Raw genomic sequence first — 230,686 nt, forward strand, 5'->3', positions numbered from 1 at the left:
GCTCGGCGTAAAAGCCGCCGGCGACCACGTCGGACAGGCGCAGCATTTTGGCGGCAACGATTTGCAGGCCGTTGCTCTCAAACCGCGAATAGATTTTGCCGATGATGTTCTTGCCGACCGCGTCAGGCTTGATGATGGACAGAGTGCGTTCTACAGCCATGGGAAGTTCTCCAGTGGGATTTTGAGGATAAACCCCTGCCGCGCGGACAGCCTTTTGGGCCCCGCCCGGGCAGGTGGGATTAAAGCCGCGCAATTATACGGACTTTGGGTGTCAGTTTCACCCTGATCTTGGCCCGGGACGGATATTAATATCCCTTTAAATCAAAGACTTAGCAGAGCCGGGAAAATACACATCGGCGGCGACTGACAAAAGCACCCGGGCGAGCGGACTCAGCCCCTGCCAGAAGGACGATTCAGGCGGGGGAAATCAGTCCAGTTCCTCAATCCAGGCCGCCTGTATGGCCTCGAGAATCTTCTCCCCGCAGTGCTCCGGGTCATCGTCGAAGCCCGGCAGGGCCAACACCCAGTTGCGCAGGTCAACGAAATTGAGCGAGAGTGGGTCCACGTTAGGGTGGGCCTCGGAAAGTTCTATGGCGATGTCGTTGATGTCGGTCCAGTGCATATTGGCCTCCCATTGCTTGGTCCCGTCAGTGACGCTGGATTCCCGCTTTCACGACGCTCCGGCGACCCGGCGGTCCGACCCCATTGCCGGGCCGGATCCCGGGGTGCCTGAGCGTCCCCTGCGCCGCGGGATCGGCGCCAGCGGGCTTAATGGCGCTCAGACACCATATTGATCGTGTAGCGCGGAATTTCTACCACCAGGTCCTCATCGGCAACAATCGCCTGGCAGGACAGGCGGGAATCGGGTTCCAGGCCCCAGGCCTTGTCCAGGTAGTCATCCTCAAGTTCGTCGGGCTCTCCCATCGAGTCATAGCCCTCGCGAACAATCACGTGGCAGGTGGTGCAGGCACAGGACATCTCGCAGGCGTGTTCGATTTCGATGTGGTTCCGCAGCAGGGCGCGGCAGACACTTTCGCCGGGTTCTGCCTCGACGACGGCACCCTCGGGGCAGAGATTTTCGTTGGGCAGGACTACGATGCGGGTCATTCTCTTACCTCCTGATCCAGTTCTTCCAGGCTGACGCCCGCCAAAGCCTGCTTGATGCTCTTGTCCATACGCCGGGCAGCAAATGCCTCGCTGGCCCGACCCAGCTCCTCGGTTAACGCCCGCAGCAAGGCTCCATCCTCGCCCCTGGCGGCATCCCGCAGGGCCTGCATTTTCTGGTGCAGCGCCTGGCACTCCGCTTCGCTGAGCAGTTCGGCGCCGTCGGCGGCCAGCGCTGCGTCCAGCCCCTGCAGCAACTGCTCTGCATCCAGCCGCTGTTCCGCCAGCTGGCGAGCCGTCTTGTCCTCTTCCGCGTGACTGAAGGAAGACTGCAGCATTTCAGTAATCTGCTCGTCGCTCAGACCGAAGGACGGCTTCACCGTGACAGCGCTCTCGACGCCGGTTGTCTCCTCGCGAGCGGTGACATTGAGCAGACCGTCCGCGTCCACCTGGAAAGTCACCCGGATACGGGCCGCTCCCGCGACCATCGGCGGAATGCCTCGCAACTCAAAACGCGCCAGGGAGCGCGAATCCGCCACCAGTTCCCGCTCGCCCTGAACGATATGCACTGCCAGGGCGGTCTGTCCGTCCTTGAAAGTGGTGAACTCCTGGGCCCGGGTTACAGGAATGGTGGTGTTGCGGGGCACGATTTTCTCCACCAGGCCGCCCATGGTTTCCAGGCCCAGTGACAGGGGAATAACATCCAGCAACAGCAAATCCCCTTCGGGACGATTACCCACCAGGATGTCGGCCTGAATTGCGGCGCCGATGGCCACCACCCGGTCCGGGTCGATATCGATGAGGGGCGGCCGCTTGAAAAAATCCTCCACCGCTTCGCGAATCAGCGGTACCCGCGTGGAACCACCGACCAGGACTACATCATCCACAGCGTCGATGTCGGCATCGCGCAGACAGCGACGACAGGCGCGCAGGGTGCGCTTTACCAGCGGCTGAATGAACGCCTCAAATTCTTCACGGCGCAGCGTCACCGGGTCAGCGTCGGCAATCACGTCTCCCAGCGGCAGCTCAACCACCAGTTCGCTGGACAGGCTCTCCTTGGCCTTGCGCGCCATGCGATGCAGCGCGCGGTACTGGCCAGCTTGCAGTTCGACGTCGGCGGCCTGCTCCAGTGCCCAGTTGACGATAGCGGCATCGAGGTCGTCACCGCCCAGGGCCGTATCGCCGCCGGTGGCAAGCACTTCAAATACGCCCCGGTGCAAGCGCAGAATCGAGATATCGAAGGTTCCGCCGCCAAGATCATAGACGGCGATAACCCCCTCTTCCTGCGAGTCCAGGCCATAGGCGACGGCCGCCGCGGTGGGTTCGTTCAGTAAGCGCAGCACCGGAAGGCCACCCAGGGTGGCGGCGTCCTTGGTGGCCTGGCGCTGGGCATCGTCAAAGTAGGCCGGCACCGTGATGACCGCGCCCTCGATCTCACCGCCGAGGGTTTGCCTTGCCCGCTCGCCCAATACCGCGAGAATTTCAGCGGAAGCCTGTACCGGGCTGATGTCGCCCTGGCTGGTGACGAAACTGACCATTCCCTCCTCGCCGTCAGCCAGCCGGTAATGTGATCGCTCAGCGTCCTTACCGGCGTCCTTCCTGCCCCGGCCCATAAAACGTTTCACCGACACCAGGGTGTCGGCGGGGTGCTGGCTGGCCAGTTCGAGGGCCGCCGAGCCCACCACAGGCCCATCGGGGCTGGAATAATTAACCACCGAGGGCAGCATGAACTGGCCGGACTCATCAACAAGCACATCGGCACGGCCGCCGCGCACGCTGGCCACCAGCGAATTGGTGGTACCCAGATCTATACCCACCGCCAGCTTGACCTGGTGTGGAAGGGGTGACTGGCCCGGTTCGGCTATTTGCAACAACACGTCAGCTATCCATTAACTCTGATTCGATCTGCTCCGCTTCCTGGAGTATCTTCTCCAGATACTGCATTTTGACGCAGGCACTGGCTGCGGCGGTCAGATCTGATTGATTGTAAGCAGCTTCAAACTCCGCCTGGTGAATTTTGATATCGCTGCTGATCTCGGCTACCAGATGATCGAGAACCGTGTCCGGGTCCACCAGGTCGTGCATGGACTCGAGCTTTTCGCGCAGCTCCATCTGCTCGATGAGGAAACCGCCATCAACCTGCTGCCCCGATATCTCCTGCTGGCTCATGCCCTTGAGTTCCAGCAGGTAAAGCGCCCGCTTCAGTGGCGAGCGCAGAGCGGAATACGCCTCATTGACGAAGGCCGAGTACTGCACCGCCACGCGTTTTTCATGCTCAGCTGCGCTGGCATAACGATCCGGGTGCAGTTCCCGCTGCAGTTGCCGGTAACGATTGCCCAGCAGCTGGGTGTCAATGGCAAACTGCACCGGCAGCTCGAACAGCTGGAAGTAATTCTGGGAAAAATCAGGTGAGGACATGCCGCCAGGGCCGTTTTGGTATCGGGCCGGGGATTATACGGTAAAGCTCTCGCCGCAACCGCACTCTGCAGAGACGTTGGGATTACGAAACTGCAGGCCCTCGTTGAGACCTTCGCGGACGAAGTCCAGCTCGGTACCATCGAGGTAAACCAGGCTCTTGGGGTCGATAAACACTTTGACCCCGTGGTTCTCGAACACCTCGTCCTCTGGCGCCGGCTCATCGACGAATTCAAGCACATAGGCCATACCGGAGCAGCCGGAGGTGGTTACGCCCAGGCGTATGCCCAGGCCCTTGCCGCGCCCCGCCAATTGGGCTGCCACGTGCTTCGCGGCCGACTCGGTGATGGTAATACTACCCATCAAGCCTGTCCCCGCTTTTGGCGAATATCCTTGACCGCGGCCTTGATGGCGTCTTCGGCCAGTACACTGCAGTGGATTTTTACCGGCGGCAAGGCCAGTTCCTCGGCGATCTCGGTGTTCTTGATCTGCTCCGCTTCATCCAGCTTCTTGCCCTTGACCCACTCAGTGAGCAGGGAGCTGGAAGCGATGGCGCTGCCGCAGCCGTAGGTCTTGAACTTGGCGTCTTCAATAACGCCCTCGTCATTGACCTTGATCTGCAGGCGCATCACGTCACCGCAGGCGGGCGCGCCGACCATGCCGGTGCCAACGCTGTCGTCGCCGGCGTCCAGCTTGCCGACGTTGCGGGGATTCTCGTAGTGATCCAGTACTTTATCGCTGTATGCCATGATTCTTCTCCTCAACCGCTAGTGGGCGGCCCACTCGATGGTGTCCAGGTCGACACCGTCCTGATACATGTCCCAGAGGGGCGAAAGCTCCCTCAATTTGCCTACTGCATTGCGCAACTGCTCTACTGCCACGTCGACGTCTTCCTCGGTGGTGAACCGGCCAAAGCTGAAACGCAGGGAGCTGTGTGCCAGCTCGTCGTTCAATCCCAGCGCACGCAGCACATAGGATGGTTCCAGGCTGGCCGAAGTACAGGCCGAGCCGCTGGAAATCGCCAGGTCTTTCAGCGACATGATCAGTGACTCACCCTCGACAAAGGCAATACTGACATTGATCGCCCCGGGCAGTCGCTGGTCCATATCACCATTGACGTGCACTTCTTCGATATCCTTGATTCCGTCCCAGAAGCGCTGGCGCAGTGCCTTGAGGCGCTCTGCTTCTTCCGCCATGCCTTCTTTGGCAACATGGGCGGCCTCGCCCATGCCCACAATCTGGTGGGTGGCCAGCGTACCGGAACGCATGCCGCGCTCGTGGCCACCGCCGTGCATTTGCGCTTCCAGCCGAACCCGTGGCTTGCGGCGTACGAACAAGGCACCCACACCCTTGGGGCCGTACATCTTGTGGCCCGACATGGACAGCAGGTCGACCTTCATTGTTTCCATATCCAGTTCGATTTTGCCGGCGCTCTGGGCGGCGTCCACGTGGAACAGCACCTTGGCATTGCGAGTCACCTCGCCGATGCCGGCAATATCGTTGACCGTGCCGATCTCGTTGTTGGCGTGCATGATGCTCACCAGCACGGTGTCCTCGCGAAGCGCAGCGGCGACGGCCTCAGGCGTGATCAGCCCGGCCTCGTTCGGGTCCAGGTAAGTCACCTCGTATCCTTCTCGTTCCAGGTGGCGACAGGTGTCCAGCACTGCCTTGTGCTCGATCTTGGAGGTAACGATGTGCTTGCCCTTCTTCTGGTAGAAGTGGGCTACTCCCTTGATGGCCAGGTTGTCGGACTCGGTGGCACCGGAGGTCCAGACAATCTCCCTGGGGTCGGCATTGATCAGGTCGGCCACCTGGCGGCGGGCATTCTCCACCGCCTCTTCCGCTTTCCACCCATACAGGTGGGAGCGGGATGCCGGGTTGCCGAAATTGCCCTCCATGGACAGGCAGTGGACCATTTTCTCCACAACCCGCGGGTCAACCGGCGTGGTGGCCAGGTAATCAAAGTAAATCGGTTTCTGCATTCTCTAAAGCTCCGTTACTGCACTCAGGCTTGGCTGAGTACCAAAGTCTCACTTTGCTCTGCCCGCGCGTCCTGGCGCGCAGATATGTGCCGCACCTCACGGCGCTCCACCAGGTTCGCCAGGCTGATCTGGCTGAGAAAGCCGTGGATCTGCTCGCTGAGGTCACACCATAAATGATGGGTGAGACAGACTTCTCCCTGCTGGCAATTGCTGGTGCCGCCACAGCCGGTGGCATCCACCGCCTCATTGACCGCATCGACAATCTCGGCGACAAAAATATCCGCCATGTCCCGGCTCAGGCGATAGCCGCCCCCGGGACCGCGCACACTGGTAACCAGATCGTTACGGCGCAGCTTTGCAAACAGTTGCTCCAGGTAAGACAGGGAGATATCCTGCCGTCCTGAAATATCTGCCAGACTCACTGGCCCGTCGCTACCGTGTAGCGCCAGATCCAGCATTGCGGTAACTGCGTACCGCCCTTTTGTAGTGAGTCGCATACTTCCAACCCTTTCGATTTCAAGACCGGTAGTATGCAATACCTGAGTAAAATGGTCAACTATAAAACCAACTGTTTTACTTGGTTTTCAGCCAGGACCGGGCCCCGAATCTGACGCTTTTGCCTTGCGCACCCACTTCTGGGTCTCGGTGAGAATGCCCCTGAGAATATTGAGCTCCATCTCGTCCAGTCGCACCCGGCTGTACAGCCGCCTGAGCCTGGCCATCAATTGTCGGGGGGCAGCAGGATCGAGAAATTCCACGTCAACCAGGGTCTCTTCCAGGTGGGTATAAAAACGCTCCATGTTTTCCCGGGTGGCGAAGGGCGTATCCCACTCGGCATCCTCGGTGGCCGGTAGCGAAGGCGCATCCAGCAACATCCGCAGTTCGTAGCACACCACCTGCACCGCCATGGCCAGGTTCAGGGAGCTGTAGTCTGCGGAGGTGGGGATATTCAGGTGCAGGTTGCACACCTTGAGTTCGTCGTTGGTCAAACCCCGGTCCTCGCGACCAAACAGCACCGCCACCTGCTCCTTCTCGGAAGCAACCGCCATACGCTCGGCACACTGTCGCGGATCCAGCAACGGCCAGGGAATCCGCCGGCCCCGGGCACTGGTGCCCACCACGAACTGACAGTCGGCAATCGCCTCATCCAGTGACGAGGTGACCACCGCGTCTTCCAGCACGTCCACAGCAGAGGCCGCTCGCCATTCGGCCTGCTCATCGGGAAACTGTCGTGGATCCACCAGGTACAAGCGGGACAGCCCCATGTTTTTCATGGCACGGGCGACACCACCGATGTTGCCGGGATGACTGGTATTGACCAGAACGATGCGGATATTGTCGAGCTTCATGGACGTTTGCGAGTGCCAAAGGGGCCGCGAAGTTTAGCAGATTTTCTGCCACACTTGCTCTATAATCGCGCGCCCGAGACCGACCAAGGATGACCCCATGGAACCGATGATCAACATTGCACTGCGCGCCGCCCGCAAGGCCGGCGAAAATATCGTGCGTGCCTCCGATGATCTGGATCGTGTCGACATCGTGGCCAAAGGTGTCAACGACTTTGTCAGTGAAGTGGACGTCGCCGCCGAGCAGGAGATCATCTATCACCTGCAGAAGGCCTACCCGGATCACGCCATCCTCGGTGAGGAAACGGGCCTCACCGGTGATGAAAACGCCGACTACCGCTGGATCATCGACCCCCTGGACGGCACCACCAACTTCGCCCGGGGCATCCCCCACTATGCGGTCTCCATTGCCTGCACGCACAAGGGCAAGCTGGAACACGCGGTGATCGTCGACCCGGTACGCCGGGAAGAATTTACCGCCTCCCGCGGTCGCGGTGCCCAACTGAACGGGCGTCGCCTGCGCGTCAGCAATCGCACCAGCCTGGAGGGCGCTCTGTTGGGTACCGGTATCCCCTTCAAGGGACACTGTGACGACCGACTCCAGCCCTATGCCAAGTCTGTCGAGGTCCTCGCGGGCCAGTGTGCGGGCATCCGCCGCGCCGGCGCCGCCTCACTGGACCTGGCCTATGTGGCTGCTGGCCGGTTGGACGCGTTCTGGGAAATCGGTCTCGCCCAGTGGGATATTGCCGCCGGAGCACTGCTGGTGAAAGAGGCCGGCGGGCTGGTGGCTGATATCGATGCCTCGGATAACTACCTGGCATCCGGCAATATCGTCTGCGGTAATCCCAAGTGCTTCAAGGCTGTGCTGCAGGTGACCAAGCCTTTGTTGGGCTGACCACAAAAATTGGTGCCACACCCGTCGGCCCACCGTCAATTCTCTGTTGACGGCTCGGTCGGCAAACTCCGCCTTGGTTTTTGGGCCGCTGCGGAGTTTGCGACCGTTTCGGCAGGTAAGTCCCGCCTCAGGGCCGTGCCACCAGAGCACCACTCAGGGCATCAAGTCTTCCTGCTCCGCGCCTTCCCTGACCGGGATCATCAGGTCTTCCTTGCTCACCCCCATCATCAGCAGTGCGTTGGCCGCCACATAGATAGACGAGTAGGTACCGATAAACACACCGACCAGCAGGGCAACGGCAAAGGCATTGATCATTTCGCCGCCGAACAGGGCCAGCGCCATCAACACCAGCATCGTCGTTAACGACGTCACCAGGGTACGGCCCAGGGTTTCGGTGAGGGAGATATTGATGACTTCCACCGGGTCCGCCTTGCGGATCTTGCGGAAGTTTTCCCGGATGCGGTCGGAAACGACAATGGTGTCGTTCAGGGAGTAACCGATAACCGCCAGCAGCGCAGCCAGCACCGTGAGATCGAACTCCATTCCGGTCACGGAGAAGAAACCGAGCACGACGATCACGTCGTGAATCAGGGCCACGACAGCGCCCACGGCGAACTTGAGCTGGAAACGGAAAGCGATGTAGAGCATGACCAGGCCCAGTGCCAGTAGCATCGCCAGACCGCCCTGCTCGCGTAGTTCATCCCCCACCTGGGGGCCGACAAACTCGATGCGGCGCAGTTCCACGGTTCCGTCGTAGGCGTTCTGCAGCCGGGTCAGTAATTCAGCGCCCTGGCTGTCGGAATAGCCCTGGGGCAGGCGTATCAGAACGTCCCGATCGGTGCCGAAGCTGACCACTATCGCCCCGGCGTAGCCCTCGGTTTCCAGCGTTTCCCGGATACCGTTGAGATCAGCGGTTTCACTGTAGTTCACTTCCACCAGCGTGCCGCCGGTAAAGTCCAGGCCCCAGTTGAGCTGTCTGGTCGCCAGGGAAACGGCAGCAATAGTCAGCAGAATCAAGGAGAAGGCCAGGGCCAGTTTGCGTTGCCCCATGAAGTTGATCACTTTCATCAGACGCCTCCTCCAATTGACAGCTTTTCGACACGGCGACCGCCGTAAATCAGGTTGACCAGCGCTCGAGTACCCATGATGGCGGTAAACATGGAGGTCACGATACCTACCGACAGGGTGACGGCGAAGCCCTTGATGGGACCAGTACCTACCGCGTAGAGAATAACTGCAACGATCAGGGTGGTGATGTTGGCATCGAGAATCGTGGCAACGGCGCGCTCAAATCCGGAGTGAATCGCCATCTGTGGTGACAGCCCGTTCTTCAACTCCTCCCGTATTCGCGAGAAGATCAACACGTTGGCGTCCACAGCCATACCCACGGTCAGCACGATACCGGCGATACCAGGCAGGGTCAGGGTCGCACCGATAATCGACATGAAGGCAATCATCAGTACCAGGTTGCAGCTCAGGGCGATCACCGCGGCGACACCGAACACGCGGTAGTAAAGCACCATAAACAGGACCACCAGTGCCAGGCCCATTTGCACCGACTTCACCCCGAGGCGAATATTCTCCGCGCCCAGGGAGGGACCGACGGTACGCTCCTCAACAAAGCTGATGGGCGCTGCCAGGGCGCCCGCGCGCAACATCAGTGCCAGCTCGGAAGCCTCCAGTGGACTGTCCAGACCGGTAATCTGGAACTGCGCACCCAGCGCAGACTGGATGACCGGTGCGGTCAGCAGCTTTTTCTCGTCGTAGGGAATCTTTACCGCGACTTCTTCGCCGTTTTCATCGCGCTCGTAGGTGGTGCGGTATTTGCGCTCGATAAACAGTACACCCATGCGCCGCTTGATATTGTCGCGGGTGGCGCGGTTCATCAGCAGGCCGCCCTCGCTGTCCAGGCTTATCTGGACATTGGGTCGGCCGTTCTGGTCGAAACTGGCCTGGGCGTTGGTCACCCGCTCACCGGTCAGGATCACTTCCCGTTCCAGCCACTCGCTCATGCCGGCGCGATCAGCACTGCGGTACTCGAAGCGCTGCTTCTCGGAGGGAGCCGCTTCCAGCCTGGCCACCATGCGGAATTCCAGGTTGGCCACCTTGCCGAGGATACGCTTGGCTTCGGCGGTGTCCTGGATGCCGGCCAGTTCCACCACAATGCGATTCTTGCCCTGGCGCTGGACCAGAGGTTCTGACACGCCCAGCTCGTTGACCCGGTTACGCAGGGTGGTGAGGTTCTGGGTGACGGCGTAGTCGGCAAGCTCATCACGGGTGGCCTCGGTCATGACGGCATACAGGTTCCAGCTGCCTTCTTCATCCACCCGGTCGAGCACCAGTTCAGGGTGGTTCTCGGCAATGATTGCCCTGGCCTGCTCACGCAAATCCTCGGAGCGGAACTTGGTTTCCAGCCGGTTGTCACCGTCGATGTCCACGTAACCACGGATACGGGCCTCACGCAGGGCGCGCTTGGTGGCGTTGAGGTAATACTCCATACGCCGCTCGATCGCCGCATCCACATCCACTTCCAGCTTGAAGTGCACACCGCCGCGCAGGTCCAGTCCCAACTTGACCGGCTGGGCGCCGAAATCGCTGAGCCACGAAGGTGTGGTCGGCGCCAGGTTGAGAGCAACAATGAAGCCGTCACCCAGTACCCGCGATACCCGGGCCTGGGCCTGCAGTTGTTCTTCCTGGTCACGGAGGCGAATCAGTGCGTTGCGGCCATCGGGATCGATGGTCTCGCCGAAATAGTCGATGCCCGCCTCTTCCAGAGCCTTGTGGGCCCGGGTCAGGGTAGCCTCATCGATAATCTGGGCGCTGCTCTCACCGGTAATCTGCAGGGCCGGGTCCGGCTTGTATAGGTTGGGCGCGGCGTAGAAGAAACCCAGAGCCAGCACAAACAGCACTAGCAGGTATTTCCACAGGGGATACTTGTTCAGCATGTAAATTGCTCAGTAATTGAAACGGGCGGCGGGCCCGACTCGAAAAAGGCGTCATTATAAGGAATCGACCTCTCGCCACAAGGCCGTAGCTCCAGTGATGGGGGCGCCGGGCCTCGAATTCAAGGGCCCGGCACCGGCCCTAACCCAGCCACTTCCGCGCATTGCGGAACAGGCGCATCCAGCCCGCGTCTTCCGGCCACTCTGGCGGCGCCCAGGAATACTGCACAGTGCGGAACACCCGCTCCGGGTGAGGCATCATGATGGTGGCGCGTCCATCCAGGCTGGCAAGCCCGGTAATGCCATTGGGGGAACCATTGGGGTTGGCAGGGTAGGCGGTCGCGACCGACAGGTCGCTTTCCACGTAACGCATGGCCACGGTACCAGTGGCTTCACAGGCCTTGAGGGCAGCCTGGTCGGTAAATTCGGCCCGGCCCTCGCCGTGAGCGACTGCGATTGGCAGGTGCGAGCCGGCCATGCCGGATAACAGGATGGAGGGACTCTCCTGAACCTGGACCAGCGCCAGCCTGGCCTCGAACTGTTCCGAACGGTTGCGCACAAAGCGTGGCCAGTGATCCGCGCCGGGAATCAGGTCCTTGAGGGTGGAGACCATCTGGCAGCCATTGCATACCCCCAGGGTAAAACTGTCCTCCCGCTGGAAAAACGCCCCGAATTGCTCACGCACGCCCTCATTGAAGCGAATGCTCTTGGCCCAACCCTCCCCGGCGCCGAGTACGTCACCGTAGGAAAATCCGCCACAGGCGACCAGCCCCTTGAAATCCGCCAGCTGCTGGCGGCCACCGAGGATATCGCTCATATGCACGTCTACCGGGGCAAAGCCCGCCCGGTGGAACGCGGCCGCCATTTCCACATGGCCGTTGACGCCCTGCTCACGGAGCACGGCGAGGCGCGGCCGGGCGCCGATGTTGATGTACGGGGCGGCAGTATCCTCTGCCGGATCGAAGCTCAGGCTGGCGCTGAGGCCGGCACCTTCCGAGCCTATCCGCTCAAACTCTTCCCGCGCACAGTCCGGGTTGTCGCGCAGGGCCTGTATCTCGTAACTGGTCCGCGCCCACAGGCGCTGTGCCTCGGACCGTGTTCCAGCCAGCACTTCCCGTTGTGCATCGCGCACTACCAGGCTCTCACCCGGTCTGGCTGTGCCGATGACATGGGTGCAATCGCCAAGCCCGGCGCGGCCCGCGCTGGCGAGAAATTCCTCCAGATCGCTGTCGCGCAACTGGAGGACGGCGCCGGCCTCCTCGTTGAACAGGCGGGCGATATCGTCACCCGGCAGCGCGTTCAGATCGACGTCCAGCCCACAGTGCCCGGCAAAGGCCATCTCCGCCAGGGTCACCAACAGGCCGCCGTCGGAGCGGTCGTGGTAGGCCAGCAGTTTGCCGGCCTGCAGGTAGTGCTGGACCAGTTCGAAGAAAGCCTTCAGGTCGGCAGCTTCAATATCGGGAGCGGTGGTACCTAACTGCCTGCAACTCTGGGCCAGCGCCGAGCCACCCAGGCGGTTGGCGCCGCGACCGAGATCAACCAGTAGCAGACTGGCCTCCGCATCGGGCTGCAATTGCGGGGTCACCGACAGGCGAACATCAGTCACCGGGGTAAAGGCGGATACGATCAGTGACAGGGGCGCGGTGACCGCCTTGTCCTCGCCATCGTTCCAGGTTGTGCGCATGGACATGGAATCCTTGCCCACCGGGATGGTGATACCCAGCTGCGGGCAAAACTCCATGCCCACCGCGTAGACAGTGTCATACAGCGCCTCGTCCTCGGCACCATAGCCGGCGGCACACATCCAGTTGGCGGACAGCTTGATGTCGCGAATATCGGCGATGCTGGCAGCGGCAATATTGGTAATCGCCTCGGCAACAGCCATGCGGCCGGAAGCCGGACCATCCAGCAATGCCAGGGGCGTGCGCTCGCCCATGGCCATGGCCTCACCGGCGAAAGAGTCATAGGACACCGTCGTCACCGCACAGTCAGCCACCGGCACCTGCCAGGGCCCGACCATCTGGTCGCGGGCGACCATACCGGTCACGGTTCGGTCACCAATGGTGATCAGGAAATTCTTACTGGCCACGGTGGGCAACTGCAACACCCGGGACGCCGCATCGGCCACACTCAAATCCAGCGACAGTGACTCCGTCGCAACCTGCTGGCGCGTCACCTCTCTGTGCATGCGCGGCGGCTTGCCGAACAATACCGACATCGGCAGGTCCACCGGCGCGTTGCCAAAGATATTGTCGGTCAGCTGCAGGTGCATTTCTTCCGTGGCCTCGCCCACCACCGCATAGGGGCAGCGCTCACGCTCGCAGATGGCTTCAAAGCGGGCCAGGTTTTCCGGCTCCACCGCCATCACGTAACGCTCCTGGGATTCGTTACACCAGATTTCCAGCGGCGACATGCCCGGCTCATCGTTGGGCACATTGCGCAGTTCGAAACGGCCGCCTCGATTGCCGTCCTTCACCAGCTCCGGGAAGGCATTGGACAGGCCGCCGGCTCCCACATCGTGGATAAAGGCAATTGGGTTCATGTCACCCAACTGCCAGCAACGGTCGATCACTTCCTGGCAGCGCCGCTCGATCTCCGGGTTCTGGCGTTGCACCGAGGCAAAGTCCAGGTCCTCGGCACTCTGGCCGCTGGCCATGGACGAGGCAGCGCCACCGCCCAGGCCAATCAACATGGCCGGTCCACCCAGCACGATAAGTTTCGCGCCGGCCCGGTACTCACCCTTCTCGACATGCTCCTCGCGGATGTTGCCGTAGCCACCGGCAATCATAATCGGCTTGTGGTAGCCCCGCACTTCGGGACCGTTCACTCCGGCCGCCTCCAGCTCGAAACTGCGGAAGTAGCCGCAAAGGTTGGGTCTGCCGTATTCGTTGTTGAAGGCCGCCCCCCCAATGGGGCCTTCGAGCATGATATCCAGGGCGGAGACGATTCGCCCGGGTTTACCATAATCACGCTCCCAGGGTTGCCCGTAACCCGGAATATTGAGGTTGGATACGGAGAAGCCGGTCAAACCCACCTTGGGTTTGGAACCTCGACCGACGGCACCCTCATCACGAATCTCGCCGCCGGAACCGGTGCCGGCCCCGGGGAAAGGCGCAATCGCCGTGGGATGGTTATGGGTCTCCACTTTCATCAGCAGGTGGATGTTTTCTTCGGAGAAACCGTACTCACAGTTCTCCGGGTCAGGATAAAACCGCCCGGCGCGATGGCCGACCACCACGGCGGCATTGTCGGAATAGGCAGACAGCACGTTTTCGCCACCCAACTCATTGGTGTTGCGAATCATCTTGAACAGGGACAACGGCTGTTCCTCGCCGTCTATGCTCCAGCTGGCGTTGAAAATCTTGTGCCGGCAGTGCTCCGAGTTGGCCTGGGCGAACATCATCAATTCAACATCGTTGGGATTGCGACCCAGCTCGGTAAAACTGGCCACGAGGTAGTCGATCTCGTCATCCGCCAGCGCCAACCCCAGGCTGGCATTGGCCGCCTCCAGGGCCGGCTTGCCGCCGGCGAGAATATCAACGCTGGTCATTGGCGCCGGGGCAGCCGCGACGAACAAGGCCTGCGCATCGTCCAGCGTGTCAAAAACGCTCTCGGTCATGCGGTCGTGCAACTGGGCCTTGACCGCTGCCAGCTGTGCTTCGCCCAGGTTCTCTGGCAAAGCCAACTGATAGGCCACACCACGCTCAATGCGCCTCACTTCCGCCAGGCCGCAGTTATGCGCAATATCGGTCGCCTTGCTGGACCAGGGCGAAATCGTACCGGGCCGGGGGGTCACCAGCAGCAACTGGCCCTGCATGCCCTCGGCCACATGACCTGCCTCGTCAATGGTCGGCCCGTATTCCAACAACTGCTCCAGTACCTGGCGCCTCTCCGGCGACAACGCCTGCTCGAGGTCGGCAAAATGCACGAACTCGGTGTGCAGAAGCTTGATCTCGGGGTGAACAGCGGAAAGTTTATGACTCAGTTTGTCCAGGCGAAATGCAGACAAAGCCGGTGCGCCGCGCAGGGTAAGCATGCTGGGGAGGGCTCCAGGGGGGCTGATTTATCGAGGCGGTATTGTACTGTATTCGACCCCGCTCCGTTAACCGAAATAGCGGCTCAATACCACGGTAATTATCCCTGTGTACGCCGAGCCGGCGCTGGCTAGAATGCACTTATGATTCGACTGCTCACCCTGGTGCTATTTCCGTTGATCCTGCTGCTTTCCGCCTGTTCGGGAGAGGACAGTCTCGAGCGTATCGAGGAAAGCGGCAAACTGACCGTGGTCAGCCGCAACAGCCCCACCACCTACTATATCGACAAGGGCTCACCCACCGGTTTCGAATACACCCTGGTGCGGATGTTCGCTGATGAACTCGGTGTCGAACTGGACATCATCCCGGCCTTTAGCCTGAACGACATCTTCGTGGCCCTGGACCGGGCCGATGCGGATATCGCGGCGGCGGGCCTTGCCCTGACCGGGGAAAGAGAGAGCGCCTACCCCCACAGCAGGCCTTACTACCAGTTACGCCCGCTAGTGGTATACAAGGCGGGCAGCTACCGTCCGCGGGCCATCGAGGATCTGGACGACATGTCGATCGTGGTGCTGGCCGGGTCTGCTCACAGTCGCGCGCTGGAAGCGCTGGCCGTGGGAGGATTTCCCGATCTCAACTGGCAGGAGATAGACGAGGTGGACTCCATGGAGTTACTGGAACTGGTCGACAGCGGCGAGGCAGAACTGGCTGTTATCGACTCCAACGAGTTCGAAGTCCAGCAAAGCCTCTACCCGCGACTGAAAGTGGCCTTTGAGCTGGGCTCCGCCCAGGATATGGTCTGGTACCTGCCTCCGGAGAGTAACAACGACGCGCTGTTGCTGCGCATCAACCAGTTCCTGGCAAGATTACAGGCCGAGGGTGAACTGGAGCAATTGCGGGAGGAGCACTTCGGGCACAGCAAGACCGTGTCCCGCATAGGCTCTCACACATTCAGTCGCAACATGGCGCGAACGCTACCCCAATACCAGGCGTTGATAGAACAGGTGGCGGCCGAATACCAGATGGACTGGCCCCTGCTGGCAGCCATTGCCTATCAGGAATCCCACTGGAACCCTCTGGCGGAATCGCCCACCGGGGTGCGCGGAATGATGATGCTCACCGCACCGACCGCCCGGGAAGTGGGGGTCGCTGACCGACTGGACCCGGGGCAGAGCCTTCGCGGCGGTGCCCGCTATTACAAGCAGCTAAAACGCCGCCTGCCGGATGATATTTTCGAGCCGGATCGCACCTACATGGCGCTGGCCGCCTATAACATTGGTCGCGGCCACCTGGAGGATGCCCGCCTGCTCACCGACCGCCAGGGCGGCGACCCGCACCTGTGGAGCGATGTGATGGAACGGCTGCCGCTGTTACAGAACAGCAAGTATTACCAGAACTTGCGTCATGGCTATGCCCGCGGAAAGGAGGCGGTGACCTACGTGCAGAATATTCGCCACTACCGCGGCATTCTGCAATGGCAGGATATCGCCAGGAACAAACCGCGCCCCCCCATCGACACCGGGCAGTACCTGCCGGCAACCCTGGAGAAAACCAGCCTTAAAGCGCTCTGACTAGCTGCGACGCTCGCGAAAGAAGGCCTGTAGACGCTCGCTGCTCTGTTCGGCGAGTACGCCACCCTGCCACCTGACCCGGTGATTGTAGCGGGGTTCGTCCAGCAGGCTACAGGTGCTGCATACCACCCCGGCCCTGGGTTCGCTGGCGGCAAAAACAACAGTTTCAATACGGGCGTGGATCATCGCGCCGGCGCACATGGTGCAGGGTTCCAGGGTGACATAAACGGTTGCGCCGGGAAGCCGGTAATTGCCGACCAATCGGGCAGCATCGCGCATGGCAACTATTTCGGCATGGGCGGTCGGGTCAGAATAAGAGATCACCGAGTTCCAGCCCTCTCCCAGCAATTCTCCATCCCGCACGACCACCGCACCGATAGGCACCTCGCCCTCATTCGCCGCCCGGTCCGCCAGGGTCAGGGCGCGACGCATCCACTGCTCGTGTTCGCTGATTGACGCCATTGTTCAGCCCCGCCCAGCCGCCTTGTCACACGGCAGGTACAGCTGTTCGACATAGGCGCTGGCAACCTTATCCCAGGGAAACCGCGCCGCAGCCGCTGACGCGCAGATTTCCTGCCACCGTGCTGGTTGCTCCCGCTTGAGGGTGAGCACCTCCCTGAAACGCAGCAGCATCTGTTCCCCTTCTTCCGCCAGCGTTGCGCCCTTGAAGCTGAAGCCATTGTCGCCATCGACAACGGTATCGGCGAGACCGCCCACCGCGTGCACCAGGCAGGGCTGACCCGCACGCATGGCCAGCATCTGGCTGATCCCGCAGGGCTCGAAGGAGCTGGGCATCACAAAAAGGTCACCCTCGGCGTACAGCTGGTCGGAAAGTGGTTCCGAATACCCGCGCAAAAACAGGAAATTCTCATGACTGGCACTCACCGCCGCCAGAGCGTGCTCCAGCTCCGGGTCACCGCTGCCCAGAAGTATGAATACGCCCGAGTCACCCAGTGTCTCCAGCATGTGCACCAATGCGCTGCGTCCATCCTGCAGCGGCCGCAGCAGCAGACCCACTTTCTGCGGCGTAACACGTCCCACCGAGGTCAACAGCAACCCGGGGCGCTCAGCGCCACAGGCCAGCCACTGGTCCAGCTTGCGCAGGGCGAGGAACTCTGATGGCAGCACTGCGGCGGATTTCCCCAGCCATTGCAATACCCGCTCCCGGGCCAGGTCGATAAACTCGGTAAACGGCAGCACGGTGGTGCCCTTATCCGGGTATTCGCAGCCGTTGAGGATACCTACCAATCGTCCCTGCTCCGCCGCCCGGCGCAGGTCTGCCTCGAGGCCAGCACCTCCGCCCGCAGCATCACCGGCGGGGTCCGGCTGCTGTATTTCGCGCACATAGGTGGGTGACACCGCGTGCACCCGGTGACACAGGTTAATGGCAGCGCGCGCGGGGTTGAAGCAATCCGGGTAACGCGGGTCGGCAAGCAGGTCGGCCGGGTAATCCATCGCCCCATACCAGCTGTCCAGGGCGGACTCGTCCCCGCTGAACGGGCGAATACCCTGGAGTGCCAGGTTGTGGATTGTGTAGACCATGGGTATCGCCGGCATCAGCTGGAAGCTTTTGTCGTAGCGTGCCAGCACCGCCACCAGCGCACTGTGCCAGTCATGGAGATGAATGATGTCCGGCACTTCCAGGCGCCGGCTGGACAGCGCCTGCAATACTGCACCACAGAACAGTGCAAATTTCGACGCATCAGTGGCGAAGGGGCGCTCCGGACCGTCGTCACAGTAAATCTTGCCGGCGCCCTGGGGCGCCAGCAGTGGGTGTTCCAGCACCCAGTGTTTCACCCCCGGCTGGGCAGGTTCCGGCTCCACCCGCCACAGCCCCACACGCTCGATGCGGCCGCGGAAACGCAGCTGCAATTCGCTTATCCGCTGGGCACCGGACAGCGTGGAAAAATACTGGTAGCCGGGCATGACAACCGATACCTGGTGCCCCAGCGCCGCCAGGGCCGGCGGGACATCGCGAATAACATCGCCCATGCCGCCCACCTTGCCGCCGGGAAACGCGCCGTTTTCGGCGGCAACCATTAAAATTTTCATCGCTGTGTCACCCCGATCAAGCGATACTCAGGTGATGACATCGGGACTTTCGCGGCCGGTGTGCTGACGGATTCCCGCCAGCGTATCAGCCGCTATGATCAGACTGGCAAGCGCCTTCTGGGCATCCAGTTCCAGCAGCGCGGGATCCCGTTCGTAGCGATCGTAATACACCCGCAGGGTGGCACCGGAGGTGCCGGTGCCCGACAGGCGCAATACCACCCGGGCGCCGTCTTCAAACAGAATGCGCAAGCCCTGTCCACGGCTGACACTGTTGTCCACCGGATCGGTGTAAGCGAATTCATCGGCGTAGGCCACCTTATGGCCTTCGATTTCACGGCCGCGAAGGGTCGACAGGTTATCTCGCAAGCCCTGTATCAGCGCGGTCGCACCCTCGCTGTTAAGGTTTTCATAGTCGTGACGGCTGAAGTAATCGCGCCCGTAGCGCTGCCAGTGTTCGCGGACGATTGCTCGGGCTGATTGCTTACGCACGGCGATAATATTGAGCCAGAACAGCACCGCCCACAGGCCGTCCTTTTCACGCACGTGGGATGAGCCAGTGCCAAAGCTCTCCTCGCCGCAGAGGGTAATGCGGCCCGCGTCCATCAGGTTGCCAAAGAATTTCCAACCCGTTGGCGTCTGGTAACAGGAAATTCCAAGTGCCTCCGCTACCCGGTCGACCGCAGGGCTGGTAGGCATGGAGCGCGCCACCCCGGCAAGTCCGTCACGGTAGCCTGGAACCAGTTCGGCATTATCGGTCAGTACCGCGAGGGAGTCGCAGGGGTTGATGAAAAACCCGGTGCCGAGAATCATATTGCGATCACCATCGCCGTCTGAAGCGGCGCCAAAGGCCAGCGGGTCATCGCTATTCATCCGCCTGACCAGTTCAGCGGCGTGCGCCAGGTTGGGATCCGGGTGACCACCGCCAAAATCCTCCAGCGGCTCGGCATTGATCACCGTACCCTCGGGCGCCCCCAGGCGCCGTTCCAGAATCTCGACGGCGTAGGGACCGGTCACTGCGTGCATCGCGTCGAAACACAGGGTGAAAGGGCTGTTCGCCAGCAATTGTCCAATGGCTTCAAAGTCGAACAAGGTGGTCATCAGTTCCGCGTAGTCGGCCACCGGATCGATGATCTCCACCCGACAGCCACCGACCCGGTGCTCACCGGGTTCATCGAGTTCAATGTCCGCTGTCTCCTCGATCAGGTAACAGTCGATCTCCCCGCTGGCGCGGTAAATGGCGTCGGTGACAGTCTCGGTCGCGGGGCCGCCATTAGGGCCATTGAACTTGACACCGAAGTCTTCGTCGGGCCCACCCGGATTGTGGCTGGCGGAGAGCACGATACCGCCATCGGCACCGTACTTGCGGATTACACAGGAAGCGGCGGGTGTAGAGAGCAGGCCACCGCGGCCGACCAGCAGGCGGCTAAAGCCATTGGCGGCGGCCATGCGCACAATAATCTGCACTGCCTGGCGATTGTAATAGCGGCCGTCACCGCCGATCACCAGGGTACGGCCACTGCAGTCACCGATGGCGTTGAAAATCGACTGTACAAAATTCTCGAGGTAGCCGGGCTGGGTAAACTCCGCCACTTTCTTGCGCAAACCCGACGTGCCCGGCTTCTGGCCGGCAATTGGTTGCGTGCTGATAGTTTTCACTGTACTTCTCACTTGTCAATCCCGCTTGTTTCAGGCGGCCCCTTCAGGCTGGCCCAGCATGCCCCGGGTCACCAGCACCACACCGCGATCGGTCACCCGAAAGCCATTGGCGCGATCCTGCTCCGCATCGTAACCGATCACAGTGCCCTCTGGAATGTTGCAGTGCCTGTCTATAATGGCGTTGCGAATCCGGCAATGGCGGCCCACCGTTACCTCCGGCAGGATCACCGCTCGCTCCACGTCGCAGTAGGAATGTATCCGCGTATTGGAAAAAATGACCGACCCGCTCACCCGGCTGCCTGACACGATAGCTCCTCCCGCAACCATGGAGTCTACCGCCATACCGCGTCGATCATCTGCGTCAAACACAAACTTGGCGGGAGGATACTGCTCCTGGTAGGTCCACAGCGGCCATTCCTTCTCGTACAGGTTGAGCGCTGGCGAGGTTCCGATCAATTCCATATTGGCCTGCCAGAATGAATCCAGCGTGCCCACGTCCCGCCAGTAGGCCTTGCCCCCGGTCTCGGGGTCGCGGAAGGGATAGGCATTTACCTGGTACTGTTCGATGATGGAGGGCAGGATGTCGTTGCCGAAATCGTGGGAGGATTTCAGGTTGCTCGCGTCGCTGGTCAGGATATCGCAAAGGAATTCGGTATTGAAGATATAGTTGCCCATCGAAGCCAGGGTCAGGCCAGGCTGCCCGGGTATCTCGGCCGGTTCCGCGGGCTTTTCCTGGAAAGCAACGACCCGGCCATTTTCGTCGACCTTCATCACCCCGAAGGCGTTGGCCGCCTCCTCCACCGGCACCTCCAGGCAACAGACAGACAGGTCGGCCCCTGATTCCACATGATTGACCAGCATGGGACCATAATCCATCTTGTACACATGGTCGCCAGAGAGAATCAGCAGGTAGTCCGGGGCCTCGGCGCGGATAATATCCAGGTTCTGGTAAATGGCATCGGCCGTGCCCTGATACCAGTCTTCGGAATACCGCTGCGACGCAGGCAGAATCTCGACATACTCCCCCAGCTCTTTCTTGAAGTGGCTCCATCCGCGCACCAGGTGACGTACCAGTGAGTGCGCCTTGTACTGGGTCAGTACCCCGATTTTGCGAATACCCGAATTGACGCAGTTGGACAGGGGAAAATCGATAATTCGGTACTTGCCGCCAAAGTACAGCGCCGGTTTGGCGCGCCAGCTGGTCAGCTCGTAGAGGCGTGAGCCGCGCCCACCGGCCAGCACCAGGGCCATGGTATTGCGGGTAAGACGGCTTACGTAACGCGGGTTCTGCTCTTCCATCAGCTCATGCTCTCCTGGTGGTCAGGTGTGGCGCGGCGTGGCGCACCGTCAATCAACAGCCTAGTACACTTCGAAAAAGTTGACAGGCAGGGGGACGGGTCCCGTGGTAGCGACACCAGCCCGTGCCTACCCTGGCGTCCTACTTGAACCATATATCATCCCGGTATTCAGCGATGGTGCGGTCACTGGAAAAGCGCCCACTGGCGGCGGTGTTGAGGATACTCATTCGCGACCAGCGCCCGCCATCGGCAAAGGCGCTGTCCACCCGCCGCTGGCAATCAATGTAGCTGCGAAAATCTGCGGCGGTCATCCACGGATCTCCCGGGCTGCGTACGGCAGCGATAATCGGCTCGAAGATACCGGCTTCCAGCAGGTTGAAATGACCGCACTGCAGCAAATCCATCACCCGCGCCAGATCGGCATCGGTCTCGATAATGTCATCGGGGCGGTAGGCTTTGCGTGTTTCCTCCACCTCGTTGGCGCTGAGCCCGAAGAGGAAGAAGTTCTCCTCCCCCACCGCCTCGCGAATCTCGATATTGGCACCATCGAGGGTACCGATAGTCACCGCACCATTCATCATGAATTTCATGTTGCCGGTGCCGGAAGCCTCCTTGCCTGCCGTAGAAATCTGCTCCGACAGGTCCGTTCCGGGACAAATCGCCTCCATCGCCGTTACCCGGTAATCCGGTAGAAACACCACCCGCAGCCAGTCCGCCACGCGCGGGTCCCTGTTTACAACCCTGGCGACATTGCCAATGAGTTTGATGATCAGTTTCGCCATGGCGTATCCGGGAGCGGCCTTGCCACCAAACAGGACACAGCGGGGTGCCAGACCGGTCGTGTCACCACGCAGGATACGGTCGTATAAATGAATCACATGCAGGATGTTGAGCAACTGGCGCTTGTACTCGTGAATCCGCTTTACCTGCACGTCAAACATCATATCCAGACCAAAGCTGACGTCGCACTCGTGTTTCACCAGTGCCGCCAGTCGATCCTTGTTGTCGCGTTTCACTGCCATAAAGCGCTCGGCGAAGGCGGGGTCGTCGGCGTGCTCCCGCAGGCGCTGCAACTGACCCAGATCAGCCAGCCAGCCGTCGCCAATCGTTTCATCAAGCAGTGATTTCAGTCCCTTGTTGCAGTGCGCCAGCCAGCGCCTGGGGGTAACGCCATTGGTCTTGTTGTTGAACTTTTCCGGATAGAATTCAAAAAAATCCCGGAACAGGCCCTGCTTCAACAGTTCGGTATGCAGGGCGGCCACACCGTTCACCGAGTGACTGCCGACAATCCCGAGATAGGCCATACGGATCCGCGGGTGGTCGCCTTCCTCGATGATCGACATGCGACGCTGGCGTTCACTGTCTCCCGGCCAGCGCGCCGCCACCTGCCCCAGGAAGCGGGCATTGATTTCGTAGATTATGTCCAGCAGACGCGGCAGCAGTTGCCCGAACAACTCCACCGACCACACTTCCAGCGCTTCGGGCAACAGGGTGTGGTTGGTGTAGGCCATGGTATGACCGGTGATCTCCCAGGCCTCTTCCCAACCCAACCCGTGTTCGTCCATCAACAACCGCATCAGCTCGGCGACCGCCACCGTGGGATGGGTATCATTGAGCTGAAAGCCGTTCTTCGCCGCGAACTCGCCAAATTCGTTGCCGTACTGCCGAACCCAGCGATGCAGCACATCCTGCAGACTGGCGGAGGCCAGGAAATACTGCTGTCGCAGGCGCAGCTCCTTGCCCTGTTCACTGGCATCGTTGGGGTACAGCACCATGGTGATCTGCTCGGCCTGGTTTTTCGCCTCCACCGCATCGGTGTAACTGCCGGCGTTGAATTCCTCCAGGTCAAACTCGTCTGTGGCCTCAGCCTTCCACAGGCGAAGGGTATTGACCGTGCTGTTGCGATATCCCGGAATGGGCACGTCATAGGGCACAGCCAACACATCGTGGGTATCAACCCAGCGCGCCCGCAGGGCACCGTGACTGTCGCGATAGTAGTCCGTATGTCCGAAAAAACGGACCCTGCGGGTGTGCTCGGGGCACTCGATTTCCCAGGGGTTGCCGTTGCGCAACCAGAGATCAGGAGATTCCACCTGGTAGCCGTTCTCAATTTTCTGGTGGAACATCCCATACTGGTAACGTATACCGTAGCCGACGACCGGCAGGCCGAGGCTGGCGCAACTGTCCAGGAAACAGGCGGCCAGCCGGCCCAGTCCGCCATTGCCCAGCCCCGCATCCACCTCCTCGTCCTCGACTTCCTCCAGCTCACAGGCGTACTCGGCGACGGCGACGCGGACCGGATCTTCAATATCGAGATTGAGCAGGGCGTTGTTGAGGCTGCGTCCCATCAGAAATTCCAGCGACAGGTAATTGATGGTTTTTAGGCCCTCTTGTACCTGCCTCTCGCGGGTGTTGCGCCAGTCGGTAATCAGGCGCTCCCGTATCGTCGATACCAGCGCGCTGTAAAGATAGTGTCGCGAGCAGCTGGGGTCATCCCTTCCCAGGGTGAATAAATAGTGGCGCTGCAGGCTGTCCCGGATCGGGTCCAGCGGGGGCGACGGGTGCTGCTTGATGATTTGCTTCACTGTGACTCCTCACTTTGCCACAGGTCACTGCCCGGAACTCCGGGCACGCGACCTGCGGTCAGTATCTGGATGGAACACGCTGCAATCGTCAGCGTGGTAAGACCCCGGACTGGCGGCGATTGGCCTTCGCAACCCGGCCGCGCCGTGTCGGCAAACAGCCGCCAGTCCCCTCCGGGAGACTCGGGTACGGTAAATTCCGCGGTGCTGCGGTCGGCATTGAAAATGACCAGCAGGAAACGTGGTACTGCGCTGGCATGGGCCGAGGTTTCAGTCAGCAGGTACCCCAGCAAGCGGTTGTGGTGCTCGTGCCAGTGCTCCTCCCGCATCAGCTTACCGTCCCCGTTGAGCCACTGAATACTATCATCATGGGGGTCGTCGGGGAGGTGCCGGTAGACATCGGCCTGCAGTACCGGGAAGTGCTGCCGCAGGAATAACAGTTTGCGAGTAAATGCTGTCAGCGCCGCACCCTGTTCCCCACTGGCTTCCCAATCAATCCAGTTAATGCGGTTGTCCTGGCAGTAGGCATTGTTGTTGCCCTGCTGGCTGCGGCCCAGTTCATCACCGGCCAGCAACATGGGAACGCCCTGGGAGACCGCCAGAGTCGCCAGGAAATTGCGCTGCTGCTGCCAACGCAGGCTGTCGATGGCAGGATCGTCGGTCGGCCCCTCCACCCCGTGATTGGCGCTCAGGTTTTCCCGATGACCGTCGTTGTTGTCTTCCAGGTTGGCCTGGTTGTGGCGCCGGCTGTAGCTCACCAGGTCGCGCAAGGTGAAGCCATCGTGACTGGTGATGAAATTGACACTGGCGTAGGGTCGCCGGCCGGCGTGCTCGAAGATATCACCGGAGCCGTGCAGGCGCCTGGCCAGCTCCGGGAGCTGACCGCCATCGCCGCGCCAGTAGCGACGCACGGTGTCGCGATAGCGATCATTCCACTCACTCCACCCGGCCGGGAACCTGCCCAGCTGATACCCGCCCGGGCCCACATCCCAGGGTTCGGCTATCAGCTTGCGGGAACTGAGCAATGGATCCTGTGAGACCACCTGGAAAAAGGTCGAGTCCTGGGCGAAACCCCGCTCCTGACGACCCAACACCGTGGCCAGATCAAAGCGGAAGCCGTCCACTCCCATCGCCCCCGCCCAGTAGCGCAGACTATCGGTCACCAGCTGCATTACCCGGGGATGGCGGATGTTGAGGGTATTGCCGCAGCCGCTGTCATTGATATAAAAGCGTTGGTCGCCCGGCAACAGCTGATAATAGGAGCGGTTATCGATGCCGCGGAAACTGAGCGTCGGGCCCAGGTGGTTGCCCTCACAGCTGTGGTTATAGACCACGTCCAGGATAACCTCGAGGCCGGCTTCGTGAAAACGGTCGACCATCTGCCGAAACTGCTCCGGCCCGCCGGCGCCGAGATAGGTACTGTGCGGGGCGAAGAAAGCGAGCGTGTTATACCCCCAGTAATTGCTCAGTCCCTTTTTGTGCAGCGGTTGCTCGTCGATAAAGGCGTGCACCGGGAGCAGCTCGACACTGGTAATGCCCAGCGCCTTGAGGTAGTCGATGACCGCTGCCTGTGACAGGCCGGCAAAGGTGCCACGAAGGGACTCCGGTACCCCGGGATGCAACATGGTGAACCCGCGCACGTGGGTCTCATACAGCACCGTCTGACACCAGGGCACGAGGGCGCGATTGGCATTATTACACCACTGGGGCTGGGCACTGACTACCGCCTTGGGCACCCACGCCGAATTGTCGCGACGGTCCATCAGCAGATCCTGGGTCGGATTCTCACTGGCGTATCCGAGGTTGGCGTCGTGCCATTGGTAACGCCCCTTGAGCTGGGTAGCGTAGGGGTCCAGCAACAGCTTGTTGGGGTTGAAGCGGTGGCCCGCTTGCGGCTCATAGGGTCCGTGCACCCGGTAGCCATAGCAGGTGCCCGGCGCCAGCCCGGGCACGTAGCCGTGCCACACATCGTGCGTTTTCTCAGGTAATGTCAGGCGCGCGAGCTCGCGCTCACCAGCGGGATCGTAAAGGCACAACTCCACCGACTCCGCGTGGTCGGAAAACAGCGCAAAATTGGTGCCCTCACCATCATAATGCGCACCCATGGGGCGCGAATTCCCCGCGATAATTTCCATCTGTCAGCCCTGCCCGATCTTTTCGGGGCGGTGCACCAGCACCAGTGTCGCCAGTGGCGGCACTGTCAGTTGCAGCGAGCAGGGCAGGCCGTCACAGGGACAGTCACTGGCCACAACACCGCCCTGGTTTCCTGCGCCACTGCCCCCGTACTCGCTGGCATCAGTATTGATGCATTCTTCATACCAACCCGGGGCCGGCACACCCACCCGATAGCCCAGTTGCGGCTGTGGGGTCAGGTTGGCGATCACCACCACCGGTGGTGCACCCTCGTGACCACGGCGCAGCCAGGCAAACAGCGACAGCTCCCGGCGGTCATGCTGCAACCACTCGAAGCCACCTGCCTCGCAGTCGCGCTGGTGCAGCGCGGGTTGTTCCACATAGACGCGGTTGAGGTCCCTGACCAGCCACTGTACGCCCCGATGCTGCGGCTGGTCCAGCAACTGCCAATCCAGGCCGCGATCGTGGTTCCACTCTCGCCGCTGGCCGATCTCTATGCCCATGAACAACAGTTTTTTCCCGGGATGAGTCCACATAAACGCCAGGTAGGCACGCAGATTGGCAAACTTCTGCCATTCATCGCCCGGCATTTTTTCGATCATCGAGCCCTTGCCGTGCACCACCTCATCGTGGCTCAGGGGCAACACAAAATTTTCGTCCCAGGCATAAACGATGCTGAAGGTCATCTCATCGTGATGATGCTGCCGATGAATCGGGTCGCGCGCCATGTAGCGCAGGCTGTCGTTCATCCAGCCCATATTCCACTTGAAACCAAAGCCGAGGCCGCCGGAATCCACTGGCCGGGAAACCCCCGGCCAGGCGGTGGATTCCTCCGCTATCATCATAATGCCCGGATGGCGGGCATAGACACGGCGGTTGACCGACTGCAGCAGGTGGATTGCCTCGAGGTTCTCACGACCGCCATGAGGATTGGGAATCCATTCGCCCTCTTCCCGGCTGTAATCCAGATAGAGCATTGAGGCCACTGCGTCTACCCGCAGCCCATCGAGATGAAACTCTTCCAGCCAGTAGTTGGCGTTACTCACCAGGTAGCTGAGTACTTCGCCCCGGCCGTAGTTGTAGATCAGCGTGTTCCAGTCCGGGTGAAAGCCCTTGCGTGGGTCGAAGTGCTCATAGAGGGCGCTGCCGTCGAAACGCCCCAGACCGTGTGGGTCCGTGGGAAAATGCCCCGGGACCCAATCCAGCAGCACACCGATATTTCTGGCATGACAGGCGTTTACAAAGTGACGGAATTCATCCGGCGTGCCGAACCGGATGGAGGGCGCATACATACCGATGGGCTGGTACCCCCAGGACCCGTCAAACGGGAACTCGCTGATCGGCATTAACTGGATGTGGGTAAAACCCTGCTCCTGTACATAGGGGATCAACTCATCTGCCAGCTCAAGGTAGCTCAGGTAGCGATTGCCCTCCTCCGCCTTGCGCCGCCAGGAGCCGGCGTGAACCTCATATATAGACACCGGCCGTTGCACCTGGTGCAGCTGTGCCCGCTGCTGCATCCAGTCCTGGTCTGTCCAGGTAAAGGGCGGTCGCAGCACAACGCGTGAGGCCGTATCCGGCGGGTGCTGCATCGAGCGCGCATAGGGGTCCGCCTTCAGGGGCAGCAACTGCCCCTGGCTGTCGTGAATCTGGTATTTATAAAGGGCCTGGTCGCACACCCCGGGTATAAAAATTTCCCATACCCCGGAGGTCGGGTGTTTGCGCAAGGCATGCTGGCGCCCGTCCCAACCGTTGAAATCGGCCACCACTGCGACCCGGCCGGCCTCGGGCGCCCAGACCGTGAACAGCACCCCCTCAACCCCCTCCTGGCGCCAGGCCACGGCACCCAGGCGCTGCCAGGCGAACTCTTCAGTGCCCTCGTTGAAATAGTAGAAATCGGCGTCACTGCGACAGGCGGGGAAGCGGTAAGGGTCTTCCAGCACCTGGATATCGTCCCTGGCTGTTACCTCCAGGGCGTAGTCGAAGTGTCGGCGCCGCTGCACCAGCTTCGCCTCGAACAGCCCATCGGGATGGATACACCGCATCCGCACCAGCTTGCGCCCGCTGTCGCGTGCGACGACCGCTACCTCATCGGCCCAGGGCAGAAGCGCGCGGATCACCATTCCCGGGCCAGCGGGATCGTGGTGCAAGCCGAGCAGAGAAAAGCTGTCAGCGTGGCGACCGCGGACCAGCGCCTCGATCTGGGCGCCTGTCATCGTTGGCTGATAGTCCTCTGTACTCAAGCTCCTCGCTCCTCGTTAACGGCATCCAGCAGCCCCTGCACCGCTGGATCGGCAAAGACTTCGCTAGTGTCCAGCTGTTGTTTGCGCCGCCAGTTGGGGTATTCCCGATCGGTGCCGGGTATATTGACCGGTTCACGCAATAGCTGCAGGTCCTCGAGCTGCAGCAGCACCAGCCGGGAAGCACCCCGCGCCGCCGCCCGGTGAAGCGCCTCACACAGTTCCATATCGAATGCCCGATCAATCCCGTCGCCGGCCCGGCCAGCGGGCAGCAGGGAGCACCCCGCAAGCCATTCAAGTAGCCGCTCGCGATGTCGGCATCGCCCCTCGAGTTGCGTCTGCAATGCGTCGTCGTTCACGATCAAGCCGAGCTGCCGACGCCGGCGCAAATCGTCGGCACTCCACCAGTCAGCCAGTGTCGGCACATCATGGTTGGTCACCATGAACAGCGCATCCGGCTGCTTTTCCCCGGGTTCCACGAGGCGGCCATCGAGGTACTCGTCAAAGTATAGTACCCGGTTGCCGTAGATGCGGCCGTTATGCATTTGCTCGCGAAATTCCTGCGGCACCACTCCCAGGTCCTCACCAATTACCATGCAAGCATTACGCCGACTCTCCAGGCGCAACAGCGCCAGCATCTCATCCCGGGGGTAATAAACATACAGCCCACCGCCCGTCGAGCCGGGTTCCGAACCCGGCAGGCACCACCAGAGACGAGAGAGCGCCATGGCATGATCAATTCGCAGTGCACCCGCCGCGCTCATGTTACTGCGCAACAGGCTGATAAAGTGACCAAACTGCTGCTGCCGCAATGTCACTGGATTGAGCGCGGGCAAACCCCAGTCCTGGCCCTGGTCGGCGAAAGGGTCTGGCGGTGCGCCAATTGTCGCGTTCGACACAAACAGCTCCGGAGCACCCTGTACTTCGCAGCCGGGAGGCACCGACCCCACCGCCAGGTCGCGCATCAAGCCGATACGCATTCCCATGGCCAGGGCGTGGGTGTGGCAGTCCGCCAATTGCGCCTGCGCCTGCCACTGCAGGTAGGCAAAAAAGTGCGGCGAATCAGCATAGCGGCGGGCGTGGCGGTTGTGTACCGCCTCAAATGCGCTGAACGCTTCCAGGTCGGCGCCCTGCTCGTGCAGAAAGCGCTGGAATTGTCGACCGCGGGGCGTGCCTGCCTCCAGGTGCGTTGCTCCGAAATGCGCGTACAGCAGCTCGAAGACCTCGTATTTAAGGGCGTTGACAGCGTCGTAGTCCACCAGAGGCAGATCCCGTAACCCGGCACACCTTGCCTCTCTGTCAGGGGTCAGCGGATCGCGGCCGAGCGTACGCAGTTCATCCATATCCGCCATCCGCTGCGGATCGATATACAGCGGGTTGAGAAAGCGTCGATCAGAGGGCGCGTAGGGACTGGCGGCATATTTCTCGTCACTCAGCGCAGCATGCAGGGGATTGAGGCCGACCAGGTCGGCGCCCCGGGCTGCGGCCAGCTCGATCAGTTGCAGCAGATCGCTGAAGTCGCCTACGCCCCAATTGCGCTGTGAGCGCAAGGTGTAGAGCTGGCAGCTGATACCCCACAGTCGCTGCCCGTCACCCTCCGGAATATCCTGGCAATGGCGCGGACTGACAATGAGCTCGGCAGTCTCCTGGCGAGAGCCATTGCTGATCCGCAATTGGTGATAGCCCGGTGCCAGTTCGCCCAACGCGAGAGCGTGGGCACTGTATCGGCAGTCGTCGATATGGTACTCGCCCGTTTCCGGCAGTTCCGCGGGCACGCAGCTACCCTCCACCTGGGTGCCGTATTCGGTATCCACTTCCCAGAACAGCTTTTCAGCACGCCGCTGGGGGTGACTGTGCAGGTGAATAACCGGCTGATCCTGGTCGACGATATAGAAAGGCCGCAACCACTGTAACCAGGGCGCGGCGTCCAGCTCAAACACCGCCCTGTTCACGGACGCCGGGTCGTCCGGGTCGTAACCCATCTCCCGCAGCGCCTGCAACCGGTCTTCACCGGGGACAGCGCGCCTATTGCCGTGATAGTCGGTGTATTCCGTGGAGACACCCGTGAGATACAGCAGTTTTTCCAGCTCATTCATAAACAGCATCCATGCGCGATAATCGGTCGCGGGGATGATCCATTCTTACTCCGGACCCGTTGCGGATAGTTTCCAGTGCGTGCTTGCCTGCCTTGGTCCATCGCGGTCAGCGGCCCATGTCTATGCCACCCCGCGCCCGCCGGAACGGCGCCGGCGAGCAGCGGCTGCGCATGCCTGAAACTGGCGCTGGGGACAACTAGGGCCGCGCCTGGAACAGCCCCAGCAGGGCCGCGGTCATCCCGTTGACGCCGGCGCTGATGGTCGGACCGGCATCCGGGGCAAACTTTGCCGAGTGCAGGCTGGGCAGCGTGAGCTTGCCTGCTTGCGCCGCGGCGATGCTGGCGGGGCTGACGGCGCCCAGCCACAGGATACTGCCAGGTACCCGTTCTTCGGTGCGGCCATAGCGGGAGAAATCCTCGCCGCCCATGACCGGATCTATTTCCAGAGCGGCCGACTCGCCCAGGGCCTGCCGGACCAGGCCGGCTACTTTGGTGACCAGTTCCGGGTCGTTGTAGACGGCCGGGGTGTACTCGTCGGCCACGGTGACAAGCGGCAGGCGGTCCTCCGGCATGCCGGCCGTGCGCGCAACGCCCTGGCTGATTTCTTCAATCCTTCTCAGCAGCATGGCGCGAGTGGCGTCGGAGTAGCTGCGCACGGTGAGCTGCATTTTGACCTCGTCGGAGATGATGTTGTGCTTGGTGCCGCCATGAATGGAGCCGACCGTGATCACCGCGGGGTCCAGCGGTGACAGCTCGCGACTGACAATCGCCTGCAGGCCCAGCACTATCTCCGCAGCCATCAGCACCGGGTCGATGGTGGTATGAGGGTAGGCGCCATGACCGCCGCGCCCGTAAACGCTGATGTCCACCTCGTCGACATTGGCCAGGGCGTAACCACTGACATAGCCGAACTGCCCGGCAGGCAGTGAAGCGCTGACATGCAGGGCCAGATTGGCGTCGGGCACACCGAAGCGCCGGTACAGGCCGTCCTGCAGCATGGCAAGGGCGCCGGCGCCGAGTTCCTCGGCCGGCTGGCCAACCAGCAACAGGGTACCCTGCCATTCACTGCGGCGGGCGATCATCTGGCTGGCCACGCCCAACAACACGGTCATGTGAACATCGTGGCCGCAGCCATGCATCACCGGCACCTTTTCACCGGAGGGAATGACGCCGGTTGCCTCACTGGCAAAGGGCAACCCAGTATCCTCCGGGATCGGCAGGCCGTCCATATCGGCGCGGTACATCAGGGTCGGGCCGTCACCGTTGTCCAGTTTTGCCACCAGTCCGTGGCCGCCGATACCGGTGCTGACGACGTAGCCCATGCTCGAGAGTTCCCTGGCCAGGTAGGCGGCGGTCTGCGCCTCCTGCAGGGAGAGCTCAGGGTGGCTGTGGAGGTGTCGATAGTGGGCCATCAGCGCGGCGTCGGTCAGCGCGGCGGACTGGGCGGTGAGGGCCAGCAGGCCAAGGCTGGCCAGGACGATGCGCAGGGTATGCGGCATGAAAGACTCCGTATCTAAAGGGGTGTAGCCCTTTCACGATAGCGGAATTGGCCGGTGGCGGGTAGTGATTTCCGGTCGGGTGTGAGCGCCTGGTAGATCACTTGGCCTGCTCGCCTCTGCCGACGACTTGGTACTTTTCAACCGCTGCTGGCCCACTACGGGAATCCGTCAGGTTACGACACAAGCCTGAACCATGGCGCGATAATCGCCGGCTGCCGACTCACTCCCACTCGATTATCAATAGGCCTTTTTTATCTCTTAAATTCAATGACTTATTATCCTGCTAATTGGCAATACCACGAAAAATACCATGCTCAGACAAACCTTCGAAAGGTTCGGATAAATTGCCTATTAAGCAATGATACACAGCACACCAAGCATCTGGGTCTTGATTTGCAGGTGCATGGCCTCCTACCCCTACGCCATGGTGACATAGTGTACGCCACCAATCCCGATCATCTCGATGAGGGAGCGGCTACCGCGGGAAGTCGCGGCGAACTGATGGCGCCGGCCACCATGCTGTTCGTGTGGAATCAGACTGACTACGCGGTCGCCGGCACCGGGCGCCCGAAGGACCCCCAGGTGGAGCTGGTCGAGCTGCTGGATGCCCACAGCTACAACGGCATCGTGCCCACCGACACGACCCAGGATTATGTCCGGGAACTGCGGCTGGGGGATGTAATCTCCCAGCGCACGGTGATCGACAACATCTCTGAGCGCAAGACCACCGAGCTGGGCGAGGGTTATTTCTACGAGACAGTGACCGAGTTCACCGACCAGAACGGTGAGGCGGTTGGGCGCCAGACCTTCAAGGTGCTCAAGTTCCGCCCCGTAAAGAACGACCAGGCCTGAGTGGAGACCGCGACCATGACACAGAATCTGAAAAGCAGTGAGATCAGCGTGGGCCAGACCTTGCCCGAGCGCCCCATTCCCGTCACCACCTCGCTGGTGACCTGCGCCGCCCTGGCCACCCGGGATTTCGAGAAGGTGCACCACGACAAGGGCTTCGCCCAGCCCGACGGCATGCCGGATGTCTACATGAACATCCTGGCCAGCCAGGGGCTTACCGAGACTGGTGGAAATGGTCAGTGAATGACCCTCGACGTCGGCCGTAGAAAAGGGCATATGGTCGGCCTGCCTCGAGCCGACCCGGCCTGCGCCACGTGCGATCGCACTGCTGTATGCGGAAATGAAAGTCTGCAGGGAGGGGATCAGTCGATGGGTAATCCGGGGATCGGTGCCGGGAATTTGCACCCAGCCCTGCGCCGCTGCCAGGACTCCGCGCATGGCATCTATGCGGCTGACAATGCCGGCGGCGTCCAGCGGTATCAGGTCGACAACCTTTAGTACTTTATTGGTCTCGCGCAGACGACTGCTGTCGAAACGGTAGGATACCAGGCTGTCCGCCGTGACCTGCCAGTCCAACGCGCCGCGAAAGACCTCGCGATTGGTATCCATGAAGTCCAGTTCACCCGACACCGTGTTGTCGTAGAAACCGTCGCACTCCCGGTTCTGGTAGCCAAAACTGGCAGTCAGGGAGCGCAGTGGGCCCGACACATCGCCGCAGGTCGGCGTATCGACGTTGCTCTTGATTTCCTGCTGGGCATACTTGCCCAGGATCCCCGAGACCTTCGTGCCCAGTTCGCCACTGAGTGGACGGGTAATGATATTCAGCGCTCATTTATCGCTTTTTACTGCCCCACCCGCAAGCGAATTTTTCTCGCAGTCCCTACAGCAACTGCAGCACACAAGGGCGGACGCCGGACCGCAGCCAACTGCTACCGGACTTTTACAGTCACTTTGATAGTCATCGGCTGAACAGCGTGGCCTCACGATTGACCGGATAGGTCCACCGGTCTAGTCTTTTTAGGCCTGCCCGCCACTGGAGCTTCGCATGCCGCCTTCCCCAGAGTCCGCCAGCCAGTTGCCACTGCCACCACCCACGCCGGTCGAAATCAGCCTGATGAGCGAAAACGACCATTACGTCTTTCGCACCGAGACAGGTCAGTCGCTGTATGTACGCACGGCTGATCGAACGCTGGAATCGACCTGCGGGGAAACCTGCCTGCGCGACTGGTCACCGCTAGCTGCCTCGGGCAAGCGAACGCGAAGTGTCGGAGACTGGGACAGCTTCACCGGCGTCGACGGCAAGCTGCAATGGGCCTACCGGGGTAAACCGGTCTACACCTACCGCGCTGCTTGCACCGCGCCGCCCGAGTCAATCCCGGCGGAGCACTGGCAGCTACTGCAGCCCTGAACAGACAGGACTCTCAGCGTTCCAGCGCGGGATCGTCGGTACGCGGCACCCGGATGGCATAAAAGCCCGCTCCGGGTAGCGCATTGATACGATGCCTCAGAATCTGGGCGGGCTCGAGATCCTCTGTGTAGGTATAGACAGGCCGCCCGCGGTAGGCCCACTGGCCACACCCTGGGGTTGGGATTGCTGTCTTCGTAAGTCAGCCCCAAGGGGCATGGTAGACGGGATGTGGAATCTCGACGATGCTCCACTCGCCGGAAGCACGAGCCCGAGATCCCGCGCAGCGGCTCCCGCCCCTGATAAACGGCCTGCCCCTGGTAACTGTATTGGTGAATCCCCCTGCTGTGCCAGGTTTCCGTGCAACCCACCATCCGCGCCATCTGATTGTCCACGGCGATACCTTCCGCGTTGAAGAACTTTTGATGGCCACAGGAATTCTCAGTGGCCCTGCCGTCTCGGTACCGTCAAGGAGAGAGCCCCCAGGCACAGGTCAAAGGACCGAAACCTAAGCTTACCGAACTTTAACCATCAGTCTCGCAGCACCCTTTGCCTGCCGCCAGTGTCATGGGCTACTCTGGAGGTTCCTGAAGCAGCCCAGGTCGATCCCCACAAGATCCTTGAATGAGCAACGATCACTTTGAAATCTCGGTACAGTACCTCGCGCCTATCCTGAACGAACTGGAAAAACGCGGCTATACGCTGCGGGAAGTCTTCGCGTATGCAGGCCTGCAGCTGCCTGCCAACTGCGACAACCCGGGCAGTGTGGTTCTCCCGGTGCTAGACTTCTCGACTCTCTATGGCCGAGCCCTCGCCCTGCTGGAAGTCGAGACCAGCGAAAGACTGGATAAACGCCCCTCCGACAAAGGGCGACTTGAAGTCATGTGTTGCGTCGCCATCGCCTGCCCCGACCTGAGAAATGCCGCCCGGCAGCTTTCCACGCTCAGCCGCTTCAGCCATCCCCAGGACATCACCATTCATCTGGAAGAGAGGGAGGATAGCGCGCGACTCATTCTTGACTTTCATCGCAGCTCGCAAGACACCGCATCCCTGCTGGTTGCGGCAGCCTCGCTGATATTCCTGCACCAGATTTTTTCCTGGGTGATTGGCAGCCGCATCAGGCTGCGTGAGCTGCACCTCAAGTCACCCGAACCGAAGGAGTCCATCAGCTTGCTGGACTTGCTCGACGCACCGGTTATCTACGAGCATGACTGCGACGCGATGGTTTTTGACGCCGACATCCTGGACTGGCCAGTGATCCGCACCTACGCGGACCTGCAGAAGATCATCGATTACATACCCTTCGACATTTGGTACAGCGGCGGCGTCGACCTGCCCATGGCCGGCAGGATCCGAAACATGTTTGTCTCCGCCTTGCACGATAACCTGCCGATCCCTTCGACGTCCTCTCTCTGTCAGATCTTTCATGTCAGCGAAGCCACACTGCGCCGCAGGCTGCGCGACGAGAACAGCAGCTACTCGTCAATCCGGGAAGAGAGCCAAAAGAAGTTCGCCGAGTATATGCTGCGTTGCACCGATGAGCCGATCAGCGATATTGCACTGCGGGCGGGCTTCGGCGACGACCGGGCATTCCGCCGGGCCTTCCAGCGCTGGCTGGATATCAGTCCATCCCGCTACCGGGCCACGAACTCCGTCGAGAGCCCCGACAAATCCTGAGGGCCTCCCGGATTTCTGTCAGGGTGTCCAATTGGGATACGCGCGCCTAAAACGCTTCTTATTGGGCATGACCACAGTCGGCAGGGTAGCGGCATTGGCTTCGAATTCCACCGGCACCATCCCGTTACGGTAAAGCAAATAGGCAGGCAATGCATGGACCTCGCTGTCACCCAGTGACTGTGGCTGCGTGTCGAGGGATCAACCCTGGAGAGTGACGTCCGTCGCGGGAAGGGCGCCGGCCAGATCATCCAGCCGACTCCAGTAGCCGGACGGATCACCGTCCAACTGCAAGAGGTTTTCCGCAGGGTCTTCTGCCCAATAACTGCCCTCGACGTCATAAGGCAAGGTTCTGAACTTCCGACCAAGGGACTCCAGCTTATTCGCCAAGGTTTTGGCCTCAATTCTCCCAAGGGCGAGCGCCACGTGATCCAGTCCGGGAGCACCGACGGGTGCCGCTTTTCTTATATGTTACGGCAGGCACACCTCACACTCCAGGCTTGGCAAAGGTCGGGGACTTCCCTAAGAAGGTCATTCGCAGAGCAAATCTCCCGCACGATTATCCACCGTAACGAGGTTTTCATAGAAAGTAACCTCTGGCACGCAACCCATGTTTTTCTTGAAGTCTTCCAGGAAAGCCTCATTGAAAAACGCTTCTGCATTGGCCCGCGAGTCCCACAGATACACAGATAGCCCAAGGCCCTGGGACTCGTTGTAGCAGAACTGCTTGCTGTAAAGATGCGGCATGCCTTTGAACATGCTCTCTGCCCCCTGCTTGAGCATGGGCGCGACTTGTTCGCGGGGAGGATTGCCAGCGATGGTGTATTTGACAATAACGGTGATCATGTTGTTCTCCAGTCTCTTGCTATCAAGCCTTCGTATACGCAGCCCTCAGGGCCACATCAGTTGTGTTTTGCGTCTTCGAGGATCAAGTCTGCCACTCGCATGGCAACCGCCATGACGGTGGCATTGGTAACACTCGCAATCATTTCCGGCAGGATCGAACCGTCCACGACCCGCAAACCGGTAACCCCGTGCACCCGGGCTCTGGCGTCGACCACGGAGGCGCTGGTTGCCTCACCCATGGCACAGCTCCCCACGGCGTGGAAACCGGGCTGCCCCTGAGCCTTGTAAATTGCCAGTAACTCATCATCGGTTTCGGCTTCGGCGATAGCACTGGTATCGACCAGGACGCGCGAGGCAAGGGGCTCCTGCTCGAGGATGCTTTTCACCGCCCTGAGGCCGGCAATGCTCGCGCGGCGATCGTACTCTGTCTGCAGGTAACTCATGCGGATGCGAGGCGGAACCCCAGGCTGCTTCGAAGCCAGGACTACCTCACCGCTACTCTCCGGATACATCGCGTAGGCCGAGAGACTGATGCCGGCACGCACACTGAAGTCGTCGCCATCCCGGGAGAAAGGGCTGAACATCAGCATGACGTCAGGGGCAGCCAGGCTGTCACTGGACTTGAGAAAGGCTGCAGCATGGCAGGGCGACTGCGACATGGGCCCCTTACGACTGGCATAGTAGCGGACCAGATTACCGAGCAGGCGCAGGCCGCCGTATTGACGGTTTTCCGAATCCAGTGGCGATCGTGTCTCGACCCCGACCCCGCCAATCAGGTGCTCCCGCAGATTACTGCCGACATGAGAATTGGCGTGCAGCAGGTCAATCGCCAGCTCCTCCAGCAGTGCCGGATCACCGATTCCCGACCGCTGCAGAATCAATGGAGATTCGATTGCTCCTGCCGAAAGAATCACCTCCTTTCTTGCCTGAAACAGCCGCTCCGCACCATTTTTCTCACACAGTACGGACTGGGCCTTCTTGTCTTTGAAAATCACCCGGTTAACAGCCAGATCGGTCCGCACCTGGAGGTTCTGTCGCGACTCTGGTCTGCGAAGGAATACCGATGCCGCGCTCTGCCGGCGTCCACTCCCGTCAATATTGTAGTGCAGGTAGCCCGCACCGCGGGCACCGATGTCGGTCAGTGACACCTGCTTTGGTAGACCTTGCTTCTCACAAGCCTGGAGAAATTTGTCAGTGATGGCATACTGCTCGCGATGAGGCGCGACACGGAAATAGCCGTTTTCGCTGCCCTGCCCATCCAAAGCATCCAGATGGGGCTCGAGGCTCTCATAGCTCCACTCCGACCCCCCGTATCTGGCCAGGCGCTGGATACCCTCGGGGCGCGGGCGAATCCAGATCATGCCGTTGACCGAGCTGGAGCCCCCGAGAGATTTTCCGCGCAACCAGAGCTCGTCCTTCGCCTGCACGTCACTCCGAGTAACCTGATAGCGGCTGACATGTCTGTCACCTTTCAGCAGTGCACCAAAGCCCTTGGGCATTCTGAACAGCGGGCTGCGATCGGCCGCGCCCTGCTCGATCAACAGGACCTTGTAATCGCCAACGCTCGCCAGTCGATGCGCCAGGGTGCAGCCGGCAGAGCCGGCTCCCACGACAATGTAATCAAAAATGTCCATATCTGGCTTCCGATCGTCCTGCAATTGTGCGCGAGTCAGTCAGGCTGCTTTCCCATATACTTTGAGATTTCACTGACAAGAATGGCGTCGATTGCCTGACTGACAGCAGACGCATCCATCGCCCTGTCCCAGGCTTCAAGGCCTGGAAGAACACTGGCGAGATCGATACCCGCACAACCTGCAGTATTCAGGCCCGGTAGCGCGGTGTGCCCCCTGACCACGATCAGTACATACCGGAGCATGATATCCGCGAGCGTCAGTTTCGGTCCCATCAGGTACGGTTCAAATACACTCAGTCTCGACAACGCACGCACGCCCTTGTTGAGGGTATCGATGGCCTTGAGATGGCTGTCGTTGTCCTTTTCACCCTGCATGACCACGGGAATCAGTTGACGTGCTGGTGCTTCAATGTACAGTTCACACACCTTCATCAGTTCACGCATCTTCGCCCGCCCCCAGGGATCGGAAGGAGCCAGGCTAGGCCCCTGAAAGCTGTCTTCAATATATTCGAGAATACTGCTGGTTTCCGAGAGATAGCCCTCTTCCACGCCGATGCAGGGAATCTTGCCGAGCGGGCTTTTATCCAGATAGTCATCTCCGGACCCGGGCATCACGAGCACTTCCTCGTAACTCACTCCTTTCTGCATCAGGGTGTGCTTAACCATGTTGTAGTAATGGCTGACTGGAAAACCATAGAGATTCAGCATTGATTATGCTCCGGTGGGATGTAAATGTTGTTTGACTTCTACACCGCAATTCTGCAAGCCAGCAATGCCTTCGGCAGAGAAACAAAAGGGTGTCATCACTCAATCTCCACCATTTTCATGGCGTTCTCGCGATTGCCCACCATGCCGTAACCACCAGTGGACTCGTAGCCCATCAGCTTGATCAGCTCGCGCGGTAGCGCCCTGGTGGTTTCCGGGGAACAGGAAAGGTACTGATTTTCTACCTGACGGACCCAGCCGACACTGAAGGCAATATCGATGGCACGCCGTATCCGGTCGGATTGATTGAAGCCGCCGCCGTGATAGATTTTTCCGGAGAATATCATCACCGAACCACGGGCCATCTCCACTGGCAGGCTGTCTGTCTGGGTGAATGTGGCATTCGGTCCTGCTGCGTGACTCCCGGGCACCACTCGTGTCGCCCCCATTTCCTCGGTAAAATCCGTCAGGGCCCACAGCGAATTAATAAAAACATCATAGTCCAGAGGGAAGGGGAAACGATCAAACAGCATCTCATCCTGATGCAGAAACTGGGCCTCTGCTCCGGGCGCAATCGAATTGACTTCTGTCAGTGAAAGCTGAAACTGCTCGGCGTGAGAAAACAACTGCCGTATCGTGGCGAGATAGGTTTCCTGCAGAATCAACTCCCGCACACCCGGTGAGCGCTCTATCAGAGAGCCCAGTCTCTGGGTATTGAAGCCCATTTCGGGCAGATGCCCAAAAGGTGCGCTCTCCAGATGGGGGTCCAGCTCCTGCTGGATACGATCCATGAGCTCATTGGACACCAGCTTGTCGATAATAACGTAGCCGTCCTGGCGAAAAGCTGCCACAAGATCGTCAATGGCAGCATCTCTACTCATATGTCTTACGCTCAAGCCTGTTTGCTCCCTTCATGGTCATGTCAAAGTTCCCGGGGGGGTCTTGCACGACACCGGAGCAGACTGCCGGCGGAACACAGGCCCCACCTGTATTACAGCGAGAACCATTCTGTGCTGATGCTCCTGTTGGTTGAAGGACCTCAGTGTGTTGGCAGCGGACCTTTACGATCACAAAATCAGATGTCGCTGTTTTTTTCAGACTTTTCCCTGTCAAACCCCGGTTGAAGCTTGCCTGCCACTTCCAGGGCCCATATTATTTACGGTACCGTAGAATTCATGCACTCACAGCGGAGAGGCATGCCAACAGCGACCATCGGTGGTGAGGAGATTTAGCCATGGCACTTCAGGTTTCACAGCTTCCCAAAAATGTCGGCGTACAGGTTTACGGGTTTGACCCGATGAATCTGAGTGCCGCGGATATCAGCCAGTTTCAAACCCTGTTCAATGACAACAGTGTGATTCTCATCCGGAATATCTCACTCTCTCCGGAAAAGCACCTCGAGTTGACCAAGGCGCTTGGGGAGCCCGGCATTCACCCCGTGGCCACCGGCCGGCTGGAGGGCTACCCGGAGATCCTGGTGCCCAAGCCCTACGGGCTGGCAATCAGCGAGGACCCAGAGGAAATCGTCGGTCGCATTCCCTGGCACGCGGACCTGACATTTACCACCAGCCCTCCGCGCGGAGCGCTACTGCGCGCCGTGGAAATTCCCGCGGAGGGAGGACAGACCGGCTTCATTGATACTGCCCGGGTCTACTCGGAATTGGATGCATCACTCAAGCAGCGAATTCAAAGCCTGCAGGCAGTACACCGCATGGTCTATGGACAACGTCAGTTGGGTTTCGATGTCGATAAGCAGCAAGCAGCAGAAGTCAGCAAGCGCTTCCCGGATGTGACCCAGCCGCTGGTGCAAACGGATCCGGAAAGCGGCGTTGTCTCCCTCAATATCAGCCCACTCTTTCTGGAGTATATCGTCGACATGGAGAGCGGCGAGAGCAGGGCACTGCTGAAGGAGCTGCAGACAATAGCGACGCAGGAGCAGTACGTCTACTGGCACGAATGGCAGCAGGACGACCTGGTGATCTGGAACAACTACCGCACGTTACATTGCGCCGCAGGCCACCCGCAGAAATTCCCCAGAACCATGCATCGGACCACGCTCGAAAGCCGCGAGCCGATGGGCAAACTCCTCGCAGCCTGAAACGTGAATGGCGGTGCTGGCGCCGCTTACGCGGCACTCAGCCCAGTACCGCGACTCCCGCCGACAAAAAAAGCAACACCAGGCTCTGGGCGACCATGACCATGACGGGGCGCCATCCGCAAGACAGCAGACCATGCAACGAGACACGCATTCCCGCAGCGGCCAACGCACTGGCAAAGGCCAGTGATGATACGCCCGGTGCGACTGCGCCTACGGCGGTGGGTACGATACCAAGATTGCTCAAGGCGAAGACCAGCAGAAACAGCCAGATAAAACCGGGAAGCCTCACCCACTGGCGCCAGCTCGGATTATCCTGCAGGCTGCCAGAATGCGTCACAATGCCTGCCAAAAGCATGACAGGAATCAGCAGCAGAATTCTCAGCATCTTGGTGACAATGGCCGTGTCGCCAGCATCCGGGGAAATGGCATAGGCCGCGCCCACCACTTGGGCGACATCATGAATACTGGCGCCCATCAATATACCGCTCTGGTGGCTGTCGAGCTTCAAGTGCTCTGCCAACAGGGGATAAAAGAACATGGCGAGCGTCGACAAGGCAGTCACGCAAACCAGCACCGCTACCAACAACCCCCTTTGCAGTTTGCGCGGATCCATGACGGATACCAGAGCAATCGCGGCCGAGGCTCCACAAATGGACACTGCCCCCGCCAGCAACAGGCCCGATTCCGACGCCAGTCCCAGCAATCGTGCGAGCAGAAAACCCAGAATACCCGAGACAATCACGGCCAGCAGCGCCAGACAAATGGTGGGCCACCCCAATGCTGCCACCTGGGCGAGTTCCAGCCGGGTCGCCATCAGCACGATGCCCGCCCTGAGCAACCAAGTTGCCGCATGGGCCGTACCGGTTGACAGGAGCCGCGTCCTTCCCAGCCTGCCGAGACACATACCCCCCACGATGGCCAGCAGATAGGGCGTAACCCCCGTGATCTGCGATGCGAGCAGCGCCAGGCTACCCAATAGCATGGCAAATACCAGACCCGGCAACCAGGCTGATAGCCTGGCAAACTTTTCGACGATAAATGACCTCACACTTGCCGGATGCTTATGGGCAACTTACGAGCTAACCGGGACGAGTAGGCTGCGATAACGCAAGAGCAAGGCTATCAACAGGCCAGCCAGGTAGCAGGTGAGCACCATGGTCAGGGACCAGACAAGTCCGATGGCGTACAAACCTGCGGCAATACCCGCCAGAGACGCTGTGATGATGGACGTACCGGAACCCGCCAGACCCGAAGCGAGCCCTCGCAGATGGTCATTGACTCGCAGGGCCTCGGCAAAGCCCATGGAGATGACAATGGCCTGGCAGGCGGAGACCACCATGAACAATACGAACAGGTTCAGTATGCTGTATGGGAGAGCACGCGTGTACAACAGGTAGGCAGTCACGAAGCACACTGCAACGCCAAGACTGGTCACTATCAGGCGATTTACTCCGGTCCTGGCAACCAGTTGCGCGGAAAGTATCGCTCCACCAATTGCCGCAATCGCATTTGCCGACGTGAAATAGCCAATCAGGTCAGGAGACAGCCCCAGCTCGGTGAGTGCAGACGGCAGTACCGTGTTCATTGTCATGGCGGCAGACGCGCAAAGTGCCACCATCACGACGTGCGCGGTGAAGTGCAGTGAGCCGAGCAGACTCAGGTAGTCCCTGAGAATTTCCAGCGCCTTGTGTATCCCCCTGTGGGCAGTTGCCTCCCTTTTCACGACGGTCTCGGGCAACAGCGAGAATACCAGCGCCAACAACAAGCCCCCATATCCAGCCAGGAAAACAAACAGGGTTTCCCAACCCAGGTAATAGGTCAGCAGACCTCCAAGGATCGGAGCAACAAAGCCCGGCACCTGGATGCCAATGGTGATAAATGACATCGCCCTGGCCGCTTCGACGCCGTGAAACACGTCGTGCACAACCGCGCGGGACACCACACTCATCGCCGAGACGCTCGCTCCCTGCAGTACACGACACAAGATCAGGACTTCAACACGCTCCACGCTCAGGGCAAACAGACTGACCAGCGTAAAACAGATGACAGAAGCCAGGAGAACCGTTCGCCTGCCAAGGCGATCCACCGCCGGCCCGATGACCAATTGCATCGCACCCACAGCTAGCAGATAGCCAGTGATAACCCACTGTATGGTCCCGAGCCCGACCCCGAAATCACTGACCATCACAGGAAGGGCGGGGAGGAACAAAAGCAGAGACATGCCACTGCTTGCCGCCAGCATCATCAGCAACCAGAGAGGCGGCCTGGTACCGGTGAGAAGCGAGCTTACCGAAGCTTGATCACTGGACATGTCAGTACTCACTCTTGTTGGCCCGGTTTTCCAGATCATGACGTTACCCTCACGCCAGTGATGTATGTAGGCGAAGCGATCCTGACATGCGAAGGCCTTGAGCTCTTCGAGCAGGGCCCTGCTCTCCTCTTCGGGCTTTTTATTTTACCCGGCAGCTGATCATAGGCATGCGCACTATCTATCCAGCCAGGAAAAACTGCCGACGACCTCATCACCGCGTGGGTCGCCCTCGGGCAATTGTTCCCCACTGCTGGCGGAGAGAACGATCAACTCCGGACAATCGGGGTGTCGCAGCGCCTCGATGGGGTAAATATCCGCCTTCCCAAAGACATTGGACAGCTGCAGCTGTCGCGCCGGTGTCAGGCTGCGACCGCGGATCAGGATCAGCCCGTGATCATCAAGTGCCTGCCGGTAATCGGCGGTACGCATATCGGCGAGAAGGCCTGCGGTCAATTCCACGCCAAACCAATCGGTCAGGGGTCTGGGTGCTTCGGTCATGCCCAGTCCTCAAGTGCTTCGTCGTTTTTCAACGGTATAGTAGAATTTTTTATAAACAACGACAAGTCTGCCAGGTAAAATATTGCAATTACCAAACCAGCAGGTTCGCGCTAAACAGAAGCGAAGTACAAGGCTGGCTTGGCGTTATCAATAAACTTATCCTTGCATCCTGGAGAAGCAGGGAAAACAGCGGGAAGTCTCAATGCAAGCCACGGAAACCTCCGGTAAAACCCGAAAGTGGAACAGGAAGCGTCAGGAAATCATGTCTGTCGCGGAAAGCGTGTTCGCGGAACGCGGTTACGAAAGCACCAAACTGGAACATATCGCCGAGGCGATGCAAATGCAGAGACCCTCGCTGCACTACTACTTCAAGGGCAAGGAGGAATTGTACGACGCGGTCTTTGGCCAAATCGTCGATGACCATCTGCAGGCGATCAGAAAGCTCCGGGATGTTCCAACGGAGGAACTGCCCGAGAAAATTGCTGTCACCTGGATTGATTTCGCCGCGCAGCGCCCCACCGCTGCCCACCTGATACTGGAGCAGTATTTCAACAATCGCCTTCCCGCCACACCCAGCGCAATCCGCGCGCGCCGCCTGATTTTTACAGAGGTCTCGGGGATCCTGAAGCAAGGTTGCGCCAACGGAGGTGCGGTAATCGATACCACCTTTTTCATGCTGCTGGTATCCGGCATGACCAAGTTCTGGGCTTCCGTTCAGCAGAGAATGATTCAGCGCCTTGACTACGACACGCTGTCAAAAGAGAACCTGGAGCAGCTCCGGCTGGTTCTGACCGGCATCGTAACCGACCTGATGAGTGGTCGCTATACAGCTTCAACTGGACAGGCGGACCGACCAGCGGAAGTCGGTGCGGTCACCGGTTGAAGGTGTAGACGATATCCACGCCATAGCTGGGAAGGTTGCCGTAATTGTTCACGGCAAACCCGAGCTGGCCGAAGTCGATGTGGGCAGCGTACAACGGTTTCGCCCCGTGGTACTAACCTCGATAACAACCTTCATCAGGTTGCTCCCGATACAGATTACGAACTCACTGCAGGCACAGTTTGTCAAGCCGATAGCGATTTCTATTGGTTTTGGCGTGCTGTTTGCCACCTTCGTAACGCTGCTGCTGGTGCCCGTGCTCTCCTGTATTGGGGGCGACATTCAGCGGCTTCTTGCCGGCGCCGAGCTAAAGCGCTTATGAAGCAGTTCAGGCGAAATCGTTCAGGCGTTTTGCGTTCTTCTCAAACAAATAATCCATGCCTGCGCGATAATGATAAACAGCGCCAGAAACGACAGGATAAAAGCATCGTAATAAATGGGGTCGTACCACGCGAACTCGCCTTTATGGATTTTAACCCAGCCGCGAAAGTGCTGGCTCATCGCTACACCAGCTCCAAAGAAGGCAAACACGGAGGCGAAGTACTTGAGAATAAAGTGGCTGCTGCCGAGAATCATGAAGGCACCCAGCACGCCGATAATAGTGCGTTGCACACGGCAAAATGGACAGGGGTAAACCACCTCTAACCAATCGACTGCCCAAGCGCCCATGCAGACAACAATCGCGATAACACCGAGCAGGCGAATATGCTTCTGATAAAATTCAAACGTGAACACGGCTCAAATCCCTCTTTTGCACGACAGAGCGTGGGTGATTGTCGGGTAAAACCTTTTTGTTGTCCCGACTAACGCTGCCAACTTGGGGGCCCACTTACTATTGGGCGCATGCCTGTTATGGATAACATCGAAAGAATATTTCCACCGGGAATCCTGACAGGTCCGGAGCATTTTCCCCACGCAGGGTCAGGGATTCCAATCAGGGTATGCGCGGATGAAATATTCTTGATTGGGCATGACCACCTTGGGCAGGGCCGAAGCGTTGGCTTCAAAATGGGCGGGAACAACACCATTACGGTATAACAGATAGGCGGTCAACGCATACACCTCGTTGTCGTCAAGTGACTGCGGATGCGAATAGGGCATGGCTCGACGGATATAATCAAACAGCGTGGTTGCATAAGGCCAGTAATTTCCCACCGTTCGCTTCCCTCCCGTCTCGCCGAAGGGACGTGGCTCATCGCTCACCAGCACATTGTTCAGCCCGCCTACCCCGCCTTCGCCATGACAGGCAACACAATGCTCCAGATATAACCGAGCACCCGTCTCCGTGGTCCCGCTGCCCTGTGGCAAACCGTCGCCCGACGGCAATATGGTCATGTCCCAGGCCGCGACAAGCTCCCCTGAGGCTACCTTGCCCAACTGCGGGCTCAAAGGCGCCGCGGGCGAGAGATTCTGTGCGTGTGCTGCGCTCGCAGATAGCATCAGCACCATTGATAAACGTAACGCGAACCTAGACATAAACATTCCTGACATCACCGTTCTGAAGTATTTGCCAGCTCTGAATCGCATTGTAGTGGTAAACGGCATTGCGGCCCCGCTCTGCCAGCCACGCCTCTCTCGACGGCTGTACGGCTCCAGTCTCGTCGATGGCCCGGCTCTGCAGCACTGCCGGCCCACCGCTCCAGTTCCAGCCCATACGAAAACGTGTCATCGCCTTGGGCAACACAGGGGAATCGAGTGCAGCTTCTGACCAGGTCGCACCACCATCGGCGCTCACTTCTACGCGTTGAATCCTGCCGCTTCCCGACCACGCCAGCCCAGTGATCTGATAGATGCCCTTATCACGCAATGCCATTCCAGCAGAAGGCGAGGTAATAACGGATTTCACACCCATGGGGAAAGTAAACAGCAAAGATTTTCCGTCCGGGCGCACATCAGAATATTTGGAGGTTTCATCCTTGGTCATTGCCGGCTCGCTCACGACCTTGAGACGGCGCAGCCACTTGACCGACATATTCCCTTCCCAGCCAGGGAGCAAAAGACGCATCGGATAGCCATTCTCTGGACGCAGGCGCTCCCCGTTCTGGTACAGGGCCAGTAGCCCATCGTCCATGATTTTTTCCAGGGGAATACTCCGGCTCATCAATGCTGCGTCGGCGCCCTCGGCAATGACCCAGTGCGCAGCAGGGTCGACACCGGCTTCCTCGAACAGTGATGATAGGGGGATGCCGGCCCAGTTGGCGCAGGAGACCAGGCCGTGCAATTCGCCAACCGAGGCTTGCACGGGGTTTTCGGCGAGCAATGCAGCACTGTTTCCGGAACACTCGATGAACAGCATCTTCGATACCATGGGGTATCTACCCAGGTTGTCCAGATCAAAGGTCAACGGCCTTTTCACCATACCGTGTATCAGGAGTTGGTGCCGTTTGGGATCAATCTCTGGCACACCGTTGTGGTGGCGCTCGAAGTGCAGGGAATTGGGCGTAATCATACCTTCCAACGACTGCAGTGGCGTACGGGATGCCCCCGATCCCACCGTTCCGGGCTGAGATACCACGTTACGCTGCACATCCGCTTCATGGTGCGAGCGGTCGCCGTAGGGCGACATCCCGGCCCCTGGCTCTCTCGTCCACTCGGGAACCAGGTCGGGGGCAGACCGATCTTCAGCGCTGACGCCTGCCGCGAGAAAGGGTATCGAAGCAATCGCCGCGCCACCCTTCAGAAAGACTCTCCGGTGCAGCAGACCATTGGTATTGGGCAGCTCCAGAGCTTTGGCTTCATTATCGCGCATTATTTGGCACCAGTTCATTCGGGACAAACATCGAGAAGAATACCGTCGGGATCCCTGATCGAGAGACAGTCATCTACTGCGTACTCCCCTCTTCAAACGGGGACACGGCTCTGCTTCTAGCCCTGAGGACCTGCAGGCCACCTAATCGCTTGGGAAAAACGACTTCTTACTTCTCACCCCAGGATTCACACACACTGGTGGCATACACCGGACCCTCGTTGAGCAGCTCGCAGCTGCCACAATTTGAGGTTGTGGTGTCAGCAGTAAAGAACGCGCAATCCCTGCACTGACGCTCGCCTTCGGCATCCACCTGAAACCCGACCACATCGCGCATCCTGCGCTGGCTGCGCGACAAGGATTTCAAGCTATCACAGGCCCCTTCCGCTCGGGCGCGATGCAAAGCCAACAGTGGAACCATGCCCGCCAGCAAGCCGACAACATAACGTCTTGTGATCATCGTGCATTACCTCTCATCCGCTGCGCTAGCGCGATAGCGTTTTCTCGTGGTTACCGGCTGCCTGTATGGCAAAAAATCCTGAGCCTGGCAGCGCTGTCATCTCGTGGCCCAACACCAAAGCGGGCTCATCGTCATCTACAAAGGTATAAACTGGCCGGCCGCGGTAGGCCCAAACGGATACCACGGGATTGTTGTTATCCTCCGCATAGGTAAAGCCACGGGGATCGGTATAAACCGGAGAAGGAACCTCCATCACAGACCACTCGCCAATCGAGACCGAACCCGCCTCCGCCACATAGGGCTGCCAGCGCTGCACACATAAATCAGGCGTTCCACAGATAATCGCCCAATGAGCTGCAGCGTCACCTGGGTCGTCACACGGTACCGATTCAGGCCCTTCCTGACAGCTGAAAACATACAGGGCCATGCCGTCCTGCGTCGTGTATATATCGGCGATCAGACTGAAGCGCGTTTCAATGGCGGCAGGAAGTGGCAGCGCTTTTTCGAAATAGACCGCATCCCAGCCTTCGATTGGCTCAGGGTCGGGGCCAGTGACCGCATCCGGGCCAACAAAGATGGGCTGATCGCGAAACGCATACTGACGAAAGCCACCAGCACCTTCAATTACGCTCCACTCACCCACCTGTTTGACCAGCGCGCCCGCCGCAAGCGGCTCCAGGCCTTTGCCGCATTCCACGCAGGGCTCTGAATCCGCCGCGCGTGGGGTGTACAGTGCGCGACCATTGAGCACAAGTGCGAGACCCTCCCTGAGCCGCAGCAACTCGACACCCGGCGGCATATCCAGTGGCGCCATCGCCAGCTGCCACCCACCATAACTACGCTCGATAACATTGACGCCGTTCGCGTCACCCGCCTTGCGGTCTTTGATCGAACGATGCATCGGGCGGCCTTCGTAAGCCCACTGGCGAGAATTGTCGTGCCGCTCAACAATGGTCCATTTGCCCTCGGGCCTGGCATCGTCAGCGGCGTGGAACGGCGGCCACTTATCCTCGCAGGTCTTGCGCACATCAGGGTGCGGGAGATACACCGTCTGGCCGGTCACATGTTTGTAACTCGATTCACGATTATTATTGCACTGGGGGCTACCCGGTGTCGTCTCATCGCGAAGCCACCAATACAGCGTTCCCCCACCCGGCGCAGCGAGCACCGGGCCAAAAGCCGTCATCTCAATTAACGCGGGACCATCCGTCAACGAAGCCTCCTCGCTGCCAAAGGATGAGACACCAAGACAACTGGCCAGAACACCAAAAACACTAGTGATGGACCTGAAAATTGCCCGGCGGCGCACAGCAACGTTTCTTAACATCTATAACCCACCTTCATTGAGAATTGAGCGCCTGCCACACAAGAACAAACAACTGACTCTGGACCTCCGGCTCGGGCATTCGTAATGCACGTGGCGCCATTCAAACCAACATTTCGTTAATCGGGCTCGAGGTGCGTAGTGAACCCTGCCCCCAGTCCGCCAGCGGCACACCGAACAAACGCTGGATCGTATAACCCAGACGCGTGCCGGCGTCCCCCTCCCCATCAATGTGCAGGCCCGTCTTGACCAGACCATTGAGTCGACCTGCCGTAAACATGGGGATGCCGTCCAGTGAGTGAGTTTTGGCAAAACGACAGTCCGAATGCCCGTAAACCAGCGTGTTATCCAGCAGCGAGCCGTCACCTTCCGGCATGTTCGCCAGAGAACCGACGAAATAAGCCCACTCTTCCATCGAGCGTTGCACAAACCAGGACGACTGTGGCTGCAATCCGGTATCGGGGTCGACGCCCTCTTCGTGGGTCAGAATATGATGAGTCCGTTCCGAGCCCGCTCGCGTGGCCGCAGAGAAGCTATCAAAACATACCATGTTAAAGACGCGGCTCTGATTACAGGCTAACGCCATCACCAACATATCCGTCATCAGGCGGTGCCGCTCAACAACGAGCTCGACATCAAGACCTTTCGCCAACTCCGTTGGTTCATCAGGCACTGCACAATGGGGAGCAGGAGCAGGTTTTTGCAACTGCAACTCAAGACGTGTTTCAAGCTCCCGAATCGAAGTCAGGTAGTAATCGAGTCGCTGCCGGTCTGCCTGTCCCAGAGCTCCCTCAACCTGCTTGATTTCATCAACCACACCCGAGAGCACGCTCTTGCGCAACATGATTCGGGGATCTGGGGTGAACGTGTCTGAGTTCGGGTCCTGAAATTCTGGACCAAATATCTTTTTGTAGAACTCCAGCGGTGATATTTCCGGCGGGTTGATGGCGTCGGCACTACGGAAACTGTAACTGTCCCGAGGTACCCCCGTCGCCGCCAACTCCAGCGACCGAAAGCGGGTCCCGCCGCTGATCATGTCAGCAATCGGAATATCCAGACTCTGCCCGGGCAGATCTCCGCGTGCCGCGGGCACGATACCCGAGCGAAGTGCGACCCAACCCGTGTAATGACACAGATTGGGCTTGCCGTCCGTCGACACGTTGAAATTGGTATACACGTTGACATGCTTGCGCAATTCGCCGAGCGGCGAAAGTTGCCGGGTTAAGTCATATCCCGCGCCGACCGTACGCGGCACAAATATCGCCTCATCAACACCCAGACCCCAAAACCAGGTGCCGAAACGTGATGGTAATGGAGCATTGGAAGCAAACGCAGTGCCGTTAGTATTCAGGAATACGTCCAGTAGTGGCAGACCAACGGCTACGGCACCACCCTTGAGCATGCCTTTAAGAACTTGCCGCCGCTGCAGCTTCTTGTGCTTATGAAACATCACTCAATCCTCGTGCTGATAGGCTAGTTTGGCGGTGCTGGCTGTCAGCTCCGGTGTCAAGGTGACGCCGAAGAATGCATCGCTCAAGGTAACGGCACGCAATACGTCTTTCCAGCGGTACCCTTCGACATCGAGCCGATCAAGAAGCGGATCAATAACTTCCGCCTCTTCACCGTCCAATAGCGGGCGCCCGATAGCCGCGGTATACACTCGCTGGACAAGACACGCTGTCAGTGCCGGGTTATCCCGCACCGCCGAACCCAGCTCCACAGCCGTTTCAAAATCCACCCTGTCCAAGGTGCCCGCGGGATCAATCAAGAACCCTTTTTCCGTTTTGCGAAATTGGCCGGCACCGTCGAAATTCTCCAAACCCAGGCCTATCGGGTCGGTAATCGCGTGGCAACCCCGGCAGGTCCGATCGGTGTTATGCACATCCAGACGCTCGCGGGCGGTAGGCAATCCATCGGCATCCTCCAGCGCCGAAAAATCGACATTTGGCGGCGCATCAGGAACATGTTGGCACAGCATGATTTCACGCAACGCCTTGCCTCGGCGGGTAGGAGAACTACGACCGGGGTGTGCGTGCTGGGCAAGAAAGCCTACCTGGGTGAGGAAGCCACCCCGCTCATCGTCTACCGCAAGCTCATAAGGCACCCATTCGGAGGGCCTGGCACTGACGGGGAAACCGTATACAGCAGCCAAGTTCGCTGTAAGCATCGTATGGCGCGTCGTGAACAGATCGCGGTAATCCTCGTCTCTTTGGATGAGGTGATCGAGTATCAGCTGCAACTGTTGTTCGCGGGCATCCACAAGCACTTTGGAATTGAATGCCGGGAAAATTGTCTCGTCCTTAGTCAGGTTATCGTAGCCCTCCAAGATGAGAAAGTCGTTGAAGAAGCTGCGCACACCATCCCTCAGTCGTCGCGAGGCCAACATTCGCTCTACCTGCTTTTGCAGCCCGGCGTCGGTGTGCAGAACCCCCGACTCGGCCGCATCAATCAGTTCGGTATCTGGGCCCGAAGCCCACAGCATCAGGCTCAGACGGGAAGCCTTGGAGTGGGCATCGAGACGCCAGCCTCCGGGACGCTGAGGGTCAGACTCAAGATGCTCCTGTATAAATAGAAAGTTAGGCGACAGCAACATACCAACCAACGCCAACTCAAGGCCATCGTAAAAGTCTCCCGCTGGACCAACGCTGCCGCCCGCCAGCTCCACAAGCGAATGCAGCTCCGTTTTGGTCAGCGCACGTCGATACAGTAGACGGCCCGCACTACCAATAAACTGGCTGGCACAGGCATCGTTGCGGACATCCGTGGCAACGGGCTGACAGGGAATGGTAAATTGCCGATTCTCCGGAGCAACGACCTGCTCCGCAACCAGGTGCGCCGCGCGATCCAGTGAATCCAGAGCGCCCGACGTTACAATGGCCTGCCCGGCACCGAGCGCCATCATGCCCTCCATTCGACGCAAAGGCGCAAAGCGGACGTTCAGCTCCATCTGCGGACCGAATATGGCTCTGACCGTATTCAAGTACTGCGGCTGACTGATCAGCCGCATTGTGGGCTGCATTTCACTCATCTCGCCGTCAGCTAAGGCAGCACCCGCTACGGCCATTGCCGAACCCAGCCAACACAGCATGGAGCAGGCAAGTACGCGTGATAAACCCTTTGCTACCGCCACCGTATTATCACCCATGTACTTCATTATTACCTGCCCTCATCGAGACGCTGTCTCTGAGTTGTTGTGCATTCGTGCATCATCACTTCCGGGGTGTGCAATCAAAGCGCGTACTGCGTTGATTTGATAGGCCGCCGAAATCGCAGTGCATTGACCGCTTTCGGGATCCGGGTACCCATCCGCATATCGATGAGCCGCCCGGTAATACCAGGCATTACTGTGTGGCCCAACGCTGGCCGCGGCACCTCCCATGCCACGACTGTGGGCGCTCCACCAGATCTTGAGATCTTCATAGCCACCGAGGATGCCTTCGGCCCCGTTCTTGGTCAGGGTCAGGCGTAAACGCATGTCGCGAACAAGACGCTCCGCGGGCGTTGTTATCCAGTAGATTGGAAACCACGCTTCCTGAATGGGCTCTGTGGTCAAAACACCGTCAGTGATGCTTCCTTTGGTTTCGTACATGTATCGGGTGTAACGCTCGTCAATACGCTGATTCTGAAAAGGAGGGATGGTGCCGCCGGCGCCCAGGGACAGGCCATCCAGGCCCTTGTAAATATGCACCATCACCTCAGAATCATTCTCTTCGCTGTCAACACCACTGATCTCGATCAGAATGCGATTGAGCGGGAAGTTAACAATTTCCTGTTTGAAAAACTCACTCGCAAACCCACCCGTGCGCCAGGATGCTGTGCAACCCACGACACGCGCCAATTGATTATCAACTGCCGTACCCTCTGGCCCCTCGAACTTCTCGTGTCGGCAGCTGTTATTGGTGGCCTCACCGGTCTGAGTGCCGTCCAGATTGAGCCCATAGCCAATTCGGGTTTGCAATTCCGGAGAGGGCAGTAGATCCTCGCTCAACAGCGGCATATAGGCCGAATGCTCGCCATTGGGGCCACGATTTGTAAAGTAGCCGAACGTTTCACGAAGCTCTTGTGAGTTTTCCATCGCTTGGTGCTGAGCCATCTCACCCTGGGTCAAGCCGGCGGGACATTCCTCTTTGCCACCAGGCGTTTCATACAATGCGTGGCGCCATTCAGTTATCACGAGGCCAATCGTTTCACCACTCGCTTGCTGCGCAGCGACTGGGGAGAGGAGCGTGACCAGGCAGACAAGAGCCGCACAACTTCTATTCATGGAGAAAAACCGCCTTCTGTTGTTATGTTGAATTAATCTTCATCCACACTGGAAGAAAAGCAGATAGATTCCTCATCGCGTAACTTAGTGCTCAGCAAGAACTGAATTCGTTGATTTTATTGAAGCTTTTTTAGCTGCGACAGGACTAAAGGCAGCGGGATCGGACTTTTACAATCAAATTCGAACCTATTAACAGAGTTTAATCGTCCGCCCAACAGTATTTGCTGCTGTTTGGCACTCTGTCTGCCCTCAACTCTGGCGGCAGGTCCTCGGCACGGGACTGCACCCGAGCCGACGACCATCTCTGCCAAACAATCCACCTGCCGTGGCATTCCAGCAAAAATGTGGGATCAGAACGTATAGCTAAGCTCTACCGCATACGTGCGCGGATCCCCGTATTGTTGCGAGATCAGTCCAAGCGCCCCCAGATTGAGGCCGTACAGCGGATAATCTTCATCGGTCAGGTTTTTACCCGTCAAGGCAACAGACATCACCCCGCCACCAACAGGAATCTCTTCCAGGCTGAGCCTGGCGTTGACTAACGTACGCTCATCCATGACCTGATGCGGATATATCCACGGCTGCCCGCTTAAGGTGCCGCCCCAGATGGCGTTCTCATACCACTCATCCTGCCAGTTCACCTGCATATAGCCGCGCAATTCACCTCTCGAGAAACGGTGGAAGATATAATCTGCCGTCACGCTGAGCGCGTTATCCGGTGAACCTGATCGCTTGGCAAAATTCACACCAGGAAGGCAGTTTGTCGGATCCGTGTTGGAGCAGATATCCGGGAATTCATCGAAGTCTCCATTGATGTAAGCGTACGAAACACTCACCATGAGATCGTCCAGTGGAATCGCCGTCACTTCAATTTCGCTGCCCCAGCGCTCGGCCTGACCGCCGTTACCAAGGCCCGACAGGGCTCGACCATCTGGCGTAACGGTAATCTGGGAAATCTGCCCATCTTTCCAGTCATAGGTCCAGAGCGAAGCATTTACCCGCATGCGACGTTCAAACCAGTCACTCTTCAGGCCGATTTCATACTGCTCTACCGTTTCTTCATCGAAGTTGCCGTCAAACACCCCGGGGTTGAACCCGCCTGACTTGTAACCCGTGGAATACTTCGCGAAGCCGTTAACGGTGTCAGTAAACTCGTAGGCCAGCGTTAGCGCACCACTGAGATTGTAGAAGTTCTCTTCTTTGGAGAAGGATTCCTCGGGGTTGACCCTGAACACAGTTACCTGCTCGCCGCGGAATTGGTCCAGGGTCTTTTCCTCTTCGGTATAGCGCAGGCCGGCCGTCACCGAAAACCGCTCATCCATCCACCCGGGCGTGAACTTCATTTGGCCAAAAATCGCCTTGGCAAGCGTTGTGCTGTTCGATCGGGTTTCTCTACCTGCACCGGAGAGGGGGGCAAGATAAATGGCGGCGGAATCGGTTTCGTCCGCTGCCTCCTTTTCCTCGTCGTCAAAATAATACAAGCCAACCACGTATTCTGTGCGCTCGGTGGTGCCAACAAACTGAATTTCTTGGGAGAATTGCCGGTACTCGGTATAATTTCTGGGAAGCGTCCTATCACCCAGTATGGCGTGGAACGCACCGATCTCATCCACTGCATCCCACACATTGCTAACCAGCGGATACGCGAACCCCCCCGAACCACCGTACAACTGCCCGAACGTCGCCAGCAAGGTGTCGTTCATTATCCCCACGCCATTGGCATCAAGACGACTATCAATGTTCTCGATATCGCCGACAGTATTGGTCAGGAGTTTGCGGTAGGCGGTAATCGATTTAAATTCAACCTCACCGAGAAAGCCTAGCGTACCGAGGTCAGTAGAAAAGGTGACCGAGTGGCCATCGCCCACGGTATCGGTTATTGGCATGTGGTCAGCCTGCGCACTACTTACCCTACCCTCGCCGACCTCGAGAATCTCCTGATAGGCAGCGATCGTCTTTTCCAACGAGGGAATCAGGCGCTGCGTGATACGCGGGTCAGTCCCCGGCGTCGCTGCCCAGCCCCTCGCCGCTCCCAAAACGCCTTGCATGCCCTGGATACGGGTAATCCCCGAAGCCGTCAACGGCGTGAAGTCGACGACTTTATCGACATTATTGGTATCGCCAACTCTGCCCTTGTCATAACGGTACGCGAACAGGGTATCTTCACTCAGGCGCCAGTCTGCCGAAACATGGTAGGACTCACGGTTGATGTCCATGAAAGCGGGCTCACCTGGTACCGAGTTTTCATAAAAACCATCGCGGCTACGCGTCTGGTAACCGAAACTGGCGGCCAATTCGCCCAGAGGACTGGAAACATCTCCCAGCGTAGGGGTATTCATATTGACCCGAAGATCTCGTTGATCGTATCGACCCACTGTGCCCATAACCTTGCCGCCAAATTCCCCGGTTGGCGCCTTGGTAACAATACTGAGCGCGCCGCCAGGTGAGTTGCGGCCAAACAGCGTTCCTTGCGGCCCGGGCAAAATTTCCATTTGCTGCAGATCAGCAACATCAAATGCCGCGGAGCGTTGACGGCCCAGGTATACGCCATCCACATAAATACCAACGGCGGCTGACACGGCGCCGTTCAGCGCGGCGCCACCCGACAAGCCCCGTATGTTGAGCGTTGTTGCGCCTCTTGCTCCCGGAGACTCAAAGCCCGAGACTCCGGCCAACTCCGCGATGAGATCGGTGGGACCGCTAATACCGCGTTTCAGGATGTCGTCGCTCGTGAGTGCCGTGATAGTGACGGCGGTATCCTGCAGGTTGGTCTCCCGCCGCTCTGCGGTGACTATTGTTTCTTCGAGCACTCGAATTCCAGCATTTTCCTGAGCTTGTGTCTGGCTGGCACCGACGAGCACTAAAGTTGCGGCCAGAACTGAGGTGGAAATCAAGGAACGCCGTAAATGAATCATATTGTCACCCTTATTATTTAAATGATTTAACCGTCTTACTTCGGGCTGGAATTCCTCGCAGAAATATTGCCAGTTATCCCCGGTAGAGCTTCATATCTGGTGAAAGCTACCTACCACCCCCGCCCCACGGTGAGCGTACTTTTGTACTGCGCGGACCTTTAACCCCCGCGCCGTGTTGAAACGTTATCAAAGTGGGATATCCAGCGACTGCAAATACCACACGAGAATACCAGCCAGCGCGACGCCCAAAACACTCCGCCACAGCGGAGCAAACCACAGCTCAGTGGCCGATCCCGGCTGATCGTCGCGACCGGAAATCATGCGGACAATCAGGTTCTGGCCTCCCAGCAACCAATACAGCATCACGGCAATAATGTGCACCGCCACAAAGAACAACAGCAGATTGAACACTCGCTCGTGCCATAGCGCCGCAAAACGACCGGCTTCAAAGCTCACGTAGAATGACAGTGGACCGGCTTCCATACCGTCTACGTCGACAGCTAACAGGCCAAGGCACACCTGTGCCAGCAACAAGAAAAGCAGAACGGTACTGCTCAGGGCTCCCAGCGGGTTGTGCCCCGCGGGGGCAGGTTGCCGCGCTCGCCGGCGCAGTTCACGCGTGTAAGCCAGAGTGCTGGCCGGGCCACGCAAAAAATGCTTGAAGCGCGCCGTGGTGCTTCCGAACACACCCCAATAGAGTCGAAAAACCAGTACGCCTGCCATGACGTAGCCCATGTAGCGATGCCATTGCATCTCCCCGTTCTCAGCGGTCCACCTGCTGCCGCAAAACAACAATAACAATAACCAGTGACCGCACCGGGTCGGCAAGTCCCAGACCTTGCGGCGCTGGAAAACGTGTGCCCCGGTCATCAATCCTCTTCCTCACGAAAAGTGTCATGGCAGCCTGAACAGGTATCTCCCATCTCTCGCACGCGCTCGCGGGTAGCCTCCAGATCACCCGAGACTACGGCGCTCTGGAGATTTTCTGCGGCCAGAATATAGTCCTCCCAGCGCGCGGCAAACTCATCCGGCCGTTCCCAGATAACCGGTAACGCTTCCGTCTCAATTCCCTCGCCAGGGCCGGTACCTTGAGGAAACCAGTTTTCGATCACCGGCTCTCTTGAATAGCGTAACAAGGGCCTGGAGTATTCCCGGATCATGACCATTACGGGCCTGGAGCGGCGAAATTGGTCGCGTACGCCCTTGAAAGCCGCCCCCATATCCTTGAAGCCCTGCTGCCGCATTTCAACGGTCACCATCGGGTCGGCGCTCTGCGCCGAAACAGCAGGTGAAAGCAGCACTGCAATCGCTATAGTAATCAGGTGATAACGAGCCAAGTCTGCTCTCCTTCGTACAGAAAAATACATGCCTGCGCTCATGGCTTGACCACCGGCGGTAACGCCAGAATGTCGCTGATACGGCCATTAGTAACGATAAAACGTTCGGCGACCCAGTGTGTTTCCTCAGGCGATGCTTTCAACTTTACCGTAAAAATCGCCCAAGCCGTGTCACCGTCTACCGCCCATTCTTGCTCAGTGGCTGATTCGATCAGATCGGACCGGCTGTCCTGTAAGAACTCGGTGCGACCGGTGGTTGCGTCGCCGCGCAACGTACCCAGGCTGCGCCGCTTAAAGTCGTCCGCAAGCGGTAACTGTGCGGCTGCAAGATCGCCACGCACCCATTGTAAATAGGTTCCTGCGACCGCAATGACACAGGCACGTCGCTCCCCCCCGGTGAGCGACGCGGTGGCACTGTCCGCCAGTCGTTGAGAGCAGGCTTTCCAATCCGCTTGTTCAGATGCCTGCAACACACCCGACGAAAAAAGCCCCGTGACGAACATGGCCACGGGCGCCGTCAAAAAATAGGCGAAAATTGTAGATCGGGTGTTATTCACCATGCGCACCACCTCTGCGAAGTACTTATTGTTGTATGCACCCCGGGATAGCGATCTCCCATTCACCTGATGCGTTGCACGACCCTCTGTTCTGTACAACAGGGGATCCACAGCATTCAGGGTAGTCTTTAAACGAGAAAGCTTGAAAGGACTCTACTCACTCACAACCGGACAGTTCCGATCAATGTGGGCCCTGCTAGCGAGTTTAAAGCAAGAGATATTAGTCCGCCTGCATTTTTGCGCGCGGCAATCACGTTGGGTAACCAAGTACCGCCCGTCACAACCACTCGCGCGCAACGCAGAACGATATCCGCAAGCGTGATCTGCTCACCATCAGAAAGGGGGTGAAGTGTCCCACTCGTTGAATGGACACAAGTGCCTAGACCATCAACACTGCAACATCGTCGAGTACTGACTTCTCCAACGGCGCTCCACCGATGGGCGCAGGGATCACGCGCCAGCTCTGGCTTTCTATGTAAAACTCACAGATCTTCATGAGCTCGTGCATTTTCGCCTGACCCCAGATATCCGGCGGTGACAAAGGCTGTTACGGATAGCAGGCTTCAATATAGGTCAGAATCAGGCCGGTTTCTGACAAGAAGCGGCGGGGTGTTTCGATGCAGGGAATTTTCCCCAACGGACTTTTGTCGAGAGAGGTTGGATCGGTACCCGGTACAGCGGCTACTTCTTCAAAATCTATGCCGCTGCTCAACATTGCCGTTACTAAAACCTCAGGTGATAAAACGCAACATACTTTCAGCACGCTGAAGGAATTGATCTTGTTGCTCACTAAGTTTCTGATGCTCCTCAACGATAAACCCGGTGTAGGGGCCCTCAAAAGGATTGTCCTCTTTAGTAATTCTGGATTTCAGCCCACTCAACTCCTCGAAGATCGCCAGTGCCAGAAACGGCGTCATCGTCGGGTCATACCCCCCCTCATGGCTCAGCACCAAGTTACCGCTACACACATTAGCGGCGAGCTCCATGGTATATCGTGTCATTAGGCGGAAGCTTTCCGAGTGCAACAACATGCGCGCCGTTGGGTCGCTGAAACCTGCATCCAAGCCACTGGCCACAACGATCAAGTCCGGGCCAAACTGCGTCACAGCTGGAATGATGATGCGCTCGAAAGCTGCGAGGTAGGCGCCAGTCCCGGAACCGGGTGGAAGCGGGATATTGAGGTTGTAGCCCTCCCCGTCGCCTTCACCGTTGTGTTCGACAAAACCACGCCCATAAATCATCTGGTCCTGATGAATCGAGAGCGTCAGAACCGAAGGATCAGAGTAAAAAGCGGATTCGGTTCCGTTTCCGTGGTGGGCGTCCCAATCAATTATTGCGACTTTCCGCAGGCCATGCTCTTGCATAGCGGACTTCACCGCGACGGCGATATTGGAAAACACACACAGCGCCATACCCGTGTCTTTCTCAGCGTGATGCCCTGGCGGCCTCACCAACGCATAGGCATTGCTGACTTCCTTATTTAATACGGCATCAATTGCTGCCTTAGTGCCGCCCGCCGCCAACGCGGCCAGCTCGAAACCCCCGCTAGGCATGAGCAGGCCTGACCCCGCGTAGCCTCCATGATCTGCGCTAATCTCTGCCACGCGGTTGATATAGTCCAGATCGTGGACAAGTGCTAATTCCTCGTTGGACACACACGCCGGCTTGATCAGTTTAAGCTGTTCCAGAAGCCCGGCCGTCTCGAGCAAATTCAGTATTCGCCGCTTGCTTTCAGGTGTTTCGGGCTGAGTACCTGGTTGAATGAAACGGTAGTCATTGAACACGCTAGCGTAGGAACCGAAGTCGTACCACATATAACGCTCATCCCACGCCAAACCCGTTTTCATCGCGATACTCCCGTTCTAGTTGAGTTGCTGCAGCCTCATCATTGCCGGCTACTTTACAATCTGCCTGCTGCCAGCATGTCCGCTGGGATGCCGTTATCCACCGCCCCTAAAAAACCTTCGCCTTTTGCGATTCCATCATGCACGCCGAAGCCCAAGAGCTCTTGTGCTCTACGCGACATTTTCCGAACGCGCTCTCTAGAAATGGATAAATAGCTGTTCTCTTCGGTCCGGAGCCAGCCAAGGCAAAAGCTGGTATGCATGCCTCGCCGAACGGCGTCTGTTCTATTAGAGCCCGCACCGTGCAGCGTAGATCCCAGATAAATCACCGCCGATCCTGGAGACATTTCAGCAATGACGATTTCTTCGGGTTTTGGCACTCGATCATGGGGCCACCGATGGCTACCTGGCACCACGCGAGTCGCACCCATATCTGCAGTGTACTCACTGAGAGCAATAAGTGACGCAAATTGCACATGGCCACCGATGGCACTCGTTAACTCCCTGGGCCAGACATCCTGATCGCGATGAATCAATTGATCCCCTGACCCAGGCCCACGATCGAGAACGTGAGCAAGATTTAAAATATAATCAGAGCAATTGGGTAGCAGTATCTGATCACCTACCAGCTTGAAAATAGGGTGAAGCAATACCGCATTCACAAATGTGTCTGACACATTGGCAACCCCGGTCAAATGTTTTGTGTGCGGACCGTGAAAGAACTCAACCGCTGCGTTTGGATGGGCATGATTCACCGGTTTCTTTTCCAGCGCAGGGTTAATCTCAGCGTTTAACCGGTCGAGTTCCTCGCTTGTTAAAAAACCCTCAATAACTAGCGCGCCATTTAAGTCAAGCTCGTTGAGGATGTCCGCGGCTGAAGCCGTCACAGGGAAGTGTTTGAGAGTCGTCATAGAGTATGCGTCCACAAAATAGTCACGTTTTCTTTCACAAAATAGCGAGCTAACCCGACATTAATTCGACGCGATAGCTGAAACTTCAATCAGTATTCTGGAGTCAGCGAGTGTTTCCACGCCAATCATGCTGAAAGCGTGTGCCGGAAAGGGCTGACCCTCAAGTGCTACGGCCATTCCTGCCATGATTTCCTGTGCAGCTTCTGCATTCAGGCCGCGAATATACAAGGTACTACTGACGATATCTTCCGGCTCGGCCCCCGCCGCGCGAATCGCGAGAATGACATTCCCAAGTGCTTGTATTGTTTGCGCACGGTAATCACCAATTCCCACGAGTTTCATGTTTTCGTCATAGGCGACCTGCCCCGCAACGTAAATCGTCTCGCGGCCGGTTGTCGCCATTACTTGATGGAAACCTGGCATTGCGAACAAGCCGGGGGGATCTATCGCCCGATGGGTAAGTGGCTGGCTTTGAGGGCCAGTGGCGGAGCAACCTTGTGTGACAATCGCCGCAAAAACAACCAGCCATGCATATAAAGGTTTCACTAACGTTCTCCGTAAAAGGTTTTTGCTTACAGGATACCGAGGCGCTGCGCTATACGTGCCGCCGGAATCATCAGGCTGCGGATCAAGAACTCCTGCTTCCCAGGATTTGAGACTGCTTGTGGGCGTTCAATAGGAAACGGCAGTTGATCGAGACGGTCACGGGCGATAGCCGTTGCGAGCGCCCTACCCATCAACGGCGCCATGACGTTGCCCCAGGCATTGAAGTGCATCAAACCGTAGATGCCGGGCCTCAATTCGTACATTCCTGGGAACTCCTGCTGCCGCATTGCGACCTTTCCTGTCCAGTAGGCCTGGAGTTTGATGGGGAACTCTCGTGTCACAGGCCACGTACGATGTATCCACGCCAAATGCTGCTGAAAGTGCCAGTCGGCATCCCAAGGTTTACTCCGGCTGGGCATAGAAGCCGTGATGATACGGTCGTGACCGTCGATCAGAAATGGATTGAGGTCGAAGGGCACCTGCGCGAGTGTTGCTCTGCTGGGCATAATCTGGTCCCGCAGCTCGTGTGGCAGTGGCCCACTGGACAGTGCATAGGCGGTCATCGGATAACAGGATTGCCGTAGCTCGGGTACCACGTCGGTTGCATAGGCGTTAGTGCAGAAAACCACCCGCTTGCAGCGCACCGTTGATCCATTCTGCACGCGAACGCGCCAATCGTCGCCGTTCTGCGACAAGCTGGTGACTTCAGTGTCGCCAAAGATGCGTGCGCCCTGCGCACGCGCCGCAGCGCTCATGCCGGCGGTAAACAGGTAGGGATTGATGCGTCCTCCCGTGGGATACAGAACGCCGTGGGAGTAATAGTTGGAACCCGTCATTGCAAGCATGGCAGGCGCATCGACAGATTCCAGATTCTGCCCTAACTTGTCGGCGGGCTGCGTCGAAGCCGCATGAAACTTCTCAAAGGCACTTTGCGACGTCATGGCATTAAGATAGCCGCTTTGCGTGGCATCACAGTCAATATTGTAGCGCTGCGCAATCTCGAAGGGGATACCGTGATGCTCCCGAAAGAGTTCAAAAAAAGCGCGGCCTTGATCAGGGAACGACTCGAAGACACTCATGTCACGCAGTAGTGGCAGCACATGACCAGCATTGCGGCCCGAGGCGCCCCAGCCGGGTTGGTGCATTTCCAACACGACAGTACTGAGTCCCAGCTCGGTCAGGTGCAAAGCCAGGGAGCTGCCGGCGAGTCCCGCACCGACAACCACAACATCTGCTGTCAGGTCTTGCTCTAGCGCTGGGTAATCGGGAGCAACGCCCAAAGTTTGGGTCCAGCCGCTATTGGCGATTGGCACACTACCTTGCTCATAGAGATCTTCCGTAGCCTGGTGCTCCTGCACTGTCGTGCCGCTGGCGACCTCCGTGTCAGCAGCGTTACCGCAGCCCGCCAGTGCGCTGCCCATCATCAGATATCCCCCGTTGCGCAATATATCGCGTCGAGTTAATGAATCATCGACGCCATTGTCGGCTTTGATGACCACAGGGAGATCTCCTGTTTTCCTAATGTTCATTGACCATCTACCGTATAAACAAGCAGGGCATTGCCGGATTTCATGATAGAGCTTGCGCCGGAAGTGATAAAGAGAGCTTCCCTGCCAACTGTGACGGGGTAGCCGCTGACCTGCCCACCACTCGCCGTGCCGTTAACCCCATCGTATTCGATGGCGGTATCAATTTCGCGCAGCAAACGTCCGTCCCCTGTGGCGTAGATGCGCACATAGCCATCCCAGAAGCCGGCGAACACCATATCTGAGACCACGGTAACCGCCGCTACTTGGCCGGCGATACAGTTTTGGCTCTTATCCCAATTACAAGCCGCCTGAGGAGCTTTGGTGCGCCATACCACCTCTCCGTTGGCGGGATTGAGCGCAACCAGCGAACCGGTGAGGCGCTGCTCGGGAGAATCAACATCAGAGATGGGCACGTAAATCTTCTTGTCATCTGCCCCTAAGCCATACATAACGCCACCCAGGTCACCACCCTCTGAGACCTGTGTGGACCAGAGAACCTTGCCGCCCAAGTTCGGGTCAATACCGTAGACCTTACCCGATTTCTGCCCGACAACCAGGATGTCTTTGCCATCAGGGAGCGGATGAATAAGCACAGAGGTCCCCATAGAGAAGAAATTTCTGCAGTCTGTTACCCGCTCGGCGCAAATGCGGCTGCGTTCGTCGGGTTCGGGCAGGAATGACTGCTCCCAAGCCCGTTTACCGGTTTGCAGGTCATAAGCGATGACAGAGTATGGCCCTGCAGCACCGGTAAAGCCGTATTCCTCCGCAGTAGTCGCATAGACCACACCTCTTTTCGCATCAATAGTTAGCGGCGTGTAGGTTGATGCGCCAGCGGGGCCCTGCTGGAACTGCCCGGATGCGTGCTCTTTGCTCGGTGGCGCAGCAGCGCTCTGAGTGCTGTGATGTTGTGACTCTAGCACTAGCGAAGCTAGTGACTCGGTGATGTGATGCTGTTTCCACAGCAGCCTGCCACTGCGTAAATCAACCGCAGCCACGCCGCCGCGCGCGCTACAGCAAAAGTAGCTTTTGTCATGCGTTAAGGGATCTTCCATGGATGAGAGCGGGATGTAGACGATCCCGTCATATACCGTAGGCGCCGACGTTATGCGCGTCAGGACATGGTTCTCGACATTGGTTTGCCACAGGATTGCTCCGGAAGCCGCATTGAGGGCAAACACCGTGCCCGTATCATCGCCAAACAGCGCTACGCTGGACGCCGCGTTTTTATCACGTCCACTGCTATCGTCAAACGCGACGACGGTGACCGCGCGCACAATCCGGCCTTGCGTGGGATAGGCCCACTGCGCGCAGCCGCGCTCGGCATTCAGCGCAACAACGTAACCCGTACCGGCGAGAAACAGGGAGTCGCCTGCTTGTGTAACCGGGCCCGCGGCCCCTCCGGGATAGGCATAGCTCCACTTGAGCTGCAAGCGCGCCACCGCGCTTGCGGTGAATTCCGGGTGCTGGCGAGAACGACGCCCACGAATATCGCCGTGAGTGCTGCTCCAGTCGCCTTCCATTAGCGCTACGCTGGCTGGAAGGTTGGCACACAGCTGCGTGGCGGGATTGACGATCTCCTTCGGTTCGCGCCCGGTGAGCAGTTTCACCAATGACTTGATCTGCTCGTCTGCAAGGCCTTCCACCATGGGTGCCATGGCACCACTACGCAGTGCTTGGTAGACACCTTCTGGGGGGCGATAACGCAACGAGGCACGCGGCGGCGTTCGTCCCTCGGCGTTGTCATGGCATTGCGCGCAGCGGTCTGCATAGATTTTCGCCGCAGGTGAATCGGCGTTTAAGGCGTGGAAGTTGATGTTACCCATACCATCCATTAAGGGCTCATCCTGGCTCCAAACCACAGACGCGAAAAGCAACCCTGCCAGAATTGCAGTCACCAAGGTCGAGCCTCTTGTATAGCCGATAAGGTGTGTAAACATCACTGTAAGCCCCTAATACCGATAGCTGAGGTCGAAACCCACGCTGCGCAATTCCCGGTACGTGTTCACTGCAAAGCCGAGGGCACCAAAATCGACACCAAATTCGCGCACCTTTTCATTGCCGAGGTTTCTGCCCCAAGCGGCTACACTCAGCTCACCGTGGGGCACCGGAATATCGGCCAGCGTCAGGCGCGCATTGAAAAGCGTGTAAGAATCAGCCCGGTCGTACAGATTCAGTTGCGTCTGAAAGGTTCTATCGCCGGAATAGGCAACATCGAACTGTGCAATCCACTGGCCGTAGCCCATGTGCGGAAAGGTGTACTGCAAGATCGCCGAGGCGTTGCTCTTGGGTGATCCCGCAATGGTGCTGGCGGTATTGGCAATATCGGCAGTCAGTGGTTCGCCGTCCTCTCCCCTCGCGGGGAAACCTGTTATCGGATCCGAGACACTGGTGATGAATTTATTGTAAGACAGATCGGTGTAGCCATAGCTGAATGTTGCCAACAAGGCATCAGTCGGCATAACGGTAAGTTCTAGCTCTGCCCCCCATGCCTCGGATTCCCCTGCGTTGACCAGCTTTGAGGAAGCGCCACCGGAGCCCGCTTCAAATTGTGAAACCTGCTGGTCCTCATATTCGTAGTAAAACAGTGCGCCGTTAAGACGTACCCGGTTCTCCATCCATTCACTCTTGCCACCCAATTCAAAAGAGGTAACATTTTCTTCGTTTACAGGATCTTCAAACGATGTTTGGGTGGTGGCGCGAACGTTATAGCCGCCGGCACGATAGCCCGTTGCGATCTTGCCGTAGAGCATCAGATCATCGGATGCGGTGTAGGTCATGGTCAGATTAGGATTGAACTTACTCCAGGAGTCACTGGCTGACAGCGTCGTTTCGCCTACGTCGTCAAACGTGTTGGTCAGGCGAAGTTCGCGCTCATCCTCACTCCAACGCATCCCGAGTGTTGCCGCCCACTTTGGACTGATGTCATAGGTAAACTGGCTGTAAAGCGCCCAGGCATCGTTGTCTGCTTCATAATAGTTCGCGCCAGAGTTTAGTACGATGCTTTTGCCGAAACAGTCACCGGCACAGAGAAAAGCTTGCGTTCCCGCGTCCAAACTTCCGAGTGCCAGCAGCGCCGGGAAAACAAACTGCTGAGGATCGGCTTGCCGCCCCTCCTCTCCAAAAAAGTAGACGCCCGCAGTGTAGGAAAGTCGATCATCAGCGAGTGCGCCGATGACCTGGAACTCCTGGGACCATTGTTCGTGTTCATTAAAACCCTGCGAATCAAACATTTGCACGAAGTCACCGGCAGGCACTGTCGTACCATCAAATGATGCTGAGAGAAGCGTCTGCCCATCGCTAGGGAACTCTCCAAAACCCTGACTGGCATAGCGATTGGTGAACTCGCGCCACGAGGAAATCGACTTCAGTGTGTAGCTGTCTGCCTCCCAAGCGAGTGTGAGTGCGTGACCGTCAATCTCCATCGACTGATCCTTGCCATCACCGATAAACGGCAGGCTGCCCGACCGCCTGGGTGATGCGGCCGCCGCAGCCTGCTCATACTGCCCGCCGCCGAGGCTCAGCTGCAGCGGGCGCACAAAGCTGATTTGACTGAGGTTGGTGTTAGAGTCCTGCTGAAAATGGTCAAAGGTGTAGTCCGCGACCAAGCGTTCTGTTGGTGTCCATCGCACCGCCAGGCGCACCGCCTGCTGATCGTATTGGCCCAAGTCACCGCCCGTATAAGCGCTGCGCACCAATCCACCGCGCTCGCCATGGGTAAAACTTAGCCGCGCTGACAGGTTCGACCACTCGGGGGTTTCTATAGAAGTGGCACTGCGCAGCAGCTCGCGCTCACCCATCGTCACTTTCTGCTCGAAACCGAATTCGCCCGATGGCTTCTGGGTGACAATATTGATGGCACCGCCTGTGGTGTTGCGACCAAACAAAGTGCCCTGGGGCCCACGAAGCACCTCAATACGCTCCATATCGACGATTTCGAAGGCGGCCGCCGAATTGCGCCCAATGTAAATACCGTCGATATAAATTCCCACCGTAGGGTCGATGGCCAAAGAGGGTTCGCTGGAAGCAATGCCACGAATACTGATCCCGTAAGCGTTCTGACTTGCGGGCGTCTTGTTCATCCGCAGGTTAGGGGTATAAGCCGCGATATCACCGCTTTCGATAACACCAAGATTCTCAAGGCTTTGCTGATCAAAGGCCGTTAAAGAGATGGGCGTATCTTGCTGGGACGCGACAACGCGTTCGGCTGTCACCAAGACTTCCTCTAGGCCGCCCCGGGATCCGAATTGCTCTTGACCCAACACCACGGTGGAACACAAAGCGCTGAGAGCGACGCTCGATAGACGTAACGGTACGTGCGGGATCATTGGCATGGGAAATTCCTCAAGAGATGATTTATTGGATCGAACAGAATTCACCGTTATACAAGACGTCTGTCTTGTTGTAAAGTCACTTGTCTTTTCGTGCGCCAATCATAATTTGAGTGGCTTACAGTTTTGGCTGTATTGCCGGATAACAACTCCAGCTCTGCTACGGGGCTTCACCCCGGGAGCATCAGTCAATAGAATGTCAACGCCCTGCGCAGGAAGTACGATGGCTTCCTGACCTGTCGGTGTCGCTTCGCGCGAATCCACGGGATGTGAACTGGAACAATTGGCTATGGATTCAACAACTAAGGAGGGCGCTTTTCCCCGCGTATCGGATTCAACGCAGGAACGGCGCGAACATATTATTCAGGCGGCTACCGGCGTGATTGCGCGGGAGGGACTGGCTGCCCTTTCGGTCCGTTCTGTCGCCACGGCTGCAGGCTGCTCACGGGGGCTCGTCGAGCATTATTTTCGCAATAAAAATGCGCTATTGGTGGCTTCCAACGATTGGGCAAATGCCACATATCTGAAACGCGTGCAGACGGCAGTTGGTAAAAAAAGTGGGCTTCAGGCGCTCGAACTGCGCCTGCGCAACCTGATACCCTACACCGACACGATTTATGATGAATGGAAAGTGCGTGTCGCGTTTTGGCATCAAGGGGTGACTCTGCCCTTAGTGGAAGAGGCGAACAACCGATCGTTCTATGGGGTATACCATGCAATTTTGGAGGATATGCGTCAGGCTCAGGCGGCTGGCGAGATTGCAGCTGGTATTCCGCTGCGCGTGACATCGGAGTTATTGCTGATGACCATGATTGGCTTGTGCATGAGCAGCATCAATGACACCAAACTGCGCCGAAAGGCGCCCCTTGACCGTCGTCTAGCCATGATCCTCGGTTTCCTCAAGACAGGCGATGCAGCGGCACTTGAAGTCGGGGATCCTGAAACAGAATATTAAACGTGCTCCATCATCGTCCTTATATGACGACTGGAGAGTCTCGTCGGGATTAAGGGGCGCGGGAATCTCTGGGACTGGAGATTGATGGTGTCCCTGGCGAATTATTACTTTTCCAATAATATCAGATAGTTGGCAGTTGCCGCTTTCTCCGCGTGGTACTACTCTCGGAAAGCATAAAGGACGCCATTTACCTGCTTTTTAACTTGCTCACCTCCGCTGCAAAGCTACTGAGTGTTGTTTACCATCCAATATTGACCCGTGGGTCAATATTGGATGGTGTTCAACAGATTCCGCCCGTCACCGCGCACTTACGCGACATCAGCCAGCGGGAGTCGCTATTGTCCCTGGCTAATACCAGCACGAGCCGGGTACCCTAATCAATAAACCACTGTAGTGTTGCATAACACTAAACACTAGCCTAGTATTTTGGTGATAGGTAGTTTTCTAGAAGTGCAACGGAATCTCAAGGTCACTCTAAATCTACGGCTACGAAAAACGGCTGTTAAAGTCGCTGGCTAAAGCCCTAGTGGCCGACCCAGATGCCTTGTTGAGAGTATCTTCCTCAACCGACTCAGAAATGGTCGAATTGATAAACGATCAGCCCGAATTCAGCCAGTTATTGAGAACCACAAAAACCTAGACGCTCAGCGCGCAGGAAATTGGACGTCTCTCGGACTATGCTATATCTATGAAGATCGAAAAGAGCGTCGAAACAAATGGACAGCCAAAGCACCAAAAACACACCGCCAGTTCTGGCCATGCTTCAGAACGTTGGATCGATCTTTATTAGCATGGGCGCATTCTTAGTCTCGGTTTTTTCAGACAGTTCAAGTGACGAAAATTCTGCAGAATTTACTAGCGGGTCGCTCAACTATCGAACAGGTAAACGTGATGACGGCACCGATCCCTATGGTTGGTACGACGACGAGTAGTATCCTACCGTTTAGTGCCCTTACTGGCCGCTATTTTTCCTAGTGCTCCCCCCTTCTGACCAGTATCGTTAGCCGGTTTCATAAATGGGTTGGCAGAATTATCTAGTGAACGCCCAACTTTCACCCCCGCCCACGCCATCATTCCACTCCAAAGTAGCGGCAACCCCAGATAAAGACTGGTGGTAATCATATTCAGCAGCATGCGCTTGGCATCGTGTTCGCCGGGGTTGGCGAAGATCTGCAAGAAGACATTGACGTCCGGGTACATAGACAAAATCAGGTTCTGATCCACCCACATGGCTAAATACCAAAGTACACTCCAGAACTTAATGGTGAAGATGGCCATGCCACCTACAACCATCATGGCGATGGAATATCGGGACAACACGACCACCAGCGGCAGTAGTGAGTAGATACCCAGCAGCATGATGGCCTGCACCATGGGCAGAGACTGAAGTACCGCGGTCATGGTCACGGAAAACAGGGCGGATGCTGTAATCATGCCACCGGCGGCAAGCCCGCCTTTGACAATGGAACCAGCCGCGTTGACAAGCCCTGAGCCGGAAGCGTTGTTGGCAATTAGTTCATTATTTGACCAGGAGGGTGGCGCATTGTTGAGTACGGTTTTGGCGACGGCGTCGTTTTGTTGTTCGCTGGCTAGCGCAGGTGCAATGGCGACGACCAGCCCGGAAAACCCGGCGGATGTGGCATCGGCTTCATTGATCAGCTTCTGCCGCACACCAATGGCGGCGTCCTCCCACCATTGCTTGCAGTAAGGCTTGCCCCAGGCTGGTGGTGTGGCGGCATCATATTCCGTATCTCTGGCCGCGTTGTACGCCCAGCCTGTGACCTGGTTAGAGGGGCGAAGGGTGTCGTAGTAACCCGCGGCATCTCGATAGACGTGTGACCCAACCCAGTCAGGGTCATCGGCTCCATACGTTGCGAGACTGCTATTGATCGCCGCTGTGTCCGGTCGTTCTGCCTGATATTTGGAACGCGCCGGGATATAACACTGGCTGAAAAAATCGCTCACTTCCTGCTTGAGGCGCGGATCGGCAATGGTCGCCAGGCGTGCCTGCTGCTCGAAAGTCCGCATATCCGCCACCGTAGGCAGGCCTTCGACAATGGCGTGGTTTAAACCCGAGCTGAGTGCAATCACCCCGTACCACCAGACGGGAACATTGACGGTTGCCGCGGTACCGATAAAGCCCGTTGTGCCGTAGGTGCTCTGAGGGGCAGCCACGGTTGCTGTGGCCGGCGCTGGGTCCAACAGGGTTGGCGGTGGCGAATAGGACAAAGTACCGGCGTTGAGCGGGGTCAGCGCAGCGGGTTGCCCCGCCAGCACAACTACTAGCAACGAGATAAACAGCTCGATCTCCATGCGCCGCAGTGAGAGGCCACTGGCATGACCCACTTCACCGCCTTGAGCAGGCTCGCGCCAGTTATCGATCAGGATGCCCAGAAACGGCAAAAAGACGATGCCGGTACTGACCAGCACATCCCACAGAATACCGTAAAAGGTCCAGCCAAATAGCGACGTAAAGAGCTCCAGGTAGCTATCGACACTCATGGTAGTGTTCCGGACATCAGGCTCAGGGCATTAACCAGCACACCCTGCCCTAATACCAGCTCCACTAGCACTAGCAAGGTGACGGTTCGCCAGCGCAACGCCGCTAGCGACGTGACCTTGCTATGAGTGATAATGCCTGCACTCGCCAACCTCGTGATCAGATGATTCCAACCGAGTGCAACAAAGGCGATCAGCGTCCAACGAAGCAGTGCGAGCGCCATCCGCCATGCATTGATACTATGCTGGACGGATTGTACGGATTGAGTCTGTAGTTGGTGCATGAGTAGATAGCCGACCACCCCGGTCAGCAGTGCGGCCAACGTAGTCAATACCAGAAAACTTTTTCGCCTTTCGAGATGTTTACTGAACACGCCCACCTCGCAACGGGTTGGGATCAATAGCGGGCACTTCAGGCACCGTAAGAGAGCTTTGCCGCCTGGCAGCCGCTCGTTCAAGTAAGGTGGAAACGGTATCGGAGACGACTTCTTTGCGTACACGGGTTTCAAATAGCAGGTTCTCGATTTCTTTGTCGAGCTCGACAATGGAATTGTCGGCATGCTCTCGGGCCACTTCGGTCGCATAGACCTCGGGCACCTGTCGTCCTGACAGCAGTAGCCTCCGGGCAAATAGCGCCTTCTCTACTGTGCGCGCGGTACTGATTTCAGACACCAGGCGGCCCATGATCAGGCTCTGCTCCGAGGCTGGCATTTCACGAATCGCCTCGATCACTTGCCGGGTAATGGCCACACCGGGTGCGGTGATCTTATCGAGGTTGGCAAGCGTTAGCGGTGTTGCGCCACTGACCAGATTCTGGATGTCGGTGGTGACGGCAGCGGACTCTTGGTAGAGCTTGGGTAACAGCCCCGTGCCAGGAATGCTGTCCTTGCGGCAAGTGTCGCATGTGGTAACGATATTCTCGCCCACCACTTCGACCGTCCAATCGCGCGCATCAGCCGGTGATGGCCAGACCTCGGATAACCGTGTCGATGACGCTGCCGGCACCGGGCTCGGATCTGTAACAGGCCGATTCATATTGATGTTGTAGCCGGCCTCGACGATATCCCCGGTGAATTCCAGCACCGGTTGCCCGCGGCCACCGGCCTGGCCGCCAATCCAGGGCACTCCGTTGTTGCCATTGGACGACTCCACCGTGGTTTTTGCTGTGACGGCATCATTTCCACCGACCCCCATCTGCACTTTCCAGTCATTGCCTTTGGATAAGGTAATCAAGTCAGCATAGGGGTTCTTGCCCTGAGCGATTTCCGCTTCCATCTGCTCACAGGATTTGGTGGCCAATTGCATAGTCTCTTCAGCTTTGAGCAGGGCGTTTTGGAACAGGTCATACAAACCAGGATTGGCTCGTTGCAGTATCAATGCCGGCAAGGCAGCAATAGCGCTGGTCGCGGCTGCTGTCATGGCGTTCATCATATTGTCGACACCTGCGCCAATGTCATTCAGGGTATTGGTCACCGCCGCCACCGGATCGAACTTGCCGCAGCTATAGCCCAAGCCCAATTGAGCGGATCCACCCAGAGTCACTGATACGACTGAGGGATTGGCCGGTACCGAGACGGGCTCTGCTCCGCCGATTTCGTAGTACCACAAGCCATCCTCAGTGGGCGCTTGCGCGGCAAAACCGTTAATGGTCCATAGGAGTGACCAACCGAAGAGTAGCGACATGCATTGATTGTGGGTCTTCATGGGGGGTAATCGATCCAGTTAATGTCGATTAGAAAAAACTGCCCTTCCCTCTCGCAACATTGGTAGGGCCGCCAGAGGTTCCACACGTAATCACCCTCGGCATCAACTCTACCTCCGCCCCAACCATTGGCACTAGCGAGGTCGTTGGTGCCGAATACGGCGCAGCTCGATTCTGCTTTGGGAAGCAACATCTGCCACTCACCGGTGGCGGGATCGTCTTCAACCAATGGGCCCGGCGACCAAATCCGCTGGTCGGAGCTGAAAGACGGTTCGATCTGATCGTAAATGTGCGGCTGACCGTTCCGGGTCACGATATCTCCGGCTCGCTGCGCATTGATTGCCGCGGCCTTGGGCTCCTCTGCCTGTGTGGTCCAGCCTGTTCTGGGGTAGACACCACCCCAGGTCTGCAGAGGCCAAGCGCCTATTTCCCGCATGCCGGATATCAGGCTCGCTGGATAGAACATCTCCGGGATTTCCATACGCCAGGAGAGCGCGTCCAGGCTCGACATGAAATAGGGATAAAAAGAGGTGGTTTCCGATTCACACAAATAGCCGCTACCCGCCAGGACACCCGACAGCGAGCCCAAAGGGTGGCCGATGACATCGGTCTCCCGAAAGATCAGATTGCGGTGATCCCTGTTGCCCTGCCCACCTTCCGTTCGATTCCCGGCGCTCTCGATGGGCACGGCCAGCAAGCTGCCGAGCAGTCCTGTCGCAGCGGAGCTTTGGGCGGCGCCAAGAATGCTGCGAATCTCTGTCCAGGGATTGCTACCGAGTTCATTGTAACTGCTCACCACTGCATCCGGCTGGTAATGGCCAACTTTGATTGAGGTCTCGACATTGCATTCGTAAATGGAACAGCGCAGCCAAAAGCACATCCCCACCGGCATCCAGCGCATACAACTGAGCGCGGCACTCGTGGTCTGAGAGACGATTTTCGTGGTGGAGATGGTTCCAGCATGGCTCATGAGGGGCAACCACATCAGCAGGATGAATCCACAACGGCGGATAGCGCGCATCATGGTCGAGCCTCCCCGGCCTGCCACTGCTGATACCGCTGGGTTGCCGCTCGAACATCGGTGATGCCGTAAACCACCGTTTTGCCATCGAAGACAATGGCCGGGTAGCGATCAATGCCGTACTGCATCGTCTGCACCAAACCGTTAGCGGCGTTTTCCAGTTCATGGCTGAGTTTATTTTCCATACGCTGAAAGCGATGGAGGGCTGTCTGCTTTGCAACTTCGGGATTCGCTGGCAAGTCTTTGGAGAGTTCCTTCTGAAGTCGATCAATACGGTCTATGTAGTACACCGTTATACCGTCCGCATTATTCGCGACCGGGTTCATTGAATCGGTAAATACCTCGATCGCAGTTGAGGGTTCGTCAGCCAAAACCGGCTCACAGAGCACCCCTGTTAGACCGATCGAAAGAATGAGATGAGCTCTTGCAATATTCACTGGCGGCCATCCGGATCCACATACCTTTGACAGAGCATTCATGCTGAAGGATTGACGGTGGGGGATAAACGGAAAATCCAGACATGAAGCGTCGATGTTTCTGGCCGACCAGAGGCAACATTCCTATAATGGCGGGACATTCGTAACGGAAAAGATACGGGAATGGATTTCAGCCCCATCATCCAACAGGTCTACAACGCGCTGTGGTACCTCATACCTCTCGCTATCCTGGCAGGTATTCTCAAGTCACCCTGGTTCAAAGGCATTACCGGTGAGTTTCTGGTCAATACGGCCGCACGGCTGTTTCTTGCAAAGGACGAATACCACCTGATCAAGGATGTGACATTACAAACCGATGATGGCACCACACAGATCGACCACATCATTGTGTCGCGCTACGGCGTGTTCGTAATTGAAACCAAAAATATGAAGGGCTGGATATTCGGTTCGGCCAACCAGAAGACCTGGACCCAGAAAATCTACAAACACACCCATAAATTTCAGAATCCACTGGACCAGAACTATAAGCACGTCAAAACGCTGGAAGCTTTGCTGGATATTCCCGCTTCCGCAATTCACTCGCTGGTGGTGTTTGTCGGTGATTCGACGTTCAAGACGGAGTTACCCGACAATGTGGTTTATGCCGGTGGGTATATCCGGTATATCAAAGCGCGGCACGATGTGATCCTCAGCCAGGCCGACGTGGAGACCGTAACGGCAGAAATCGAACAGCTGAGATTACAGCGGGGGTTTACCACCAACCGACAGCACGTCAACCATTTGCGCCAGAAGAAGGCTCCCTCACCGCCAGCTGCCCCCTCAATCGTGCCGCCAATCACTGCGTCAACAACGTCCCAAAGCCAAAAACCGTGCCCAAAGTGTGGCGGTACGATGATACTAAGAACGGCCAGAAAGGGAAAAAAAGCGGGCAATCAATTTTGGGGATGCGCAACCTATCCGGCCTGCCGTGGGGTCATGAAACACGCTTGATACCAGTAAACCTGCTACGCACGAGACTGTTCGATACGCTTGGCAATCTCGTAAACCGCCTCCAGCTCGGAGCAGTTCTTCTCACGCATAATGGCTGCGCGCTCAGCCTTCTCATGCTTTTCGGTCATCGCCAGGGCAAGTGACAAGGCAGGCGGTACGTTGCGGAACAGCGCTTCGACCTTGTCGGCCAGAACCACCCCTTCCACGTACTTGCCGGGCTCCTTGCGGGCGGACAGCAGCAGGTTTCGTTGCTCATCATTGAGATCCTTAAACCGGGCGATCTGCTCCACCTCCTCTTTCGGCATTACCAGACATAACCACCACTCCATCATATTGAGCATCTTGCGACTGGCGTCGGGAAAGTCCTCCAGATTCTGGGTCGCGATCCAGAACCAGGCACCGAGCTTGCGCCACATTTTGGTAATCTTGACCACGTAACGGGCCAGTAAGGGATTGGTGGTAATGATATGGCCTTCGTCAGTGACTACCAGAGTGGGCCGATCATCATGCTGGTGGCGTTCCACCAGGTCGTTGATGTGGCCCATCATGGACAGGTAGGCCACGGTAAGCTGATCTTCATAGCCCTCTCTGGCCAACATACCCATTTCCAGGATAGTGACATCAGCCTCTGGCCAGGACTGCCCCGGCCGGTTGAAGAAGTGGCCTGCCAGGCCCGAGCAGAACAATGCCATGCCGTCACCCATTTCGAGAGCGCGATTGCGTCGATGCTCGGGCAACTCCGTGTTGGTAGCGATGGTTTGAAAGGCATTGACCACATCCTGAGTAATCACTTGGCTTCTGTCTGTCTCTTTCACGGTTCTTGCGGCCAGGAATATGGCGTTGCGAATCAATAGTCGATCCGCACGAGTCAACCGTGCATCTTCGCGATCCTCGCCGCCGGTGATCATGATGCGTGCGGCGATCTCCATTTCACCGAGAATATCGCGACCTCCCCCCTCTTCTTCGACCTCATCGTCATTACCTAATATCGCCTCCAAGGTACTTTCATCGACATCGAGCGGATTAAACGCATGTCCCCGATCAAGCAACCGCAACGCGGCGGCAAAGGGCGGTAGGCTGACATCGACATTGGGGTTTAACGTGATCTGGTTAACCGACAGACCGTGGTGGGCAAAATGTTGTCCCAACAGCGAAAACGAAGCCCCGGCCTCGATGATGAAAATGCGTGGTCGATGCCGGGCCATCATCTGTTGCAGCAGATACACCAACAACGCCGATTTCCCTGCCCCGGTGGGCCCCAGTATCAGCATGTGGGCATTCTTCTTGCGGTCATCTTGGTGCAGCGGGTCGAAGACCAGCGGTTCGGCGCCTCGGTTGTAGAAAACCAGGCCCGGATGGCCAGTCCCACGCGAACGACCGTAGAACGGAAGTAGATTGGCAATGTGGCGAGAAAACACCAGACGTGAGCGGCGTCGGGATTTGTCCAGGTCGGCGTCATAGGCCATGGGCAGGTTGCGGATATAGCTGTCGAGTGACAGTAAGTCCGCTTCCTGGGTAATGGGCTGCAGGCCGTTGGGTAAGAGCAGTGCGTGAAGTCGATTCAGATTACCGCGCAGCGCCTTCTGATTATTTCCCCGCACATAGAAGGCCATGCTCACCGGATACAGCTTGTTGCCCTGGGCCATCTCCCGCTCCACTTGCTCGGCATCTTCCCGAGTAATCGACGCCTCAGCGGAATCGCCCACTGATGCGCGCTTGATCTGGGCAATATGATTGCGGGTGGTGTCCTGAGCCTTGAGCGTGAGTGTGATCGCCATGATGGTGTGTTCAGGCAGACGATCGAACAGCGAAAATTCCTGATCCCCAGCCTGGCGCTCTGCCGTGAAATGCCCAATGTCCGGTGCCCGCCGCAAGCTTTGAATACTCACGACAGTATGAGGCATACTATCGAAAATCCAGCTCGCCGTTGCCTGGTCCGAACGGGGCATCGACAGGGCCAACTGTTCCGCAAAGTCATAACCGAATGGCAAGTTGTCATCACCTGGGTATGGCGCCAACTGTAGAAGTGCTTCTGAATTCCCCTCTGCTAACGGTGGGTTGGGATTGAACCAGCTCAGCAACCATTGATAAAACGCCTGACCGTTAGCGCGTTGGGCCGTGATCCCGGCGGCGGCCAATGAGGTGATCCATTTGGTTGCCACATCATTGAGCGCCTCTTCCACCTCGATAGCTGCTGGAGTATTGCCATTGCTCTTCAAGCGACGGTATAACACTACACGGATCCTACGTTGCTGCCCCTGCCAACGCGAACCGGTGACCGTGGTATCGTCAAACAAGCCTCCTGGTCGAGAAATTGCCTGCAAGTGTTTCGTCATCACCGACTGGTAGTGTTGTGAATACTCCGAGGCACGAACCTTCAAAGACGGATATCTGGCCAGTAACGTATCAAACTGCGTGAGCTTGGGCTCATCCTGCACATATATCTGCAATACCCAGGGGGCGTCATCGCGCTCGGGGATGGCCTCGTTGATTGCGGTTTGAATCGCATCGCGCAGCTGTGTCATAAACGCTGGCGTGCGGGCTTCGCACCCGACCGGCTGAACCTCGAATAGGGCCCCCAGACTAACGCCATCCTCCAACAAGAAGGCTTTGATCTCAGGCAAATATTCCATCCAGGGCAACAGGTCGGTAAACGACGACGGACGATGGTACTGCTTTTCTACCGATTCGGAAGTTAAGGGCGGAGCGTCCGAAGGATCGAGGAATTTTGAGTTCGTCATGAATGCCCTACTGCTTGTCGGACGAAGGTACGGCCGCTGCCGGCACCTCACCGGGCACTTCCCCCGGTAACGCGTACTCCGCCTTTTCGTAAAACGGGAATGTGGTCACATAGCCCGGTACCGGCGTGCGTCCACTGCCCGATAGGTGAGGAAAGATATACATCACCAGTGTGGGGTTCGGCAGCCGGGGAAATACCGTATCGATTTCATTGGCGGCCTCTCTAACGAAGCCCTGATAGTGGTCAATACCGGATTGCGGTAACGGCTGACCAGCGATTGTTCGACGATGGTCAGACTTCTGAACATCAACCATGTGCTGATCGTAAATGGACTTCATGGTGGGGCCGTCCTGCGGTAACACCGACTCCTTGGTGCTAGCACAGCCGGCCATCAACACACTAGTCCAGACCAGAACCAGTGGTAATCGTTGCGTGTTCGAAAAGATTCGTTTCATGATGGAGTTTCCTGCCGTTGGAATGGAAATCAATGGGGAGTTCATGATCGACATGGATCGCCAGCTCGATGCCCGCGGGCACAAACACCGCATCGAAGCTCTGAGCCTGACGCTCCCGCAACCACTGAGCGACTTCGTCGCTGCCCCCGCCTACTGTTTTGCCCAATACGTATTTACCCGTCTCACCTGAGACCACGCTGGTGGCCGTACCCGAATCGCTGATCAGGGTTGTGGTTTCAGACTGCGCCGCCGCTTCACCGGCAGCTTCGAGCGCCATCACGCCAATGCGCTGGGCCAGAAACGCCGGTGCGTTGGTCTTGCGCTCTCCCGTAATACAGGGAATACCGCGCGCATCGGAAATCCAACCCAGGGGTCTATCGCTGTTTCCACTGGAACCACCCAACTGATTGTCGTCACTGGATAGCGTCTGGATGGTGCCGTCCTCAAAAACAAAGGTCACCGATTCCAGTTTCCCGGTCACACAGGAGAGCGTCCAATCACCGATCGCCGTGCCGCTCCAGATCATGCCTTCAACACCTGGAATACGCAGACCATTGGCGGCCAGGTTTTCCTTGCCGGTAATCACCTTGAACGGCATGGGGTCGCGGACCTGCCCCTGGATAGGCACCCTGCCCACCAATGCGGTCATACCGGTGGATCCAATCAGTGTGGCGTTGCGAGGCACTGTGTAGACGGGGAGCGCCGTATTGAGGGCATCGGACCCTTTCGACACAAGCGATTGCACCTCCGGCCGGGTAGTGTCTAACGCATTGCGGCTGGTGCGAGTGAACCGGTTGATCAACGTCTCCTTATCACCCTCAGGTGCTGGCGTGAACTCCAGGGGATTGACCCACACCAGCGATTCCGATTCCACCGCCGATGTTCCGATCCCATCCAGACCGAGTCCGATCGGAATATCGGAAACCGTGGACAACGGATGTGACGATGAGGTTCCAAGCCGGTTGGTCAGCGAATCCACCCTTGCCGTCAGCGCGGCGATGGCTGACGTGGTTTCGGTGGCGGCTGTGTCCAACCGCTTTGTCTCCAAAGCTGTCTGCACTTTCGACAGCACGTTGTTTTCGATCTGTTTTCTATCGTCGACAAGGCCGCGATTCTCCAGTTTGAGGGCGGTGTTATCCCGACGCAGGGCATTGAGTTCCGAGGTCATGGCGCTGACATTCGCCGTCAGTGTCTTGATGGTGTCTGCGGGTGTATCGGCATCCGGTTTCGGCGCCCGCGGTACGGCCTCCAACAGCTGAGGTTGCCCTTCTTTCGGGGAGCAGGACTTCAGCCCAACTAGCACTGCCGCCAACACAACGGAGCCGGCAAGAATAGGTAACAAACGATTACTGGTGACCATCGACATGGTTGATTCCTATCCTCTCTCAAAGTGCCACATCGAAGGGCCGGTCAGAGACCAGATAGACGGCTGTCGTATCGGCCTCATTGCCGGCGGGTAACAGGCGATTATGTTGAAACGTGGCGGCCAGCCATGACCCGCGCAGTTCCCGCGGATCCAGCACCACCGCTGTTTGAGTACGATTGGTCAGTTTTACGGCGGTGACGTACTGCAGACCTACCTTCCAGGCGGCGACTGGCACGGCCTCAACCTTGGCGCCATACACCAGATCGACCGGTTTGCCATTTACCGGCATGGCAGCCACACCCGACTGACGGGGAATCAGTCGCGTTGGCGCATAGAGTTGTTGAGCCGCATATCGGGTTAACGCAGCATAGCCCCATGAACGTGATCGAGTGCCATACTTCGACTCAGCTGCACCTGTATTTTGCGGTGTTTCCAGCAGTATCTGCACATCAGGCAGTGAGCGCCCCTCTGCCTCGTCAGGCGCTGCTGAAATATCGAGGACGTACATCGGACCATCGGTTTCCGATCGCACCATGACACGGCTAGGCTCAAAAGACTGTCTGGCCAGTAGGTATACGGTGCCGTTGATGCTTTGAGTACGTAGCAATGGCGTCAGCGTCTGCGGCAAGCCGATACTCACCGAATCAGGGAAATGAACAAGACGCTCTTCGCCCACGACCAACGGGATGACAATGGGTGATTTGTTCCAGACAACTCTTTCAGGACCATTCGAGGCCGCGTCATCGGCTTGCGCAAAGCACACCACGAAAAAACATAACCCTAGAAGAGCAACCCATTGGGCTGGAGAGTAACAATTCGGTGCTTTCATCTAGAGGATTCCTCTTCAGTTCTGGTACCCGTTGCACCGGGCTCAGCCAGTTCGGCATCGGTTAATCGACGCGGGCCTTCAGTTCCGTACCCATCAAGAGCCATGCCCCAGGGATTAGTTTCAGGATCGATTGCTTGCCTCACCACGCGAATCGGATATCGAATAGTGGTCTGCTTAACGGTCATGCCTTTCACCGACTCCATCAAATCCAGATCCAGCCATACGATCCATGTGTCGGAGGACAACACGTCAACTCGGCGTTCTTCGTAGCCATGCCCCGGTACTTCATGCACACCCCTTACCCGGTAAGCCAGCTCACCGCGTCTGGCTTTTAGCTCCATATCCTCAATCAGATCATTGCGGTAGCGAGGCGTCAGATAAGGTGATATCCGAAAAATTGCACTGCCATAATCAGTCGCGCCGTTCTCGGGCCAGCGATTGAGTTGCTGAAAAATGTAGAACGCGAACGCATAGACATTCGCTGGAGGCACTTCCTCCGCGGCCAGCACTGCGCCAGAGCGCAAATCAGGTGGCACATAGACGCGCAGCTGTTTGGGGGCCTGACTCCAGCCAATCCAGAGCGCGAGAATGATCAGTCCTTGTAGGCCGATGACGGCCCACAGGGAGCGCAAATGCGAACGTACGTTATCGATTTCGAGACGGTAGCGGCGCATGCTGCGTTCTCCCGATATCCCAGGACCCACTCCGTAGCACCCAGGGGACACGATACAGCCCCATGGTCTGCAGGCGGATACGTAACCATTGCTGGTAATAACCTTCTGGCCGCCCACGTTTGATACGCTGGAACAGCGTCGCCATGACCACGACTGTGGCCACCACGCCGACACCGGCGATCCCAAAACCCATAGTGATTGCGCCCAGCAACCAGGCCAGCAATAGACTGAGGGGCAGCCATATTACAATGGCCACCCCCACAATCATGCCTAGCTCAGAGGATGAGCAGCCTTTAAAGATGGCGGGCTCAGCATTGAGCCGATCCGCCAGAATTTCATGGTCGTTGGACACTCACGTCTCCTATCGCAGTCAATTGTTGACGTCAGGCATTAGATGACGCCTGCCGCTTCAGTGAGCAGATAACTGGCGAATATCAGCACAATCGCACCGACAATCCCGAGCACACCCACTTCGGCCCATTCAGCCTTGCCCTGGCGAGCTTCATTGAATTTTGCAAAGCCCAAATACGCGATCCAGAGAAATCCCAAAACCGCAATAGCCAACCCAAGCACCAGGCCACCATCTTTGATATAGCCCTGAATCAGGCCAATCCAGTCACCTGCTGGCGGACCGGTACTCGGCGCGACCGGCGTCGGCAATGCCGCCCAGAGCGGCAGTGGAACAGCCACCGCTGCCGCTGCCAATAACGCTCTGCGGATGGCAGCAGTTTTTTTGCTGAAACTGATTTCTGTACTTGATGTACCCATAACAACTGTCCTCTTCTATAACGTTGATAAAAATGGGGACTATCCCCGCATCCCACTGCGATGCTCCGCCGCTTGCCCCTGCGGGACTTTCTCGATTGACTCACCGCAAATAGAAACCCAACACCATCAAAACAATGCTTGCCCGCAGAGTACTCCAGGTCAGATCAAAGACCGTGGCATGCCCGTCCTGCCAGGCCCGAAATGCGCCTAAAGCCACCCAAATCACCCAAACAAACGCCAACACCAAAACCATCGACGCGATTGCCGTCAACATGGTGGCTGGGGTAATACCGGAACCGGCTTGAAAAGCTGTTTGTTGTGCGGCGTTCATGACGAGACCTATCGACGGTAATCGCCGCGCAATGGCGGAAATGAGCGAGGCTGGGCGCGGGGAGAATCAATGTGTGACTGAATGCCGTCCCGGATCTGCTTTAGGTCCTGACGCAGCCAGTCATAACGGAATCGGATACGGGAGTCTTGTTCAGCATTAGCCTCCGCCTGACTGATTAGCGGCTCGAGGGCATTGAGTTCATGGATGATTTTCGCCAGCGCCTCACGCTCAGCGTCTGCATCAGCGAACGCCGCCGGCGCGACGCACAAGCCTAGAATCAGAAATGTTGATGGCCAGAATTGGCGTTTCATGGCACTGCTGCTCCCGTGTTTTGTTACGGGGCATAGTGCGAGAATCAGAGGCCGTGGACGATGGGAAATCTATTCGGTGGGTGGGGTGGTTTTTCTAGCTGTTGTTGCAAACTCTACTCAGTGCCAAAATAGAGGACATGTCTTTCTTGTCGTTACAATTTTATGAGATTAGAAAAAAGGCTTTTCAAATCATCGTCAGTAAATTTTTCCTCTGTGTGATTTCTCCTCGGAAAAATGGAAGCGCTCTGTTCAGATGGTTCTACTTCTTCTAGTTCAAGTATGCGATCTTGAACAACAGATTTGGCGTGATCAGAATTATGCCCCGTAATTTTTGCTAGTAAAGCCAAAAAATCAATATGCTCAGCAAGCTCACTCTCTGTATCCAAATCACTGATAGCATCTCGCGTTTCTGTAAATTCATAGCAAACTGCATTATCAACAGCTTCGTCGACATGAGCAGATTCACCATGAGGTAAAAATTCATTGATTTTTTCGATAATTGATACTAACTCATCTGAAGGAACGCCTTGGTCAAACACACTGACGATTTTATCCTCTATGGCGAGCAATAGCTGGGATTTTAGTCGATGATCGTCATGGATGAAATTGTAGGCTTTCCAATGCAATTCAGGTAGTAACGGCCCATCCCGCCAAGAGACCAAATCAAGAGATTTGGATTGAATGAGATTAAGCATTTTTTCAAGAAAATAGTCATCATGAGTGCACTCCCACCATCCGAAGAGCAAATCTGCCCTTTCTGAAAGTGGAAGATCGTCGTGATGGAGGGATACAGATCCATTTTTCTCCACTCGACTATATGTTGGCGTCGCACTTATATCACGGGCGAAACCCTTAAAACATAATGCAAAGAACTGATTTTCTTCGTCGCGTGTTCCAAACACATCTGTTATATGTTGCCATAAATTCTCTGCCCAGTCGGAACGGCTCGCAGCGTTCGGTAATAAACTTAAAAACTCTCGGTTAGTGAGATATGATCTAAGGAAGTCTCTGACAGAGGGGTTAACAAACGTAACCGTGCCACCTACAATCGAAATAAAACCTGACTCTAATGACCGCAAAGCTTCTTCAAAGTCATTCGGTTCAATTGGTTGCGAATAGAATAGGCATACTGCTCGATGCAGTCCTAAGTAATTACCTCTCAGAATTTCTATTCCCTGCCCATATTGACTACCAAAAAATAGAGTGACTAGTAGATTCTGACACTTCATATTTAGAGTTCTAAACGGCTTACTCCAAATAAGATTTGGGTTCTGCAAGGAAGAGTAGATATATTGGGGGTACTCTTCTGGCTCAACATTATCGAGACAGTCACTGGAAACTGATGCGATAACACGGGGATTATAGTTTTTATGGTCTACAATTTTTCCAAGCCAATCCCCTTTTAGTATGGATACAAAGTGCTGCTGAGAAAGCCCTGATACCAATAAATGATTAAAAAAGATATGCGACTTTAGTTTTCGCGTGTATGCACCAACATCCAGTAAATATTTGGATAGTTGAAGTCGTCGATCGTCAACGTGATCGGAAAGTCGTCTCGCTTCCTCAAAAATGTGCGCCCTTGTGGTAAGAACAAACCTTGCGTTCTTAGACCTCCTTACGCGTTTAACAAAAGTTGATAGTGCGGTATCACGCTGAAGAAGAGACTGTCGATCAAGCTCAATTCGGCCAAGAAAATCATCAAAGAAAAATATTGTTGGCCTTTCATCTTCAATTTTTGTAAATCCATCCTCCAGCGAGCTTATTGCATAAAATCTCCATCCGTCATTTAAGTACTTGTAGGCAACCATTTTCGCTAACGTTGTTTTCCCTACACCTGGAGGACCTGAAACAATCAGTATTTTTTCTTTTTCTAATTTGTCTATCGCTTCTTCAAAACTTGGATTGCGCGCATAAACTTTGAGGTCTTCCAAAATCTCGGACTTGGTTGATTGAGTGAAGGCTTCAAGACCGGACTGCAAAATTCGTTCAATGACGGCAGCGCTAGACATCCATAGCTTTACATTTGACTTCTCTATTTCTGGGTTTCGCCTTAAAGCCGCTTCGATATCCTCACGCCCCCAAACGTCATCTGATTGCAATAGTACATTTCCGAAAATACGGGAAAGATCATCGCTTCTTTTTGGAGTTAATGACTGCGATGTAAAAAACAAGTAGCGTTTTGGCGCAAGTTCTATAATATTTTCCATCTCCTTTCTAGCAGCTTTTTTTAGCGCTGAAAATGTTGACCCCTCATAATGTTTACACTGCAGTATAACTGTCCCTGTACCCAGAGAATGACGACCATCAATACCACCGTCAGGTCCGGGGCCAAATGCAGAAAATCGCTGTCCAGTTTCAACCTGTGCAATGTCACGGCACAAATCTTCAAAATCAATAGGGGAAAGATTTTCTAGTTGGGACATGGTTTTAACGCTTCTTCCAATAATTTACGGCAATTTTCCGCTTTCTGTATTTACTGATAACTACAGGTGCATGTTCTAAAACCTACTATTCAACCAAAGCAATTAATTTCTCTGCCAGCTCAATCAGCTCCGATTTCTCAACCCCGCTATCATCGTACTTTGATTGCTCAATAATTTTTGCGGCACACATAGATGGCCAAAAACGATCAATTACATCGTCAGGCTTCATCCCCACCGCATTTCCAATAATCTTTTTAGCGTCACAGGTATTAGTGAATGTAACCTCTGCTCCAGATTTATCCTTAATCAAGTCTTTGCAGAGATAATTTTCGATCTCACGTTTACGAGTGGAATAGAACGCCCTACCTTGTGCTTCTACTTCAGCTTTACGTTTTTGAATAGACTTAACCTGCTCCGGACTACCGCCAAGATCTGAATCGAGAAAAACGCACCACGGCAACCCCAGATCGTCAGCTAGCTTCAGGGTCACCCAGTGCTTAACATTTCCGCTACCTCCTGTTTGAAGAGGAACTATCCCAGCTTCCTCCAAGCTGGCTGCAATATGTCCAGCATCTCTCAGAGTTGTGGTTGTATGACGCAAGAAGGTTACGTCTGACTTCCCCTCCACCAGTACAACACCTTTGGCACGCTCCATACCGGTTTCTGGCAGTACACCAAGACTTTCGGCAGCTTCTTTCAGCACCGTATCACATGGCATTCTAATTATTGGAGAACCATCGAAATTCTTAGTGACGTAGCGAACGCCTTCAATTGGAATCAATCCGGCCAAGGCAGGCACATGCGTAGTCACCAGGATCTGTCGATTGTCTTGATTGGCTAAATCAAGCAATGCCTTCATCAGCATAATCTGGTAGTTGGGGTGCTGAGATGTCTCAGGCTCTTCAATGGCGTAGATTACTTTTCGATTTGATCCCTCCATGGCTTTTTCAGCCTCCGCACGAAAGAAATTCAAAAGAATTAAACGACGCACTCCGCTGCCGCGTTTGTTAATAGGAATGCCGTTCTCACCATCCAATGTAAAGCTAAACGTCCATTTGGGCTTATCTTTAAATCGGGGCCTTAATTCGTTTGCCAGCTCTGGCGCCATCTCTCGTAACTTCCCCAGTGTTCGATTGGCGACATCGAGTACGCTTTGTTCAATCTGCATTTCGAGGGCAGAAATCTGCTCCTGTAGTGTAGCTTGAGCCTCCTTCACCGCCTGCTGGAGAGGATTTTTGGCTTCAGCGTCGCCATCACTACTTTCGCGGTCAGCTTTAAATAGCGCAAATATCGGCAATTGATCTTGAATTTTAGCCCAAACTGATTTTCCCTCCGTCGACAACCCCTTATCAACGTCCAATAGTGTTTCAGTGAGATTTAGTGGTTGAGCGGCATCTCGAATGGCCTTGCGCCAGTGAGATGCCACGCGTTTGTCGACAACAGCACCTTCAATACCACGATCTTGACCAAGCTTTTTTAATTCCGCAATTTTTAGGCCAAGCATATTGTTTAAATCGTTATCGACGGGATGTTGGCATCGAATGCAGGTTTTATCGGGCTTACCGGATGTGGTTGCTTTGAAGATCTTTACAACTTCAATGCAACCTTCTGTATTAAGCAGTAGCTCATCGGCTAATGTGGTCTCAACATTTTCATCTAGAATGAGGCTATCAGGAAGCTCATCGAATACGCAGGTTATCTCAAAGTGACTTTCACCTGCTTCTAATCGGAAGCAGTTTATGTCGTTTTTGTCCGCCTTAGCACCATCCGTTTCAAAGAATATAGCCAATGCCTCCAATATGGTGGATTTTCCAAAGTCATTTCGTCCCACAATACCAGTCATTGCTTCATCAATAGGTATAATGGTCGTATCTTGATATCCTCTAAAATTGGTCAGCTTAACGGATTTCAAACGCATACATAATTTCCTTATTTAGAGCTCGCAGTACAAAGATTTTGAACCGTTCTTGAGTCCACTTTCTACAGATTTTTATTAAGCGAAAAAAATCCTAATGCCCGCATTGAGTTACGGATTCAGTCGATCGTTGCAACTGGGCACTTTTATCTATTGCCAAGTATCATGAAGCAAGGTCTAAATCTATTCTATATTTCCACTACGTCTCATCACCTCTATAACCCGCGCTGCCTGTTTGCTATCACTCGCCGCCCCATGAACCCCATCCTTGTGTGCCCTGAGATCCTCAACGCCAAGTTCTTTTGTCAACGTGTCTAAAGACGGACCTCTTGAACTACTTTTGAGATCCATGGCCTCCGCCCAAGGAATCGCGGCTTTCTGGCTGCAAAAAACCCCCTGTATGCCTGGCATTTCCAGATCGTACCGCTCAACATGATCAAGCAGGATGGGCCAATCGAAACTCGAGTTATGAATAATGGCCAGCTGATTTTTCAGGTACTCGGCGATCTGGTTCCACTGCGATTCAAAGGATTCAAAGTTGGCTGCTTGCTCATTGGAAATGCCATGTATTGACTGCGCTTCTTCCGAGATGGGTTTGTGCGGTCGCGTTTCAAATTCTACGGATTTAGCAATCTCTCTCTGCCTCACCACCGTGATCCCAAGCGTCACGATGTCCGGCAGGCCATTTTCGTCAGGGAGTCCGGTGGTTTCGGTATCGAGTACGATGTAATCGTCTGGTAGTTGGGTAAAGACCCACAGTAACTCTTTATACATTGCCATCACCTCCTGCCACTGCCGTCCAGGGATTCAACATTCACGACTGACCCCTGTTCATAGTGGTAACGCAGATAACGCCAGTGAATGGCATCCGAGAGTGCCTTGGGACGCATCACCCCATAGCAATCACCTTCCGCTCTTACACTTTGGTAGTGCACGCCGAAGCTTTTTGCATCTCGCAACGCGTACCCGAGCTGTTGCCCTACTGCGTATTCATGGGGGTCGTAGATTGCGTCACCAATCAGGTGTCGCACATCATGCAGGGTTGTCGGCCCAAGCTGTGCGCGGATAACGCGCATTTCCTGGGTGGTTTGTTCGATTCTTGATTCCCGCAGAAAGCGTGCGCTATGAAAAGACGACTCAGCGATGGCCACATCCTCGTCAGCGGTGCAGTAGTAGATACCGAAATCCCGGTTGAAGCGTCCGCCGCGAGCATCGACCGGTGGGTGGGTAAACGCCGCCATGATCCAGGATGCGCCATCGCCGTACACCCGGTCTTCCGGCGGCACCAAGCGAATATCTCCCACTTCATCGCGCAACCTGGGGTTAGTCAGGGACTCGACAGCATAGAGCACGTCCCAATCCTGCGGATTAGAGACGCGTTCAAACAGGTGGATCTGCGGATAGCGCGACAGAATGACCCGATAGACCGGTTCATCTGCCTCGCTACTAGGTAGTGTATCGATATCGATCACCAGCCACCCCGCTCCGAATCGAGGAAATTTCTGACTACGGCCAGGTCCACCACCTGCCCGGCCAGCAACCGATCCAGCGGTGCCGTACCATTGAACAGTGGGTTGTCATTGGGGGTTGCCAGCCACTGATCGGCCAGACCCTCGTCAGGCAACAGAATCTCCAGGGATTTGTAGATACCCAGGATATAACTGGCCCGTTCCAGCAGATCCCGCGTCAGCTTGGCCTTCTCCGGCTGGCTCTTCCAGTTGTAGAGGGTCTTCTCGTTGCTGAGCCCCAACAGGGTCATCTGCTGGGCGCCAGTCAGACGCCACTGGCTGAAAATACGAAAAATCGCTGGCAGCAGGGAACTGGTGACACTGGAACCACGTTGCAGCAGTTGTTCGGCTTGCGCGATCATGATTACCTCCTGAACAGCATTTAGACTGTATATTTACAGTGCTCAAATACAGCCTATCAAACTGTAATAGTACAGTCAACTGTGTCAGAGATACTTTTTGAAGGTGCTAGCCGTGATGGTCACAGCGAAGGCGAAGGCCAGAGCGAACGGCAAGATGATCCAGGACGGGTGCAAGCTGAACGGTAGCGCCAGGTACAGCACCCAAGCCATGATGATCAGTGGTATGGCGGCTTTCTTGGCGTAGTGGTAGACGAAAGAGCTTTCCCTGCCGCCGCCCCAACGCCGCAGGTCCCTCCGCACCAGTCCATCCACCAGCGCCACCAGCGTGAAAAGTCCAAATACTGGTGTGGCCAGAGCAAGAATAGCCAGGCGTACCGCGAAGACCTGGGTGATTTGCATCCCTGCCAGAACAAAGTCAGCTACCGGTCGGTAAAGCCGATGGAGCACCGGGCGCACGCCGGATTCTTCAATAGATGGAGCCTGCGTAATCCACTGGAGGAGATCGACAAACCCGGTCCACTCAAAGGCGAAGTAGTAGAAGCGCTCCGACAATTCACTGGCGAACTGCATGGGATGTTCGGTCAACCAACTGCGATGAAAGTCCGCGCCGAGGAACTGCAACTCATTCACCAGCATCTGCCGGCTATGCGCTAGACCCTGTTCCTCCCACCAGAACACCATGCCAATCCACTCGATCAAAACGGAGAAGACCAGGGAGAGCAATAGCCATTTAAAGCACTGGGCGATACCGGTGAGAATCCGGGAGAACATGCCCGGGCTTGCGACAGACCGGCGGGGATCGGCTGGTTCCGCCATCTTAAGGTGAATCGACCTGTTCAGATGAATCCGATGTGGTCTCAGACACCGCGTGCCACCAGTGATCGGTCACCCGATACCAATGATCGTTGGTGATGTAGCTGCGCCGCATCGCGTCGGCCATCGCTTCAAAATCGCTCGGTATGGCGGCATCCCCACGGCTATCCGGCAAGGGAATACGGATTTTCCAGAGCTGACCGCCCTCCAATAGCGCGAAGGCCTGCCCTTTGGGTAGCGTGACCATATCAGCAGCGGTCAGCATGGGCACTTCCGAGACACTGATCCGATCTTCGTTACGGGACTTGAAGTCGACACCAGACCCGGGATCCGATGAATCATCGACGCCGGAAACACTCATCAGACTGAACACTTCGACCCTGGGCAACTGTTCGGTCAGCATGTCTGCCGTGTCTAGCTCCTTCACCCGCAGCATTAGCATCGTATTGAAGTTACCGGCCACCTGACCTGCCTTGGCCTTGCTGCCAATCCGCGCCTCCACATCCGACCAGGTCTGGGTGTAGGCCGTTACCTGAAACCCAGCTCCGCCCGCTTTGTTCAGCAACGGTACGAACTCATCACCGATCAGCTCATTGAACTCGTCGGCATGTAGGGAGATGGTCGGTAGTGTGGACATGGAGGACTGTCCGGGGCCGTGTCCGGACGCGTCCAGATCGCCGCCCCGCGCGTGTCCAGCCTGTTCGGACGCCACGCCGTGTTTGTAAATATGGCCCGCCACTGACACGAGATCTGCAAACATGGAATTGCCCACCGCACTGGCCACCGTAGTATCGGTGAGTGCATCAAGCCCCACGTAGACAATCCCTTTGCGGCGCACCACATCCATCCATTCGAAGATGGGTCGTGCATCCTGCTCGTCTTGATAGTCCGGAGATATCAAGGCGGCGATGGTGCCGGTCGTGAGTTTTTCCATCAGCGGGCCGACGGAGCTGACGATCTTATCGAAATAAGTCTTGTCGTACTTGAACGCGGAAATAAGGCCATCCAGGACGGGGTCGTAGATGACCCTCTCCTGCAACAACCGCATGCAGGCGATGGCTTCCATCGACCTTCCGCGCAGTGCATTGGGCAGATTGCGCTCCTTGATATCCGCTGCGCGTTCTTCGACCAGAGACGCCCAGGCGTCGATGCCTGCAATCGCCGCACAGTAGCCCGCATACTCCACAAACAGCGGTTCGATGTCGTTGATGTAACGGCGGATCTGTTGATAGTCCGGTCGACGTTTCAGCGCCACCAACGCTCGGGCAATAATATTGACGAAGCGCCAGGCGAACTCTTTGAATGCGGCAGAGTTACCCTCGTTGGGCAACTGGTTGGCAATACGGGTTGCGACCTCGGTAATACGGGAGAAATTCCCTATAGCGTTGTAGCGCGCCGATAGCTCCGGAAAACCCAAATGAAACAAATAGAAATCGTCCAGACGATCGGCACGCTTGGCTTCGGCATAGATGCGGCGCAACAGATCTGCATCGCCTTTGGGGTCGAAGACAATCACCACATCCCCGCGGTGGATGTCCTGGGTAATCAGCAGTTCCGCTAATCGTGTCTTCCCGACCCGGGTGGTGCCTAACACCAGTGTGTGTCCGACCCGTTCACCCAGATCCATCCACACGGGTTGCTCATGGGGTTCAACCGCGTGTAGAGCGGGCTTGCCGCCCACTGGCGGTAACGGCGCCAACAGGTTCCAGCGGGATCGACTGCGCAAGAGCCTCGCCAATAAGGTCAGCCCCGGTATCGACTCCCAGGCGACTTCCTTTTGCCGCGCCCAATGGTAAAGCGCACCCGGCTGAACGTAACGCTGAACCTCGGGTTTCAGCGTGTCGCGTAGCCGCTGCGTGTGTTGCTGGGTCCAGCGAAAGCCTTTGCCCAGAAATAGTTTGTGCTGACTGACAGGGACCCGATCGGCCGCTATTCGATACTCGGGTAAGCGTTTCATGTGACGCTGATAGCGCAACACACGCCAGGCTTGATGGCCCCGCCAGAGACCAAACCCCCAAAAAGCCAGGCTGCTGGCGGCAGCAATACCCGGCGGCATCATCAGGGCCCACGGTGCAAGCAAGGCCAGTAAGCCTGCGGCGATCGCCGTGAAGCAGGACCATAACTCGACCGGCGGGCGAAGCAACGCCTCCATAGGATGGGCGCTCATTGCGTGATGCCGTCGCGGGTAATGAGTACCGGATACCGATCAATACCCAAGGCACTGGCCAAATCGCTGCCAGATCCGAGTGTGATGGAAAGGCCCTGTGAGATTTCGGCGACATGCCGGACATCTTGCTCGGTGTCGGCTTGCACCAGCATCCCCACCGCACCAAGCGATATAAGGGTGTCTCGATGGGTTGCCAGCCACTCCAGCGATACCCGGTCGGAACCGATCAAGAAAAAGGGACGCGGATTGCCCTGTGCCAGACGCTCTTGGACACCAGGTTCGAGTTGCCTTCCTGCAAGATCGCCGACCAGCAGGCCGGGAGAACGTACCGGTAGTAAGTTGCCGAGCGTCGCGCCAGTTAACACATTCTGGTCAGCTGAATCCGCAGCAGTGCCCGGGTGGTCCGGCAGTACTTGATCCGACACAAAGGGCTTCAGTAGGGGCGCTATCGGTTTCGTGTGACCCGTATCATAAATAATAGTCAACTCGGCGATTGCCGATACACTTGCGAACGCACCTACGAAGACAACAAGTAGAAACTTGGGCAAACAGTGACGACTAGGGATATTCAAACCGACCCTCCGGTTCAATGTCGGCATGCTGCGTCAAATATTGTTGGACGCGACTGGCGTAAGCCTGCGCTCTCGTGCGATCGTTGGGAGCGTGGTAGCAGCCAGCAGTCTGCATCCAGTTAGCATGCTCACTAAGGCAATCTCGCAGAATCGCCGCCGCGACGCGCAAATTATGGTAGGGATCCAGTGCTTGCCATGCTGAACCCAGTGCGGCGCGATGGTAGCGCCAGTTGATTTGCATTAACCCGATATCGACAGAACTGTTCGTGTGTATCAAGGCCGCTTGCAGCACCTGCAATGCTTCTTGTCTTGAGGTGAAATAGTGTCCTTCACCATTAATATTGAGCGCCCAGGGCCAGGGACGGAACCGACCTTCGCTGAGTGCGCTCTGCCCGCTCTCAGTCAATGCCACCGCGTAAAGCAAAGCCGGGGGCAAATCATACTCAATCGCCACTCGCTGATATCCGGCCGGTATGGACTGGGCCTCGAAGACGAGGGACCCACACATCAGGCCGATAATCCACGCGACAATGGATTGACGATGCATCGTGATGACCTTCAGAATCGCCATGCAGGCAAAGGCGTGAACTGGTCCCCCCTGCGTAACACGAGCACGGGTAATGCTTGACCGTCCTGCCCAGTGTGCGCGGCGACCCTGTCGCGCGCACCCGCGTCGACATTCAGCGTAACCTTGTGTTCTTTGACCCATTGCGGACTGATCTGTTTCGACGCTGCCCATTCGCGTATCAGGGATTCCTCACCGGGGGACACATTGATCAGGTACACATCGATGCCGGAGAATTGCGCTAACTGACTGACGAGACGCTCAAGTACAGCATCGCACGTCGAACATTGCGTGTCGGTAAAAAACAGCACGCGGTCGGTGGGCTGCCACGCCAATTTTTCTAACGCCTCAAGATCTGTCTTGTGGGCATTCAGCATACTGGCGTCAATAAGTAAACCATTGGGATATAAACGTCGCTGGGCTTCATCGTACGCGCGTTGAAATGCCAAAATACGCTCGGCGTCCTCACGCATCATTATGGCCCATTGCTCGGCGTACCGCCGCCGCTCTTCGGTACTCCGCGAGTGAATACCGAGGACTTCTATGGGGGACAAGGTTGCGGCACTCACACTCCCGCGAATACCCTGCTTCAGCACTTCATAACGCTGCCATTCGTTATCATCCAAGCCCCACCGTGCAGCGCGGGAGGTCTGATGGTCCAACTGCTGTGTTGCAGATGCTTCGGTCGTATGTCGTGTAGACACTTGTGAATTCGATTGTTCTCCCGCTCCGGCGAGAGTGGATAAGGCAGTAAGGATAGCGCACCCGACAATCCGAAAAACACGGCCGCGTCCTCTGGCGCTACTGTTCATCGTCAATGACCCTCTGGTCGAGTGGGATAGTGAGATCACGCTGGGTAATGTGACCGCCCCATGGATCACAGAACTGACCCGAGTGTTTGCGAGTTACTGGGTAAACTTTCGATTCCGATGAAACATTGGAAGAATCTGCTTGATCCTCACGCTTGCTATCTCCTGCTCCAAAAGCCATTACAGCAAACAGCACGAGAGCGACTAAAAAGACGTCCATTACAGCTCTCCTTGTGCCTGTGAAGAATTCTGTACTGTGTTACAACGCTCAAATGACACCAGACGATGTACCGGGTCCTGAACGATGTGAAACTCAGGGCCAACCATAAGTGCTAGCACCTCTTTCAGCGGCATCGGCCCTAGTCGTCGATGGCCTGCGGGTAACGGCAGTTTGAGCATCGAATGTATCTCAGGAGGAATAGCGGAGTCGGCGGCGAGGCGGTAGCCCGAATCACGCAGAATCCAACGCAACGCACCACCGAGGCTGGCGATGTTATTGGGTATGGAGACGGCTACAGTCGCAGCAAGCAGATCACGCTGCTCCAACGTCGGCCCAGCTGTCAGTTCTGAATAGCGATCAACCTGGGTGACGTTTTTGCTCGAGGTTATGGGTTGCGCTGCTGCCAGCACTCCATTGTGTGCTATCGCAACAGCCAGACCGCCCAACAGCATCAACCTTTGCGTAGAGAATAGACGATGGATTCGCATGGTTTGGCCCTAGCTATGGTGAGGAGCCTCATGATCGCCAAATCGTTCGCGTGCGTGAATGCGTAATCCATGCTCGGGGTGCTGTGCTTTTTTGGGTGACTTATCGCCCAAGATACACAGCACTGATCTGTTCGCGAACATGGCCTAATTCGCGGCTGATGATCAATCGCGCTTGATGATCCTGCTTTCTTTGCTCTGCATTTAAACTCTTTGCGACCGGCCCACCCGCCGCAGGGCACGCCCACCCCGTCAACCGTTGATAGCGAGATTGGGCATAGGCGTGACGTAGTCCGTGCAGCTTCGACAGTCCAGCCAGGGTAGTATGACGTTCGTAGGTGCGCAGTTGCTGAATGTAGTTCTTTTGCGGCGGAATCAAGGAACCGGTTCCCGCCAGACGGTGGGCTCGATTCAGCGCGGTGCGCTGCTCCTCGGTGAGCAACGGCACGATCCGCGATTTGCCCCCTTTCGTCCAGGATGCCTTCAGGCGAACATGATCGCCCTGATCGGCATATGCCGGTATGAATTTGATTGCCTCCTCCCGGCGCAGGCCAAAGACGCGCTGCAACTCCAGGCTGACACGCACATGGTCATCTCTGATACTCGCCAATGTGTCTCTATCGACAATAACGGCCTCGGAATCGTTGCTAACGAATTGCCGGTCGGGAATGCCATAGAAGCTATTCGATCGCGCCACCACATTGGACCGACCCACTTTGGCAGCCCACCAGCGCAGGCAATTCATGCGATTTTTAATGGTGCCGGCCGCCATTCCATCACCTAACCAACGCTTCACCAATGCATCAACGTGCTTTGGTTTTAATGACTGCGCGGTCATTCGTCGGTACCCCATTTCTTGCAGTTGATTCGCGATTTGATTGAGAATACGCGCCCGGTTAGCCTGCGTGCTGTAGCTGCCATCCCGATTGCGCTGACACATTTGCTTCAATTGGTAGTTCAGGTCTTTCATCGTGTACTTTCCAGTCTGGTAAGTGTTTATGACCAACCAGCAGGCGCGTAGCCTGACCGGGTCCGCTTACGCGGATGGGTCAAGGGACACTACTCCCCGTTTGACCTGATAAGCCTGGTCACAGGCAACCTGGCTGCTCTTCTGATGAAGATGGTGCCGGGTAAACCAAATGGGCTCAAAAGCCCACATTCGATGGTGAGTGTTTCACCTCCTTTTAAATAGGCGGAACCATCAGTCCGCGTGTTGAAAAAACCGTCAGTAGGACGGCACGTTGGGTTTCGGCTACTTGCGAGCCGGGTTTGAAATGGCTAATGCCACGGTGAAGGGAGGACGAACGTCCTGTTGTTGAAGACCCATTGAAGATGAGCTGCAGTTTTCACTGTGCGCCTTGCAAGCTCTGAGGGCGCTAGTGCTGTTTTTTGCCATTTAAGATGGCGAGGGCAACTCCCCCCATCCACGTTACCGCCGTGGCCGCGTTTTGTTCTGCTTTCAATCAATGGCCATCAGTATAGTCAGACCGAATTCGCCGTGAACTCAACAATCCGAGCGCAACCCGTTGTCGTTCGGTGCTCCGCCGCCCTCGTCACTACCCCGCTTCGCTCTGCAGTGACGAGGGCTTCGTTCGTATCAACTGCGACGCCAGGTCTTCGACCTGTCATGGCAGTCGAATAGGCCGCAGTGGTTACAGTGGAACCAGCGGCAAAGCGTCAGGTGGTGCCTTAGTGACATATCGCGGAAGTCAACGGAGCTGGAAGGCGGAGCAGACGAAAGAGAGAGGCGCCACTTTATCCCAAGTGGCCAGGGCAAGGAGCCGATTCACATCGGCGACATTAATCTTCGTTGGGCAGCATGATGGTGACAACAGGTTCTCCGGCATCACCGGGACCCACCATCAGTTTCAAGGCAACCTCCTGAGCTTCCATCGTGCAACCATCACTGGGTACCCGATACAACGAGAAGCGCAGTCGATCACCAGAATCAGTGGCCGTGCGTATGGCAACAAATGCCATGAATAACACGTCCCACAAGCGACCGGACTCATCCTGATGCATCTGACTCCGGCTATCTTGTTCAGTCCAGGAGACACAATCACACCATGCCGCATGTGTTAGGGCCACCGGCCACTTGAAACCAGCTTCCCGCGCCATATTGGTAACATCGACCAACATACCGTCTTCAATTGCCTGTGCTCGGCTGTAGCATGAGATGACAGGACCAAAGACCTCTTCCAATGAAGCGTTCTCTGTATTTTTCATAAAGTTTCTCCCTGAGGATATGATTTAATATTTCAGGGAGTCCCTCCTTCCCAAAGGGAAGAAGCGTCTCCCCAATGGGTTGAGTAAATGGTGATTTAAAGCAGTCCGCGCTCTGCGAACGACAGTGACTCACCGGCTGTGACGATGAAATGATCCAGCACACGTATGTCCACCAATGCCAGTGCATCTTTCAGCCGCCGGGTAATCGCCTCATCCGCATGACTGGGTTCGGCGACACCACTGGGGTGATTGTGAAAAAACATCACCGCGGCGGCATTGAGGGTTAGCGCCTGCTGCACCACCACGCGGGGGTACACTGCTGCACCGTCAATCGTTCCCTGGAACAGCTCAGCCGTCTCGATCACTCGATGCCGGTTATCCAGGTACATGCAACCAAACACTTCTGCTTTCCGGTCGGCCAACAGCACCCGCAAATAGTCGCGAGTGGCGTTGGGACTGGGCAGCTCGAGCCCCGGTCGATGCAGGTCCCGCAGAACCGCAAGAGCCAGCTCCATTAGAGACTGCTTTTCAACGTCGTTGAGCGTTGCGATCTTCAGCGTCGCCAAACGGTTTTTAGGATTCACCTTTGCAGGCGATGATTTCGAGGCCATGACTGGTCTCCTTCGATGGTGCGGGGAGACCAGTCCCGCGAGGAAGTGGTTTCCTCGCGAGATTGAAAGATTGGCAGCATCGGTAGATGCTGCCAGGGATTGTGGTTAGGCGATGGCATCTCTGGCGACAGGCGCCAGAAACGGTTGTCCGTCGACTTTGATCCACTGGAATCGCAGCAATCGGGACTTCAGACCAATGCCTGTTGTGCCGGCACGTTCACCTTGTTTAAAGGTGAACGCTTCTGCCTGCAAATCGCTGAGGTGAAACCCCACCAACACTTTCATGTCGGCTTCGACTGCAGGCATCAGCTGGCGCACCAGATCCTTCGCTTCTTCGCCCGATACCACACAATCAAAGTGCGTATGCTGGACGTTGTCGGCTGGCCCTCGCAGTGCAGCGATGGTGACACTGAGAAACGGAGATCCGTTCTCGGGTGTCACTTCGCGTACACGGTTGAGGTAACCAATCCCATGGATATCAAGATCGAAATACTTCGGTTTTTCAGAGGTAGTTTGTCTACTGGTCATAACACATTCTCCTTGAACATAATGAACTGCCAGGGAACGCGATTCCCTGACGGGAAGGCGCTTCCCGACAGGGTGAGTAAAATCAGGGCAAGCCCTGACAATGGATTGACGGTAACCCGCAGTATCGCTTCCACAATCCGACGATACTTGTTGCCACTGAGACCGCAGTGACCACGTATAAAGCCTTTAGAAACCACCCGCTGTGTCATCACAGACATATTGGAGGTATTTGAGCATTCCTCGTGCATTCGCAAAAACTGCGTGGTCGGGTATCGTTTGGTTCGGGAACCAGTTGGCTATATCGGTTGCGAGCGCGGCACTGCCACCACCCACGAATAGCACCCGATCAAGTTCGACACCCAGTCCTAGTTTGCGCCGGGTCTCGGCGTAGAGCAGCTCCACCAGTTCTCGCTTCGCAGCAGCCACCATGGCCGAGATATCATGATCCTTGCCATGCAGGCGTAATCGGGAGCTGTCCACCGCCTTGGCGATACTCTGCTCACCCAGTTCGCTCACATCGAAGGTTTGCTGAATAAGATCAGCGACCCGGGACTTCACATTCAGCATGCCCCGGTTGAGGGACCCGGACGAGCCGTGAACGATGCCTTGATCTTGCACCACCACAAAGTCCGTCGTGCGCCCGCCAATATCAACGATAGCGATGGGTGCACTCAATCGATCACCATCCAGTGTTACACCATCGGCCTGCGTTACGATGACATGGTCATACCAGGCAGCAAGCGCTTCGGGAATCACCTCATGAAAGGCAACACTGGCACTCAAAATGGATTTGCCCGGTTTTGCGCTGTTCGGCTTAGGTTCAACCGGTAGTTTCAGACTCTCGCACTTTCGATCAATATCCCGTTGACGCCGTTGGCCGTCGTGGCGGTAGTACGCAGAGACAGGTAAGCCCGTCACAAGATGAATGGAACGGCCCGACAAGCCCGCCTGCTGGAAGGCGTGCTGTACAATCACGCGATTGAGGGCAGAACCGGGGTATTCGTCGAACTGTGTCGCCTCACCATCGACGGCACCCACCGAGTAAACGGTTCCACCGGTCTCGTACTCAAAAATCCGTTGCTCCTGCTCTCGAATCCAGGTGACACCAGCAGAGCCAATTCGCGCTCTGGAGGGTGCACTAAACAGCCGCCCATCGGCTAACGCCACCTTGGTATAGGCATACCCGTCATCGAGACCTACCTGAACCACAGACATAGGATCCGAGGTCAGTTGCGAAGTCTTGTCAGCCTGGGTTGGCTTAGTATCGATGCGTTCTGTCACAGTCTATTTCCTCGAAATCAATCCCTGTACGCTAATGGCCCATAACGCTTCGCAGCTGCGCAAACGGCTTTTCACAATGAGCATTGGGGCTACTCTGGGCGTTTTCAGCGCATTGCTGGCCGCCAGACCCGGGTGATGCATCACTTTTGGAACTACGTACACCACTGCGCGTCGCAGGCATACGCCAATGTAAAAATCGGCGATCGGCACCATCTTGCTGAGGGATCGGCGGTGCTTGCGATTTGATAACCTGACACTCTGTATTGAATCCAGTCATCAGCAAGCCTCTTAACCAATCTTTTCGCCGCCGCTGCGGCAATCGCTGTAAACGATTGAGAATCATCGCCTCCAGGGGAATACGCGTATCGAGAATGATATTCAGGCGCTGTTGAGTCGCGGCTAGCATGGCAGCTATCCATCCTGGCAAGCAGGACGACAAGTCGCACTCGCGCTCTGGAATGTGACGGGGCGTAGCGAAGGTAGTTTCTCACCGTCGAGTATCTCCTGTGGCAAGTCCCCCATACATTCACGCGCTTTCGCTGCTCGCGCGGTGCCTTGATGTATGTCGCTGCGACTGATCTCCAGATACTGGTAGCTTTGGGGCAGTGCAAATACGCGCCGCAGCCACCGGCCACTCCCACTCACCTGTTCAGCGATGTCCGTCGGAAAATCCATGCCCAAATGTCGGACTGTCATCCAGGCGCACATCACGCGGTCATAGTCAGCAAGCATCTGCGCCGCCCGAAAAGCATAAGGATTGGCAAACTGTAGCGAAACTCGCTGGGGTCGACTCGACTGCGCAAAGGCCACGTCGAAGCACTCGACGCTGACCAGCACGGCCTGAAGTTGTTCCTGCAAGCGATGTAACTGCGAACGCGCATCACCAATACTGGCTTCCACCTTGATCAGCCACCAGTCGGCGAATGGGTCATCCGATCGGATGGCTTGCCAGAGCACCTTCAACCGCTCTGCAAAACCAACCAGGCCCATAATCGCCGGCTTGCCTTCGCCGCCACGCCTCCCCCGGATCAAGCTTTGTGCCTGATAGGTCTGGACGTTCAACCAGACCTCGCCACGCAACGCGCCGGGACCCGTTCTATCCGGTTGATCAACAGGCTGTTCGCGAGGGAGGTCGTCATGAGTATTCATCAGCGCGGTTCCTATCAATTTTTCACCACGCTATGAACCCACGAATCCCTCCCGCCGACCACGGAGTATCTCGCCAAGTGCCGTGGAGGTTTACGTCCTGCTATGAGGTATTGGTCCTTCAAACTGGTGACAGTGGAACCACCTCAAGAATGGCGTTCTATCCGCGCTTCAACAACCGGACGGCAGGCAGAGGGGCTGAATCAGGAATCATCCTTCGCATTGAATGAGAGACGCAGTTTGGCAATTTGTTCGATGCCATAGGCCCGCGAGCGTTCACGTTCCTCAGCCTTGAGTGCCTCTTGCTGTGGATCCACAGGAGGCGGAGCTGACTGGGCACGAGACAATCGGCCTTCAGCCACCTTGATGCCGAGATTGGGTATAAATTCACCCTTGTCCGCGGCCTTGCACAGCGAATGCAGGAAACGCAATTCGTCGTAGACCGGTTTCATCCCTCTTTGCTCTGAGTCCAGCCGACCCTGCAACTCATCCAAGACAGACTGACGAGCCTCGGGGGCGATCATGCCAAGGTAACGATCTGCCAGCAGTCTCTGGTTTTCGGACAGCCGGGGCGGATAAATCAGGGGTTTATCAGAAAATGAGCTTGCTGCCGGTAAAGCACTCTCGTTGCTGTTGGCATTCTGTGTCGGGGTTGTTGTTGTAGTTGTTTTATAATTACTACTACAACCACTACTGTAGTGTACTTTTTCCTCCGTCTTTGAATTTTGGTCACGGTCACCGGCCCCGCCAGATCTCTGAGGCGACGGCTGTTTAAGTCGGTTAACAGATGCGCCGGTGAAGGCGAAGTAGCGACTCGAGCCGTCTGTGTTTTTTCCTTTCTCTGCCAGAAACTGCGCCGCACGCAGACGACGCTCCGACCCCGCCTCTCTTTCCGCAAGGTTTTGTCCGTCCCGAATGGTTTCATCCAGACTGTCTGATATGCCCTGCGCAACGAGACGCACACGTCCGTGGTGATGTTGCTGAGACTGACTGACAAATGCCATATAGGCATCGTCAAGATGCAGGGCGTCAACCAGCGGCAAGGGCTCGTCGTGCAGAACATAGATGTTGCCGGTAAAGCGGCCAGATTTTTGACGTAGCCTGGCGTATAAGGTTAGCCAGCGGGTGAGCCGCAATATCGCAATCGCCCGCGATACGGTTGACGTTGAGGAAACGTTAGTCTGGTTAGCAATGGTGTCGTAATCCGGGAAAGCCGTTCGTCCTCCGGTTTCTCTGGCGTGAGACATAATGACCATCCACACCACTTTGTCTACCGGCTCCAGGATGGGATCCTGAATCACCATGGCGGGAACCGCCTGGTGCCAATTGCCCACAAATAGCATAGCGTCGGACGACGCTACCGCACCCTCACCTTTGAATTCCGCAATGGTTGCTTTGATTAGGGCATCGAGGGCAACTGTTTCCGGTCGCGGTACGGCATCATCATGGGCCATGCTCGATAACCTGATTCGCTCCGGCGCCTGCCATAGGCTCGCCGTATGCCTCCCACCGTTGCACCAGTGCCCAAATACACCGTAGCGCGATGTCCGTCTCGTGGTAGAGACCGAGATAGTCTACTGCCGCCAGCGGGGCTTCCGCACACGCCTGAACCCGTTCCTGCCAGGCATACCACAGTGTATGGGTATCGGTCTCATCGAGCTCAGGCGGTCTTCCCACAGAGGGCGCGAGCGTCAGCACTCGACGCCATCGCGTGTACTCACGTGAACTCATCCCAAACAACTGCTGCATCATATCCAAGGGGGCATCGGCCACTATCAGCGTGCGCTGTAGCTCTTCGGATTCCCGCTGATGGCGCAGGTGTGCCAGCATGGGCCAGAACACCTCCCTGTCCAGGTCTATCTTCAGACAATGCACGCGGAGCGCATCGGCTCGATACAGGTCAGCCAGGTTGATCCCCTGTAAAGCATCCAGCTCCTTGGGACCGAAATTCATGCTTCGCAGGGCCTGCTGGTCACCTTCGGCCAAGCAACGGACCGCGTATAGGAGAACGGCAGAGGTGAGATCCGCTTCCTTATTAGATGACATCAGCTGTCACCTTCCGCGGTGTCCCACAACGCCAAGCCAGCATCAAAGGCACACCGTTTTAGCGTACGATAAGTCTCCATCATCTGCAGCAGAAGCCGCCAATCCTCGGGATTGAGCTGCTGCCAAAACTGGCAGCCCATGTGACCAGGGTCTAGCGTCCAAACATTGCTAAACAACAACTCCGCATCCTGCGATGCCAGTGCCCGGTGCAATATCGAGGACTCGTCAAGGTCATTCAGGAGGACATCCACGGGAGCCGCGGTAACCTCCGAGCAGGCTGCCAGTTGCCACCACAGTAAGGACACCATTGCGAGCATCTCCTGATCCAGTGTTTCCGTCAGTTCCGCGGGCGGGACATCGGTCACTAAAAAACCCATGCCGTGATCTTCAAGTGGTATGACGCGATCGCCCAAGCCATGATGTTCCGCCAAGCGCAAAGCGGTGGCATACAGGTGGCGGCGCAATGAGGGAATATCCAATGACTTCAGGTCTCGAGTACTCGTTACACTTTCGGCAGAGCCCTCGGTGGTGTTACTCAAGTTGTCCGGTGATTCACCTTCTTCAATTACTGGGCCTGCTGGCGCAGTTTGATGGGACGGCGACGTGTAGGCGGTTGTGCTTTTACCCGACGCTTCACTCGAGGCCACTAGCTTGTTTGGCTCGTCCTTTGGCTGCGCGTCATCGCAGTCTTGTTCGGGAGTGGAGGGATATTCAAATGGGCGGCCTGCCAGGCAGGCTTCAATTTCGAGATGGATGATGTGTTCACTCTGCTCTGACTCCACTGCGATCTCATGTTGCAGCGCATGGCGCAGTGGTTGGATATCCCACTCACTGCCATCGTAGCGCCGACACAATTCAGCGAATACATCATCAAACAGGCTTTCATCGCCCAGTTGGCGATGTAGCCAGATGTGGCGAGCCGCACGCTCCAAAGCCCGAATCTTTTCTATCTGAGGGCGACCCAGGCCGGCACTCAATGCGGTTGGCATCACCGGCCACAGTGTCTGAACGGCGTACCCCATTTTAGAGATCATACTGTGACCGAGGCTGAAGCCTCGCTCCCTGAACAGAGTTTCCAGTTGCCGCTGTGAAAGAGTCTCCACGGACAGTTCCGCTTCGAGCAACGATTTGGCGTCAAACACGGCATGCGCTTTATCGATAAAGGGCAGACTGCCGCGCAGTTCATTCTCCCGCAGGTGCGCGAACAACAATGCCGACTCCTGGGACCAGCCTCTGACCACACAATCTATCCAGTAAAACTGCTCTTCCCCTGTCTCCTCGTACAATTCTTTAAGGATACTCAGCCGGGTATTGCCCCCGGCATGAAGCACATAGTCAGCCGCGCCGGGTTCCTGCGAGATCACTAGCGGCTGATCCAGACCGCCGGCACGGATAGACGCTTTGATACGGTCATACTCCGGGTTTTGCTGACGGCGGGGATTGCGCCCGTAGTGGTGAATACGGGTGACCTCGATGCGTGTGGCAACGACATCGTCGGATGTGGACGCAGCGGTCGTGGACGATCGATTATTCTGTGGCATCGACGTCACACACCATTGCAGGCCGTTGCTGCGCTTCTTGTTCCTCTACCCCATAGAAGATTTCGGGGTGGCGGACCATTGAAGCGCGAGGCACAGGGTGAAGTCGCCCCCCCGATGCTTCTGCAACCAGTCTCGTCGATTGTTCGATTTGAGTCGCCAACAAGGGGCTGGCGTAGCGGTGGTTGCCCGCGATCTGGTAAAGGTAAGACACCGAGTCATTGCAGGCGACGGCGACTTCTGCTCGCTCCCTCTTCGTTGCCATCTTGAGAAAATACTTTAGCTCCATGCGAATAGACATTAGCACTGAGCAAATTGGCGAACAAGCTAACGTGATATTTTTTTGTTTATCATTTTGCTAAATTTTGCTAAACTACCTCAATGACAAGAAAACATATCCCTATTCGACTCAAGAACCTTGAGGCTCTAATTCGCGAAGCGGGTTCGGCCGTGCGCCTGGCGCGTGCCGCAGGAACCAACAGCTCCTACCTCAGCCAGGTACGCAATCAGCTCCCAACCAAGAAAGGAACTCCGCGCGCAATCGGGGATGATCTGGCGTCCAAATTAGAGGCGGCGATGAACAAGCCTCCAGGGTGGATGGATGAGGAGCACCCTACTGGCCCAGATCTGACAGCCGAGCGCGACGAATCCAATACAGGCAGTCAGCATCGGTTAATACCGTGGGACCAGGTCGGCAAGGGGCACGATATTTCAGAAGACCTGCCACCCCCATACGGCACAACGCTTTTACGGTGTCCCGTGGAATGTAGCCCGGAGACCTTTGTGCTGCGCGTGCGCGGCGCGAGCATGGAGCCCAAATTCCGGGAGGGCGAATTGATTTTCGTTGACCCACAGGCACCAGTCGAACACGGTAAGTTTGTCGTGGTTCGGCTGGAAGAGTCCAATGAGGTGACGTTCAAGCAACTGATCCTGGAGGAAGGCAAGAAGTATCTCAAAACGCTCAACCCGGACTGGCCCAATCGCATTATTGCGGTGAATGCAGACACCCCTATTTGCGGTGTCATTATCTTCAAGGGAGAGGCGGTCTGAACGGCCTCACCTCCCTAGGCAATACACGTAAAGAACCCAGTCAGTGGGATTAAACCATGACATAAACATAGTGGACAGGCTTTTCACTGCAGACAGCCACACTCCTCAGGACCGCTAAAACCATCAGATGATCTGGCAAGATGTTTATCACCATGCTAAACATTCTCCTTTGCCAAAATGATTTGCACGATGCTAATGTTCAGTTATCACAACCACACAATTTTCAGAGGTGCCGTCAGGGGCAACAGAAACAATCAATGGATGCTGGAACCCAAAACCGCCCAAGCAAGACATTAATAAATCGAAAAACACTTCTGGCGATGATCCCACTGTCAGATCGTGCCATTTTCAACATGGAAAAACGCGGCGACTTTCCCCGCCGAATCGTACTAACAAGTCGCAATGTTGCGTGGGACCTGGCCGAGGTCGAGGATTGGATTGAGTCGCGCATAGAGTCTGAGGATCCAGCACACCGTCCTGGATTTACTGCCGCTTCATAGTCCAATCGTCAATCATATCTGCCCAATCTTGTAACATCGCCGCTCGCTGCTCCCGGTACTCGGCTTTGTTATAGATCGCCCGCACGCCTTTCTGCTCGTGCGCAAGACACTTTTCAATCCAGTCGGTGTTATACCCAGCCTCGTGCAGTAGTGTGCTGGCGGTGCGACGCAGGTCATGAGGACCGAATTTCCCAAGCGGTTCATCATTCTTTTGTGCCGCCTGGTAGGTCAATGCTAGAACGCGATTCATCGTTGCTGCACTCATAGGTAAGTCCGAATCATACCGAGAGGGAAGTACGAATTCAGAACCGCCGGCAAAGGTCTTGAGTGCGATAAAAATATCCAACGCCTGACGAGACAGAAACACCAAGTGCGGATTGCGTCGTTTCATGCGCTCTTTTGGAATCGTCCAAAGCGCTTCGCTGAAACTGACCTCCGACCAGGTAGCGTTGGACAGCTCGGACTTCCTCACCATGGTCAGCAACAGCAACTTTATAGCAGCTCTATATTGAGGCGACGTTCCAACTCGGTCCATGTACCGATACATCAGACCAATCTCTGGAGGACTCAAAGCCCGATCGCGAGGTTCAAACCTGGCGATACTGGTAGGCCGAACCAGCTCCGCAGGATTCTCTACTTTCTGTCCGCGCTCAATCGCCCAACGATAGACCTGCATTACCACCTCTCGGGCGTGAACTGCTGTTGCTGGCGCCCCTCTCTCTACTATGGCATCGGTTACAGTCCGAAGATCCTCATGCGTGATCTCAGATAATTTCTGATTGCCAAAGCGCTTCTTCAATTCACGGTTGTAGACTGACTTACGCATGTCACGCGTCGAATCAGCCATCTGATAGCCACGCATCCATTTCTCGGCCCATGCACCAAACGTTTCGGCATCCTTTACGCGCGTCTTGTCGCGTGCTTTTTCCCTGGCTGGTGACTTCCCTGCCGCAATCATCTTCTTTGCTTCGCTGACGCGTTCTCGCGCTTCTGAAAGCGTGACGCCACGCTTGCCATACCGGCCTATCGTCAGCGTCTCCTGTCGACCGCTAATCGAGTAGTTGTATCTGAAGGAGATACCTCCCGCTGGTGTCACCGCCACATAGAGCCCATCGCGGTCGTTCACCTTGTAGAGTTTTTCCTGGGGCTTCAAATTTCGCAGCTTGGTATCCGTCAACATCACAAGTCCTCCCCCTGGGGAAAAAATACCATGATATTTCATGGCATATTTTTCTGATGATTCTTCTTTATTTTCAGGGACTTAATGATTTTTAATACCATGAAACCACTGAATAACATGGCATGGTATTTTGTCGCAACCCTGATCCTGTGGGCGACAATACCATGATTTATACCATTAAAAAACTGTGCTTGGCGGTGCCTGCCAGTGCCAGCAGGTGCCAGATAGAAATAGAATTATTCTATTAAATACAATGGTTTATGTGTTGTCTGGTACCTGTTGGTGCCAGCCAGTGCCAGACGTGAAATCATTCCCACTCGATCGTCGCTGGGGGTTTGGAGCTCACGTCATAAGTGACCCGTGAGACCCCGCTGATCTCGTTGATGATGCGGTTCGATACCAGTTCCAGTAACTCATAGGGCAGATGCGCCCAGCGGGCAGTCATGAAATCAACCGTCTCCACCGCACGCAGGGCGATCACGTATTCGTAGCGGCGGGCATCGCCCACCACACCCACTGACCGGACCGGCAGGAACACGGCAAAGGCCTGGCTGGTTTTTTCGTACCATCCTGAGCGACGTAATTCCTCGATAAAAATGGCATCCGCTTCGCGCAACAGGTCCGCGTATTCCTTCTTGACCTCGCCGAGAATACGCACACCCAGGCCGGGGCCGGGAAATGGGTGACGATACACCATGTCGTAAGGCAGCCCCAGTTCCAGGCCAATCTGGCGCACCTCGTCCTTGAACAGCTCGCGCAGCGGTTCCACCAGTTCAAAGGCCATGTCCTCTGGCAGTCCGCCCACATTGTGGTGCGACTTGATCACATGGGCCTTGCCGGTCTTGGCGCCGGCAGATTCAATGACGTCGGGATAAATGGTGCCCTGAGCCAACCATTTCACATCCTTGAGCCTGGTGGCTTGCTCGTCGAATACTTCGATAAAGGTGTTACCGATGATCTTGCGTTTGGCCTCCGGGTCAGCCTCGCCGGCCAGCTTGCCCAGGAACAGGTCCTCGGCATCGGCGCGAATCACCTTCACCCCCATATTGCGGGCAAACATATCCATTACCGCGTCGCCTTCGTGCAAACGTAGCAGGCCATTGTCCACGAACACGCAGGTGAGCTGGTCGCCTATGGCCTTGTGCAGCAAGGCAGCGACGACCGATGAGTCAACGCCGCCGGAGAGGCCGAGCAGAACCTTGTCGCTGCCGACCTTTGCCTGCACCCTCTCCACCGCATCCTCGACGATATTGGCTGGCGTCCACAGCGGTTCACAGCCGCACTGCTCAAGCACGAAATGCTGGAAAATTCGCTTGCCCTGCAGGGTGTGGGTGACTTCGGGGTGGAACTGGATACCGTAAAAAGGCTGCTCACGGTGAGCCATGCCGGCGATGGGGCAACTCTCGGTCTCGGCGATGAGTTCGAAGTTGTCGGGTAACTCCACCACCTTGTCGCCATGACTCATCCACACATCCAGCAGGCCATTACCCTGCTCGTCGATATGGTCGCGAATGTCATGCAGAAGCCCACCGTTGCCTACCTGGCGAATCTGGGCATAGCCGAACTCACTGATATTGGAACACGCCACCTGGCCGCCGAACTGCTCGGCCATGGTCTGCATGCCATAACAAATGCCCAACACCGGCACTCCCAGCTCAAACACCACCTGCGGCGCGCGCGGAGACGCGGCTGCCGCTACGGACTCCGGCCCACCGGAGAGAATAATGCCTTTGGGGTCGTAGTCACGGATATCCTCCTCGCTCATGTCAAAAGCGCGGATCTCACTGTATACCCCCACCTCGCGCACGCGGCGGGCAATCAGCTGGGTGTACTGGGAGCCAAAATCGAGAATGAGGATTTTCTGGGCGTGAATGTCTGCGCTCATGGCGTTTCCTGAGTTGGGTAATGGCTAACAGGCCCCTGCTAACTGACCTGAATCACTGCTATCCCGGCGCGAACCGGGGTTCAGCTGTCTCCTGAAAGTCTCTGGTTCCCCGCTTTCGCGGGGATGACGAATAATGCACTGCCGACGCCAGCGAATCACTTCGAGGCGGTACCTGAGTATCCGTTAACGAACCGGGTAGTTCGGCGCTTCCTTGGTGATCGATACGTCGTGCACGTGGCTCTCTGACATCCCCGCAGAGGTCACCCTCACAAACTGGGGCCGGGTTCGCATGGCTTCCATATCGATGCTGCCGGTATAGCCCATGGCAGAGCGCACTCCACCCATCAGCTGATGCACAATAGCCGTCACCGGGCCCTTGTAAGGCACCCGCCCCTCGATACCCTCGGGTACCAGCTTCTCGGCGCCCTTGCTGGAATCCTGGAAGTAGCGGTCCGAAGAACCCTGGGTCTGGGACATGGCCCCCAGCGAGCCCATACCCCGGTAGGCCTTGTAGGTACGGCCCTGGTACAGCTCGACTTCACCGGGGGCTTCCTCGGTGCCGGCAAACATGCTGCCCATCATCACCGCGTGGGCACCCGCTGCATAAGCCTTGGCGATATCACCGGAAAAGCGGATGCCGCCATCGGCGATCAGCGGTATATCGCGATCCGCCAGCGCCTCGGCGACATTGGCGATAGCGGTAATTTGCGGTACACCGATACCGGTGACGATACGCGTCGTGCAGATGGATCCCGGACCTATGCCCACCTTGACCGCATCCGCGCCGGCATCCGCCAGCGCCAGGGCGGCTTCACCGGTGGCGATATTACCGCCAATCACCTGCATCGAGGGGTAGGCTCTCTTGATCATTCGCACCCGTTCGATCACGTTGCGGGAGTGGCCGTGGGCAGTGTCGACCACCAGCACATCCACCCCGGCCTTGATCAGCGCCTCGACCCGGTCGTCGGTGTCCGGGCTGGTTCCCACGGAGGCCCCCACGCGCAACTGGCCGTAGGAATCCTTGCAGGCGTCGGGGAAGCTCTCGGCCTTGTCAAAGTCCTTGACCGTAATCATGCCGGTCAGGTCAAAATCGTCGTTAACCACCAGGATCTTCTCGATCCGATGCCGGTGCAGCAGGCTCTGGACCTCGGTGGCACTGGCACCCTCTTTCACCGTCACCAGTTTTTCCCGGGGGGTCATGATGTCGGACACCAGCTTGCTGTGGTCTGATTCAAAGCGCAGGTCGCGGCGGGTGACAATGCCCACCAGGTCCTCGCCGTTCAGTACAGGCACCCCGGAGATACCGTGGAAGGAGGTCAGCTCGATCAGTTCGGCAATGGTGGCAGACTGCTGGATGGTAATGGGGTCCTTGACCACCCCGCTCTCGTACTTCTTGACCTTGCGCACCTGCTCGGCCTGCTCCGCAACCGTCATACTCTTGTGGATGATGCCGATGCCGCCCTCCTGGGCCATGGCGATCGCGAGGCGAGCCTCCGTCACTGTATCCATGGCAGCGGACACCAGGGGGATATTGAGCTCGATCTCGCGGGTCAGCCGGGACTTCAGGGAGACGTCAGTGGCCACCACTTCCGAATAACCGGGCAGCAGTAGAACGTCGTCGAAGGTCAGGGCTTCCTGGGCGATACGCAGCATTGAGGAGTCTCCGGCTGGCGGGTTTAAGGTAAACGTGCAATTATAACTTTTTGCCGCTCTCCCAGTAAACACAAGTTCACATTGACCAACCCCTTTAACAACAGCATCCAGCCCCAGGCCCTGACCGTCAGCCAGCTCAACCGACAGGCCAGATCCCTGCTGGAAAGCCACTTCGACTTCGTCTGGGTTGAGGGGGAGATCAGCAACTTCGCCGCCCCCTCCTCGGGACACTGGTATTTCTCCCTCAAGGACGGCAGCGCCCAGGTGCGCTGTGCGATGTTCCGCGGCCGCAACCAGCGCCTGCGCTTTACCCCCGGCAGCGGCGATCACGTGCGCTTGCGCTGCCGGGTGTCCCTCTACGAGGGACGGGGCGAGTTCCAGCTTATCGTCGAGCATATGGAACAGGCCGGGGCCGGGGCCCTGCAGGCCGCCTTCGAGCGGCTGAAGGCAAAACTGCTGGCCGAGGGACTGTTCGACCCGGCGCGCAAAAAGCCGCTGCCGGAAAGCGTCTCTCACCTGGGGGTAATCACCTCCCCCACCGGAGCGGCTATTCACGACATTCTCACCGTTCTCAAACGGCGCTGCCCGGCCATCGAGATCTCGATACTGCCAGTGCCGGTGCAGGGTGAGGGGGCGGCCGCGGAAATCGCCCGGGCGATCGAACGCGCCAACCGCTGGCAGGCCGAAGGCAAAATCGACCTGGACGCATTGATCGTCGGTCGCGGTGGCGGCTCCCTGGAAGACCTGTGGGCATTCAACGAGGAGGTGGTGGCCAGGGCAATCGCCGCCAGCGAATTACCCATTGTCTCCGCCGTCGGCCACGAGGTGGATTTCAGTATCGCCGATATGGCCGCCGACCAACGCGCGGCAACGCCATCGGCAGCCGCTGAACTGCTGAGCCCGGACCAGCGCGAACAACTGCAGCAGCTGAAGAAGCTGGAAGCAGACCTGAGCCGGTTGATGCGGCGCAAACTCGCCGACGCACAGACCCGACTGGACCACCTGCGTGCCCGCCTCAAGCACCCGGGCGCCCAGTTGCGGGAACAGTCCCAGCGCCTGGATGAACTGGAGCAACGCCTGATCCTGGCACAAAAGAACCTGCTGGCTAAAAAGAAGAGCGAACTGGCCCTGCTGGAATCCAGGCTGCATGCCAGCTCCCCGCTGTCGCGCATCCAGCAACTACGTGGCGAATTGAACAGTCTCCAGCAGCGTCTGGAGTCGGCAATGCAGGGCAAATTGCAGGCATCCAGAAGCCGTCTCGCCCATCTCGCGGGGCTGCTGGATTCCCTCAGTCCACTGGCCACCCTGGCTCGCGGCTACGCCATCGTCACCGACCCGGCGGGTAAAGTGATCACCGACGCCACGACCGTCGAGGTCGGTAGCCAGCTGCACACCCGGCTCGCCAGTGGCCGGCTGGAGGTCAGCGTCACGGCCGCCATACCTGACCCCGAAAAGTAGCAGAGACAGATTCCAGGACGGCCATTGAACACGCGTCCAACCAAAAAGCCCCGACCGCCAGGCCAGGGCTTGGGAAAGCTTAGTGGCTGCTAGTATTTCGCCGGCAGGCGGGTGTTGATAATGATGTGACGCCCCTCAAAGCGGATGTATTCGCCGATTGTGAGGTCCTTGAGAATACGGGCGACCATTTCGCGGGAAGCACCCACGCGGTCGGCAATATCCTGCTGCGTGAGCTTTTCGGGGATATAAAGGGTGCCGTCGCCACGCTCTTCGGACAGGTCCATCAGTACATTGGCAACACGGCCATACACGTCCTGCAGGGCCAGGCTTTTGACATCGGCGGTCAGTTTGCGGACCCGCTGGGCCAGGTTCTTGACCAGCTTACGGCCAATATTGGGGTGCTCATCAAGAACCCGGTTGAAGTCTTCCTTGTACACAATACAGAAGCTGGATTTTTCCACAGTGCGCACGGACGCGGAGCGGGTGGAATCGTCCAGCAGCGCAAGCTCACCGAAGTAGTCGCCGGCTCCCTGGGTATTCATGATGAATTCCTTGCCGTTCTTGTCGGAGCAGTAGACCTTTACCTTGCCACTCTCGATAATGAACAGGGAATCGGCGGGGTCATTCTCATGGATAACGACAGTGTTCTTGGGGAATGAACGACTGGTACTGCTGGCCGACAGCGCCTCCAGCTCTTCCTGAGAAAGGCCCTGGAATAATTCAACTTGCTGCAACATTGATGTACCTGATCCCCTTTTAGCTTTAGTCCCTGAAGCTATGCGGACAATAGTAACCTAAAGTTTCGCAAAAACGCACCTTGCGCGAGCAAAAATCGCGCTCGCCGGCAATTCGCTCTATCCTTTTAGACGAACGAAATCCCATTTCCCACAATCCTGTTGACCTCGTTATACTCGGTGCTGGAAATACATGAGAGGACACTGCTCCACCGTGACCACCGGCCCCAGTCAAAGCACCACCCTGTGGAGCGATTTGCTGTTGCGTGCAATGGCCGAGCTGCGAGAGCTCTATCTTCCACTGGAGAGCCATCTCGACGACGGGGTCCGCGACGATTTCTCCCACCTGTTTGAAGGCTCCGCACGGCTGGATGCCCTGCTGCAGCAGGAGTCGCCGGACCGGCATGACCTGATGAACGTACTCTCGGCGATTCGCGGATATGGCGAAATGCTGCGGGAGGACCTCGCCGCCGAGCACACAGAGCTGGACGCCGCCCTCACCCGCTTGCTCAAGGCCACCCAGGCGGCCAATAGCGGCGATGCCCCGGAACCCGCCAGCCAGGACCACCGCAATATCACCTCAGAGCCGGGTTTTATCCTGGCGGTAGACGACCTGCAGGAAAACCGCGAGCTGGTCGCCCGTTACCTGTCACGGTCAGGCCACATCGTGGTCACCGCCGCCGGTGGCGAGGAAGCGCTGCGCACCCTGAATCAGGCCGATGTCGATGTCGTGCTGCTGGACCTGGTGATGCCGGATATGGATGGCAGGGAGGTATTGCGGCGCATCAAGGAGCACCCCGAGTGGCGGGCCACGCCGGTGATCGTCATATCCGGCAGCCAGGATATGGAGGGCATCATCGAGTGCATTGAGGCCGGCGCCGATGACTACCTGTTCAAGCCCTTTAATCCGGTGCTGCTGCAGGCCCGGATCAAGGCCGGTATCGAACGCAAGCGCTGGCATGACCGGGAGGAGCTTTACCGGCAGCAGCTGGAGCGTAACGAAAAGTTTATTCGCGCAACCTTTGGGCGCTATCTCTCCGACGAAATTGTCACCGACATTCTCGAACGCCCTGAGGGCCTGGAACTGGGCGGCGACCTGCGCCGGGTCACCATCATGATGTCGGACATACGCGGCTTCACCTCGCTCAGCGAGCAGCTCGCTCCCGCCCAGGTGGTTACCCTGATCAACCGCTACCTGGGAGCAATGACCGACATTATCATGGCTCACCAGGGCACCATCGACGAATTTATCGGCGACGCCATTCTGGCCGTGTTCGGCGCGCCCATGCGACGAGACGACGATGCCGACCGGGCAGTGCAGTGCGCCCTGGAAATGCAGGCGGCCATGGAGGAGATCAACCGGCTCAACCGGGAAGACGGCCTGCCGGAAATCAGTACCGGTATCGCGCTCAACACCGGCGATGTGATCGCTGGCAACATCGGCTCTGAGCGACGCAGCAAGTACGGTTTTGTCGGCCACCCGATGAACGTTACCTCGCGCATCGAGGATGTGACCGCCGGTGGCGAGATCCTCATCGCCGACAGCACCCTCGAGTCACTCAAGGGTGACTACTGTACCGGCGAATGCCGCGAACTGAAGGTCAAGGGCATCGACGAGTTACTGCAGGTCCACCAGATTCTGGAGTGCGCGCCATGAGCGGAAAGATCCTGCTGGTCGAGGACAACGAGCTCAACCGGGACATGCTCATACGGCGACTTACCCGGGCCGGGCTGGAGGTCATGTCCGCCGGCGATGGACAGCAGGCACTGGACTTCATGCGCCAGCAACAACCGGCGGTGGTGCTGATGGACATGAATCTCCCGGTGATGGACGGCTGGACTGCCTGCCGCCAGGCCCGGGAAGACGCCAGCATCAGTCATATACCCATTATTGCCCTGACCGCACATGCATCCGATGCGGACCGGCTCGCAGCACTGGACGCGGGATGCGATGACTACGCCACCAAGCCCGTTGATTTTCCCGGGCTGCTGATCAAGATCGAAAAACTCACCGGCCAGCGCTGAGGACGCCCCATCCACGCATGAGCTTACGCCGCCGCCTGACCCTCTCCCTGGTGACCATTCTGATGTTGTTCGCCATCAACGTGGGCACCCACTTCTGGGGCAGTTACGCCCGAAACGAAAGCATGGAGGCCTACCGCAGTTCGGTCACCGCCGCCCAGCTGTCCACCGAGGTCGAAGGGCTGCTCAATGACCAGCGCCAGACCATCCTGGTTCTTTCCACCATCCGCGCCAACACCGGTGACCAGCTGGACGCCGACGAGTCGCTGCAGGCAGAGACACAGCTGGACGCTATTCGCCTGCGGATCAGGGAACTGGGGAAGCTGAGCCACGATGTGACCCGCCTGCACTACGACCGCCTGCTGGAAAGCAGCAACGCACTGCTGGATGACTGGACCCGGTTTTACCAGAATTACAATGACCCGGAGTTCAAATCCGACGTCGACGATCCCGTGCCCTATATCCAGGCCAGTCAGCGACTGAAGGAGCTGGAGCAGCGCCAGGCATTCATCGCCATGCAGCGGGCCAATATCATCGACCGCACCATTGCCCTGACCGACAGAATCACGGTAATCGGCTTTATCGCCTCCATCTTCCTCACCGCGACCCTGGGGTTTTTCCTGGTGCGCTACACCAATCGCTCACTGAAGCACCTCAAGCGGGGCACCGAGAGAATCGGCAGTGGCGATCTCAACTACCGGATCGATAACATCGATGATACCGGTGAGCTAGGGGATCTCGCCAACGCCTTCAACGACATGTCGGAAAAGCTGCGCAACGCCATGTACGACGTCAGCAAGGCCCGGGATGCGGCAGACGAAGCCAGTGCGGCCAAGAGCATGTTCCTGGCCAATGTTTCCCACGAATTGCGTACGCCACTGAATGCCATCATTGGCTACTCGGAGATGCTGCACGATGAGCTCTCCGACGAAAGCGAAGTGGACCGGGCCCAGTTCCAGCAGGATCTGGATAAGATCATTCGCTCCGGGCGCCAGTTGCTGAGCCTGATTAACAACATCCTGGATCTCTCCAAGATTGAAACCGGCAAGATGGTCCTGCACTGCGAAACCTTCCAGCCCGGTGATTTGCTGGAGCAGGCTTGTGATGCCATCACGCCCCAGTTGCGGGACCGCAACAACAGCCTGGAAAAGTCAGGTTTCTCCGGACTGCCCACCCTCTATAACGACGCGGCCAAATTCCGCCAGGTATTTACCAATCTGCTCAGTAACGCCTGCAAGTTTACCGAGAACGGCCGGCTCAGAGTCACGGCAAGGGAACGGGAAGACAATCGGGGCTGGGTGGAAATTGCCGTCGAGGATACCGGCATCGGCATGGACAAGGAGCAGCAGAAACAGGTGTTTGAGGCCTTCGTGCAGGCAGACGCCTCCACCAGCGCCAACTACGGCGGCACCGGCCTGGGACTTGCTATCTGTCGGGATTATTGCGAACTGATGGGTGGTAATATCCGGGTGGACAGCACTCCGGGCGTCGGCTCTACCTTCACTGTGTTACTGCCGGCTGACCCAGAGTTAGCTCTCGAAGGCGCTGGATAGCCTCCTCGCGCTTTTTCAGGTCCTCCCTCAGGCTCCTGTTAGCTGCCTTCAGGCCGGCGATTTCCCGATCCATGTCGCGAAAGTTCTCCAGCGACTGGCGCAGCAGCAACGTCTGTTCGTGCAGCTGCATTGACTGCCAGTCCTCCTTGACCAGTTCGCGGTAACTCTTACGTGCCTCCTCGGCATCGTGATAGGGACTGTCGCCCAGGGATTTTATGAAGGCGATGGCGATGGCCGCCTCCCAGTCTGCCGCCGGCGAGGATTCCAGGCGCCGGTAGCGACTGAAATATTCCAGGGCTTCTTCGTGATCGCCCCTGGCCATGGAGACGAAGCCTTTTTCGAGAAAGGTATAGTCTGCCTCGATTTCCTCCTCACAGGCGCAGGTAGTGCCATCGGGCAGGTTAAGGATTATTTCCGGCACCTCCTCCACCCTATTGCTGGTGACGACCGTGTCCTCCGGTGACTGAGGCTCCGTCGGGGCCTGGACGCAGGCCTGCAGCAACAACAGCAGGGACAGCAGGCCGGGTCGCAACAGGGAACGTGGGAGCAAGGACGCTTCCTCTATCTCGGTAAAAACCAGAGTGTAGCCTATTCGCAGCGTCCTGAGCACCCCGGAAATTGTTACTCAGGTCGCATATGCGGGAACAGCAGCACATCCCTGATAGAGGGGGAGTCAGTCAGGAACATGACCAGTCGGTCGATGCCTATACCCTCTCCTACCGTTGGCGGCAGGCCATACTCCAGGGCGCGAATATAGTCCGCGTCGTAGTGCATGGCCTCGTCGTCTCCGGCATCCTTCTCCGCCACCTGGGCAAGAAAACGCTCCGCCTGGTCCTCGGCATCGTTGAGCTCGGAAAAACCATTGGCCAACTCGCGACCGGCAATGAAGAACTCGAAGCGATCGGTGACAAAGGGATCGTCATCATTGCGCCGCGACAGGGGCGAGACTTCGGTCGGATAGTGGGTAATAAAGGTGGGCTGATCCAGTCGATGCTCGACGGTCTTTTCGAAAATTTCGATCTGGACCTTGCCCAGCCCCCAGCTGTCCTTCAGCTCAATGCCCAGGCCGCGGGCGATGTCCCGGGCTGCGCTTTCATCGGCCAGCTGGCCGGCGCTGATATCCGGGTTGTAGTGCAGTACGGCGTCGAACACCGACAGGCGTGCAAAGGGTCTGGAGAAATCGTAGCTGTTGCCCTGGTACTCCACAGTAGTGCCGCCCAGTACTTCCCCGGTCAGCTTGCGCAACATGTCCTCGGTGAGGTCCATGGCATCCTCAAAAGCGGCGTAGGCCCAGTAAAATTCCAGCATGGTGAATTCGGGATTATGCCGGGTCGACAGACCCTCGTTGCGGAAGCTGCGATTGATTTCGAACACCCGTTCGAAGCCGCCCACGGTCAGCCGCTTGAGATAGAGCTCGGGAGCGATACGCAGGTACATGTCCTGGTCTAGCGCATTGTGATGCGTGACAAATGGCCTGGCAGCGGCGCCACCGGGAATAACCTGCATCATGGGAGTTTCCACCTCCATGAAGCCGCGATCCATCATGTAGTCACGGATGAAGGCAATAATGCGCGAGCGAGTGCGGAACACCGCGCGGGCCTGTTCGTTAACGATCAGGTCCACGTAGCGCTGGCGATAGCGCATCTCCTGGTCAGCAAGGCCGTGGTACTTGTCTGGCAGGGGGCGCAGCGCCTTGGTCAACAGCCGTGCCTCTTCCATATTGATGTACAGGTCGCCCTTGCCCGACTTGTGCAGCGGGCCGCTGGCGGCGACGATATCACCGAGGTCCCAGCCCTTGATCTCGGCCAGGGCATCAGCATCCAGCCCCTTGCGGTTAACGTACAGCTGGATCTGGTCGGAGCCATCCTGGATCAGCAGAAACGCCCCACGGTTGCGTATCAGGCGGCCGGCAACCGAAAAATGCCTGTCCGCTGCCTCGAGCTCCTCCTTGGAGCACTGACCATACTGCTGTTGCAGTTGCCCCGCTTCCGCCGTGCGCCGGAAGTCATTGGGGAACGCATTGCGCTTCTCCCGGATCGCGTCCAGCTTGGCACGCCGTTCGGCTATCAGCTTGTTCTCGTCCTGGGCGTCCGGAGACTGGTCCTGTTCACTCATTAATCGCTTCTCTGCTGTTCACTGGGGCGGGGCTTCACAACCCGCTTTTCAGCGAGGCCTCGATAAACTGGTCGATGCTGCCGTCCAGCACCGCCTGGGTATTGCTGGTCTCCACGCCGGTGCGCAGGTCCTTGACTCGGGAGTCATCCAGCACGTAGGAGCGAATCTGGCTGCCCCAGCCGATGTCAGACTTGCTGTCCTCAGTGGCCTGGGCCGCTTCCTGGCGCTTCATCATTTCCTGTTCGTACAGTTTGGCCCGCAGCATTTTCCAGGCTTTGTCACGGTTCTGGTGCTGGGAGCGCTCACTCTGGCACTGCACCACGATACCGCTGGGCTCATGGGTCAGGCGCACCGCCGAGTCAGTTTTGTTAACGTGCTGGCCACCGGCACCGGAGGCGCGGTAGGTATCAGTCCGCACGTCCGAGGGATCGACCTCGATTTCAATGTTGTCATCGATCTCCGGCGAGACGAATACCGCGGTAAACGAGGTATGGCGACGGTTGCCGGAATCGAAGGGTGACTTGCGCACCAGTCGGTGTACGCCAATCTCGGTACGCAGCCAGCCGAAAGCGTATTCACCCTCGATAAAAATTGTGGCGCTCTTGATGCCGGCCACATCGCCGGCACTGCATTCCACCAACTCGGCCTTGAAACCCTTGGCATCGGCCCAGCGCAAGTACATGCGCAGCAGCATCTCAGCCCAGTCCTGTGCCTCGGTGCCGCCGGAGCCGGCCTGGATATCAAGAAAGGCGTTGTTGGCGTCCATTTCGCCATCAAACATACGCCGGAACTCCAGCCGTTCCAGCTGGGCCACCAGGGCATCGATTTCACCGCTGACTTCGGCAACCGTGTCCTCGTCATCCTCGGCGGCGGCCATTTCCAGCAGGTCACCGGCATCAGCGGCGCCGCTGTCCAGTTTTTCGATCGTGTGCACCACCGTTTCCAGCGCGGCGCGCTCGCGCCCCAGCTCCTGGGCGCGGGTGGGGTCTTCCCATACGCTGGGCTCTGCCAGCTCCAGCTCTACCTCCGCCAGCCGTTCCTTACGATTGGCAAAGTCAAAGATACCCCCTAAGCACGTCGGTGCGCGCTTCAATGTCTTTCAGGGTCTGTATCAGGGGGTTGATTTCAAGCATTGTCCGGCCCGCTTTATTTCAAGGGCGCGCATTTTAACGTAGCCAGCGGCCCGGGCCTAGCCCGAATATTACCTGCCTCGCTCACGGGCGCCGCTTACAGGTAACTGCACCAGTCACTCCAGCTGCCTGCGTATAAGGTGGCGTCATCACGCCCCAGCAAGGCCAGCGAAAACAGGTTGACGCAGGCGGTCACCCCCGAGCCGCAATAAACGACCAGCTCCGGGGCATCGAGTGTGCTGCCCCAGTGGGCGCGCTGGCCCGCCTCATCCAGGGCTCGACCGGCTTCGTCGGTGACCCCCTGCCAGGGATGATTGACTGCGCCGGGAATATGGCCAGCGACCGGGTCGATCGGCTCTTCCAGCCCTTGATAGCGGCGCGGTTCCCTTGAATCTACCAGTAGTGCACCCGCGCCCTGCAACTGCGCCAGACCATCGATATCGCAAGAACCCCGTAGCCGGGCATCCACACAGATATCGCCGACGGCAACCGGGCGGCTCACCCCCTGCTCCACTTCGCCACCGGCCTGCAGCCAGGCGGCATACCCGCCGTTGAGCAGTCGCGGCGAGCGGTAGCCCAGGCTGCGCAGCAGCCACCACAGGCGTGCAGCGAAGGCGAACCCGGAGTCGTCATAGGCAACCACGGCAGTCTGCGGGCCGATACCGCAGTCTGCCAGGGTCCTGGCCAGGGTCGCTGCATCCGGTAGCGGATGGCGCCCCCCGTGCGCCTGAACCGGCGAAGAAAGATCCCTGTTGAGGTCCAGGTAACAGGCACCGGGAATGTGCCCGGCCTCGTAGGCAGCCCTGCCGGCATCCGGGTCTTTGAGAGAAAAGCGGCAGTCCACAACAACCACGTTTTCGGCCTCCCGCAGGGCCTCGGCTTCAATTAACTGTTGCTCGTAGGACATGGCAGTTCCGCCTGGACACAATCCCTACGATAGTAGGCGAGTATCGCGTTTTTCACTACACTGGCGTTTCGACAGGAGGAACCTGCTGTGGTCACCAGCAACCGCGAGCCCGGCAAACTGATGATTATCGCCCGCCCCAACCACTCTTCCAGCTGGCGGGCGAACCTTTACGCCCTCCTGGCTATCTCGGTGCCTTCCCTGGGTGCGGCGATCGGCTTCACCGCGCTGGGCGCCTGGCCCATCCTGCCCTTTGCAGGACTGGAACTCCTGGCCCTGGCCGGTGCGCTTTATTACGTGAACTGGAAGCTTCAGTATCGACACGTGATCACCCTCAGTGAGGACAGCGTGCAGATCGAGAAAGGTCACTACCACCCTAAACAGTGCTGGCGGTTCGCTCGCCAGCGCACCGGGCTGAGCATTATCCCGCAAAGACACCCCTGGGAGAGCCCGGAGCTGGCCGTGCACGACAGCCGGGAGAGCGTGGGTATCGGGGAATTCCTGAGCCCTGCCGACGCGCGGGAGTTGATCACCCTGCTGCGCGGCGAACTGCGGGTCGACAGCGCCAGCCCGCGACAGGGCCGTAGCTTCTAGTCGCCGAGATCGCCGAAGTCGCCGTGGCGCCCTGCACCTGCGGCAAAGCGCCGGGCCCCAGCCACCGTTTCCTGCGATGCGATCACCTCCAGCCCCTGGCGGAATTCATTGGCCATTGCCGTGCTCAAGTCCATGTCCCACTGCCGATAGGCACTGAGGCGATCAGAGCGCAGGCAGTTCTGGGGGAAGGCGGACAACTGCTGTGCCAGGTCCAGGGCGGCCTGTAACGCCTCCCCCTCGGCGACCACCCGGTTCGCCAGGCCCATGGCCAGCGCCTCCGAAGCCGCTACCGGGCGACCGGTTAGAATGAGGTCCAGCGCCCGGCTATGGCCGATCAGCCGCGGCAGTCGCACCGTGCCGCCATCGATCAGCGGCACTCCCCAGCGGCGGCAGAACACGCCCATAACGGCAGTTTCCTCAACCACCCGCAGGTCACACCAGAGAGCCAGCTCCAGACCACCCGCCACCGCATGGCCGGCGACCGCGGCGATTACCGGCTTGTCCAGTAACATACGGGAGGGACCCATCGGCCCGTCGCCTTCCTCTGAAAGAGCATTCGCACCCGTCTGGGACGCCAGTGCCTTCAGGTCAGCACCCGCGCAGAAGGTGCCATTGGCGCCATGGAAGACGGCCACGTCACTGTCGGGGTCGGCATCGAAGGCGGTAAACGCCCCCGCCAGGGCCCGGGCGGTCGCGCCGTCCACCGCATTGCGAACCTCGGGTCGCGCCAGGGTGATCACTGTCACCCTGCCCTGTTTTTCAACGCTGATGTTCATGCTGAATCTCCGGCACAAAAACAATCAGTGTAGGGAGAGCGATGGCGAGGCACAATACGGCGGCGGGAGAAACCCGGGCGGGCGCGGGGCCTGCTGTCGTGGCCAGGGCGCGGGCATAACACTGCCCTGCTGCACTTGGCACAGCGCCCACACGCTGCGGTACAATGCGCCCCCACTTCGCTGGAGGCAGCCCCTGCCATGAAACAACCTGCAAGCAACAAAGTCGGCTTTATCAGCCTTGGCTGCCCCAAGGCGCTGGTAGATTCCGAACGCATCCTCACCCAGTTGAAACTGGACGGATACGACATCGTACCAAGCTACGAGGATGCCGAGGTCGTGGTGGTCAACACCTGCGGCTTTATCGACAGCGCCAAGCAGGAATCACTGGATGCCATCGGCGAGGCCATCAGCGAAAACGGCAGGGTGATTGTCACCGGCTGCATGGGCAAGGGCGACGACGCCAGCATCATCCGGAAGTTGCACCCCAAGGTGCTGGCAGTCAGCGGTCCCGCCGCCTACGAAGAAGTGGTGGGCGCGGTCCACGAATATGTGCCCCCGGTGATCAATCACGACCCCTACACCGACCTGGTTCCGCCACAGGGGGTCAAGCTCACGCCGCGCCACTATGCCTACCTGAAGATTTCCGAGGGCTGTAATCATCGCTGCAGCTTCTGCATTATTCCGGATATGCGCGGTGACCTGGTGAGCAGGCCCATCGGTGATGTGATGGAAGAAGCCGAACGCCTGGTCAGGGCCGGGGTGAGGGAACTGCTGGTAATCTCCCAGGACACCAGCGCCTACGGTGTCGATACCCGGTTTCGTACCGGCTTCTGGAACGGCCGACCGCTGAAAACCCACATGCAGCAACTGTGCGAAGCCCTGGCGGAGTTCGGGGTGTGGGTCAGGTTGCACTATGTCTATCCCTATCCCCACGTGGACAAGGTCGTTCCGCTCATGGCCGACGGCAGGATTCTGCCTTACCTTGACGTACCCTTTCAGCATGGCAGCCCTGAGGTGCTCCTGCGAATGAAGCGCCCGGCAGCGGCGGAAAAATCCCTGGAGCGTATCCAGGCCTGGCGATCGATCTGCCCGGATATCACCCTGCGCAGCACGTTTATTGTCGGCTTCCCCGGCGAGACCGAGCAGGACTTCGAGATCCTGCTGGACTTCCTGCGAGAGGCACAGCTGGATCGGGTGGGCTGCTTCCAGTATTCCCCGGTCAAGGGCGCTAAAGCCAACGACCTGCCCGACCAGGTACCGGAAGTGCTCAAACAGGAACGCTGGGAGCGTTTCATGGCCCTGCAACAGGAGATCAGCAGTGCCCGGCTGCAGCAGAAAGTCGGGCGCGATATCGAGATCCTCATCGATGAGGTCGACTCCGACGGGGCCATTGGTCGTTCCCCTGCCGATGCCCCGGAGATCGACGGTAAAGTCTTTCTCGATGGCGCCACTGGCCTGAAACCCGGCGATCTGGTCAAGGCCACGGTTACCGGTGCCGACGAGTACGACCTGTGGGCGGGTTGAGCGCTTGAATCTGCTGTTATTTACCGAGCAGGACCGCAGCGACGACGGCCTGTTGCATATCACCGGCCCGCGACTGCAGCACCTGCGGCAAATACACGGCAAGACGGTTGGCGAAGACGTGCGGGTGGGCCGGATAAACGGCATGATCGGCAGCGCACGGATTGTCAGTATCGACAGCCATCGGGCGCTGCTGGACCCGGTACTGGACCAGCCGCCCCCTGAAAAAATCCCGCTGACCCTGGTGGTGGCCCTGCCCCGGCCAAAAATGTTGCGCCGCATCCTGCGCACGGTGGCGGAGCTGGGTGTTGGCGAACTGCACCTGATCAACACTTACCGGGTGGAGAAGAGCTTCTGGCAAACCCCTGTGCTGAAGGAAAGCAACGTGCACGAGTACCTGCTGCAGGGCCTGGAACAGTCGCGGGACACAGTTGTGCCTGCCGTTTCCTGCCACCGGCGGTTCAAACCCTTTGTCGAGGATGATCTGCCGGGCCTGCTCGCGGGGCGCAGGGCGCTACTGGCACATCCCGGCGATTATCCACCGTGCCCGCGCGGCGTTGCCGTTCCGGCGCTGCTGGTCATCGGCCCGGAGGGCGGCTTTATCCCCTACGAAGTGGATAAGTTGCAGCACGCGGGTTGCGAGCCGGTAAGCCTGGGACCCCGCATTCTCCGGGTGGAAAACGCGGTAACGGCCCTGCTCGGACGACTGTACTGAGTCGTCTCAGAAGTTGTATTGCAGTTCCAGGCCGTACATGCGCGGCGCCGCCGGCACATAGCCGCCAAAGCCGGACGATTCCACCAGCGCGGTGCCACCAATGGTGTAGTCCTCATCCGTCAGGTTGGTACCGTAGAGCGCGCCCTCCCACTTGCCCTGCGGTGAAACCCAGCCAATGCGCGCGTTCAGGTCAAACTGCTTGTCCTCCAGCCACAGGCCGCTGCGGCAGCTGGCGGAATCGAAACAGTAATCGATGTCGAACTTCCAGTTGGCCTGCAGCCGGGGCTGGATCAGGCCGATAGCGGACTCCCAGTTGTACTGGGCGGCCAGCATGTAGGTTTCTTCCGGCAGCCGTGGCAGGTTCTCGTCTGAGCGGTCATTGGGGCATTCATCAACCTCGATGATGGTCAGCGAGGTACGGGTACAGCCTGGGGCCACCACCGGATCCGCTACCAGGGTCAGCTGCACATCATCAAAGGCGTCGATCTGGCCATCGTTAATCGTGGCATTGAAGCTGATGAGCCAGTTTTCTGTCGCCAGCCAGGTGGTCTCCAGTTCAATTCCGCGAATGGTCGACTCGGCGGCGTTGATGGTCGCCGGGGCCGGCGAGCCGCTGTTGGGATTAATAACCAGCGTGGTCAGCTGCCGGTTGGTGTAATCCATATTGAAAATCGCGCCGTTAACCCGCAGACGGCGATCCAGCAGGTCGAGCTTGAAACCAAACTCCCAGTTCTCCACCTCCTCGGGCTGGAACTCCTCCAGGTCACCGCTTGGTGCCTCGGACAGGCCGCCGGAAAGGAAACCCTCGCTGTAGGTCAGGTACAGGGAGCCCTGGTCGATATAGCTGTTCTCCCCCAGCAGGTACTGAATGCTTGCCATGGGGGTCACATCGTTATTGGAGACCTTGCCGGTGGGTGCTGATTCCAGGACAAAATCAAAGTTCGGGTTGAACACGAAATCGGGTCGATTAACGATATACAGGCCCCCGCCCAACGGAATTGCCGGTGCGCCATTGGCGTCCAGGGTTGCGGGATCCGGGAGGTATTGCTCGCGGGTAAACTCCCTGTCCTCCTCGGTGTAGCGGACGCCAACGGTCGCTCGCCAGTGGTCATTGAACTCCCATTCCAGCTGGCTGAATACGGCGAGGGCATCGTTCTCGGCAATCTTCAGGTTGGCAGTGGAACTGGTGAAAAAGGTATCGGCAATGGCGGGATCAAAAGGCCCCAGGATACTCACTGAGCGCCGGTTATCGGTCTTCTCCTGAAACCAGTACAGGCCGGCAACGTATTGCAGGCGGTCGTCAAAAGCGGCGCCGGTCAACTGGAATTCCTGGCTGTACTGGTCCGTCTCCGCGGGCGTACTGAAGGGGTGTACCGAGTTGGTCCGGTGCAGGAAGGGAATACCGGTGTTGTCGAGTTCGTCATTCTGCTCAGCCTCGGTGTAGCGCCAGCCGCTGATGCTCTTGAGCGTAATGTCCTCGCCGAGGGCCCACTCTGCGGTCAGGGAAGCTCCCCGGTTTTCCACCTCGTAGGTCCCGCCGAGGTCGGAAATGATCTTGTACGGATCCCCGCCACCGGCCTGCTCGGCGTCGACACAGTAATCCTCCAGCGTCCTCCCGGTTGAAGGCGTGATCGCCAGCAGGTTGAAGAGTTCCTCCTGCCAACCGTCGTAGCCTTCGACATTGCGACACTTCTGCGGACGGGCCGTCTGGTCCGTCCGGGCCCAGTTCAGGTTGAGGTCCAGGGTAAAGTCCTCGCTAACCAGCCAGCGGGTGCGCCAGATCACATTCTGCCGGTCCTCGTCGTTATAGGCCTTGCCATCGAACAGGTTGTCCATGTACCCGTCCCGGGAACGGCTCGCCATCGACAGGCGGGTAAACAGGGACCCGGTAATCGGCACATTGACCATCAAATCCGCATCCAGACGGTCATAGTTGCCGACCCGGCCGCCAATGCTCGCCTCAAACTCGTCATTGGGCGGATTGGTGGTGAACACCAGCGCTCCCCCGGTGGTGTTCTTGCCGAACAGCGTCCCCTGGGGACCGCGCAGCACCTGCACCGACTGTATGTCATTGAGGTCAAGCAGGGCGCCGTCGGGGCGGCCCAGGTACATGCCATCGATGTATATACCCACCCCGGAATCGATATTGGCGCCGGAGTTGCGTTGCCCCACCCCGCGGATGTATACGTTGGCGATACCCGCGTTGCCATTTCCGGCCGCCACTTCGATGTTGGGCACAACCTGGTTGAGGTCGGCGAGATTACGCACACCGGCATCGCGCAGTGCCGCAGCGCCGAGCGCGGTGACCGCAACCGGTGTTTCCTGCAGACTCTCAACCCGCTTGCGCGCGGTGACGATGACCTCTTCCAGCACAAGATCCTGGGCGACGGCGGGGACAGCTGACAGGGGCGTCAGCGCAGTAAAAAGGCACAGGGTTAACCCACGCGTTCGCTGGGGGATAGACACGGACATACTCACCTCTTACTTATATTTATTGGCAGATCATGCTCCTGATTGTTATAGGGTGAAGTCGCCCTGCAGACAAGTCTTATCTTGACTGGAATCAACACAGGCCGGCGCCAGGCGGGCTAATCTTGTCACTGGAACAATCGTTTAAACCGCCAGGTAACTGACTATGTTAAGCGTCGCAGAAATCATGACCGCCCAGCCCTACACCCTGTCACCGGACGACAGCCTCGCACAGGCCCGCAAACTGATGGCAGACCACCACATTCGCCACATCCCGATCGTCAGCGGCAATGGCATACTGGTCGGCGTGGTGTCACAAAGGGATGTTCTGGCCGCCGCCGACTCCAGCGTACTTCCCGACCCGCAAGGCCGAGAACAGGAGGAACGCTACATCGCCCTCTCCAGCGTGATGACCTCGCCGGTGCAAACTGTGGACGAACACGCCAGCCTGCGGGGAACGGCTATGCATTTGATGCACAACAGGCTTGGCTGCCTGCCGGTGACCCGGGACGATGAACTGGTGGGCATTATTACCGATTCGGACTTTGTTACTGTCGCCATCAACCTGATGGAACAGTTGGAGCAGGCCGAGCCGCTGGCGGACGATTTCGACGACGGTTACTAGCGCCCGTCCCTCATCCGGACTGCCGGACCACGCCGATGGGGCAACTGACGCCAGTGCCGCCTAAACCGCAATACCCTCCCGGATTCTTGGCGAGGTACTGCTGATGGTAGTCCTCGGCGTAGTAAAAGGTCGGGGCCGGCAGGATTTCCGTGGTGATGTCGCCGTAGCCTGCCTCATGCAGAACCGGCTGGAATTCCTCCAGCGAGGCCGTGGCCAGCGCTGCCTGTTCATCGTCAAAGGTGTAAATGCCCGAGCGATACTGGGTGCCCATGTCATTGCCCTGGCGCATGCCCTGGGTGGGGTCATGACCTTCCCAGAAGGTTTGCAGCAATTGCCGGTAACTGATCTGCCCGGGATCGAAGACAAGCTGTACGACCTCGTTGTGACCGGTCTGTCCGCTACAAACCTCCTGGTAGGTCGGATTGGGCGTCAGGCCCGCGGCATACCCGGCAGCGGTTGAATACACACCGGGCAGTTGCCAGAACATCCGCTCCACACCCCAGAAGCAGCCCATGCCGAACATCGCCCTGCGGTATCCCTTCGGCCAGGGTCCCTGCATGGGATTGCCGTTGACGTAGTGGGTGTCGGCCACGGGCATCGGCTCCGTTCGACCCGGCAACGCCTTGTCGGGGCTGGGCATGGCATGTTTCTTTCGTATCTCAAACAGGGACATGGATCCTCCGGCGTGGGAGCCTGGTTGCAATCTGTGACTAATGGGCTAGAGTAGACACCCTTCCCGGTGAAAAATTCAAGTAACCGGCCCCCGCAGACTTATCCGTAATACCGGTGTCACATACAAGGACTAGGCTGGAACCTGCTTAAGGTTACCACCTCTGCTCCTCACAGCGGGCAACAGAATACAAGAGAGAAAAATGACGTTACAGGCAAATGAATTCGATGCCAGCGAGCTTTGCAGCCGCAAGCTCTGGCAAATAGTCACCAGTGAAGAGGACGCCAGGATGTCCCGAGACCAGCTGACGCAAGCCATTCAGGAACTGGCAACCCGCCGCCGCTACCTGGCAGAATTGTCACGCATGGGTAAACTGGGCAGCACTACCCACAACGCCTGAGGGCGGCGCCCGGCGCGCACCTCCAGATATGGCCCGACTTCCCTCCCGTCGTTCGTCGCGAACGGAAATTGCAAGTTTCCTGAACAAAAGCAAGACCATTGCCACGGTTCGGCAACGGCAGCCAAGACTGCTGTTCGCAATCGACGCAACCGCCAGTCGCCAACCCACCTGGGACCGGGCCAGCCACCTGCAGCAGGAGATGTTCCTCGCTACCCAGGAGAGCACCAGCCTCTGCGTCCAGCTGTGCTACTACCGCGGTTTTGCTGACTTCCATGCCGGCCCCTGGACCACCGACTCCCGGGCGCTGGCCAGCCAGATGAGCAAGGTCAGCTGCGAGGGCGGCCACACCCAGATTCAGCGCCTGCTGCGCCACGCCCTGGCCGAACACGGCAAAAACCGGCTCCGGGCGATGGTTTTCATCGGCGACGCCCTGGAGGAAAACCCCGATAGCCTGTGCCAACTCGCCGGCCAGTGCGGGATGCTCCAGCTCCCGCTGTTCATCTTTCAGGAGGGCCAGATGCGCGATGCCCGGGATTGCTTCACCCGCATGGCCAGACTGAGCAAGGGTGCATGGGCGAGCTTTGACAGCAGCAGCGCCAGCACGCTCGCTTCCCTGCTGGGAGCCGTGGCCAGCTACGCTTCTGGTGGCGTCAAGGCACTTGAACGCAACCGGACCGAGGGTGCTAAACTGCTGCTCCAGCAACTTAAAGACTGAGAGCCACTGTGCCCCGACTGATCCTGCTGGCGGCTATCGCCTTCACACTATTTATCCTGTTCAAGCGCGCCCGGGCCGCGCCACCGCACAAGCGCCGCAGCGAATACATCAAGCTCGGACTGGGCATTGTCCTGGTGACAGTCGTGTTGCTCGCCCTTGCCGGTAAAATGCACTGGATTGGCGTCGCGCTCACCGGGCTGCTGGTATTACTGCGCCAGATGGCGCCCGCACTGCTGCGATTGTCCCCAATGCTGGCCTCAAAACTGGGGCAGGCCTCTACCGGTGGCGGCCAACGCTCCACCGTGGCTACCGAGATCCTATCGATGCAGCTGGACCACGACAGCGGCGAACTTGCCGGCGAGGTGCTGAAAGGACAATTTGCCGGCTGGCGCCTGGCGGACATGGACCGCTCCCAGTTGCAGGAACTGCTGGCTTTTTGCCAGAACGAGGACGAGGATTCGGCGCAACTGCTGCAGAGTTACCTGGAACAGCGCTTTCCCGGCGAAACGGATTTCGAGGCCAGGCGGCCACCCCCCGATTCCGGCAGTGGCATGAGCAGGAAAGAGGCGCTGGCGGTACTGGGCCTGGAAGATGACGCCAGCAAGGAGGATATCATCGCCGCCCACCGTACGCTGATGCAGAAACTGCATCCGGATCGTGGTGGCAACGACTACCTGGCGGCCAAGATCAACCAGGCCAAGGACCTGCTGCTGGACTGACTGCAGACACGCTGGCAACCCGTCCGGGTAGCGCTTAAACTTGCCGCCATCTTTTCAGCAAGGACCAACATCCAATGACCGATGTTTATGTGATTCGTAACCAGCACGGCCACTTCTGGGGCAAGCGCAAACAATGGCTCAGCGGTGACGAGCCGAAAACCGTTTTGCGCACCAGGCATGAGGATGAGGCGGTCAACATCCTGTTTGAGCTGTCGGCAAAGGATACGGAACTTCGCGGTGAGGTGGTTACCGCGCAACTTTCCGAGCGGGGTGAGCCGATCATCGAGCCCAGCCAGATCCCCCTTCCCAGCCTGGAAGAGCCGGCGACGGGCACGGAACCGGCGCCTGACGCACCGGTCGAAGAGGCTGGTTCAACTGCACAGGAGACCCACTGAAACCATGCGCATACTACTGTTTCTGGCTACCAATATGGCGGTGCTGGTGCTTCTCAGCACGGTCTTCAACCTGCTGGGGCTGGAGGGCATTCTCGCCGCCAATGGCGTCGACCTGAACCTGAAGAGTTTGCTGGTATTCTGCGCCCTGTTCGGATTTGGCGGTTCGCTGATATCGCTGTTTTTATCCAAATGGATGGCCAAAAGAGGCACCGGCACCTACATCATCGAGACCCCGCGCAACCGCGAGGAGCAATGGCTGCTGGATACCGTGCGCGAGCTCGCCCAAGAAGCCGGTATCGGCATGCCGGAAGTGGGGATATTTCCTTCTCAGGCGGCCAACGCCTTCGCCACTGGCTGGAACCGCAACGCCGCGCTGCTCGCGGTAAGCGCAGGCTTGTTACAGCGTTTCCGCCCGGAGGAAACCCGCGCAGTCATGGCTCACGAAATAGGCCATGTGGCGAATGGCGACATGGTCACCCTGACCCTGATTCAGGGGGTCGTCAACACCTTCGTCATGTTTCTGGCGCGAGTCATCGGCCACACGGTAGACAGGGTGATCTTCAAGACCGAGCGCGGCTACGGCCTGGGCTATTACGCGGTGACCATTGTCACTGAACTGGTACTGGGCTTCCTTGCCAGCATGATCGTCTTCTGGTTCTCCCGCTGGCGTGAATTCCGCGCCGATGCCGCCGGCGGCCGGCTGGCGGGCAATCGGCATATGATCGCGGCACTGCAGCGGCTCAGGGAGGAGCAGGGCCTGCCCCAGGATTTACCCGGGGAACTCACTGCTTTCGGTATCAGCGAACAACTGAAGCAGGGCATCGGTGGCCTGCTGCGCTCCCATCCACCGCTGGAAGACCGGATCAGGGCCCTGCAGTCAGCCTGATCAGGCCAGTGGCTTGAGCAGGTATTCGCTCATCGGTATCACATCGATGCGATCAAAATCGATAAAACGGGCGACACTTTCCATCATCGCCTGGGCATTTCGGGCCAGGCCCTCGTCATCGTCCTCTGCCACGTTATAGAAGGCATGATTGGAAGCCATGGCGGCCTCGGGAAAGTTCTCTTCGATCATGGCGTCGAGCGGCGGTGCCGCATAACTGAGGCCGCGCACTATCACGTTCTGCCGGTAGCCGAAGGTGGACTGGGTGTCGATCGCCACCTCGGTATGGCTCTCCAGCCAGATTGACAGCCACTCGCTTGCCGAAAGCCGCGGCGGGCGTTGCAGGAAAACCACGTGACACATACCGGGAACGCGGCCGTCATCGCCCGGCGGATGGTTGCGATTGACCAGTGGTTCGGATTCCGTCACCAGGTAACAGTGAAAGCGGGAGACCCATTCCTCCAGGCAGGCATCGACCTCACCACGCTGCCCTGCGGCAGTATCCAGCCAGGCCGACACCATGGCATCCGGCAACGGGCGGGTGGCCGCCATACGCCGCTGGGAGCCGCTGGCAACCGCAGAGTCGGCCACCGCCAGTCGCAGTCCGCGGATGGCAGGATTTTCCGCCAGTTTCTCCAGGGCGGCGAGCAACTGATCACGGAAACCGTCACTGTCGGTCGTTTCTGGCTTCCACAGGGGATAAATCAGCTTTTCCACAATAGCGCACTCTTGAAAAAATCCGGCGAGGCTCCAGTAAAACAAAAGACAACCCGCGCCACAACGCACTGCCTCGCCAGAACCCGGCACCGGTAGTATTCTTATACCGACGACAACCCCAGTGGAGAAAGCAGTGACAGCGACAGCGAAGAATCCGGCAGTTATCAACTGGATAGGCTACCTGGCCATCACCCTGATGGTCACTATCCCGGTGGCAGTCCTGACCGTGCGCTCCGGCGCCTGGCAGCAGGGCCTGCTGCTGTATGCAATCAGCTGCGCCGGTTCGGCACTGCTGTTGCTGGTTGGCGTGGTCGTGCTGGCACTGCCGCGCTACGCGCGCTGGCGCAAAGCCACTGGAAATCGCGCCCTGTTTGCAATACCCGGCACCCTGTTGCTGTTGACGCTGCTGGCAGGTCGTGGGGATTATCCACCCATCCACGATATTACCACCGACCTGCAGGACCCACCGCAGTTTGTCACCGCCGGAAAAGTCCGCGGTGAGGCAAGTAACAGCCTCGCCCTGCAACCGGAAGTACTGGAGGCGCAGGCCGTGGCCTACCCGGACCTGCGGACACTGGTCACCAGCGAGTCCATTGAAACGGCTTTCGAGCGCGCACTGGACACGGCTGAAGAACTGGGTTGGGAGGTATATCACCAGGATCTCAACGCCGGTGTTATCGAAGCGGTGGATACCACCGCAATCATGGGTTTCAAGGACGATGTGGTTATTCGAGTGAACACCAACGCCGAAGGGACCCTGCTTGATTTACGTTCTGTGTCCCGGGTAGGCATTAGCGACCTGGGCGCAAACGCGGCACGCATCCGGGATTTCCTTCAGGCCTTCGAGCAACAGGACTGAGCCGTGAAAACACTTTTACTCCTTTTAGGTGCCCTGCTTTTACCCGCCCTGGGGGTGGCCGCCACCGAACCGGACTATCTGAGTTTCGCCACCGAGGATGAAAAAAACTCCACTGAAATTTTCAGCCGGGCCAGCCCGTCCGTGGTCTATGTCACCAATACCGCGCTCAGGCGCAATCTTTTCTCGCTGAATGTACAGGAAATTCCCCGCGGCTCAGGCACGGGTTTCGTCTGGAACGAACGGGGGCTTATTGTCACCAATTTCCACGTCATTGCCGGCGCCCACCGGTTGATCGTCACCCTGGGCGATCAACGGGAGTTCGAAGCCCAGGTTGTCGGCGTGGCGCCGGAGAAGGACCTGGCGGTATTGCGCATCGAAGATCCGCCCGAGGACCTGCAGGCACTGCCGTTGGGGGATTCCTCGGAGTTGTCGGTGGGCCGCAAGGTACTTGCCATCGGCAACCCCTTCGGCCTGGACACCACTCTCACAACCGGGGTGGTGAGCGCCCTGGGGCGCGAAATCCAGGCGCCCAGTGGACGCACGATCCGCGGGGTGATCCAGACCGACGCCGCTATCAACCCCGGCAACTCGGGGGGGCCGCTGCTCAACTCGCTGGGCCAGCTGGTGGGCGTCAATACGGCAATTTTCAGCCCCAGCGGTGCCAGTGCCGGCATCGGTTTTGCCATACCGGTAAACACCGTCAAGGAAGTGATTCCGCAGTTAATCGCCTACGGCAAGGTCCTTCATCCGATCATCGGCGTCGAACTGGCCAGTGATCGCTGGATACGGCGCTTCGGTATCGAAGGCGTACCTATCGTGCACGTCTACCCGGGGTTGCCAGCGGCAGAAGCGGGCATGGAAGGCGCACGCCAGGTGGGCCGCAGGGAGATCAAGCTGGGAGACGTCATTACCCACATCGATGGCAAGGAAATTCGCTCCAGTGACGATTACCTGACCGCGCTGGAAACTCATGAGCCTGGCGATACGATAAGCATTGACACCCGGCGGGGTGACAAGAAACTCAGCTTCAAGGTGACCTTGATAGAATCCCAGTAGTCAGGACAGGGTTCCCCCGTCCACCCTGATGTCCTCTCCGGTGATGTGAGCGCCATCCTCTGATATCAACATGGCAATCACCCCGGCGACCACCTCCGCGTCCTTAGGTCCGGTGAGTGAAGAGATTCGCCCCATGAGGCTGTAATCCATGGTCGAGGGAAAGTCGATACCGCGGGTCATGTCGGTTTTGATATCGCCCGGGCAGACGCAGTTGGCCCTCACGCCCCGCTTGGCGTACTCCACCGCAAGGCTGCGGGTCATTGCCAATACCCCACCCTTGCTGGCCGAATAGGCGACCCCACAGGGCAGACCGGACAGAGCAGCGGTTGACGCTGCGTTGACAATGCTGCCCCCGTTTTCCAGCAAATGGGGCAGCGCCGCCTGGCACAGCAACAGCGTGCCGGTGAGATTGATGTCGAGCACCTGCTGCCATTTATCGAGCGCCAGCTGCTCAGTGTCATCAAATCGCAGGACGCCAGCCATATTAACCAGCGCATGCAGCCCGCCAAATTGCGCGGCACAGTCGTCAACAGCCGCCTGGACCCCGGCGGCGTTACTGATATCGCAACGGCGTGCCACGGCCCTGCCGCCGGCGGCGCGAATCTCATCGGCGGTAGCGCGCGTCCGCGCATCATCAATGTCGACACAATAGACGCTGGCACCTTCCGCAGCCGCGCGTATTGCGCTGGCGCGGCCAATGCCGCTACCCGCCCCCGTTACCAGAACCACCTTACCGGCCAGTCGCTGCACGGCTCATCCTCCCCCGTCAAAAGCCTGAATATGCCCAGCCGTTGTGCAACCGTCAAACCTGCCGGTATGCAGCGCTATACCCCGCCGCAGGGAACGCCGGGCACAGCCGGGACTGTCCCATATTGTCATCCGGGCTGACTTATTAAGCCATTGCCATGGGATGGGGCAGCGGTACCCTGACAAGACTTCAATGGAGGCGGATCGTGGGCTTACACTTGCCCCTGCCCTTCGCGCTGAACACAATCCGGAGAGCCTATGAACGCCCCCGCCAGGAGAGATATTGTGCAGGACCTTGAGCAGTTTCGCAGTGATGTTCGCCAGTGGCTGGAGGAAAATTGCCCCCCCTCCCAGCGGCAACCCATCACCCCGGAAGAGCAGTACTACGGCGGCCGTCATGCCCGGTTCCCCAGTGAGGACGCAAAACTCTGGTTCGAGCGCATGCGCGACAAGGGCTGGATCTGCCCGGAATGGCCCGCAGAATATGGCGGCGGCGGGCTCGGGCCGCAAGAGGCCAAAATCATCAAGGAGGAGATGAAAGCACTCAATGCGCGTACCGCCCTTTACAGTATTGGCATCTGGATGCTGGGTCCGGCATTGCTGGAATTCGGCAACGAAAAGCAAAAGCAGCAGCATATCCGCGCCATTATCAACGGCGAAGCCCGCTGGGCACAGGGCTATTCGGAACCGGGCTCCGGCTCAGACCTCGCCAGCCTGCAGTGCCGGGCCGAGGATAAGGGAGACCATTTCCTGGTCAATGGCAGCAAGATCTGGACGACGGCTGCCGACAAATGCGACTGGATTTTCTGTCTGGTGCGCACCGACCCCAAAGCCAAGAAGCAGGAAGGCATCAGTTTCCTGCTGATCGATATGGATGACCCCGGCGTCAGCACCACGCCCATTGAATTGATCAGCGGCGAGTCTGAGTTCTGCCAGACATTCTTTGACAATGTGAAAGTGCCGAAAGACAACCTGGTAGGCGAACTCAACAAGGGCTGGAGTGTCGCCAAGGCGCTGCTGGTCCATGAAAGAAAGTTGATGTCGGAACTGGGCAGCGACTCCCCGCGAGAGGTAGTCCCCCCCAGCACCGCCGCCCGCCAGTACCTGCCATTCGCAAACGGCAAAGTTGCCGACGCCCAATTGCGCTCGGAACTGGTGGACTATGACATGGAAATGCACGCCATTGGCCTGACCCATTTCCGCACCTTCGAGGAGAAGATCGCCGGGGTCCGCAGTGCCGCCCCTCTGGTCATGAAGTACGTCGGCACCGAGGCGGAAAAAACCAGGAGCGAATTGCTGCTGGCTATCATGGGTAGCCGGGGACTGGGCTGGGAGGGCGAGGGCTTCACCCAGCCGGAGCTGGACACCCTGCGCCTGTGGGCCATGTCCAAGGCCATGACCATCGCTGGCGGCACCTCGGAAATTCAATTGAATGTTATCGCCAAGAACGTGCTGCAACTGCCCCAATCATAGGAGCTTACAATGGCCCTGGTCCTCAACGAAGAGCAACGTTTCCTGCAAGACAGCGCCAGGGAATTTCTCGCCAACAACGCCCCGGTGGCGAGCCTGCGCCAGCTCCGGGACTCCCGGGATCCACTGGGATACGACCCCGAACTGTGGCAACAGATGGCCGGATTGGGCTGGGCCAGCATCATTCTCCCTGAAGCCTATGGCGGTCTGGACTTCGGTTTCACCGGCCTGGGCATCGTCATGGAAGAGGCGGGCCGGACACTCACTGCATCACCTCTGTTTGCCTCCGCGGTAGTGGCAGCCTCGGCCATCCTGCTCGGTGGCAACGAGGCGCAGAAAAATGAATTACTGCCTGAAATCGCCGCCGGCAGACTCACCTTGGCGCTGGCTCTGGAGGAAAGTCACCATCACCGCCCCAGCCAGATCGAGACCACTGCCGCCCCCCGGGGCAATGGCTTTGTCATCTCCGGCAGCAAAAGCTTTGTCATCGACGGCCACAGCGCCGACAAGCTGCTGGTTGTTGCCCGCAGCGGCGGCGAGACAGAGGCAGAGGAAGGCCTGAGCCTTTTCCTGGTAGACCGCGAGGCCAACGGGGTCAGCGTGCAGCGCACCATCATGGTAGACAGCCGCAACGCGGCCAACGTGGTTTTCGACAACATGGAGGTTGACGCCTCCGCCCTGGTCGGTGAATTGGGTCAGGGCTGGGGGGTGCTTGAACCGGTCCTCGACCGCGGGCGGGTGGCGCTGGCGGCGGAAATGATGGGACTGTCACTGGAGGCTTTTGAGCGCACCGTGGAATACCTGAAAGAGCGTGAGCAGTTTGGCGCCAAGATCGGAAGTTTCCAGGCGCTGCAACATCGCGCAGCGCATATACAGTCCCAGCTAGAGCTGTGCCGATCGGTAATCCTGCAGGCACTGTCGGCGGTCGATGAGGCACCGGATCAATTGCCACTGCTGGCCAGCCTGGCCAAGGCAAAGCTCAACCAGCTGGCAAAACTGGTCACCAATGAAGCGGTGCAGATGCACGGCGGTATCGGTGTTACCGACGAGCTGGAAATCGGCTTTTTTCTCAAACGCGCCCGGGTTGCCATGCAGGTTTTCGGTGACACCGGGTTTCACAAGGACCGCTACGCCACACTCTGTGGCTACTGACAGGAACCCTCATGGATAACACACATAAAATTGCCACGGTCCACAAGTACGTGGAAGCCTTCGCCAATTCCGACATCCAGCTGATTCGGGAGATTTATGCCGAGGATGCGGTAGTTGAAGATCCCGTGGGCAGCGAGCCCCATGTAGGCATTGACGCTGTTGTGCGCTTCTATGAGGGCGCCTTTGCCACCGGTGCCAGGCTCGCTTTAACGGGCGACGTGCGCTGCGCCGGCAATGCGGCCGCTTTTCCCTTCAAGGTCATCATGGAAGGCATAGACATCTCTCCCATTGATGTATTTGAGTTCAACGACGCAGGCAAGGTCGTCAAGATGAAAGCCTACTGGGGAGGCTGAAACTGCCGGGGACGAGCGTTCAGGATATGCGGGCCGCCGGCGCATCTCGCTGCAGTCGCGTCTCCAGTTGCTTGATCTGCTCGAGGAAGTGCCAGGGCGCCAGCAGCGGCTCCAACTCCTCGGCGGAAACCGGCTTGCTGAACATATAGCCCTGAATCACATGGGCCCCTTCGTCGGTCATAAAGGCATATTGCTGGTCGGTTTCGACCCCCTCCGCCACCAGTTTGAGCCCCAGCCCCTTTGCCATGGCGACGATTGCCCGCACCAGGCTGGCGTCTTCGGGGCTGCTGGTCGCCCCGATCACAAAGCTGCGGTCAATTTTCAATTCATCCAGCGGGAAACGACTGAGGTAACTCAAGGAGGAATACCCGGTGCCGAAATCGTCGATTGACAGGCTCACGCCCAGGTCGCGAAGCTCTGCGAGCGCCTTGATCGAAGCCGACGTATCGCCCATGACCACGCCCTCGGTCAGCTCCAGTTCCAGCACACTGGGGTCAACCCCGATTTCATCCAGCATGGCTTTCACCCGCCGGGTAAAACTGGGGGTGAATTGCAGGGCCGATACATTGACCGCGACCTTGGGCAGATGGATTCCCCGGTCTTCAAAGGCCTTTACCTGGCGACAGGCCTCCCGAATCACCCAATCACCCATCTCGCCTATCAGCCCCATCTCCTCGGCCAGGGGGATAAAGCGGAAGGGCGGGATCAGGCCCTGCTCGGGATGCTGCCAACGCAACAGGGCCTCGGCGCCCACCACCTTGCCACTGTGGGTATCCACCTGTGGCTGGTAGAACAGCACCAGCTCATTGTTGTCCATGGCCTTGCGCAGGTCGTTTTCCAGGGTCAGCCTGTCCAGTCCCTCGTCCTCCATGCTGACGTCATAGAAAAGATGCGAGCTCTTTCCCGTGGACTTGGCCCGGTACATCGCGGTATCGGCACAGCGCAGCAGTCCCTCCACATCGGTGGCGTGATCCGGTGCCAGGGCAATGCCGATGCTCGGGGTAACGACCAGCTCGTGACCGTTGATCAGCATGGGCTCGGTGAGCGCCGTGATCAGGCGCTGGGCCACCAGAGCCGCTGATTCCGATGTCTCTATCTGGTTCAGCACCACGGTGAACTCGTCGCCTCCGAGCCGTGATACATCGATTTTCGCCGAGGGGTCCACATAGTGGGCGACCACATCGCTATCGCGAACACAGCGGCTTAATCGCTGGCCAACTTCACGCAGCAGCAGGTCGCCGGCGCTGTGGCCCAGGGAATCATTAATTCGCTTGAAGTTGTCCAGGTCCAGAAACAGCAAAGCCAGCATCTGGCTGTTGCGCTGGGAAAGTTTCAGCAACAGGGACAGCTGCTCGGTAAACAGGCGCCGATTTGGCAGTGAAGTCAGCGAGTCATAATAGGCCATCTGCCGCAAGCGGTTCTTGGTGCGCGTCACCTGCTCCACCGCCTTGTTGAGTTCCGCGTTGCGCCGGCTCAGCTGGGAGGTCCGCTCCTCCACTTTCATACTCAGCAGCTGGTGGTCCACGTCCATTTCGCGCTTGTACTTGCTGATCCCGGTAACTACCCCGTTGAGAATATTGGCGATCTCCTCCACCTCTCCCCCGCCGCTGACTTTCAACGGTTCCTGCATCTGCCCGGAGGCGATACCGTCGGCAAGCCTGGCGAGCCGGGAAATCGGCGCGGTGATCCGGCGGGTCAGGGAAAGGCTGAATGCCAGACATAACAGGGCAAAAGCGAGACAGGCGATCACCACCAGCAGGATGCCCGGAAGCACCTCCCGCAGCAGGGCACGCTGATTTACCGCCAACTGCAGATAGCCCATAACGTGGCGAACCTTCGCTTCCCGGGGCTGGGCTGCCGCGGCCAGAAACTCCCGTTGACTGACCCGGCTAGCCAGCGGATTGACGGGAGAGGTAATTGGCAGCGTTAGCTGGAAATTGCGATCGGCACCCAGCAGGGCGCCCAACAGGCCACCGCTAACCTCTCGGCCGCGGCCATCCAGGCTGACAAGGCCGTTGTCCGCCTCGGACAGCCCCTGGCGCAGGAACTCCAGTTTCGGCGCACCGGCGGCGGCCCCCGACGGTAGCTGCAGCATTGCGCTCCCGCCAACGCTGCGCACGATAGCGGAAGCGACCGACGGCGGCTCAATCAGTCGGGCAAGCGTGCTGGCCAGTGCCTGCTGGTTGTCAAAATACAGGTAGAAAGCCAGGTCCGGGCGGTGGGTAGCCTCCTCCCGGAGCTGCGTCAGCAGACGGTCCCGTTCCAGCCGGTACTCCCGGACACTGGCAAAACCACTGACCAACAGGCTCATGCTGAGCAGTATGGCGATTACCAGTGCATTTATTCTTCCGGCGATGGTCACGTTGGCGTCGCTTCACTCCGGTCAAAAAAGTCGATGAATCCGCACAGTATGTGATATCGGGGAGAAAAGCCCAAGCCTGTTTATCTCTACTTTTTGCCGATTTTCCGTAGAGTGCATTCAGGCCTGTGTGCTTGAATTCTGCATTAGCCAGGATCGGGGAAAACCGGCAGATGTCAGAATTCCAGATGACTCACGTAGCGCTGGTGGGAGCGCGGATCGATGCGTTTGCGGCGCTGGGATTTCGCAGCCGGAGTGATCTCACCATGCGCCGTGCGCTGCCAGCCGGGATAGCGGTCGAATTCCAGCACATGGATGAGGGTGAACTGAAAGCCCTGCTGACCCGCCAACTGCCCATCTGGGTGCATAATTGCATCACCGACCCGCAGTTTCCGGCCAGGAACAGGCTGCTTATGCACCTGCGACGCTTCGAAGGCGAATTGCGGGATAACCGCGACAATGAAGTGATAGCAATGGTGCTCAACGCCGGTTTTCGCAACCGGCAACTGGACCCGATGGCGCTCCCCCAAAGCATGCCCCTGCGACAGCGCTGCAGTATGTTGATGCACGTCGAACCCTGGCGGGAGGCCTACCGCGAACTGGAAACCGCGGTGGTCAATATCCTGGCGTCAGAGGCGGAGCAACTGGACACCTGGCTGGCGACGGCGGAGCCCCGGATCGAGCACGCCGCCGTATAAGCCTGCTGCGCGAATCAGACGTCTGCGGGACGACGATCAGCTGAGGAGGAGCCGGTTACCATGCGCACGGTCCGCTGACAGGTTTCCAGCCAGGGCTGCACTGTCTCTGTTTTCAGGGCACGCACATATCCCCCTTCACTCTTGCAGGAGATGCTGGTTTTGTTCGGTGTCCAATCGCCCTCTTTGGGACGCGGCTTGCGGGTACTGTAGTACCAAAGACCGCGGCGGTCCTGCATGATGTAGTTGGCGTCTTCCGGCAAGTAAACTTTTTTGCCGTCAATAACCGCAAACACTTCCAGTTCACTGTCGGGCTGCTGTTCCAGTACCGCTGTAGGTGTAATCGTCAACATGGCTGACTCCCTGAATCTTGTTATCCAATCCCTCGAAAGTGAGCGTCCCCTGGCACAAGGCCCGCTTGCCCACCGCACGCGGACTCCTGTCTACGTGTTGCATCAGTTATAAGGGGTGTCGGGAGTTGCGGCAACGTGAATTTGGCCAGATTTTTAGAGAATTACGTGAAAATGGTATTTATTGGCCAATTTTTTCAATCATTGGGTGGAATTTGGCGTATTTTCCGGAATCGACTGCCAAATTTTCAGCCTAGCTGCGAATCAACCTGATGTGTGGCGGGGAATCCGCGTCTGGCTTGAGCTGCTCCAGCTTGCTCGGAACGCCTCTGGAGAGCAGGTCCGGTGCCTGTTCGACGGAACTCATGAGCATATGCAGGGATAATGCGGCGCGTGCATCCTTGCTTGCAATCATGGGGTCGAAACCCGGCAGCTCGTCCTCGGGGATAAATCCCAGCATCACGGCATTGGTCAGGTAATCCCGGATAATCTGCCGGTTAACCTGGTCCTGAAGGTAAATCTGGTAGCCCTCATCACCGAACACGCGCAGCAGCACATCCCGGTCGCTAGCGGCCAGGCCGGCTGAGGTGAATGGCGGATTCTCGCCAAAGGCCGTTTCAATCCGCTCTACCACTGTGTCCAGTCTCAAGGCATCTTCTCCGTTATCTCGCCATCTGGGCGTTAGCTGCCGTATCCGGGCGCGAGGCCATGCCCTGCAGGGCTGGCAGGTTCGGCACCTGGTATACCTTCCCGTCCAGCTCAAAAGCTGCAAGGGCATATTCATCAACTGCTGCGGGAAGATCCCGGCAGTCGGCGGAGTCAATCCTGCGCACTGCCAGACCGGGACCACGCAAGGCGACCCCCCAGTAATCGGAGCCGCCTCCCTGCAGGCCCAGAATCACCGCAATCAGGCCACTACTGTTGCCGGCGTCCCGCCAGGGCAACTCGCCATCCGCACCAAAATCCATGACCGGTATCTCCACGCCGCGCCAGCTCACTTGTTCCGGCACCTGGTCCTCGTGGGCTGGCAGCGTCACTATTTCCCCCAGGCACTTCTGCGGCACCGCCCATTGGCGGTCAGGGCCGCAGGGCAGGAGTACGCACATTCGCTCCGCTTGCTCGCTCATGCCACCTCCTAGCCGAGTTCCAGCCGCTGGCCGGTCAGTTCATTGATCTGGCCGATCAGCATACGGAAGTTAAAAGGCTTGCCCATATAGCCATTACAGCCAGCTTCTTCGGCGAGCGTCCGGTGTTTCACTCCGGTCCGCGAGGTAATCATAATCACCGGGATGTGGCTGTAACGGGCAGAATTACGGATTTCCCGCAGGGTCTGGATACCATCCTTCACGGGCATTTCCACGTCCAGCAAAATGACATCGGGCAATTGCTCGGTGGTGTTGAGCCAGTCAATGGCCACCGCCCCGTTCTCCGCGGTGGCAGTTTCTATACCCACGGTCTCAAGCTGACTGGTAGCCACCATACGCTGGGTCCGGGAGTCATCGACCACCAGCGCGACAAATTTATCTTCCTCGGGCTGGTCCTCGGGGACGGCGATACCCTGGCCGTCGCCGTAGCAACTGACCAGTACGTTGAGATCCAGTGCGACAACTGCTTCGCCATCCGCCGTGGTCGCGGCACCGGCGACGCCCGGTACAGACGCGAACTGGGCCCCCAGGGAGCGAATCACCAGTTCCAGCGCTTCCTCCACGTCATCGATGGCGATGGCCATGTAACGCGACTCTGAACCCGCCACGATAACCGGCAGAGTGCTCCGCCAGCTCGAGCGATCAGGAAGACTGCCACTGTTGCACAGGGTGCCCAGGTAGGCAGGCTCACATTCCATGCCTTGCAGCCGCATGGTTTCACCCCGCTCTACGGCGGCAAAGAAATCATCGACCGGCACCTCGTCAACACACACCAATCCACCCAGGGGGATGGCATAAGAGTTCTCCCCGGAGGTGACCAGCAGGGCCCCGTTGACGGTGACGTTGGTCGGTATGCGCACATGAAAAGACGTGCCCTTACCTACTTCCGACTCGATACGCACATCGCCGCCCATCTCCTGCAATTCGCTGCGGACGATATCCATGCCCACCCCGCGGCCGGAAATCTGGCTAAGCTGGGCGGCGGTCGAAAATCCCTTATGGAAAATCAGGTTGAGGGCTTCTTCGTCGCTAAGGGCATCGGCATCGACATCAAGCCCCTTGCGTACCGCAGACTCGCGCATTGCTTCAGGATCAATACCGCGACCATCGTCGGACAGCACAATGATCGAATCGGAACCCGACATGCGTACATCCAGTGTGACCTGTCCTACCGACGGTTTGCCGCTGGCTTTGCGCTCCTCCGTGGATTCGATGCCGTGGTCCAGCGCGTTACGCACCATGTGCTCGAGAATCGTCTGGCAGCGAGCATAGTCATCCCTGTCCAGGGTGCCGACCTCGTTGGCGACCCGGAAAGCAACATCCTTGCCGAGGTCGTTGCTGACCGTGCGCACCAGGCGCCGCAATCCCGGCATCAGGCGGGACACCGGCACCACCCTGGCAGCGCGGATCGAGGAGCCGATGGAACTGATTACGGTCGCCTGTTGCTTCAGTAACGCTTCCGCCTGAGCGTTGTGGCGGCTCGCCAGCTCGATCAGGTCGGCCAGATCCTCGACGCCCTCGCGGAGAATATTGGCAGCTTCCTGCAGTTCGCTGTACTGGTCCATCTCCAGGGCATCCAGCTCGGCCGAATGATTGCTGCTCCTGGCATTGACGTTGAACAGGGCTCGATCGGCAATATCCGCGATATGCGCCCGGACTGACGACAGGCGTCCCTGCAGTTCCGCTGAGGCCCGTTTGTTGCGATTGGTGCTCTGGGCAGTTCGTACCCCCAACTGCTGGGCCTGATTGGTCAGGTTGAGTAACAGGTCCAGTTTTTCGGACGTAATGCGCACTGACTGCTGGGCCGCCAGCGCCCGGGCGCCCTCGTCTGCCAGCTTCTTGTCTTCCTGCTTGCGTTTGCGATCCCGATCGGCCTGATCCGAGGCTGCGGTGGCGGGAATAACCTGTTCTGTTGATTGCTCCGAGTTCTCCGTGACGCTGTGGTCCGTCGTGGCGTCGACGACTGGCTCTGCAACATCCGCGGGACTCGCACCGCGGTGCGGAAACTCGCTGAGGATATCCCGGCGCTGTTCCTGGACAAATTCCATTCCGCGCACCGCCGCGTCCAGCCAGGCATTGACTATCCGGAAGTAATCCCCCGCACCCTCGGCAACAGGACGGGGCAGTGCCTCGAGTAATGTTTCGAAATTGTGCACGAGGGTCCCGTAGTAGTGCAGGCCGACCCCCTTGGCAATACCTTTGACGGTATGCAGTATGCGCGCTACCTGCGCGTAACTGGCCTCGGAGCCGATATCCGCTTCCCAGGCGCTGATGGCGTCCTCGAGTTTTTCCAGCTCGCTGGAACCCTCTTCGATGAAGGCATCGAGGAACTCGGCAAAAATCTCACCACCGCCAGGGCTGCTGTGGCTGAAATTAATGCCCTCCGGTATGCACCAGGACAGATCTTCATCGACAACAGCTACTGCAACCGGTGCATCCGGGGTCTCGGTAACGCGCGCCTCATCACTGGCAGACGCCCCATCTGCCCCGGTAAACTCCTCCACTTCGACACCGCAGATCTCTCCGCTGTTCTCGCTGTCCATGCCGAGTTCGCTGAACAACTGGTCGATGTCCTCGCCAGAGGCCGCCTCGATGGTTTCGTTGACCGGTTCGAGCTCCGATTCGAAGATGCTCTCCTCGAACACCTCCAGAGTGTCATTCTCAATCGAGGCAGGCGCAACCGGCGCTTCCTCGCTCGCAAAACCGACAAAGCCTTCTACCTCCGGTGCCGGCGCATCGAATTCCAGGTCACGGTCGCCGCCATCCAGGTCATCGAATATGGCATCGATTTCCGCGCTATCGGGCGACCAGTCGGGTGACGACGTGCCACCGGCGAAAGCCTCATCGAGGAGATCGTCACCGAGCACACTGCTTTCCACTACCGTCAGCCCAGGCTCCTCTGTCATCGGCGCCGACGCGGGTTCCTCCTGGAACAGGCGATTGCAATTGGCTCCATTGGCGACATCCACCAGGCGCAATAACACCGCATCCACCTGCCGTTGTTCCAGTCCTGCCAGCGCCTCCGGCACCTCGGCACAGACCCTGGAGACAGGTTCGTACCCCTGCTTCACCGCCAGTGAGGCGGTTTGCTCATCGGTGGCCACCGACACATCGGCTATCACCGAGTCGGCTGGGCGTCCCATCGCCGACATTCGGGCCGCGAGCGCAGCATTAACCTCATCCATGAAGTCCGCCAGGCGTGGCGTGATGACCGACATTAAATTTTCGCCAAAGCCTTCCATTGAAGCGAAATCTTCGTGCAGGTCCAGGTCGCTTTCCACATCGGCATCGGCAGTGAACTGGTCGATGCTGGTCTCAAGGCTGAGTCCGTCAAAATCTTCTTCGCCAACCGCGAGTGTATTGCCCGCTATCAGGAAGTCGTCGAACGCCTCGTCGTCTTGCGGCAACTGCACGCTGTTGACGTATTCGTTGACATCTGCAGGTGGTGTATCGATTTCCGCATTGTCATTCTCCGCCCAGCTTGCATCAGCATCCACCGACGCGGCCTCAACACAGATTTCGCCAGGTATATCGACCTCATGCAATGGAGTGTCAGCCTGCGCGGGAATCTCTTCGCCATATTCTGCTGACTCTGCTTCCAGGTACACTTCTTCCAGGGGTTGTACTGCTGCGGGTTCTATTGCTATCGGTTCTACTTCTGCGGGACCTGCTGCTAGGGGTTCTGCGATCGCGGGCCCTGGTTGAACCTGCTGTGGTGCAACTTTCTTGACCCGCTTGACGACCAGGTAGGAGTCACCGATATCGTCATCGTCTTCCAGCCCGAGTATATCGCTGCCGTCAACGACATTAGTGGCAAGGCCCTCAGCCTCCTCATTGGACACACGGGAAAACTCTATGGCCATCAGGCCTTCGAAAGCGTCCTCTTCGGCTTCCTGGAGCTGGGTAGTTTCCCCTCCGCCATTGTAAATATCGTTGCCGCCGGCCTCGGAAAGAACAATCTCCTCACCAATATAGGTATCGAGATCATCCGCTCCTGCCCGGCCGCGAACCATCGGTCGCGCCGCTACCTCAGCTTCATAGGCACTGAGCGAAAAATCCGCCGACAGCTTGCCCTCGACCACGAACAGGCTTTCCTCCGGCTCGTCACGATCCAGTTCCATCAACCACTCGAGCGTACTTTCCTTGAAGCTCTCGATGGTATCCAGCATCGGCTCGGTCGACCTTGCTGAATTGTCTTTGTCAGATTGCACGTTAGTTCTCCATTGTGATTTTTTGCGAGGCTTATTGCCCCAGCGTTTCGGAGACTGGTGCGTCAGGAGCACCACCGTGTACATTGTCTTCGACCTGCGACAGACCTTGAGCGAGGTCTTCCACCCCACCCTCGGCCATGCGGAAGGCGCGGTCGGTCAATTCGCGGACATGGGCGGGATCCCAGGCGTTATCCTCTTTGTATGACATCACCAGACCGGGAAGCCCGACAACCACATCATTGAGCAGCGTGCGCAACGACGCGGATGGCGGCATATCCCCGTCCAGAACCCGGTCCAGCAGATCCTGTACCGACCATCCCAATTCGCCGAGAATATTGGCGCCAACTGCCCTGCCGTTACCCTTGAAGGTATGGAAATGACGACGGATATCACGCAGGATTTCCATATTCTGCTGATCATCCATCCACAGCGGGGTGAGACGGATGATTTCCTGAACAATTTCCTCTGATTCTTCGATGAACACTTCACGAAACTCGGCCGGCACCTCGCCGTCCTCGACATAATTGCGCGGCTCGGTCCAGCTGGTGGTCGCCACCTCGGCACCGGCGGAAAGCTCACTCGCATACGCCTCCAGCTCCGTGGCACGCTGTTCCGCTATCGCCAGCATATGGGAAGTATCGTCCAGCGGATCCACAATCGAACGCTGCAGATGCAACTCCAACTGGGCAAAGGCTTCGGCGAAACAGCGGAATGCATCGTCCTCACGCACCGCACCGCCTTTACTGGCAGCGCCCAGCCACTGGTGGCAGCGATCGATAATAGCTGCCTCGCGCTCCATGCCGGCGAAGCCCAGCGCGCCGGAGATTTCGGCAAGCAGTTCCAGTGACATGTCGATCGCCTTGCGATCGGGAATAGTTTCCTGTTGGTTGAGAAACTCCCTGGCGAGATCAAACAGCAGATCAAGGTCCGGATCACCGGCATCCGCATCCCGTACCGCCTGGCGTAACTCCTCGTGCCCCTGGTCAGATTTGTTCAGGTGACGGTTGAGGGCCACTGTCAGGCGCAGGGTGCTCTGGGCATCGTTGGGCTTGCGCGCCAGGGCGCTGGCAAGCTCCTTGCGGCGCAGAATCTGGTGCATGTAGTTTTCAACCAGGCCCATGTGATTAAAGGTGGCGGTCACCACACTTTCACGCAGCTCAAACTCCCGGCTGGAGAAGGAGCTGCAAAGGCCGTGTTCCAGCTTATGCTCGATATCCAGCTTCACATCAACAATGCCGCGGATAATCTCATTGATCACCTGGTTCAACTGGGCGGGGGAACTGTTGTAAGCACCACTGAACAGGCTTTCCAGTCGCCGCTGAACCGTGCGCAGCGATTCTGCGTGGGTCATCTGCCCGGCGGCCTCGAGACGGAATTGGGTGGCCTCGATTCCATCGAGCGCACCGGGGTCCAGTTCCACATTACCCGCAGTTGCGATGGCAGTGAGATCCTTGGAGCTGAGGTAGTCGACGACACCGTTGAGTTGGTCAAGGGCGGAACTGAGTGCCGTGACCAGTGCGTCCATGTGGATCAGGCCACGATTCGCCTCCTCCAGGGTATTATCGTCGATGGAGAACTCTTCCCGAATACGGCCGATATGAACCGGCCGCGCCTTGCAGCTGGCGATATAAAACAACATCTGCTGCTGCAGGTTGTCATAGTCCACCGAGGTGTCGACTGCGGCGCCGTTTTCCCGGGCATACTTGATCATGAAGGCGCCGGATTTGAAGATCTGGGCAATACACTCGTCGGGAACGATAAGACCACCGGCCATTCCCTCACAGATACCCACCATGGTGAACCAGAAGCGCTCCGGCTCACTGCCGCTGAACATGGTTTGCATACGCCTGGAAATACGCGCTACCGTCTTCATACTCTCACCGACGTTCTTTCGGCGCAGCGCCATCTTGGCCATTTCCAGGTATAGAGCCAGCATGACATTGGCCCGTTCCCGCACCTCCTCGTGGTCGGCAGGAATACCGCCCTCGGTGATACCGCGGCCTTCCGGAATATCCATGTGGAAGAAAAATGCCTTGGGACGGGGCCGCTCACCGATCCAGCGGCGCAGGTCATTGACGTGCTGCTCCAGTCCCTGGCCGGTATCGGCCCTCGCATTCTGGGCGTGTCCCAGGTAGGCGGGCAGCACCTTGAGAGCCTGCATCAGGCCTCCCATGGTCAGCTTGCGGCGCTCGCCGACCACTTTGTCCTTGTACAGATAGTTGAGGCTGCGTTCCATCTCCAGGGTCAGCATTTCACCCTTGCGCATACCCAGGGCCCGAAGGGTCGAGGTGATCTGGTGTACGGCCCACATACACTGCAGCAGCGGTCGCTTCTGGCTGGTGTCATTACTGTATTCCACCAGGGAAGCCTCGGCGTTCTCGGCCTGCTTGTTCATCAGGCCGACAACCCACTTGAGGGCTACGATGTCAGTTTTACTGGCCACTACTAAACCTCCGGTTCTTGTATCTGCGGGGGCGGGGCATGGATCCGCCTTTTCCCACTGTTATAGAGACGCTGTCTTCTTCCCGGCACTTTCCAGTGCGCTCATTTCTTCCTCGGCGTAAACCTTGGTCGCGCCGCGGATGCTTTCCAGGTCTTCCACTTCGCTCACCACCGGGGCGCTGTAGGCGCCTTCGCCATCGATACGGAACTGGGCGAGACTGCTCACCGCGCTGTGCATGGACCGCTGTAGTGAGTTCACTCCCTTCTGCGCCGCCTCGTTGAGTTCTGTAATCTCCAGGTTGCGCTCGGCAATTTCCGCCATTGAACTGCTCATATGCAAGGCGCTGACCGCAGACTTGCCGGCGGCTTCGTCGACGTTGCGGATGATTTTGCTGATCGCATCCGAGCCAGAGTTGATTTCCTCGAGAGAGCTGTCGAGGCGATCGATGTATTCGAGAATCGTCACCACGGTTCCCACCGTATTTTCCATACTGGCCAGATTGTCGGCGGACATGTTCTGCAGCATCCTTACTTCGGAAATAATCTTGCGCCCTTCCTCTTCCGCCTCACGCAGCAGATCGGCGATGGATTCGGCAATACCGAGGAAGGGTCGACCGTATTCACCTGCTTTCTCCGCCTCGATGCGGGTGTTGATCGCAACAACAGAAATTTTGGTATTTAGCGCCTGAATATACTCGGCGGCCGCCGTAACCGACTGAATCAGTTCTCCCTGTCGCTTGGCCGATTTAGAGGTTTCCTGAACGGATTCCCGAACATCAACGGAGGCTTTGGACATGTCCTTGGTCAACTCATAACCCAGGGCTACTTTTTCGCAGTTACTGTCGGATGTTTCCGCAGCCTGGGCGGTGGAGGTCTTGATTTCCTCACTGGTGCGAACCATTTCTGTGGCGGTTTCGGTGGTCTCTACCACAGACCGGGTCATCTCCCGACCTTTCTCCACCTGGGCCCGGGCACTTTCGCCAATGGAATTGATGGCTTCCACCGAGCTCTCAAAGGGGGTGCGTATATCCCGGATCAGCTGGCACTGGTGCTGGGTTGTCGCGTTCAGCCCCTGGGCGATGTCGCTGGTCACCGAGTTATCTTCGGCCACCGTCACCGTCAGGTCACCCTTGGAAATTTGCTTGAGGGCGCCGTTGATCTCGGCAACGCCCCGCGCCGTATAGGCGTCCCGCCGGCGCTGGCCCAACATCATGGTGACCAACAGGGCGATTGCCAGCAGCCCGGGGGCAACAAACAGGACCAGGAGACTGCCCTGGTTATACAGGCGTCCCACCGCCAGGCTGGCGATCGCCGGCTGCAGGGCTGCGATAGAGTCAATCAGCGCCACACTGTTTTCGCCGATAGCGCGACGGGCCGCGGACGCCTGGCGCAAATCACTGGAGGCACCGGCAATTCGATCTACCGAGGTCGAAACCCCGGAAAACAGGCGGAAGGCGTTGCTTAGGGCCTCGATGGCAGCCGTATTGGTGACCTTGTTGATGCCGATCAGCTCGTCCCCGCGGGTCAGGCCCTCGATAATACGGAAAAAATCTGCGGCGTCGGTGGTAAATTCATCGGCCGCCACCTGGCTGTCTGCATTGCCTATCAGGGTCCGGTCCACGTTACGCGCCATACGCTCGAGCAACCAGGGGGCCTTCTGGGCTGCCAACAGGGTTTCAGTGGAGACACGCTGCCGCTGCAGTACCGTCACCACGGTCGACAGTTCACGCTGCATGGGCTCTATATTGGTTTCCAGTTCCGATGCCACACCCTGCACGAAAACGATTCGTGGCGCGGCATCCAGCAGGGTCTGCGCTGCCCGCTTTATCGGCTGCCAGTTGAGGTCAACCATGCTGATCTCATCGACCAGTTCGGGTGCATCGATACGTGCCAGCTGATCCTCGAAGTCCTTTACCTGCTGCGCAAGTTCGATAAAGGTCCCCTGCTTTCCGAGCGCGGTCGCCCGGGCGCTGATGGTGACCTGACGCGCCAGACTGGCAAGCTCATCCGCCGCCTCCCCGTACCGGGCCTCCTCGCCGGATTCCTGCTCGATAGTAAAGAAGCTGTAGGTGACACCGCCGAGACAGGCGATAATGCCCAGCCCCATCAGCAGGGCGCGCAGTTTGCCGGCGCCAATTTTGTCAGTCTTGATCATTGTCTTGATCCTCTGGTGAATCAGGGTCATTGGCGGCGGCATTGGAGAGATCGCCGTCGGTAATCAGCTTGTCGATATCGAGAACCGCCAGAAAGCGGTTGCCGTCGGCAAACCCGCCGAGCGTGTAGTCGGCAAAATCAGGATCCACGGCTGTTTCCATGTCACGACTTTCCAGGGGGAACTTCATGTCCCTCTCCAGGCCGCTCAGGGTAATGCCGAAATAGAAGCCAGGGCGGCGCAACACCATGCAGTAGTCACGCACACGGCCCGCATAGGGACGCTTGCGGAAAAACACATCGCCGCTGATGATAGGAATGAGACCGCCCATGTGCGAACCCACACCGAGCACCCAGGGCTTGGTACCGGGGATGCTCATCACGTTGGGGGTTTCAATAATTTCTTCCAGTTCGCCCTCACCAATCAGCAGCGGAACCCCGGCGATACCCAGGCAGGTGCCAACCCACTTCATCCGCTCGAGGTTCTGCACAGGGGCTTCAAGCGCCTCCTCCAGAAAACGGCGCTCGAGTGCGTCAAGTGCCTGAATGGCCGAAGAACTCATCGGATCAGGCGGCTGCGCGCTGCTTGGTGTGATTGAAAATCAGCTGCCGCAGGACGCTCTCCGGGGGAATCTTGGTCACGTGGGCGGTGGCACCACGGGCCTGCCCCTTGGCAATATCGAAAATACCGTCTGAGGAGGACAACATCACCACTGGGGTGTTGCGAGTATCCTCCGCATTGCGGATCAGGGTGCAGGTCTGGTAGCCATCCAGCTCCGGCATGGTGATGTCGAGAAAGATAAGATCTGGTTTGAAGCGGCGCAGCATGCCCAAAGCCTTGTAGCCGTCCTCCGCACACTCTACCTCGCAGCCCATACCCTTGAGGGTATGGGACATCATCATGCGGATGGTCTTGGCATCATCGACAATGGCAATTTTTACGCCGCTGATGTCCATTTCTTCAGTCTGTTCGTTCATTCTGCCCTCACTTCGCGTCAGTAGTGTGAGTCGGATCACATGGGGTTTTAGCCCCCACAGTATTTCAGCGCGTGAAATCGGGCAGCAACCAAAAACTGGAGTTTTCTACAGAAAATGGCGCGTAATCCCTGATCTGGCGCACAAAATGACGCCCGGAGGTGTGGAGGGGTAAAATTACCGGCAGTTTTACCGACTGTGCCCTATTCGCTGGGGAACATGTAGTTACGGAAGGGCTCCAGATGCCCGGGCTGAAAATCCTGCAATTCGTAAATGTTGAATTTGTGCATGAGGCTCAGGCAGCGCTGGAAGGCCTTGTCCGCGTCGTAGGACGAGGGGGGAATACCGTATTCATCGGTGAGCTGGGCAAAAATCAGCGAGGCGATCTCCCGGCGGGCCTGGTCCTCCCGGTACATGGTATGGTTCACCGGCGAGGAAACCACCGGAGATCCATATATCAGAAAGGCTTCCCAGCGCTCGATGTCCTGCTCATCATCCAGCTGCGCTACCAGGAAACGAACCATGTTGCGCAGGTCTTCCCGCGGCGGCAGCACGTCTTTCTGTAACCACTTGCGTATCTCCGACTCCCGCCAACGGCTATTGATGCCCATCACCCCCAGGACCCGGCCCTCGAACTGCGATGGCGCGACTCCGGCGAGGTCCCACAGCATATTCAGGCGAGCTGAAAACCCCAGGCTGGGTGGCAACTTGTCCTCGGCCAGTTGCTCGTATTCCCTGGCACACGCTTCCAGGCTCTTGCGATTGTCTGCCACGACTAAACATCCTCCAGCAGTTGCTTGACGCGTTTCTGGTAAGTGGGTGTCGAAACCCCCATGATTTTCGCCCTGTCGGCCACGCTGATCCCGTCACACTGCTGCAGCACCAGTGACAGCAACATTTCCTGCGCCACCTCTTGCGGAGGCTTGTCCGGCGGCGTGGATTCCATCACCCACTCGCGCACCAGCCGGCGGCTCTCCTGCCACAGCAGACTCCCCTCGCGCTCCGCTTCGCGGGCTTTGATGCGCGGCAGCCAGCGACCGATATTGCGATTGCGGGTCTGCAGGTATTCGGAGGCACCCCTGCTGTTTCCGCCACAGCGATCCAGAGCCGCCTCGATCAATTCATCGTCCAGCCAGGCTCCCAGGGGCCGCAATACTTCGGTTTCCAGTGATACCGCCAGTGCCTGCCCCAGGGCCAGGCGCAACTCTTCCTGCACGGAAGGCGCGTAACCGGCAGGCTCCGCATGGTCCTCTGGATGGGCGCTGAGGAAAGGACGCTTATCCGGAGTTTGCGCCGCCAGGCCGTCCGCCGATATGCCGACAAACAATCCCAGGTCCACCGGTGTCACCCACTCCTTGTCGGTGCGCTCCACCGCAGCCCTGATCATCTCCCGCATCTCGCTGATGTTACCCGGCCAGCGGTGCCGCAGCAGCGCCTGCTCGGCATCCGGGGTAAACCCGGATATTCGCCTGTCCTGCTGGGTACTCTCCTGATCGAGAATTTTGTGCGCCCAACGCAACACGGCCCGGGGCCGCTCCCGCAGCGGCGGCACCTGAATCGGGTAGCCGGCAAACACGCTGGCGAGCCGAGGATCCAGTTCCTGACGCTCAACCAGTGTCGCCAGCGGCGTCGGGAACAGCCCGATATAGCGATTGCGGGCAAGATAGTGGCTGCCGCCTTCGTCGCTTGCCGTGCGAGTCGCCAACTGCCGCGCCAGCCTGCCCTGGGTTTCCATATGCAGGAGCTGGGGCGATTTGAATACCAGGGTTCTGCCGTCGCCCTGCTGCAATTCCCGACTGATCGTCGTCCAGGCCTCACCACGGGTACGAAATGCCCTGCAATCCAAACGCACCAGACCGTCGGGGTCGCCCTCGCTGGCGCCGTGGACGACCTGGGCCACGTAGTATTTACCAGTGCCGCGCTCTCCGACCACGGCAACCGGCATATTGACCCTGGCCAGGAACATCGCCTGGTCGATCGCCCCTTCCATGTTGTCCAGAACATAACCCTGGATACCCTTTTCCATTTCCCTGGGCGCCGGGACCTGGGGCGTGGCTGGTTCCTTGGCGGGTTGGCTGTTCTGGCGGCCGTGGGCCAGCATTGTCGCCAGATGCTGCAATGCGCCGGCGCAAGGTTGAAAAGCCGGCTGCTCGCGGTTGATGAGCAGTAGCCCCCCCTGCAACTGCCCTCCGCTGCGCAGCAGGCACAAACCGAGGTTTTCCGGTAGTGAGGGTTCACCCGCCTCCAGTTTCTGCACTTCCAGTTGACGCAGTGTGCCCTGGACGGTCTTTGGCAGCCTGTTCAGAGACATTGGCCCGAGTTCACGGCCAGCTATACCCGCAGCGGCCAGACAATCAGGCTTGCCGTCATGGGCGAAATGGAACAAGACGGCGCCAGCCAGACCCGACTGCGCCAGTATTAATTCCAGCACTTGCGCGGCGTAGTCAGCAAGGCGACGGGGTGGGGCCGGCAGGGCCACCAAATCCGCCAGAAATTTACGCTGCTGCTGGTCGACGGATGCGTCGCGAAATGCCCCGGTGGCACTCAGGGCGCGGGCCGCCTGGGCGAGCGGATCCCAGGGGCTGGAAAACCGGATGCGTTCCTCACTACCCGCCTGGGCCTGCAGCAGCGCGCCATTGGCTGCCACCAACGCGCTGAGCGCTGTCTGCCCCTCCAATCGCTGGGACAGGCCAATACAGGCCCGGGCGTACTGGGCTCCCCCCGTACATCCGGCAAGAAACTGATGCAGGTGGGAAGCGAGGGCACGACTGACATCCAGTGCCGCTTCCGGATCCAGGCCGCGCAAAATTACCGCGATGGTGCTGCCCTCGGGAAGTCCCAGCCAGTCCTCGTCGCGCAGGATTTGCTGCAGGCCAACCCGCAACTCCATCATCAATCCGTCAGTTTCCGGCACCCCCCAGGCGGGGCTGAATTCCAGCCTGTCTACCCCGAGCACCGCGACTATATCCTCCTGACCCACATGTTGTTCCACCTGCAGGCCCCAGGGCGAGTGCAGCGGACGAAGGAACATCAATACCGCGTCGCTGCCGTGCCAGGGCTGCGGTGCCACTAAACCCGCCATCAGGAAATCGCCATCCGACCCGGCGCCAACAATCAGCGGTGGCAGGGCAGCGGATATGCCGGCTGCGATTGCCTGACTGACGACAGCGGTGCTATCGGCCGGAATCGCCAAGGCATCGCGCCAATCACGACCCACCAGACCGTCACTGACTTTAAAGGGCAGCCTGCCATAACTGGCCAGCACAAGCTGGCTGTCCCGATCGACAATGACCAGGCAAGTGCCGATCTCGCTATAGTGTTGGTCTAATACTGTCACTGGCGTCAGTATAGGGGATATACCGCCGCCGCAGTAGCACATGACAAACCAGCTCCCATGCACCCGGTATCGTCCGGTGCTATGCTCGGTGGCGTCCGCAACGAAAGCCCTGGGTGGAGCGTGTGTTGAAGAAAAAAAACCTGCTATGGCTGGCCTTCGCAATACTGGCCCTGATCTTTACCCTTATCCAGTTCGTACCCTCGGCGCCTGTTCTCATTCCTGCCGAACTGCCACCGGAACAGCGTGCCGCCCATCGGCTGCTGAATTTCGAGGGCGTGGACAACTTTCGTGACCTGGGTGGCTATGAAGCGGCAGGCGGGAGAAAGGTAAAGTGGGGCACGCTCTACCGGTCTGCAAATTTTGCCGAGACCAGCCGCAGCGACCAGCAGGTCCTTGACCGGCTGAATCTCTACGCCCTGGTCGATTTCCGCTCCGCGGCGGAGAAAGCTGAGGAACCCAACCAGCTGCCGGAAAAACCCGCTTACCGGCTCGTTGAGATTCCGACCATGGATGGCGGCAACAACAGCGTCCACGAAGAAATCATCGCCCGCTTTGAAGACGGCAACTTTTCCGAATTTGACCCGGACGTGTTCATGATTGCAGCCAACCGCGCGTTCGCCACCACGTTCACACCCCAGTTCCGCGAGTTTATCGGGGTCATTCGCGAGGCCCGGGGCAGACCTGTTGTCTGGCATTGCAGCGCCGGCAAGGACCGTACCGGATTTGCCGCGGCGATCCTCCTGCGTATTCTCGGAGTCCCTGATGACGTGATCATGGCGGACTATCTGTTGAGCCGGGACTCGGCACTGGCAGCGCGACAGAAAGAACTGACCCTGCTACGTCTGATGGAAGGCGATGAGGCCGCTGATAAACTGGCCATTCTGCTGGGCGTTGAAGCACCGTGGCTGGAGGCCGCCTTCGAGACTATCGATCAGCAGTATGGGAACTTCGATACCTATGTACGGGAAGCCCTGGGCCTGGATGATACCGCGATTGGGCAACTGCGCGCCCAGCTCCTGGAATAAGCGATGGACATTCCACTGCTGGGAGAACTGATCGCCATCGCCCTGGTGCTGCTGTACCTGGGCGCGATCGCCTGTGCGCTGGAAGTCATTCTCAAGGGACGTACACCGCAGGGTGCCATCGCCTGGGCCATCTCCTTGCTCACCTTCCCCGTGCTCACCCTGCCCTTTTACCTGATCTTCAGCCGCAACCGGTTTGACGGCTACCTGGAACAACGTGACGAAATCGAAACCGAATCGAAAAGGCTTCTGGCAGCGACCAGCGGCAGGATTGAGGACTACGTGGTACCGAGAATTGCGGGCCAGCCGCTGTATACCAGTCTGTTCAACCTGGCGCGCATGCCAGCCACCCGCGGCAACAAGTTGCGATTGCTGATTGACGGTGCAGATACCTTTAATGACATCATTGCCGGGCTGGAGCGCGCCGAGACTTACATCCTGTTTCAGTTCTATATCATTCGCGACGATGAGCTCAGTCGCCGCCTGTGCCGCCTGCTGGCGGACAAGGCCCGTGCCGGCGTATCCGTATTCCTGCTGTACGATGAAATCGGCAGCCGCACCTTTCATCGTTCGAGACTGCGCCGTCAATTGCTGATGGCCGGCGTGGAGGCCGTCCCCTTCAACACGACCCAGGGTCGCCGTAACCGCTTTCAGCTCAACTTTCGCAATCACCGCAAGGTGGTAGTGGTGGATGGCAGCATGGCCTGGATTGGCGGACACAACGTGGGAGACGAATACCTTGGACTCAACAAAAAGATCGGTCACTGGCGGGACACACACGTACGCTTCGAGGGTCCTGCCGTACTCGGCGCTGAACTGGCATTTGCCACCGACTGGCTGTGGGCTTCCCGCGAACACCTGAAGATACCCTGGAATTTCTCTCGCGAAGCCTGTGGCGACAGTACTGTACTGGTGTTCCCATCTGACCCCGCCAGTGAGTACGAGGAAGCCGGGCTGATGTACCACCAGTCTATCGTCGGCGCCGAGCACCGGGTGTGGATAGCCAGTCCCTATTTCGTGCCCGACAGGGGCATTGTGGCAGCGCTACAACTGGCGGCTTTGCGCGGCGTGGACGTAAGGGTGATTATCCCCGACGAACCTGACGGCCCGATGGTCGCCATGGCCAACTGGTCGTTCACCCGCGAACTGCTGGCCTCGGGAATCAAGGTCTACCGCTATCAGGGTGGATTCATGCACCAGAAAGTGCTGTTGATGGACGATCAACTGGCCGGGATTGGAACGGCCAACTTTGATAACCGATCCTTCAGGCTCAATTTTGAAATCACGGTACTGGCCCACGATGAAGCATTCGCCCGGGAAGTTGAGACGATGCTGGAACGGGATATGGGTCGCAGTCGCCAGGTCAGCCTGGATGAATTTTCCGCCAAACCCGCCTGGTTTGTTCTCGCCATGGCGATAGCCCGCCTGTTTGCGCCAGTGCTATAGCGGCCCCCGGAAAGTCACGGGGCGATGTCCGCTATTCGCTGACACCCATGACGAAAATAACCAGGAGCGCCGGTGGAACCACAAAGCGAATCAACAGATACCAGAGCTTGTGGCCAAAACCATTTTGTATGGCCAGTTCATCCCGGCTGTACTCCCGGCGCATCGCCCAACCGGCAAAGACCGCGATCAACAGGCCCCCCAGCGGCAACAGGATCTGGTTGGAAAAGTAATCCATGATGTCGTTGAAATTGCGACCGCCCATGGACACGTCGCCAATGACGTTATAGGACATCAGGCTGACCACACTGAGGACGGCGACAGAACCCACCACAATAAGCGCACTCTTGTGACGGGGGATCGAGAAGCGCTCTTCCGCCCATGAATTGACCGATTCCACGAGACCAACCATGGAAGTGATACCGGCAACGGACAACATGACGAAAAACAGGATGCTGAACCCGTAGCCTGCGGGCATCTGGGCGAAGGCCACCGGCAGGGTCTGGAAAATCAGGCCTGGACCCGCCGCCGGATCCAGGCCGTAGTTGAACACGGCAGGGAATATCACCAGCCCGGCGAGCACCGCCACGAGGGTATCGGCAACAACAATAATCATGACCGACTGGGTAATGGAAATAGAGCGAGGCAGGTAGGAACCGTAGGTCATCATGCCGCCCATGGCCACACTGATGGAGAAGAAGGCCTGGCCGATAGCCGCCAGCACCGTCCCTGGGCCGATCTTGTTGAAGTCGGGAGTAAACAGCCACTCGATCGCTTCACTGAATCCACCGCTGAAGTAATTATAGGTGGCGAGGGCAACCAGCAGCAGGAACATGGCGGGCATCATCACCCGCACCGCGCGCTCGATGCCATCCTTGACTCCCGAGTAAATGATAAATCCGGTAATCGCCAGCCCGACCAGGGTCCAGAACAGCATGCCCATATTATCTGCCAGCACACCGCTGAATGTCGCTTCCGCCACCTGGGCGTCGACGCCGACAAAACCGGTGGTCACCGCTTTGTACAGGTACCACAGAACCCAGCCAACGACCCCGGCATATACGATTTCAATGGTGTAAGCGGCGAGCAGGCCCATGGCGCCGACGACTTTCCAGTGGCTCGAGCGATTGCTCTCCCGGGCAACCGCCGCCATGGCGTTGGGTGGGCTGCCCTTACCCCTTCGGCCGATCATGATCTCGGCCATCAGGATGGGTACACCGATGCCGAATGCGCAGGCCAGGTAGATAATGACAAAGGCCGCGCCGCCGTTTTCGCCGGCAACATAGGGGAAACGCCAGATGTTGCCCAGGCCCACGGCAAATCCCACCGACGCCATGATGAAGGCAAATCGGGAAGACCAGTGTTCTCCGGCGGATCCGGCCATGTTGTTTATCCCCCTTGTTATTCTGGTTGCAGTCTACAGTGGGCGGGTGGCCTGTTCCAGCCAGCCCTTGTCCGCGCCTTCCAGCAGAGGACCGATTTCCCGCGCCACCTGGGCGTGGTAGTCGTTAATCCACTCCCGTTCTGCAGCTGTCAGCAGTTCCACGCACAGGAGCCGCTGGTCAAAGGGCACCAGGGTCAGGGCTTCGAACTCATACATCGACGTTTCACCGCCGGTCTCGGCCTCGCGCACCACCACCAGATTCTCGCAGCGGATACCAAAACTATGGTCGCGGTAGTAGCCCGGTTCATTACTGACGATCATTCCCGGCAGCAGGGCAAAGGGGTTGTGAGCCTTGGCGATTCGTTGTGGAGCCTCATGCACGCTGAGAAACGCACCCACACCATGGCCGGTACCATGATCGTAGTCGAAACCGCCTTGCCAGAGGAACTGGCGAGCCAGTACATCGAGCTGGGTCCCGGTCGTTCCCGCCGGGAAGCGGGCCTGGTCAAGGGCGATATGCCCCTTGAGCACCAGCGTAAACATGCGGCGAATCTCTTCCGGAGGCTCGCCAATAGCGACCGTGCGGGTGATATCCGTCGTGCCGTCACTGTACTGGCCACCACTATCCACCAGGTACACGCTGTCCATGCTGAGGGTGCCCGGTTGCGGGACATTGACATGGTTATAGTGACACATGGCGGCATTGGGACCGGCTGCGGAAATCGTGTCGAACGACGGCCCGTGATAGTGCTCGGCTTCCTCTCGCAATGCCGCCAGTTTGTCCGCCAGCTCAGCCTCGTCGTGCAAACGGCCCGCCGCTACTTCCGCATCCAGCCAGGCCAGGAAACGCACCTCAGCGACTGCATCGCGGCGATGGGCGCGGCGGGCTCCCTCCACCTCCACCGCGTTCTTGGCAGCCTTGGGCAGCAACACCGGGTCAGGGGCTGACACCAGCTCAGCACCACCGGCCTCGAGGGTTAGCTGGGTCCAGGCGTTGGCGCCGTCCGGGTCAGCGAGAACCCTCCTGCCGCCGTAACCGCCAAGAATCTCAGCCGCCGAGGATTCCGGGAGCGTACGCACCCCCTCTCCCACGTGCTCGCTGAAGCCGTCGGGGACCCGCTGCGGGTCGACAAAGACGGTGACCTCCCCGTTGCTTTCCAGCAGGGCAAAGCTCTGCAGGACAGGCATACAGGGTATGTCGGTTCCGCGAACGTTGAGCAGCCAACTGACCGAGTCAGGGGCAAAAACCAGGGCGGCATCAGCCCCCTGCGCCACCAGGTCTGCGGCAATCGATCGGCGTTTTTCCACCGAGGAACTGCCGGTGAATTCCTCTCCCAGCAACAGCGCCGGGCTAACCGCAGCCCGGGGGCGCTCATGCCAGCAGCGGTCGACCAGGTTATCGGTACTGGCCACCAGTTCCAGGCCGCCCTTCTCCAGCGTGGCGCGGGTGGATCGAAACCAACTGAGGCTGTGCATTCGCGGATCACAGACCACCCGCGAGCCGGCGCCGAGCTGCTTGACCAGCCAGGGGACGTGAGGTTCTTCGATCAGGTGATGGTATTCAAACAGCGCGCTATCCACCTCGTTACGCACCTGCACCGTATAGCGACCGTCGACGAAAATCGCCGCGCTCTCGCGCAGCACGACCACGGCTCCGGCGGAACCGGTGAACCCGGATATCCACCGCAGGCGTTCATTGTGAGCGGGAATGTACTCCCCGAGGTATTCGTCGGCGCGGGGTACAACAAGGGCATCGTAGCCCGATTCCGCCATCAGCTTGCGTACGGCAGCCAGGCGATCGGCGATAGCAGTCATAGGGTATTTCCGAGGATGATCTGGGCGCAAGTGTACCCGAAAACGGACCCCGGTTGGAGCATGCCGGCCGGTCCGGACCCGCTCAGGCCAGCCTATTCTTCGTAGAGGTCAAAATCCGCTTTGGAAATACCGCAATCGGGACACTCCCAGTCCTCGGGAATATCCTCCCAGCGCGTTCCCGGCGGAATTCCATCGTCCGGGAGTCCTTCGGCCTCGTCATAGATAAAGCCGCAGATCACACACTCATACTTCTTGAAGTCAGTCGCACTCATTGTTCCAGCTACCCTGAAAATAAAGCCATGGATTATAAGGCAGCAATGCGGGGCATGGCGACGGCCCTCCGTCTGTTCTGCTGAACCAGTGCCTACAGCTCGCCCTCCAGCTTCATCCTGAAGCCCTCGCCAACGGGAACCGCCACCAATTGCAAGGCCTGGCGCAGCTGTGGTTCCTCAAGCGCTTTACCCTGCAAGGTCATGTCGATGTCATACACATTCTGCTGCAGCTGCAATCCGCCCGCTACCTGCAAATCGCCCGCCAGGGTGATAACTTCGCCGCTGACGATATCCTCGGCACTGGATTTGATATCCACCGCGTAGCTACCAAGTGGCCGAGGACCCTGTGGAGACACCCATCCGGCACCCTGCCAGACAACCCGCCCTTCAGCACTCTGCAGCCCACCCTGGCGGATCTTCAGCTGATCAAATTGTGCGGTAATATCGCCCACCAGAGCCACCGGTATGTACTGGCGCAACAGCCCTGCGTCCACCAGCAGATCGACGTTTTCCAAATCAATGTCTTGCTCAGAGCGAAGCGTTACCCGGGCGCGAAATGTCTGGCGCCCCCACTGGCTCTCCAGCTCCAGCGCTGGGGTGAACAGCAACAGCGACACAACGCCAAGTTTCCATTCGCTGGCGCCCAATTGTAGCCAGCCGCCTTCAATAGCCACCAGCGTACCACTGGCCCGGCCGTGCCAAAGTGTGCCAGTGACACCCTGCAACATGATGTGCTCAGGCAAAAGCCCGGGCAAAATCCGCGCCGGCGCGGTGGCAACGATCAGGAAAGTCAGAACCAGGCCGCTCAGCAGACCGGTTAATCCTCTGGAAATAGTCATCCTGCCTGAGCCAACCGCACCGTCACGTTAACCCTGCCTAAAGTACCGGACTGGGTAATTGAGGCCTCGCGCACCAGCAAGCCCTCACGGTATTCAAGCTGGTGCAACCAGGCGATGAGTTCATCAAATGGCGCATTCTCCAGCCGCACCTGGACCTCACCCCTGCTATTGGGTTGCAGGCGATTGACCTGCAACCCGAAACTGCTGGTGGAGCGATTGATCAGGCTGGTGAGGTTCCGGCGGGTACCGCTGTCACTGCCGCTTGCGCGCAGGTGCAGAATCTGGGACACCAGAACATCGACGCGCTGCAGGGTTTCTGCCACGCCCTTATTCTGCTGGGCCAGGCGGTCCCTGGCATCCGCCAGCGGTGCCAACAGCAGGACAAAAACGAGATAGAGGGCAATGGCAAAGCCCATTGCCAACAGGCTCAACTGCTCACGCTGGGTCAATCGGGCAAACCACTGCTTCATGAGCGGCCTCCGACGCGCATGCGCGCCCGCACCTGATCACCCTGGGCACTGCTGTTCTCAAGTGTGGCCTGCAGGCCATCTTTGGCGAAGCCGGAACGAATACGTTCCACGGCCTCGTAGTCAGCCGCCAGCAGGTTGAGGCGAATCTCAGCGGCTTTGTTGTTGTAATTGATACTGACAATACTGCCTTCGCCGGCGGCAACTACCTCTCCCACCCTGGCAACCAGTCCCACAAAACCACTGGACTGGGAGGATCCGGTCATCGTGTCCAGTTGGCGCTGCAATTGTTTTTCGGCATCCACCACCGCACCGCGGGGAAAGGCCTTGCGATAGCTTTCCTGTACCGCCCCGCGCAGGGCCAGGTTTTCCTGTTCGAGTTGCCGGTAATCGCTCCAGGTAGCGAGCATCTGCACGGCTATGGCAGCAGCGAACAACACTACAGCGATACGCCACTGCTGCCACCAGCGCTCCAGGGGCAGGCGCACGGCCCACGCACCCTGGCGCAAATTCAGCGGCCGGGCAGGCAATTCGGCCACCAACATGGCCGTATAAAGGTCGCCCTGGCGCCACTGCAACAACGGCTGTAACTCCTCTGGCAGCAGCGCTGAGTCAGCCGTCTGGTCCTGTCCGTACACGACGATGGCGGTCGGCTGCTCAGCGCTGGCCCGTGCCGCGTCCAGCATCAGCGACAACATCTCGCGCTCTACGGAAAAGCCCTCGCATTCGCCAAGGCGTACGATGGCCCGGTCACCCTCCAGTACCAGGCTCCATTCTCCAGGCTTCCAGGGCAGTAATAGCGGTTCTGGCAGCCACTGGTTAACGCCTGGAAACTTGTCCAGCAGTCGCTGGTATTCTGCCATGTTCTGGCGCGAGCATACGGCAACGGCGTAGTCCAGCTTGTCACGTGCGACACTGGCAAAATGAAGCTCGCTGACGTCTTCGCTGAGCTCCTCCTCCAGCATGAAGGGCAAAGAACTTGCCAGGTGGCGACGCTCTTCCGCTGCAATCTGCAGGGATAGCAGGCGCAAGTCTTCGCCGGGAACTGCGAAAACGGGGGTCAGCTTGCGCTGGGCAATCAGCGCTCGCAGCCTTGCCTGCGCCTCGTCCTGGTCCAGCCATTGGGCACCGTCGCTGGCACCCGGGGGATACCAGGCCAACCGATCCCCGATGAGGCGGATTATTACAACGTCTCGCAAGTTTCTTCTCTCTCGGTTTCGGGCAGGAACATTCCTCCGTCGGTGGCTCTGTTGAGGATGCTCACCTGGCGGTTTTTACGTTCCAGCACACTGTACAAGCGCTGGTTCCTGCCGGCAACTTCCACCCGGGCGCGTAACAGGAAATATTCGCTTTGCTCGCCCAGCAGGGCCTGGGTGGCGGTCATACGATCTTTCATGTCGGCCAGTGCAGGATGACTGAGGAAATCCGCCATATCGGTAAAGCCCGTCTCACAGCGATAGGCGACCAGCGACTGGGCATCGCCCTCGCTCAGCGGCCGCAGGCTGTCATCGGGTCCCAGGGAGCGCAAAACCATGGACGGCGCAGTGTGGATATTGAGCGTTCCAGCCTGCAGGGGCCATACTGTGACCCAGGGCTCAAGGGCCTGGTAAAGCTCTGGGCTGACCCCTTTCACCGCACGCAGTTCGGTCACGCTGAGCATGGGACGGTTGGATGCGCGATAGGCCGGAGTCAGGCCCGCGTAGTAATCGTCCTCCGCTCCCTCAAAACGCGGCTGGCTGTCGGCATCCAGCCAGTCCCCAATGGAGCGGGTAATGGCAATGGCGTCGGATTCGCCCATCTGCTCGTCTGTCACTGCCAGCAACAGACGGATAAACTGCGCCTGGGCGGCGGTGTACTGGGGCTTACCCTCACCCTGTTCCGGTTTTTCTGCCAACTGGTTGAGATTGTATCGGCCCTGCAAATCCTCCAGCGTTCCCGATAGCCACCCTCCCTCGTCAAGGGGATAGGGTACTTCCTCGCGGGCCCATATCTCGCCCAGAGTATCTTTGGCCCGCTCACCCTGCTGCTTGTCAGCGTCCCAGTCTGCCAGCAGCGCCAGTGTCGCCAGCCCCTCTGCCCCGCGCAGGTAGGCGCGGGATTGCTCCGCCACGAAAATACTGCCGCCGCGCTGGTATAGCCGCTCGAAATCGCTCTTCATGGCAACGATAAGCGCCGCGCTGATCGCGAAGATAAGCATGGCCAGGATCAGCGCCGCACCCCGTTGGCGTGAACGGGGGCTAAAGTGGCGGCAGTGCATAAATGCGCCTCATCTCACCCCAGTCCGTCAACTGCAAACGCAGTTCCACTGCCAGCGGCGGGTCGGGCATGATGCCCGGCTGGCTGGTGTCGGCAACCCAGACTTCCGGCCAGTTGCGGGTATCCAGTTCACTCGTCTTGCCCACTGTCCTGGCGTTACTGAGACTGTCGAGAAACAGGACCCGCAGTTCCTCCACCCCCTCCAGCAAGGCCACTTCCTGTACCGGGGTATCCCCGGAACGGTCCAGCACCGAATAGGTGTCGCGCCACAATGTGTCTGCTTCCAGCCGGTAGTTGACCCGCTGCTGTTCCGAGCGCGGGTGGGCCAGCGGGTTGTGCCAGCCGGAGCGGGTAAAGCTCAGGGGAAAGCGGGCTGCCGGCCCACCCTGCATGGCAGGCTCCAGTTCGCCAAATTCATCGCGCACGGGGCGCGCCACAAATTGTTCCAGATCCCGGGAGATGATCATCCACGCCCGGTTGATCGCGTACACTCGCCTGGCGGCAGCCTCGCTGCTCTGGACCCCATCAGACACTCTGGAAAAGCTGCTGTAGGCTATGACGGAAACAACGGCGGAGATTGAGAGGGCGATCAGTACCTCCACCAGGGTAAAACCACGCCCTGCCGTGCGCCTATTCAACAGGCACCTCCAACTCTGCCTCCAGGTCCGTCGGCAGAAACGCCACCAGGCTGTACAGGGGCGATCGCTCATCCTCCTGGGCCAGGGCGACGTCGATCTCGAGCCGCAAAAACAGGGGCACCTCGGTGGGCTCACTGCGCATCCACCAATGCCACTCACGCTCGGCCATGGTGACCACACCGCTCTCGCGATCCTCAGGCAGGACGCCGGTGGCGAGCGCGATAATGCGTACTTCCGACAGTTTATTTGCCGCCACGGCGTGGGCGATGGACTTGTCCCGCAGGTAGCCGGTGGCGTCCAACTGCTGTTGCAGGGCGAACATCAGCGCCGGCAGCGCCAGGCCAACAATGGCCAGCGCCACCATCACCTCCACCAGGGTAAACCCGCGGCTTGTGACCGGGCGGCTCAAAAGTCCTCCTCAACCAGCGCCTGGCCGCGGCTGAGCGTCTGGAAATTACCGAGCAGGTTCCACTCGATACGCCACAGCAGTTCACCCGTATCCGTGGCGCGCAATTCAATTGCCCCCGGGACGGTTTCACCACTGGCATAAAGTATAATCTGCGGCCGTGGCACTTCGCTGTTGTTCGCCAGCAATTCCTGCTCCTGGATCAATCCGTCCAGTTCCAGTTGCAACTCCAGGCCGGGAGGAAACTCGGCGGGGGCAAATACGCCCTTGCCGCTGGCCGGAGCCCGCCAGCCTACCGGGGTCTGTTCCCACCAGTCATAGCGGTAGCGCCACTGTCCGCCAGTGTCCTCCCTGTGCAGCATCAGGCCGTAGTTCATACCGGTAAACTGGGCCTCGTCGAGGGCGTAGCTGGCGCTATCCGCCAGCGCTTCCACTGCCGCACGCAGCAGCATATCGCGATCGCCGGAGCCGATATTCAGCGTCACCAGGGAGGTGACCAGCACCACCACAAACAGGGTCACCAGCAACTCCAGCAGGCTGAAGCCCCGCTGACGGCCACCGTTCACAATTATTCGTCCGTCGACTTCCAGTTGCCGATATCGGCATTCTGGTCCTCGCCGCCCGAAAGCCCGTCGGCTCCCAGGGTATAGATATCCACCTCGCCGTTTTCACCCGGACTGAGGTAAAGGTACGGCCTCCCCCATGGGTCCAGCGGCAGCTCCGGCAGGTAGCCCCCTTTCTTGAAGTTGCGGGGCACCGGGTCCAGGGAACTGGGCTCCACCAGCGCTTCCAGTCCCTGTTCGGTGGTCGGGTATACGTAGTTGTCCAGGCGATAAATTTTCAGCGCCGTTTCAATTGCCTTGAAGTCGGCCTGTGCCTTCTGCACCCGCGCCTCGTCCGCGCGATTCAGGACCGTAGGCGCCACCACGCTGATGAGCAGGCCCATAATGACCAGCACCACGAGGATTTCCACCAGCGAGAAACCGCTGTTTCTGTATACGTTCATAGTCTTACTTCACCATCGTATTTAAATCAAATATCGGCAGCAGAATCGCCAGCACGATCAGCAGCACCATACCGCCCATCACCACCACCATCAGCGGTTCAAACAGGGCCATCATTGTTCCCAGGGTCATTTCCAGCTCGCGCTCCTGGTTGTCAGCCGAGCGCGCCAGCATGGTTTCCAGTTCCCCGCTGGCCTCACCACTGGCGACCATGTGCACCATCATCGGTGGAAAGCGGCCACTTTGCTGCAGGGCCCTGTTAAGACTGCTGCCCTCCTGCACCCGTTCCGCCACTGCCTTGCTGTCTTCACGCAGTACAAGATTGGTCAGTACCTGCCCGGCAATGCGCAAGGCATCCAGCAGCGGAACCCCGCTGGCCATCAATATACTGAGGGTGGAGGCAAAACGCGCCGTATCGATGGCCACCACCAGCCGGGACCAGCCCGGGATCCGCAACTGAATCCGGTGCCATTGACGCCGCCGGGACTCATTGCGCAGCAGCTGCCTGACTGTGACCACCAGCGCCACGATCGCCAGCAGCAGCCACAGGCCCCACGCACGGAAGAAGTCACTGCTGGCAATCAGTATTTGCGTCAACAGCGGTAACTCCCTGTTGGAATGGACGAAGATGCCCACCAGCTCAGGCACCACGAATATCATCAACGCCACCACCACGGCGATGGCCACCCCCACCAGGATGAATGGATAAATCATCGCCATTTTAAGTTTCTGGCTGGTGTACTGGCGCTGCTCCGTGTAATCCGCCAGCTGCTCCAGCACCGGCCCCAGGTGGCCCGAGTGTTCGCCGGCCGCTACCATGGCCCGGTACATCTCGTTAAACACCTGGGGAAACTCAGTCATGGCGTAAGCCAGCGTATAACCTTCCGAGACACGAGATCGCACCTGCAACAACATGCCCTTGATCCTGGCGCTGCGGCTTTGCTGGGCAGCCGCCTGCAGGGCTTCATCCAGCGGCAGGTTGGACAGCACCAGGGTAGCCAGTTGCCGGGTCACCATGGCCAGGTCGCCCGCAGAGATGCGTGGCTGAAACAGGCGCGGTCGCCAGGACAGGCTGTTGGCAGCGGGACGATTCGCTTCCTCCACTTCCACCGGTCGCAGGTTGCGCGAACGTAACTGGCCACGCACCTGGCGCTCCGAGTCGCCCTCGAGGAAACCCTTGACCAGTTTGCCCTGCTCGTTCAGCGCGCGGTAGCGGTAAGCGGTCATCGTCGGTCAGCCGCTTCAGGCCACGGAGGTCACCCGCATGACCTCCGCCAGACTGGTTTCCCCGGAGAGAATCCGCCGGCGCCCGTCGGTCTGGATAGACGGGTAGCGCTTGCGGGCGTGGGCCAGCATTTGCTGCTCGCTGGCGTCCTGGTAAATCATGTTCCGCAGCTCATCGTCGACCTCAATCATTTCATAGATTCCGGTACGGCCGCGGTACCCGGTGTAGTTACAGCTGTCGCAGCCCCTGGGGTAGAAGAGCTCCTGCTCTTCGCCCGCCTTCAGCTCCAGAAGCTCCCGTTCGGCATCGGTGGCTGCCCGGCCTTCACGGCAATTCAGGCACAACAAGCGCACCAGGCGCTGGGACATGACCGCCAGCAGGCTGGAGGACACCAGGAATGGCTCGATGCCCATGTCCTTCAACCGGGTGATGGCGCCAATGGCCGTGTTAGTGTGCAGCGTGGACAACACCAGGTGACCGGTAAGCGATGCCTGTACCGCAATCTCTCCCGTTTCCAGGTCGCGAATTTCGCCGACCATCACTACATCCGGATCCTGGCGCAAAATAGCCCGCAGGCCACGGGCAAAGGTCATGTCCACCTTGCTGTTGACCTGGGTCTGGCCGACACCGGGCAACATGTATTCCACCGGGTCCTCGATGGTCATGATATTGCGCGAGCTCTCGTTGATATGGCTGAGTCCGGCATACAGTGTCGTGGTTTTACCCGACCCGGTGGGTCCGGTTACCAGGATGATTCCGTGGGGGCTGTGCAGGTGACGGCGGTAGGCTTCCAGCACCTGCTCGTTCATCTTCAGCTGCTCGAGTTTTAGCTGCCCCGCCGCCGTATCCAACAAGCGCAGCACGACCCGTTCACCGTAGGCGGAAGGAATGGTAGACATGCGGATATCCACCGCGTGACCGGCTATACGCACCGAGATGCGACCGTCCTGGGGCACGCGCTTTTCGGCGATATCCAGCTTGGCCATCACCTTTAGCCGCGACACCAGCAGCGGCGCCAGTGCCCGCTTGGGTGACAACACTTCTGCCAGCACGCCGTCGATACGGTAGCGAACGCTGAGCCTGTCCTCAAACGTTTCGATGTGGATATCCGAAGCCTGTTCCCGCACCGCCTGGGACAGAATCGCGTTGATAAGGCGAATGATGGGTGCATCGTCCTGGGCATCCATCAGGTCACCGGAGTCGGGAATTTCCTCCGCCAGCCGGCTCAGGTCCACGTCGGCGCCAATATCCTCCGCCATCTGCACCGCTTCGTTGTTGTCGCGCTGATAAGCCACCGTCAGTCGGCGCTTGAACTCCTCCGGAGCAACGCTTTCGGTGGTAAAAGGCTCACCGAGCATGCGTCTCACCTCGCTCAGCACCTGCCACCCCGGTTGCCCCTGGGTCAGCAAATGGGGACCTTCGCTGCCGTCGACCAGCAATACGCCCTGATGCTGGGCGAAAGTAAAAGGCAGCGAACGTTGTCCCGCCGGCTGGGCGACAACCAGGGTTTCCGGTGCCAGGTCCGGCTCCGCCATCAGTTGGCCTCATCCCCGGCAGTCGCTGCCTCGTCCTTGATTTCCTCCAGCTGCTGGATCTGCTGCTCCCACTCGGGCAGCAGGGGCAGGTTGCCATCGTCAAGGAACATCAGGCCCTGCTCGCGGCGCAACAGTTGCTGGTCGCGAATATAGCGGTATTTTTCAGCGGTGGCGCCATCCAGTTCATCGTCATCACGGATAATGGTCGGGCGGATGAAGATCAACAGGTTGGTCTTGCTGACATCCACACTGTCGGTGCGGAACAGGCGTCCGAGGAAGGGTATATCGCCCAACAGAGGCACCTTTTGCTGGCCGTCCTGGACGCTGTCCTCGATCAGCCCGCCGAGCACGACCACCCGGTTGTCCTGGGCCAGAACCTTGGTCTGGATCTTGCGCTCACTGGTGATGATGTCCGCCGCCTCGGAAATCTGCGAGGCGCCGATAATCACGTTGGATACCTCCTGCTCGATATCCAGCACCACCGAGTCGCCCTCGTTGATGTGCGGCGTGACCGACAGGGTGATACCGACGTTTTCCCGTTCAATGGTCTGGAAGGGATTGGTGGCGCCATCACTGGTGCCGGTGTTGGTGTAGGAACCGGTCACAAAGGGGACATTCTGGCCCACAGTGATATAGGCCTCCTGGTTATCGAGTGTGAGCAGGCTGGGCGTAGAGAGGATATTGGCATTACCCTGGGTCCTGAGGGCGTTGAGAATCACCGTCATGGTCAGGTCATCGTCCACCGTGCCCCAGCCCAGTGACAGCCCCGGGGTGCTGGCCAGCGCGCCGGCGAGTGCGGCGACATCGAACTCACTGTCGTTGGTCGTGGCCTCATCGTCGCCATTGTCAGGATTGAGAGCGCCGGCCAGTAACTCCGCCTGGCTGGGGGCATTGATATTGCTGCCGTAAAACCCGCTATCGGTATTGGCAAAGAGCCACTGCAGACCCAGGTCCTGTCCCTCGGAGAACGTCATTTCTACAATAATGGCCTCAACCAGCACCTGGGCGCGGCGAATGTCCAGGCGGTGTATGACCGCCTCTATCGCCGCCATTTCGTCAGCATCAGCGGTAATGATCAGGGCGTTGGTACCCTCGTCCGCCTCGATAGTGGACGTCTTGCCAGTGCCGCGTGCCACCTTGCCTTCGCTGGTTTCCAGCCGCTCGATGTTCTGCATGACCTTGGTCAACACCTCGGCGATTTCCTTGGCCTGGGCGTATTCAAGGTAAACCACCCGCACGTTGCCACTCTGTTCCAGCGGCGTATCCAGGTGCTTGATCAACTTGTTCATCCGCGCCCGCTCCATCTCGTCGCCGCTGACCAGTACGCTGTTGGTACGGTTATCGGCAACCAGCAAAACCTCGGGCTCAGCGCCACCACTCTGCTTGGCTTCGGACATGTTGAGCTTGTCGAGCATGCCCACCACGTCATCGGCCACGGCGTAACGCAGCCGGACGATATCGGTTTTCTGCACCGCGGAGCGGTCCATCCGCTGGATGATGTCGCGAATCCGGTCGATATTGGCAGAGATGTCGGAAATGATGATGGCGTTGCTGGGTGCATAGGCCGCCATGTGCGCCTGTTGCGGGACCAGCGGCCGCAGCACCGGGATTAATTTTGCGGCGGAGATATTCTCCAACCGGATCACCTGGGTGATGTACTCATCGCTGCCCCGGGGACCGTCCTCGGCCACCGAAACCGGCGAGGAACGGGCGTCCTTGCTCTGGATTACGCGAACCACGCCACCGGAACGTACGGCTGTATAGCCGTGCACTTCCAGAATCGACAGGAACAAATCATACAGCTCTTCCCGGGACACCGGCTTGCTGGAAACAACCTTCACCTTCCCTTTCACCGCCGGGTCGACCACGATAGTCGTCCCGGTCACCTCGGAGACAAACTGGATAAGCTCCTGGATATCCGTTTCCTTGAGGTTGACCGTAAAGTCCTGGGCGACCAACGGACCCGCGAACAGGGTCAGCAATAGGGTGATAGAGGCGGCCCGGATATGCCGGAGGGCTGGTTTCACGAATTGTTGTCCTCTGGTTGGATTGGCTGTCATTTGTAGTTACTCACCCTGGTCCAGGCTGACACTGATCGATACCAGCTCATCGCCCCGCTGCAAATCGAATACCGCCTCGCTGGCAGTGCGCATGGTCTGGTACAGGCGCATGGTATTGGCCGGGTCATTAAGGTCGATGCCATTGACGCTGGTCACCAGGTCTCCGGCCTTGAAGCCCAGCTGGGCGAACTGCTGTTTGTCCTTGCCGGGTGAGACACGGTAGCCGAGCAACTGACCATCCCTGCGGACCGCATTCACCGAAACCACTTCCGCCAGTGACTGGGGATTCTGGTAAAGCCGGTCGCGATAGGATTGGGCGAGCTCGGTCGCCGTGGCATCATTGCGCTTGTCCACCAGCGCTGGGGCACCGTGATTGACAGGCTGGGCAATGCGAGGGGAAGGAGCGGCCGCTGTGAGCTGGGCGTCCAGTTCGTTCTCTTCAAACAGGCTCAACAGTTCATAGGTGCCATTATTGTCCAGTACCACCTGCCGCGGCATGACCTTGGCCAGCACGACCTTGCTGCCCTCCGGTAGTTCATCCCCTACTGCATAGACCGCCTGTTTTTTCCGGTGTTCAATGATCGCGATACCCAGACCGTCCTCCGTGGACGCCACCACGCCGCGCAGCAGCAGCTGCAGGCGGGTCTCCCGGGCGCCTTCTTCAATACCGTCACGACTGGCGTCCACAGTCTCCACCGCCTCGACGACCGCGGCAACGGGCTCATCGGCGCCGATCTCACCGAACAGGTGAAGCTCCTGCAAGCGCGCGATATCCACCGGGGCGGAACCGGCAGCGTTGGGCGCACGGGTAACGGGATTCACTATTTCGAGATCTGCCGGCACGCCAACCGGCTCTGTCGGGTAAAGGGACCAGAACAGACTGGCCACCGACACCAGTAGCCAGAACAGCAGCGCGGCGATAACCAGCTGGCGCAATCGCCTCGCCCTCGCCGGTTCAGCCAGCGCGTGCGCGGCAGATTCCAGCGAAGCGCCGATTCGCGAGGGGAAATCACTGGACTGGCTGAGCCACTGAGCTGGCAAGGTCTACTCGCTTGTTGGTTGCCGGCAACCTGGCCGGGGAACTCGGATATCCCGATTATAGGGGGCGGAGGTAAAAGTTAAAACCGCAGCAAATAACGATTGCCCGCGCACGAAAAACGTCTGTTTTCGACCGCTTGTCGCGCTATCCCTGAAAAAAATAGCGGGCCGTTGCCAACACCAGTGCGAGACCCACCAGCGGATATATCCAGCGGCTGATACGCTGCACACGTTCCGGTTCCATGGGGCTGGCGAAGCGCTGCAGGATAACAGATAACAGGGCAATACCGGCAAAAATCGCCAGCAGCAACAGAAACAGGTTAGTCATGGCCTTGGTCCTCCAGGGGTGCGGCCCCGGCTCTCACGCGGGCATACCAGCCCGAAGGGTTATCAATCTCGCCCTCCTCGTTGAGCGGGGGGTAGGCTAGCCCGCGTTCGCGGCAGTAATCGCGTACTCTCGGATGCCCCCACTCAAAAAACAGCCGGCTCCAGGTATCCGGGTCCAGCCTCGGGCGATGATACATGTCGGCAGCAGCGCGCTGGCGCTGGGCCTCGGCAAGTATAATGCCCGCCGCCACCGCAACATTGAATGACTCGACCATACCGACCATGGGAATGGCAATACAGTGATCCACGCGGGTCAGCGCCACGTCACTGACTCCTCGACGTTCAGCCCCCAGCAGAATCGCGCTGGGCCGGGTGTAGTCCACCGCCCGGTAATCGACCGTATGTTCGTCGAGATGAGCGGCCAGGATCTGGTAGCCGCTGGATTTCAGGACATCCAGGACGGCCAGCGGCTCCCGGTGACGCTTGACGTCAACCCAGCTATGGGAGCCCATCGCGGTACCGCGAAAAGCCTTATAGTCCTCATCACCGATCACCGCGTGGAGGGTCTGGATACCCACGGCATCGCAGTTGCGAACAATGGCAGAGAGGTTGCGCTGCTTGTGCACAAAATCGGTAAGCACGGTAAGGTCTGGCTGGCGTTTGTCCAGCACGGCCCGCAGCCTGGCGATACGTTCAGGTGTCATGGGCCGGTCAACCGACGGAGCGCCCTGGGTCAGCTCTCGACCCGGTAGGCGGCGGCGATCTGGTCGGCGCCACTGACAGTGCAGCCAAGATCCTTGAGCAGGCCATCGCGCAGCCCGTAGATCCAACCATGGACCGACAGTCTCTGGTTGCGGGACCAGGCATTCTGGACAATGGTGGTGGAACACACGTTGGCCACCTGGGCCTGGACATTCAGTTCACACAGGCGGGCAACCCGCGCCTCTTGATCGGCAATCGCATCCAGTTCCGCCCGGTGACGATGAATGACGTCTTTTACGTGCCGCAGCCAGTTGTCCACCAGCCCATTGTCGCCGTTCTCATAGGCGGCCTGCACTCCGCCACAGCCGTAGTGGCCTACGACCATCACATACTTGACCTGCAGCACCTCCACTGCGTACTGCAGTACCGAGAGGCAATTAAAATCGGAGTGCACGACCAGGTTGGCCACATTGCGGTGAACGAACACTTCCCCGGGCATCAGACCAACCACCTGGTTGGCTGGCACGCGACTGTCGGAACAGCCTATCCACAGGTATTCCGGAGATTGCTGGCCGGCGAGCTTTTCAAAGAAGCCCGGATCATCGGTTTTGACGGTGTCCGCCCAGGAGCGGTTATTATGAAACAGTTTATCCAGCGTATCCGGCACAGCGCTTCCTTAAACAAGCAGTGTCGTCAGCCTGGAAAGCGCGGTGCGGTTGCCCCCTTTGGCGCGAGCATCCTCCAGGGCTTTCAGGCCGACAGTTTCCATTTGTTTGGCCAACTGGCTCATATCTACCGCCGGGTACTGTTGCGGCTCCCAGGTGACCATACCGACACTAATGGTAACCTGCAGCACGGCACCACGGCCATCATCAATGGCAAAGTCCTCTATATCCCTGCGCATCCGTTCTGCAATCTCCTCGCCCAGGCTTTCGCCACTGCCGGGGATCAGCACCGCCATCCGCGAACGGGACAGGCGGGCCATCATGTCGGTGGCGCGCAGGTCAGATGATATACGTTCGGCAACCTTCTTCAGCACGAAGTGGCCACGCACCTCACCATAGTGCTCATGAAGCTCGTCGTACTCGTCGATCTCCATGGTCAGCACGGTGACCGGCTGATTAGCCCGCCGCGCCCGGGCGATCTCCCGGGCAATATCCCGTTCAAAACCTCGCAGGTTGCTGATCTGGGTCAGGGGGTCGAGCATGGTCAGCTGAGAAATCTGCTGATGCGTTACCGCACGGGTGAAACAGCGGGAGACAATACTCGCCAGGTGGGCGAGCATATCGGCTTCCGCCTCATCCAGCACCAGGCTGTCTTCCTGCAGCCCCAAATGCAGGCTGCCGATCAACCGCCCCGAATCCATCAGCGGCAGAAGTAGCGCATAATCGATTCCGTGTTCCGATTTCAGCACCTCGAACATGCGCGAATCAGTGGCATCGATCAGCTCGATATCCGGCTCCAGCCCGTAAAGTTCCTGCATGTCGAAGGCATCCTGCAGCAGCTGCAGGTAGGGGCCGTAACGTTCCCCACCGACAACCAGTCCTGCCAGTATGTCTTCGGGATCGTGAAGCCATAGCTCCGCAACCCGGAAGGAAAAATGCCTCGGCATACTCACCAGCAGAACTTCCAGCAGGCTTTGCAGGTCGCTGGCATCCAGCAACATGTGTTCGAGTTGCTGTGCCTGCAAATAGAGATAACGATTCAGCTGGATGGTTTCTACCAGGCGGCGCTCGCGCAATTCCGCCCTGGAAGCAACCGGAGGTGCCCCCTCGATTTCTTCGCGCTGGACTCCGCCAAAGCTGTTGTCTTCCGCCATATTGTTTCCACGTCGAGTCCCGGCACTGGTGGTGGTCGGGTTAATTATTATTGGCTGACCAGTGTATGCTTCCTATAATGCGCTTGCAACGCTGCTCGCTGCACCGGGCAGCAGCCAAAAAAACCACCGGCCTGGAGATGTATACCGTGAAACTGACTGCCGAAATGAGCCTCTATCCATTGCAGGAAGACTACATTCCCGTGATCAAGTCATTCATCGAGGCGGCCGCCGCACAGCAGGAAATCACCCTGGTAAGCAACGCGATGAGCACCCAGGTGTGCGGCGACTGGGACCCGGTGATGCAGTTGGTGAACAGCTGCCTCAGGGCCAGCCACGAACGCTTTGGCAAACAGGTTCTGGTCTGCAAGTTTATTCCGGGCGAACTTGAAATCGCCGGTTGACGAAGGCCATGTGGCCCAGGCACGGCTTGAACAAGCCCTGGCCCAATGGCGCCAGTGGCGCTGTACGCCGTCCCTTCCCGGTGCACCTCATGTTCAGCGCAGGCTGCAGGGCGGGCTGAGTAATCACAACTTCCTGGTCAGTGCAGCCCGGCAACAGTTCGTGGTACGCGTAGACGGGATCAGTCCCCGGCAGCACGGCCTGAGCCGGCAGGGCGAATACCGGGCGCTGGAGTCCGCCGCAGCAGCCGACATTGCGCCATCGCCCTGCTACTTTAATCCCGAGTTGGGCGTACTGGTCTGTCAGTACCTGCCCCCGGACAAATCGCAACGGGTTACGCCGAATGAACTCGCCACCTTGTGTCAGCAGGTTCACAACCTGCCACCTCGCCATCATCGCCTCGACCTGAATGCACGGATACAGCGCTACTGCACACTGGTTACCCGCGCGGGAAAACCCTTACCGGCTAAAGACCTGCGGGACAACATCGACCGCACTCTCTGCCGTTGCCGGGCCCTCAACCCGGTGCTCTGCCACAACGACTTGCTGCCCGCCAACCTGTTGCGCAGCGCAGGCCGGCTGTACGCGCTGGATTGGGAGTATTGCGCCATGGGCAACCCCTGGTTCGATCTCGCTGTTGCCGGTGATGGCCAGGGTTTTTCCAGTGAGGAATTCGATCTGTTCCTGGCTGCCTATCTGTCGCGCCGGACAGAGGCCGCGGACTGGCAGCAACTGGCCTTTCACAGGGTGATTTACCGCTACCTGGAATTACTCTGGCACCTGGTGCAGGCTGAACCCGAGGACGCCGAGCGGGTGATCGCCCAGCGACAGGCACCTGTGGAGGCACTGCTGGACCAGGGCGTTGCAGGCGACTCTTCCTGAAGCGCTGCGAATAATGGCATAGTGCCCCGGCAATACTGACCAGAATATGCAATCGGTAATGACAGCAGACTCCAGTACAGACGCCCGTGACCCGTCCAGGGCGTCCGCCAAAGGCGCCAGCCGTTGAGCCGCCACTGGCATGTGCTCGGAGCCGGGTCCATGGGCTGTCTGTTCGCCACGGCGATCGGCAGCGCCGGCGGCAGGGTCAGCCTGTTGCTCCGCCCACCACTGCCCGCAACCCGGGGGGAAATCACCGTGGAATCCGTTGAGGGCAACAGGACCTGTCCGGTAACGCTCGATGACCAGAACGGAACTTCCCGGATAGAACAACTGCTGGTCTGCACCAAGGCCAACGACATCACCGACGCGGTGGCCGGCATTGCGCATCGACTGAAACCAGGTGCACCCATCCTACTGGCTGCCAACGGCATGGGCTATCTTGACTGGTTCGACAGGGAGTTGCCGGATCACCCGATCTATTGCTGCCTCAGCACTGAGGGTGCGTATCGCATCGCACCGTTGCATATCCGCCACGCAGGGCGAGGCAGAAGCCTGATCGGCAGCCCGGCGGGCCTCCCGGCCCCGGACTGGCTGCAGGACTGGACCGCGAGTTTCCTCGACGTCCAGTGGGAAAATGCTATCAACCGGGCGCAATGGCACAAGCTGGCAATCAACTGCGCCATCAATCCGCTAACCGCCCTGTACCGTTGCCGCAACGGAGAGCTGGCCCGCAACGAGGTGTTAAAAGTTCTGGTTGAGCAGCTTTGCGATGAGATCAGCATCGTCAGCGCCGCCGCCGGCTTCGGGGACACCGCAGCGACCATCCATCGTGATGTGGCAGGCGTGATAGCCGGCACCGCGGCCAACCGCTCATCCATGCTGCAGGACGTCATCGCCGGTCGCACCACAGAAATCAACTTCATCACCGGCTATCTGCTGAGCACCGCCGAGAGGCTGAACATCGATGCACCACTGCATCGCCAACTGTTGCAGCAGGTGACCGAGCTTGACCTTTAATCCCATGGAGGTCGCGCCCGCATGTCTGCTCTGGACGTTGTCGGTCAGCGGCCTGGTCGCCAGCGACTGGCACCACTTCCGGGCGGGAAGATTTATCTTCAAACCACTGGCCGCCCTGTCATTTATCTGGCTGGCGCTGCTGCTCGGGGCCACGCAGAGCAGCTACGGACAGTGGCTGCTGGCTGGCCTGCTGCTGTGTGCCCTGGGGGACCTGTTACTGATGTTTGAAGCGGAAAGCACCTTCCTCGGCGGGCTGATCGCGTTTCTGTGCGGTCACCTCCTGTACACGGCGGCGTTCATCCAGCTACCCGTGTCTGCGTCCGGATTGGCGCTGGCAGCGGTTCCGGGCCTGATACTGATGGTGCTAACCCTGCGCTGGCTAAAGCCCTATCTACACTGGCCGATGACCGCGGCAGTACCCGTCTATATCCTGGTTATCGTCGCCATGCTGGTATTCGCCGGCGGCACCTGGGGCCAGCCAGGCGTCCTGCTGATACTCTCCGGGGCCTGGGGCTTCGCATTCTCAGACCTGGCTGTAGCCAGGCGCCAGTTTGTCAGCCCCGCCAGGATCAATGGACTCTGGGGCACACCGCTGTACTTCGGCGCACAAATGCTGCTGGCCGCCAGCGTGGCATGGCAGTCCACCGCTGGGCTCTAGTCCAGCAGGGAGCGGGTATTGCTGGTGATCAAATCGCGCCAGACCGGCACCGGCATTTGCGGCGAGATGACAACCTGCCGATAGGCAAACGACTCACCGACACCGCGGGAGACCGTAAACAGACACAAGACTTCATCGCAGCGCAGGCTGGTTTTGAGCACGATCTCCGGGGCTGCCTCGGCGAGTGTCGCATAGTAGGCCCGCGGGCGCACCGACCCACTGGCATGCAAGGGGCCGATAACGGCCTCAGCGGCGCGGTAGACTTCTTCCATCAGCCATAACTCATCAATCTCCGGGGGCAGAACACTGTTGTCGGCAAGTGCTAAACCGGGGGGATCGAAATGAATTCTGGTTGGGTTGTCCTGCATCGCCAGCGCAATGGGAACCCCTATCACGACCGCCAGTGTCGCCGCCAGCGTGAACCGGGTGGAGGGGCGCAGGCCTCGCAATTGTCGCAGCGTGCGGCCGCCAACACTGCGCTTTATGCGGGAGCGTCCGCCGTCGCGCAATCCGGCGGGAATATTCAGCGGCAGGTCTTCCGGCGACTCGGGACGGAACGCCGACTCTGCCTCCCGTTGCAAGCACTCTACTTCCGCAATGGGCAATTGCTGTCGAAACTGGCGCAATTGCCCGCGTACCGGATGCGTGTTCGCCGGCCTGTCGCCCGGATTGCGCTGCAGCAGTTGCTCCACCAGGGAAGAGAGCCCCTCCGGCAAACGCTCTCCGGTCGCGGTATGGTTTTGCAACACAGGACCCGGACCCGCTAACAGCCGCCGGCTGTCCAACCGTCCCTGGCGGATGAACGGGTGCTCCGCGTAGAGCATGCGGTAGAGCAGGCAACCCAGCGCAAACAGGTCCGACCGCAGGTCAAGGCCCGCCCCGGTCAGATGCTCTGGCGCCAGGGCACTTTCACTGCCTCGATGCGGTAAACCCTCCGCGGTTATTTCCCTGGCAATACCAAAGTCGGTAAGTTTTGCCCGGCCCTGGCGGGTGATCAGCACGTTCGCCGCCTTGAGGTCGCCGTGCACCACTTTCTGCTGCCTCGCTATCGCCAGCGCGGCGGCAAGGTCAAGGCCAACCGTCAGCACACTGGCCACGCTCAGGACACGGTGCTGCAACAATTGTTCGAGGTCGCATCCGGGAACGTATTCCATCACCATCGCCAGGTGACCGGACGACTCGATGATGTCGAAAATCTGCACCACCTGCGGGCAGTTAATACGCGACGCCCGACGCGCCTCGGCAAGCGCCAGACGTCTGCTGGCGCGACTTGCGGGCAGATCGTGAATCTTGATCGCCACCTGGCGGTGCAAGCGGCTGTCGTAGCCGAGATAAACCCTGCCCTGACCGCCTCCCTTGATCAGGCGGACAATGCGGTAGGGCCCAACCCGGTTCTCGAGCGCTGGCATAGGCTCAGGCGCTGGCCCGAATGGCCCGCAGGCGCTGTCGCAGGCCGGATTCTGAAACCTGCAGGCTCATTGCCGCCTGGCGCACATCATTGCCACAGGCGTCCAGAGTGGAGCGGAGTTCACCCAGCGGCACATCGGAGGCACTGCGGAATTTTTCCGAATTGCCGATACGCCGGTACAGCGATTGCCTGCTAACCCCCAGCGCGTCTGCGACCGCCGCGACCTCATAGCGGGCGTCGCGCATGGCCACCTCAAACTCTGCCTCACTGACCTCACTCAAAGGACGCCACCGGCGTTCCGGGTGTGTCGGAAGCGCATCCGCTTCGCCTTCCCGGGAAGCGGCCCGCACCTGGGCCAGCAACGTCTCGGGAATGACTGGATCGCTGGCACTTGCGAGCACCACCTGGGCGGCAAAATTCTCCAGTTGGCGTACATTACCGGGCCAGTCGTAGCAGCAGAAGTCATAAAACAGCCGGGCCCAGCGCGCCAGACCACGCTCCTCGCGCATGGATGCTTCGATCCAGTGTTGACGTCCCTCCCTGGCAGCCATCCGCAGCAGCGCGTCAAGCAGGAGTTGGCCCATGTCCTCCAGGTGCTCGCGCAGGGCAGGGACATCGATTTCCAGGGTCCCGAGGCGGTAACGCAGCGCTGACTTGAAGCTGCAGTCCTCTCCGTCCAATGGTGCATCCGTTGCCGAAATGACCCTGACATCAATTTTTCGGGTAGCGCCGCCCACTACCTGGATCTCGCGTTGTTGCAGCGCCCTCAGCAGCAGCGGCTGCACCTCCTCCGGTGTGTCACCCACTTCATCCAGGAATAATGTCCCTCCTTCAGCCTGCTGGAAATAACCGGGGCGGGCCCTGTCCGCGCCGGTGAATGCACCGCGGGTGTTGCCAAACAGGTCCGCTGCCGCCAGGGAGGCAGGTATCGCCGCCATGTTCACGCTGACAAGAGGGCGACCCGCACGGCCGCTACCGGCGTGAATCGCCTGGGCAACCAGTTCCTTGCCGGCACCGGTTTCACCGCGAACAAGCACATCCAGGTCACTTTGCGCCGCTCGCTGGATCTGTGCCCGCAGCTGCCGCATCACCGGGCTTGACCCCAGCAGTCCGGCGCCGGCAGCCGTTTCGTCGACTGGAGCAGCAACGGTTCGCCTGAGCATCAGTACCACGGAATGGGACAACAGAAGCGGCACACCCGCCTCCAGTGCCGCATTATCGAGAACGACCTCGCCCTGCACCTCCCTTCCCGCTGCCCGGCAGCGACTGGCTTGTTGCGGCCGGATCAGCCGCACGCCATCGCCTGCAGACCGAACCTGCAGGGCCCGACGGCTGATATACCCGTTGTCCAGGGGAGCCGCCCCGGCATCGTCGCCGGCTGAAAAAAGGGGACTGTGACGACCCAGCACACACTCACCGGCCGCACAGTCCAGCACGGCACTCTGGCCGATCCGCTCAATCCGGGGATGAAAGACAATGGTGCAGCGCAACTCGGGTGTGCTGGCGGATGTGGCGACGACGTCGCTCAGGGTCGGTAAGGTGCTCTCGCTGCTGTCTGGCGACATGTGGCTACCGGCGACAGAAGCCGCCGTTCCGGTGGTTTTTTGTTCAGCTTAGCAGCTACCGGAAATTTTGCCCTGGCAGCTACACCAGCACCACCAGTGCCGCAATGAGCGCCACCCAGCAAATGCTGGCACGACGAACCAGCGCGACAAACGTTTCGTTCTGGGCTGCGGCCCGCTGGCCACTCAACCCTCCCTCTTCCGGCGGTACCCGATCTTCGCCCGTTGCGGCGAGTGCCACGCTGTAGAGCACATCCGTCGACGGCATGCGCGGCTCGCGCAGGGCATCCCATAATTCGTCAGCGCTGGCGACGAAATTGCCGGTGAGGGTAAAAGCGGCGGCCAACAGGCGCACGGGCACCCAGTCAACATAGAACAGCAGTTGCTGGCGATGGGCATTGCCATCACCACTGAGGTGTATCAGGCGATAGGCCAGGGCACCTGCCGGCCCGAGGACCAGAAAATAAAACAGCACGGCGAACCAGCGCTGGTAGGCCTCGTACAGAAAGCCCTGCTGCGCCCGTTGGTGCATGCTTTGCGAATCCAGTTGCTCGTCGGCATAAAACCAGTCGTATTCAGAAGAAGCAGCCAGCCAGGCCGCTTCGAAGTCACCCCGTCGACACTGGCTGCGATAGCGCTCCTGTTGTGCGCCCAGGTTGCTGCGGCCAAGACTGTAGAGCAGGATGATAACCGCGGCGCCGATCCAGGCCAGCCCGAACAACAGGGGCCTCAGCACGTCGAGCACCAGCGAAGCGGCAATCACCGGCAGCAGCACAGCGATAAGTACCTGCCAGGTCCCGTCAAGGCCGAGGGCGGCCAACTGCCCCTGCCAACGCCGGTACCAGCCATCGTGCAGCAGCCAGTCTTCCAGTGGCGTCAGTCGCTCGAGAACGATAGCGATAATCAAAGCGAGAAAAGTCATGAGGCGTACTCCTTGCCGATGGCGGGTATCGCCCGTCGGTAACGCTGCCAGTCGAAGGCGGGGCCAGGGTCGGTCTTGCGTCCCGGGGCGATCTCACAGTGGCCGGCAATACGCTCAGGCCCCATACCCGGATAGGCGCGAAACAGCGCGCCGGTTACCGCAGCCAGCGCTGTATATTGGGCATCGGTGTAAGGCAACTGATCCGTTCCCTCCAGTTCAATACCAATGCTGAAATCGTTGCAGTTATCGCGTCCGGCAAATTCGGACACACCCGCATGCCAGGCCCGATCATCAAAACGGACAAACTGCACCAGTTCGCCGTCCCGCCTGATCAACAAATGAGCGGAAACCCGCAGGCCCCGAATCTCGTCGAAAAAGGGATGTGCTTCCCAGTCCAGGCAATTGGTAAAAAAGCGCTCAATGCAATCGCCAGCAAATTGCCCCGGCGGCAGCGAGATATTGTGAATAACCAGCAGGTCCGGTGAACAGCCGGCGGGGCGCAGCTCGCAGTTGTCCGTCGGTACCCGGCGAGCCGCCAGCAACCAGCCATCCTCAACCCGGTAATATTCATTATCGTTCCCCATAGGCACATCATAGGTGAGTCTACCAGCCCCCTCAATGCCGGGGCTGTCGGAGCCGGTAACAGCCCTGCTACAATCAGCGCCCCTGAGATCAACCGACAGCAGCAATGGCCAGCAGCAATCCAGTAGTACCCACCCCGGAGCAAATTCGCGACAATGTACGCGCCGCACTGACGGAGGATGTCGGTGACGGTGACATCACCGCGCAGCTGATTCCCGCCGATGCCGTTGCCCAGGGGCGGGTGATTACCCGTGAACCCGGGATACTGTGCGGCTCACAGTGGGTGGATGCGGTGTTTGCCATGGTGGACCCGGCGATCACGCTGCAGTGGTTGAAAACGGATGGCGAGGCAATCGCGGCGGACGATATCCTGTTCACGTTCGCGGGCCCGGCACGGGGTTTACTCACCGGCGAGCGATCCGCCCTCAATTTTCTCCAGTTGCTGTCCGGCACCGCCACCCGCTGTCAACGCTATGCGTCCCTGGTAGCCGATACCGGCGTGAAGTTACTGGACACCCGAAAAACCATCCCCGGACTGCGGATTGCCCAGAAGTATGCCGTGCACTGTGGCGGCTGCCACAATCACCGGGTGGGGCTCTACGACGCCTTTCTGATCAAGGAAAACCACATCAAAGCCTGCGGCGGCATTGCGCAGGCGGTGCAGACAGCCCGCCAGAGCGCCCCCGGCAAGCCAGTGGAAGTTGAAGTGGAAAGTCTTGACGAGTTGCAGCAGGCTCTGGCAGCCGGCGCCGACCGCATCATGCTGGACAATTTTTCCCTTGAGGACATGCGCAGCGCGGTGGCAGACAGCGCCGGCCGCGCAGAGCTCGAGGCATCGGGCAATGTCACCGACCAGACCCTGAGGCCGATTGCCGAAACCGGGGTGGATTACATCTCCATCGGCGCCCTGACCAAGGATTGCAAGGCCCTGGATCTGTCCTTGCGCCTTTTATAGCAAGGCTGTCTCGCTGACGATAACACCGTTGTTGTCGGCGTAGATAAACTCGCCGGGCGCAATGGTCACGCCTCCCATGGACACCGGGACATCGCGCTGTCCCATGCCCAGTTTCTCGGTTTTCAGCGGCGTGGTTCCCAGTGCCTGGACCCCCAACCGGGTCTGGCCGATCTCGTCAACATCGCGAATCACCCCGTTTATCACCAGCCCGGCCCAGCCGTTGGCCGCCGCCTTTTCCGCCAGCATATCGCCCAGCAGTGCCCGGCGCAGGGAACCACCGCCGTCGACCACAATCACCCGACCTTCGCCCGGTTCGCCAACACAGGCTTTCACCAGTGAATTGTCCTCGTGGCACTTGATGGTGACTGCGGGGCCACCGAACTGCTTGACCGCCCCGTAGTTGTTGAACTGCAACTCCAGCGCTCGCGCCCGGGGATTATCGTCAGTGAGGTCCGGGGTGCTGATGCGGGTCATAATCAGATCCACTCCTGGGGGAACGACTGCAGGCTGCCGCCCGCCGTCGCCACCGCACCGGCATGAGCGGCGCAGCGCGGCAGTATCTGCTCCGCATAGTACAGCGCGGTGCCGATTTTGGCCTCGTAAAAGGGGTTGTCGCTACCTCCGCGCAGTCGCTCCAGCGCCACCAGCGCAGAACGGCCCAGGTGCCAGCCGCCAAACAGGTAGCCGGTCTGCATCATGTACTCGAAGGAGGCGCCCATAGCGGTACCGGTGTCGCTGGCCAGGGCCTGCAACACGACCTGGGTGGCACGCTCCTGATCCGCCAGGGCTGCATCCAGGGCCTCGGCGATCCCATGCAGGCGCTCATCGTCGGCAGCGCGCAACTGCGCTACCGTCCCCCGAAGTTCCTCCAGCACCGCTTCCATGGTTGCACCGCCGTCGCGGCCCAGCTTGCGAGACACCAGGTCCGCCGCCTGGATGCCATTGGTGCCCTCGTAAATGGGGGTAATACGCACGTCGCGCAAATACTGGGCGGCGCCGGTCTCCTCCACATAGCCCATACCGCCGTGCACCTGGACACCCAGCGAGGTCACCTCCTGGGCCACCTCCGACAGCCAACCCTTGATCACGGGGATCATCAGGTCGATACGGGCCTGCTGGCCGGCGCGCTGGTCTTGCGGGCCGCGGTGGGCCAGGTCCATTGTCACCGATTCCGTGTAGGCCAGGGCGCGCATGGCCTCACAGAGGGATTTCATGTTTAACAGCATGCGCTTGACGTCGGCATGCTCAATAATCGGCACCCCGCCCTGCACCCGGTCCCGGGCATAGGCAATCGCCTTCTGCAGCGAACCCTCAGCGGCACCCAGCGCCTGCACGCCCACCTTGTGGCGGGCCTCGTTCATCATGGTGAACATGCAGGCCAGACCGCGGTTTTCCTCGCCCAGCAGGTAGCCGATAGCGCCTTCGTTATCGCCAAACGCCATCACGCAGGTGGGGCTGCCGTGAATACCCAGCTTGTGCTCGCAGGAGACGGGGTACACGTCATTGCGCTCGCCGAGACTGCCATCCTCATTGACCAGGAACTTGGGAACGATGAACAGGGAGATGCCGCGGCTGCCGGCGGGGGCATCGGGCAATTTGGCCAGCACCAGGTGAATGATGTTCTCGGTGGCCTGGTGATCACCCCAGGTAATAAAGATTTTCTGCCCACTGATGCGATAGTGATCGCCCTCGGGCACCGCCTTGGCCTTCATGACCCCCAGGTCAGAACCGGCGCCCGACTCGGTCAGGTTCATGGTACCCATCCACTCGCCGGTGTGCATTTTCTCCAGGTAGGTCTGCTTCTGCTCTTCCGTGCCGTGGGCGTGGATGGCCAGGGCGGCACCGCTGCTGAGCAGGGGTGCCAGGCCCAGGGCCATATTGGCGGCATTCCACATTTCATGGCCCACGGTGTTGTAAATCTCCGGCAGGCCCTGGCCGCCGTAATTGGGGTCGGAGGAGATGCCCACCCAGCCTCCGGCACCCAGTTGCTGCAGGGCAGCGTCGTAGCCGGGTGATGTGGTCACCGCACCGTCGGCACAGACCGCGGGATGTTCGTCCCCCACCCGGCGCAGCGGGGCCAGCTCATCCCCGGCCAACTTGGCGGCCTCGTCTACCAGGGCAGTGGTCAGTTCCGGACCGATACCAAAGTCGGCGAAATCCGGGATAGAGCCCAGGACAGACCCGACGTCCAGCAACTCATCGATCAGAAAGTTCATGTCTTCAACTGGTGCGCGATAAGTACCCATGGATTCTCCTGGTTAAATCTGTGGCAGTGCGGAAAGTAGTATAGGACGGGACCCAAAGAAACGATTGTCCCAAAAACGTTGGCAATTTTATCCTCAGGCGTATAATTCCCAAAAACTATCGTCAGTATTTTCACCATTCACAATGTGAATATGGGGGCCCCGTGAACGTCAACCGAGTCGACCTCAATCTGCTGGTTTATCTCGACGCGCTGCTGAGGGAGCGCAACGTCACCCAGGCAGCCAACCAGCTGAACCTCAGCCAGCCCGCCATGAGCAACGGGCTCAGGCGCCTGCGGGAGTTGTTCGACGATCCGCTGCTGGTGCGGACCAGCGATGGCATGACCCCGACGGAACGCGCCCTGGAACTGGAACCGGTGGTGCGGGAGGTACTGACGACGATTGACCGGGCTGTGCAGCCACGCACTCAGTTCGAGCCGGACAAGGCGCAACGGGTGTTCCGAATCATGGCCAGCGACTATGCCGAAGCGACCCTGTTTCCCGCGGTGATGGCCAAGCTGCGCAGCCTTGCACCCGGCATCACCCTGGACATCATGACCCCCTCCGACGTCAGCTTCCTGGACGTGGAACGGGGCAAGGTGGACATGGTCATCAACCGTTTCGACTCCATGCCCCAGTCCTTCCACCAGATTCACCTGTGGGACGATACGTTTTCCTGCATTCTCAATGCCGAAAACCCCATGCTGGAGAATTTTACCCTGGAAACCTACCTCGCCGGCGACCATGTCTGGGTGAGCAAGACCGGCATGGGCGTGGGAGTGGGGGTCAACCCGGACGATGTGCAGCGCCTGGGCTGGGTGGATGTGGCCCTCAACAAACTGGGGAAAAAGCGCCAGATTCGGGTGTTCACCCGCCACTACCAGGCCGCCATGACCCTGGCGGAACAGAATGACCTGATTGTCACCCTGCCCACCCGGGCCGCCCTGCTGAAGCGGGACAATCCTCGGGTCGTGTTGCGCGAACCACCGCTGGAAATCCCCCCCCTGGAGCTGAAAATGGCCTGGAGCCCGCTGCTCCAGCACAACCCGGCCAACCGCTGGCTGCGCAAGCTGATCGCCGATACCGCCAGGGAACTGGACGGGCAGGAGCCCACACTTTGAGATTCACCTCAGGAATGGCGGTGATAAAAACGATAAATTAGCTAAATCTTACCCCTGCTCCTAGAATTTGCCCTGATATCGCGGGCACCTGCCCCCGCCTCCGTTTCTACAAGGACAGCACATGACCGATCGCACCCAGAAGGGCGGCCTGCAAGTCGCCACCGTACTCCACCAGCTACTGGAAAACGACATTGCCCCGGGCACCGGTATCGACCCCGAGGATTTCTGGCGGGCGCTGGAAGCCATTGTGACCGACCTCGCGCCTGAAAACCGCGCCCTGCTGCAGGTGCGAGAGGACCTGCAGGAGAAAATTGACCAGTGGCACCGGGCCAATCCGGGGCCGGATTACGACAAGGCCGCGTACAAGGCCTTCCTCCAGGATATCGGCTACCTGCTGCCGGAGGGTGAGGACTTCGCCATCAGCACCGGGAATGTCGATCCGGAAGTCGCCACCCTTGCCGGGCCCCAGTTGGTGGTGCCGGTGATGAATGCCCGCTACGCCCTCAACGCGGCCAATGCCCGCTGGGGCAGCCTGTACGACGCCCTTTACGGCACCGATGTGATTCCCGAAGAGGGCGGCGCTGAACGCGCTGGAGCCTACAACCCGGTGCGCGGCGATAAAGTCATCGCCTACGCTCGGGATTTCCTCAACAAACACTGCCCGCTGGCGACCGGCGACCACACCCTGGCCAGGGCCTACACTGTGGCCGATGGACAACTGCAGGTTGCCCTGCAAACCGGTGACAGCACCGGACTGGCGGACCCCACCCAGTTCGCCGGTTACAGCGGCAGCGAGGACGGGCCCGAGAGCATCCTGCTGCGCCACAACGGCCTGCACATCGAGATCCAGATCGACCCGGCCAGCCCCATCGGCGCCACTGATGCCGCGGGGGTCAAGGACCTGGTGCTGGAGGCGGCGCTGACCACCATCCAGGACTGCGAGGACTCGGTGGCGGCAGTGGACGCCGAGGACAAGGTCGTGGTCTACCGCAACTGGCTGGGCCTGATGCGCGGCGACCTCGAAGACAGTTTCGACAAAGGCGGCAAGACCACCACCCGCACACTGAACCCGGATCGCGAGTTCACCGCTGCCGACGGGAGCACCCTCACCCTGCCCGGCCGCAGCTTATTGTTCGTGCGCAACGTGGGCCACCTGATGACCAACGAGGCGATCCTGGATGCCGGGGGCAACGAGATACCCGAGGGCATCATGGACGGCATGTTCACCGCGCTGATCGCCCTCCACGACCTGAACAAGGACGCCGGTGCCGCACGCAACTCGCGCGAAGGCAGTGTGTACATTGTAAAACCCAAGATGCACGGCCCCGACGAAGTGGCCTTCACCTGCAAATTGTTCGACCGTATCGAAGACGCCCTGGGCTTGGCACGCAATACCCTGAAAGTCGGCATTATGGACGAGGAGCGCCGCACCACGGTCAACCTGAAGGCGTGCATTCGGATCGCCAGAGAACGATTGGTGTTCATCAATACCGGCTTCCTCGACCGCACCGGCGATGAGATTCATACCAGCATGGAAGCGGGCGCCATGACCCCCAAGGGCGCCATGAAACAGGAGCCCTGGATCAACGCCTACGAAGACTGGAACGTGGACAAGGGCCTGGCCTGTGGCCTGCAGGGCAAAGCCCAGATCGGCAAAGGCATGTGGGCCATGCCCGACATGATGGCGGAAATGATGAAGGCCAAGATCGGCCACCCGCTGGCAGGCGCCAGCACGGCCTGGGTCCCCTCCCCCACGGCTGCGACCCTGCACGCGATGCACTACCACGACGTCAATGTGGCCCAGCGCCAGGAAGAACTGAAGACCCGTGAACCGGCCTCGCTGGATGATATTCTCGCCATTCCGCTGAAAGGCGCGGCAGGTCTTTCTGCTGACGACATCCAGCGGGAGCTGGACAACAACGCCCAGGGCATCCTCGGTTATGTGGTGCGCTGGATTGACCAGGGCGTGGGCTGCTCCAAGGTACCCGACATCAACCATGTGGGCCTGATGGAAGACCGCGCGACCCTGCGTATCTCCAGCCAGCACCTGGCCAACTGGCTGCGCCACGGCGTGTGCAGTGAAGAGCAGGTGCGCGAGACACTGGAGCGCATGGCCGTGGTGGTGGATGAGCAGAATGCCGGCGACCCGGCCTACCGCAACATGGCGCCCAACTTCGATGACAGCGTGGCCTTCCAGGCCGCCTGCGATCTGGTCTTCCTGGGAAGAGAGCAGCCCAGTGGTTACACCGAACCGGTGCTGCACGCGCGGCGTCGGGAAGCGAAGGCGAAGTACGGCGCCTGAGCGCCGCCCGTTCGGATCAAAGCCGGCGATTGCCGGCTTTTTTATTCCTCCTCAACCGAGTCCTTGTACTGCAGGTTGGTCAATTGTTCGGCGAGCAGGCCGATGAGGAAGATAATCATCCCGGTGAGTAACAGCAGCGTGCTCATATTGGTAAAACGCACCTGCCCCGAGGTCAGGTTGGCCACCAGGTAATTCAGGATACCCAGACCGCCCACGAAGACCGACATCGGAAAATACACTTTCAGTGGCGAGTACAACGTACCGATCTTGAAAATAATCAGGAAGAACCGGACCCCGTCACGCAGCACATTGATATGGCTCGTGCCGAGTCGCCTGGACACCTTGATCGGCACAAACCCGACCGAGTATCCCGCGCGGAAGAAGGCCATGGTCGAGGTAGTGGGGTAACTGAATCCGTTGGGCAGCAGGTAAAGGAAGCTGAGAAATTTCTTGCGCTTAACGGCGCGGAAGCCCGATGTCAGGTCCTCGATCTTGCTGTTTACCATCCAGCTGGCCAGCCGGTTGTAAAGCGTGTTGGCGCTCCAACGCGCCAGACTGGCCTGATCGTCGCGCCCGGTGCGGGCGCCGATCACCATGTCGTAACAACCCTCATCCAGCTTGTACAGCAGCTTCTCGACATCCGCAGGATCGTGCTGGCCGTCGCCATCCATAAAGACAATATAATCGCCATGCGCGGCCCGGGCCCCGGATTTAATCGCTGCCCCATTGCCCTTGCTGTAGGGGTGAGACACCACTGTGACCTCATACTGCTGGCAAACAGCCACCGTGCCATCGCTGGAGCCATCATTCACCACCACGATCTCAGCGTCGGGATAGGACTCCCGCAGCTTCGGCAGGGTCAATGCCAGACCCTGCTCCTCGTTTTTGGCCGGAATGACAATCGAGAAGTTCAAATTTCAGTTCTCCAGATAAAGCGCCAGCGTATCCTGCTCGCCGCGGTTCAGTTTCCCGGCATCCTGCAGCTTTTGCAACCGGGCAATGAACTTATCTGCTTGCTCGCGCCGGTTCAGGGCGGTGCTGAAGTGTAATTGCATCAGCATGCCGCGAACGCTGTCGGGGGACAGCGCCAGGAAGCGTTCGGTGTACTGGTAAGCGTCCTCCCAACGCTGCTGGGCGTTGGCCAGCATGGCCAGGGCGGAGAACATCTGGGCGGAGGCGAGGGTTGTGTCAAACGTCTGCAGGTATAGCCCGGCCAAGTGATCCAGGAATCCTTCCCAGTCGAAGTCGGGGCAGACGTCGCCCTGCCTGAGCTTGACAACAGTACTCATCGTATTCACATCTCCCAGGGGACGGGAAGGCTCCACAGCGCCTAACTTCTCATATTCAGCTTGAAAGAGAGGTTTTCCAGCTACACAAGAAAGAGCAATATTTCTCAACACGTAATCACCATGAGATTCATCGGCAGCAGCGGTATGTTTGAGCGATACACCAAAAGCCAACTGCGAATACTTCAGCGCTCCATCTCCAGCCCCTGCGGACGCGAGCTGAAACGCATATTCTTTGTTAGCCCTCGCTGATTCTGGGTGGCCATTCACATGCTGCATAGCTAGTAGAGGTGAACTTGACCAAATCTGCACTTGTGAGCTGGCTTGAAGAGACAGCCACAACACATAAATCCAAACCCATACCAGCAGGGGCGAGCCAACCTCAGGCCACTTACGCAACAATGCTACGAAAACCACCAAAGGTAAAATCACCAGCCCGATTGACGGCAGATAGTTTCGATGCTCAAAATACAACTCCAGAGGGAGAATCGAAGACTCTAGACTGTGCGCGACTATAAAAAATACAGGGCCAAAAACCAGCCGACGACATCTTTTAAATGAAATAGAAAACAGAAAAATACCTAGCACTACCGCCAAACCTAACAACGAGGTTAGTGTTGAAAGAGGCTGCAATACAGAGCTGGAAACTTCGTAGTCATCATGGAAAAGTCCTAAACGAGACATGTCTGGATGATAGAATTGCCCCACATAGTCCCACAATGCTCGCGCTTGAGTTAACACTCGCTGTTGAAGCGTGAACTCTCTTATGCTGTAGCCAGATTGTATCCAATCCCACTTAATTACGGCTACGAGAACCATAACTGCGATACCAAAGACCAGCAAAAAAACTACAATCCTTTTTATGCGAGCGTCGATATCACCGCCCACACCTTCGAATTGCAGATACAAAAGCTCCAAAAGAAGAATTAGTGGAATGAAAAGAATCCCATTTTCCTTGGAAAGAACAGCAAGCGCACCAAAAAAGAGACAAGCAAACATGTACAGAGAGTGACCATGACCAGAGACCTGGCTCTTTCGCCATAACAAGTAACAAATCAAACTTGCGATAGAGAACATGGTGGCCAATATGGCCATGCGCTGCACCACATATAGAACTGTACTTACATGCAATGGCGCAACCAACCAAATGGCGGCAAAAGGCACTGCAATCAACCCGGCGTTCCGCACAGAAGTAAACGACAGAAGCAATTCCAGAAACCAGGCTAGAAGAACTCCTGTTAAAACATGGAGGAATATATTGGATTGCTTGCCCGAAGCCACGATGTCGTCAGAGATAGCAGCCTCGAGCACAAAAGTACTCATGGATACGAAGCGGCCAAGCAGGCCAGATTGATCTCCAAATGCGTAATCAAATGACCATTCGGGTCGCTCCCCAAGGTTTGGCAAGTGCCCTAGGCTCGAAAAATCATCCAAGAGGTAGGGGCCATTGACACCCGGAGCGTACAACCAGGCTACGTAAGCCACCAGGGCAGATAGGAAGAGATAAGCCTTAATACTAGCAACTCTCTTTGTTTGCATCACAAACATGCTCTACTCAGTCAAGTTTCGTCTAAAGTCATGTCGTACTGAGAGGAACCGAACAACCGACTAATCTGCAATATCTCTCTACGCTTGCGGTCAGTCAGCAGCCAATGCCGAACTGATTCGTAGACCCCAGACATATCCCCTATCTCGATACGCTCCAATATTTGTTGCTGATAAACTCTAGTATTACCTGGGTCTTTTTTTTGTGCAGAATATAGAAGGGCTGATTTCTCTTTAACTGACCAGTTCCCACTAGAAAGGTATCGATACTCGAAAAGATCAATGCTCGAGTTGCGGGGAAATCGTTCATGAAGAATATCGAAAAATTGTCGCGCACTGCGGGGGTTTACTTCGCACAACTGTCGCGACATACAGTCCACCAGCGTATCCAAGGCTGTCCAGTCCGATGGCTGCAACTTTCTAGAGAGCAAAAGATTCTTTAGTTTACCAATCCAGTCGTGGTTCAACCCTAACGCTGGAAAGTGATAGCTATCCATGTAGTGAAGCAGCACTAAAGCTGCTACGTCTCGCGGGTTTTTCTGATGCATAACTTCAAGATGATGTCTCGCCATTATCAAATACTTTTTGACTTGTTGGTTTTCGGGATCCAGCGCGCGCTGTCTTGAGTATTCTTCTAAAAGTGCATCGGCCAAGAAGAAATGCGATCTCGACGAGTTTGGATGATTATGTACATTGGTCGAACTCAAGCGAATTGGATCTGCCCATGTGTAAACACGAAGTGCGAGTGCCGTGAAAGTGAGCACCAACAGTGAAGAAATTATCAGCCGCGGACGCACTAACCCTCTGCATCTCTGTGCAGTGAGCCATATGCCTAGCGCCAGAAAAATAGCCAAGCTGATACTCGGTAAATAATTGCGATGCTCATAAACCATCTCTAGCGGCCAAATACCTGACTCCATAAAGTGTCCAATAAGATAAAAGAGCACTGAGAGGCTAAACAGTGGAAGTCGATCTTTTAGCATTATCGCGCTAAGCAGACATACGCCCCAAAAACATACTGCGAAAACTGTCCTAACAGGCCCTAAGAGTGATGTAGACACAACCACATCATCATGCTGAAAGCCCATGCTATTAATATCAGGTAGAACTATCCAAAAGACGTACTGCCACAGTAGCCGAGCTTGGGTCAACAACCTTTCTTCAACAGTAAACTCCCGTCCATAGTATCCCGATAGCAAAGCATGAGGGGTGAAAAATAAAACCAGGAAAAAAACTAGGAGCGGGAAACATAGAGCTAAAACACCTAAATTCTCTAGCCAGCGAACTTTCCTGCCGGCCCATTCACCCTTAAACAGGGTGAACTCGAGAGCTGTGATTAGCCACAGGGCCAGCGCGCCATTTTCCTTGCTAAAAGTAGCTAGAAAAATCAACATAAATAACCATAACGCTGTGGCAACTACATCTCCGATTGTCGCCCCATTTCTAGCCCACCTGCGGCGTTTAAACATGAAAACGATTAAGGATGAGAGCACGAAAAGCGCACTTAACTGCGTCATTCGCTGAACTGCATAAAGCACCGTTGATACGTGCAAAGGTGCCAAAACCCAAATACTTACGGCAATAAATGCTACCCACTGCTTGTTACTGACCGAGAGGGACAAATGAGACACGGCCAGAACCTGCAGTGCAAAGATGTAGACTAGCGCTGCAACACCTAGATGTATCAATAGGTTGACACTTTTTAAATAAAAAGCCTCGATTCCGCCATGCACAAAGTTCTGGGCGACAAACGTAAACATCGAGACTGGCCTCCTGGTAATGCCTGAGACTGAACTGAATGTTGCAGTTCGCCATTCCTCGAGAGACTCTCCGCTAACTCTTAAATGGACATTTGAAGTTAAAGTTGGGCCGTCATCGAACATGAGCGGGCCTGACAGCCCAGGGAAATATGCAAATGTCACAAACAAGACGAGAATGCCAAGTGCACAAACCAGTTCATTCGTTCTGATGAAAAGCAAAAAAGATTTATAAGCGGTCATTTTCGAGAGGCTATCACAAAAAAACCCGACCAAGGGCCGGGTTTTTTACTCAACCGAAACCGATCAATTTCGGCAGTTGGAAGGCAAGTATTTTGAGGGAACTACAGTTGTCGCCTTTGGTGTGCTCTGTGCCGCTGACTTACACACCCACTTCAAAGTGTTTCCGCCGCCTGTAGCGCCTGAAAGCGAGAAGCCGTAGGGGTTTGTTGGGGCTGCGCCAGGAATGACACCTGGCTGGATTGTAGCCGTGATGATCGGTAAGTTACTAGCTGAATTATAGACCACAGAAGCTACAATATCCTTGTTCGGATTGGTCAGAATTCCAGCCTTATCACTATCCGCTGGCATGGCGTTATTTGTAGCATAGTACTCCGACACCGAAGTCTTCGCCTCAGCCAATGCCGCAGCCGGCTCTGACATCTTGGAACGGACGATATAGTCCTGGTAGGCAGGCAGTGCAATCGCCGCGAGAATACCGACGATCGCGATCACGATCATCAGTTCGATCAGGGTGAAACCCTTTTGAGCTGTTTTCTGAATGTTCATGTTTCCCTACTCCATTGAGAATGTTTGCTTTATGGGACCTCGTCACCCGGGGGTAACGCACTGTCGCCAGTGTGCCTGAGACTACCTGCAGAGATCGGGCCAAGTTTTCACCTGATCGCTGCCAAAGTGTATTTACCTTTTTAATATCAATGACTTGAAAACAAAAACAGGATTAGCTGATTTTTCGACCGGGCGAAAAAGTTAGGGCAACCCCCGCCGCGACTGTCACAAGCTGACAATTTTTGTCAGCTTTGTCCGAAGCCAACCTGGAAAACTTGCCTGGAACGATTTTCCTGCACAGGCGAGGCCATGCCTACAGGAATCCAGTAGAGTTAGAGCGTATATAGGACGCTGGATCCCCGCCTACGCGGGGATGACGTCCGGGGCTGGGGAAACGAACACGGCAACATTGCCCTGGATACCCGCCTACGCGGGTATGACAATGGGGGATTACGTAAAGGTGAAGGTCAATCCCGCCTGCACAAGGAGACCCTCTCAAACTGTGCAATTCAGCTCGCAATCGAAATGACGACAAGTCGCTGACCGACCAGGCTCTATTTGGAAAACCTGTAGATTTCCCCAATCAAAGCCTGACAGGGGCTATGAGCCGCCCAAACCAGTGTTTATACTCGTTAATTGAAGGAAAGTGAGAGCAGGCCTGGCCTGCATCCGGGGAATGTAAGCGCCGATGAATGACAAGGGTATAGGGCAACTCAGTGGCCTCGCGGGGAGGCTCGTCGCCGAGGGATTGATCTCCGCGGAAGAGGCTTCCCAGGCCCAGCGCGAGGCGTCCATGGAGCAGGTGCCCCTGGTCAGCTATCTGGTGGAGAAGAAGAATGTCGACAGCCGGCGCCTGGCGGCGGTCGCCTCCCAGGAGTTTGGTGTTCCCCAGTTCGACGCCACCTGTTTCGACCTGACGGTCATTCCCCAGGGGGTGGTACAGGTCGAGCTGGTGATCAAGCACCACGCACTGCCGCTCTTCCGCCGCGGGAACCGGCTGTTCATCGCCGTATCCGACCCCACCAACCTGGCGGCCCTGGACGAGATCAAGTTCCATACCGGGATCAATACTGACGCGGTGCTGCTGGAAGAGCGCGCACTCACCAAGATGATCAATACCTGGGTGGACACCCAGGACACCCTGAGCGATGGCCTTGATGCTATCGACGCCGAAGACCTCGAGGGCATCGACGTCTCCTCCGGCGAGGGCGATGCCGACGAGGGTAACGACGCGGTTGATGAAACGCCTATCGTGCGCTTCGTCAACAAGGTCTTGATAGACGCCATCAAGCAGGGCGCTTCTGATATTCACTTTGAGCCCTACGAGCACGACTACCGGGTGCGGTTCCGCACCGATGGCGTATTGCGGGAGATGGTCAGGCCACCCCGTAATCTGTCCGCACGGCTGGCGGCCCGTCTCAAGGTGATGTCACAAATGGACATCTCCGAGCGACGCATTCCCCAGGACGGCCGTATCCAGATGAAGCTGTCACGCAACCGGGCAATCGACTTTCGTGTCAACACGCTGCCGACCCTGTTCGGTGAGAAGATCGTGCTGCGTATCCTTGATCCCAGCAGCGCCCAGTTGGGCATCGACGCACTGGGTTACGAGCCGGAGCAGAAGGAACTGTATCTCAAGGCCCTCAACCAGCCCCAGGGCATGATCCTGGTGACCGGTCCCACCGGTTCCGGTAAAACGGTCTCCCTGTACACCGGCCTCAACATTCTCAACACCCCGGAGCGCAACATCTCCACCGCGGAAGACCCGGTCGAAATCAACCTCGCCGGCATCAACCAGGTGCATGTCAATCCCAAGGTCGGCCTGAATTTCGCCGAGGCCCTGCGCTCATTCCTGCGCCAGGACCCGGACATCATCATGGTCGGTGAGATCCGCGACCTGGAAACGGCCGAAATCGCCATCAAGGCGGCACAGACCGGTCACCTGGTGTTGTCCACACTGCACACCAACAGCGCCGCCGAAACCATTACCCGCATGCTGAACATGGGGGTACCTTCATTCAACCTGGCCACCTCCGTTGACCTGATCATCGCCCAGCGCCTGGCACGCCGGCTGTGCAAGGAATGTGCGGTACCGGCCGACGAGATCCCCCACGACACACTGATCAATGAGGGATTCTCCGAAGCGCAGCTCGCTGACGCCAGGATCATGAAGGCGGTGGGCTGTGATCTGTGCAACGACGGCTACAAGGGGCGGGTGGGTATTTACGAGGTGGTGCGCATAACACCCAAGATCGCCTCACTCATTATGGAAGAAGGTAACTCGATTCAGATTCAGGAAGCGGCCACCAGAGAGGGCTTTAACACCCTGCGGACGTCGGCCCTGCGCAAAGTGGCGCAGGGCATCACCTCGCTGGAAGAGGCCAACCGTATCACGGTGGACTGAGATAACTAAAGGACTGGAACAGGGGCGGTAACAACTATGGCAACGGTAACAGGCAACGATGTATTTACCTGGAGCGGCGTCGACAAGAACGGACGCAACTCCAAGGGCGAGATATCTGCGTCCAGCAGCGCAATGGCCAAGGCGCAGCTGCGGCGACAGGGCATCAAACCCAAGACCGTCAAGAAAAAACCCAAGCCACTGTTTGGCTCCGGCCAGGGCAAGGCGATCAAAGCCGCCGATATCGCCATTTTCACCCGCCAGCTGGCTACCATGATGAAAGCCGGCGTGCCGCTGGTGCAGAGCTTTGAGATTGTGGGCGACGGGCTGGACAAGCCGCGCATGCGCACCCTGGTCGCCGAGATCAGGAACGATGTCGCCTCTGGCTCCGGGCTGGCCCCATCGCTGGCCAAACACCCCAGGCACTTCGATGACCTGTTCTGCAGCCTGATCGCCTCCGGCGAAGAGTCCGGTACCCTGGAAGTCATGCTGGACCGGGTCGCCACCTACAAGGAAAAGACCGAGGCCCTCAAGGCCAAGATCCGCAAGGCGATGACTTATCCCATCGCGGTCATGGTGGTCGCCGTCGTCGTTACCCTGATCCTGCTGATCAAGGTAATCCCGGTGTTCGCCAGCACCTTCCAGAACTTCGGCTCCGACCTGCCGGCCTTCACCCAGTGGGTACTCAATATTTCCGAGTTCGTGCAGGAGTGGTGGTTTATCGCCCTGCTGGGGATGGTTGCCATTGCCTTTGCGTTCCGCGAACTCAAGTTCCGATCGGTGCGCTTTTCCGAATGGCTGGACCAGTTGGCGCTAAAGTTCCCGATCGTCGGCGGCATTGTGCACGACGCGGTGATCGCCCGTTTCTCGCGCACCCTGGCCACCACTTTCGCAGCCGGCGTGCCGCTGGTTGACGCGCTGGAATCAACCGCCGGCGCGGCCGGCAACTCGGTGTATAGCAAGGCGATCCGCCAGATCAAGGACGATGTCACCACCGGTTCCACCCTCTATAACTCCATCAAGGCCACCGGACTGTTTCCCAACATGCTGCTGCAAATGGTGTCCATTGGCGAGGAATCCGGCGCCCTTGATGACATGCTCAGCAAAGTGGCCGATCATTACGAACAGGCCGTGGATGACGCGGTGGACAACCTCAGCTCCCTGCTGGAGCCGTTGATCATGTCCATACTGGGTGTGCTGGTCGGCGGCCTGCTGATCGCCATGTACCTGCCCATCTTCATGCTCGGATCGGTCATCTAGGCTTTACATTGGACGTACTAAACCAGCACAGCTGGCTGCTCTACCTGTGCCTGCTGTCGCTGGGGCTGGTGGTTGGCAGTTTTCTCAACGTGGTCATACATCGACTGCCCATCATGATGGAGTCACGCTGGCGCAGGGATTGCTGTGAGCTGCTGGAACTGGAGCAGGAAAAACAGGAGCAGGCGCTGGGCCTTGCTTTCCCCAACTCCCACTGCCCCGGTTGCAAGGCACCGATACGGGCCTGGCAGAATATTCCCGTATTGAGCTACCTGCTGCTGCGCGGCCGCTGTGCCAATTGCGGCATCAGGATCTCCCTGCGCTATCCGCTGGTGGAACTGCTTACCGGCCTGTTGACCCTGTCGCTGGCCTGGTTTTACCCGGCCTCCCCCGCCCTGCTGGGGGCCATTCTTTTCACCTGGGCACTCATCGCCCTGACCATGATCGATATCGATCACCAGTTGCTGCCGGATGACATCACCCTGCCGCTGCTATGGCTGGGCTTGCTGTTCAATATTTTCGGCACGTTCGCCGACCTCGGCGATGCGGTAATCGGCGCCATGGCCGGTTACCTGGTGCTGTGGAGCATCTACTGGTTATTCAAGCTGCTCACGGGCAAGGAGGGCATGGGCTACGGTGACTTCAAGCTACTGGCCGCACTTGGCGCCTGGTTGGGCTGGCAGGCGCTGCCCCTGATTATCCTCTTGTCCTCACTGGTGGGTGCCGTGGTCGGTATCGGCCTCATGGTTGCCAAAAAACGCGGCAGGGACATCCCCATTCCCTTTGGCCCCTACCTCGCCGCCGCCGGCTGGATTGCCATGCTCTGGGGAGAATCACTCACCAGCGCTTATTTCAGCGCCACGGGTTTCAACTGATGGGACTGGTGATCGGCATTACCGGCGGCATCGGCAGCGGAAAATCCGCGGTGACCCGCAGGTTTGAGCAGAAAGGCATCGCGGTCGTTGATGCGGATCTGGCGGCCAGGGTGGTGGTCGAGCCCGGCGGGCCGGCACTCGCCGCCATCGCCGATCATTTCGGCGACGATATCCTCCAGGCTGACGGCTCCCTGGACCGGGCTGCACTCAGGCAGAAGGTCTTCGCTGACGACAGCGAGCGCAGGTGGCTGGAACAACTCACCCACCCGTTGATCGGCCAGGAGATAGCGGACCAATTGCGGGCGGCCACTTCGCCTTACGCGATTCTCGCCTCACCCCTGTTACTGGAGACCAGCCAGCGACAGCTGGCCGACCTGGTCGTGGTGGTGGATGTACCCGAGGAGGTGCAACTGCAGCGAACCATGGCCAGGGACGACAATGATGAGGCTCAGGTGAGGCGCATCATGGCCGCGCAAATGCAGCGCCAGGAGCGACTGGAGCAGGCCGATATTGTCATTGATAACTCGAGATCGCTGGCGGAGCTGGACCTGGTGGTCACTGAGTTACACAAGGAGTTTCTGGCCCGGGCAGAACTTGGAGCCAGTCAGTAAACCCGCTGGCTGCCACCTCCGGGGCGGGGAAATGCTGAGGTTGAGTGGCATCTTTCCGGGGGCGCTGATTCCAGCCTTTTTCAGAGGACGCTGGATTCCCGCCTTCGCGGGAATGACGGGAAGAACGGGAAGAACGGGAAGAACGGGAATGACGGGATTGGCGGGAATGACGGGAATGGCGGGAATGGCGGGAATGGCGGGAATGGCGGGAATGGCGGGAAGGACGGGAATGACGGGAATGACGGGATTGGCGGAAAGGGCTCAGGGAGCCTAAGGGAGCAGCGCCCGCAGGGCCGGGATAATCGGCTCATTCGCCGCAGGAAAATCGTACTCCAGCAAGGCCTCCACCGGCACCCAGTCCATGGGTTGTCCCTCCAGCGCCCTGGGTCGACCGCTGAACTCCCACACCACGTGCACATCCAGCAGCACCGATTTATCGTCGTAATCGTGCCGGATTGCAATCAGTGGCGAGGTGCGTAGCGGCTCGATATCGAGTTCTTCGCGCAGCTCGCGGGATAAAGCGACGGCCAGGCTCTCCCCCGGCTCGACCTTGCCACCGGGAAATTCCCACAAACCGCCCTGGTGTGCATGCTCCGGACGCCGGGTCAGCAAGATATTCTGTTGGGCGTCGAGAATCACCCCTACCGCGACGTGCACCCGTTTCATGTCAGGTGCGATACTCGGCGTTGATGCGCACGTAATCGTAGGAGAAATCCGAGGTCCAGACACTGGCGCTGACGTCACCCCGATTGAGCTCGACGCGGATGACAATATCTTCCGGTGCCATCGCTGCAACACCCTGTTCTTCGGTATAGGAGGCGGCGCGACAGCCATTTTCTGCGATCAGTACCTCATTGAGGTAAACACCGATCCTGTTCACATCGAGATCGGGCACGCCGGCGCGACCAATCGCCGCCAGTAACCGGCCCCAGTTGGGATCGGAGGCGAACAGTGCGGTTTTAACCAGCGGCGAATGGGCAATGGTGAAGGCCACATCCAGGCATTCATCCTCTGACACGCCGCCCTTGACCTCGACGGTCACAAACTTGCTGGCCCCCTCGCCGTCGCGCACAAGCCCCTGGGCCAGCGCCACACAGACTTCTTCGACGGCATCAGCCAGTGCTCGGTACAAGGGCTCGTCGGCGCTGGCAAGTTCGCTGTTACCCGCCGCACCGGTGGCCACCAGCACACAGGCGTCGTTGGTGGACGTATCGCCGTCAATACTGATACGGTTAAAGGAGATATCGACGGCCTCGCGGAGAATACCCTGCAACAGGGCCGCATCCACTGCCGCATTGGTCGCCAGGTAACCCAGCATGGTTGCCATATTGGGGCGAATCATACCGGCGCCCTTGGCGATACCGGTGACCACGTAGTCCCGGCCTTCGCAACTGAATTGCACACTGGCGCCCTTGGGTCGGGTGTCGGTGGTCAAAATCCCCTCGGCCGCCGCTGCCCAGCCGTCTTCCGCCAGGTTATCAACGGCCCCGGGGACGGCAGCGCTGATGCGATCCACCGGCAACAGCTCACCGATCACCCCGGTGGAGAAGGGCAACACCGCGCTCGCCGCCACTCCGGTTGCCGCGGCAACGGCCTCACAGCAGGCCCTGGCATCGGCGATTCCCCGCTCACCGGTGCCGGCATTGGCATTGCCGGTGTTGGTCAGCAGGTAGGCCGGCTGGCCGGCTGAGCGGGACAGGTGTTCCCTGGCGACAGTGACCGGGGCGGCACAAAAGGCATTGCCGGTGAACACGCCCGCACAGTGGCTGCCGGGGGCCAGTTCCATCAATACCAGGTCCCTGCGCCCCGCGGTTTTGACACCCGCAGACACGGTCGCCAGGCGAACGCCGGGCACAGGGAGCAATTCAGGCAGCTTGTCTTCGCCTACAGCCATGGGCCTACTCCGCGCTTACAGTTTGCCGCAGCATTGCTTGTACTTTTTGCCGCTGCCACAGGGGCAGGGGTCGTTGCGCCCCACCTTCGGTTGCTCACGGACAAAGGTCTCCGGCACCACCGGAGACTGTTGTTGCGGCGGCTGCCCGGCATCGGCTTCGGGACCGGCCATGCCGGAGGCTTCGGCGTGCTGGAATGCCAGCTTTTCCCGCTCCGCCGCTTCCCGTCGCTGTTGTTCGATCAATGCCGCCTCGTCCTGGCGCTGGATCTGCACGTGGCTGAGGAAGCGGATCACTTCCTGTTTGAGGTTACTGAGCAATTCCTCGAACAGGGCAAAGGACTCACGCTTGTACTCCTGCTTGGGGTTCTTCTGGGCATAGGCCCGCAGGTGGATGCCCTGGCGCAGGTGGTCCATGGTCGCCAGGTGTTCTTTCCAGAGGGTATCGAGCACCTGCAGCATGATCTGCTTCTCTATCTTGCGCATGTCCGGGCCGACCGCGTCGCTCTTGGCATCGTAGGCCGCCTGCACTTCACCAACAATGCGCTCGCGCAGGGCTTCCTCATGCAGCTTATCGTCCTCTTCCAGCCATTGCTGCAGCGGCAGGCTGATGGCGAACTCCGCCTCCAGGGCTTTTTCCAGCCCGGGAACGTCCCACTGCTCCTCCACGCTCATGGGCGGAATGTGACTGTCGATCGCTTCGTTCACCACGTCGGCACGGATCAGGGTAATGGTCTCGGATATGTCCGCCTCGCCGAGCAGATCGTTGCGCTGCTCGTAGATAATCTGGCGCTGGTCGTTGGCCACGTCATCGTATTCCAGCAGCTGTTTGCGAATATCGAAGTTACGGCCTTCCACCTTGCGCTGGGCCTTCTCGATGGCGTTGGTCACCATGCGATGCTCGATGGCCTCGCCCTTCTCCATACCCAGGGCCTGCATGAAATTCTTGACCCGGTCGGAGGCGAAGATACGCATCAGGTTGTCTTCCAGCGACAGGTAGAAACGCGACACTCCCGGGTCACCCTGGCGACCGGCCCGGCCTCGCAGCTGGTTGTCGATACGGCGGGATTCGTGGCGTTCGGTACCGAGAATATGCAGTCCGCCGGCCTCCAGCACCTGCTTGTGACGCTCCTCCCAGGCAGCCTTCAACTCCGCCTTGCGGCCCTCACTGATTTCGCCGGCAGCGGCAATCTCCGCCTCCAGGTTACCACCGAGGACGATATCGGTACCGCGACCGGCCATGTTGGTGGCAATGGTCACCACCCCGGGGCGACCGGCCTGGGCAATAATTTCCGCTTCCTGCTCGTGGTACTTGGCGTTGAGCACCTTGTGCTGGATCCTGGCCTGACGGAACCTGGTGGAGAGTTCCTCAGAGGTCTCCACCGAGGCGGTGCCGACCAGGACCGGTGCACCGTTCTCCATGCATTCCTTGACGTCGGCAACAATCGCGTCGAATTTCTCTTCCCGGCTCAGGTAAACCAGGTCGTTCAGGTCCTTGCGCTTCTGTTTCACGTTGGTGGGAATCACCAACACTTCCAGCCCGTAGATCTGGCGGAACTCGAAGGCTTCCGTATCGGCGGTACCGGTCATGCCGGCAAGTTTGCCGTAGAGACGGAAGTAATTCTGGAAAGTGGTAGAGGCGAGGGTCTGGCTTTCACTCTGGATCGCCACACCTTCCTTGGCCTCAATGGCCTGGTGCAGGCCCTCCGAAAGGCGGCGCCCGGGCATCGTCCGTCCGGTGTGCTCGTCGATCAGCACCACCTGGCCATCCTGGACGATGTACTCCACGTCCTTGTGAAACAGGACATGGGCACGCAGCCCGGAATACACGTGGTGCAGCAGGTTGAGATTGGTGGCGGCATAGAGGCTGTCGCCTTCTTCCAGCAACTTTTCCCGGATCATCAGTTCCTCGATGAACTCGTGGCCCGCCTCGGTCAGTTCTACCTGGCGCTGTTTCTCGTCCACCGTGAAATGACCGGCCTCGCCCTCGAGGTCCGGCTTCAGGGACGGAATGAGACGATTGATCTTCTTGTACAGTTCCGAACTGTCCTCGGTTGCGCCGGAGATCACCAGCGGCGTGCGCGCCTCATCAATCAGGATCGAGTCGACCTCGTCGACAATGGCAAAAGCCAGCTGCCCCTGCATGCGGTCTTCCAGGGTGAAGGCCATATTGTCACGCAGGTAATCGAAGCCGAACTCATTGTTGGTGCCGTAGATGATATCGGCACTGTAGGCATCCCGCTTCTGTTCGGCGGACTGGCCTGAACGAATAACACCGACAGAGATACCCAGAAACTCGTACAGCGGCCCCATCCAGCTGGCATCCCGGGTCGCCAGGTAGTCGTTAACGGTGATCAGGTGTACGCCGTTACCGGTCAGGGCATTGAGATAGGCGGGCAGCGTGGCCACCAGCGTCTTGCCTTCACCGGTGCGCATTTCAGCAATCTTGCCCTCGTGCAGGGCCATACCGCCGATCAACTGCACATCGAAGTGGCGCATGCCCAGCACTCGCTCACCGGCTTCGCGGACCACGGCGAAGGCCTCGGGAAGAATGTCATCCAGCGACTTGCCCTCAGCCAGTTGCTGCTTGAACCCGGCGGTTTTGGCCGCCAGCTCTTCGTCAGAGAGGGCCTTTGTTTCGTCTGCCAGGGCGTTGACCTTCTTCACCACCTTGCCCATGCGCTTCAGCTCCCGGTCATTGCGGGAACCAAAAATCATTTTCAGGAATTTGCTAATCATCAGCTGTTCTACTTGTCTCGAATACCGGGAAACCCACCGGCCGGTGCACGGCGGGCGGGGTCATCATAGTGGGATTTCAGGGTGGCGTCAGCGCCGGGTGCGTCGCACGTAACTGGAGGGATCGACCGAGCGGCCGTGTTTAAACACTTCGTAATGAACGTGGGCACCCGTGGAGCGGCCGGTGGACCCCATCAGGGCAATCGCCTGGCCCTTGCGGACCACATCCCCGGGCTTGACCAGAGATTCCTTGTTGTGGGAGTAGCGGGTGACAAAGCCGTCACCGTGGGAGATTTCTACCATCTCCCCATAGCCCGACCGGCTACCGGTATAGGTCACCACACCGGAGGCCACTGCGATAACGTTAGTGCCTTCCTTGCCCGCGAAATCGATACCGTGGTGGAAAGCGGGCTTGCCGGTGAAGGGGTCGTTGCGTTTGCCGTAATAAGAGGAAATCCAGCCCTTCTCTATCGGCCGACCGGACAACCAGCTCTGCTCTTCCAGCTTGCGATTGGCGAGCAGGGTCTCGAGAATCTCCAGCTGCTGTTCCCGGTCGGTCAAACGGGCCTCAAACAGCCCCAGTTCGGCGCTCAGGTCCGCGGTATCGTATTCAACATTGAATTCAGCACCGATAGGCCCACCAATGGCCGGCGGCCGGCTGAAGTCGAATTCACCCTCTTCCAGGTCTGCCATGGCTGTCAGGTGCTGGCCAAGGGCGTCCAGGCGGGTCATCCGCGCCTGTAACTGGGCCAGGTTGAGTGTCATGGCCTGCATTTTGCGTTCAGCCTGGGTTTGCAGCTCCGCCAGTTCTTTCTGCTGCTGCTCCAGTTCGTCCTGCAGACTGTCCAGGGCCAAGCCGCGCATCGAGTTCGCTTCGCTTTCCTGCCCCAGCAGGTAGCCACCGGCCACCAGCCCCAGGGGTAAACCCAGGCAGCAGAGGGATAACAGGGCACGGGACCAACGCCCCAGTTCCACGGAGCGAGAGCCCCCGTGCTTGCGACTAATGAGAATAACTTTCATTTACGCGGACACGAGGCAAATCGGCCGAGCACTATGCCACAAAAGCCCCGCAATGGCCATGGACTATGGCATGGAGATGTGAACGGGTACCCAGAATGGGGATCCCGGTTTTCCAGCGGCAGTGAGCACCGGTTTCACCGGGCCAGGCACCGCCCCTAGGCAGCGGCGACCGGGCTCAGGGAATAGGAAATGGGTGCCGTCGCCTCGTCCTCGAAAGTAACCACTTCCCAGGCATCGGGCTGGGCGATGAGGGCGCGCAGGGACGCGTTATTGAGGGCGTGACCTGACTTGTAAGCGCGGAATTCACCAATCAGGCTGTTGCCCAGCAGGTACAGGTCGCCGATGGCATCCAGCACCTTGTGACGGACGAACTCATCGTCGTAGCGCAGCCCGTCCTGGTTGAGGATACGGTATTCATCCACCACGATGGCGTTATCCACGCTGCCGCCCCGGGCCAGGCCCTTGGAGCGGAGATATTCGATTTCGTGCATAAAGCCAAACGTGCGGGCCCGGCTGATTTCCTTGACAAACGAGGTGGAGGAGAAGTCCACGTCGGCATGGGCAGTGCGATCGCGAAAAACGGGGTGGTCAAAATCGATGGTAAAAGAGACTTTGAAGCCATCAAAGGGGAGGAAGCTGGCTACCTTGTCGCCATCCTCGACCGTGACCTTGCGCTTGATGCGAATAAACTTCTTCGGCGCGTTCTGCTCCTCGATACCAGCGGACTGGATCAGGAACACGAACGGACCGGCACTGCCGTCCATGATCGGCACTTCCGGGGCACTGACATCCACGTAGGCGTTGTCGATCCCGAGACCAGCCATGGCTGCCATCAGGTGTTCCACCGTGGAGACACTGGCGCCGTTAGCGGACAGGCCGGTGGACAGGGTGGTATCGGCAACGTTATCGGCCCGACCGGGGATTTCCACCACCGGATCCAGGTCAACCCTGCGAAACACGATACCGGTATTCACCGGCGCAGGCGCCAGCGTCAGGTAAACCTTGTCACCGGTGTGCAAGCCGACGCCTGTCGCCTTGATCGCATTTCTCAACGTACGCTGTCGAATCATAATTACCCCAACCGTAGCCTTTTGCTGTCTAACGGCTGCCAGGCCGCCCCGGGACTTCTCCCGGCTGCGGCCTGCTAGTCAGCCTGTCGACGCAGGAAAGCGGGAATATCGAAATACTCCTCATCTGCGTCTGCTGCGACAGCCGTATTCTGGACTCCTGCGGCGCGCTGCCTGCGCTGTACCGCGGGACGGTCCAGGTCCCGGTAATCCGGCGCCTCGTCGGTCTCCGTGGAGGCCGCCGCGGGCTTGGGCGCACTGTCTACCACCTGCAGCGGCGCTCTTGCCGCTTCCGTGCCCAGCCCGGTGGCAACCACGGTCACCTTGAGCTCGTCGGTCATATCAGGATCGATAACCGTACCGACTACCACTGTCGCTTCTTCGGATGCAAATTCCTCGATCGTGTCGCCAACTTCGGCGAACTCGCCAAGAGCGAGATCGAGGCCTGCGGTAATATTAACCAGTATTCCGCGCGCACCCTGTAAATCTATGTCATCCAGGAGGGGGCTGTTTATTGCTCTTTCGGCGGCTTCCCGGGCGCGATTTTCGCCCTTGGAACTGCCTGTGCCCATCATCGCCATGCCCATTTCTGACATCACGGTTCGCACGTCGGCGAAATCCACGTTGATCATGCCAGGGCGGATAATCAGATCGGCGATCCCCTGAACTGCGCCCAACAATACATCATTTGCCTCCTTAAATGCATCGAGGAGACTGGTATTTTTACCGAGCACTTCGAGCAGTTTTTCATTGGGAATTGTGATCAAAGAGTCCACGTGCTGCTGCAGTTCAGCCACTCCTTCGTGGGCGATTTTCAGCCGCTTTTTACCCTCGAACGGGAACGGACGGGTAACCACGGCAACGGTCAGGATACCCAGTTCGCGGGCGACCTCCGCCACTACCGGGGCACCACCGGTGCCGGTACCGCCCCCCATGCCGGCGGTAATGAAGACCATATCCGCCCCGCGCAGGGAATCGGCGATGCGCTCGCGATCCTCCATGGCGGCGGCGCGGCCGATTTCCGGGTTGGCGCCGGCGCCGAGACCCTTGGTAATGTCGCCGCCCAGTTGCAACACCGTCTTGGACTCGATGTCCGACAGCGCCTGGGCGTCGGTATTGGCGCAGATAAAATCCACGCCCTCTACCGAGTTGTCGATCATGTGTTTAACGGCGTTACCGCCGCCTCCGCCCACGCCGATCACTTTGATCACCGCGTTGGATGGTACGTTGTCTATCAGCTCAAACATGGTTTTTCTCCCCTTTATTGAAAAGCCGCACTCTCGCACGGCGGTCTACCGCTTAAAAATTGCTTGCCAGCCACGCCTTTGCCCGGCTGATCCAGCTCTCGCCTGAACCACCGGCGCGAGCGGGGCCTGCGCCCCCCTCTTCCAGGTGGTCCACGCCGTACTGCAACAGGCCCACGCTGGTGGCGTAGATCGGGTTGCGCACAATATCGTTCAGGCCCTGCACGGTCTGGGGGTAACCCACCCGTACCGGCATGTGAAAAATTTCTTCCGCCAGTTCAACCACCCCCTCCATCTTCGAGGTGCCCCCGGTGAGCACGATGCCCGCCGGCACCATGTCCTCGAATCCGGAGCGGCGCAGTTCCGCCTGCACCAGGGTGAACAGCTCGTCGTAGCGCGGCTCCACCACCTCCGCTAGCGATTGCCGGGACAGGTCCCGTGGCGGCCGGTCACCCACGCTGGGCACCTTGATGGTTTCATCGGCGCCGGCCAGCTGGGTCAGGGCACAGGCATACTTGATCTTGATTTCCTCGGCGTGCTGGGTCGGCGTGCGCAGGGCCATGGCGATATCATTGGTGACCTGGTCGCCGGCGATGGGAATGACGCCGGTATGACGGATGGAGCCCTCGGTAAAGATGGCGATGTCGGTTGTGCCACCGCCGATATCCACCAGGCAAACCCCGAGCTCGCGCTCGTCCTCGGTGAGAATGGAGTAGCTGGAGGCCAGCTGTTCGAGGATGATCTCTTCCACGTCCAGGCCGCAGCGGCGGATGCATTTCTCGATATTCTGGGCCGCGTTAACGGCACAGGTCACCAGGTGCACCTTGGCTTCCAGACGCACGCCGGACATACCCAGCGGCTCCTTGATGCCCTCCTGGTTATCGATCACGTATTCCTGGGGCAGGATGTGCAGCACCTTCTGGTCGGCGGGAATGGCCACCGCCTGGGCGGCGTCAATCACCCGCTCGAGGTCGGCGCTGAACACTTCCTTGTCCTTGATCGCGACGATGCCGTGGGAATTCAGGCTGCGAATATGGCTGCCGGCGATACCCACGTAGACCGAGTGGATCTGGCAGCCGGCCATCAACTCCGCTTCCTCCACCGCCCGCTGGATGGACTGCACGGTGGACTCGATATTGACCACTACCCCTTTCTTCATACCCTTGGAGGGATTGGAACCGATGCCGACTATCTCGATGTCCCCATCCATGCCGATCTCGCCGACAATCGCCACCACCTTGGAGGTGCCGATGTCGAGACCGACGATCATTCTCTTGTCCTGCACGCTGCCCATGGCAGTGTCTCCCCTACGCCTTATCATTCTTGCCTGTTGCATCCATCTCTTCGGCGACCGGTTTGAAGGCCACCGCTACCCCGCTCTCGTAGCGCAGGTCTATGCTCTGTACCGACTCTATCTGCGTCGCCAGGTCCGCCCGGTAAACGGCCTTGAACCTTTTCATCCGCTCCAGAAAATCGACCCCGCCGATTTTGAGCAACTGGCCACCACTGAGCGTGGCCGTCATCTGCCCACGGTCATCCACCGTCAGCGCCGAGAGACTCAGGCCCATCGGTTTCAGCAGGTCCAGCAGTCGCTGGTAATTGCGCATCAGCGCGGGGGCCTGTCCCTCCGGACCTGACAGCACCGGCAGCGATTGCCAGGCCTTGCGCTGGCTGGGCCGGAATACCTCGCCCTCATGATTGAGGAAGCCCTGCTCACCCCAGCGGGCTATGGGCAGCTGTTCAACGACATGTATTTCCAGCGCGTTGGGCCAGACCCGCCTCACGGACGCTTCATGGATCCACGGCAGGGCCTCCAGCTGCTGCTGCACTTTGACCAGGTCCGCGCCCAGGAATCCTCCGGCAAGGGCCGGGTAAACCATGTCCTGCACGGCTGCCGTCTGGGTATGCTCCAGTTCCCCGGAGACGGTAATCCTCTCTACCGGAATACTCTGCAAGGTGATGTAGGCCTGCAGCGCGGCAATCGATACCACCCCGACGCCGAGCAACACCAGTAGCCGATTAAACCAGCGGAAACTGCGCGGCTGTTTTTCGGCCTGCCTGTCGACCGCGGTGCGGGTTGCACCCTTGGCAGCAGCATTGCGCTGGCGCTTGGCTACCGCCGGAGATTCATGCCTGGCGGCCGCGGCCCGGCGCTTGCGCCTGGTCGGCGCCGGTTTGGTGCCATGGCGGATGCGCAACTGGGGCAGTTTGATCGCGACGCCCATCAGCCCTGCGCCTCCCAGGCCAGCTGCAGAATCCGTTCAACCAGAGCCGGCACATCCATTCCCGCCTGGCGCGCTGCCATCGGCACCAGGCTATGGGAGGTCATGCCCGGAATGGTGTTGACCTCCAGCACATAAAAGCGGCCATCCTGGTCGCGCATGGTGTCGACGCGACCCCAGCCCTCGCAGCCCAGTGAACGAAACGCCGCCAGGGCCAGTTCACCGACCTGCCGCTCTTCGGCCTCATTGAGACCGCTGGGGCAGTGGTAACGGGTGTCATCGGACAGGTACTTGGCTTCGTAGTCGTAAAACTCGTTATCAGTCTCCATCCTGATGGAAGGCAGGGCCTCGTCGCCGAGAATCCCCACGGTGTACTCGGGGCCATCGATAAATTTTTCCGCCAGTACACCACCGCTGTAACCCGCAGCACGTTGGTAGGCATCACGAAGTTCGCCGGCGTCGGCGGCGGGCGTCATGCCCAGCGAAGACCCCTCGCAGGCGGGCTTGACGAACACTTTGCCCAGGCTGTCTATCACGCCCTGCCAGTCGGTATCCTCGCTCAGCATGGCGAAGCCGCCGGTCGCGATTCCCACCCCCTGCCACAACTGTTTGCTGCGCCGCTTGTCCATGGCCAGCGCCGACCCCAACACGCCGGAGCCGGTATAGGCAATCCCCAGTGCCTCGAGCGCACCCTGCATGGTGCCATCCTCGCCACCGGGCCCGTGTAAGGCGTTGAAGACGAAACCGATGCCATCGAGTTGCGCCATCCAGTCCGGGTCTGCCGGGTCTACCTCGCGCACCTTGTAGCCACGGGCCTGCAAGGCGTCGGAGACTGTCCGACCACTTTGCAGGGAAACCTCGCGCTCGGCGGAAGTACCACCGAGTAGCACGGCGATAGTCATCTGCTTGAGCTCTTCAACGCTCATGACACGCCTCCCGGTTGGTCATCCGCCTGCGCCAGTTCCCGCGCCAGCGCGCCGATGTTGCCCGCCCCCTGGGTAATGACCACGTCCCCGTCCTGTACCACCGAGGCAAGTATCTGCCGCACGTCTTCAGTGCGCTCGGCGAAAATCGGTTCCAGCTGGCCACGCTGGCGAATGCTCCGGGTGAGACTGCGGCTGTCAGCCCCCGGAATAGGCTCTTCACCCGCGGCATAGACATCCAGCAGTACCAGCACATCGCAGCGGGAGAGCACGGCGACAAAATCCTCGTAAAGATCGCGCGTCCGCGAATAACGATGGGGCTGATAGACCATCACCACCCGCCGCTCCGGCCAGGCCTGGCGGGCTGAATCCAGAGTCGCCGCCACCTCCGTCGGATGGTGGCCATAGTCGTCCACCAGCAGCGCCGATCCGGCGGGCACAGACAGCTCGCCCATGCGGGTAAAGCGCCGTCCCACACCCTTGAAACCGGCGAGTCCGGCCTGGATGGCGGCATCCTCAAGCCCCTCATCACAGGCGACTGCCACGGCGGCAGTGGCGTTCAGCACATTGTGCTCGCCAGGCATGTTCAGGCTGATGCCAAGTGGCTCACCGGCCGGCCTGTGGACAACAAATTCGGTCGTCAGGCCCTTGCGCTGCATAGCGCTGATGCGAAAGTCCGCATCTTCGGCAAAGCCGTAGGTGATCACCTGGCGACTGACTTCCGGCAGTAACTCGCGGATGACCGGGTCATCCACACAGAGCACCGCCACACCGTAAAACGGCAGGTTATGCAGGAACTCGATAAACGTACGGCGCAGGACCGCAAAGTCCCCGCCATAGGTGTCCATGTGATCCGCCTCGATATTGGTGACCACGGTCACCATGGGCTGCAAATGCAGGAAGGAGGCGTCGCTTTCGTCCGCCTCGGCCACCAGAAAACGGCTGGCGCCCAGTTGCGCATTACTGCCCACACTGTTGACCAGTCCCCCGATCACAAAGGTGGGGTCCAGCCCCGCCTCGCCAAACACGTTGGCGATGAGACTGGTCGTGGTTGTTTTGCCGTGAGTGCCCGCAACCGCAATGCCGTGACGATAACGCATCAGTTCGGCCAGCATTTCGGCCCTTGGCACCACCGGAATTCTCGCCTCCCGGGCGGCCTCCACTTCCGGATTGCTTTCGTCCACCGCGCTGGAGCTGACCACCACATCGGCGGCGCCGACATTTTCCCGACGGTGACCGATAAACACTTCCACGCCCCTGTCGCGCAGGCGGGCGGTTACCGGACTGTCGCGCAGATCAGAGCCCGTCACCTGATAGCCGAGATTGACCAGCACCTCGGCGATACCACTCATACCGGTGCCGCCCACGCCGATCATGTGAATCCGCCTGACGCGGCGCATCTCCGGGACGGTGTAGACATTTTTGTCAAGCTGCATCGACCAGCGCCTCCACGTCATCCGCCACCTGACTGGCCGCTTCCGGCGTTGCCGCCTTGCGCGCCGCTTCCGCCATGGTGCGCAGGCGCCCGGGGTATTCCATATAGGCCCGCAGGGCGATCAGCAGCGCGTCTTCTGTCATGTCGCTCTGGCGCAGCAGGATCGCGCCGCCCTGGTCCGCCAGCGCGTGAGCGTTGGCGGTCTGGTGGTCATCAATGGCGTGCGGCAGGGGCACCAGGATGGCAGGCCGGCCCATGATTGCCAGCTCGGAGACGGTCAGGGCACCGGCGCGACAAATCACCAGGTCGGCCCAGGCATACGCAGCCGCCATGTCTTCTATAAATGGCACCGCCCTGACCGTGTCGGACAGCAGATCTCCGTATTGCTGGGTCACCGCTGTGGCATGACTCTCTCCGGTCTGGTGCCAGACCTCAACCGGGTCCTGGCGACGACCGCGCAGCAGGCGCCGGACAACACCGGGCATGACGTCGTTGATGGGTTTGGCGCCCAGGCTACCGCCCAGCACCAGCAGGCGCAGCGGCCGCTCCCCGTCGTAGTCGTAATTGAGGGATTGGGCAGACTCAATTAACTCCGCTCGCACGGGATTACCCAGCACCTCGTATTCCACATCGCCGCGAAAGGCGCCGGGGAATCCTGCTATCACCACCCGCGCCAGGGGGGCCAGCATACGATTGGTGGTCCCGGCCACCGCATTCTGCTCGTGAATCAGCAGTGGCCGGCGCCATATCCAGGCCGCAACGCCCGCCGGTCCGGCAACATAGCCGCCCATACCCACCACACAGCGGGGCATGGTTCTCAGCACCAGCCACAGGGCCTGCAGGGAAGCCAGCGCCAGCATGAACAGGCCCTGCAGACGATCGCCCAGGCCCTTGCCGCGAACACCGCGCACGGAAAGGTAGTGAATCGGGAAGCCCGCTGCCGGCACCACCCGGTGCTCCAGGCCGCGGCGGGTTCCCACCCATTCCACCCGGTAACCGCGCTGGCGCAAGGTTTCTGCCACCGCCAACGCAGGATAGACATGCCCCCCGGTGCCCCCGGCCATGACCAGGATCCTGCCTTTCGATTTACTGTTCACGTCGCCCTCCCTGACCACGCACCTGCTGGCCCACCCGCAGTATCAGCGCCAGCATCACGCAACTGACAATAAGACTGGTACCGCCGTAACTCACGAAGGGCAGGGTCAGTCCCTTGGTCGGCAACAGACCCGAACTCACCCCCATGTTGACGAAGGCCTGGCCGGAAAATACCAGCGCCACGCCGTAACACAGGTATGCCCCAAAGGGATAACTGGCCAACTGGGCGGCGCGACCGGTCCACAGGATGCGCCCGATCAGGGCCGCATACAGCAGGATCAGGACCAGCGCGCCGATGAAACCGGTTTCCTCTGCCCAGATGGAAAACACAAAGTCGGTGTGTGCCTCGGGCAGGTAAAACAGTTTTTGTACACTGTTGCCCAGCCCCACGCCGAACCACTCCCCACGGCCGAAGGCGATCAGCGACTGGGTCAACTGGAACCCGGTGTCATAGGGGTCTGCCCAGGGATCGGTATAGGCCGTCAGTCGCTGGACCCGGTAAGGCTCGCTCACCACCAGCACCAGCAACGCAGCCAGGGCGCCAGCCAGCACCAGCAGAAAATGCCCCAGCTTGACTCCGGCAAGAAACAGCATGCCAAAGGCACTGCCGGCCACAATGACGGTCGCCCCGAAATCGGGCTCCACCATCAGTAACAGGGTGGCGGCGAACAACACCGCCATGGGCTTGATAAAGCCCTGCCACTGGTTGCGCACTTCGTGTTCCCTGCGCACCATATAACCGGCCAGGTAAATGATCATCGCCAGCTTGGCAAACTCCGAAGGCTGCAGCGTGAAGGGTCCCAGCGGCAGCCAGCGCTGGCTGCCGTTCACCTCGCGGCCAATTCCCGGTATCAGCACCAGGATCAACATGGCCAGGGCGACGAATAACCACACCCAACCGGTTTCCTCCCAGAACTCCAGAGGAATCCGGTATACCACCAGCGCCGCGACCAGTGCTGCTGCCATATAGATCAGGTGCCGCACAGCGTGAAAGCTGGTGCTGTTGTAGTTGATCTCGGCGTACTCGATGGACGCAGAACTGATGGCGACCAATCCGATCAGCACAAGGGCAACACTCAGTCCCAGCAGGGCCGGATCGGGCAATGTCGCCGTCACCGGGGCGGCAGTAGCGCGGCTCATTCCGCACCTCCCAATGCCAGCACGGCTTCCGTGAAGGCATCGCCCCGTGCCTGGTAACTGCTGAACATGTCCAGGCTGGCACAGGCGGGAGACAACAGAACGGTGTCTCCCGGCCCGGCACTCGCTGTCGCCATCGATACCGCCTCGGCCATGGTCGCCGCCCGACACGCCGGGACCAGGTCCGCCAGTGCGGCTTCCAGTGCCGCAGCATCCTCACCCATTAATACCAGTTGCTTGCAGTGACGCTGCACCGCTTCGCGCAACTGGTCAAAATCCGCGCCTTTACCCTGACCACCGGCTATCAGGACAACATCCCGCGCGCCACCCAGTCCGGCCAGCGCTGCCTCCGTGGCCCCAATGTTGGTGCCTTTGGAATCATTGACGAAGCGCACGCCGGCGAGTTCGGCAACCAGTTCACATCGGTGGGGAAGACCGCGAAACTCCCGCAGTGCGTCCAGCATGGCAGCGGTTGGCAGTCCCGCCGCATACCCCAGCGCCAGGGCCGCCAGCGCATTGGCCTGGTTATGCCTGCCGGCGATGGGCAATTCATCCACGGCTATCAGCGGATCGAAACCATGGCAGAGAAAGACCCGGCCTGCCTCTTCGCGCAGACCGAAACCATTGAGATCCGGCTCCCCCATGCGCCAGCGAATCACCGGCACCTTATCTTCCAACAACGGCATGGTAAGAGGGTCGTCACTGTTACACACCGCACAGGCGCAGCCGTAGAAGATGCGATGCTTGGCCTGGTGGTAACGGGGCATACTGCCGTGACGATCAAGATGATCCGCGCTGATATTGAGTACGGTAGCCACCGCCAGGCCCAGGGTACCAGCGCGCTCCAGCTGGAAACTGGACAGTTCGAGCACATACAGCTGACGCTCCTCCGTCAACAGGTCCAGCGCCGGCGTGCCCAGATTACCGCCAACACCGACATTGAGCTCAGCCCGTCGCGCCATGGCACCGACCAGTTCGGTAACGGTGGACTTGGCGTTGGAACCGGTGATACCGATAACCGGTGCTTTCGCCTCGCGCATAAACAGGTCGATGTCACCCACCACGCTCGCACCCTCGGCGACCGCCTGAGCAATCAAAGGCTCGTCCAGGGCGATGCCGGGGCTGACCACAAGTTCTGAGGCCGTGACCAGCAAATCTTCGGGCCAGGCGCCGGCATAAACAGGGACCTCGGGCATTTCCCGGGATAACTCGTCCAGGCCCGGTGGCCGCTCGCGCGTGTCTACCACGCTGAAGCTGACACCCTGGCGGTACAGGTGGCGCGCGCAGGACAGACCGGTGACGCCGAGGCCGACGACTAGCCGATGTTCACTGCTTGCAATTAAATCCTGTGCCACTCCCTGCATCTCTCCCTGCCCTAGCGCAGTTTCAGCGTCGCCAGCCCGAACAGGACCAGCATGACCGTGATAATCCAGAAACGCACAATCACCCGTGGTTCCGGCCAACCTTTCAATTCATAGTGATGGTGAATTGGTGCCATGCGGAAAATCCGCTTGCCGGTCAACTTGAACGATGCCACCTGCAGAATCACCGATACGGTTTCCAGCACGAAAATGCCGCCCATGATGAAAAACACCACTTCATGGCGGGTAATCACTGCCACCGTACCCAGTGCGGCCCCCAGCGCCAGCGCACCGACATCACCCATAAACACCTGGGCCGGGTAGGTGTTGAACCACAGGAACCCGAGGCCGGCGCCGCCGATGGCCCCGCAGAAAACGGCCAGTTCACCGCTGCCGGCCACATAGGGAATCTGCAGGTAGCGGGCAAAATCCACGTGCCCCGTGAGATAGGCGAAAATACCCAGCGCCCCGCCCACCATGACGGTTGGCAGAATTGCCAGGCCATCCAGGCCGTCGGTCAGGTTCACGGCATTGCTGGAGCCGACGATGACAAAATAGGTGAGCAGGATGAACAGCGGCCCCATACTCCAGGAAAAGTCCTTGAAAAAAGGCAGGTAAAGCTCGGTAGTGACCGGCGTGTCAAACGCGAAATAGAGGTAGCAGGCTGCCGCCAGACCGGCCACCGATTGCCAGAGATATTTCCAGCGTGCGGGCAGGCCGCGTGAGTCCTTCTCCACCACCTTGCGATAATCGTCCACCCAGCCGACGGCACCGAATACCGCCGTCACCAGCAACACGATCCACACATAGGGATTGCCCAGATCCGACCACAACAGCGTGGAAATCGCGATAGCCACCAGAATGAGGGCGCCGCCCATGGTCGGCGTGCCGGCCTTGCTGAGATGACTCTGGGGGCCGTCATCGCGCACCGCCTGACCCACCTGGTGGTAGCTCAGCCGGCGGATCATCGCCGGGCCGACCAGCAGCGAAATGGCCAGGGCGGTACCGGTGGCCAGGATGCCGCGCAGGGTCAGGTACTGGAACACCCCGAAAGCGCTCTCAAACTGGGTCAGGTATTGGGCCAGTAACAGCAACATGGCTAGCTCTCCTCGCCCGGTCCGACCGGGACCAGCGCTTTCAGTACACGCTCCATTCGAGCCCCTCGTGAACCTTTGATCAGCACCGTGTCGCCGGTGCCGAAGGCGGCGGGTGCTGCCTGCGCGGCCTGCTCACAGTCCGCAAACCAGCGACCGTGCTCCCCAAAAGCTGTTACCGCCTCTTGCAACTCCTCGCCCACGCCCCAGAACTGCTGCACACCAATGGCTTTCGCATACTGGCCAAGTTCACGGTGCATCTGCGCACTGTCGTCACCCAGTTCGCGCATTGCCCCCATCACCAGGGTGGTGCGACCCTCACTGGCGACCAGCGTATCCATGGCGGCCCGGGCCGAACCGGGATTGGCGTTGTAACAGTCATCGATCACCAGCGCCCCGTTAATCGCTCGCAAGCTGGAGAGACGCCCCGCCACGGGGGTCACTGATTCCAGCCCTGCCTTGATCTCCCGCAGCTCGAGCCCGCAGGCCAGGCCCACGGCAATCGCCGCCAGGGCATTGGCCACATTGTGCTCGCCCGGTAACTGCAGCTGCAGCTCAATCGTTCCGGCCGGCGTGCTGGCGCTGAAGCGGGTACCGGCAACGCCTCTGGAGGAGATCCCGGTTGCGGCAATTGCCGCCCGGTCTGCTCCCCGCAGGGAGAAATCCAGCACTGTCGCCGCTCCCGCTCGCTCCCGCCACTGGTCCGCCCAGGGCTGGTCGGCATTGATAACAGCGGTATCCCCCGCTGCCAGCGCATCAAAAATCTCGCCCTTGGTCTGGACCACCCCCGCCAGGCTGCCAAAGCCCTCGAGGTGGGCAGGCATGGCGTTGAGCAACACAGAAACCGTCGGTCGACCGAGCTCACAGAGCCAGGCAATATCCCCGGGGTTGGCTGCGCCCATTTCCACCACCGCAAACTCATGCTCGGGGGACAGCCGCAAGAGTGTCAGCGGAACGCCAATTTCATTATTGAAGTTACCCTCGGTGGCCAGGGTGGTGCCGCGGCGGGACAGCACACCGTTTATCAGGTTCTTGGCGGTGGTCTTGCCCGAGGAACCGGTAATCGCCACCAGCGGACCCTGATAGAGGTCGCGGTTAAAAGCCCCGAGCTTACCCAGGGCCCGCTGGGTGTCTGCGACCAGCAACTGCGGCAAGCCGGAATCAGCCTCCCTGCTGACCAGGGCAGCGACCGCGCCCTTCTCGCCGACCTCGGCGATGTAGTCGTTGCCATCAAAGTGCTCGCCCTCCAAGGCCACAAACAGCCCGCCGTCGACCACCTTGCGACTGTCGGTAAATACCTGGCTGAATGTGGCATCGCCATCCACCATTTTCCCTTGGAGCGGCTGCTGCAATTCAGAGAGGCTGATAGCGCGCATCATTGGCCGGCCCTCCCGGCCAGTGCGGCCAGCGCGTGCTCTTCATCACTGAAATGCAGGTAATCCCCTTCCACGATCTGGTAGTCCTCGTGGCCCTTGCCGGCGACAACAACGCAGTCACCGGCGGAGGCATTCGCAATCGCCCCGGCGATAGCGGCTGCCCGGTCAACTTCCAGCGAGTAGTCACCGCTGCAGCCGGTTGCGATGTCCGCCAGTATTACCGTCGGGTCCTCGCCGCGCGGGTTATCGCTGGTCACCCAGACCTTGTCGGCCAGCGAGCAGGCGACGCGTCCCATGACCTGGCGTTTTTCCCGGTCCCGGTCACCGCCGCAGCCAAACACAACCACCAGGTTTCCCTTCACATGAGGTTTGAGGGCCGCCAGCACCTGCTCCAGCGCGTCCGGCGTGTGGGCGTAATCGATAATCACCTGCAGCCCCGAATCGTTGGGCAGGGACTGCATCCGGCCAGGCACCGGTCGCAACCGGGAAACCGCGGCAAGCACCTCGGCCAGGGGCTCACCGGCTAACACGGCAGCGCCGATCGCTGCCGCCAGATTGGCCAGGTTGAAATCACCCGCCAGGGGACTGAGGAAATCGCCACTGCCCCAGGGGGTGCGCAAGCGGCCACTGACCTGGCCGGCGGTGAAGTCTGCCCGCTCGACGAAGATATCTGCTGCCGGATTGGCAATGGAATAGCTGTAGGTACTCACCGAAGGCTCGACCAGCGCCTGGATTCGGGCGCTGAACTCGTCGTCGAGATTGATCAGCGCGTGTTTCAGGCCCGGAGTGGCGAACAGCGCCAGCTTCGCCCGGCCATAGGCATCCATGCTGCCGTGGTAGTCCAGATGGTCATGGGAGAGATTGGTAAACACCGCAGTTTCGAACTCGATACCGTTTGCCCGCCCCTGAACCAGCGCGTGGGATGACACCTCCATGCTCACCGCGAAGACCCCCTGGTCGCGCCAGCTGGCGAGCTGCTGCTGCAGGGATACCGCATCAGGGGTTGTATTACCGCCCTGGGCGACATCTTCATCGAGACTGGCACCCAGAGTGCCGATGACCCCGCAGGACCGGCCGAGCAGTCGCAACAACTGGGCCACGAGACGACTGGTCGTGGTTTTGCCGTTGGTCCCGGTGACCCCAACCATGTGCAGCCCCGCGGCGGGATGGTCATAAAACCGGGCGGCGATGAAGCCCGACTCCTGCTGCAGGTCCGGTACTTCCACCAGCGGCACCGGCAGGGTCTCGACAAAACCGGCGACAGGCGGTTCGGCGGCGATGGCAGCGGCACCGCTGGCCACCGCCTGCTCGATAAACTGGCGGCCATCGTGGACCTCGCCGGGTATGGCGAGGAACAGATCCCCCGTGCCGACCCGGCGGCTGTCCAGTGCAATGCCGCTGACCAGCGTCTGGGCCCCGGAGCATCCCGGCATGTCAAGCACCTGTGACAGCGGATGTGCGGGCATCAGGCGGCACCCCCGGTCAGGCCTGCGCTGGCCGCAACTTCTTCGGGGAACTCGGAAGGTGTTGCTCCCAGCAGGCGCAGAGCGCCCCGGGTGACCGTGGAAAAGACCGGCGCCGCTACCGCGCCGCCGCCATAGTCTTCCCCCTTGGGATCATTGATAACCACGACAGTGACCACCCGGGGATTGTTCACCGGCGCCAGTCCCGCAAACAGGGCCACATGAGAGTCCTCGATATAGCCGCCGGGACCCACCTTGCGCACGGTGCCGGTTTTGCCGGCAACGTTAAATCCATCTACCCGGGCTTTGCGGGCCGTACCGTGCTCACCGGTAACCGCGTGCAGAACGTCGAGTACCTGTGATGCCACTGATTCAGAAATGACCCGCTGCGGCTCTGGCACATTGCCATCCAGGGCGAGCAGGGACACCGGTCGCTGCAATCCCCCCGTGGCAAACGCGGTATAGGCACGGGCCAGTTGCAAGGGCGTCGTGGTGATGCCGTAGCCGAACGCCAGCGAGATTTTCTCCGTTGAATACCAGCGCGGCCGATTGGGCAGCAGGCCACTGCTTTCGCCCGGGAAGCCGGTACCCATGGGTTCGCCGATACCAAAGCGCTGGAACACTTCACGGATAGGCTCGTGCCCCAGGTCAACCGCCAGCTTGGTGACCCCAACCTGACTGGATTTCTCGATGGCGCGTGACAGCGTGACTTCACCGTAGTTGCGCGGATCCTTGTAGGTCTTGGGACCGACCCGGATCCAGCCCGGGGCGGTATCGATAAGTGTGCTGGTGGTGTAACGGCCGCTTTCCAGTGCCGCCACCAGGGTCATGGATTTCATGGTCGAGCCGGGCTCATAGGTATCGGTAATCGCCCGGTTGCGCATGCTGGCCGCTTTCATGTTCTTGCGACTGTTGGGGTTGTACACCGGGTAATTAACCATCGCCAGGACCTCGCCGGTGCGGGCGTCCAGAGTCACCACGCTGCCGGATTCTGCCTGTGCTGCTGTTACCGCCTTGCGCAATTCCCGGTGCTGCAGGTGCTGCAGGCGAAGATCGATACTCAGGCGCAGGTCCCTGCCCGGAGCGGCTGGCTGGACCACACCGATATCCCGGACCATATTGCCACGCAGGTCCTTGATGTATTTTTTCTTGCCGGGCCTGCCCTGCAACCAGTCATCGTAAGCCAGCTCGATCCCGGCGATGCCTTCATCGTCGACATTGGTAAAGCCGACCAGCTGCGCCGCCACTTCACCGGCAGGATAAAAACGCCGGTATTCCCTTTCCCCGTAGACACCGGGAAAGCGACGGGCAAGGATCTCCCGGGCCTCGTGTGGCACCCGGTGGCGCTGCAGGTACATGAAGCGCTTGCCGTCGTAGCGCTCCAGCTTCCGCTGCAGCTCGGCGAGCGGCATACCCAGGCTTTCGGCCAGCTCGGGAAGACGCTCGGAACCGGCGAGACGCTGCGGGTCGGCCCAGATGGACACCACCGGAGTGCTCACCGCCAGGGGTTCACCACGGCGGTCGGTGATGACGCCGCGATAAGCCGGTATCTCCGCGGTCCGCAATGAGCGGGCCTCGCCCTGGTTCTGCAGAAACGCATAGCCGCGCTCGGTATCCAGAATCTGCAACGACAGCACCCGGCCCACCAGTAACGAGAGCATACTCAGCAGCAGCCCTATAACGAGATAAAGGCGCCACAGGGCTGCCTTCCTGGGAGACTGCTTTCTGGCGACCGACCTCATCGCCTCACCACCTTGTAGCTGGCTAGGTCAGGCTCCGCCATACCCAGCTCCCCCCGGGCGACTTTCTCCACCCGGTGATGCGAGGCCCAGGTGCTTTCTTCCAGCAGCAAGCGACCGTAGTCTTCCTGCAGGTGCCATTGCCGGGACTCAAGAATCTGCAACCGGGTGTACAGCTCGCGACAGCTGTGGGTCGAGTGAATAACAGCAAACGCCGAAGCCAGCACCAGCGTCAGCACAGCGACATTCAGCCACAGCAGCGATTGCCCCCGATGCCCGGAGCGACGACCCACTGCCGCAGTGACCATGGTGGTGCCGGCCATCCGCGCGCTCATGCTATTTTCTCCGCAACCCGCATCACCGCGCTACGGGCCCGCACGTTATCGCCGACTTCCACATCCGAGGCCTTGACCGCCTTGCCCACCAGCTTCATTCGCCGGTTAAGGGCTGCGTCGGTGACCGGCACCCCGGCGGGCAGCTGTTCACCGCGGGCCCTATCGCGCATGTAACGCTTGACCATGCGATCTTCCAGGGAGTGAAAACTGATCACCACCAGCCGCCCTCCGACCTTGAGCATGTCCAGCGCCGAGGCCAGCAGGTCGGCGAGATCGTCAAGCTCGCGATTCACCTTGATGCGGATGGCCTGAAAGGCCCGTGTGGCCGGGTGTTTGTGCTTTTCCCAACGCGGATTGGCTTCGCTGACCACCCTGGCCAATTGGCCGGTGGTGGTCAGCGGCGCTTCATCCCGCGCCTTCACGATGGCAGCGGCTATGCGCTTGGCGAAGCGCTCTTCACCGTATTCCTTCAATACCTCGGCGATATCCTCTACCGGCGCATAGGCCAACCACTGGGCCGCCGTTTCACCGCGTGAGGTGTCCATCCGCATATCCAGCGGGCCATCCTGCATAAAACTGAAACCGCGGTCTGCCTCGTCCAGTTGCGGGCTGCTCACCCCCAGGTCCAGCAGAATTCCGTCCAGGGCCACAATCCCCTCGGCTTCCAGCCTGGCGGGAAGATCGGCGAAGGAGCCGTGGTAGAAACTGAACCGTGAGTCTTCCTGGCAGAGCCGGGCAGCGTATTCGCAGGCGACCGGGTCCTTGTCCACCCCCAGCAGTCGCCCGTCGGCATCCAGTTGCTCCAGGACAAAACGGCTGTGCCCACCGCGGCCGAACGTGCCGTCCACGTAGGTACCACTGGGCGACGTTACCAGAGCTTCGACTGCCTCTCGTAATAATACTGTCTGGTGCATGTTGGTCACCTACAGTTTGAGGGAGAGAAGTTCGTCGGGCAGTGCCGCATCGGGCCCGGAGTCCGCCAGCGCCTGCTCCTGCTCGGCCAACCAGAGGGCCTCTGACCAGATTTCCAACTTGTTGCCCTGCCCCACCAGGACCAGTTTCTTATCCAGTTGCGCATATTCACGCTGGGACTGGGGCAACAACAGGCGGCCGTTGCTGTCCAGTTCAATATCGGTGGCATAGCCCAGCACCAGGCGCTGGAAACGCTTCACCGCAGGATTGAGGGCAGGAAGCCCCTGGATGTCCTGCTCGATTCGCTCCCACTCGGGCAGCGGATAGACCACCAGGCATTTGGACTGGGTGTCGATGGTAATGACAATTCGACCGTCGCACCGGGACAGCAACGGCTCGCGCTGGCGCGCTGGCATCGCCAGTCGCCCCTTCGCGTCCATATTGATGTGCTGTACTCCACGAAACACGCCAGATTTCCCCACTCACCTGTCTTCTATATCCACAAAAAGACAGATTTACCCACTTATATCCACTTTTCGACACTATAGGCTCGCCCGCCTCCCCCCGTCAACCACAGGGAGAGCTAAAAAACACTGTAAATTCAGGCCTTTACGGCACTTTTCGAGGTCATTTGGAAGAGTTTTGGAAACTAAAAAATCCACCAAAACAGCCCCATAAGAGAGACTCCTGAGGATTTACTTTAAGTTACAGGCTGATTTTTTATTTTTGTTCCTGCTTTTTAGTTCGAAATCGAATAAGGGTAATCCGCTCCCGCCCGCGGGACCACCGCCGACCTCCCCGTGGCTGGCAAGCGCCAGCACCGCGGCAGTGACAGAACAGGCACAAAAAAGCCCCGCAACGCGCTAACGCTGCGGGGCCGTGTTCAGTGAGCCGGTCGATAAGCCGGGTTCTGTCGTGGGCGACCATTCATCTGCGACAACCGTCGCCGGTTGCCTGAAGCGACCTACCCGAATCCACCGCGGGCCACGGCTGAAGGATTCCTATTTGGTCTTGCTCCGGGTGGGGTTTACCATCGCCGCGCCTGTTACCAGCCGCGCGGTGCGCTCTTACCGCACCATTTCACCCTTACCTGCCGAGGCAGGCGGTATACTTTCTGTTGCACTTTCCGTGGGCTTTCGCCCCCCAGGCGTTACCTGGCACCCTGCCCTGTGGAGCCCGGACTTTCCTCCCTCCACCAGGTGGAGAGCGATCGCCTGACCGACTCGGCGGCAAGCCTAACAGCACCCGCGGGCAGTCTCAATGCTCTTTTACCGACAGCAGGTAGTTGTATAAATCCTTTTTCCGCAATCCGCTGTGCTCCGCCACCAGCGCGGCAGCCTTTTTTGCCGGCAATTCCCGCGCCAGGGCGCGCAACAGCCTGGCCGTAGCCGCATCCAGGGTCGTGTCACTGGCTACCTGCCCGGCGACTATCAATACGATCTCGCCTTTCTGCTGATTGGCGTCACTACTGACGAAGTCCACCAGCCCTGCCAGGGAAGCCCGCCGCACTGTTTCAAACGTCTTGGTGATTTCCCGTGCCAGCACCGCCTCCCGTTCGCCACCAAACACCCGCAGCATTGCCTGCAAGGTGTCGGCAATACGGTGAGGTGCCTCGTAAAACACCAGCGTTGCCGCCTCATCAGCCAGTGCCCTGAGGCTGTTCTCCCGGGTGCCGGGCTTCGCCGGCAGAAAACCCTCAAAGCGGAAGCTGTCGGTAGGCAGGCCGCAGACGCTCAAGGCCGCGATCACCGCGCTGGGCCCTGGTACGGGTCGCACCATATACCCCCTGGCCTGCATGTCCCGCACCAGCCGGTAGCCGGGGTCAGAAATCAGTGGTGTCCCCGCATCGGAGATCAGGGCCACGCTGCCCCCGGCGGCCAGCAACTCGCAGATGCGGTCCTGGCTGCGCCCATCGCTGTGGTCGTGATAGGGGATCAACCGGTTGTCGATGGCGTAATGTTGCAGCAATCGCTGGCTGTGACGGGTATCTTCCGCGGCGATCAGGTCCACTCCCCTGAGCACTTCAATGGCCCGGCTGGAGATATCCCCGAGGTTGCCGATTGGCGTGGCCACAATATAGAGCCCTGACTCCACGTTTTCCCCTTATACTATGCATGCCGTCCGCCGGACGGATCCCCTATTGGCGAGCGAATCAGCATAGCATGAGCGACAGACAAACCCATTTTTTCCAGCTGCTGGCACTGCTGCTGGCGGCATTGTTACTTCAGGCTTGTGGCACCGCACCCACTGACAAGACGCCCGGCAAGGCCCCCGCCAACGAGCCGCAAGCGCTAACAGAGCCGGAGATCACCAATCTCACCCTGCCTGCCTCCCGCTACGCGGCCCAGTTCTCCGCCGCCGGCGAAGCGCTGGTGCAACTGGACTGGATGAGCGCCTCCACGGCCCTGGCGAGCCTGGCAGAGGAGCCGCTGGACGCGGACGATGTCGCCTACCGGCAGTACCTGTTGGCCCGCGTCGACTACCTGCGGGGTGCCCCCCAGGCTGCCTCTGCCCGCCTGGCAGAGCTGGACAGGCCGGGCCTGCACCCCGCGATCGCCTACCGTGTTCTCAACTTCCAGCGGCATCTGCTGGGCCTGCGCCGCGCCTACCTGGAGAGCGCGCATCTCGGCATGCGGATTATGACCATTGCGCCGACAGCAGATCAGCCGGCACTCAAACGCAGTATCTGGCGTGACCTGGCGCGATGCAGCGCAGGGGATATCAATGCGGCCCGCAAGCAGGCCACCGACCAGACCTGGCTGGGCTGGCTGGATCTTGCCAGGATTGCCGGTGAGCCGCGCGACCTGCTGGCGATGGAACTGCCCCAATGGCAGGCCGCCCATCCCGGGCATCCCGCCAATGCCCCCCTGCCAGGAGGACTGGAGTACCTGATCGATCCAGCGCCCGCCCCTGCCCAGGTGGCGCTGGTGCTGCCGCTGAGCGGGCGCCTGGCGCCAGCGGGAAAAGCGATACGCGACGGCTACCTGGCCAGCTACTTCGAGGCCAGGAAATCCGGCGACGCGCCCGCCGAAATTGAAGTGATCGATTCCGATCTTTACGGCAGCGCCACTGAGGCCTATTACGAGGCCGTCCGGCAGGGCGCCCAAATGGTGATCGGCCCGCTGAGCAAAAATTCCGTGACCGAACTGGCCGGACAGGCCAACCGACCGGTACCCACGATTGCCCTTAACCGCATCGATACGGTAACGACTCCGGGCGGTGCGGCGCTGGTACAAATGGCCCTGGCGCCGGAAGACGAGGCGCAACAACTCGCCCGACTGGCTTTTGGTGACGGCGCCCGCAGGGCCCTGATTCTCAGGCCGGCAGGCAGCTGGGGCGAGAAAATGGAAATCAGCCTGGCTCGCCAGTGGCGTGAACTGGGCGGCAGTATTGCCACAAGCATTTCCTATACCGGCCAGGACGACTACTCCGCCGGGGTTAAAAGTGGCCTGGGCATCGAGGCCAGCGAACAACGCAGACGCCAGGTCAGGGATATGCTGGCGACCAATGTTGAATTTACCCCCCGTCGCCGGGCTGACCTGGATGCCATTTTCATGCTCAGTCGCACCCCTGACGAGGCCCGCGCCATTAAACCCCTGCTGGCATTTCACTATGCCGGCGCACTGCCGGTGTATGCCAGTTCCAGCGTGTACGGTGCCCGCCCCGACGCGCGCGACAAGGACCTGGACGCGACGATCATCGTCGACCTGCCCTGGTTGTTGGGTTCCAATCCACCGCTGCGCGCATTGCTGAGCGAAGCCAACAGCGATCACTACACCAGGCTCAATGCGCTGGGAGCAGACGCTTACCTGCTACAGTCGCGGCTGGGCCAGTTGCGGGCCGGGCCGGACGCGCTCATTTCAGGCGACACCGGACTACTCAGCCTGAACCCGCAACTGCAGATGGAAAGGGAGCTTCCAGCGGCCATTTTTGATGGCGACCAACTGCGTCCACTGTAGGTAGACTTTGCTCTCCGACAGCAGACGGAGAGATTTCGGTGATTGGCAAAGGCTCCCACTACGAGGCGCGCGCGGCCCGCTTTCTGCAGGATCAGGGGCTAAGGATTCTGCAAACCAATTACCGCTGTCGCTGCGGCGAGATAGACCTCGTCGCCAGGCACCACCAATACCTGGTGTTTGTCGAAGTGAGGTCCCGGGGAAACCCGAGATTCTCCAGCGCGGCGGCCTCGGTAGACCTGCGCAAGCAGCGAAAGCTGCTGCGCACAGCCCAGTTCTTTCTGCAGCAACACCCAAAACTGGCGCAACTGCCCTGCCGATTTGACGTCATTGCCTTCGAACCGCCACAATCCCGGGCACAGGACACCCCGCGCTGGATTCCGGGGGCATTCACCAACTGAAACAGGGGACCGTGTGGATCACTACCAGATTATCGCCAGCCGCTTCCAGCAGACCATGGAAACGGTCGCAATGTCGGTAGACCATCTGGCCGACCCCATTGCCCGCGGCAGCGAAATGATCACCCAGGTCCTGCTCAACGACGGCAAGATCTTCTGTTGCGGCCGCGGCGTTGACGCGGCGATGGCGCAATTGGTCTGCAGCCTGCTGCTGGAAAACCCCGAGCGGGAACGACCGGCCCTGCCTGCGTTTAATCTCGCTGCGGGAGCCGAGGTACAGGATGAATCCGCCGGTGACGCCTACGCCCGGCAGGTTCGGGCACTGGCCCGGGACAGTGATCTGCTGCTGGTGATTGACAGTGGAAGCGGGGAACCGGCCTGCCTCGGCGCACTGCACGCCGCGCGGGAAACGGGCATGCCCGTCATCGTCATGGGCAACGCTCACAACGAGGCGATTGCCGCCGCCCTGAACGCTGGCGATGTTCACATTGCGGTCCAGGCCCGACAGCGCACGCGCTGTGTGGAACTGCACACCATGGTGGCGTTAAGTCTCTGCCAGTTGATAGAAACAAACCTTTTTGGCAATTTCGACCAGGAATAACAAGACATGATGCAACGACTGTTTCTCACCCTCTTCTACCTGAGCCTGCTGGCTCTCGGCGGCTGCGGCAGCCTGCTGGCAACCATGGAAGTCGACCCTATCGAAGAGGACGAGGGCGAACGCACCCTGGGTCGGATGATCGAGGATGAAAATATCGAGACCAAGGCCATGGTTAACGTGCGCGGCTCCAACGACGCTTTCGACAGCGCACACCTGGTTATCGTCAGTTACAACGGCTACGTGCTGATTGCCGGCCAGGTGCCAACCCAGGCGCTGAAAGACCAGGCGACCCGGGTGGTAAAAGAGGTGCGTGGCGTGCGGCGCATCTACAACGAACTTGAAGTCGCAGCCCCCAGTTCAGGCATGACCCGGACCTCAGATGCCTGGATCACCAGCAAGGTAAAGTCCTTTTTGCTCGCCAGCCCCGACATCCAGGGCAACCGGGTGAAAGTGGTCACGGAAAACGGCGTCGTCTACCTGATGGGCCTGGCCAGCCGTGAGGAAGCAGAGCGCATCGCGGCGGAAGCCGCGGATACCTCCGGGGTACAACGGGTGGTAAAACTGTTCGAGTTGCTGGACTGACCCGCAGAGCCCGGTTCAGTCCCCGCCAGCCTCGATAATCTCACGCACTGGCGCATAACTGCGCCGATGCACCGGAGTCACGCCGAGGGTCTTCAGGGCGTTTAGGTGTGCGGCCGTAGGATAACCCTTGTGTGCGGCAAAGCCGTAGCCGGGGTAAGCCTTTTCCAGCGCAATCAGTTCGCCGTCGCGCTGGACCTTGGCCAGAATCGACGCTGCGGCAATGGCAGGTACCCGATCATCGCCTTTTATCACCGGTTCCGACGGATAGGACCAACGTGGCAAGCGGTTGCCATCCACCAGCACATAGCCCGGTTGCGGCGTCAATGCCGCTACCGCCCGTTTCATCGCCAGTAGCGATGCCTGCAGAATATTGAGCTCATCAATTTCCGCCACCGAGGCTCTTGCCACTGCCCAGGCGGTCGCACGTTCACGAATCACACTGGCCAGTGCCTCTCGCCGTGACTCACTCAGTTTCTTGGAATCCCGCAACCCCGCTATCGGCCTCGCCGGATCAAGAATCACCGCCGCAGCCACAACATCCCCGGCGAGGGGGCCTCGACCGACCTCGTCGACACCGGCAATATCGGGCCCCTCATAATCCACCTGAAACAGGTCATCCATGGGAGACTCCGTCGCCGCTGGCCAGCCGCTGCAGTGCCAGCGCACTCTTCCCGGCATAACCCTGCTTCAATTGCTGGTGGATCTGGTCGAAGGCCTGCAGTTGCTCCCCCGATGCATCGCCGGACAACAGCGGCGCCACCGCAGCGGCGGTCGCTTGCGGTGTCGCCGCGTCCTGCAGCAGTTCAGGCACCAGCGAGCGTCCCGCCAGCACGTTGGGCAAGGCCGCGAAACTGATTTTTACCAGCCGGGTGACCAGCCACCAGGAGAATGCAGCCATCCGGTAGGTAACCACCATCGGGCGCTTCACCAGGGCAGCTTCCAGGGTGGCCGTACCCGAGGCCAGTAACACGGTATCAGCGGCCGCCATCACCTCTCGAGACCTGCCTGAGATCAAGGTAATCGGCAGGTCGGCCTGTTCGGCGAGGAGCGCGCGCAGTTCCTGCTCCCGCGCTGCGTTGGCCGCAGGCAGGGCGAACCTCAGCTGCGGGTTCTGCTGCCACAGAAGCCTGGCTGCTCCCAGCATAACAGGAGCCAGCCTGCGCACCTCCCCGCCACGGCTCCCCGGCAACAGGGCCAGCAGTTTGCCGTGTACCGGAAGCTGCAGCGCCTGGCGCGCGGACACTTTATCCACGCGCGACGGCAGTTCATCGGCCAGTGGATGGCCGACAAACTCTGCCGGGACACCATTGTCCCGGTAGATCTGCAGTTCAAAAGGAAACAGGCAGAGCATCAGGTCGACGGACTTTTTTATTTTTTTGATGCGCCCCTGACGCCAGGCCCAGACCGATGGACTGACCAGGTGTGCCGTTTTGATACCACACTCCCGCAGCTTGCGCTCCAGCCGCAGATTGAAATCCGGCGAATCAATGCCCAGGAAAAGATCAGGCGGGTTATCGCGAAAATGCTCGAAGACAGTTCGCCGAATTCGCAACAGTTCGGGAAGACGTTTCAGGGGCTCGACGAATCCCATGACCGACAGTCGCTCCATGGGAAACATGCTGCGAAGGCCCTGGGCCTCCATCAGTGGGCCGCCTATACCCTCGATAATGACCCGGTCGTAATGCCGCGAGAGCGCCTCCAGTACCCGGGCTCCCAGAATGTCACCCGATGCCTCGCCCGCCAGTACCCCGATACGCAACGTGCCGCCAGTTTCAGCGAACAATGCCTCGCTCCGAGGCGCGAACAGAGTCGATCAGAACCTGCACTTCCGGCGTTTCCCGCAGCATGGTTTCCAGCCGCTGCAGGGCGAGCTCCAGGGTGAGTCCCTGTCGATAGAGAATCTTGAATGCGCGTCGCAGCTGGCCGATAGCATCAGCGGAAAATCCGCGACGTCGCAGCCCTTCCACATTGATGGTCTTGGCTTCTGCCGGTGAACCGCTCACGGTGACATAAGCCGGCACATCCTTACCGATAGCAGTGCCCATGCCACTGAAACTGTGGGCGCCGATCTTGCAGAACTGGTGAACGAGGGTATAGCCGCTGAGAATCGCCCAGTCGCCTACATGCACATGTCCTGCCAGAGCCGTATTGTTCACCAGGATAGTGTTGTTACCCAGGACAGAGTCGTGGCCGATATGCACATAGGCCATGATCAGATTGTCATTGCCGATGGTGGTCTCCGACCGATCCTGCACGGTACCCCGGTGAATGGTTACATTCTCGCGAATAATATTGTTATCGCCGATGACGAGCCGGGTTGGTTCGTTGCGGTATTTGAGGTCCGGCGTGGCCTCGCCAATGCTGGAAAACTGGTAGATGTGATTGCCTGCGCCGATGATGGTCGGCCCGCGTATCACCACGTGGGGCTCGATAACGGTACCGGGTCCAATCTCCACATCGGCGCCAATCAAACTCCAGGGACCGACAGAGACATCATCTGCCAGACGTGCCCCGGGGTCGACGATGGCCGCCTCGTGGATCATCTATCTGCACAGAGAATAGAGGCAGACGCAGCCAGTTCTCCGTCCACGTCGGAACTGACATTGAATTTCCAGATGCCGCGCCGATCCGAGACGATGGACGCTCTCAGCATCACCCGGTCGCCCGGGACGCAGGGGCGTTTGAAACGCAGGTTATCGGCACCGACAAAATAATACATGGAGCCATCCGCCGGGGTCTTGCCCAAGCTCTTGAAGCCGAGGATGCCTGCCGCCTGAGCCATGGCCTCCAGCA

General features: G+C 58.8%; 213 protein-coding genes and 1 other RNA gene (2 of these 214 cut by a window edge). 50 read left to right on the forward strand and 164 right to left on the reverse strand.

The window, feature by feature from the left end; all coding sequences use genetic code 11:
- From ndk to trmJ, 10 genes are all read right to left on the reverse strand, one after another.
- A protein-coding gene (gene ndk, locus E2F43_RS01260; RefSeq protein ID WP_133209066.1) for a nucleoside-diphosphate kinase crosses the window boundary here: on the reverse strand, positions 1 to 160 show its 5' end (the start). 266 nt of this gene lie to the left of the window's left edge; the window shows 160 of its 426 coding nt (coding positions 1–160); its start codon is at positions 158 to 160; its stop codon lies beyond the left edge, outside the window.
- A gap of 267 nt (positions 161 to 427) precedes the next feature.
- The gene (gene iscX / locus E2F43_RS01265; RefSeq protein ID WP_133209067.1) at positions 428 to 622 is read right to left on the reverse strand and encodes a Fe-S cluster assembly protein IscX; all 195 of its coding nucleotides are present in this window, start codon (positions 620 to 622) and stop codon (positions 428 to 430) included.
- Between the two features lie 146 nt (positions 623 to 768).
- Complete coding sequence (fdx, locus tag E2F43_RS01270) at positions 769 to 1,107, reverse strand: ISC system 2Fe-2S type ferredoxin (protein WP_133209068.1); 339 nt, start codon at positions 1,105 to 1,107, stop codon at positions 769 to 771.
- Positions 1,104 to 2,981 (reverse strand): Fe-S protein assembly chaperone HscA, encoded by a 1,878-nt coding sequence (gene hscA, locus E2F43_RS01275; protein ID WP_133209069.1) that lies wholly within the window; start codon positions 2,979 to 2,981, stop codon positions 1,104 to 1,106. The genes fdx and hscA overlap by 4 nt, the downstream gene beginning before the upstream one ends.
- 1 nt (position 2,982) lies before the next feature.
- Positions 2,983 to 3,522 (reverse strand): Fe-S protein assembly co-chaperone HscB, encoded by a 540-nt coding sequence (hscB, locus tag E2F43_RS01280; protein WP_133209070.1) that lies wholly within the window; start codon positions 3,520 to 3,522, stop codon positions 2,983 to 2,985.
- A gap of 33 nt (positions 3,523 to 3,555) precedes the next feature.
- A complete protein-coding gene (iscA, locus tag E2F43_RS01285; protein ID WP_133209071.1) occupies positions 3,556 to 3,882 on the reverse strand; it encodes an iron-sulfur cluster assembly protein IscA in 327 nt (108 codons plus the stop codon).
- Entirely contained in the window at positions 3,882 to 4,268 is a 387-nt protein-coding gene (gene iscU / locus E2F43_RS01290; protein WP_133209072.1) for a Fe-S cluster assembly scaffold IscU, read from the reverse strand. The genes iscA and iscU overlap by 1 nt, the downstream gene beginning before the upstream one ends.
- Positions 4,269 to 4,286: 18 nt before the next feature.
- Positions 4,287 to 5,501 (reverse strand): IscS subfamily cysteine desulfurase, encoded by a 1,215-nt coding sequence (locus E2F43_RS01295; RefSeq protein WP_133209073.1) that lies wholly within the window; start codon positions 5,499 to 5,501, stop codon positions 4,287 to 4,289.
- Between the two features lie 23 nt (positions 5,502 to 5,524).
- Entirely contained in the window at positions 5,525 to 5,998 is a 474-nt protein-coding gene (gene iscR / locus E2F43_RS01300) for a Fe-S cluster assembly transcriptional regulator IscR (protein ID WP_133209074.1), read from the reverse strand.
- An 87-nt stretch (positions 5,999 to 6,085) separates the two neighbouring features.
- Positions 6,086 to 6,850: a tRNA (cytosine(32)/uridine(32)-2'-O)-methyltransferase TrmJ gene (gene trmJ, locus E2F43_RS01305; protein WP_133209075.1), complete on the reverse strand. Its 765-nt coding sequence runs from the start codon at positions 6,848 to 6,850 to the stop codon at positions 6,086 to 6,088.
- Between the two features lie 97 nt (positions 6,851 to 6,947).
- On the opposite strand from trmJ, the gene E2F43_RS01310 reads away from it, so the two are divergent.
- A complete protein-coding gene (locus E2F43_RS01310; RefSeq protein WP_133209076.1) occupies positions 6,948 to 7,742 on the forward strand; it encodes an inositol monophosphatase family protein in 795 nt (264 codons plus the stop codon).
- A 153-nt stretch (positions 7,743 to 7,895) separates the two neighbouring features.
- Here the strand turns inward: E2F43_RS01310 and secF are convergent, their stop codons facing one another.
- The 3 genes from secF to purL form a co-directional block, all read right to left on the reverse strand.
- Complete coding sequence (secF, locus tag E2F43_RS01315) at positions 7,896 to 8,810, reverse strand: protein translocase subunit SecF (protein ID WP_133209077.1); 915 nt, start codon at positions 8,808 to 8,810, stop codon at positions 7,896 to 7,898.
- Positions 8,810 to 10,687, reverse strand: a complete 1,878-nt coding sequence (gene secD, locus E2F43_RS01320) for a protein translocase subunit SecD (protein WP_133209078.1) — start codon at positions 10,685 to 10,687, stop codon at positions 8,810 to 8,812. The genes secF and secD overlap by 1 nt, the downstream gene beginning before the upstream one ends.
- A gap of 139 nt (positions 10,688 to 10,826) precedes the next feature.
- Positions 10,827 to 14,720, reverse strand: coding sequence for a phosphoribosylformylglycinamidine synthase (purL, locus tag E2F43_RS01325; protein ID WP_133209079.1), 3,894 nt, complete (start codon positions 14,718 to 14,720; stop codon positions 10,827 to 10,829).
- 141 nt (positions 14,721 to 14,861) lie between these two features.
- Between purL and mltF the strand changes: the two genes are divergently transcribed.
- On the forward strand, positions 14,862 to 16,289 hold the full coding sequence (gene mltF / locus E2F43_RS01330) for a membrane-bound lytic murein transglycosylase MltF (RefSeq protein WP_133209080.1): 1,428 nt from the start codon (positions 14,862 to 14,864) through the stop codon (positions 16,287 to 16,289).
- Here the strand turns inward: mltF and tadA are convergent, their stop codons facing one another.
- The 9 genes from tadA to E2F43_RS01375 form a co-directional block, all read right to left on the reverse strand.
- The gene (gene tadA / locus E2F43_RS01335) at positions 16,290 to 16,751 is read right to left on the reverse strand and encodes a tRNA adenosine(34) deaminase TadA (protein WP_133209081.1); all 462 of its coding nucleotides are present in this window, start codon (positions 16,749 to 16,751) and stop codon (positions 16,290 to 16,292) included.
- Between the two features lie 3 nt (positions 16,752 to 16,754).
- On the reverse strand, positions 16,755 to 18,341 hold the full coding sequence (locus E2F43_RS01340; RefSeq protein ID WP_133209082.1) for a glycogen synthase: 1,587 nt from the start codon (positions 18,339 to 18,341) through the stop codon (positions 16,755 to 16,757).
- A gap of 27 nt (positions 18,342 to 18,368) precedes the next feature.
- A complete protein-coding gene (locus E2F43_RS01345; RefSeq protein ID WP_133209083.1) occupies positions 18,369 to 19,997 on the reverse strand; it encodes an alpha-D-glucose phosphate-specific phosphoglucomutase in 1,629 nt (542 codons plus the stop codon).
- 30 nt (positions 19,998 to 20,027) lie between these two features.
- Positions 20,028 to 21,296, reverse strand: coding sequence for a glucose-1-phosphate adenylyltransferase (glgC, locus tag E2F43_RS01350; RefSeq protein ID WP_133209084.1), 1,269 nt, complete (start codon positions 21,294 to 21,296; stop codon positions 20,028 to 20,030).
- 139 nt (positions 21,297 to 21,435) lie between these two features.
- A complete protein-coding gene (locus E2F43_RS01355) occupies positions 21,436 to 23,880 on the reverse strand; it encodes a glycogen/starch/alpha-glucan phosphorylase (protein WP_133209085.1) in 2,445 nt (814 codons plus the stop codon).
- Positions 23,877 to 26,012: a glycogen debranching protein GlgX gene (gene glgX, locus E2F43_RS01360; protein WP_133209086.1), complete on the reverse strand. Its 2,136-nt coding sequence runs from the start codon at positions 26,010 to 26,012 to the stop codon at positions 23,877 to 23,879. The genes E2F43_RS01355 and glgX overlap by 4 nt, the downstream gene beginning before the upstream one ends.
- A gap of 3 nt (positions 26,013 to 26,015) precedes the next feature.
- Complete coding sequence (gene glgB / locus E2F43_RS01365; protein ID WP_238946686.1) at positions 26,016 to 28,253, reverse strand: 1,4-alpha-glucan branching protein GlgB; 2,238 nt, start codon at positions 28,251 to 28,253, stop codon at positions 26,016 to 26,018.
- Positions 28,250 to 30,346 carry a 4-alpha-glucanotransferase gene (gene malQ / locus E2F43_RS01370; protein ID WP_165954141.1) on the reverse strand — a complete coding sequence of 699 codons (2,097 nt, stop codon included), beginning with the start codon at positions 30,344 to 30,346 and terminating at the stop codon, positions 28,250 to 28,252. The genes glgB and malQ overlap by 4 nt, the downstream gene beginning before the upstream one ends.
- Before the next feature lie 196 nt (positions 30,347 to 30,542).
- Complete coding sequence (locus tag E2F43_RS01375; RefSeq protein ID WP_133209088.1) at positions 30,543 to 31,844, reverse strand: M20 metallopeptidase family protein; 1,302 nt, start codon at positions 31,842 to 31,844, stop codon at positions 30,543 to 30,545.
- A gap of 435 nt (positions 31,845 to 32,279) precedes the next feature.
- Here E2F43_RS01375 and E2F43_RS01380 point away from each other — a divergent pair, with 435 nt between their 5' ends.
- The 4 genes from E2F43_RS01380 (at position 32,280) to E2F43_RS01395 (ending at position 35,775) form a co-directional block, all read left to right on the forward strand.
- Positions 32,280 to 32,696 (forward strand): FAS1-like dehydratase domain-containing protein, encoded by a 417-nt coding sequence (locus E2F43_RS01380; protein WP_165954142.1) that lies wholly within the window; start codon positions 32,280 to 32,282, stop codon positions 32,694 to 32,696.
- 15 nt (positions 32,697 to 32,711) lie between these two features.
- Positions 32,712 to 32,936, forward strand: coding sequence for a hotdog family protein (locus E2F43_RS01385; RefSeq protein WP_133209090.1), 225 nt, complete (start codon positions 32,712 to 32,714; stop codon positions 32,934 to 32,936).
- A gap of 802 nt (positions 32,937 to 33,738) precedes the next feature.
- A complete protein-coding gene (locus tag E2F43_RS01390) occupies positions 33,739 to 34,101 on the forward strand; it encodes a COG4315 family predicted lipoprotein (RefSeq protein ID WP_133209091.1) in 363 nt (120 codons plus the stop codon).
- Between the two features lie 621 nt (positions 34,102 to 34,722).
- Positions 34,723 to 35,775: a helix-turn-helix transcriptional regulator gene (locus tag E2F43_RS01395; RefSeq protein ID WP_133209092.1), complete on the forward strand. Its 1,053-nt coding sequence runs from the start codon at positions 34,723 to 34,725 to the stop codon at positions 35,773 to 35,775.
- A gap of 198 nt (positions 35,776 to 35,973) precedes the next feature.
- On the opposite strand, the gene E2F43_RS01400 is transcribed toward E2F43_RS01395, so the two are convergent.
- The 5 genes from E2F43_RS01400 to E2F43_RS01420 all read right to left on the reverse strand — a co-directional run bounded on the left by E2F43_RS01400 (position 35,974) and on the right by E2F43_RS01420 (position 39,837).
- Positions 35,974 to 36,198 carry a hypothetical protein gene (locus tag E2F43_RS01400; RefSeq protein WP_133209093.1) on the reverse strand — a complete coding sequence of 75 codons (225 nt, stop codon included), beginning with the start codon at positions 36,196 to 36,198 and terminating at the stop codon, positions 35,974 to 35,976.
- A 105-nt stretch (positions 36,199 to 36,303) separates the two neighbouring features.
- Positions 36,304 to 36,618, reverse strand: a complete 315-nt coding sequence (locus E2F43_RS01405) for a hypothetical protein (RefSeq protein ID WP_133209094.1) — start codon at positions 36,616 to 36,618, stop codon at positions 36,304 to 36,306.
- A 56-nt stretch (positions 36,619 to 36,674) separates the two neighbouring features.
- The gene (locus tag E2F43_RS01410; RefSeq protein ID WP_133209095.1) at positions 36,675 to 38,252 is read right to left on the reverse strand and encodes a GMC family oxidoreductase; all 1,578 of its coding nucleotides are present in this window, start codon (positions 38,250 to 38,252) and stop codon (positions 36,675 to 36,677) included.
- Between the two features lie 35 nt (positions 38,253 to 38,287).
- Positions 38,288 to 38,959 carry a glutathione S-transferase family protein gene (locus tag E2F43_RS01415; protein ID WP_133209096.1) on the reverse strand — a complete coding sequence of 224 codons (672 nt, stop codon included), beginning with the start codon at positions 38,957 to 38,959 and terminating at the stop codon, positions 38,288 to 38,290.
- A 95-nt stretch (positions 38,960 to 39,054) separates the two neighbouring features.
- Entirely contained in the window at positions 39,055 to 39,837 is a 783-nt protein-coding gene (locus E2F43_RS01420) for a phytanoyl-CoA dioxygenase family protein (protein WP_133209097.1), read from the reverse strand.
- 353 nt (positions 39,838 to 40,190) lie between these two features.
- Here E2F43_RS01420 and E2F43_RS01425 point away from each other — a divergent pair, with 353 nt between their 5' ends.
- Positions 40,191 to 41,054: a TauD/TfdA dioxygenase family protein gene (locus E2F43_RS01425; RefSeq protein WP_133209098.1), complete on the forward strand. Its 864-nt coding sequence runs from the start codon at positions 40,191 to 40,193 to the stop codon at positions 41,052 to 41,054.
- 37 nt (positions 41,055 to 41,091) lie between these two features.
- Here E2F43_RS01425 and E2F43_RS01430 read toward each other — a convergent pair whose 3' ends face one another.
- The 3 genes from E2F43_RS01430 to E2F43_RS01440 all read right to left on the reverse strand — a co-directional run bounded on the left by E2F43_RS01430 (position 41,092) and on the right by E2F43_RS01440 (position 43,863).
- Entirely contained in the window at positions 41,092 to 42,102 is a 1,011-nt protein-coding gene (locus tag E2F43_RS01430) for a YeiH family protein (RefSeq protein ID WP_133209099.1), read from the reverse strand.
- Between the two features lie 24 nt (positions 42,103 to 42,126).
- On the reverse strand, positions 42,127 to 43,365 hold the full coding sequence (locus E2F43_RS01435; RefSeq protein ID WP_165954143.1) for an MFS transporter: 1,239 nt from the start codon (positions 43,363 to 43,365) through the stop codon (positions 42,127 to 42,129).
- A gap of 174 nt (positions 43,366 to 43,539) precedes the next feature.
- Positions 43,540 to 43,863, reverse strand: coding sequence for a TauD/TfdA dioxygenase family protein (locus E2F43_RS01440; protein ID WP_133209101.1), 324 nt, complete (start codon positions 43,861 to 43,863; stop codon positions 43,540 to 43,542).
- Between the two features lie 262 nt (positions 43,864 to 44,125).
- Here E2F43_RS01440 and E2F43_RS01445 point away from each other — a divergent pair, with 262 nt between their 5' ends.
- Together E2F43_RS01445 and E2F43_RS19170 are read left to right on the forward strand one after the other, a co-directional pair.
- Entirely contained in the window at positions 44,126 to 44,746 is a 621-nt protein-coding gene (locus E2F43_RS01445) for a TetR/AcrR family transcriptional regulator (RefSeq protein ID WP_165954144.1), read from the forward strand.
- 106 nt (positions 44,747 to 44,852) lie between these two features.
- Positions 44,853 to 45,065 carry a hypothetical protein gene (locus E2F43_RS19170; RefSeq protein WP_238946777.1) on the forward strand — a complete coding sequence of 71 codons (213 nt, stop codon included), beginning with the start codon at positions 44,853 to 44,855 and terminating at the stop codon, positions 45,063 to 45,065.
- Positions 45,066 to 45,085: 20 nt separating this feature from the next.
- Here the strand turns inward: E2F43_RS19170 and E2F43_RS01455 are convergent, their stop codons facing one another.
- The 19 genes from E2F43_RS01455 to E2F43_RS01545 all read right to left on the reverse strand — a co-directional run bounded on the left by E2F43_RS01455 (position 45,086) and on the right by E2F43_RS01545 (position 67,387).
- Complete coding sequence (locus tag E2F43_RS01455) at positions 45,086 to 45,478, reverse strand: disulfide bond formation protein B (RefSeq protein WP_238946687.1); 393 nt, start codon at positions 45,476 to 45,478, stop codon at positions 45,086 to 45,088.
- A 186-nt stretch (positions 45,479 to 45,664) separates the two neighbouring features.
- On the reverse strand, positions 45,665 to 46,219 hold the full coding sequence (locus E2F43_RS01460) for a c-type cytochrome (RefSeq protein WP_165954145.1): 555 nt from the start codon (positions 46,217 to 46,219) through the stop codon (positions 45,665 to 45,667).
- Entirely contained in the window at positions 46,212 to 47,492 is a 1,281-nt protein-coding gene (gene soxC / locus E2F43_RS01465) for a sulfite dehydrogenase (protein ID WP_133209105.1), read from the reverse strand. Before soxC ends, E2F43_RS01460 begins: the two co-directional genes overlap by 8 nt.
- A gap of 166 nt (positions 47,493 to 47,658) precedes the next feature.
- Complete coding sequence (locus E2F43_RS01470; protein WP_133209106.1) at positions 47,659 to 47,949, reverse strand: high-potential iron-sulfur protein; 291 nt, start codon at positions 47,947 to 47,949, stop codon at positions 47,659 to 47,661.
- A gap of 25 nt (positions 47,950 to 47,974) precedes the next feature.
- Positions 47,975 to 49,276: a COG4315 family predicted lipoprotein gene (locus E2F43_RS01475; RefSeq protein WP_133209107.1), complete on the reverse strand. Its 1,302-nt coding sequence runs from the start codon at positions 49,274 to 49,276 to the stop codon at positions 47,975 to 47,977.
- 100 nt (positions 49,277 to 49,376) lie between these two features.
- Positions 49,377 to 50,723 (reverse strand): DUF1552 domain-containing protein, encoded by a 1,347-nt coding sequence (locus E2F43_RS01480; protein ID WP_133209108.1) that lies wholly within the window; start codon positions 50,721 to 50,723, stop codon positions 49,377 to 49,379.
- A 3-nt stretch (positions 50,724 to 50,726) separates the two neighbouring features.
- Positions 50,727 to 52,427 carry a DUF1592 domain-containing protein gene (locus E2F43_RS01485; protein WP_133209109.1) on the reverse strand — a complete coding sequence of 567 codons (1,701 nt, stop codon included), beginning with the start codon at positions 52,425 to 52,427 and terminating at the stop codon, positions 50,727 to 50,729.
- 12 nt (positions 52,428 to 52,439) lie between these two features.
- Positions 52,440 to 53,537 (reverse strand): hypothetical protein, encoded by a 1,098-nt coding sequence (locus tag E2F43_RS01490; RefSeq protein WP_133209110.1) that lies wholly within the window; start codon positions 53,535 to 53,537, stop codon positions 52,440 to 52,442.
- Positions 53,538 to 53,887: 350 nt separating this feature from the next.
- Positions 53,888 to 56,452, reverse strand: coding sequence for a TonB-dependent receptor (locus E2F43_RS01495; protein ID WP_133209111.1), 2,565 nt, complete (start codon positions 56,450 to 56,452; stop codon positions 53,888 to 53,890).
- Between the two features lie 186 nt (positions 56,453 to 56,638).
- Positions 56,639 to 57,322 (reverse strand): cytochrome b/b6 domain-containing protein, encoded by a 684-nt coding sequence (locus E2F43_RS01500; protein ID WP_238946778.1) that lies wholly within the window; start codon positions 57,320 to 57,322, stop codon positions 56,639 to 56,641.
- Positions 57,322 to 57,831, reverse strand: a complete 510-nt coding sequence (locus E2F43_RS01505; protein WP_133209113.1) for a c-type cytochrome — start codon at positions 57,829 to 57,831, stop codon at positions 57,322 to 57,324. Before E2F43_RS01505 ends, E2F43_RS01500 begins: the two co-directional genes overlap by 1 nt.
- Complete coding sequence (locus E2F43_RS01510; RefSeq protein WP_133209114.1) at positions 57,828 to 58,349, reverse strand: hypothetical protein; 522 nt, start codon at positions 58,347 to 58,349, stop codon at positions 57,828 to 57,830. The genes E2F43_RS01505 and E2F43_RS01510 overlap by 4 nt, the downstream gene beginning before the upstream one ends.
- Before the next feature lie 544 nt (positions 58,350 to 58,893).
- A complete protein-coding gene (locus tag E2F43_RS01515) occupies positions 58,894 to 59,136 on the reverse strand; it encodes a glutathione S-transferase N-terminal domain-containing protein (protein WP_133209115.1) in 243 nt (80 codons plus the stop codon).
- Positions 59,078 to 60,193: a class II histone deacetylase gene (locus E2F43_RS01520; RefSeq protein ID WP_133209116.1), complete on the reverse strand. Its 1,116-nt coding sequence runs from the start codon at positions 60,191 to 60,193 to the stop codon at positions 59,078 to 59,080. The genes E2F43_RS01515 and E2F43_RS01520 overlap by 59 nt, the downstream gene beginning before the upstream one ends.
- A 53-nt stretch (positions 60,194 to 60,246) precedes the next feature.
- Entirely contained in the window at positions 60,247 to 61,101 is an 855-nt protein-coding gene (locus E2F43_RS01525) for a phytanoyl-CoA dioxygenase family protein (RefSeq protein WP_133209117.1), read from the reverse strand.
- Positions 61,102 to 61,161: 60 nt separating this feature from the next.
- A complete protein-coding gene (locus tag E2F43_RS01530) occupies positions 61,162 to 61,647 on the reverse strand; it encodes a RidA family protein (protein ID WP_050793492.1) in 486 nt (161 codons plus the stop codon).
- Between the two features lie 26 nt (positions 61,648 to 61,673).
- Complete coding sequence (locus tag E2F43_RS01535; protein WP_238946688.1) at positions 61,674 to 63,176, reverse strand: NAD(P)/FAD-dependent oxidoreductase; 1,503 nt, start codon at positions 63,174 to 63,176, stop codon at positions 61,674 to 61,676.
- On the reverse strand, positions 63,173 to 65,071 hold the full coding sequence (locus E2F43_RS01540) for an outer membrane protein assembly factor BamB family protein (protein ID WP_165954147.1): 1,899 nt from the start codon (positions 65,069 to 65,071) through the stop codon (positions 63,173 to 63,175). Before E2F43_RS01540 ends, E2F43_RS01535 begins: the two co-directional genes overlap by 4 nt.
- Before the next feature lie 54 nt (positions 65,072 to 65,125).
- The gene (locus E2F43_RS01545; protein ID WP_165954148.1) at positions 65,126 to 67,387 is read right to left on the reverse strand and encodes a TonB-dependent receptor; all 2,262 of its coding nucleotides are present in this window, start codon (positions 67,385 to 67,387) and stop codon (positions 65,126 to 65,128) included.
- A gap of 406 nt (positions 67,388 to 67,793) precedes the next feature.
- Here E2F43_RS01545 and E2F43_RS01550 point away from each other — a divergent pair, with 406 nt between their 5' ends.
- The gene (locus E2F43_RS01550; protein ID WP_133209119.1) at positions 67,794 to 68,459 is read left to right on the forward strand and encodes a TetR/AcrR family transcriptional regulator; all 666 of its coding nucleotides are present in this window, start codon (positions 67,794 to 67,796) and stop codon (positions 68,457 to 68,459) included.
- A gap of 716 nt (positions 68,460 to 69,175) precedes the next feature.
- On the forward strand, positions 69,176 to 69,391 hold the full coding sequence (locus tag E2F43_RS01555; protein ID WP_133209120.1) for a hypothetical protein: 216 nt from the start codon (positions 69,176 to 69,178) through the stop codon (positions 69,389 to 69,391).
- A 4-nt stretch (positions 69,392 to 69,395) separates the two neighbouring features.
- Here E2F43_RS01555 and E2F43_RS01560 read toward each other — a convergent pair whose 3' ends face one another.
- From E2F43_RS01560 to E2F43_RS01580, 5 genes are read right to left on the reverse strand one after another with little or no spacing between them, the layout of a single operon-like run.
- Positions 69,396 to 70,961, reverse strand: a complete 1,566-nt coding sequence (locus tag E2F43_RS01560; protein WP_133209121.1) for a conjugal transfer protein TraG N-terminal domain-containing protein — start codon at positions 70,959 to 70,961, stop codon at positions 69,396 to 69,398.
- Positions 70,958 to 71,332 (reverse strand): hypothetical protein, encoded by a 375-nt coding sequence (locus E2F43_RS01565; RefSeq protein WP_238946689.1) that lies wholly within the window; start codon positions 71,330 to 71,332, stop codon positions 70,958 to 70,960. The genes E2F43_RS01560 and E2F43_RS01565 overlap by 4 nt, the downstream gene beginning before the upstream one ends.
- Positions 71,322 to 72,662, reverse strand: a complete 1,341-nt coding sequence (locus tag E2F43_RS01570; protein ID WP_238946690.1) for an integrating conjugative element protein — start codon at positions 72,660 to 72,662, stop codon at positions 71,322 to 71,324. The genes E2F43_RS01565 and E2F43_RS01570 overlap by 11 nt, the downstream gene beginning before the upstream one ends.
- On the reverse strand, positions 72,659 to 73,684 hold the full coding sequence (locus tag E2F43_RS01575) for a TIGR03756 family integrating conjugative element protein (RefSeq protein WP_133209122.1): 1,026 nt from the start codon (positions 73,682 to 73,684) through the stop codon (positions 72,659 to 72,661). Before E2F43_RS01575 ends, E2F43_RS01570 begins: the two co-directional genes overlap by 4 nt.
- The gene (locus tag E2F43_RS01580) at positions 73,681 to 74,118 is read right to left on the reverse strand and encodes a TIGR03757 family integrating conjugative element protein (protein WP_238946691.1); all 438 of its coding nucleotides are present in this window, start codon (positions 74,116 to 74,118) and stop codon (positions 73,681 to 73,683) included. The genes E2F43_RS01575 and E2F43_RS01580 overlap by 4 nt, the downstream gene beginning before the upstream one ends.
- Positions 74,119 to 74,280: 162 nt before the next feature.
- Between E2F43_RS01580 and E2F43_RS01585 the strand changes: the two genes are divergently transcribed.
- Complete coding sequence (locus tag E2F43_RS01585) at positions 74,281 to 75,108, forward strand: nuclease-related domain-containing protein (RefSeq protein ID WP_133209124.1); 828 nt, start codon at positions 74,281 to 74,283, stop codon at positions 75,106 to 75,108.
- A 14-nt stretch (positions 75,109 to 75,122) separates the two neighbouring features.
- Here E2F43_RS01585 and E2F43_RS01590 read toward each other — a convergent pair whose 3' ends face one another.
- The 31 genes from E2F43_RS01590 to E2F43_RS01740 all read right to left on the reverse strand — a co-directional run bounded on the left by E2F43_RS01590 (position 75,123) and on the right by E2F43_RS01740 (position 103,800).
- Entirely contained in the window at positions 75,123 to 77,849 is a 2,727-nt protein-coding gene (locus tag E2F43_RS01590; protein ID WP_133209125.1) for a conjugative transfer ATPase, read from the reverse strand.
- A 7-nt stretch (positions 77,850 to 77,856) separates the two neighbouring features.
- A complete protein-coding gene (locus E2F43_RS01595) occupies positions 77,857 to 78,240 on the reverse strand; it encodes a TIGR03751 family conjugal transfer lipoprotein (protein ID WP_238946692.1) in 384 nt (127 codons plus the stop codon).
- A gap of 7 nt (positions 78,241 to 78,247) precedes the next feature.
- Positions 78,248 to 79,669, reverse strand: coding sequence for a TIGR03752 family integrating conjugative element protein (locus E2F43_RS01600; protein WP_133209127.1), 1,422 nt, complete (start codon positions 79,667 to 79,669; stop codon positions 78,248 to 78,250).
- A 19-nt stretch (positions 79,670 to 79,688) separates the two neighbouring features.
- Complete coding sequence (locus E2F43_RS01605) at positions 79,689 to 80,498, reverse strand: TIGR03749 family integrating conjugative element protein (RefSeq protein WP_133209128.1); 810 nt, start codon at positions 80,496 to 80,498, stop codon at positions 79,689 to 79,691.
- Positions 80,495 to 81,172 carry a PFL_4703 family integrating conjugative element protein gene (locus E2F43_RS01610; RefSeq protein ID WP_133209129.1) on the reverse strand — a complete coding sequence of 226 codons (678 nt, stop codon included), beginning with the start codon at positions 81,170 to 81,172 and terminating at the stop codon, positions 80,495 to 80,497. The genes E2F43_RS01605 and E2F43_RS01610 overlap by 4 nt, the downstream gene beginning before the upstream one ends.
- Positions 81,144 to 81,524: a TIGR03750 family conjugal transfer protein gene (locus E2F43_RS01615; RefSeq protein ID WP_133209130.1), complete on the reverse strand. Its 381-nt coding sequence runs from the start codon at positions 81,522 to 81,524 to the stop codon at positions 81,144 to 81,146. Before E2F43_RS01615 ends, E2F43_RS01610 begins: the two co-directional genes overlap by 29 nt.
- Positions 81,525 to 81,562: 38 nt before the next feature.
- On the reverse strand, positions 81,563 to 81,940 hold the full coding sequence (locus E2F43_RS01620; protein ID WP_133209131.1) for a TIGR03745 family integrating conjugative element membrane protein: 378 nt from the start codon (positions 81,938 to 81,940) through the stop codon (positions 81,563 to 81,565).
- A 100-nt stretch (positions 81,941 to 82,040) separates the two neighbouring features.
- A complete protein-coding gene (locus E2F43_RS01625; protein WP_133209132.1) occupies positions 82,041 to 82,271 on the reverse strand; it encodes a TIGR03758 family integrating conjugative element protein in 231 nt (76 codons plus the stop codon).
- 8 nt (positions 82,272 to 82,279) lie between these two features.
- Positions 82,280 to 82,582: an integrative conjugative element protein, RAQPRD family gene (locus E2F43_RS01630; RefSeq protein WP_133209133.1), complete on the reverse strand. Its 303-nt coding sequence runs from the start codon at positions 82,580 to 82,582 to the stop codon at positions 82,280 to 82,282.
- Between the two features lie 152 nt (positions 82,583 to 82,734).
- Entirely contained in the window at positions 82,735 to 85,005 is a 2,271-nt protein-coding gene (locus tag E2F43_RS01635) for an ATP-binding protein (RefSeq protein ID WP_133209134.1), read from the reverse strand.
- A gap of 85 nt (positions 85,006 to 85,090) precedes the next feature.
- Positions 85,091 to 86,923, reverse strand: a complete 1,833-nt coding sequence (locus tag E2F43_RS01640; protein WP_133209135.1) for an AAA family ATPase — start codon at positions 86,921 to 86,923, stop codon at positions 85,091 to 85,093.
- Positions 86,924 to 87,103: 180 nt separating this feature from the next.
- A complete protein-coding gene (locus E2F43_RS01645; protein WP_133209136.1) occupies positions 87,104 to 87,694 on the reverse strand; it encodes a 3'-5' exonuclease in 591 nt (196 codons plus the stop codon).
- Positions 87,695 to 87,699: 5 nt separating this feature from the next.
- Entirely contained in the window at positions 87,700 to 88,392 is a 693-nt protein-coding gene (locus E2F43_RS01650; protein WP_133209137.1) for an RES family NAD+ phosphorylase, read from the reverse strand.
- Positions 88,389 to 88,790 (reverse strand): MbcA/ParS/Xre antitoxin family protein, encoded by a 402-nt coding sequence (locus E2F43_RS01655; RefSeq protein WP_133209138.1) that lies wholly within the window; start codon positions 88,788 to 88,790, stop codon positions 88,389 to 88,391. Before E2F43_RS01655 ends, E2F43_RS01650 begins: the two co-directional genes overlap by 4 nt.
- Positions 88,791 to 88,874: 84 nt before the next feature.
- Positions 88,875 to 89,561, reverse strand: coding sequence for a TIGR03747 family integrating conjugative element membrane protein (locus E2F43_RS01660; RefSeq protein ID WP_238946693.1), 687 nt, complete (start codon positions 89,559 to 89,561; stop codon positions 88,875 to 88,877).
- 46 nt (positions 89,562 to 89,607) lie between these two features.
- A complete protein-coding gene (gene traD, locus E2F43_RS01665; protein ID WP_238946694.1) occupies positions 89,608 to 91,770 on the reverse strand; it encodes a type IV conjugative transfer system coupling protein TraD in 2,163 nt (720 codons plus the stop codon).
- The gene (locus tag E2F43_RS01670) at positions 91,767 to 92,342 is read right to left on the reverse strand and encodes an integrating conjugative element protein (protein ID WP_238946695.1); all 576 of its coding nucleotides are present in this window, start codon (positions 92,340 to 92,342) and stop codon (positions 91,767 to 91,769) included. Before E2F43_RS01670 ends, traD begins: the two co-directional genes overlap by 4 nt.
- A complete protein-coding gene (locus tag E2F43_RS01675) occupies positions 92,329 to 92,913 on the reverse strand; it encodes a lytic transglycosylase domain-containing protein (protein ID WP_238946696.1) in 585 nt (194 codons plus the stop codon). Before E2F43_RS01675 ends, E2F43_RS01670 begins: the two co-directional genes overlap by 14 nt.
- A complete protein-coding gene (locus tag E2F43_RS01680; protein ID WP_133209140.1) occupies positions 92,901 to 93,719 on the reverse strand; it encodes a TIGR03759 family integrating conjugative element protein in 819 nt (272 codons plus the stop codon). The genes E2F43_RS01675 and E2F43_RS01680 overlap by 13 nt, the downstream gene beginning before the upstream one ends.
- The gene (locus E2F43_RS01685; protein WP_133209141.1) at positions 93,709 to 93,936 is read right to left on the reverse strand and encodes a hypothetical protein; all 228 of its coding nucleotides are present in this window, start codon (positions 93,934 to 93,936) and stop codon (positions 93,709 to 93,711) included. Before E2F43_RS01685 ends, E2F43_RS01680 begins: the two co-directional genes overlap by 11 nt.
- The gene (gene pilL2 / locus E2F43_RS01690) at positions 93,936 to 94,388 is read right to left on the reverse strand and encodes a PFGI-1 class ICE element type IV pilus protein PilL2 (protein WP_133209142.1); all 453 of its coding nucleotides are present in this window, start codon (positions 94,386 to 94,388) and stop codon (positions 93,936 to 93,938) included. Before pilL2 ends, E2F43_RS01685 begins: the two co-directional genes overlap by 1 nt.
- A gap of 136 nt (positions 94,389 to 94,524) precedes the next feature.
- The gene (locus E2F43_RS01695; RefSeq protein ID WP_133209143.1) at positions 94,525 to 95,391 is read right to left on the reverse strand and encodes a phage integrase N-terminal domain-containing protein; all 867 of its coding nucleotides are present in this window, start codon (positions 95,389 to 95,391) and stop codon (positions 94,525 to 94,527) included.
- Positions 95,392 to 96,221: 830 nt separating this feature from the next.
- Positions 96,222 to 96,647: a DUF6573 family protein gene (locus E2F43_RS01700; protein ID WP_133209144.1), complete on the reverse strand. Its 426-nt coding sequence runs from the start codon at positions 96,645 to 96,647 to the stop codon at positions 96,222 to 96,224.
- A gap of 95 nt (positions 96,648 to 96,742) precedes the next feature.
- The gene (radC, locus tag E2F43_RS01705) at positions 96,743 to 97,258 is read right to left on the reverse strand and encodes a RadC family protein (protein WP_133209145.1); all 516 of its coding nucleotides are present in this window, start codon (positions 97,256 to 97,258) and stop codon (positions 96,743 to 96,745) included.
- A gap of 105 nt (positions 97,259 to 97,363) precedes the next feature.
- Positions 97,364 to 97,786, reverse strand: coding sequence for a DUF3577 domain-containing protein (locus E2F43_RS01710; protein WP_133209146.1), 423 nt, complete (start codon positions 97,784 to 97,786; stop codon positions 97,364 to 97,366).
- A gap of 186 nt (positions 97,787 to 97,972) precedes the next feature.
- Positions 97,973 to 99,067 carry a ParM/StbA family protein gene (gene parM / locus E2F43_RS01715; protein ID WP_238946698.1) on the reverse strand — a complete coding sequence of 365 codons (1,095 nt, stop codon included), beginning with the start codon at positions 99,065 to 99,067 and terminating at the stop codon, positions 97,973 to 97,975.
- Between the two features lie 31 nt (positions 99,068 to 99,098).
- Positions 99,099 to 99,473 (reverse strand): hypothetical protein, encoded by a 375-nt coding sequence (locus E2F43_RS01720; protein WP_133209147.1) that lies wholly within the window; start codon positions 99,471 to 99,473, stop codon positions 99,099 to 99,101.
- 5 nt (positions 99,474 to 99,478) lie between these two features.
- Positions 99,479 to 100,216 carry a PFL_4669 family integrating conjugative element protein gene (locus tag E2F43_RS01725; protein ID WP_133209148.1) on the reverse strand — a complete coding sequence of 246 codons (738 nt, stop codon included), beginning with the start codon at positions 100,214 to 100,216 and terminating at the stop codon, positions 99,479 to 99,481.
- Positions 100,217 to 100,416: 200 nt separating this feature from the next.
- Positions 100,417 to 101,667 (reverse strand): STY4528 family pathogenicity island replication protein, encoded by a 1,251-nt coding sequence (locus tag E2F43_RS01730; protein ID WP_133209149.1) that lies wholly within the window; start codon positions 101,665 to 101,667, stop codon positions 100,417 to 100,419.
- Positions 101,657 to 102,259 (reverse strand): DUF2857 domain-containing protein, encoded by a 603-nt coding sequence (locus tag E2F43_RS01735; protein ID WP_008296057.1) that lies wholly within the window; start codon positions 102,257 to 102,259, stop codon positions 101,657 to 101,659. Before E2F43_RS01735 ends, E2F43_RS01730 begins: the two co-directional genes overlap by 11 nt.
- Complete coding sequence (locus E2F43_RS01740) at positions 102,259 to 103,800, reverse strand: ParB family protein (RefSeq protein ID WP_133209150.1); 1,542 nt, start codon at positions 103,798 to 103,800, stop codon at positions 102,259 to 102,261. The genes E2F43_RS01735 and E2F43_RS01740 overlap by 1 nt, the downstream gene beginning before the upstream one ends.
- 378 nt (positions 103,801 to 104,178) lie before the next feature.
- On the opposite strand from E2F43_RS01740, the gene E2F43_RS01750 reads away from it, so the two are divergent.
- Both E2F43_RS01750 and E2F43_RS01755 read left to right on the forward strand, forming a co-directional pair.
- Positions 104,179 to 104,847 (forward strand): S24 family peptidase, encoded by a 669-nt coding sequence (locus tag E2F43_RS01750; RefSeq protein ID WP_133209152.1) that lies wholly within the window; start codon positions 104,179 to 104,181, stop codon positions 104,845 to 104,847.
- Between the two features lie 257 nt (positions 104,848 to 105,104).
- Entirely contained in the window at positions 105,105 to 105,347 is a 243-nt protein-coding gene (locus E2F43_RS01755; RefSeq protein ID WP_133209153.1) for a helix-turn-helix transcriptional regulator, read from the forward strand.
- Here the strand turns inward: E2F43_RS01755 and E2F43_RS01760 are convergent.
- From E2F43_RS01760 to guaB, 3 genes are all read right to left on the reverse strand, one after another.
- The gene (locus E2F43_RS01760; protein ID WP_133209154.1) at positions 105,331 to 106,527 is read right to left on the reverse strand and encodes a tyrosine-type recombinase/integrase; all 1,197 of its coding nucleotides are present in this window, start codon (positions 106,525 to 106,527) and stop codon (positions 105,331 to 105,333) included. The two genes, E2F43_RS01755 and E2F43_RS01760, sit on opposite strands and share 17 nt — an antisense overlap.
- A gap of 307 nt (positions 106,528 to 106,834) precedes the next feature.
- Positions 106,835 to 108,412: a glutamine-hydrolyzing GMP synthase gene (gene guaA, locus E2F43_RS01765; RefSeq protein WP_133209155.1), complete on the reverse strand. Its 1,578-nt coding sequence runs from the start codon at positions 108,410 to 108,412 to the stop codon at positions 106,835 to 106,837.
- Between the two features lie 183 nt (positions 108,413 to 108,595).
- The gene (gene guaB / locus E2F43_RS01770; RefSeq protein ID WP_133209156.1) at positions 108,596 to 110,065 is read right to left on the reverse strand and encodes an IMP dehydrogenase; all 1,470 of its coding nucleotides are present in this window, start codon (positions 110,063 to 110,065) and stop codon (positions 108,596 to 108,598) included.
- An 81-nt stretch (positions 110,066 to 110,146) separates the two neighbouring features.
- Between guaB and xseA the strand changes: the two genes are divergently transcribed.
- Complete coding sequence (gene xseA / locus E2F43_RS01775; protein WP_133209157.1) at positions 110,147 to 111,523, forward strand: exodeoxyribonuclease VII large subunit; 1,377 nt, start codon at positions 110,147 to 110,149, stop codon at positions 111,521 to 111,523.
- A gap of 89 nt (positions 111,524 to 111,612) precedes the next feature.
- Here the strand turns inward: xseA and E2F43_RS01780 are convergent, their stop codons facing one another.
- Positions 111,613 to 112,260 carry a Crp/Fnr family transcriptional regulator gene (locus E2F43_RS01780; RefSeq protein ID WP_133209158.1) on the reverse strand — a complete coding sequence of 216 codons (648 nt, stop codon included), beginning with the start codon at positions 112,258 to 112,260 and terminating at the stop codon, positions 111,613 to 111,615.
- A gap of 190 nt (positions 112,261 to 112,450) precedes the next feature.
- On the opposite strand from E2F43_RS01780, the gene E2F43_RS01785 reads away from it, so the two are divergent.
- From E2F43_RS01785 to E2F43_RS01795, 3 genes are read left to right on the forward strand one after another with little or no spacing between them, the layout of a single operon-like run.
- The gene (locus E2F43_RS01785) at positions 112,451 to 113,914 is read left to right on the forward strand and encodes an adenylate/guanylate cyclase domain-containing protein (RefSeq protein ID WP_238946699.1); all 1,464 of its coding nucleotides are present in this window, start codon (positions 112,451 to 112,453) and stop codon (positions 113,912 to 113,914) included.
- Positions 113,911 to 114,282 (forward strand): response regulator, encoded by a 372-nt coding sequence (locus tag E2F43_RS01790; RefSeq protein WP_133209159.1) that lies wholly within the window; start codon positions 113,911 to 113,913, stop codon positions 114,280 to 114,282. Before E2F43_RS01785 ends, E2F43_RS01790 begins: the two co-directional genes overlap by 4 nt.
- Before the next feature lie 17 nt (positions 114,283 to 114,299).
- Positions 114,300 to 115,832, forward strand: coding sequence for a sensor histidine kinase (locus tag E2F43_RS01795; protein ID WP_133209160.1), 1,533 nt, complete (start codon positions 114,300 to 114,302; stop codon positions 115,830 to 115,832).
- Here E2F43_RS01795 and E2F43_RS01800 read toward each other — a convergent pair.
- From E2F43_RS01800 to E2F43_RS01815, 4 genes are all read right to left on the reverse strand, one after another.
- The gene (locus E2F43_RS01800; RefSeq protein WP_133209161.1) at positions 115,780 to 116,382 is read right to left on the reverse strand and encodes a hypothetical protein; all 603 of its coding nucleotides are present in this window, start codon (positions 116,380 to 116,382) and stop codon (positions 115,780 to 115,782) included. The two genes, E2F43_RS01795 and E2F43_RS01800, sit on opposite strands and share 53 nt — an antisense overlap.
- A gap of 71 nt (positions 116,383 to 116,453) precedes the next feature.
- Complete coding sequence (lysS, locus tag E2F43_RS01805) at positions 116,454 to 117,947, reverse strand: lysine--tRNA ligase (RefSeq protein ID WP_133209162.1); 1,494 nt, start codon at positions 117,945 to 117,947, stop codon at positions 116,454 to 116,456.
- Between the two features lie 34 nt (positions 117,948 to 117,981).
- Positions 117,982 to 119,080 (reverse strand): peptide chain release factor 2 gene (gene prfB / locus E2F43_RS01810; RefSeq protein ID WP_133209163.1). Its coding sequence is split into 2 segments (ribosomal slippage): positions 117,982 to 119,004 and positions 119,006 to 119,080, totalling 1,098 coding nucleotides; the frame shifts between segments, so codons are not numbered across the junction.
- 94 nt (positions 119,081 to 119,174) lie between these two features.
- A complete protein-coding gene (locus E2F43_RS01815) occupies positions 119,175 to 119,984 on the reverse strand; it encodes a sulfurtransferase (RefSeq protein ID WP_133209164.1) in 810 nt (269 codons plus the stop codon).
- A gap of 87 nt (positions 119,985 to 120,071) precedes the next feature.
- On the opposite strand from E2F43_RS01815, the gene E2F43_RS01820 reads away from it, so the two are divergent.
- Complete coding sequence (locus E2F43_RS01820) at positions 120,072 to 120,575, forward strand: DUF2244 domain-containing protein (RefSeq protein WP_133209165.1); 504 nt, start codon at positions 120,072 to 120,074, stop codon at positions 120,573 to 120,575.
- On the opposite strand, the gene E2F43_RS01825 is transcribed toward E2F43_RS01820, so the two are convergent.
- On the reverse strand, positions 120,572 to 121,351 hold the full coding sequence (locus E2F43_RS01825) for a crotonase/enoyl-CoA hydratase family protein (RefSeq protein WP_133209166.1): 780 nt from the start codon (positions 121,349 to 121,351) through the stop codon (positions 120,572 to 120,574). The two genes, E2F43_RS01820 and E2F43_RS01825, sit on opposite strands and share 4 nt — an antisense overlap.
- Before the next feature lie 198 nt (positions 121,352 to 121,549).
- On the opposite strand from E2F43_RS01825, the gene rimO reads away from it, so the two are divergent.
- Together rimO and E2F43_RS01835 are read left to right on the forward strand one after the other, a co-directional pair.
- The gene (gene rimO / locus E2F43_RS01830; RefSeq protein WP_133209167.1) at positions 121,550 to 122,875 is read left to right on the forward strand and encodes a 30S ribosomal protein S12 methylthiotransferase RimO; all 1,326 of its coding nucleotides are present in this window, start codon (positions 121,550 to 121,552) and stop codon (positions 122,873 to 122,875) included.
- Between the two features lie 4 nt (positions 122,876 to 122,879).
- Complete coding sequence (locus tag E2F43_RS01835) at positions 122,880 to 123,587, forward strand: 16S rRNA (uracil(1498)-N(3))-methyltransferase (RefSeq protein ID WP_133209168.1); 708 nt, start codon at positions 122,880 to 122,882, stop codon at positions 123,585 to 123,587.
- A 6-nt stretch (positions 123,588 to 123,593) separates the two neighbouring features.
- Here the strand turns inward: E2F43_RS01835 and E2F43_RS01840 are convergent, their stop codons facing one another.
- A complete protein-coding gene (locus tag E2F43_RS01840; RefSeq protein WP_133209169.1) occupies positions 123,594 to 126,059 on the reverse strand; it encodes a TonB-dependent receptor in 2,466 nt (821 codons plus the stop codon).
- Between the two features lie 163 nt (positions 126,060 to 126,222).
- Between E2F43_RS01840 and E2F43_RS01845 the strand changes: the two genes are divergently transcribed.
- Positions 126,223 to 126,681: a CBS domain-containing protein gene (locus tag E2F43_RS01845; protein ID WP_133209170.1), complete on the forward strand. Its 459-nt coding sequence runs from the start codon at positions 126,223 to 126,225 to the stop codon at positions 126,679 to 126,681.
- Between the two features lie 10 nt (positions 126,682 to 126,691).
- Here the strand turns inward: E2F43_RS01845 and msrA are convergent, their stop codons facing one another.
- Positions 126,692 to 127,354 carry a peptide-methionine (S)-S-oxide reductase MsrA gene (msrA, locus tag E2F43_RS01850; RefSeq protein WP_133209171.1) on the reverse strand — a complete coding sequence of 221 codons (663 nt, stop codon included), beginning with the start codon at positions 127,352 to 127,354 and terminating at the stop codon, positions 126,692 to 126,694.
- A 199-nt stretch (positions 127,355 to 127,553) separates the two neighbouring features.
- On the opposite strand from msrA, the gene E2F43_RS01855 reads away from it, so the two are divergent.
- From E2F43_RS01855 to htpX, 5 genes are all read left to right on the forward strand, one after another.
- Complete coding sequence (locus E2F43_RS01855) at positions 127,554 to 127,751, forward strand: hypothetical protein (RefSeq protein ID WP_133209172.1); 198 nt, start codon at positions 127,554 to 127,556, stop codon at positions 127,749 to 127,751.
- A 28-nt stretch (positions 127,752 to 127,779) separates the two neighbouring features.
- On the forward strand, positions 127,780 to 128,466 hold the full coding sequence (locus E2F43_RS01860; protein ID WP_133209173.1) for a VWA domain-containing protein: 687 nt from the start codon (positions 127,780 to 127,782) through the stop codon (positions 128,464 to 128,466).
- A gap of 8 nt (positions 128,467 to 128,474) precedes the next feature.
- Positions 128,475 to 129,185: a J domain-containing protein gene (locus E2F43_RS01865; RefSeq protein ID WP_133209174.1), complete on the forward strand. Its 711-nt coding sequence runs from the start codon at positions 128,475 to 128,477 to the stop codon at positions 129,183 to 129,185.
- A gap of 74 nt (positions 129,186 to 129,259) precedes the next feature.
- Positions 129,260 to 129,580: a hypothetical protein gene (locus E2F43_RS01870; RefSeq protein WP_133209175.1), complete on the forward strand. Its 321-nt coding sequence runs from the start codon at positions 129,260 to 129,262 to the stop codon at positions 129,578 to 129,580.
- 4 nt (positions 129,581 to 129,584) lie between these two features.
- Complete coding sequence (htpX, locus tag E2F43_RS01875) at positions 129,585 to 130,466, forward strand: protease HtpX (protein WP_133209176.1); 882 nt, start codon at positions 129,585 to 129,587, stop codon at positions 130,464 to 130,466.
- Here htpX and E2F43_RS01880 read toward each other — a convergent pair whose 3' ends face one another.
- A complete protein-coding gene (locus tag E2F43_RS01880; RefSeq protein WP_133209177.1) occupies positions 130,467 to 131,180 on the reverse strand; it encodes an EthD domain-containing protein in 714 nt (237 codons plus the stop codon). It abuts the gene before it with no gap.
- Positions 131,181 to 131,313: 133 nt separating this feature from the next.
- Here E2F43_RS01880 and E2F43_RS01885 point away from each other — a divergent pair, with 133 nt between their 5' ends.
- Entirely contained in the window at positions 131,314 to 132,039 is a 726-nt protein-coding gene (locus E2F43_RS01885; RefSeq protein WP_238946700.1) for a DUF1499 domain-containing protein, read from the forward strand.
- A 3-nt stretch (positions 132,040 to 132,042) separates the two neighbouring features.
- Positions 132,043 to 133,095, forward strand: coding sequence for a S1C family serine protease (locus tag E2F43_RS01890; protein WP_133209178.1), 1,053 nt, complete (start codon positions 132,043 to 132,045; stop codon positions 133,093 to 133,095).
- Here E2F43_RS01890 and E2F43_RS01895 read toward each other — a convergent pair whose 3' ends face one another.
- Positions 133,096 to 133,845 carry an SDR family NAD(P)-dependent oxidoreductase gene (locus E2F43_RS01895; RefSeq protein ID WP_133209179.1) on the reverse strand — a complete coding sequence of 250 codons (750 nt, stop codon included), beginning with the start codon at positions 133,843 to 133,845 and terminating at the stop codon, positions 133,096 to 133,098.
- Positions 133,846 to 134,100: 255 nt separating this feature from the next.
- On the opposite strand from E2F43_RS01895, the gene E2F43_RS01900 reads away from it, so the two are divergent.
- The 3 genes from E2F43_RS01900 to E2F43_RS01910 are packed head-to-tail and all read left to right on the forward strand — an operon-like array spanning position 134,101 to position 136,817.
- On the forward strand, positions 134,101 to 135,315 hold the full coding sequence (locus E2F43_RS01900; RefSeq protein WP_133209180.1) for an acyl-CoA dehydrogenase family protein: 1,215 nt from the start codon (positions 134,101 to 134,103) through the stop codon (positions 135,313 to 135,315).
- Between the two features lie 9 nt (positions 135,316 to 135,324).
- The gene (locus E2F43_RS01905; protein ID WP_133209181.1) at positions 135,325 to 136,464 is read left to right on the forward strand and encodes an acyl-CoA dehydrogenase family protein; all 1,140 of its coding nucleotides are present in this window, start codon (positions 135,325 to 135,327) and stop codon (positions 136,462 to 136,464) included.
- 11 nt (positions 136,465 to 136,475) lie between these two features.
- Complete coding sequence (locus E2F43_RS01910) at positions 136,476 to 136,817, forward strand: nuclear transport factor 2 family protein (protein WP_133209182.1); 342 nt, start codon at positions 136,476 to 136,478, stop codon at positions 136,815 to 136,817.
- Positions 136,818 to 136,836: 19 nt separating this feature from the next.
- Here E2F43_RS01910 and E2F43_RS01915 read toward each other — a convergent pair whose 3' ends face one another.
- Entirely contained in the window at positions 136,837 to 139,179 is a 2,343-nt protein-coding gene (locus E2F43_RS01915) for a putative bifunctional diguanylate cyclase/phosphodiesterase (protein WP_133209183.1), read from the reverse strand.
- Between the two features lie 170 nt (positions 139,180 to 139,349).
- Here E2F43_RS01915 and E2F43_RS01920 point away from each other — a divergent pair, with 170 nt between their 5' ends.
- Complete coding sequence (locus tag E2F43_RS01920; protein WP_133209184.1) at positions 139,350 to 139,874, forward strand: hypothetical protein; 525 nt, start codon at positions 139,350 to 139,352, stop codon at positions 139,872 to 139,874.
- A 14-nt stretch (positions 139,875 to 139,888) separates the two neighbouring features.
- Here the strand turns inward: E2F43_RS01920 and E2F43_RS01925 are convergent, their stop codons facing one another.
- The 10 genes from E2F43_RS01925 to E2F43_RS01970 all read right to left on the reverse strand — a co-directional run bounded on the left by E2F43_RS01925 (position 139,889) and on the right by E2F43_RS01970 (position 154,482).
- Entirely contained in the window at positions 139,889 to 140,224 is a 336-nt protein-coding gene (locus E2F43_RS01925) for a hypothetical protein (RefSeq protein ID WP_133209185.1), read from the reverse strand.
- Between the two features lie 250 nt (positions 140,225 to 140,474).
- Positions 140,475 to 140,870 carry a hypothetical protein gene (locus E2F43_RS01930; protein WP_133209186.1) on the reverse strand — a complete coding sequence of 132 codons (396 nt, stop codon included), beginning with the start codon at positions 140,868 to 140,870 and terminating at the stop codon, positions 140,475 to 140,477.
- A gap of 13 nt (positions 140,871 to 140,883) precedes the next feature.
- Entirely contained in the window at positions 140,884 to 141,348 is a 465-nt protein-coding gene (locus E2F43_RS01935; RefSeq protein ID WP_133209187.1) for a CheW domain-containing protein, read from the reverse strand.
- A gap of 8 nt (positions 141,349 to 141,356) precedes the next feature.
- Complete coding sequence (locus E2F43_RS01940) at positions 141,357 to 145,577, reverse strand: hybrid sensor histidine kinase/response regulator (RefSeq protein ID WP_165954149.1); 4,221 nt, start codon at positions 145,575 to 145,577, stop codon at positions 141,357 to 141,359.
- Positions 145,578 to 145,608: 31 nt separating this feature from the next.
- Positions 145,609 to 148,020, reverse strand: a complete 2,412-nt coding sequence (locus tag E2F43_RS01945; protein ID WP_133209189.1) for a FimL-related protein — start codon at positions 148,018 to 148,020, stop codon at positions 145,609 to 145,611.
- A 60-nt stretch (positions 148,021 to 148,080) separates the two neighbouring features.
- Positions 148,081 to 150,174, reverse strand: coding sequence for a methyl-accepting chemotaxis protein (locus tag E2F43_RS01950; protein WP_165954150.1), 2,094 nt, complete (start codon positions 150,172 to 150,174; stop codon positions 148,081 to 148,083).
- On the reverse strand, positions 150,161 to 150,733 hold the full coding sequence (locus E2F43_RS01955) for a chemotaxis protein CheW (protein ID WP_133209191.1): 573 nt from the start codon (positions 150,731 to 150,733) through the stop codon (positions 150,161 to 150,163). The genes E2F43_RS01950 and E2F43_RS01955 overlap by 14 nt, the downstream gene beginning before the upstream one ends.
- A 4-nt stretch (positions 150,734 to 150,737) precedes the next feature.
- A complete protein-coding gene (locus E2F43_RS01960; protein WP_133209192.1) occupies positions 150,738 to 151,148 on the reverse strand; it encodes a response regulator in 411 nt (136 codons plus the stop codon).
- A gap of 200 nt (positions 151,149 to 151,348) precedes the next feature.
- Positions 151,349 to 151,918: a hypothetical protein gene (locus E2F43_RS01965; protein ID WP_133209193.1), complete on the reverse strand. Its 570-nt coding sequence runs from the start codon at positions 151,916 to 151,918 to the stop codon at positions 151,349 to 151,351.
- Between the two features lie 2 nt (positions 151,919 to 151,920).
- Positions 151,921 to 154,482, reverse strand: a complete 2,562-nt coding sequence (locus E2F43_RS01970) for an AAA-type ATPase lid domain-containing protein (protein WP_165954151.1) — start codon at positions 154,480 to 154,482, stop codon at positions 151,921 to 151,923.
- A gap of 122 nt (positions 154,483 to 154,604) precedes the next feature.
- Here E2F43_RS01970 and E2F43_RS01975 point away from each other — a divergent pair, with 122 nt between their 5' ends.
- The gene (locus E2F43_RS01975; RefSeq protein WP_165954152.1) at positions 154,605 to 155,507 is read left to right on the forward strand and encodes a tyrosine-protein phosphatase; all 903 of its coding nucleotides are present in this window, start codon (positions 154,605 to 154,607) and stop codon (positions 155,505 to 155,507) included.
- Between the two features lie 3 nt (positions 155,508 to 155,510).
- Positions 155,511 to 156,950: a cardiolipin synthase gene (cls, locus tag E2F43_RS01980; protein ID WP_133209196.1), complete on the forward strand. Its 1,440-nt coding sequence runs from the start codon at positions 155,511 to 155,513 to the stop codon at positions 156,948 to 156,950.
- A 31-nt stretch (positions 156,951 to 156,981) separates the two neighbouring features.
- On the opposite strand, the gene E2F43_RS01985 is transcribed toward cls, so the two are convergent.
- From E2F43_RS01985 to E2F43_RS02075, 19 genes are all read right to left on the reverse strand, one after another.
- The gene (locus tag E2F43_RS01985; protein ID WP_133209197.1) at positions 156,982 to 158,331 is read right to left on the reverse strand and encodes a sodium-dependent transporter; all 1,350 of its coding nucleotides are present in this window, start codon (positions 158,329 to 158,331) and stop codon (positions 156,982 to 156,984) included.
- A gap of 33 nt (positions 158,332 to 158,364) precedes the next feature.
- Positions 158,365 to 160,146, reverse strand: coding sequence for an aminopeptidase P family protein (locus E2F43_RS01990; RefSeq protein WP_133209198.1), 1,782 nt, complete (start codon positions 160,144 to 160,146; stop codon positions 158,365 to 158,367).
- 92 nt (positions 160,147 to 160,238) lie between these two features.
- Positions 160,239 to 160,418 carry a rubredoxin gene (locus E2F43_RS01995; protein WP_133209199.1) on the reverse strand — a complete coding sequence of 60 codons (180 nt, stop codon included), beginning with the start codon at positions 160,416 to 160,418 and terminating at the stop codon, positions 160,239 to 160,241.
- A gap of 92 nt (positions 160,419 to 160,510) precedes the next feature.
- Positions 160,511 to 161,257 carry a type II secretion system protein N gene (gspN, locus tag E2F43_RS02000; protein WP_133209200.1) on the reverse strand — a complete coding sequence of 249 codons (747 nt, stop codon included), beginning with the start codon at positions 161,255 to 161,257 and terminating at the stop codon, positions 160,511 to 160,513.
- Positions 161,254 to 161,727, reverse strand: coding sequence for a type II secretion system protein GspM (gspM, locus tag E2F43_RS02005; protein WP_133209201.1), 474 nt, complete (start codon positions 161,725 to 161,727; stop codon positions 161,254 to 161,256). The genes gspN and gspM overlap by 4 nt, the downstream gene beginning before the upstream one ends.
- Positions 161,724 to 162,923 carry a type II secretion system protein GspL gene (gene gspL, locus E2F43_RS02010; protein ID WP_133209202.1) on the reverse strand — a complete coding sequence of 400 codons (1,200 nt, stop codon included), beginning with the start codon at positions 162,921 to 162,923 and terminating at the stop codon, positions 161,724 to 161,726. The genes gspM and gspL overlap by 4 nt, the downstream gene beginning before the upstream one ends.
- Positions 162,908 to 163,981, reverse strand: coding sequence for a type II secretion system minor pseudopilin GspK (gene gspK / locus E2F43_RS02015; protein ID WP_165954153.1), 1,074 nt, complete (start codon positions 163,979 to 163,981; stop codon positions 162,908 to 162,910). Before gspK ends, gspL begins: the two co-directional genes overlap by 16 nt.
- Entirely contained in the window at positions 163,962 to 164,618 is a 657-nt protein-coding gene (gene gspJ / locus E2F43_RS02020; protein ID WP_133209203.1) for a type II secretion system minor pseudopilin GspJ, read from the reverse strand. Before gspJ ends, gspK begins: the two co-directional genes overlap by 20 nt.
- The gene (gene gspI / locus E2F43_RS02025) at positions 164,611 to 165,027 is read right to left on the reverse strand and encodes a type II secretion system minor pseudopilin GspI (RefSeq protein ID WP_238946701.1); all 417 of its coding nucleotides are present in this window, start codon (positions 165,025 to 165,027) and stop codon (positions 164,611 to 164,613) included. Before gspI ends, gspJ begins: the two co-directional genes overlap by 8 nt.
- Positions 165,024 to 165,590 carry a prepilin-type N-terminal cleavage/methylation domain-containing protein gene (locus tag E2F43_RS02030; RefSeq protein WP_133209204.1) on the reverse strand — a complete coding sequence of 189 codons (567 nt, stop codon included), beginning with the start codon at positions 165,588 to 165,590 and terminating at the stop codon, positions 165,024 to 165,026. The genes gspI and E2F43_RS02030 overlap by 4 nt, the downstream gene beginning before the upstream one ends.
- 2 nt (positions 165,591 to 165,592) lie before the next feature.
- Positions 165,593 to 166,030 carry a type II secretion system major pseudopilin GspG gene (gene gspG, locus E2F43_RS02035; protein ID WP_133209205.1) on the reverse strand — a complete coding sequence of 146 codons (438 nt, stop codon included), beginning with the start codon at positions 166,028 to 166,030 and terminating at the stop codon, positions 165,593 to 165,595.
- 4 nt (positions 166,031 to 166,034) lie between these two features.
- Positions 166,035 to 167,255: a type II secretion system inner membrane protein GspF gene (gspF, locus tag E2F43_RS02040; protein WP_133209206.1), complete on the reverse strand. Its 1,221-nt coding sequence runs from the start codon at positions 167,253 to 167,255 to the stop codon at positions 166,035 to 166,037.
- Positions 167,256 to 167,270: 15 nt separating this feature from the next.
- Entirely contained in the window at positions 167,271 to 168,788 is a 1,518-nt protein-coding gene (gene gspE / locus E2F43_RS02045) for a type II secretion system ATPase GspE (RefSeq protein WP_133209207.1), read from the reverse strand.
- Entirely contained in the window at positions 168,788 to 170,848 is a 2,061-nt protein-coding gene (gspD, locus tag E2F43_RS02050; protein WP_133209208.1) for a type II secretion system secretin GspD, read from the reverse strand. Before gspD ends, gspE begins: the two co-directional genes overlap by 1 nt.
- 6 nt (positions 170,849 to 170,854) lie before the next feature.
- The gene (gene gspC / locus E2F43_RS02055) at positions 170,855 to 171,889 is read right to left on the reverse strand and encodes a type II secretion system protein GspC (protein WP_238946703.1); all 1,035 of its coding nucleotides are present in this window, start codon (positions 171,887 to 171,889) and stop codon (positions 170,855 to 170,857) included.
- 142 nt (positions 171,890 to 172,031) lie between these two features.
- The gene (locus E2F43_RS02060; RefSeq protein WP_133209209.1) at positions 172,032 to 172,214 is read right to left on the reverse strand and encodes a hypothetical protein; all 183 of its coding nucleotides are present in this window, start codon (positions 172,212 to 172,214) and stop codon (positions 172,032 to 172,034) included.
- Positions 172,207 to 172,917, reverse strand: a complete 711-nt coding sequence (gene trmH / locus E2F43_RS02065) for a tRNA (guanosine(18)-2'-O)-methyltransferase TrmH (RefSeq protein WP_133209210.1) — start codon at positions 172,915 to 172,917, stop codon at positions 172,207 to 172,209. Before trmH ends, E2F43_RS02060 begins: the two co-directional genes overlap by 8 nt.
- Before the next feature lie 29 nt (positions 172,918 to 172,946).
- Complete coding sequence (gene can, locus E2F43_RS02070) at positions 172,947 to 173,582, reverse strand: carbonate dehydratase (protein WP_133209211.1); 636 nt, start codon at positions 173,580 to 173,582, stop codon at positions 172,947 to 172,949.
- 9 nt (positions 173,583 to 173,591) lie between these two features.
- Positions 173,592 to 174,734, reverse strand: a complete 1,143-nt coding sequence (locus E2F43_RS02075; RefSeq protein ID WP_133209212.1) for a GGDEF domain-containing protein — start codon at positions 174,732 to 174,734, stop codon at positions 173,592 to 173,594.
- 146 nt (positions 174,735 to 174,880) lie between these two features.
- Here E2F43_RS02075 and E2F43_RS02080 point away from each other — a divergent pair, with 146 nt between their 5' ends.
- The 4 genes from E2F43_RS02080 to E2F43_RS02095 all read left to right on the forward strand — a co-directional run bounded on the left by E2F43_RS02080 (position 174,881) and on the right by E2F43_RS02095 (position 177,690).
- Positions 174,881 to 175,135 (forward strand): YkoF family thiamine/hydroxymethylpyrimidine-binding protein, encoded by a 255-nt coding sequence (locus E2F43_RS02080; RefSeq protein WP_133211034.1) that lies wholly within the window; start codon positions 174,881 to 174,883, stop codon positions 175,133 to 175,135.
- Positions 175,119 to 176,015, forward strand: a complete 897-nt coding sequence (locus E2F43_RS02085) for a choline/ethanolamine kinase family protein (protein WP_165954154.1) — start codon at positions 175,119 to 175,121, stop codon at positions 176,013 to 176,015. Before E2F43_RS02080 ends, E2F43_RS02085 begins: the two co-directional genes overlap by 17 nt.
- Before the next feature lie 141 nt (positions 176,016 to 176,156).
- Positions 176,157 to 177,032 (forward strand): ketopantoate reductase family protein, encoded by an 876-nt coding sequence (locus E2F43_RS02090; RefSeq protein ID WP_275259592.1) that lies wholly within the window; start codon positions 176,157 to 176,159, stop codon positions 177,030 to 177,032.
- Positions 177,022 to 177,690 carry a lysoplasmalogenase family protein gene (locus E2F43_RS02095; protein WP_133209215.1) on the forward strand — a complete coding sequence of 223 codons (669 nt, stop codon included), beginning with the start codon at positions 177,022 to 177,024 and terminating at the stop codon, positions 177,688 to 177,690. The genes E2F43_RS02090 and E2F43_RS02095 overlap by 11 nt, the downstream gene beginning before the upstream one ends.
- Here the strand turns inward: E2F43_RS02095 and E2F43_RS02100 are convergent.
- The 4 genes from E2F43_RS02100 to ampD form a co-directional block, all read right to left on the reverse strand.
- Complete coding sequence (locus tag E2F43_RS02100) at positions 177,687 to 179,099, reverse strand: serine/threonine protein kinase (RefSeq protein ID WP_133209216.1); 1,413 nt, start codon at positions 179,097 to 179,099, stop codon at positions 177,687 to 177,689. The genes E2F43_RS02095 and E2F43_RS02100 overlap by 4 nt on opposite strands.
- Positions 179,100 to 179,103: 4 nt before the next feature.
- Positions 179,104 to 180,663 (reverse strand): sigma 54-interacting transcriptional regulator, encoded by a 1,560-nt coding sequence (locus E2F43_RS02105; RefSeq protein WP_133209217.1) that lies wholly within the window; start codon positions 180,661 to 180,663, stop codon positions 179,104 to 179,106.
- A 79-nt stretch (positions 180,664 to 180,742) separates the two neighbouring features.
- Positions 180,743 to 181,582 (reverse strand): regulatory signaling modulator protein AmpE, encoded by an 840-nt coding sequence (ampE, locus tag E2F43_RS02110; protein WP_133209218.1) that lies wholly within the window; start codon positions 181,580 to 181,582, stop codon positions 180,743 to 180,745.
- A complete protein-coding gene (gene ampD, locus E2F43_RS02115; RefSeq protein WP_133209219.1) occupies positions 181,579 to 182,166 on the reverse strand; it encodes a 1,6-anhydro-N-acetylmuramyl-L-alanine amidase AmpD in 588 nt (195 codons plus the stop codon). The genes ampE and ampD overlap by 4 nt, the downstream gene beginning before the upstream one ends.
- 104 nt (positions 182,167 to 182,270) lie before the next feature.
- On the opposite strand from ampD, the gene nadC reads away from it, so the two are divergent.
- Positions 182,271 to 183,119, forward strand: coding sequence for a carboxylating nicotinate-nucleotide diphosphorylase (gene nadC / locus E2F43_RS02120; protein ID WP_133209220.1), 849 nt, complete (start codon positions 182,271 to 182,273; stop codon positions 183,117 to 183,119).
- Here the strand turns inward: nadC and rraA are convergent.
- Both rraA and E2F43_RS02130 read right to left on the reverse strand, forming a co-directional pair.
- Positions 183,114 to 183,593: a ribonuclease E activity regulator RraA gene (rraA, locus tag E2F43_RS02125; RefSeq protein ID WP_133209221.1), complete on the reverse strand. Its 480-nt coding sequence runs from the start codon at positions 183,591 to 183,593 to the stop codon at positions 183,114 to 183,116. The two genes, nadC and rraA, sit on opposite strands and share 6 nt — an antisense overlap.
- Positions 183,594 to 183,595: 2 nt before the next feature.
- A complete protein-coding gene (locus E2F43_RS02130; RefSeq protein WP_133209222.1) occupies positions 183,596 to 185,365 on the reverse strand; it encodes an acyl-CoA dehydrogenase in 1,770 nt (589 codons plus the stop codon).
- 161 nt (positions 185,366 to 185,526) lie between these two features.
- Between E2F43_RS02130 and E2F43_RS02135 the strand changes: the two genes are divergently transcribed.
- Both E2F43_RS02135 and E2F43_RS02140 read left to right on the forward strand, forming a co-directional pair.
- Positions 185,527 to 186,483, forward strand: coding sequence for a LysR family transcriptional regulator (locus tag E2F43_RS02135; protein WP_133209223.1), 957 nt, complete (start codon positions 185,527 to 185,529; stop codon positions 186,481 to 186,483).
- Between the two features lie 121 nt (positions 186,484 to 186,604).
- On the forward strand, positions 186,605 to 188,785 hold the full coding sequence (locus E2F43_RS02140) for a malate synthase G (protein ID WP_133209224.1): 2,181 nt from the start codon (positions 186,605 to 186,607) through the stop codon (positions 188,783 to 188,785).
- Between the two features lie 41 nt (positions 188,786 to 188,826).
- Here E2F43_RS02140 and E2F43_RS02145 read toward each other — a convergent pair whose 3' ends face one another.
- From E2F43_RS02145 to E2F43_RS02160, 4 genes are all read right to left on the reverse strand, one after another.
- Positions 188,827 to 189,699, reverse strand: coding sequence for a glycosyltransferase family 2 protein (locus tag E2F43_RS02145; protein WP_133209225.1), 873 nt, complete (start codon positions 189,697 to 189,699; stop codon positions 188,827 to 188,829).
- 3 nt (positions 189,700 to 189,702) lie between these two features.
- Positions 189,703 to 191,619: a hypothetical protein gene (locus E2F43_RS02150; RefSeq protein WP_133209226.1), complete on the reverse strand. Its 1,917-nt coding sequence runs from the start codon at positions 191,617 to 191,619 to the stop codon at positions 189,703 to 189,705.
- A gap of 11 nt (positions 191,620 to 191,630) precedes the next feature.
- Positions 191,631 to 193,376 (reverse strand): hypothetical protein, encoded by a 1,746-nt coding sequence (locus tag E2F43_RS02155; protein ID WP_133209227.1) that lies wholly within the window; start codon positions 193,374 to 193,376, stop codon positions 191,631 to 191,633.
- A gap of 303 nt (positions 193,377 to 193,679) precedes the next feature.
- Positions 193,680 to 194,162: a pilin gene (locus E2F43_RS02160; RefSeq protein WP_133209228.1), complete on the reverse strand. Its 483-nt coding sequence runs from the start codon at positions 194,160 to 194,162 to the stop codon at positions 193,680 to 193,682.
- A gap of 688 nt (positions 194,163 to 194,850) precedes the next feature.
- Here E2F43_RS02160 and pilB point away from each other — a divergent pair.
- The 4 genes from pilB to coaE are packed head-to-tail and all read left to right on the forward strand — an operon-like array spanning position 194,851 to position 199,306.
- Positions 194,851 to 196,566 (forward strand): type IV-A pilus assembly ATPase PilB, encoded by a 1,716-nt coding sequence (gene pilB, locus E2F43_RS02165; RefSeq protein ID WP_133209229.1) that lies wholly within the window; start codon positions 194,851 to 194,853, stop codon positions 196,564 to 196,566.
- A 36-nt stretch (positions 196,567 to 196,602) separates the two neighbouring features.
- Positions 196,603 to 197,823, forward strand: a complete 1,221-nt coding sequence (locus E2F43_RS02170; protein ID WP_133209230.1) for a type II secretion system F family protein — start codon at positions 196,603 to 196,605, stop codon at positions 197,821 to 197,823.
- Between the two features lie 8 nt (positions 197,824 to 197,831).
- Positions 197,832 to 198,695: a prepilin peptidase gene (locus E2F43_RS02175; RefSeq protein WP_133209231.1), complete on the forward strand. Its 864-nt coding sequence runs from the start codon at positions 197,832 to 197,834 to the stop codon at positions 198,693 to 198,695.
- Complete coding sequence (gene coaE, locus E2F43_RS02180) at positions 198,695 to 199,306, forward strand: dephospho-CoA kinase (RefSeq protein WP_133209232.1); 612 nt, start codon at positions 198,695 to 198,697, stop codon at positions 199,304 to 199,306. The genes E2F43_RS02175 and coaE overlap by 1 nt, the downstream gene beginning before the upstream one ends.
- 270 nt (positions 199,307 to 199,576) lie before the next feature.
- On the opposite strand, the gene mutT is transcribed toward coaE, so the two are convergent.
- From mutT to rsmI, 22 genes are all read right to left on the reverse strand, one after another.
- Positions 199,577 to 199,972: an 8-oxo-dGTP diphosphatase MutT gene (gene mutT, locus E2F43_RS02185; RefSeq protein ID WP_133209233.1), complete on the reverse strand. Its 396-nt coding sequence runs from the start codon at positions 199,970 to 199,972 to the stop codon at positions 199,577 to 199,579.
- Between the two features lies 1 nt (position 199,973).
- Positions 199,974 to 201,200: a bifunctional glutamate N-acetyltransferase/amino-acid acetyltransferase ArgJ gene (gene argJ, locus E2F43_RS02190; RefSeq protein ID WP_133209234.1), complete on the reverse strand. Its 1,227-nt coding sequence runs from the start codon at positions 201,198 to 201,200 to the stop codon at positions 199,974 to 199,976.
- Positions 201,201 to 201,215: 15 nt separating this feature from the next.
- Positions 201,216 to 203,936: a preprotein translocase subunit SecA gene (gene secA, locus E2F43_RS02195; protein ID WP_133209235.1), complete on the reverse strand. Its 2,721-nt coding sequence runs from the start codon at positions 203,934 to 203,936 to the stop codon at positions 201,216 to 201,218.
- Positions 203,937 to 204,023: 87 nt separating this feature from the next.
- Positions 204,024 to 204,953 (reverse strand): M23 family metallopeptidase, encoded by a 930-nt coding sequence (locus tag E2F43_RS02200; protein WP_133209236.1) that lies wholly within the window; start codon positions 204,951 to 204,953, stop codon positions 204,024 to 204,026.
- 155 nt (positions 204,954 to 205,108) lie between these two features.
- A complete protein-coding gene (gene lpxC, locus E2F43_RS02205) occupies positions 205,109 to 206,023 on the reverse strand; it encodes a UDP-3-O-acyl-N-acetylglucosamine deacetylase (protein WP_133209237.1) in 915 nt (304 codons plus the stop codon).
- A gap of 74 nt (positions 206,024 to 206,097) precedes the next feature.
- The gene (ftsZ, locus tag E2F43_RS02210; protein ID WP_133209238.1) at positions 206,098 to 207,267 is read right to left on the reverse strand and encodes a cell division protein FtsZ; all 1,170 of its coding nucleotides are present in this window, start codon (positions 207,265 to 207,267) and stop codon (positions 206,098 to 206,100) included.
- Positions 207,268 to 207,319: 52 nt separating this feature from the next.
- Positions 207,320 to 208,558, reverse strand: coding sequence for a cell division protein FtsA (ftsA, locus tag E2F43_RS02215; protein WP_133209239.1), 1,239 nt, complete (start codon positions 208,556 to 208,558; stop codon positions 207,320 to 207,322).
- 13 nt (positions 208,559 to 208,571) lie between these two features.
- On the reverse strand, positions 208,572 to 209,489 hold the full coding sequence (locus tag E2F43_RS02220; protein ID WP_133209240.1) for a cell division protein FtsQ/DivIB: 918 nt from the start codon (positions 209,487 to 209,489) through the stop codon (positions 208,572 to 208,574).
- Entirely contained in the window at positions 209,489 to 210,412 is a 924-nt protein-coding gene (locus tag E2F43_RS02225; RefSeq protein ID WP_133209241.1) for a D-alanine--D-alanine ligase, read from the reverse strand. Before E2F43_RS02225 ends, E2F43_RS02220 begins: the two co-directional genes overlap by 1 nt.
- Positions 210,409 to 211,845: a UDP-N-acetylmuramate--L-alanine ligase gene (gene murC, locus E2F43_RS02230; protein ID WP_133209242.1), complete on the reverse strand. Its 1,437-nt coding sequence runs from the start codon at positions 211,843 to 211,845 to the stop codon at positions 210,409 to 210,411. Before murC ends, E2F43_RS02225 begins: the two co-directional genes overlap by 4 nt.
- The gene (murG, locus tag E2F43_RS02235; protein WP_238946704.1) at positions 211,835 to 212,941 is read right to left on the reverse strand and encodes an undecaprenyldiphospho-muramoylpentapeptide beta-N-acetylglucosaminyltransferase; all 1,107 of its coding nucleotides are present in this window, start codon (positions 212,939 to 212,941) and stop codon (positions 211,835 to 211,837) included. Before murG ends, murC begins: the two co-directional genes overlap by 11 nt.
- The gene (gene ftsW / locus E2F43_RS02240; protein ID WP_165954157.1) at positions 212,931 to 214,079 is read right to left on the reverse strand and encodes a putative lipid II flippase FtsW; all 1,149 of its coding nucleotides are present in this window, start codon (positions 214,077 to 214,079) and stop codon (positions 212,931 to 212,933) included. The genes murG and ftsW overlap by 11 nt, the downstream gene beginning before the upstream one ends.
- Entirely contained in the window at positions 214,076 to 215,440 is a 1,365-nt protein-coding gene (gene murD, locus E2F43_RS02245; protein WP_133209243.1) for a UDP-N-acetylmuramoyl-L-alanine--D-glutamate ligase, read from the reverse strand. The genes ftsW and murD overlap by 4 nt, the downstream gene beginning before the upstream one ends.
- Before the next feature lie 11 nt (positions 215,441 to 215,451).
- Positions 215,452 to 216,534 carry a phospho-N-acetylmuramoyl-pentapeptide-transferase gene (gene mraY, locus E2F43_RS02250; protein WP_133209244.1) on the reverse strand — a complete coding sequence of 361 codons (1,083 nt, stop codon included), beginning with the start codon at positions 216,532 to 216,534 and terminating at the stop codon, positions 215,452 to 215,454.
- A gap of 2 nt (positions 216,535 to 216,536) precedes the next feature.
- Positions 216,537 to 217,910 carry a UDP-N-acetylmuramoyl-tripeptide--D-alanyl-D-alanine ligase gene (locus tag E2F43_RS02255; protein ID WP_238946705.1) on the reverse strand — a complete coding sequence of 458 codons (1,374 nt, stop codon included), beginning with the start codon at positions 217,908 to 217,910 and terminating at the stop codon, positions 216,537 to 216,539.
- Positions 217,907 to 219,373 (reverse strand): UDP-N-acetylmuramoyl-L-alanyl-D-glutamate--2,6-diaminopimelate ligase, encoded by a 1,467-nt coding sequence (locus tag E2F43_RS02260; protein WP_133209245.1) that lies wholly within the window; start codon positions 219,371 to 219,373, stop codon positions 217,907 to 217,909. Before E2F43_RS02260 ends, E2F43_RS02255 begins: the two co-directional genes overlap by 4 nt.
- Complete coding sequence (locus tag E2F43_RS02265; RefSeq protein WP_133209246.1) at positions 219,373 to 221,112, reverse strand: peptidoglycan D,D-transpeptidase FtsI family protein; 1,740 nt, start codon at positions 221,110 to 221,112, stop codon at positions 219,373 to 219,375. The genes E2F43_RS02260 and E2F43_RS02265 overlap by 1 nt, the downstream gene beginning before the upstream one ends.
- A complete protein-coding gene (ftsL, locus tag E2F43_RS02270) occupies positions 221,109 to 221,444 on the reverse strand; it encodes a cell division protein FtsL (protein WP_133209247.1) in 336 nt (111 codons plus the stop codon). The genes E2F43_RS02265 and ftsL overlap by 4 nt, the downstream gene beginning before the upstream one ends.
- The gene (gene rsmH, locus E2F43_RS02275) at positions 221,441 to 222,358 is read right to left on the reverse strand and encodes a 16S rRNA (cytosine(1402)-N(4))-methyltransferase RsmH (RefSeq protein WP_133209248.1); all 918 of its coding nucleotides are present in this window, start codon (positions 222,356 to 222,358) and stop codon (positions 221,441 to 221,443) included. Before rsmH ends, ftsL begins: the two co-directional genes overlap by 4 nt.
- A gap of 9 nt (positions 222,359 to 222,367) precedes the next feature.
- Entirely contained in the window at positions 222,368 to 222,823 is a 456-nt protein-coding gene (gene mraZ / locus E2F43_RS02280) for a division/cell wall cluster transcriptional repressor MraZ (RefSeq protein WP_133209249.1), read from the reverse strand.
- A 416-nt stretch (positions 222,824 to 223,239) separates the two neighbouring features.
- Positions 223,240 to 223,582, reverse strand: an RNA gene (gene rnpB, locus E2F43_RS02285) — RNase P RNA component class A.
- 31 nt (positions 223,583 to 223,613) lie between these two features.
- A complete protein-coding gene (rsmI, locus tag E2F43_RS02290) occupies positions 223,614 to 224,450 on the reverse strand; it encodes a 16S rRNA (cytidine(1402)-2'-O)-methyltransferase (RefSeq protein WP_133209250.1) in 837 nt (278 codons plus the stop codon).
- A 68-nt stretch (positions 224,451 to 224,518) separates the two neighbouring features.
- Here rsmI and E2F43_RS02295 point away from each other — a divergent pair, with 68 nt between their 5' ends.
- Genes E2F43_RS02295 through E2F43_RS02310 form a run of 4 tightly spaced genes read left to right on the forward strand, consistent with a single transcriptional unit; the run spans position 224,519 to position 227,893 of the window.
- The gene (locus tag E2F43_RS02295; protein ID WP_165954158.1) at positions 224,519 to 226,315 is read left to right on the forward strand and encodes a penicillin-binding protein activator; all 1,797 of its coding nucleotides are present in this window, start codon (positions 224,519 to 224,521) and stop codon (positions 226,313 to 226,315) included.
- A 38-nt stretch (positions 226,316 to 226,353) separates the two neighbouring features.
- Positions 226,354 to 226,713 carry a YraN family protein gene (locus E2F43_RS02300; protein ID WP_238946706.1) on the forward strand — a complete coding sequence of 120 codons (360 nt, stop codon included), beginning with the start codon at positions 226,354 to 226,356 and terminating at the stop codon, positions 226,711 to 226,713.
- 13 nt (positions 226,714 to 226,726) lie between these two features.
- Entirely contained in the window at positions 226,727 to 227,311 is a 585-nt protein-coding gene (locus tag E2F43_RS02305) for a D-sedoheptulose-7-phosphate isomerase (RefSeq protein ID WP_133209253.1), read from the forward strand.
- 6 nt (positions 227,312 to 227,317) lie between these two features.
- Entirely contained in the window at positions 227,318 to 227,893 is a 576-nt protein-coding gene (locus tag E2F43_RS02310) for a BON domain-containing protein (protein WP_133209254.1), read from the forward strand.
- Positions 227,894 to 227,908: 15 nt separating this feature from the next.
- On the opposite strand, the gene rnhB is transcribed toward E2F43_RS02310, so the two are convergent.
- The 4 genes in view from rnhB to fabZ are tightly spaced (each overlapping or abutting the next) and all read right to left on the reverse strand, a layout consistent with a single transcriptional unit that may run on beyond the window.
- Positions 227,909 to 228,514, reverse strand: coding sequence for a ribonuclease HII (gene rnhB / locus E2F43_RS02315; protein ID WP_133209255.1), 606 nt, complete (start codon positions 228,512 to 228,514; stop codon positions 227,909 to 227,911).
- Entirely contained in the window at positions 228,507 to 229,676 is a 1,170-nt protein-coding gene (gene lpxB / locus E2F43_RS02320; protein ID WP_238946707.1) for a lipid-A-disaccharide synthase, read from the reverse strand. Before lpxB ends, rnhB begins: the two co-directional genes overlap by 8 nt.
- Positions 229,666 to 230,436: an acyl-ACP--UDP-N-acetylglucosamine O-acyltransferase gene (gene lpxA / locus E2F43_RS02325; RefSeq protein WP_133209256.1), complete on the reverse strand. Its 771-nt coding sequence runs from the start codon at positions 230,434 to 230,436 to the stop codon at positions 229,666 to 229,668. The genes lpxB and lpxA overlap by 11 nt, the downstream gene beginning before the upstream one ends.
- Positions 230,433 to 230,686 carry the 3' portion of a 3-hydroxyacyl-ACP dehydratase FabZ gene (gene fabZ / locus E2F43_RS02330; protein ID WP_133209257.1) on the reverse strand. The gene runs 178 nt beyond the window's last position, so the window shows 254 of its 432 coding nt (coding positions 179–432); its start codon lies beyond the right edge, outside the window; the stop codon is at positions 230,433 to 230,435. The genes lpxA and fabZ overlap by 4 nt, the downstream gene beginning before the upstream one ends.

It is taken from the genome of Seongchinamella unica (genome assembly GCF_004354085.1).
In the GTDB taxonomy this organism is placed as follows: domain Bacteria; phylum Pseudomonadota; class Gammaproteobacteria; order Pseudomonadales; family Halieaceae; genus Halioglobus; species Halioglobus unicus.

Coding starts and splice junctions, on each gene's coding strand:
- ftsA (WP_133209239.1), bottom strand. CDS start 208,558: ATGGGCAGCGTGCAGGACAAGAGAATGATCGTCGGTCTCGACATCGGC.
- rraA (WP_133209221.1), bottom strand. CDS start 183,593: ATGACCCGCATCAGCACCCCGGACCTCACTGACGATAATCCCCGGGCG.
- E2F43_RS01595 (WP_238946692.1), bottom strand. CDS start 78,240: ATGGCCGGCTGTGCTAGCACCAAGGAGTCGGTGTTACCGCAGGACGGC.
- E2F43_RS01535 (WP_238946688.1), bottom strand. CDS start 63,176: ATGAACATTAGGAAAACAGGAGATCTCCCTGTGGTCATCAAAGCCGAC.
- E2F43_RS01900 (WP_133209180.1), top strand. CDS start 134,101: ATGAACGCCCCCGCCAGGAGAGATATTGTGCAGGACCTTGAGCAGTTT.
- E2F43_RS01495 (WP_133209111.1), bottom strand. CDS start 56,452: ATGATTCATTTACGGCGTTCCTTGATTTCCACCTCAGTTCTGGCCGCA.
- E2F43_RS01340 (WP_133209082.1), bottom strand. CDS start 18,341: ATGAAAATTTTAATGGTTGCCGCCGAAAACGGCGCGTTTCCCGGCGGC.
- ftsW (WP_165954157.1), bottom strand. CDS start 214,079: ATGAGCCGCGCTACTGCCGCCCCGGTGACGGCGACATTGCCCGATCCG.
- E2F43_RS01990 (WP_133209198.1), bottom strand. CDS start 160,146: ATGACTGCTATCGCCGATCGCCTGGCTGCCGTACGCAAGCTGATGGCG.
- E2F43_RS01460 (WP_165954145.1), bottom strand. CDS start 46,219: ATGTCTAGGTTCGCGTTACGTTTATCAATGGTGCTGATGCTATCTGCG.
- glgX (WP_133209086.1), bottom strand. CDS start 26,012: ATGGAAATTATCGCGGGGAATTCGCGCCCCATGGGTGCGCATTATGAT.
- E2F43_RS01630 (WP_133209133.1), bottom strand. CDS start 82,582: ATGAAACGCCAATTCTGGCCATCAACATTTCTGATTCTAGGCTTGTGC.
- gspN (WP_133209200.1), bottom strand. CDS start 161,257: ATGACTATTTCCAGAGGATTAACCGGTCTGCTGAGCGGCCTGGTTCTG.
- E2F43_RS01660 (WP_238946693.1), bottom strand. CDS start 89,561: ATGTTCTCCCGGATTCTCACCGGTATCGCCCAGTGCTTTAAATGGCTA.
- tadA (WP_133209081.1), bottom strand. CDS start 16,751: ATGGCGTCAATCAGCGAACACGAGCAGTGGATGCGTCGCGCCCTGACC.
- E2F43_RS01625 (WP_133209132.1), bottom strand. CDS start 82,271: ATGAACGCCGCACAACAAACAGCTTTTCAAGCCGGTTCCGGTATTACC.
- E2F43_RS02170 (WP_133209230.1), top strand. CDS start 196,603: ATGGCAACGGTAACAGGCAACGATGTATTTACCTGGAGCGGCGTCGAC.
- E2F43_RS01395 (WP_133209092.1), top strand. CDS start 34,723: ATGAGCAACGATCACTTTGAAATCTCGGTACAGTACCTCGCGCCTATC.
- rnhB (WP_133209255.1), bottom strand. CDS start 228,514: ATGGATGACCTGTTTCAGGTGGATTATGAGGGGCCCGATATTGCCGGT.
- E2F43_RS01935 (WP_133209187.1), bottom strand. CDS start 141,348: ATGAGCGAGCAAGCGGAGCGAATGTGCGTACTCCTGCCCTGCGGCCCT.
- iscA (WP_133209071.1), bottom strand. CDS start 3,882: ATGGGTAGTATTACCATCACCGAGTCGGCCGCGAAGCACGTGGCAGCC.
- secD (WP_133209078.1), bottom strand. CDS start 10,687: ATGCTGAACAAGTATCCCCTGTGGAAATACCTGCTAGTGCTGTTTGTG.
- E2F43_RS01605 (WP_133209128.1), bottom strand. CDS start 80,498: ATGAAAGCACCGAATTGTTACTCTCCAGCCCAATGGGTTGCTCTTCTA.
- E2F43_RS01760 (WP_133209154.1), bottom strand. CDS start 106,527: ATGTTGACGGATACCAAGCTGCGAAATTTGAAGCCCCAGGAAAAACTC.
- E2F43_RS01825 (WP_133209166.1), bottom strand. CDS start 121,351: ATGAACATCAGCGTTGAAAAACAGGGCAGGGTGACAGTGATCACCCTG.
- gspF (WP_133209206.1), bottom strand. CDS start 167,255: ATGACCGCTTACCGCTACCGCGCGCTGAACGAGCAGGGCAAACTGGTC.
- E2F43_RS01445 (WP_165954144.1), top strand. CDS start 44,126: ATGTCTGTCGCGGAAAGCGTGTTCGCGGAACGCGGTTACGAAAGCACC.
- mltF (WP_133209080.1), top strand. CDS start 14,862: ATGATTCGACTGCTCACCCTGGTGCTATTTCCGTTGATCCTGCTGCTT.
- E2F43_RS01960 (WP_133209192.1), bottom strand. CDS start 151,148: ATGAACGAACAGACTGAAGAAATGGACATCAGCGGCGTAAAAATTGCC.
- E2F43_RS02100 (WP_133209216.1), bottom strand. CDS start 179,099: ATGCCAGCGCTCGAGAACCGGGTTGGGCCCTACCGCATTGTCCGCCTG.
- E2F43_RS02105 (WP_133209217.1), bottom strand. CDS start 180,663: ATGTCGCCAGACAGCAGCGAGAGCACCTTACCGACCCTGAGCGACGTC.
- mraY (WP_133209244.1), bottom strand. CDS start 216,534: ATGTTGCTGTTACTGGCCCAATACCTGACCCAGTTTGAGAGCGCTTTC.
- ampE (WP_133209218.1), bottom strand. CDS start 181,582: ATGACTTTTCTCGCTTTGATTATCGCTATCGTTCTCGAGCGACTGACG.
- E2F43_RS02060 (WP_133209209.1), bottom strand. CDS start 172,214: ATGACTAACCTGTTTCTGTTGCTGCTGGCGATTTTTGCCGGTATTGCC.
- coaE (WP_133209232.1), top strand. CDS start 198,695: ATGGGACTGGTGATCGGCATTACCGGCGGCATCGGCAGCGGAAAATCC.
- E2F43_RS02150 (WP_133209226.1), bottom strand. CDS start 191,619: ATGTTTGTGATGCAAACAAAGAGAGTTGCTAGTATTAAGGCTTATCTC.
- E2F43_RS02255 (WP_238946705.1), bottom strand. CDS start 217,910: ATGATGCGCGCTATCAGCCTCTCTGAATTGCAGCAGCCGCTCCAAGGG.
- E2F43_RS01640 (WP_133209135.1), bottom strand. CDS start 86,923: ATGCGTTTGAAATCCGTTAAGCTGACCAATTTTAGAGGATATCAAGAT.
- E2F43_RS01470 (WP_133209106.1), bottom strand. CDS start 47,949: ATGATCACAAGACGTTATGTTGTCGGCTTGCTGGCGGGCATGGTTCCA.
- E2F43_RS01790 (WP_133209159.1), top strand. CDS start 113,911: ATGAGCGGAAAGATCCTGCTGGTCGAGGACAACGAGCTCAACCGGGAC.
- E2F43_RS01955 (WP_133209191.1), bottom strand. CDS start 150,733: ATGAGTTCTTCGGCCATTCAGGCACTTGACGCACTCGAGCGCCGTTTT.
- E2F43_RS01920 (WP_133209184.1), top strand. CDS start 139,350: ATGTCAGAATTCCAGATGACTCACGTAGCGCTGGTGGGAGCGCGGATC.
- E2F43_RS01740 (WP_133209150.1), bottom strand. CDS start 103,800: ATGCCACAGAATAATCGATCGTCCACGACCGCTGCGTCCACATCCGAC.
- htpX (WP_133209176.1), top strand. CDS start 129,585: ATGCGCATACTACTGTTTCTGGCTACCAATATGGCGGTGCTGGTGCTT.
- E2F43_RS01585 (WP_133209124.1), top strand. CDS start 74,281: ATGGATTTCAGCCCCATCATCCAACAGGTCTACAACGCGCTGTGGTAC.
- gspG (WP_133209205.1), bottom strand. CDS start 166,030: ATGAACGTATACAGAAACAGCGGTTTCTCGCTGGTGGAAATCCTCGTG.
- pilL2 (WP_133209142.1), bottom strand. CDS start 94,388: ATGCTGTTGGGCGGTCTGGCTGTTGCGATAGCACACAATGGAGTGCTG.
- pilB (WP_133209229.1), top strand. CDS start 194,851: ATGAATGACAAGGGTATAGGGCAACTCAGTGGCCTCGCGGGGAGGCTC.
- E2F43_RS01520 (WP_133209116.1), bottom strand. CDS start 60,193: ATGAAAACGGGTTTGGCGTGGGATGAGCGTTATATGTGGTACGACTTC.
- E2F43_RS01695 (WP_133209143.1), bottom strand. CDS start 95,391: ATGAAAGACCTGAACTACCAATTGAAGCAAATGTGTCAGCGCAATCGG.
- iscR (WP_133209074.1), bottom strand. CDS start 5,998: ATGCGACTCACTACAAAAGGGCGGTACGCAGTTACCGCAATGCTGGAT.
- E2F43_RS01480 (WP_133209108.1), bottom strand. CDS start 50,723: ATGTTTCATAAGCACAAGAAGCTGCAGCGGCGGCAAGTTCTTAAAGGC.
- E2F43_RS01375 (WP_133209088.1), bottom strand. CDS start 31,844: ATGCCGCATACCCTGCGCATCGTCCTGGCCAGCCTTGGCCTGCTGGCC.
- E2F43_RS02260 (WP_133209245.1), bottom strand. CDS start 219,373: ATGCCCGCACATCCGCTGTCACAGGTGCTTGACATGCCGGGATGCTCC.
- E2F43_RS02200 (WP_133209236.1), bottom strand. CDS start 204,953: ATGAAAGTTATTCTCATTAGTCGCAAGCACGGGGGCTCTCGCTCCGTG.
- cls (WP_133209196.1), top strand. CDS start 155,511: ATGGACATTCCACTGCTGGGAGAACTGATCGCCATCGCCCTGGTGCTG.
- E2F43_RS01780 (WP_133209158.1), bottom strand. CDS start 112,260: ATGTTGCAGCAAGTTGAATTATTCCAGGGCCTTTCTCAGGAAGAGCTG.
- lysS (WP_133209162.1), bottom strand. CDS start 117,947: ATGAGTGAACAGGACCAGTCTCCGGACGCCCAGGACGAGAACAAGCTG.
- E2F43_RS01440 (WP_133209101.1), bottom strand. CDS start 43,863: ATGACCGAAGCACCCAGACCCCTGACCGATTGGTTTGGCGTGGAATTG.
- gspM (WP_133209201.1), bottom strand. CDS start 161,727: ATGAAGCAGTGGTTTGCCCGATTGACCCAGCGTGAGCAGTTGAGCCTG.
- E2F43_RS01645 (WP_133209136.1), bottom strand. CDS start 87,694: ATGTATAAAGAGTTACTGTGGGTCTTTACCCAACTACCAGACGATTAC.
- murD (WP_133209243.1), bottom strand. CDS start 215,440: ATGCAGGGAGTGGCACAGGATTTAATTGCAAGCAGTGAACATCGGCTA.
- E2F43_RS02220 (WP_133209240.1), bottom strand. CDS start 209,489: ATGGGCGTCGCGATCAAACTGCCCCAGTTGCGCATCCGCCATGGCACC.
- iscU (WP_133209072.1), bottom strand. CDS start 4,268: ATGGCATACAGCGATAAAGTACTGGATCACTACGAGAATCCCCGCAAC.
- E2F43_RS01950 (WP_165954150.1), bottom strand. CDS start 150,174: ATGATCAAGACTGACAAAATTGGCGCCGGCAAACTGCGCGCCCTGCTG.
- E2F43_RS01725 (WP_133209148.1), bottom strand. CDS start 100,216: ATGAATACTCATGACGACCTCCCTCGCGAACAGCCTGTTGATCAACCG.
- glgC (WP_133209084.1), bottom strand. CDS start 21,296: ATGGAAGAGCAGAACCCGCGTTACGTAAGCCGTCTTACCCGCAATACC.
- E2F43_RS01610 (WP_133209129.1), bottom strand. CDS start 81,172: ATGCGCCGCTACCGTCTCGAAATCGATAACGTACGTTCGCATTTGCGC.
- E2F43_RS01500 (WP_238946778.1), bottom strand. CDS start 57,322: ATGACCGGGGCACACGTTTTCCAGCGCCGCAAGGTCTGGGACTTGCCG.
- soxC (WP_133209105.1), bottom strand. CDS start 47,492: ATGCGCGATAATGAAGCCAAAGCTCTGGAGCTGCCCAATACCAATGGT.
- E2F43_RS01525 (WP_133209117.1), bottom strand. CDS start 61,101: ATGACGACTCTCAAACACTTCCCTGTGACGGCTTCAGCCGCGGACATC.
- secA (WP_133209235.1), bottom strand. CDS start 203,936: ATGATTAGCAAATTCCTGAAAATGATTTTTGGTTCCCGCAATGACCGG.
- E2F43_RS02130 (WP_133209222.1), bottom strand. CDS start 185,365: ATGGGTACTTATCGCGCACCAGTTGAAGACATGAACTTTCTGATCGAT.
- gspK (WP_165954153.1), bottom strand. CDS start 163,981: ATGCACTGCCGCCACTTTAGCCCCCGTTCACGCCAACGGGGTGCGGCG.
- E2F43_RS01575 (WP_133209122.1), bottom strand. CDS start 73,684: ATGATGCGCGCTATCCGCCGTTGTGGATTCATCCTGCTGATGTGGTTG.
- E2F43_RS01985 (WP_133209197.1), bottom strand. CDS start 158,331: ATGGCCGGATCCGCCGGAGAACACTGGTCTTCCCGATTTGCCTTCATC.
- lpxA (WP_133209256.1), bottom strand. CDS start 230,436: ATGATCCACGAGGCGGCCATCGTCGACCCCGGGGCACGTCTGGCAGAT.
- E2F43_RS01905 (WP_133209181.1), top strand. CDS start 135,325: ATGGCCCTGGTCCTCAACGAAGAGCAACGTTTCCTGCAAGACAGCGCC.
- E2F43_RS01435 (WP_165954143.1), bottom strand. CDS start 43,365: ATGTCCAGTGATCAAGCTTCGGTAAGCTCGCTTCTCACCGGTACCAGG.
- E2F43_RS01590 (WP_133209125.1), bottom strand. CDS start 77,849: ATGACGAACTCAAAATTCCTCGATCCTTCGGACGCTCCGCCCTTAACT.
- E2F43_RS01785 (WP_238946699.1), top strand. CDS start 112,451: ATGAGAGGACACTGCTCCACCGTGACCACCGGCCCCAGTCAAAGCACC.
- malQ (WP_165954141.1), bottom strand. CDS start 30,346: ATGAATGAGCTGGAAAAACTGCTGTATCTCACGGGTGTCTCCACGGAA.
- trmH (WP_133209210.1), bottom strand. CDS start 172,917: ATGACACCTGAACGTATCGCCAGGCTGCGGGCCGTGCTGGACAAACGC.
- E2F43_RS02155 (WP_133209227.1), bottom strand. CDS start 193,376: ATGTTTACGTTTGTCGCCCAGAACTTTGTGCATGGCGGAATCGAGGCT.
- E2F43_RS01635 (WP_133209134.1), bottom strand. CDS start 85,005: ATGTCCCAACTAGAAAATCTTTCCCCTATTGATTTTGAAGATTTGTGC.
- ftsL (WP_133209247.1), bottom strand. CDS start 221,444: ATGAGCGCGCGGATGGCCGGCACCACCATGGTCACTGCGGCAGTGGGT.
- E2F43_RS01485 (WP_133209109.1), bottom strand. CDS start 52,427: ATGAAGTACATGGGTGATAATACGGTGGCGGTAGCAAAGGGTTTATCA.
- E2F43_RS01655 (WP_133209138.1), bottom strand. CDS start 88,790: ATGATCGCGCAAGCCGAACAACTGCTGCAACGTGGTTCCAGTGTCACC.
- E2F43_RS01730 (WP_133209149.1), bottom strand. CDS start 101,667: ATGGCCCATGATGATGCCGTACCGCGACCGGAAACAGTTGCCCTCGAT.
- E2F43_RS01700 (WP_133209144.1), bottom strand. CDS start 96,647: ATGAAAAATACAGAGAACGCTTCATTGGAAGAGGTCTTTGGTCCTGTC.
- mutT (WP_133209233.1), bottom strand. CDS start 199,972: ATGAAACGGGTGCACGTCGCGGTAGGGGTGATTCTCGACGCCCAACAG.
- msrA (WP_133209171.1), bottom strand. CDS start 127,354: ATGTCCCTGTTTGAGATACGAAAGAAACATGCCATGCCCAGCCCCGAC.
- E2F43_RS01560 (WP_133209121.1), bottom strand. CDS start 70,961: ATGAGTGTCGATAGCTACCTGGAGCTCTTTACGTCGCTATTTGGCTGG.
- E2F43_RS02160 (WP_133209228.1), bottom strand. CDS start 194,162: ATGAACATTCAGAAAACAGCTCAAAAGGGTTTCACCCTGATCGAACTG.
- E2F43_RS01685 (WP_133209141.1), bottom strand. CDS start 93,936: ATGGACGTCTTTTTAGTCGCTCTCGTGCTGTTTGCTGTAATGGCTTTT.
- lpxC (WP_133209237.1), bottom strand. CDS start 206,023: ATGATTCGACAGCGTACGTTGAGAAATGCGATCAAGGCGACAGGCGTC.
- E2F43_RS01550 (WP_133209119.1), top strand. CDS start 67,794: ATGGATTCAACAACTAAGGAGGGCGCTTTTCCCCGCGTATCGGATTCA.
- trmJ (WP_133209075.1), bottom strand. CDS start 6,850: ATGAAGCTCGACAATATCCGCATCGTTCTGGTCAATACCAGTCATCCC.
- E2F43_RS02295 (WP_165954158.1), top strand. CDS start 224,519: ATGAGCGACAGACAAACCCATTTTTTCCAGCTGCTGGCACTGCTGCTG.
- E2F43_RS01925 (WP_133209185.1), bottom strand. CDS start 140,224: ATGTTGACGATTACACCTACAGCGGTACTGGAACAGCAGCCCGACAGT.
- traD (WP_238946694.1), bottom strand. CDS start 91,770: ATGAGCGCCCATCCTATGGAGGCGTTGCTTCGCCCGCCGGTCGAGTTA.
- E2F43_RS01415 (WP_133209096.1), bottom strand. CDS start 38,959: ATGCTGAATCTCTATGGTTTTCCAGTCAGCCATTACTACAACATGGTT.
- E2F43_RS01755 (WP_133209153.1), top strand. CDS start 105,105: ATGGATGCTGGAACCCAAAACCGCCCAAGCAAGACATTAATAAATCGA.
- gspD (WP_133209208.1), bottom strand. CDS start 170,848: ATGACAGCCAATCCAACCAGAGGACAACAATTCGTGAAACCAGCCCTC.
- ftsZ (WP_133209238.1), bottom strand. CDS start 207,267: ATGTTTGAGCTGATAGACAACGTACCATCCAACGCGGTGATCAAAGTG.
- E2F43_RS01870 (WP_133209175.1), top strand. CDS start 129,260: ATGACCGATGTTTATGTGATTCGTAACCAGCACGGCCACTTCTGGGGC.
- E2F43_RS01620 (WP_133209131.1), bottom strand. CDS start 81,940: ATGGGTACATCAAGTACAGAAATCAGTTTCAGCAAAAAAACTGCTGCC.
- E2F43_RS02140 (WP_133209224.1), top strand. CDS start 186,605: ATGACCGATCGCACCCAGAAGGGCGGCCTGCAAGTCGCCACCGTACTC.
- E2F43_RS01710 (WP_133209146.1), bottom strand. CDS start 97,786: ATGACCAGTAGACAAACTACCTCTGAAAAACCGAAGTATTTCGATCTT.
- E2F43_RS01310 (WP_133209076.1), top strand. CDS start 6,948: ATGGAACCGATGATCAACATTGCACTGCGCGCCGCCCGCAAGGCCGGC.
- E2F43_RS01750 (WP_133209152.1), top strand. CDS start 104,179: ATGACAAGAAAACATATCCCTATTCGACTCAAGAACCTTGAGGCTCTA.
- E2F43_RS01385 (WP_133209090.1), top strand. CDS start 32,712: ATGACACAGAATCTGAAAAGCAGTGAGATCAGCGTGGGCCAGACCTTG.
- E2F43_RS01490 (WP_133209110.1), bottom strand. CDS start 53,537: ATGAATAGAAGTTGTGCGGCTCTTGTCTGCCTGGTCACGCTCCTCTCC.
- E2F43_RS02310 (WP_133209254.1), top strand. CDS start 227,318: ATGATGCAACGACTGTTTCTCACCCTCTTCTACCTGAGCCTGCTGGCT.
- rimO (WP_133209167.1), top strand. CDS start 121,550: ATGAAACAACCTGCAAGCAACAAAGTCGGCTTTATCAGCCTTGGCTGC.
- murC (WP_133209242.1), bottom strand. CDS start 211,845: ATGCAGCTTGACAAAAATGTCTACACCGTCCCGGAGATGCGCCGCGTC.
- E2F43_RS02265 (WP_133209246.1), bottom strand. CDS start 221,112: ATGAGGTCGGTCGCCAGAAAGCAGTCTCCCAGGAAGGCAGCCCTGTGG.
- E2F43_RS02225 (WP_133209241.1), bottom strand. CDS start 210,412: ATGAGCGTTGAAGAGCTCAAGCAGATGACTATCGCCGTGCTACTCGGT.
- E2F43_RS01795 (WP_133209160.1), top strand. CDS start 114,300: ATGAGCTTACGCCGCCGCCTGACCCTCTCCCTGGTGACCATTCTGATG.
- E2F43_RS01570 (WP_238946690.1), bottom strand. CDS start 72,662: ATGAAGACCCACAATCAATGCATGTCGCTACTCTTCGGTTGGTCACTC.
- E2F43_RS01995 (WP_133209199.1), bottom strand. CDS start 160,418: ATGAGTGCGACTGACTTCAAGAAGTATGAGTGTGTGATCTGCGGCTTT.
- E2F43_RS01840 (WP_133209169.1), bottom strand. CDS start 126,059: ATGTCCGTGTCTATCCCCCAGCGAACGCGTGGGTTAACCCTGTGCCTT.
- E2F43_RS01295 (WP_133209073.1), bottom strand. CDS start 5,501: ATGCAGAAACCGATTTACTTTGATTACCTGGCCACCACGCCGGTTGAC.
- secF (WP_133209077.1), bottom strand. CDS start 8,810: ATGAAAGTGATCAACTTCATGGGGCAACGCAAACTGGCCCTGGCCTTC.
- E2F43_RS02075 (WP_133209212.1), bottom strand. CDS start 174,734: ATGGCGGAAGACAACAGCTTTGGCGGAGTCCAGCGCGAAGAAATCGAG.
- radC (WP_133209145.1), bottom strand. CDS start 97,258: ATGGCCTCGAAATCATCGCCTGCAAAGGTGAATCCTAAAAACCGTTTG.
- nadC (WP_133209220.1), top strand. CDS start 182,271: ATGGCCAGCAGCAATCCAGTAGTACCCACCCCGGAGCAAATTCGCGAC.
- E2F43_RS01410 (WP_133209095.1), bottom strand. CDS start 38,252: ATGGACATTTTTGATTACATTGTCGTGGGAGCCGGCTCTGCCGGCTGC.
- E2F43_RS01855 (WP_133209172.1), top strand. CDS start 127,554: ATGACGTTACAGGCAAATGAATTCGATGCCAGCGAGCTTTGCAGCCGC.
- hscB (WP_133209070.1), bottom strand. CDS start 3,522: ATGTCCTCACCTGATTTTTCCCAGAATTACTTCCAGCTGTTCGAGCTG.
- E2F43_RS01675 (WP_238946696.1), bottom strand. CDS start 92,913: ATGGCGATTCTGAAGGTCATCACGATGCATCGTCAATCCATTGTCGCG.
- E2F43_RS01720 (WP_133209147.1), bottom strand. CDS start 99,473: ATGCTAGCCGCGACTCAACAGCGCCTGAATATCATTCTCGATACGCGT.
- guaA (WP_133209155.1), bottom strand. CDS start 108,412: ATGAGCGCAGACATTCACGCCCAGAAAATCCTCATTCTCGATTTTGGC.
- fdx (WP_133209068.1), bottom strand. CDS start 1,107: ATGACCCGCATCGTAGTCCTGCCCAACGAAAATCTCTGCCCCGAGGGT.
- E2F43_RS01405 (WP_133209094.1), bottom strand. CDS start 36,618: ATGATCACCGTTATTGTCAAATACACCATCGCTGGCAATCCTCCCCGC.
- argJ (WP_133209234.1), bottom strand. CDS start 201,200: ATGGCTGTAGGCGAAGACAAGCTGCCTGAATTGCTCCCTGTGCCCGGC.
- E2F43_RS01680 (WP_133209140.1), bottom strand. CDS start 93,719: ATGAACAGTAGCGCCAGAGGACGCGGCCGTGTTTTTCGGATTGTCGGG.
- E2F43_RS01860 (WP_133209173.1), top strand. CDS start 127,780: ATGGCCCGACTTCCCTCCCGTCGTTCGTCGCGAACGGAAATTGCAAGT.
- E2F43_RS01815 (WP_133209164.1), bottom strand. CDS start 119,984: ATGTCCTACGAGCAACAGTTAATTGAAGCCGAGGCCCTGCGGGAGGCC.
- gspE (WP_133209207.1), bottom strand. CDS start 168,788: ATGGCGGAGCCGGACCTGGCACCGGAAACCCTGGTTGTCGCCCAGCCG.
- E2F43_RS01845 (WP_133209170.1), top strand. CDS start 126,223: ATGTTAAGCGTCGCAGAAATCATGACCGCCCAGCCCTACACCCTGTCA.
- E2F43_RS01555 (WP_133209120.1), top strand. CDS start 69,176: ATGGACAGCCAAAGCACCAAAAACACACCGCCAGTTCTGGCCATGCTT.
- purL (WP_133209079.1), bottom strand. CDS start 14,720: ATGCTTACCCTGCGCGGCGCACCGGCTTTGTCTGCATTTCGCCTGGAC.
- E2F43_RS01735 (WP_008296057.1), bottom strand. CDS start 102,259: ATGTCATCTAATAAGGAAGCGGATCTCACCTCTGCCGTTCTCCTATAC.
- E2F43_RS01420 (WP_133209097.1), bottom strand. CDS start 39,837: ATGAGTAGAGATGCTGCCATTGACGATCTTGTGGCAGCTTTTCGCCAG.
- E2F43_RS01510 (WP_133209114.1), bottom strand. CDS start 58,349: ATGGTGAATAACACCCGATCTACAATTTTCGCCTATTTTTTGACGGCG.
- E2F43_RS01390 (WP_133209091.1), top strand. CDS start 33,739: ATGCCGCCTTCCCCAGAGTCCGCCAGCCAGTTGCCACTGCCACCACCC.
- ampD (WP_133209219.1), bottom strand. CDS start 182,166: ATGGGGAACGATAATGAATATTACCGGGTTGAGGATGGCTGGTTGCTG.
- rsmH (WP_133209248.1), bottom strand. CDS start 222,358: ATGCACCAGACAGTATTATTACGAGAGGCAGTCGAAGCTCTGGTAACG.
- guaB (WP_133209156.1), bottom strand. CDS start 110,065: ATGCTGCGTATCGCCCAGGAAGCCCTGACCTTCGACGACGTTCTACTG.
- E2F43_RS01600 (WP_133209127.1), bottom strand. CDS start 79,669: ATGTCGATGGTCACCAGTAATCGTTTGTTACCTATTCTTGCCGGCTCC.
- iscX (WP_133209067.1), bottom strand. CDS start 622: ATGCACTGGACCGACATCAACGACATCGCCATAGAACTTTCCGAGGCC.
- E2F43_RS01425 (WP_133209098.1), top strand. CDS start 40,191: ATGGCACTTCAGGTTTCACAGCTTCCCAAAAATGTCGGCGTACAGGTT.
- E2F43_RS01475 (WP_133209107.1), bottom strand. CDS start 49,276: ATGTTAAGAAACGTTGCTGTGCGCCGCCGGGCAATTTTCAGGTCCATC.
- E2F43_RS01910 (WP_133209182.1), top strand. CDS start 136,476: ATGGATAACACACATAAAATTGCCACGGTCCACAAGTACGTGGAAGCC.
- E2F43_RS01505 (WP_133209113.1), bottom strand. CDS start 57,831: ATGAGCGCAGGCATGTATTTTTCTGTACGAAGGAGAGCAGACTTGGCT.